Origin of the sequence: Serratia sp. PAMC26656 (genome assembly GCF_016469055.2) — a bacterium.
Lineage (GTDB): Bacteria > Pseudomonadota > Gammaproteobacteria > Enterobacterales > Enterobacteriaceae > Serratia > Serratia plymuthica.
Genome location: NZ_CP150486.1, coordinates 2959729 through 3189658 on the forward strand (window position 1 = coordinate 2959729; position 229930 = coordinate 3189658).

217 protein-coding genes, 2 tRNA genes, 4 pseudogenes and 1 other annotated feature are annotated in these 229930 nt (G+C 54.2%); of the genes and pseudogenes, 93 read left to right on the forward strand and 130 right to left on the reverse strand.

Annotated elements, in window-relative coordinates; translation table 11 throughout:
* The first annotated feature begins 47 nt into the window (after positions 1 to 47).
* Complete coding sequence (locus JEM67_RS14945) at positions 48 to 869, forward strand: trypsin-like serine peptidase (RefSeq protein WP_013813091.1); 822 nt, start codon at positions 48 to 50, stop codon at positions 867 to 869.
* Between the two features lie 35 nt (positions 870 to 904).
* Here the strand turns inward: JEM67_RS14945 and hrpA are convergent, their stop codons facing one another.
* A complete protein-coding gene (gene hrpA / locus JEM67_RS14950; protein WP_199635996.1) occupies positions 905 to 4792 on the reverse strand; it encodes an ATP-dependent RNA helicase HrpA in 3888 nt (1295 codons plus the stop codon).
* Positions 4793 to 5061: 269 nt separating this feature from the next.
* On the opposite strand from hrpA, the gene azoR reads away from it, so the two are divergent.
* Positions 5062 to 5667, forward strand: a complete 606-nt coding sequence (gene azoR / locus JEM67_RS14955; RefSeq protein WP_004945026.1) for an FMN-dependent NADH-azoreductase — start codon at positions 5062 to 5064, stop codon at positions 5665 to 5667.
* Between the two features lie 127 nt (positions 5668 to 5794).
* Here the strand turns inward: azoR and JEM67_RS14960 are convergent, their stop codons facing one another.
* Genes JEM67_RS14960 through JEM67_RS14970 form a run of 3 tightly spaced genes read right to left on the reverse strand, consistent with a single transcriptional unit; the run spans position 5795 to position 8934 of the window.
* Positions 5795 to 6118, reverse strand: coding sequence for a YdbL family protein (locus tag JEM67_RS14960; RefSeq protein WP_199635997.1), 324 nt, complete (start codon positions 6116 to 6118; stop codon positions 5795 to 5797).
* 9 nt (positions 6119 to 6127) lie between these two features.
* Entirely contained in the window at positions 6128 to 6325 is a 198-nt protein-coding gene (locus tag JEM67_RS14965; protein ID WP_004945033.1) for a YnbE family lipoprotein, read from the reverse strand.
* Entirely contained in the window at positions 6322 to 8934 is a 2613-nt protein-coding gene (locus tag JEM67_RS14970) for a YdbH family protein (protein ID WP_199635998.1), read from the reverse strand. Before JEM67_RS14970 ends, JEM67_RS14965 begins: the two co-directional genes overlap by 4 nt.
* A 474-nt stretch (positions 8935 to 9408) precedes the next feature.
* Between JEM67_RS14970 and JEM67_RS14975 the strand changes: the two genes are divergently transcribed.
* On the forward strand, positions 9409 to 10401 hold the full coding sequence (locus JEM67_RS14975) for a 2-hydroxyacid dehydrogenase (RefSeq protein WP_199635999.1): 993 nt from the start codon (positions 9409 to 9411) through the stop codon (positions 10399 to 10401).
* 20 nt (positions 10402 to 10421) lie between these two features.
* Entirely contained in the window at positions 10422 to 10850 is a 429-nt protein-coding gene (gene hslJ, locus JEM67_RS14980) for a heat shock protein HslJ (protein WP_199636000.1), read from the forward strand.
* Positions 10851 to 10896: 46 nt separating this feature from the next.
* Here hslJ and JEM67_RS14985 read toward each other — a convergent pair whose 3' ends face one another.
* Entirely contained in the window at positions 10897 to 11157 is a 261-nt protein-coding gene (locus JEM67_RS14985; protein ID WP_013813097.1) for a putative hemolysin, read from the reverse strand.
* A gap of 547 nt (positions 11158 to 11704) precedes the next feature.
* Complete coding sequence (locus JEM67_RS14990; RefSeq protein ID WP_004945049.1) at positions 11705 to 12037, reverse strand: SMR family transporter; 333 nt, start codon at positions 12035 to 12037, stop codon at positions 11705 to 11707.
* 249 nt (positions 12038 to 12286) lie between these two features.
* Between JEM67_RS14990 and nifJ the strand changes: the two genes are divergently transcribed.
* Positions 12287 to 15820, forward strand: a complete 3534-nt coding sequence (gene nifJ, locus JEM67_RS14995) for a pyruvate:ferredoxin (flavodoxin) oxidoreductase (RefSeq protein ID WP_199636001.1) — start codon at positions 12287 to 12289, stop codon at positions 15818 to 15820.
* A gap of 4 nt (positions 15821 to 15824) precedes the next feature.
* Here the strand turns inward: nifJ and JEM67_RS15000 are convergent, their stop codons facing one another.
* Positions 15825 to 17066 (reverse strand): alginate lyase family protein, encoded by a 1242-nt coding sequence (locus JEM67_RS15000; protein WP_199636002.1) that lies wholly within the window; start codon positions 17064 to 17066, stop codon positions 15825 to 15827.
* Between the two features lie 70 nt (positions 17067 to 17136).
* Positions 17137 to 17739 carry a helix-turn-helix domain-containing protein gene (locus JEM67_RS15005; protein WP_199636003.1) on the reverse strand — a complete coding sequence of 201 codons (603 nt, stop codon included), beginning with the start codon at positions 17737 to 17739 and terminating at the stop codon, positions 17137 to 17139.
* 43 nt (positions 17740 to 17782) lie between these two features.
* Between JEM67_RS15005 and JEM67_RS15010 the strand changes: the two genes are divergently transcribed.
* The 4 genes and pseudogenes from JEM67_RS15010 to JEM67_RS15025 all read left to right on the forward strand — a co-directional run bounded on the left by JEM67_RS15010 (position 17783) and on the right by JEM67_RS15025 (position 20276).
* A complete protein-coding gene (locus JEM67_RS15010; protein WP_199636004.1) occupies positions 17783 to 18496 on the forward strand; it encodes a B3/B4 domain-containing protein in 714 nt (237 codons plus the stop codon).
* 39 nt (positions 18497 to 18535) lie between these two features.
* Positions 18536 to 18779, forward strand: a pseudogene (locus tag JEM67_RS15015) (hypothetical protein); the annotation flags it as partial.
* A gap of 17 nt (positions 18780 to 18796) precedes the next feature.
* Positions 18797 to 19735 carry a tRNA 2-thiocytidine(32) synthetase TtcA gene (gene ttcA, locus JEM67_RS15020; RefSeq protein ID WP_013813102.1) on the forward strand — a complete coding sequence of 313 codons (939 nt, stop codon included), beginning with the start codon at positions 18797 to 18799 and terminating at the stop codon, positions 19733 to 19735.
* 142 nt (positions 19736 to 19877) lie between these two features.
* The gene (locus JEM67_RS15025; protein WP_199636005.1) at positions 19878 to 20276 is read left to right on the forward strand and encodes a VOC family protein; all 399 of its coding nucleotides are present in this window, start codon (positions 19878 to 19880) and stop codon (positions 20274 to 20276) included.
* Between the two features lie 219 nt (positions 20277 to 20495).
* On the opposite strand, the gene zntB is transcribed toward JEM67_RS15025, so the two are convergent.
* Positions 20496 to 21479: a zinc transporter ZntB gene (zntB, locus tag JEM67_RS15030; protein WP_004945070.1), complete on the reverse strand. Its 984-nt coding sequence runs from the start codon at positions 21477 to 21479 to the stop codon at positions 20496 to 20498.
* 145 nt (positions 21480 to 21624) lie between these two features.
* On the opposite strand from zntB, the gene JEM67_RS15035 reads away from it, so the two are divergent.
* Complete coding sequence (locus JEM67_RS15035; protein WP_199636006.1) at positions 21625 to 22686, forward strand: hypothetical protein; 1062 nt, start codon at positions 21625 to 21627, stop codon at positions 22684 to 22686.
* 80 nt (positions 22687 to 22766) lie between these two features.
* On the opposite strand, the gene JEM67_RS15040 is transcribed toward JEM67_RS15035, so the two are convergent.
* Together JEM67_RS15040 and JEM67_RS15045 are read right to left on the reverse strand one after the other, a co-directional pair.
* Entirely contained in the window at positions 22767 to 24401 is a 1635-nt protein-coding gene (locus tag JEM67_RS15040; RefSeq protein WP_199636007.1) for a peptide ABC transporter substrate-binding protein, read from the reverse strand.
* Between the two features lie 157 nt (positions 24402 to 24558).
* On the reverse strand, positions 24559 to 24909 hold the full coding sequence (locus tag JEM67_RS15045; protein ID WP_004945080.1) for a hypothetical protein: 351 nt from the start codon (positions 24907 to 24909) through the stop codon (positions 24559 to 24561).
* A 207-nt stretch (positions 24910 to 25116) separates the two neighbouring features.
* On the opposite strand from JEM67_RS15045, the gene mpaA reads away from it, so the two are divergent.
* Positions 25117 to 25824 carry a murein tripeptide amidase MpaA gene (mpaA, locus tag JEM67_RS15050; RefSeq protein ID WP_013813106.1) on the forward strand — a complete coding sequence of 236 codons (708 nt, stop codon included), beginning with the start codon at positions 25117 to 25119 and terminating at the stop codon, positions 25822 to 25824.
* Here the strand turns inward: mpaA and ycjG are convergent.
* Complete coding sequence (gene ycjG / locus JEM67_RS15055) at positions 25821 to 26801, reverse strand: L-Ala-D/L-Glu epimerase (RefSeq protein ID WP_199636008.1); 981 nt, start codon at positions 26799 to 26801, stop codon at positions 25821 to 25823. The two genes, mpaA and ycjG, sit on opposite strands and share 4 nt — an antisense overlap.
* 223 nt (positions 26802 to 27024) lie before the next feature.
* On the opposite strand from ycjG, the gene tpx reads away from it, so the two are divergent.
* Positions 27025 to 27528, forward strand: coding sequence for a thiol peroxidase (gene tpx, locus JEM67_RS15060; RefSeq protein ID WP_199636009.1), 504 nt, complete (start codon positions 27025 to 27027; stop codon positions 27526 to 27528).
* A gap of 62 nt (positions 27529 to 27590) precedes the next feature.
* On the opposite strand, the gene tyrR is transcribed toward tpx, so the two are convergent.
* The 7 genes from tyrR to pspA form a co-directional block, all read right to left on the reverse strand.
* A complete protein-coding gene (gene tyrR / locus JEM67_RS15065; RefSeq protein WP_004945094.1) occupies positions 27591 to 29162 on the reverse strand; it encodes a transcriptional regulator TyrR in 1572 nt (523 codons plus the stop codon).
* 329 nt (positions 29163 to 29491) lie between these two features.
* Complete coding sequence (locus JEM67_RS15070) at positions 29492 to 30553, reverse strand: YcjF family protein (protein ID WP_199636010.1); 1062 nt, start codon at positions 30551 to 30553, stop codon at positions 29492 to 29494.
* A complete protein-coding gene (locus tag JEM67_RS15075; protein WP_197930919.1) occupies positions 30550 to 31947 on the reverse strand; it encodes a YcjX family protein in 1398 nt (465 codons plus the stop codon). The genes JEM67_RS15070 and JEM67_RS15075 overlap by 4 nt, the downstream gene beginning before the upstream one ends.
* Positions 31928 to 32194, reverse strand: coding sequence for a phage shock protein PspD (gene pspD / locus JEM67_RS15080; RefSeq protein WP_006319543.1), 267 nt, complete (start codon positions 32192 to 32194; stop codon positions 31928 to 31930). Before pspD ends, JEM67_RS15075 begins: the two co-directional genes overlap by 20 nt.
* 95 nt (positions 32195 to 32289) lie before the next feature.
* A complete protein-coding gene (gene pspC, locus JEM67_RS15085) occupies positions 32290 to 32649 on the reverse strand; it encodes an envelope stress response membrane protein PspC (RefSeq protein ID WP_199636011.1) in 360 nt (119 codons plus the stop codon).
* A complete protein-coding gene (pspB, locus tag JEM67_RS15090) occupies positions 32649 to 32876 on the reverse strand; it encodes an envelope stress response membrane protein PspB (protein ID WP_006319541.1) in 228 nt (75 codons plus the stop codon). Before pspB ends, pspC begins: the two co-directional genes overlap by 1 nt.
* Positions 32877 to 32935: 59 nt before the next feature.
* Entirely contained in the window at positions 32936 to 33601 is a 666-nt protein-coding gene (pspA, locus tag JEM67_RS15095) for a phage shock protein PspA (protein ID WP_004945117.1), read from the reverse strand.
* Between the two features lie 184 nt (positions 33602 to 33785).
* Between pspA and pspF the strand changes: the two genes are divergently transcribed.
* Complete coding sequence (pspF, locus tag JEM67_RS15100; protein ID WP_199636012.1) at positions 33786 to 34793, forward strand: phage shock protein operon transcriptional activator; 1008 nt, start codon at positions 33786 to 33788, stop codon at positions 34791 to 34793.
* A gap of 192 nt (positions 34794 to 34985) precedes the next feature.
* Here pspF and zigA read toward each other — a convergent pair whose 3' ends face one another.
* The 3 genes from zigA to folE2 are packed head-to-tail and all read right to left on the reverse strand — an operon-like array spanning position 34986 to position 37665.
* A complete protein-coding gene (gene zigA / locus JEM67_RS15105; RefSeq protein ID WP_199636013.1) occupies positions 34986 to 36173 on the reverse strand; it encodes a zinc metallochaperone GTPase ZigA in 1188 nt (395 codons plus the stop codon).
* 12 nt (positions 36174 to 36185) lie between these two features.
* Complete coding sequence (locus JEM67_RS15110; RefSeq protein WP_199636014.1) at positions 36186 to 36746, reverse strand: carbonate dehydratase; 561 nt, start codon at positions 36744 to 36746, stop codon at positions 36186 to 36188.
* Positions 36736 to 37665, reverse strand: a complete 930-nt coding sequence (folE2, locus tag JEM67_RS15115; RefSeq protein ID WP_199636015.1) for a GTP cyclohydrolase FolE2 — start codon at positions 37663 to 37665, stop codon at positions 36736 to 36738. The genes JEM67_RS15110 and folE2 overlap by 11 nt, the downstream gene beginning before the upstream one ends.
* Positions 37666 to 37871: 206 nt before the next feature.
* On the opposite strand from folE2, the gene sapA reads away from it, so the two are divergent.
* The 6 genes from sapA to JEM67_RS15145 all read left to right on the forward strand — a co-directional run bounded on the left by sapA (position 37872) and on the right by JEM67_RS15145 (position 44933).
* On the forward strand, positions 37872 to 39524 hold the full coding sequence (gene sapA / locus JEM67_RS15120) for an ABC transporter substrate-binding protein SapA (RefSeq protein WP_013813116.1): 1653 nt from the start codon (positions 37872 to 37874) through the stop codon (positions 39522 to 39524).
* Positions 39521 to 40486: a putrescine export ABC transporter permease SapB gene (gene sapB / locus JEM67_RS15125; RefSeq protein WP_199636016.1), complete on the forward strand. Its 966-nt coding sequence runs from the start codon at positions 39521 to 39523 to the stop codon at positions 40484 to 40486. Before sapA ends, sapB begins: the two co-directional genes overlap by 4 nt.
* Positions 40473 to 41363: a putrescine export ABC transporter permease SapC gene (sapC, locus tag JEM67_RS15130; protein ID WP_006325668.1), complete on the forward strand. Its 891-nt coding sequence runs from the start codon at positions 40473 to 40475 to the stop codon at positions 41361 to 41363. The genes sapB and sapC overlap by 14 nt, the downstream gene beginning before the upstream one ends.
* Positions 41363 to 42355, forward strand: a complete 993-nt coding sequence (gene sapD, locus JEM67_RS15135) for a putrescine export ABC transporter ATP-binding protein SapD (protein WP_004945143.1) — start codon at positions 41363 to 41365, stop codon at positions 42353 to 42355. The genes sapC and sapD overlap by 1 nt, the downstream gene beginning before the upstream one ends.
* A 1-nt stretch (position 42356) precedes the next feature.
* On the forward strand, positions 42357 to 43169 hold the full coding sequence (sapF, locus tag JEM67_RS15140; protein WP_013813118.1) for a putrescine export ABC transporter ATP-binding protein SapF: 813 nt from the start codon (positions 42357 to 42359) through the stop codon (positions 43167 to 43169).
* 573 nt (positions 43170 to 43742) lie between these two features.
* Positions 43743 to 44933, forward strand: coding sequence for a CMD domain-containing protein (locus JEM67_RS15145; protein ID WP_199636017.1), 1191 nt, complete (start codon positions 43743 to 43745; stop codon positions 44931 to 44933).
* On the opposite strand, the gene JEM67_RS15150 is transcribed toward JEM67_RS15145, so the two are convergent.
* Positions 44934 to 45830 carry a LysR family transcriptional regulator gene (locus tag JEM67_RS15150; RefSeq protein WP_199636018.1) on the reverse strand — a complete coding sequence of 299 codons (897 nt, stop codon included), beginning with the start codon at positions 45828 to 45830 and terminating at the stop codon, positions 44934 to 44936.
* Between the two features lie 73 nt (positions 45831 to 45903).
* A complete protein-coding gene (dacD, locus tag JEM67_RS15155; protein WP_199636019.1) occupies positions 45904 to 47073 on the reverse strand; it encodes a serine-type D-Ala-D-Ala carboxypeptidase DacD in 1170 nt (389 codons plus the stop codon).
* 276 nt (positions 47074 to 47349) lie between these two features.
* Between dacD and JEM67_RS15160 the strand changes: the two genes are divergently transcribed.
* The 3 genes from JEM67_RS15160 (at position 47350) to JEM67_RS15170 (ending at position 54169) form a co-directional block, all read left to right on the forward strand.
* Positions 47350 to 49656: an FdhF/YdeP family oxidoreductase gene (locus JEM67_RS15160; protein WP_199636020.1), complete on the forward strand. Its 2307-nt coding sequence runs from the start codon at positions 47350 to 47352 to the stop codon at positions 49654 to 49656.
* 209 nt (positions 49657 to 49865) lie between these two features.
* Positions 49866 to 51800: an exoribonuclease II gene (locus JEM67_RS15165; protein WP_199636021.1), complete on the forward strand. Its 1935-nt coding sequence runs from the start codon at positions 49866 to 49868 to the stop codon at positions 51798 to 51800.
* A 308-nt stretch (positions 51801 to 52108) separates the two neighbouring features.
* Complete coding sequence (locus tag JEM67_RS15170; protein ID WP_199636022.1) at positions 52109 to 54169, forward strand: carbon starvation CstA family protein; 2061 nt, start codon at positions 52109 to 52111, stop codon at positions 54167 to 54169.
* On the opposite strand, the gene fsa is transcribed toward JEM67_RS15170, so the two are convergent.
* A complete protein-coding gene (gene fsa, locus JEM67_RS15175) occupies positions 54162 to 54827 on the reverse strand; it encodes a fructose-6-phosphate aldolase (protein WP_199636023.1) in 666 nt (221 codons plus the stop codon). The two genes, JEM67_RS15170 and fsa, sit on opposite strands and share 8 nt — an antisense overlap.
* A 344-nt stretch (positions 54828 to 55171) precedes the next feature.
* Here fsa and JEM67_RS15180 point away from each other — a divergent pair, with 344 nt between their 5' ends.
* Positions 55172 to 55918: a DNA-binding transcriptional regulator YciT gene (locus JEM67_RS15180; protein ID WP_199636024.1), complete on the forward strand. Its 747-nt coding sequence runs from the start codon at positions 55172 to 55174 to the stop codon at positions 55916 to 55918.
* A 41-nt stretch (positions 55919 to 55959) separates the two neighbouring features.
* On the opposite strand, the gene araD is transcribed toward JEM67_RS15180, so the two are convergent.
* On the reverse strand, positions 55960 to 56655 hold the full coding sequence (gene araD, locus JEM67_RS15185) for an L-ribulose-5-phosphate 4-epimerase (RefSeq protein WP_199636025.1): 696 nt from the start codon (positions 56653 to 56655) through the stop codon (positions 55960 to 55962).
* Positions 56656 to 57025: 370 nt separating this feature from the next.
* On the opposite strand from araD, the gene osmB reads away from it, so the two are divergent.
* A complete protein-coding gene (gene osmB, locus JEM67_RS15190; protein ID WP_004945176.1) occupies positions 57026 to 57244 on the forward strand; it encodes an osmotically-inducible lipoprotein OsmB in 219 nt (72 codons plus the stop codon).
* Positions 57245 to 57447: 203 nt separating this feature from the next.
* Here the strand turns inward: osmB and yciH are convergent, their stop codons facing one another.
* Together yciH and pyrF are read right to left on the reverse strand one after the other, a co-directional pair.
* Positions 57448 to 57774 (reverse strand): stress response translation initiation inhibitor YciH, encoded by a 327-nt coding sequence (yciH, locus tag JEM67_RS15195; RefSeq protein WP_004945179.1) that lies wholly within the window; start codon positions 57772 to 57774, stop codon positions 57448 to 57450.
* A 10-nt stretch (positions 57775 to 57784) separates the two neighbouring features.
* Positions 57785 to 58513 (reverse strand): orotidine-5'-phosphate decarboxylase, encoded by a 729-nt coding sequence (gene pyrF / locus JEM67_RS15200; RefSeq protein ID WP_172603358.1) that lies wholly within the window; start codon positions 58511 to 58513, stop codon positions 57785 to 57787.
* 328 nt (positions 58514 to 58841) lie between these two features.
* On the opposite strand from pyrF, the gene bhsA reads away from it, so the two are divergent.
* Together bhsA and JEM67_RS15210 are read left to right on the forward strand one after the other, a co-directional pair.
* Positions 58842 to 59102, forward strand: a complete 261-nt coding sequence (bhsA, locus tag JEM67_RS15205; RefSeq protein WP_199636026.1) for a multiple stress resistance protein BhsA — start codon at positions 58842 to 58844, stop codon at positions 59100 to 59102.
* A 167-nt stretch (positions 59103 to 59269) separates the two neighbouring features.
* Positions 59270 to 59566, forward strand: a complete 297-nt coding sequence (locus JEM67_RS15210) for an Arc family DNA-binding protein (RefSeq protein ID WP_013813130.1) — start codon at positions 59270 to 59272, stop codon at positions 59564 to 59566.
* Positions 59567 to 59608: 42 nt separating this feature from the next.
* Here the strand turns inward: JEM67_RS15210 and lapB are convergent, their stop codons facing one another.
* From lapB to pgpB, 3 genes are all read right to left on the reverse strand, one after another.
* Positions 59609 to 60778: a lipopolysaccharide assembly protein LapB gene (gene lapB / locus JEM67_RS15215; RefSeq protein WP_013813131.1), complete on the reverse strand. Its 1170-nt coding sequence runs from the start codon at positions 60776 to 60778 to the stop codon at positions 59609 to 59611.
* 6 nt (positions 60779 to 60784) lie between these two features.
* A complete protein-coding gene (locus JEM67_RS15220) occupies positions 60785 to 61099 on the reverse strand; it encodes a LapA family protein (RefSeq protein WP_199636027.1) in 315 nt (104 codons plus the stop codon).
* Positions 61100 to 61442: 343 nt separating this feature from the next.
* Entirely contained in the window at positions 61443 to 62213 is a 771-nt protein-coding gene (gene pgpB / locus JEM67_RS15225) for a phosphatidylglycerophosphatase B (RefSeq protein WP_199636028.1), read from the reverse strand.
* A gap of 278 nt (positions 62214 to 62491) precedes the next feature.
* Here pgpB and ribA point away from each other — a divergent pair, with 278 nt between their 5' ends.
* Positions 62492 to 63085: a GTP cyclohydrolase II gene (gene ribA, locus JEM67_RS15230; protein ID WP_006321116.1), complete on the forward strand. Its 594-nt coding sequence runs from the start codon at positions 62492 to 62494 to the stop codon at positions 63083 to 63085.
* A gap of 57 nt (positions 63086 to 63142) precedes the next feature.
* On the opposite strand, the gene acnA is transcribed toward ribA, so the two are convergent.
* Positions 63143 to 65815, reverse strand: a complete 2673-nt coding sequence (gene acnA / locus JEM67_RS15235) for an aconitate hydratase AcnA (RefSeq protein WP_199636029.1) — start codon at positions 65813 to 65815, stop codon at positions 63143 to 63145.
* Positions 65816 to 66057: 242 nt separating this feature from the next.
* Between acnA and JEM67_RS15240 the strand changes: the two genes are divergently transcribed.
* On the forward strand, positions 66058 to 67842 hold the full coding sequence (locus tag JEM67_RS15240) for a hypothetical protein (RefSeq protein ID WP_199636030.1): 1785 nt from the start codon (positions 66058 to 66060) through the stop codon (positions 67840 to 67842).
* A gap of 147 nt (positions 67843 to 67989) precedes the next feature.
* On the opposite strand, the gene cysB is transcribed toward JEM67_RS15240, so the two are convergent.
* Positions 67990 to 68964, reverse strand: a complete 975-nt coding sequence (cysB, locus tag JEM67_RS15245; RefSeq protein ID WP_004945202.1) for an HTH-type transcriptional regulator CysB — start codon at positions 68962 to 68964, stop codon at positions 67990 to 67992.
* Positions 68965 to 69320: 356 nt separating this feature from the next.
* The gene (gene topA, locus JEM67_RS15250; protein WP_199636031.1) at positions 69321 to 71918 is read right to left on the reverse strand and encodes a type I DNA topoisomerase; all 2598 of its coding nucleotides are present in this window, start codon (positions 71916 to 71918) and stop codon (positions 69321 to 69323) included.
* Positions 71919 to 72343: 425 nt separating this feature from the next.
* On the opposite strand from topA, the gene JEM67_RS15255 reads away from it, so the two are divergent.
* Positions 72344 to 72595, forward strand: a complete 252-nt coding sequence (locus JEM67_RS15255) for a YciN family protein (RefSeq protein ID WP_199636032.1) — start codon at positions 72344 to 72346, stop codon at positions 72593 to 72595.
* 47 nt (positions 72596 to 72642) lie between these two features.
* Here the strand turns inward: JEM67_RS15255 and sohB are convergent, their stop codons facing one another.
* Complete coding sequence (gene sohB, locus JEM67_RS15260) at positions 72643 to 73689, reverse strand: protease SohB (protein ID WP_199636033.1); 1047 nt, start codon at positions 73687 to 73689, stop codon at positions 72643 to 72645.
* 359 nt (positions 73690 to 74048) lie between these two features.
* Between sohB and JEM67_RS15265 the strand changes: the two genes are divergently transcribed.
* Entirely contained in the window at positions 74049 to 74810 is a 762-nt protein-coding gene (locus JEM67_RS15265) for a YciK family oxidoreductase (protein ID WP_013813138.1), read from the forward strand.
* 13 nt (positions 74811 to 74823) lie between these two features.
* Positions 74824 to 75414: a cob(I)yrinic acid a,c-diamide adenosyltransferase gene (gene cobO, locus JEM67_RS15270; RefSeq protein WP_199636034.1), complete on the forward strand. Its 591-nt coding sequence runs from the start codon at positions 74824 to 74826 to the stop codon at positions 75412 to 75414.
* A 44-nt stretch (positions 75415 to 75458) separates the two neighbouring features.
* On the opposite strand, the gene rluB is transcribed toward cobO, so the two are convergent.
* The 5 genes from rluB to rnm form a co-directional block, all read right to left on the reverse strand.
* Positions 75459 to 76355, reverse strand: a complete 897-nt coding sequence (gene rluB / locus JEM67_RS15275) for a 23S rRNA pseudouridine(2605) synthase RluB (RefSeq protein WP_199636035.1) — start codon at positions 76353 to 76355, stop codon at positions 75459 to 75461.
* Between the two features lie 208 nt (positions 76356 to 76563).
* On the reverse strand, positions 76564 to 77361 hold the full coding sequence (locus JEM67_RS15280) for an alpha/beta fold hydrolase (RefSeq protein ID WP_199636036.1): 798 nt from the start codon (positions 77359 to 77361) through the stop codon (positions 76564 to 76566).
* A 151-nt stretch (positions 77362 to 77512) separates the two neighbouring features.
* Positions 77513 to 77872 carry a Rap1a/Tai family immunity protein gene (locus JEM67_RS15285; RefSeq protein ID WP_004945227.1) on the reverse strand — a complete coding sequence of 120 codons (360 nt, stop codon included), beginning with the start codon at positions 77870 to 77872 and terminating at the stop codon, positions 77513 to 77515.
* Positions 77873 to 77986: 114 nt separating this feature from the next.
* Positions 77987 to 78607 carry an L-threonylcarbamoyladenylate synthase gene (locus JEM67_RS15290; RefSeq protein ID WP_013813142.1) on the reverse strand — a complete coding sequence of 207 codons (621 nt, stop codon included), beginning with the start codon at positions 78605 to 78607 and terminating at the stop codon, positions 77987 to 77989.
* 47 nt (positions 78608 to 78654) lie between these two features.
* Positions 78655 to 79542 carry an RNase RNM gene (gene rnm / locus JEM67_RS15295; RefSeq protein WP_013813143.1) on the reverse strand — a complete coding sequence of 296 codons (888 nt, stop codon included), beginning with the start codon at positions 79540 to 79542 and terminating at the stop codon, positions 78655 to 78657.
* Between the two features lie 242 nt (positions 79543 to 79784).
* Positions 79785 to 79888, forward strand: a sequence feature (Trp leader region).
* A 25-nt stretch (positions 79889 to 79913) separates the two neighbouring features.
* On the opposite strand from rnm, the gene JEM67_RS15300 reads away from it, so the two are divergent.
* The 6 genes and pseudogenes from JEM67_RS15300 to JEM67_RS15325 all read left to right on the forward strand — a co-directional run bounded on the left by JEM67_RS15300 (position 79914) and on the right by JEM67_RS15325 (position 87005).
* The gene (locus tag JEM67_RS15300; protein ID WP_013813144.1) at positions 79914 to 81476 is read left to right on the forward strand and encodes an anthranilate synthase component 1; all 1563 of its coding nucleotides are present in this window, start codon (positions 79914 to 79916) and stop codon (positions 81474 to 81476) included.
* Positions 81476 to 83070, forward strand: a pseudogene (gene trpD / locus JEM67_RS15305) (bifunctional anthranilate synthase glutamate amidotransferase component TrpG/anthranilate phosphoribosyltransferase TrpD). The gene JEM67_RS15300 and the pseudogene trpD overlap by 1 nt, the downstream one beginning before the upstream one ends.
* A 3-nt stretch (positions 83071 to 83073) precedes the next feature.
* On the forward strand, positions 83074 to 84435 hold the full coding sequence (trpCF, locus tag JEM67_RS15310; protein ID WP_199636102.1) for a bifunctional indole-3-glycerol-phosphate synthase TrpC/phosphoribosylanthranilate isomerase TrpF: 1362 nt from the start codon (positions 83074 to 83076) through the stop codon (positions 84433 to 84435).
* Between the two features lie 38 nt (positions 84436 to 84473).
* A complete protein-coding gene (gene trpB / locus JEM67_RS15315) occupies positions 84474 to 85664 on the forward strand; it encodes a tryptophan synthase subunit beta (protein ID WP_004945250.1) in 1191 nt (396 codons plus the stop codon).
* Entirely contained in the window at positions 85664 to 86470 is an 807-nt protein-coding gene (trpA, locus tag JEM67_RS15320) for a tryptophan synthase subunit alpha (protein WP_199636039.1), read from the forward strand. Before trpB ends, trpA begins: the two co-directional genes overlap by 1 nt.
* 220 nt (positions 86471 to 86690) lie before the next feature.
* Positions 86691 to 87005 carry a BON domain-containing protein gene (locus tag JEM67_RS15325; protein ID WP_013813148.1) on the forward strand — a complete coding sequence of 105 codons (315 nt, stop codon included), beginning with the start codon at positions 86691 to 86693 and terminating at the stop codon, positions 87003 to 87005.
* A 41-nt stretch (positions 87006 to 87046) separates the two neighbouring features.
* Here the strand turns inward: JEM67_RS15325 and ompW are convergent, their stop codons facing one another.
* Positions 87047 to 87691: an outer membrane protein OmpW gene (ompW, locus tag JEM67_RS15330; protein WP_199636040.1), complete on the reverse strand. Its 645-nt coding sequence runs from the start codon at positions 87689 to 87691 to the stop codon at positions 87047 to 87049.
* A 282-nt stretch (positions 87692 to 87973) separates the two neighbouring features.
* Here ompW and JEM67_RS15335 point away from each other — a divergent pair, with 282 nt between their 5' ends.
* Both JEM67_RS15335 and JEM67_RS15340 read left to right on the forward strand, forming a co-directional pair.
* Positions 87974 to 88414: a YkgJ family cysteine cluster protein gene (locus JEM67_RS15335; RefSeq protein WP_199636041.1), complete on the forward strand. Its 441-nt coding sequence runs from the start codon at positions 87974 to 87976 to the stop codon at positions 88412 to 88414.
* Between the two features lie 99 nt (positions 88415 to 88513).
* Entirely contained in the window at positions 88514 to 89266 is a 753-nt protein-coding gene (locus JEM67_RS15340) for a YciC family protein (protein WP_006321166.1), read from the forward strand.
* Between the two features lie 47 nt (positions 89267 to 89313).
* Here the strand turns inward: JEM67_RS15340 and JEM67_RS15345 are convergent, their stop codons facing one another.
* Entirely contained in the window at positions 89314 to 91017 is a 1704-nt protein-coding gene (locus JEM67_RS15345; RefSeq protein ID WP_013813151.1) for a SulP family inorganic anion transporter, read from the reverse strand.
* A 234-nt stretch (positions 91018 to 91251) separates the two neighbouring features.
* Between JEM67_RS15345 and JEM67_RS15350 the strand changes: the two genes are divergently transcribed.
* Entirely contained in the window at positions 91252 to 91791 is a 540-nt protein-coding gene (locus JEM67_RS15350) for a septation protein A (RefSeq protein ID WP_199636042.1), read from the forward strand.
* Positions 91792 to 91866: 75 nt separating this feature from the next.
* Positions 91867 to 92295, forward strand: a complete 429-nt coding sequence (gene yciA, locus JEM67_RS15355) for an acyl-CoA thioester hydrolase YciA (RefSeq protein ID WP_004945276.1) — start codon at positions 91867 to 91869, stop codon at positions 92293 to 92295.
* Between the two features lie 64 nt (positions 92296 to 92359).
* Here the strand turns inward: yciA and tonB are convergent, their stop codons facing one another.
* Both tonB and JEM67_RS15365 read right to left on the reverse strand, forming a co-directional pair.
* Positions 92360 to 93094: a TonB system transport protein TonB gene (gene tonB / locus JEM67_RS15360; protein WP_199636043.1), complete on the reverse strand. Its 735-nt coding sequence runs from the start codon at positions 93092 to 93094 to the stop codon at positions 92360 to 92362.
* Between the two features lie 236 nt (positions 93095 to 93330).
* Positions 93331 to 93984 (reverse strand): epoxyqueuosine reductase QueH, encoded by a 654-nt coding sequence (locus tag JEM67_RS15365; RefSeq protein WP_013813154.1) that lies wholly within the window; start codon positions 93982 to 93984, stop codon positions 93331 to 93333.
* Between the two features lie 181 nt (positions 93985 to 94165).
* Between JEM67_RS15365 and JEM67_RS15370 the strand changes: the two genes are divergently transcribed.
* The 3 genes from JEM67_RS15370 to JEM67_RS15380 all read left to right on the forward strand — a co-directional run bounded on the left by JEM67_RS15370 (position 94166) and on the right by JEM67_RS15380 (position 97097).
* The gene (locus JEM67_RS15370) at positions 94166 to 94462 is read left to right on the forward strand and encodes a YciI family protein (RefSeq protein WP_199636044.1); all 297 of its coding nucleotides are present in this window, start codon (positions 94166 to 94168) and stop codon (positions 94460 to 94462) included.
* 261 nt (positions 94463 to 94723) lie between these two features.
* Positions 94724 to 96616 (forward strand): hypothetical protein, encoded by a 1893-nt coding sequence (locus JEM67_RS15375; protein WP_233527674.1) that lies wholly within the window; start codon positions 94724 to 94726, stop codon positions 96614 to 96616.
* Between the two features lie 268 nt (positions 96617 to 96884).
* Positions 96885 to 97097, forward strand: a complete 213-nt coding sequence (locus tag JEM67_RS15380; RefSeq protein ID WP_013813199.1) for a KTSC domain-containing protein — start codon at positions 96885 to 96887, stop codon at positions 97095 to 97097.
* Between the two features lie 65 nt (positions 97098 to 97162).
* Here the strand turns inward: JEM67_RS15380 and JEM67_RS15385 are convergent, their stop codons facing one another.
* The gene (locus JEM67_RS15385) at positions 97163 to 97738 is read right to left on the reverse strand and encodes a TetR/AcrR family transcriptional regulator (protein WP_013813200.1); all 576 of its coding nucleotides are present in this window, start codon (positions 97736 to 97738) and stop codon (positions 97163 to 97165) included.
* A 124-nt stretch (positions 97739 to 97862) separates the two neighbouring features.
* On the opposite strand from JEM67_RS15385, the gene JEM67_RS15390 reads away from it, so the two are divergent.
* Positions 97863 to 99338, forward strand: a complete 1476-nt coding sequence (locus JEM67_RS15390; protein ID WP_199636045.1) for an MFS transporter — start codon at positions 97863 to 97865, stop codon at positions 99336 to 99338.
* A gap of 123 nt (positions 99339 to 99461) precedes the next feature.
* Here the strand turns inward: JEM67_RS15390 and JEM67_RS15395 are convergent, their stop codons facing one another.
* Positions 99462 to 99638 (reverse strand): YciY family protein, encoded by a 177-nt coding sequence (locus JEM67_RS15395; RefSeq protein ID WP_004945296.1) that lies wholly within the window; start codon positions 99636 to 99638, stop codon positions 99462 to 99464.
* Positions 99639 to 99876: 238 nt separating this feature from the next.
* Here JEM67_RS15395 and cls point away from each other — a divergent pair, with 238 nt between their 5' ends.
* Together cls and JEM67_RS15405 are read left to right on the forward strand one after the other, a co-directional pair.
* The gene (gene cls, locus JEM67_RS15400) at positions 99877 to 101337 is read left to right on the forward strand and encodes a cardiolipin synthase (protein ID WP_013813202.1); all 1461 of its coding nucleotides are present in this window, start codon (positions 99877 to 99879) and stop codon (positions 101335 to 101337) included.
* 56 nt (positions 101338 to 101393) lie between these two features.
* A complete protein-coding gene (locus JEM67_RS15405; protein ID WP_004945300.1) occupies positions 101394 to 101717 on the forward strand; it encodes an HI1450 family dsDNA-mimic protein in 324 nt (107 codons plus the stop codon).
* Positions 101718 to 101810: 93 nt separating this feature from the next.
* Here the strand turns inward: JEM67_RS15405 and oppF are convergent, their stop codons facing one another.
* The 7 genes from oppF to JEM67_RS15440 all read right to left on the reverse strand — a co-directional run bounded on the left by oppF (position 101811) and on the right by JEM67_RS15440 (position 110524).
* Positions 101811 to 102812, reverse strand: a complete 1002-nt coding sequence (gene oppF, locus JEM67_RS15410) for a murein tripeptide/oligopeptide ABC transporter ATP binding protein OppF (RefSeq protein ID WP_004945302.1) — start codon at positions 102810 to 102812, stop codon at positions 101811 to 101813.
* Positions 102809 to 103825 carry an ABC transporter ATP-binding protein gene (locus JEM67_RS15415; RefSeq protein WP_004945304.1) on the reverse strand — a complete coding sequence of 339 codons (1017 nt, stop codon included), beginning with the start codon at positions 103823 to 103825 and terminating at the stop codon, positions 102809 to 102811. The genes oppF and JEM67_RS15415 overlap by 4 nt, the downstream gene beginning before the upstream one ends.
* 11 nt (positions 103826 to 103836) lie before the next feature.
* Positions 103837 to 104745: an oligopeptide ABC transporter permease OppC gene (oppC, locus tag JEM67_RS15420; protein WP_006321181.1), complete on the reverse strand. Its 909-nt coding sequence runs from the start codon at positions 104743 to 104745 to the stop codon at positions 103837 to 103839.
* Between the two features lie 14 nt (positions 104746 to 104759).
* Positions 104760 to 105680 (reverse strand): oligopeptide ABC transporter permease OppB, encoded by a 921-nt coding sequence (oppB, locus tag JEM67_RS15425; RefSeq protein ID WP_004945308.1) that lies wholly within the window; start codon positions 105678 to 105680, stop codon positions 104760 to 104762.
* Positions 105681 to 105763: 83 nt separating this feature from the next.
* Positions 105764 to 107401, reverse strand: a complete 1638-nt coding sequence (gene oppA, locus JEM67_RS15430) for an oligopeptide ABC transporter substrate-binding protein OppA (RefSeq protein WP_199636046.1) — start codon at positions 107399 to 107401, stop codon at positions 105764 to 105766.
* A gap of 150 nt (positions 107402 to 107551) precedes the next feature.
* A complete protein-coding gene (locus tag JEM67_RS15435) occupies positions 107552 to 109189 on the reverse strand; it encodes an ABC transporter substrate-binding protein (RefSeq protein ID WP_199636047.1) in 1638 nt (545 codons plus the stop codon).
* Positions 109190 to 109879: 690 nt separating this feature from the next.
* Positions 109880 to 110524, reverse strand: coding sequence for a YchE family NAAT transporter (locus JEM67_RS15440; protein WP_004945318.1), 645 nt, complete (start codon positions 110522 to 110524; stop codon positions 109880 to 109882).
* 520 nt (positions 110525 to 111044) lie between these two features.
* Here JEM67_RS15440 and adhE point away from each other — a divergent pair.
* The gene (adhE, locus tag JEM67_RS15445; protein ID WP_199636048.1) at positions 111045 to 113717 is read left to right on the forward strand and encodes a bifunctional acetaldehyde-CoA/alcohol dehydrogenase; all 2673 of its coding nucleotides are present in this window, start codon (positions 111045 to 111047) and stop codon (positions 113715 to 113717) included.
* Positions 113718 to 113842: 125 nt separating this feature from the next.
* Here the strand turns inward: adhE and JEM67_RS15450 are convergent, their stop codons facing one another.
* Positions 113843 to 114427, reverse strand: a complete 585-nt coding sequence (locus tag JEM67_RS15450; protein WP_199636049.1) for a thymidine kinase — start codon at positions 114425 to 114427, stop codon at positions 113843 to 113845.
* 700 nt (positions 114428 to 115127) lie between these two features.
* On the opposite strand from JEM67_RS15450, the gene hns reads away from it, so the two are divergent.
* Positions 115128 to 115535 carry a histone-like nucleoid-structuring protein H-NS gene (hns, locus tag JEM67_RS15455; protein WP_004945327.1) on the forward strand — a complete coding sequence of 136 codons (408 nt, stop codon included), beginning with the start codon at positions 115128 to 115130 and terminating at the stop codon, positions 115533 to 115535.
* A gap of 209 nt (positions 115536 to 115744) precedes the next feature.
* Here hns and JEM67_RS15460 read toward each other — a convergent pair whose 3' ends face one another.
* The 5 genes from JEM67_RS15460 to rssA all read right to left on the reverse strand — a co-directional run bounded on the left by JEM67_RS15460 (position 115745) and on the right by rssA (position 121299).
* Positions 115745 to 116755 (reverse strand): NAD-dependent epimerase, encoded by a 1011-nt coding sequence (locus JEM67_RS15460; protein WP_199636050.1) that lies wholly within the window; start codon positions 116753 to 116755, stop codon positions 115745 to 115747.
* Positions 116756 to 116764: 9 nt separating this feature from the next.
* On the reverse strand, positions 116765 to 118108 hold the full coding sequence (locus JEM67_RS15465; RefSeq protein ID WP_199636051.1) for a UDP-glucose dehydrogenase family protein: 1344 nt from the start codon (positions 118106 to 118108) through the stop codon (positions 116765 to 116767).
* Between the two features lie 43 nt (positions 118109 to 118151).
* Positions 118152 to 119069 (reverse strand): UTP--glucose-1-phosphate uridylyltransferase GalU, encoded by a 918-nt coding sequence (gene galU, locus JEM67_RS15470; protein ID WP_004945340.1) that lies wholly within the window; start codon positions 119067 to 119069, stop codon positions 118152 to 118154.
* A gap of 208 nt (positions 119070 to 119277) precedes the next feature.
* Positions 119278 to 120291: a two-component system response regulator RssB gene (rssB, locus tag JEM67_RS15475; RefSeq protein ID WP_199636052.1), complete on the reverse strand. Its 1014-nt coding sequence runs from the start codon at positions 120289 to 120291 to the stop codon at positions 119278 to 119280.
* A gap of 105 nt (positions 120292 to 120396) precedes the next feature.
* Positions 120397 to 121299: a patatin-like phospholipase RssA gene (rssA, locus tag JEM67_RS15480; RefSeq protein ID WP_199636053.1), complete on the reverse strand. Its 903-nt coding sequence runs from the start codon at positions 121297 to 121299 to the stop codon at positions 120397 to 120399.
* A gap of 146 nt (positions 121300 to 121445) precedes the next feature.
* Here rssA and JEM67_RS15485 point away from each other — a divergent pair, with 146 nt between their 5' ends.
* The 7 genes from JEM67_RS15485 to JEM67_RS15515 all read left to right on the forward strand — a co-directional run bounded on the left by JEM67_RS15485 (position 121446) and on the right by JEM67_RS15515 (position 125537).
* Positions 121446 to 121910: a YchJ family protein gene (locus JEM67_RS15485; protein ID WP_199636054.1), complete on the forward strand. Its 465-nt coding sequence runs from the start codon at positions 121446 to 121448 to the stop codon at positions 121908 to 121910.
* A gap of 126 nt (positions 121911 to 122036) precedes the next feature.
* A complete protein-coding gene (gene purU, locus JEM67_RS15490; RefSeq protein WP_004945352.1) occupies positions 122037 to 122885 on the forward strand; it encodes a formyltetrahydrofolate deformylase in 849 nt (282 codons plus the stop codon).
* 279 nt (positions 122886 to 123164) lie between these two features.
* A tRNA-Tyr gene (locus tag JEM67_RS15495) sits at positions 123165 to 123249 on the forward strand.
* Positions 123250 to 123345: 96 nt separating this feature from the next.
* A tRNA-Tyr gene (locus tag JEM67_RS15500) sits at positions 123346 to 123430 on the forward strand.
* Positions 123431 to 123610: 180 nt separating this feature from the next.
* A complete protein-coding gene (locus JEM67_RS15505; RefSeq protein WP_013813216.1) occupies positions 123611 to 124183 on the forward strand; it encodes a TIGR00730 family Rossman fold protein in 573 nt (190 codons plus the stop codon).
* A 100-nt stretch (positions 124184 to 124283) separates the two neighbouring features.
* Entirely contained in the window at positions 124284 to 125090 is an 807-nt protein-coding gene (gene xthA / locus JEM67_RS15510) for an exodeoxyribonuclease III (protein ID WP_199636055.1), read from the forward strand.
* A gap of 45 nt (positions 125091 to 125135) precedes the next feature.
* Positions 125136 to 125537 carry a pyrimidine (deoxy)nucleoside triphosphate diphosphatase gene (locus JEM67_RS15515; RefSeq protein WP_199636056.1) on the forward strand — a complete coding sequence of 134 codons (402 nt, stop codon included), beginning with the start codon at positions 125136 to 125138 and terminating at the stop codon, positions 125535 to 125537.
* 17 nt (positions 125538 to 125554) lie between these two features.
* Here JEM67_RS15515 and JEM67_RS15520 read toward each other — a convergent pair whose 3' ends face one another.
* From JEM67_RS15520 to JEM67_RS15540, 5 genes are all read right to left on the reverse strand, one after another.
* Positions 125555 to 125848 carry a DUF1496 domain-containing protein gene (locus JEM67_RS15520; RefSeq protein WP_199636057.1) on the reverse strand — a complete coding sequence of 98 codons (294 nt, stop codon included), beginning with the start codon at positions 125846 to 125848 and terminating at the stop codon, positions 125555 to 125557.
* The gene (locus JEM67_RS15525; protein WP_013813220.1) at positions 125845 to 127770 is read right to left on the reverse strand and encodes a DNA topoisomerase III; all 1926 of its coding nucleotides are present in this window, start codon (positions 127768 to 127770) and stop codon (positions 125845 to 125847) included. Before JEM67_RS15525 ends, JEM67_RS15520 begins: the two co-directional genes overlap by 4 nt.
* Positions 127770 to 128879: a tRNA 2-selenouridine(34) synthase MnmH gene (gene mnmH / locus JEM67_RS15530; protein WP_199636104.1), complete on the reverse strand. Its 1110-nt coding sequence runs from the start codon at positions 128877 to 128879 to the stop codon at positions 127770 to 127772. Before mnmH ends, JEM67_RS15525 begins: the two co-directional genes overlap by 1 nt.
* An 8-nt stretch (positions 128880 to 128887) precedes the next feature.
* Positions 128888 to 129931 (reverse strand): selenide, water dikinase SelD, encoded by a 1044-nt coding sequence (selD, locus tag JEM67_RS15535; RefSeq protein ID WP_199636058.1) that lies wholly within the window; start codon positions 129929 to 129931, stop codon positions 128888 to 128890.
* Positions 129932 to 130085: 154 nt separating this feature from the next.
* Complete coding sequence (locus JEM67_RS15540; RefSeq protein WP_013813223.1) at positions 130086 to 130637, reverse strand: NAD(P)H nitroreductase; 552 nt, start codon at positions 130635 to 130637, stop codon at positions 130086 to 130088.
* A 160-nt stretch (positions 130638 to 130797) separates the two neighbouring features.
* On the opposite strand from JEM67_RS15540, the gene sppA reads away from it, so the two are divergent.
* The 4 genes from sppA (at position 130798) to JEM67_RS15560 (ending at position 135933) form a co-directional block, all read left to right on the forward strand.
* A complete protein-coding gene (gene sppA / locus JEM67_RS15545; protein WP_199636059.1) occupies positions 130798 to 132654 on the forward strand; it encodes a signal peptide peptidase SppA in 1857 nt (618 codons plus the stop codon).
* 94 nt (positions 132655 to 132748) lie between these two features.
* Positions 132749 to 133765 (forward strand): asparaginase, encoded by a 1017-nt coding sequence (ansA, locus tag JEM67_RS15550; RefSeq protein WP_013813225.1) that lies wholly within the window; start codon positions 132749 to 132751, stop codon positions 133763 to 133765.
* Between the two features lie 24 nt (positions 133766 to 133789).
* Complete coding sequence (pncA, locus tag JEM67_RS15555) at positions 133790 to 134422, forward strand: bifunctional nicotinamidase/pyrazinamidase (protein WP_199636060.1); 633 nt, start codon at positions 133790 to 133792, stop codon at positions 134420 to 134422.
* 230 nt (positions 134423 to 134652) lie between these two features.
* Complete coding sequence (locus tag JEM67_RS15560) at positions 134653 to 135933, forward strand: glycoside hydrolase family 18 protein (protein WP_199636061.1); 1281 nt, start codon at positions 134653 to 134655, stop codon at positions 135931 to 135933.
* A gap of 37 nt (positions 135934 to 135970) precedes the next feature.
* On the opposite strand, the gene JEM67_RS15565 is transcribed toward JEM67_RS15560, so the two are convergent.
* Together JEM67_RS15565 and msrB are read right to left on the reverse strand one after the other, a co-directional pair.
* Positions 135971 to 136243: a YeaC family protein gene (locus JEM67_RS15565; RefSeq protein WP_004945385.1), complete on the reverse strand. Its 273-nt coding sequence runs from the start codon at positions 136241 to 136243 to the stop codon at positions 135971 to 135973.
* A gap of 63 nt (positions 136244 to 136306) precedes the next feature.
* Positions 136307 to 136720, reverse strand: a complete 414-nt coding sequence (gene msrB / locus JEM67_RS15570) for a peptide-methionine (R)-S-oxide reductase MsrB (protein WP_199636062.1) — start codon at positions 136718 to 136720, stop codon at positions 136307 to 136309.
* A 348-nt stretch (positions 136721 to 137068) separates the two neighbouring features.
* On the opposite strand from msrB, the gene gapA reads away from it, so the two are divergent.
* Positions 137069 to 138064: a glyceraldehyde-3-phosphate dehydrogenase gene (gene gapA / locus JEM67_RS15575; protein ID WP_013813230.1), complete on the forward strand. Its 996-nt coding sequence runs from the start codon at positions 137069 to 137071 to the stop codon at positions 138062 to 138064.
* Between the two features lie 79 nt (positions 138065 to 138143).
* Positions 138144 to 139019 carry a D-hexose-6-phosphate mutarotase gene (locus tag JEM67_RS15580; protein WP_199636063.1) on the forward strand — a complete coding sequence of 292 codons (876 nt, stop codon included), beginning with the start codon at positions 138144 to 138146 and terminating at the stop codon, positions 139017 to 139019.
* Positions 139020 to 139206: 187 nt separating this feature from the next.
* Here the strand turns inward: JEM67_RS15580 and JEM67_RS15585 are convergent, their stop codons facing one another.
* Positions 139207 to 139971, reverse strand: a complete 765-nt coding sequence (locus JEM67_RS15585) for a MipA/OmpV family protein (protein ID WP_013813232.1) — start codon at positions 139969 to 139971, stop codon at positions 139207 to 139209.
* Positions 139972 to 140399: 428 nt separating this feature from the next.
* On the opposite strand from JEM67_RS15585, the gene yeaG reads away from it, so the two are divergent.
* Both yeaG and JEM67_RS15595 read left to right on the forward strand, forming a co-directional pair.
* Positions 140400 to 142334 (forward strand): protein kinase YeaG, encoded by a 1935-nt coding sequence (yeaG, locus tag JEM67_RS15590; protein ID WP_199636064.1) that lies wholly within the window; start codon positions 140400 to 140402, stop codon positions 142332 to 142334.
* Between the two features lie 64 nt (positions 142335 to 142398).
* Positions 142399 to 143670: a YeaH/YhbH family protein gene (locus tag JEM67_RS15595; protein WP_199636065.1), complete on the forward strand. Its 1272-nt coding sequence runs from the start codon at positions 142399 to 142401 to the stop codon at positions 143668 to 143670.
* Between the two features lie 28 nt (positions 143671 to 143698).
* Here JEM67_RS15595 and JEM67_RS15600 read toward each other — a convergent pair whose 3' ends face one another.
* Positions 143699 to 144130, reverse strand: coding sequence for a GNAT family N-acetyltransferase (locus JEM67_RS15600; protein ID WP_199636105.1), 432 nt, complete (start codon positions 144128 to 144130; stop codon positions 143699 to 143701).
* A gap of 612 nt (positions 144131 to 144742) precedes the next feature.
* Here JEM67_RS15600 and JEM67_RS15605 point away from each other — a divergent pair.
* Positions 144743 to 145315: a type 1 glutamine amidotransferase family protein gene (locus JEM67_RS15605; protein WP_199636066.1), complete on the forward strand. Its 573-nt coding sequence runs from the start codon at positions 144743 to 144745 to the stop codon at positions 145313 to 145315.
* 48 nt (positions 145316 to 145363) lie between these two features.
* Here the strand turns inward: JEM67_RS15605 and JEM67_RS15610 are convergent.
* Positions 145364 to 145582 (reverse strand): annotated as a pseudogene (locus JEM67_RS15610) (alpha/beta hydrolase); the annotation flags it as partial.
* A gap of 571 nt (positions 145583 to 146153) precedes the next feature.
* A complete protein-coding gene (locus JEM67_RS15615) occupies positions 146154 to 146312 on the reverse strand; it encodes a YqaE/Pmp3 family membrane protein (protein ID WP_199636067.1) in 159 nt (52 codons plus the stop codon).
* Positions 146313 to 146667: 355 nt separating this feature from the next.
* Here JEM67_RS15615 and JEM67_RS15620 point away from each other — a divergent pair, with 355 nt between their 5' ends.
* On the forward strand, positions 146668 to 146844 hold the full coding sequence (locus JEM67_RS15620) for a GhoT/OrtT family toxin (protein WP_004945419.1): 177 nt from the start codon (positions 146668 to 146670) through the stop codon (positions 146842 to 146844).
* Positions 146845 to 146896: 52 nt separating this feature from the next.
* On the opposite strand, the gene JEM67_RS15625 is transcribed toward JEM67_RS15620, so the two are convergent.
* Complete coding sequence (locus tag JEM67_RS15625) at positions 146897 to 149014, reverse strand: TonB-dependent siderophore receptor (RefSeq protein ID WP_199636068.1); 2118 nt, start codon at positions 149012 to 149014, stop codon at positions 146897 to 146899.
* A 901-nt stretch (positions 149015 to 149915) separates the two neighbouring features.
* Between JEM67_RS15625 and JEM67_RS15630 the strand changes: the two genes are divergently transcribed.
* Positions 149916 to 150398 carry a hypothetical protein gene (locus tag JEM67_RS15630; RefSeq protein ID WP_199636069.1) on the forward strand — a complete coding sequence of 161 codons (483 nt, stop codon included), beginning with the start codon at positions 149916 to 149918 and terminating at the stop codon, positions 150396 to 150398.
* Positions 150399 to 150408: 10 nt separating this feature from the next.
* Here JEM67_RS15630 and JEM67_RS15635 read toward each other — a convergent pair whose 3' ends face one another.
* Positions 150409 to 150564, reverse strand: a complete 156-nt coding sequence (locus tag JEM67_RS15635) for a hypothetical protein (RefSeq protein WP_013813239.1) — start codon at positions 150562 to 150564, stop codon at positions 150409 to 150411.
* Positions 150565 to 150716: 152 nt separating this feature from the next.
* Between JEM67_RS15635 and JEM67_RS15640 the strand changes: the two genes are divergently transcribed.
* The 6 genes and pseudogenes from JEM67_RS15640 (at position 150717) to JEM67_RS15665 (ending at position 157495) form a co-directional block, all read left to right on the forward strand.
* Positions 150717 to 151526, forward strand: coding sequence for an ABC transporter ATP-binding protein (locus tag JEM67_RS15640; protein WP_199636070.1), 810 nt, complete (start codon positions 150717 to 150719; stop codon positions 151524 to 151526).
* Positions 151527 to 151529: 3 nt separating this feature from the next.
* Positions 151530 to 152312 carry an ABC transporter ATP-binding protein gene (locus tag JEM67_RS15645; RefSeq protein ID WP_199636071.1) on the forward strand — a complete coding sequence of 261 codons (783 nt, stop codon included), beginning with the start codon at positions 151530 to 151532 and terminating at the stop codon, positions 152310 to 152312.
* 24 nt (positions 152313 to 152336) lie between these two features.
* Positions 152337 to 153843: pseudogene (locus JEM67_RS15650) on the forward strand (ABC transporter substrate-binding protein).
* Positions 153844 to 153866: 23 nt separating this feature from the next.
* Positions 153867 to 155570 (forward strand): ABC transporter permease subunit, encoded by a 1704-nt coding sequence (locus JEM67_RS15655; protein ID WP_199636072.1) that lies wholly within the window; start codon positions 153867 to 153869, stop codon positions 155568 to 155570.
* Positions 155571 to 155633: 63 nt separating this feature from the next.
* Positions 155634 to 156194, forward strand: coding sequence for a 3'-5' exonuclease (locus JEM67_RS15660; RefSeq protein ID WP_199636073.1), 561 nt, complete (start codon positions 155634 to 155636; stop codon positions 156192 to 156194).
* A 107-nt stretch (positions 156195 to 156301) separates the two neighbouring features.
* Entirely contained in the window at positions 156302 to 157495 is a 1194-nt protein-coding gene (locus JEM67_RS15665) for a multidrug effflux MFS transporter (RefSeq protein ID WP_199636074.1), read from the forward strand.
* A 3-nt stretch (positions 157496 to 157498) separates the two neighbouring features.
* On the opposite strand, the gene dadX is transcribed toward JEM67_RS15665, so the two are convergent.
* Together dadX and JEM67_RS15675 are read right to left on the reverse strand one after the other, a co-directional pair.
* On the reverse strand, positions 157499 to 158572 hold the full coding sequence (dadX, locus tag JEM67_RS15670; protein ID WP_199636075.1) for a catabolic alanine racemase DadX: 1074 nt from the start codon (positions 158570 to 158572) through the stop codon (positions 157499 to 157501).
* Positions 158573 to 158644: 72 nt separating this feature from the next.
* Positions 158645 to 159949: a D-amino acid dehydrogenase gene (locus JEM67_RS15675; protein ID WP_199636076.1), complete on the reverse strand. Its 1305-nt coding sequence runs from the start codon at positions 159947 to 159949 to the stop codon at positions 158645 to 158647.
* A 537-nt stretch (positions 159950 to 160486) separates the two neighbouring features.
* Between JEM67_RS15675 and JEM67_RS15680 the strand changes: the two genes are divergently transcribed.
* On the forward strand, positions 160487 to 162022 hold the full coding sequence (locus JEM67_RS15680; RefSeq protein ID WP_199636077.1) for a SpoVR family protein: 1536 nt from the start codon (positions 160487 to 160489) through the stop codon (positions 162020 to 162022).
* Between the two features lie 88 nt (positions 162023 to 162110).
* On the opposite strand, the gene fadR is transcribed toward JEM67_RS15680, so the two are convergent.
* On the reverse strand, positions 162111 to 162830 hold the full coding sequence (gene fadR, locus JEM67_RS15685; RefSeq protein ID WP_013813306.1) for a fatty acid metabolism transcriptional regulator FadR: 720 nt from the start codon (positions 162828 to 162830) through the stop codon (positions 162111 to 162113).
* 243 nt (positions 162831 to 163073) lie between these two features.
* On the opposite strand from fadR, the gene nhaB reads away from it, so the two are divergent.
* Both nhaB and dsbB read left to right on the forward strand, forming a co-directional pair.
* Positions 163074 to 164645, forward strand: coding sequence for a sodium/proton antiporter NhaB (nhaB, locus tag JEM67_RS15690; RefSeq protein ID WP_199636078.1), 1572 nt, complete (start codon positions 163074 to 163076; stop codon positions 164643 to 164645).
* 124 nt (positions 164646 to 164769) lie between these two features.
* Positions 164770 to 165300 carry a disulfide bond formation protein DsbB gene (gene dsbB / locus JEM67_RS15695; RefSeq protein ID WP_004945454.1) on the forward strand — a complete coding sequence of 177 codons (531 nt, stop codon included), beginning with the start codon at positions 164770 to 164772 and terminating at the stop codon, positions 165298 to 165300.
* Between the two features lie 512 nt (positions 165301 to 165812).
* On the opposite strand, the gene JEM67_RS15700 is transcribed toward dsbB, so the two are convergent.
* The gene (locus JEM67_RS15700; protein WP_006325851.1) at positions 165813 to 166259 is read right to left on the reverse strand and encodes a YcgN family cysteine cluster protein; all 447 of its coding nucleotides are present in this window, start codon (positions 166257 to 166259) and stop codon (positions 165813 to 165815) included.
* A 406-nt stretch (positions 166260 to 166665) separates the two neighbouring features.
* On the opposite strand from JEM67_RS15700, the gene JEM67_RS15705 reads away from it, so the two are divergent.
* On the forward strand, positions 166666 to 166914 hold the full coding sequence (locus tag JEM67_RS15705) for a CsbD family protein (protein WP_004945460.1): 249 nt from the start codon (positions 166666 to 166668) through the stop codon (positions 166912 to 166914).
* Between the two features lie 73 nt (positions 166915 to 166987).
* Here the strand turns inward: JEM67_RS15705 and JEM67_RS15710 are convergent, their stop codons facing one another.
* From JEM67_RS15710 to JEM67_RS15720, 3 genes are all read right to left on the reverse strand, one after another.
* On the reverse strand, positions 166988 to 167644 hold the full coding sequence (locus JEM67_RS15710) for a fumarylacetoacetate hydrolase family protein (RefSeq protein ID WP_004945462.1): 657 nt from the start codon (positions 167642 to 167644) through the stop codon (positions 166988 to 166990).
* Between the two features lie 82 nt (positions 167645 to 167726).
* Entirely contained in the window at positions 167727 to 168800 is a 1074-nt protein-coding gene (locus JEM67_RS15715) for a lytic murein transglycosylase (protein ID WP_199636106.1), read from the reverse strand.
* 62 nt (positions 168801 to 168862) lie between these two features.
* Positions 168863 to 169135 (reverse strand): YcgL domain-containing protein, encoded by a 273-nt coding sequence (locus tag JEM67_RS15720; protein WP_013813309.1) that lies wholly within the window; start codon positions 169133 to 169135, stop codon positions 168863 to 168865.
* A gap of 136 nt (positions 169136 to 169271) precedes the next feature.
* On the opposite strand from JEM67_RS15720, the gene minC reads away from it, so the two are divergent.
* Genes minC through minE form a run of 3 tightly spaced genes read left to right on the forward strand, consistent with a single transcriptional unit; the run spans position 169272 to position 171084 of the window.
* Positions 169272 to 169973, forward strand: coding sequence for a septum site-determining protein MinC (gene minC, locus JEM67_RS15725; protein WP_013813310.1), 702 nt, complete (start codon positions 169272 to 169274; stop codon positions 169971 to 169973).
* 25 nt (positions 169974 to 169998) lie between these two features.
* The gene (minD, locus tag JEM67_RS15730; RefSeq protein ID WP_013813311.1) at positions 169999 to 170811 is read left to right on the forward strand and encodes a septum site-determining protein MinD; all 813 of its coding nucleotides are present in this window, start codon (positions 169999 to 170001) and stop codon (positions 170809 to 170811) included.
* 3 nt (positions 170812 to 170814) lie between these two features.
* Complete coding sequence (gene minE, locus JEM67_RS15735) at positions 170815 to 171084, forward strand: cell division topological specificity factor MinE (protein WP_004945472.1); 270 nt, start codon at positions 170815 to 170817, stop codon at positions 171082 to 171084.
* A 238-nt stretch (positions 171085 to 171322) separates the two neighbouring features.
* Here the strand turns inward: minE and rnd are convergent, their stop codons facing one another.
* From rnd to JEM67_RS15760, 5 genes are all read right to left on the reverse strand, one after another.
* A complete protein-coding gene (gene rnd / locus JEM67_RS15740; protein WP_199636079.1) occupies positions 171323 to 172444 on the reverse strand; it encodes a ribonuclease D in 1122 nt (373 codons plus the stop codon).
* Between the two features lie 89 nt (positions 172445 to 172533).
* On the reverse strand, positions 172534 to 174222 hold the full coding sequence (fadD, locus tag JEM67_RS15745; RefSeq protein WP_041416163.1) for a long-chain-fatty-acid--CoA ligase FadD: 1689 nt from the start codon (positions 174220 to 174222) through the stop codon (positions 172534 to 172536).
* A 208-nt stretch (positions 174223 to 174430) separates the two neighbouring features.
* Positions 174431 to 175021, reverse strand: a complete 591-nt coding sequence (locus JEM67_RS15750; protein WP_013813314.1) for a Slp family lipoprotein — start codon at positions 175019 to 175021, stop codon at positions 174431 to 174433.
* Positions 175022 to 175122: 101 nt separating this feature from the next.
* Entirely contained in the window at positions 175123 to 175824 is a 702-nt protein-coding gene (tsaB, locus tag JEM67_RS15755; protein WP_199636080.1) for a tRNA (adenosine(37)-N6)-threonylcarbamoyltransferase complex dimerization subunit type 1 TsaB, read from the reverse strand.
* A 65-nt stretch (positions 175825 to 175889) separates the two neighbouring features.
* Positions 175890 to 177794, reverse strand: a complete 1905-nt coding sequence (locus JEM67_RS15760; protein ID WP_004945486.1) for an ATP-dependent DNA helicase — start codon at positions 177792 to 177794, stop codon at positions 175890 to 175892.
* Between the two features lie 181 nt (positions 177795 to 177975).
* Here JEM67_RS15760 and JEM67_RS15765 point away from each other — a divergent pair, with 181 nt between their 5' ends.
* Positions 177976 to 178320 carry a RidA family protein gene (locus JEM67_RS15765; RefSeq protein ID WP_013813317.1) on the forward strand — a complete coding sequence of 115 codons (345 nt, stop codon included), beginning with the start codon at positions 177976 to 177978 and terminating at the stop codon, positions 178318 to 178320.
* Between the two features lie 58 nt (positions 178321 to 178378).
* On the opposite strand, the gene mdtI is transcribed toward JEM67_RS15765, so the two are convergent.
* The 4 genes from mdtI to zwf all read right to left on the reverse strand — a co-directional run bounded on the left by mdtI (position 178379) and on the right by zwf (position 181887).
* The gene (gene mdtI / locus JEM67_RS15770; protein ID WP_013813318.1) at positions 178379 to 178708 is read right to left on the reverse strand and encodes a multidrug/spermidine efflux SMR transporter subunit MdtI; all 330 of its coding nucleotides are present in this window, start codon (positions 178706 to 178708) and stop codon (positions 178379 to 178381) included.
* Complete coding sequence (mdtJ, locus tag JEM67_RS15775) at positions 178695 to 179063, reverse strand: multidrug/spermidine efflux SMR transporter subunit MdtJ (protein WP_199636081.1); 369 nt, start codon at positions 179061 to 179063, stop codon at positions 178695 to 178697. Before mdtJ ends, mdtI begins: the two co-directional genes overlap by 14 nt.
* Before the next feature lie 551 nt (positions 179064 to 179614).
* The gene (locus JEM67_RS15780; protein WP_199636082.1) at positions 179615 to 180256 is read right to left on the reverse strand and encodes a bifunctional 4-hydroxy-2-oxoglutarate aldolase/2-dehydro-3-deoxy-phosphogluconate aldolase; all 642 of its coding nucleotides are present in this window, start codon (positions 180254 to 180256) and stop codon (positions 179615 to 179617) included.
* Between the two features lie 155 nt (positions 180257 to 180411).
* The gene (gene zwf, locus JEM67_RS15785; RefSeq protein ID WP_199636083.1) at positions 180412 to 181887 is read right to left on the reverse strand and encodes a glucose-6-phosphate dehydrogenase; all 1476 of its coding nucleotides are present in this window, start codon (positions 181885 to 181887) and stop codon (positions 180412 to 180414) included.
* 395 nt (positions 181888 to 182282) lie between these two features.
* Here zwf and JEM67_RS15790 point away from each other — a divergent pair, with 395 nt between their 5' ends.
* From JEM67_RS15790 to JEM67_RS15800, 3 genes are all read left to right on the forward strand, one after another.
* Positions 182283 to 183155: a MurR/RpiR family transcriptional regulator gene (locus tag JEM67_RS15790; protein WP_006325867.1), complete on the forward strand. Its 873-nt coding sequence runs from the start codon at positions 182283 to 182285 to the stop codon at positions 183153 to 183155.
* Positions 183156 to 183336: 181 nt separating this feature from the next.
* Positions 183337 to 184779 (forward strand): pyruvate kinase, encoded by a 1443-nt coding sequence (gene pyk, locus JEM67_RS15795; protein ID WP_013813322.1) that lies wholly within the window; start codon positions 183337 to 183339, stop codon positions 184777 to 184779.
* A gap of 107 nt (positions 184780 to 184886) precedes the next feature.
* Complete coding sequence (locus tag JEM67_RS15800) at positions 184887 to 185771, forward strand: leucine-rich repeat domain-containing protein (RefSeq protein WP_199636084.1); 885 nt, start codon at positions 184887 to 184889, stop codon at positions 185769 to 185771.
* 68 nt (positions 185772 to 185839) lie between these two features.
* Here JEM67_RS15800 and lpxM read toward each other — a convergent pair whose 3' ends face one another.
* The 3 genes from lpxM to znuA all read right to left on the reverse strand — a co-directional run bounded on the left by lpxM (position 185840) and on the right by znuA (position 189255).
* Positions 185840 to 186808 (reverse strand): lauroyl-Kdo(2)-lipid IV(A) myristoyltransferase, encoded by a 969-nt coding sequence (gene lpxM, locus JEM67_RS15805; protein ID WP_199636085.1) that lies wholly within the window; start codon positions 186806 to 186808, stop codon positions 185840 to 185842.
* Between the two features lie 149 nt (positions 186809 to 186957).
* Complete coding sequence (gene mepM, locus JEM67_RS15810; protein WP_013813325.1) at positions 186958 to 188280, reverse strand: murein DD-endopeptidase MepM; 1323 nt, start codon at positions 188278 to 188280, stop codon at positions 186958 to 186960.
* Between the two features lie 21 nt (positions 188281 to 188301).
* A complete protein-coding gene (gene znuA / locus JEM67_RS15815) occupies positions 188302 to 189255 on the reverse strand; it encodes a zinc ABC transporter substrate-binding protein ZnuA (RefSeq protein ID WP_199636086.1) in 954 nt (317 codons plus the stop codon).
* A gap of 78 nt (positions 189256 to 189333) precedes the next feature.
* Between znuA and znuC the strand changes: the two genes are divergently transcribed.
* Together znuC and znuB are read left to right on the forward strand one after the other, a co-directional pair.
* On the forward strand, positions 189334 to 190092 hold the full coding sequence (gene znuC / locus JEM67_RS15820; protein ID WP_013813327.1) for a zinc ABC transporter ATP-binding protein ZnuC: 759 nt from the start codon (positions 189334 to 189336) through the stop codon (positions 190090 to 190092).
* Positions 190089 to 190874, forward strand: coding sequence for a zinc ABC transporter permease subunit ZnuB (gene znuB, locus JEM67_RS15825; RefSeq protein WP_199636087.1), 786 nt, complete (start codon positions 190089 to 190091; stop codon positions 190872 to 190874). Before znuC ends, znuB begins: the two co-directional genes overlap by 4 nt.
* A gap of 54 nt (positions 190875 to 190928) precedes the next feature.
* Here znuB and ruvB read toward each other — a convergent pair whose 3' ends face one another.
* From ruvB to JEM67_RS15860, 7 genes are all read right to left on the reverse strand, one after another.
* Complete coding sequence (gene ruvB / locus JEM67_RS15830) at positions 190929 to 191933, reverse strand: Holliday junction branch migration DNA helicase RuvB (RefSeq protein WP_013813329.1); 1005 nt, start codon at positions 191931 to 191933, stop codon at positions 190929 to 190931.
* Between the two features lie 19 nt (positions 191934 to 191952).
* A complete protein-coding gene (gene ruvA / locus JEM67_RS15835) occupies positions 191953 to 192567 on the reverse strand; it encodes a Holliday junction branch migration protein RuvA (RefSeq protein WP_013813330.1) in 615 nt (204 codons plus the stop codon).
* A 112-nt stretch (positions 192568 to 192679) separates the two neighbouring features.
* Entirely contained in the window at positions 192680 to 193201 is a 522-nt protein-coding gene (gene ruvC / locus JEM67_RS15840; RefSeq protein WP_004945529.1) for a crossover junction endodeoxyribonuclease RuvC, read from the reverse strand.
* Positions 193202 to 193277: 76 nt separating this feature from the next.
* Positions 193278 to 194021 carry a YebC/PmpR family DNA-binding transcriptional regulator gene (locus JEM67_RS15845; protein ID WP_012145503.1) on the reverse strand — a complete coding sequence of 248 codons (744 nt, stop codon included), beginning with the start codon at positions 194019 to 194021 and terminating at the stop codon, positions 193278 to 193280.
* 19 nt (positions 194022 to 194040) lie between these two features.
* Positions 194041 to 194487, reverse strand: coding sequence for a dihydroneopterin triphosphate diphosphatase (nudB, locus tag JEM67_RS15850; protein WP_006325886.1), 447 nt, complete (start codon positions 194485 to 194487; stop codon positions 194041 to 194043).
* Positions 194487 to 196271: an aspartate--tRNA ligase gene (gene aspS / locus JEM67_RS15855; protein WP_199636088.1), complete on the reverse strand. Its 1785-nt coding sequence runs from the start codon at positions 196269 to 196271 to the stop codon at positions 194487 to 194489. Before aspS ends, nudB begins: the two co-directional genes overlap by 1 nt.
* A 73-nt stretch (positions 196272 to 196344) precedes the next feature.
* Positions 196345 to 196575 carry an FmdB family zinc ribbon protein gene (locus JEM67_RS15860; RefSeq protein WP_004945545.1) on the reverse strand — a complete coding sequence of 77 codons (231 nt, stop codon included), beginning with the start codon at positions 196573 to 196575 and terminating at the stop codon, positions 196345 to 196347.
* 203 nt (positions 196576 to 196778) lie between these two features.
* Here JEM67_RS15860 and JEM67_RS15865 point away from each other — a divergent pair, with 203 nt between their 5' ends.
* From JEM67_RS15865 to cmoB, 5 genes are all read left to right on the forward strand, one after another.
* Positions 196779 to 197357: a hydrolase gene (locus JEM67_RS15865; RefSeq protein WP_199636089.1), complete on the forward strand. Its 579-nt coding sequence runs from the start codon at positions 196779 to 196781 to the stop codon at positions 197355 to 197357.
* 47 nt (positions 197358 to 197404) lie between these two features.
* A complete protein-coding gene (locus JEM67_RS15870) occupies positions 197405 to 198220 on the forward strand; it encodes a DUF72 domain-containing protein (protein ID WP_199636107.1) in 816 nt (271 codons plus the stop codon).
* A gap of 102 nt (positions 198221 to 198322) precedes the next feature.
* Positions 198323 to 198718, forward strand: coding sequence for an MAPEG family protein (locus JEM67_RS15875; RefSeq protein ID WP_004945554.1), 396 nt, complete (start codon positions 198323 to 198325; stop codon positions 198716 to 198718).
* A 103-nt stretch (positions 198719 to 198821) separates the two neighbouring features.
* A complete protein-coding gene (gene cmoA, locus JEM67_RS15880) occupies positions 198822 to 199565 on the forward strand; it encodes a carboxy-S-adenosyl-L-methionine synthase CmoA (RefSeq protein WP_004945557.1) in 744 nt (247 codons plus the stop codon).
* Positions 199562 to 200533 carry a tRNA 5-methoxyuridine(34)/uridine 5-oxyacetic acid(34) synthase CmoB gene (cmoB, locus tag JEM67_RS15885; protein WP_199636090.1) on the forward strand — a complete coding sequence of 324 codons (972 nt, stop codon included), beginning with the start codon at positions 199562 to 199564 and terminating at the stop codon, positions 200531 to 200533. The genes cmoA and cmoB overlap by 4 nt, the downstream gene beginning before the upstream one ends.
* 111 nt (positions 200534 to 200644) lie before the next feature.
* Here the strand turns inward: cmoB and JEM67_RS15890 are convergent, their stop codons facing one another.
* On the reverse strand, positions 200645 to 200926 hold the full coding sequence (locus JEM67_RS15890; RefSeq protein WP_199636091.1) for a pyocin knob domain-containing protein: 282 nt from the start codon (positions 200924 to 200926) through the stop codon (positions 200645 to 200647).
* 10 nt (positions 200927 to 200936) lie between these two features.
* Positions 200937 to 202895 carry a phage tailspike protein gene (locus JEM67_RS15895; protein WP_199636092.1) on the reverse strand — a complete coding sequence of 653 codons (1959 nt, stop codon included), beginning with the start codon at positions 202893 to 202895 and terminating at the stop codon, positions 200937 to 200939.
* 459 nt (positions 202896 to 203354) lie between these two features.
* Here JEM67_RS15895 and JEM67_RS15900 point away from each other — a divergent pair, with 459 nt between their 5' ends.
* Positions 203355 to 204443 (forward strand): tyrosine-type recombinase/integrase, encoded by a 1089-nt coding sequence (locus tag JEM67_RS15900; protein WP_199636093.1) that lies wholly within the window; start codon positions 203355 to 203357, stop codon positions 204441 to 204443.
* A gap of 54 nt (positions 204444 to 204497) precedes the next feature.
* Here JEM67_RS15900 and JEM67_RS15905 read toward each other — a convergent pair whose 3' ends face one another.
* The 28 genes from JEM67_RS15905 to JEM67_RS16040 form a co-directional block, all read right to left on the reverse strand.
* The gene (locus tag JEM67_RS15905; RefSeq protein ID WP_199636094.1) at positions 204498 to 204890 is read right to left on the reverse strand and encodes a S24 family peptidase; all 393 of its coding nucleotides are present in this window, start codon (positions 204888 to 204890) and stop codon (positions 204498 to 204500) included.
* Between the two features lie 144 nt (positions 204891 to 205034).
* Positions 205035 to 205838, reverse strand: a complete 804-nt coding sequence (locus tag JEM67_RS15910; RefSeq protein WP_421412537.1) for a hypothetical protein — start codon at positions 205836 to 205838, stop codon at positions 205035 to 205037.
* A gap of 11 nt (positions 205839 to 205849) precedes the next feature.
* Positions 205850 to 207928, reverse strand: a complete 2079-nt coding sequence (locus tag JEM67_RS15915; RefSeq protein WP_199639626.1) for a hypothetical protein — start codon at positions 207926 to 207928, stop codon at positions 205850 to 205852.
* A 74-nt stretch (positions 207929 to 208002) separates the two neighbouring features.
* A complete protein-coding gene (locus JEM67_RS15920; protein ID WP_199639624.1) occupies positions 208003 to 208182 on the reverse strand; it encodes a hypothetical protein in 180 nt (59 codons plus the stop codon).
* Entirely contained in the window at positions 208182 to 209039 is an 858-nt protein-coding gene (locus JEM67_RS15925) for a glycine-rich domain-containing protein (RefSeq protein WP_199639622.1), read from the reverse strand. The genes JEM67_RS15920 and JEM67_RS15925 overlap by 1 nt, the downstream gene beginning before the upstream one ends.
* A 44-nt stretch (positions 209040 to 209083) precedes the next feature.
* Entirely contained in the window at positions 209084 to 209758 is a 675-nt protein-coding gene (locus JEM67_RS15930) for a YmfQ family protein (protein WP_199639620.1), read from the reverse strand.
* A complete protein-coding gene (locus JEM67_RS15935) occupies positions 209755 to 210903 on the reverse strand; it encodes a baseplate J/gp47 family protein (protein ID WP_199639618.1) in 1149 nt (382 codons plus the stop codon). Before JEM67_RS15935 ends, JEM67_RS15930 begins: the two co-directional genes overlap by 4 nt.
* Positions 210904 to 210906: 3 nt before the next feature.
* The gene (locus tag JEM67_RS15940) at positions 210907 to 211344 is read right to left on the reverse strand and encodes a phage GP46 family protein (RefSeq protein WP_199639616.1); all 438 of its coding nucleotides are present in this window, start codon (positions 211342 to 211344) and stop codon (positions 210907 to 210909) included.
* Positions 211341 to 211931, reverse strand: coding sequence for a phage baseplate assembly protein domain-containing protein (locus tag JEM67_RS15945; RefSeq protein ID WP_199639614.1), 591 nt, complete (start codon positions 211929 to 211931; stop codon positions 211341 to 211343). Before JEM67_RS15945 ends, JEM67_RS15940 begins: the two co-directional genes overlap by 4 nt.
* Complete coding sequence (locus tag JEM67_RS15950) at positions 211928 to 213001, reverse strand: phage baseplate assembly protein (RefSeq protein WP_199639612.1); 1074 nt, start codon at positions 212999 to 213001, stop codon at positions 211928 to 211930. Before JEM67_RS15950 ends, JEM67_RS15945 begins: the two co-directional genes overlap by 4 nt.
* Positions 212998 to 214401, reverse strand: a complete 1404-nt coding sequence (locus JEM67_RS15955; RefSeq protein WP_199639609.1) for a DNA circularization protein — start codon at positions 214399 to 214401, stop codon at positions 212998 to 213000. Before JEM67_RS15955 ends, JEM67_RS15950 begins: the two co-directional genes overlap by 4 nt.
* A 169-nt stretch (positions 214402 to 214570) precedes the next feature.
* Positions 214571 to 214966: a hypothetical protein gene (locus JEM67_RS15960; protein ID WP_199639607.1), complete on the reverse strand. Its 396-nt coding sequence runs from the start codon at positions 214964 to 214966 to the stop codon at positions 214571 to 214573.
* 55 nt (positions 214967 to 215021) lie between these two features.
* Positions 215022 to 216842 carry a lytic transglycosylase domain-containing protein gene (locus JEM67_RS15965; protein ID WP_199639605.1) on the reverse strand — a complete coding sequence of 607 codons (1821 nt, stop codon included), beginning with the start codon at positions 216840 to 216842 and terminating at the stop codon, positions 215022 to 215024.
* 124 nt (positions 216843 to 216966) lie between these two features.
* The gene (locus JEM67_RS15970) at positions 216967 to 217257 is read right to left on the reverse strand and encodes a phage tail assembly protein (protein ID WP_199639603.1); all 291 of its coding nucleotides are present in this window, start codon (positions 217255 to 217257) and stop codon (positions 216967 to 216969) included.
* 1 nt (position 217258) lies between these two features.
* Positions 217259 to 217627, reverse strand: coding sequence for a phage tail tube protein (locus tag JEM67_RS15975; protein WP_199639601.1), 369 nt, complete (start codon positions 217625 to 217627; stop codon positions 217259 to 217261).
* Positions 217628 to 217636: 9 nt separating this feature from the next.
* The gene (locus JEM67_RS15980) at positions 217637 to 219142 is read right to left on the reverse strand and encodes a phage tail sheath subtilisin-like domain-containing protein (protein WP_199639599.1); all 1506 of its coding nucleotides are present in this window, start codon (positions 219140 to 219142) and stop codon (positions 217637 to 217639) included.
* Positions 219139 to 219333: a DUF2635 domain-containing protein gene (locus JEM67_RS15985; protein WP_199639597.1), complete on the reverse strand. Its 195-nt coding sequence runs from the start codon at positions 219331 to 219333 to the stop codon at positions 219139 to 219141. Before JEM67_RS15985 ends, JEM67_RS15980 begins: the two co-directional genes overlap by 4 nt.
* Positions 219334 to 219337: 4 nt before the next feature.
* Entirely contained in the window at positions 219338 to 219880 is a 543-nt protein-coding gene (locus JEM67_RS15990; RefSeq protein ID WP_199639595.1) for an ATP-binding protein, read from the reverse strand.
* On the reverse strand, positions 219877 to 220221 hold the full coding sequence (locus JEM67_RS15995) for a head-tail joining protein (protein ID WP_199639593.1): 345 nt from the start codon (positions 220219 to 220221) through the stop codon (positions 219877 to 219879). The genes JEM67_RS15990 and JEM67_RS15995 overlap by 4 nt, the downstream gene beginning before the upstream one ends.
* Positions 220222 to 220223: 2 nt before the next feature.
* Positions 220224 to 220526, reverse strand: coding sequence for a hypothetical protein (locus JEM67_RS16000; RefSeq protein WP_199639591.1), 303 nt, complete (start codon positions 220524 to 220526; stop codon positions 220224 to 220226).
* A 2-nt stretch (positions 220527 to 220528) separates the two neighbouring features.
* A complete protein-coding gene (locus JEM67_RS16005; protein WP_199639589.1) occupies positions 220529 to 221578 on the reverse strand; it encodes a major capsid protein in 1050 nt (349 codons plus the stop codon).
* 108 nt (positions 221579 to 221686) lie between these two features.
* Positions 221687 to 222100 (reverse strand): head decoration protein, encoded by a 414-nt coding sequence (locus JEM67_RS16010; protein ID WP_233527896.1) that lies wholly within the window; start codon positions 222098 to 222100, stop codon positions 221687 to 221689.
* Positions 222100 to 222735: a DNA primase gene (locus JEM67_RS16015; RefSeq protein WP_199639587.1), complete on the reverse strand. Its 636-nt coding sequence runs from the start codon at positions 222733 to 222735 to the stop codon at positions 222100 to 222102. The genes JEM67_RS16010 and JEM67_RS16015 overlap by 1 nt, the downstream gene beginning before the upstream one ends.
* Positions 222736 to 222737: 2 nt before the next feature.
* Positions 222738 to 223589, reverse strand: a complete 852-nt coding sequence (locus JEM67_RS16020; protein WP_129939241.1) for a S49 family peptidase — start codon at positions 223587 to 223589, stop codon at positions 222738 to 222740.
* Positions 223586 to 225223: a phage portal protein gene (locus JEM67_RS16025; protein WP_199639585.1), complete on the reverse strand. Its 1638-nt coding sequence runs from the start codon at positions 225221 to 225223 to the stop codon at positions 223586 to 223588. The genes JEM67_RS16020 and JEM67_RS16025 overlap by 4 nt, the downstream gene beginning before the upstream one ends.
* On the reverse strand, positions 225223 to 225486 hold the full coding sequence (gene gpW / locus JEM67_RS16030) for a gpW family head-tail joining protein (protein ID WP_199639583.1): 264 nt from the start codon (positions 225484 to 225486) through the stop codon (positions 225223 to 225225). The genes JEM67_RS16025 and gpW overlap by 1 nt, the downstream gene beginning before the upstream one ends.
* 8 nt (positions 225487 to 225494) lie before the next feature.
* Positions 225495 to 227600: a phage terminase large subunit family protein gene (locus JEM67_RS16035; RefSeq protein WP_199639581.1), complete on the reverse strand. Its 2106-nt coding sequence runs from the start codon at positions 227598 to 227600 to the stop codon at positions 225495 to 225497.
* Positions 227542 to 228111 carry a hypothetical protein gene (locus JEM67_RS16040; protein ID WP_199639579.1) on the reverse strand — a complete coding sequence of 190 codons (570 nt, stop codon included), beginning with the start codon at positions 228109 to 228111 and terminating at the stop codon, positions 227542 to 227544. The genes JEM67_RS16035 and JEM67_RS16040 overlap by 59 nt, the downstream gene beginning before the upstream one ends.
* A 324-nt stretch (positions 228112 to 228435) precedes the next feature.
* On the opposite strand from JEM67_RS16040, the gene JEM67_RS16045 reads away from it, so the two are divergent.
* Positions 228436 to 228570 (forward strand): hypothetical protein, encoded by a 135-nt coding sequence (locus JEM67_RS16045; protein ID WP_255520030.1) that lies wholly within the window; start codon positions 228436 to 228438, stop codon positions 228568 to 228570.
* A 13-nt stretch (positions 228571 to 228583) separates the two neighbouring features.
* Here JEM67_RS16045 and JEM67_RS16050 read toward each other — a convergent pair whose 3' ends face one another.
* Both JEM67_RS16050 and JEM67_RS16055 read right to left on the reverse strand, forming a co-directional pair.
* A complete protein-coding gene (locus JEM67_RS16050; protein ID WP_199639577.1) occupies positions 228584 to 229228 on the reverse strand; it encodes a hypothetical protein in 645 nt (214 codons plus the stop codon).
* A gap of 49 nt (positions 229229 to 229277) precedes the next feature.
* Complete coding sequence (locus JEM67_RS16055; protein WP_199639702.1) at positions 229278 to 229532, reverse strand: DNA polymerase III subunit theta; 255 nt, start codon at positions 229530 to 229532, stop codon at positions 229278 to 229280.
* Between the last annotated feature and the right edge of the window lie 398 nt (positions 229533 to 229930).

Genomic DNA, 229930 nt, shown 5'->3' on the forward strand with positions numbered 1-229930 from the left:
CATTCCGTGTGTTTATGGATGATTCGTATTTGCCAGGCAAGAGATCTATGCGCATAACCGTTTTGCTGTTGCTGTGCTCATTCCCGCTCGCTTTCTCCCTCTCAGCCCGGGCCGACAGCCCATCCGACGCGTCGACGGCTGAGCAAACCCGCTTATTTTTTGGTAAGGATGACCGGATAAAAGTCACAGAAACCGAGGGGTGGCCCTGGCAGGCAATTGGCCAGGTGGAAACCGCCAGCGGCAACTTGTGCACCGCCACACTGATTTCCCCCCATCTGGCGCTTACCGCCGGCCATTGCGTACTGGCGCCGCCAGGCCAATTGGATAAGGCCATCGCCCTGCGCTTTGTTGCCGGCAATAAGAGCTGGAAATACCAGACCGACAATATCGAAACGCTGGTCGACCGCAAGTTAGGGAAAAAACTCAAGCCTGATGGCGAGGGGTGGATTGTGCCGCCGGCTGCCGCAGCCTATGACTTTGCGCTGATCCGCCTGAAGGATAAAAAACCGCTGCCGATTAAACCTCTGCCTCTGTGGCAAGGCGACAGCAAAGCGTTAACTCTGGCGATGAAACAGTCCAAACGGCTGATTACCCAAGCGGGTTACCCGGGAGATCATCTGGACGATCTCTACAGCCACCAGAACTGTAAAGTGACGGGTTGGGCGCAACAGGGGGTACTGTCGCACCAGTGCGATACCCTGCCTGGCGACAGCGGTTCGCCCCTGCTGCTGAAAACCAACGACGGTTGGTCGTTGATCGCCATTCAAAGCTCCGCGCCGGCAGCCAAAGACCGTTACCGCGCCGATAACCGCGCGTTGGCAGTGACCGGCATACGCGATGCGCTGGACGCACTGGCTGCGGGAAAATAACAACGGGGGTTCAGCATGCTGAACCCCTCGCTTAGTCAGGCCGAAAGCTGCTCGATAGTCTGCAAGATACGTTTGTCCGAAATCGGATAAGGCGTGCCGAGCTGCTGGGCGAACAGGCTGACGCGCAGCTCTTCGATCATCCAGCGCACTTCTTTCACCTCGTCATCCTGCCGACGTTTCGGCGGCAGCTTGTTCAGCCACTGCTGCCACGCCTGCTGCACCTGATCCACCCGCAGCATCTGCGCGCGATCGCGGTGCGGATCAATCGCCAGCTTCTCCAGCCGGCGTTCAATCGCCTGCAAATAACGCAGCGTATCCGGCAGGCGCTTCCAGCCGTTGTTGGTGACGAACCCGCGATAAATCAGGCCACCAAGCTGGGTTTTGATATCCGACAGCGCCAGCGCCAACGACATGTCCACCCGGCCCTTCAGCCGCTTGTTGATGTTGAATACCGTGGTCAGGATCTGCTCGACCTGCCTGGCCACCCCCACCACCGTTTCATTCAACTCGCCGCGCACCAACTCCTGCAGACGCGCGAAGTTCTCTTCCTGCCATACCGGCCCGCCATGTTCGGCAATCAGCTTGTCGATACCGCACGAGATACAATCGTCGATCAGATCCAACACCTTGCCATAAGGGTTAAAATACAGCCCCAGCTTGGCTTTGTTGGGCAGCTTTTCATGTAGATACTTGATTGGCGATGGGATATTCAGCAACAGCAGGCGCCGCGTACCCTGCCACATCGCCTGTTGCTGCTCTTGCTCGCTGTCGAACAGGCGGATCGCCACGCTGTCTTTTTCATCCACCAGCGCCGGGTAGGCTTTCATCGAGTAGCCGCCGCGTTTCTGCTCATAAAACTCGGGCAGTTTGCCGAAGCTCCAGATATGCAAATTGCTTTGTTCCAGCCCATCATCCGCCACCGCCGACAGCGTCTCCTGCACTTTGTCCTTCAATTGCAGTTTCAGCGCCGTCAGATCTTTGCCTTCGAGCAAGGTTTTGTGATTTTCACCCACCACCCGGAACGTCATTTTAAGATGATCGGGTACCTGATCCCAGTGCCAGTCGTCTCGTGACACCGTCACGCCAGTCATACGCCGCAATTCACGCTCCAGCGCATCCAGCAGCGGCAGCTCCAGCGCGGTCACCCGCCCGAGGAAAGCCTCGGCGTAGTTCGGCGCCGGCACAAAGTTACGGCGAACCGGTTTCGGTAGCGACTTGATCAGCGCAATCACCAACTCACGGCGAATCCCCGGGATCTGCCATTCAAAGCCCTGATCTTCAATCTGGTTGAGAATAGGCAGAGGAATGTGAACCGTGACGCCATCGGCATCGGTGCCAGGTTCAAACTGGTAAGTCAGGCGCAGCTTGAGATTGCCCTGGTGCCAGGCATTCGGGTAGTCCAGCGCGCTGACCTTGTTGGCGCCGTCCTTGATCAGCATCTCTTTTTCAAAACTGAGCAAATCCGGCTTTTGTTTACCGGCGGTTTTCCACCAGTTGTCAAAATGACGCCCGGACACCACATCGCTCGGAATGCGCTGGTCGTAGAAACTGAACAAAGTCTCGTCATCCACCAGAATGTCACGGCGGCGCGATTTATGTTCCAGCTCTTCCACCTCGGCGCGCAGCTTCAGGTTGGCGCTGAAGAAGACATGTCGCGTCTGCCAGTCGCCTTCCACCAACGCATGGCGGATAAACAGCTCACGGCACAGTAAGGGATCAATAGTGCTGTAATTGACGGGTCGCGCGGCGACAATCGGCAGCCCAAACAGCGTCACTTTTTCGCTGGCCATCACCGCGCCCTGGGATTTCGACCAGTGCGGTTCGCTGTAGCTGTGCTTCACCAGGTGCTGGGCCAGCGGTTCAATCCACTCAGGCTCGATACGCGCAGCGATGCGGCCCCACAGGCGGCTGGTTTCCACCAGTTCGGCCACCATCGTCCACTTCGGCGGCTTCTTGAACAAACCTGAGCCGGGGAAGATCGAGAACCGGGCATTGCGGGCACCGGTGAACTCTTGCTTGTCGGCATCCTTCTGGCCAATGTGCGACAACAACCCGGTGAGCAATGCGGTATGCACGCTGCGGTAATCGGAAGGCTCGCTGTTAACCGGCAGCCCCAGCTCTTTCACCACCTGGCGCAGCTGGGTGTAGATGTCCTGCCATTCGCGCACCCGCAGGTAGTTAAGGAAATCATTGCGGCACAGCCGACGGAACTGGCCGGAGGAGTGCTCTTTTTGCTGCTCTTTCAGGTAGTCCCACAGGTTAACGTAGGCCAGGAAGTCCGAGTCTTTGTCAGCGAAGCGGCGGTGTTTCTCGTCAGACGCCTGCTGCTTGTCCATCGGCCGCTCTCGCGGATCCTGGATCGACAACGCGGCAGTGATGATCATCACCTCACGCACGCTGCCGCTTTTTTGCGCTTCCAGCACCATGCGCGCCAGGCGCGGGTCGATAGGCAACTGCGCCAGTTGGCGGCCCTGCGGGGTGAGCTGATAATGGCCGTTTTCAGCCGTTTTAATCGCTCCCAACTCCTCCAAAAGACGCACACCGTCCAGAATATTGCGTTTGTCCGGCGCTTCGACAAACGGGAATGCGGCGATATCCCCCAGCCCGAGCGACGTCATCTGCAAGATAACCGACGCCAGGTTGGTGCGCAGGATCTCCGGATCGGTAAACTCTGGTCGTGACAAGAAATCCTGTTCTGAGTACAGGCGAATACAGATGCCATCTGACACGCGGCCACAGCGGCCCTTACGCTGGTTGGCGGAAGCCTGCGACACCGGCTCGATCGGCAGGCGCTGGACCTTGGTACGGAAACTGTAGCGGCTGATGCGTGCGGTGCCCGGATCGATGACATACTTGATGCCCGGCACCGTCAGCGAGGTTTCCGCCACGTTGGTCGCCAGTACAATGCGGCGGCCATGATGCGACTGGAACACCCGGTTTTGTTCGCTGTTCGATAGCCGCGCATACAGCGGCAATACTTCGGTATGCGGTAAACTAAGACGGTTCAACGCATCGGCGGTATCGCGAATTTCACGCTCGCCGCTCATAAAGATCAGGATATCCCCGGGCCCTTCGCGGCCAAGTTCATCCACCGCGTCGAAAATCGCCTGCAGTTGATCGCGATCGGTATCGTCGGCGTCATCCACCACCGGGCGATAACGCACCTCGACCGGATAAGTGCGGCCGGAAACTTCGATAATCGGCGCGTGATTGAAATGGCGCGAAAACCGCTGTGGATCGATGGTTGCCGAGGTAATGATGACTTTCAGATCCGGGCGTTTCGGCAGCAGTTCACGCAGATAACCGAGGATAAAGTCGATGTTCAGGCTGCGTTCGTGCGCTTCATCGATAATCAGGGTGTCGTACTGCATCAGCAGCCGGTCCTGCTGGATTTCCGCCAGCAGAATACCGTCGGTCATCAGCTTGACCAGCGTATTTTCACCGACCTGATCGTTAAAGCGCACCTTATAACCGACGCTGCCGCCGAGCGGCGTTTCCAGCTCATCGGCAATGCGGTTTGCTACAGTACGCGCAGCCAGGCGCCGTGGCTGGGTATGGCCGATCAGCCCCTTCACCCCACGCCCCAACTCCAGGCAGATCTTCGGCAACTGGGTGGTTTTCCCCGAACCGGTTTCCCCGGCGACTATCACCACCTGATGGTCACGGATCGCGTTCAGGATATCCTGCTTTTTCTGACTGACCGGCAGGTTTTCCGGATAGGTGATTTTCGGGCAAGAGACGGCGCGCGCCTGCACTTTCTGCAACGCCGCCGTAATGTCACTTTCTATTTCAGCGACGGCCGCCTGCTGAGCATCGGGATTTTTGATTTTTCGTGCGCCCTGCAGCCGACGTTGCAGGCGTTGTTGATCACGGAGCATCAGTTCGCCCAGTTGGGCAGAGGATGCCGCGAGCGGAGATTTCACGTTCGGTATTCCTTGTCTCATCGCTGCCGCATCAAGGTTTAGCAACGGTTTAATAATGTATAAGCACGTTTTCAGCTTTAGCCGCTCAGAATATCACAAGCCGCTTTTTCCCCATAATCCATCTGCTTAAGCGGCATTGGGTCATTCAATAAAATCGAACAAAGATCTCGAAATATTGCGCTATCACTGTTGGAAGAATGTGAATAGAGTGTACTGCATGCAAGGGACGCGTTGTCCTGATGTCACTGTCATAACGTAAGGAATTACCGATGAGCAAAGTATTGGTTCTCAAATCAAGCATCCTGGCGGGTTATTCTCAGTCTAACCAACTGGCCGATTTCTTCGTGGAACAGTGGGCCAACACCCACGGCAACGACACCATTACCGTCCGCGATCTGGCCGCACAGCCAATCCCGGTGCTCGACGGTGAACTTGTTGGCGCACTGCGTCCTTCCGATACGCCACTGACCCCACGTCAGCAAGAGGCGCTGGCGCTGTCTGACGAACTGATTGCCGAGCTGCAAGCCAATGACACCATCGTTATGGCGGCGCCAATGTATAACTTCAACATCCCGACCCAGTTGAAAAACTATTTCGACCTGATTGCCCGTGCCGGCGTGACCTTCCGCTACACCGAAAATGGCCCGGAAGGTCTGGTGAAGGGCAAACGCGCCATCATCCTTACCAGCCGCGGCGGTATTCATAAAGGCACGCCAACCGATCTGGTTGAACCTTACCTGCGTCTGTTCCTGGGCTTCATCGGCATCACCGACGTTGAGTTCGTCTTCGCCGAAGGCATCGCCTATGGCCCGGACGTTGCAACCAAAGCACAGGCCGATGCCAAAGCCGTGCTGGCGCAAGTTGTCGCCGCCTGATGCTTCTCGCAGGGGCAATGTGCCCCTGCCGAATCCTACCGATCTGCGTTAATACCTGTCAGACCTGCACTACCCTCATAAAAATTCCAGATTTGTATTACTGCTGCGCGCCAAACGGCGCGCTTTTTTATTTCTTCAACCACTGACCGTTAATGCCACGCACGTACTCTCCCGCGGGGGCACGCGTCACCAGCTTCTGCCCGGCCATGCGCGCCACTTCATCGATGGCAATATGGTTGCCGTCCGCCACTTCCTGATATTTTTCGGTACGCCCGGCGTTAATACTTTTCACCAGCACCAGGGTTTCGGCGTCCTGCTTGACCGGGGCAATATAGCCGCTGAGCGTCTCGCCCACCCGGCCCTGCTGTTTGGCTTCATCAAGCGTCAGCGCCATCGCCATACTGCTGAATAACCAAGCGACACCCACCAAGCCTAAATAACGTTTTTTCATTTTTGGCTCCTAGAACAGGCCGCTTTGGGTTTTCAGCAGATTATCGACGTCCTTATCCACCTTGATGTGTATTTCATGTTCGATCTTCACGTTCATATTGATGGTAATCGGGTCTTTGGGCGTCGCGACCTCAATACGCGGCACGCAGCCGCTCAGCAAAGAAGTGCCCAGAACGGCGACCAGCAAGGGCCCGCTGATGATTTTCATGGTTGTTCCCCAGATTTTGAGAGGGCCTGCTCAAGCCACTCCTGTAAATTGTCGCCAAAGCGCAGACTGCGCCATAGCTGAAACACGTTTTCCTGATGGGTATAGTTCAGGATAATCTCACGTTTGGCACTTTTTTGCGGGTTAACCCCGTCAATGTGCGCTTTTAGCGTCAGTTCGCCCAGATTGTCGAGATCGACACTGGCCCGCGAACGGTTGATCTCCATGTAGCGCAGCCAGTCTATCGCCGCGCCGGTCGCCAGATTATTGCTGCCGATAGCATCAGCCATGTCTTTGTCCAACCGCAGTGTCAGCATGCCGGCATTGGCGATCCACCCATTGCGCACCAGCCATTTGGGGTGATTGAGGTACAGAGGCAGCTCACCGTCGACCTTGCCGGACATGGCAAACTGTTTTGGCTTCAAGGCGGTAAACAGCGCGCTGAGATCCACTTTATCCAGTTTCAGCACCGCAGCATCATGTTGCGGCATACGCAACGCCGACAGGCTGATATGCCCGTTCAGCACATCCAGGCCGACATTGCTTAACGTTAACGGCGCCGGCTCGTTGTAGGGATAAAAACCCTGAAGATCGGCCGTGATATTCTGCATTTCGAACAGGTTGCTGAATGACTTGATGCGTAGCGTCACCGGCCGTTTGGCGCCCAATTGCCACAAATGATTTTTCAATCGGTAGGACATAACAAAATCCAGACCGCTCATCTCACCGTCTTTCAGCCACATGCCGCCATTGTTCACGACCCAGTGGCCACCGGCTTCAAATCCCTGTACGCGGGCGGCGGAAAAGGCCGACTGAGCATAAAACTCGCCGTCGCGCAGTTTGATATTGAGATCCGGCGAGATCAACGGCTGGAATACTTTCAGCGATTGTTTCGGCCACCAGCCTTCGCCGCGCAGCCGCTCGCCGTCCCAACGGCCATGCAAGGCGATGGGCCCAATCTGTTCCGCCTGCAATTTTCCCTGCCACTGGAAGCTGTCCGGCGTCGTACCTTTAAGCTGCAACGCCAGCACCGGTGCGGGTAAGTGACCCCCGTCCGTGAAATTGACCTTGCCGGCAACCAGTTGTATATCGGCATTGAACGCCGGGTTCTGCTCGCCACGCTGCCAGCGCAGTGGCTGCCCCAGGCTGAGACGCGGCGCATCCACCGTCACCAGGCCATACTTCAGCTTGTCAAAGCCTGTGGAAAGACGGTCGAGAACAATCGTCGTGTCCTGCCAACTGCCGCTGCCGGCAACGTCCCAGGCCGCCAGCAACGGCGGTAACTGTCCCTTCCCCCAATAGCGCCATTGCCAGTTGCCGTGGTCCGGCCAAAATTCCTGCGCTTTACCGTCCAGATGCAGTTTAAAGCGGCCCCAGTAGCTGTCGCTGGCGCTGATGATGGCTTGCAGGCGGCCGGTAATGCCGCCGGCGGTAACCTTGACGCCGGCCAGCGGCAGGCGAGCCTCTTCCAGCTTCATTTCCGACGTGGCGTTGCCCCATAAACGCAGCAACGATCCGGGCTGCAAGACCAGCGTCGGATTAAGGATAGTGCCACTGAGAATGCCGGGAATAGAGGCGGTCATGGAAAAATCGGCCAGATTAGCCTGGCCGGTCAGTTGGAAGCGCAGATCGCTGTCGATCAATCCGACCTTGCCCGGCCCCAGCGTCAACACCGCATTGCCTTTACCATTGTGGCCGGCGGTAATCACATTCAAACGAGCGCTGATTTGGGTTTCATCAAGCCCCTTGCTCCAGTCGTGCAGCGCCACGTTCAGCCCGCCGTTAAGCGGCTGCTGGCTATAGGGCCAACGCCACTCGCCTTGATTGATGCTGACCTGCTGCGGGGTGATTTCCCAGGGTAACGTCACCAGCGGCTTATCGTCGCCCTTTTCCGTCAGCGTCAACACGCCTTGCTGCTGCTGCCAGCGCATATCGAGCAGCAACGGTTTCTCGAGATAACCGGTTTGCATCTCGCCCTGCAACGCGCCCTGTGCAGGCAGGCTGTCCAAATCCAGCGGAATGGCAATCTTGCCGGTCAAATGCAGGGGTTTCGGGCTGTTGGGCGGGGTAAGCGTCATGCTGTTCAGCGTCAGTTGCTGATGTGTATCCAGCACGGCTTCGACGCTGAGGTTTTTCCCCTGATAGCGCAGGCGCTGGCCGCCAGCAGAAGCTTGTAATTGCAGCTTTCCGGCGTAGTGTTGCCACGGGATTACCGTGAAATCATTGATGGTGACATCCAGCAAAGGCAGCTGTTTTTGCAACTTATCAAGTGCCAGAGGAGCGCTGTTGGCGTCACCGGAGGGTAATTTTGATAAACAGGCGCTATCAATGCTGAGTTTGTCGCCGATCAGTTGCCAGCGCCCCTGCCGATAAGTCAACCGGGTCGGCCCGACGGCGGCCAGCAAACAATCCTGCGCGGTAAACCGGGCGCCATCCAGTTGCAAGGCACCCTGCTGCCACCGCGGTTTACCCTGCAAAACCAACTGACTGCCCTGCGGCAGCCAATGAGCAAGCACGCGCGGCAGCCAGCGCGGCAGGGTTTGCCACAGCGCCAGCAGCAGGATCACAATACCTGTCACAATCCCTATGAATACTTTCAATCGCTTAGTCATTAAATGATTGCTTCATTCCTGAGTTAGGCATTATCCCCCCAAATCGAACGCCATTTAAGGGTAAGTCTATGCCTGAATTGGCAATAATGATGGCACGAATTTAACATAGGGTGAAGTCGATAGCACCGGTAACACCTGCTCAGGCGGTTTTCCAGTCATCGATGCTACCCTTGTAGACTTTAGTTACATATTCATCATGTGAATAAGATGTGTTTCAGATTTTTGTTATTGTAGTTACGGTTGTTCATTAATAGTCTTGCAAGCATTCTAACAAAAGTCAGCCGCGAGCTTACTGTACTAGAGAAGCCATTCCCCACCCCCCGTGGGGATTTTTTTTCCTCCCCCCACGTCCTTCCGCTACTCTTAATTCTGCCCTCAACAAAGCGTTTTACCCATACCGAAGATAAGCTAACCAATTGTAGAATTTACTAAAATCTGTTAAATTCGTCACAAAATCACGCGGGAGAAACCACGATGAAATTGGCGATATACAGCACCAAACAGTATGACCGTAAATATCTCGAACTGGTGAATCAACAGTTTGGCTATGAACTGGAGTTCTTCGACTTCCTGCTCAGCAAGAAAACAGCCAAAACTGCCGCCGGTTGCAAAGCGGTGTGCATTTTCGTCAATGACGACGGTAGCCGTGAAGTGCTTGAAGAACTGGCGGCACTGGGGGTTGAAATCCTGGCCCTGCGCTGCGCCGGTTTCAACAATGTGGACCTGGACGCCGCCAAAGAATTAGGCATCAAAGTGGTCCGCGTACCGGCTTATTCTCCGGAGGCGGTGGCAGAGCACGCCGTAGGGATGATGATGTGTCTTAACCGCCGCATCCACCGCGCCTACCAACGTACCCGCGACGCCAACTTCTCGCTCGAGGGGCTGATCGGCTTCAATATGCATAATCGTACCGCTGGGGTGATCGGCACCGGTAAAATTGGCGTGGCAGCCATGCGTATCCTGAAAGGGTTCGGCATGAAACTCTTGGCTTACGATCCCTATCCAAGCGAGCAAGCGCTGGAGTTGGGCGCAGAATATGTCGATCTGAAAACGCTGTACGCGCAATCAGACGTGATCACCCTGCACTGCCCGCTGACGCCGGAAAACCATCACCTGCTGAATACCGACGCTTTTGCGATGATGAAGAACGGTGTCATGATCATCAACACCAGCCGTGGCGGCCTGATTGACTCCTCAGCGGCAATTGACGCGCTGAAGCAACAGAAAATCGGCGCGCTGGGGATGGACGTATATGAAAATGAACGCGACTTGTTCTTCGAAGACAAATCCAATGACGTGATTCAGGATGACGTATTCCGTCGCCTGTCAGCCTGCCACAATGTGTTGTTCACCGGTCACCAGGCTTTCCTGACTGAAGAGGCGCTGACCAGCATCTCGGAAACCACGCTGAAAAACGTCAATCAGTTGGATCGCGGTGAAAATTGCCCGAATCAGCTTAACGCCTGATTTTTGAGTGAGGGAAACGCATGAAAAAGTGCCTGCCGATGGCGTTAGCAGCGCTGTTATTAACGGGGTGTGGAATGAGCCAGAGCGGTAAAGCGATCACGGAAGACGACCTGTTACATCACAATTTCGTGCTGCAAAGCGTGGACGGCGTTGCGGTGAAGCCGCAGCCCGGTAATGCCCCAAGCATTGAGTTCGGTGAAAAAATGCATGTTTCCGGCGCGATGTGTAACCGCTTCTTCGGCAGCGGTCAGTTGCAAAACGGCGTGCTGACGGTGAAAAACCTGGCCTCAACGCGGATGCTGTGCACCGATGCGCAACGCAATCAGTGGGATCAGACCCTCAGCGCAGTGCTGGAAAAAGGGGCAAAAATCAGCCTCAACGCTCAGCAGTTAACGCTGAGCGGCGGCGACCATGTCCTGGTATATACCCTGCGAGACTGGGTGCAGTGATCCCTGTTCACCAGGCTGTGTGATCGGCCTGGTGTTCTTTCTTATCTTAACCGGCGGTCGAGCAAGCTCCTTTACCCAGGGCCCATTCCTCACACTGCTTACCGTTCGGCATCTGACACATTCTTACCGCCTCACCGTTTAAATTATGAGCCACGGTAGTGACGCCGCCAACGTTGGCGCAGTTGGCGCTGGTCTGTAACGTATTGATTCTTGCGCTGTTGCCCTGTTGAACTGGTTCTTCACTCTTGCTGCTACATGCGGCCAAAAGCAGTACGGCGCCGGCAAGCAGCCACGTTGATTTTTGCATTATTTCACTCCTGAACCCGGAACTGCGCTGTGTAAAATCGCCATTGCTGATAACCCGCGTCACTTTAAATGCGGACACGTTCAGTTATCTTTGATGCAAACCTGTTTAATCTAGCCTGATAAATTAATTATGGAAATATATTCCTGCAATTATTTGGCGTTTATTTGAACAAAATCGCCATTATTATCGTTACGGGATTTCTTTCTCTCAGATGCCATCCCGGCACCTAAGGTCGGTGACGTACTGCGGGTTTGCAGGCAAAGGCGTCGCCATGGCGAGGGGGCAGCGACAACCCAAGTTTGAAAACTTGCTGGCGAGCGAGGCGGAGGCTCTTGGGTTGCTGCGCATGTTTAGCTACCGGAGCGGGAGATATTGCGGGCCACCCTGTTGCAGGTTAATACATCCGCGACATTCAGGCTGTCGCCTTGTTGGCCTTAATTTTAAATTGGCTGGGCACAACAACTCTTTATTTCCCGTTATTTACTCCTGGATGATTCAGCCAGCGTCACTGAATGCCACGCTGGCTATTTTCACATTAAAATAACAATCAATGCGCCGCCGTTTTCGACAGTAAATTAATCACCAGTACGCCGGCAATAATTAACACCATGCCGATCACCGCAGGCAGATCCAGCTTTTGCTGATAGACAAATACGGCCGCTATCGACACCAGAACAATGCCCATGCCCGACCAGATAGCATAGACTATCCCCAGCGGCATGGTTTTTACCACCATTGACAGCCCCCAGAACGCCACGGCGTAGCCCACGACAACCACCAGCGATGGCCACAGTCGGGTAAAGCCTTCAGAGGCTTTCAACATGGTGGTGGCGATCACTTCCGCAACAATCGCCATGGTCAAATAGATAAATCCGCTCATCGTTTTTTCTTCTGTAAGTGAACACGTTCACCAGTATGGCGCGTCGCGAATAAATTGTCGTTAAACCACCCGGCTAATTCTCCGTTTGAAAACAATTTTTACCGAAAATATTACCTCGAGCGCGCGCCCTGTTGATTTTTCACCCGCCACACAAACGCGATAAAGGGCCAATATATCCCTCTGCTAGACTTTGCTAATTACTGCGAGAGGCAACTTTTGCAGCTTTTTGAGCAATGAAAGGTAAAGTCGATGATTACTACAGATGGTAATAATGCAGTCGCTTCCGTCGCCTATCGCACCAGCGAAGTGATCGCCATCTACCCGATCACCCCCAGTTCAACCATGGCGGAACAGGCGGCTGCCTGGTCCAGCGACGGCCGGCCAAACATCTGGGGAGACGTGCCGTGCGTGATGGAAATGCAGTCCGAAGGCGGAGCCATCGCCACCGTGCACGGTGCGCTGCAAACCGGCGCTCTGTCGACCTCATTCACCTCATCGCAGGGCCTGCTGCTGATGATCCCTACGCTGTATAAACTGGCCGGTGAACTGACGCCGTTTGTGCTGCACGTCGCCGCGCGTACCGTGGCGACCCATGCGCTGTCGATCTTCGGCGACCATTCCGACGTAATGGCCATACGCCAGACCGGCTGCGCCATGCTGTGCGCCAGTAGCGTCCAGGAAGCGCAAGACTTTGCGTTGATTTCCCAAACGGCATCCCTCAACAGCCGCCTGCCGTTTATTCATTTTTTCGATGGTTTTCGCACCTCGCACGAAATCAACAAAATCGTGCCGTTGAGCGACGAGACCCTGCGTCAGATGCTGCCGCAGGAGGCGATTGACGCCCACCGCAGCCGCGCTTTGTCACCGGACCACCCGGTGGTGCGCGGTACTTCCGCTAACCCGGATACCTATTTCCAGTCGCGTGAAGCCACCAATCCCTGGTACGACAGCGCCTGCCAACATGTGATTGATGCGATGGATAAATTCGCGCAAGTCACCGGGCGGGCATATCAACCCTTTGAATATTACGGCCACCCGCAGGCCGAACGCGTAGTGATCCTGATGGGTTCCGCTATCGGCACCTGCGAAGAAGTGATTGACGCCCTGTTAACGCGCGGTGAAAAGGTCGGTGTGCTAAAAGTACGGCTGTTCAGGCCCTTCTCCGCTCGGCACCTGCTCAGCGTGCTGCCGGAAAGTGCCCGAAAAATCGCCGTACTGGACCGCACCAAAGAGCCGGGTGCGCTGGCGGAACCGCTGTATCTGGATGTGATGACCGCACTGGCCGAGGCCTTCAGCCGTGGCGAACGCGCGGACATGCCGATGGTGATCGGTGGCCGTTACGGTTTGTCCTCGAAGGAGTTCGGGCCGGACTGTGCGTTGGCGGTATTCAACGAACTGCAACTTGCCAGGCCACGCCCGCGCTTTACCGTCGGCATTTTCGACGATGTGACCGGCCTTTCCCTGCCGCTCAGCGAAGAAACCCTGCCACCGCGCGCTTCGCTGGAGGCGTTGTTCTACGGTCTGGGCAGCGACGGCTCCGTATCCGCCACCAAGAACAACATCAAAATCATCGGCAACAGCACGCCGATGTACGCGCAAGGCTATTTTGTCTACGACTCGAAGAAGGCCGGCGGCCTGACGGTTTCTCACCTGCGCGTCAGCGAACAGCCCATCAATGCGGCCTATCTGGTCAGCCGCGCCGACTTCGTCGGTTGCCATCAACTGCAGTTTATCGATACCTACCAGATGGCGGAACGGCTGAAACCCGGCGGCATCTTCTTGCTCAATACGCCGTACCGGGCCAATGAGGCGTGGTCACGGCTGCCGCAGGAGGTTCAGGCGGTGCTGCAACAGCGCCAGGCGCGTTTCTATATTATCAACGCGGCAAAACTGGCGCGCGAGTGCCAGCTCGGAGCGCGCATCAATACCGTTATGCAGATGGCGTTTTTCCAACTGACGCAAATTCTGCCGGGCGACGTGGCGCTACAGCAACTGCGGGATGCTATCGCCCGCAGCTACAGCAACAAAGGCCAGGAGATCGTCGAACGCAACTGGCAGGCGCTGGATGCCACGCTTGATGCGCTGATTGAGATCCCGCTGCAACCGATCGACGGCAGCAGCCCGCTGCGCCCGCCGATAGTCTCGGATGCCGCCCCCGATTTTGTCAAAACCGTTACCGCCGCGATGCTGGCCGGGCTGGGCGATGCGCTGCCGGTCTCGGCCTTCCCGCCGGACGGCACCTGGCCGGTTGGCACCACCCAATGGGAAAAACGCAATATCGCCGAGACGATCCCGCTCTGGCAGCCGGATCTCTGCACCCAGTGCAACCACTGCGTTGCCGCTTGCCCGCACTCGGCCATCCGCGCCAAAGTGGTGCAACCGCAGGCAATGGAGCACGCCCCCACCACCTTGCAGTCGCTGGATGTCAAAGCGCGTGATATGCGCGGTCAGAAGTATGTGCTGCAAGTCGCGCCGGAAGATTGTACCGGCTGTAACCTGTGCGTAGAGGTATGCCCGGCGAAAGACCGCCAGAACCCGGACATCAAGGCGATCAACATGGCTTCGCGCCTCGATAATCTTGAGGTGGAAAAACGGCATTACGATTTCTTCCTGCAGTTGCCGGAGATTGACCCAGCGCAGATTGAGCGCATCGACATCCGCACTTCGCAGTTGATCTCGCCGCTGTTCGAATACTCCGGCGCCTGTTCCGGCTGTGGCGAAACACCGTACATCAAGCTGCTGACCCAGCTCTATGGCGACCGGTTGCTGATTGCCAACGCCACCGGCTGTTCATCCATTTACGGCGGCAATCTGCCGACCACGCCTTACACCACCAACGCCGAAGGCCGCGGCCCGGCATGGGCCAACTCGCTGTTCGAAGATAACGCCGAATTTGGTCTGGGCTTCAGGTTGACGGTCGATCAGCACCGTAGCCGCGTGCTGCGGTTGCTGAATACGCTGGCGCCGCAACTGCCTGATCCGTTGGTCAACGCGTTGCAGATGAACGATATCGCGCCGGAACCGCGCCGCCAACAGATCGCTGAATTACGCGGCTTGCTGACGCAAATCGAAGGTAACGACGCCCGCCAGTTGGCGACCGACGCCGATTATCTGGTGGATAAATCCATCTGGCTGATTGGCGGCGACGGCTGGGCCTACGATATCGGTTTTGGCGGATTGGACCACGTCCTTAGCCTGACCGAGAACGTCAACGTGCTGGTGCTGGATACCCAGTGTTACTCCAACACCGGCGGCCAACAGTCGAAAGCCACGCCGCTCGGGGCGGTCACCAAGTTCGGTGAGCACGGCAAGCGCAAGGCACGCAAGGATCTGGGCGTCAGCATGATGATGTATGGCCACGTGTATGTGGCGCAGATCTCCCTGGGCGCGCAACTCAACCAGACGGTGAAGGCCATTCAGGAAGCGGAGGCCTATCCGGGCCCGTCACTGATTATCGCCTACAGCCCCTGCGAGGAGCACGGTTACGATCTGGCGCTTAGCCACGATCAGATGAAACAGTTGACCGCCACCGGTTTCTGGCCGTTGTACCGTTTCGATCCGCGCCGCGCCGACCAAGGCAAACCCGCGCTGGCGCTGGACTCTCGACCGCCAAACAGCGAGCTGACCGAAACCCTGCTGAAAGAACAGCGCTTCCGCCGCCTGAACTCGCAGCAGCCTGAGGTCGCCAGCGCGTTGTACCAGGCCGCCGAGAAAGAGCTGAAAGAGAAGTACGACTTCCTCAGTATGTTGGCCGGCAAGACGGAACAATCGTCCGCCGAGTAATCCTTCAGGGCGCGACCGGTTCGCGCCCTGCTTCCAACCAGCTTTGCCGCTGCGCTTCTTTTACCGCACCGCGCACATAGTTTTCTTTTCCCTGCCCTTGCGCAACGTCGAACTGCGCCTTCTCAATCACTGGCTGGTAACGATCTGTTTTCATTAGGCTATCTGCCTGAATCAACAGCGGCACGATGCGCACCCCAACCCGATCAAGGCTTGGATAGGGCCATTTCCGCCCTGCATCAACGTAAGGTGCCATAAAGTCCAACGCCGCCAACAACGAACTGCCCTGGGCCGTGCGGTAATGCCACAAGTCAATGTCCTGCCGCTGCGCCACCCCGGCCATCAGCACCAACGCCTGCAAATTGAAATAGCTGTAATGGAACGAACGGGTGCGCAACAATTCTTGCGGCTGCGAGCCGTTAACGGCAAGTTGTAAATCAAGCTTATGCTGCGTCAGCGTCGCCATCTCCCGCACCACTTCATCACGCCCGAGCCAGGCGGCAATACCCGCCACCTGAACGGCGTACCAACTGCCGTGGTTATTCTTCGCGGCGGCTTCCTGCTTGCCGGCGGGGCTGTGCAACAGCCAATCGAGGTAGCTGCTAAACCATTGCCGCGTCCGGCTTTCATCGGCCACCGTCCAGCCTGGCGTCTGGCGCAACAGCAGCAGGCTGTCGACAATGCGGGTGGCGAAATAACGCCCGTCCAGAATGCCGTTACCACGGCCGCTGTCTCGCCCTGGAATACCCTGTGCGTAGTTGAGGTTCGGGTTCATCCGCGTTTGCGGGTTGATAAACCAGGCGCGGATCAACGCGATCGCCCTGTCGCTATAGCGTTGTTGCCCGGAGAAATAGCCCGCCAACGTCAGAATCTGTACCCGCTGAGTGAACTCCGCCAGCCGCACGCCATCACTCTGCTCGTTTTTACTGGCCGGATTCACAAGCCCATCTCGGCGCACCCAGGGCAACCCGTTCGCTTTGCCGGCATCCGGCCACCAGTAGGCACCGAGACTCAGGTAATCGTGCTTGTCGCCGCTGGCTGGGAGCAGGCCTTTCTCGGTCACGCTGAGCAAGGGTTTGTGCATCGCGCTGTCGGCGTCCTGCAGCAGCCGCTTATAGTTAGCGTCACCGCTGAGATGGGCTTTTACCTGCGACAGCGAAGGTTGCTGCAAGAAAATGCAGCACTCTGCGGCGTGGGCCGCAAACGACGTAAAACAAAGCAATAACCCGGCCTGCAAGAATTTACGCATAATCCTCCCTGCCATATGACCTCTTATACAGACTCGCCCTTGGGATAACTCCCGGCAAACCTACTTTATGTCAGGAGTGAAGTTCGGCCACGGTCATGGTGAAGACCAATTTCCCCTCACCCCGATTTGAATAATGATGCGGTACATCGGTGCTGGCGACGGCAGAGGAGCCCTCAGGAATAATCATCTCGGTACTCCCCACCTTCAGGTTGAGAACGCCCTGCTCAACATGCAGCAGCTCGAAAGTGCCTTGAGGATGGCCCGCAGAGGCAAACAGCTCATCAGGAAACATCTCCCAGCGCCACAGCTCAATCATATTCGGCCCACGCGTCCCCGCCAGCAAACAGGCTGTTCCGCCCGAGTCACCCGTCCATAATGTAGGTATATCTTTTTTATCGATAAGGTAGGCGGAGGGCGCATCGGTGACATTAACGACATCGGCGACAGACAGGCCCAGCGCCGCCGCTATTTTGCACAATATGGCAATGCTCGGATTCGCTGCACCCTTCTCGATTTCTACCAGCATCCCTTTGCTGACGCCAGCCCTGCGTGATAGCTCATCAAGCGTCAATTTCTTGTTTTTGCGGTGCTGTTTGATGGTGCTTGAAACCGCTTCATTGACAGTTTGAATGTCTGCCCCGTGCTCGGTCGATATATTGACTTTATTGGTCATTAGTCATTACCATGAAATAAATTAGTCATTATAGGATTATCAGATGTTTTCAGTTCTTCCGTCAATCGATCCCAAGGTTTCCTCCGTGGCGCCCGGTTTCAGAGCCTTAAGCATTGCGGTTGAAGCCGCGCCTATTACCAACCCGAAGATTGCCGACCAGGCTTTGGAACAGGCTTGTCATTCTCTTTCTGCGGGTGACGCGCCCTGGGCTGAGGCTCATCTTGCCGCCTGGGGAGAGGTATTTACCCGATTCGGCGCCAAACCCAAACGCACCCCTTGTTCAGCGGAAGCTTTGCGCAAACGGGTTCTGCGAGACGGCTCGCTACCCAGTATCGACCCCGTAGTTGATCTTTATAATGCCATCAGCATTCGCTATGCCATTCCCGTTGGCGGGGAAAATATTGAAGCCTATGTCGGGCAACCCAGGTTGGTGGTTGCCGATGGAAGCGAACTGTTTGATACGATAAAAGACGGTGAAATGGCGCATGAATCGCCGGAACAAGGTGAAGTCGTCTGGCGCGACGATCTGGGGGTAACTTGCCGTCGCTGGAACTGGCGCCAGGGGGTAAGAACCCGGTTGAGCGCAGATGCCGGCAAGATGTGGTTTATTCTGGAAAGCCTGCCGGCCATGCCGTTACAGGCGTTGTATGATGCCGGCGAGGAACTGATCAAGGGACTGCATCAGATGATGCCGGGCGTAAAAACCGAGCAGACACTGATTGGTTTCGATCTGGTTGAAGAGCATCAAACAAAGTAAAAAAGACGGCTTTCGCTCCTCATTGTGCCATGTCTGGGCTCATGCATAAAACGCGCTGGTATTCGGCGGCGTAATCCGTACCATACGCGACATACTTTTGCCTGCTGGTTGTTGTCAGCAGGCGCGAACCCATTTTTATCGCAAACCAGATGGGGCATGATATGCGCACAGGGTCTTCAAGGCCTCGGGGGCAAACAGGGAAGAAATGAATAATGACCCAAACCGCCTGTTAAATGCTAAACTCGCGGTCTACATGTCATGCCCCCATAGTGCCCCCAATTGAAAACGAGCACGATTTAAATGTCAGAAAAACAAACCGTTAGTCAAAAAGAGCAGTACAACCTCAACAAATTGCAAAAGCGCCTGCGTCGCAACGTGGGCCAGGCGATCGCCGATTTCAACATGATTGAAGAAGGCGACCGCATCATGGTCTGCCTGTCCGGTGGCAAAGACAGCTACACCATGCTGGAAATCCTGCGTAACCTGCAGCAAAGCGCGCCGGTGAACTTCTCGCTGGTGGCGGTCAACCTCGACCAGAAACAGCCGGGCTTCCCCGAGCATATCCTGCCGGCTTATCTGGAAGGTCTGGGGGTGGAATACAAGATTGTCGAAGAAAACACCTACAGCATCGTCAAGGACAAGATCCCTGAAGGCAAAACTACCTGCTCACTGTGTTCACGCCTGCGCCGCGGTATTCTTTACCGGACCGCCACCGAACTGGGCGCGACCAAGATTGCCCTTGGCCACCACCGTGACGACATTCTGCAAACGCTGTTCCTCAATATGTTCTACGGCGGCAAACTGAAAGGTATGCCACCCAAACTGATGAGCGACGATGGCAAGCATGTGGTGATCCGCCCACTGGCCTATTGCCGCGAAAAGGATATCGAGCGTTTCTCGGTGGCCAAAGAATTCCCCATTATTCCGTGTAACCTGTGCGGTTCACAGCCCAACCTGCAGCGTCAGGTGATTGGCGACATGCTGCGCGACTGGGATAAACGCTATCCGGGCCGTCTGGAAACCATGTTCAGCGCAATGCAAAACGTGGTGCCTTCACACCTGAGCGATTACAATCTGTTTGATTTCAAAGAAATTCACCACGGCAGCGAAGTGGTAGACGGTGGCGATCTGGCCTTTGATCGCGAAGATATTCCGATGCAACCGGTCGGTTGGCAGCCGGAGGATGCAGATGAAACTGCTCCGCCACTGGAGCGTTTAAACGTTCTCGAAATCAAGTAAACCTTGGCGCTGCCCGTTATCTGCGGGCGGCGTTTTTTCCTCCCGACAGTTTTAGATCCTGCTCACAATTTCAGCATAATTTATCGGACAGCACCACCTTTCCTCTATACTGTGTATTCATACAGTCATAAGGAGATTGCCGATGAACATTACCCCCTGCTTATCCCATGTTTCCCTGGGTACCAATCATTTCGATGCCGCCGCCGAGTTTTACGATAGTACGCTCTCCGCATTGGGCTGTCGGCGAGTGCTGGAGCACCCTGGCGCTATTGGCTATGGCCGTGATTACCCGGAGTTCTGGTTGCAGGTACCGATCGATAACCAACCCGCATCTGCCGGTAACGGCGTGCACGTAGGTTTTTTCGCCACCAGCAAACAGCAGGTCGATGAGTTTTACCGACTGGCGCTGCAGGCCGGCGCGAAAGATGAAGGAGCACCAGGATCACGACCACACTATGGCGAAGCGTATTACGGGTGCTTTGTTCGCGATCTGGACGGGCATAAAATCGAGGCCAGTTTCTGGGACGAAAGCACAGCCTGAAGGCGGTAAACTGCAGACAAAAAAATGCCGGTGGTTAGACCGGCATCGTATGAATCAATGTGCTATGCAGTAATTCTAAATAATAAGAAAGTAAGACAATTATGGAGCGCAACGCCCATCGCTTGACGTTGCATTCACCTGCGAGAGAGATCATGCCCCATTTCCGCCCGGCAAAAGTTGATATCGCTCAATGTTAACCGGGTTTTCGCGCTTTTTTGGCTACAGCCAGCGGCTGCGTTTCAACCACCAGGCCACGCCGAGCACCAACCCCGTCAGCATCAAGCAAAACGTGGCAAAACCAAAGGGATTGCCACCGCCGGGAATGCCGCCCAGGTTAACGCCGAATAATCCGGTCAAAAACGTGGTGGGCAAAAATACCATTGCCAGTAGCGACATGGTGTAAGTTCGGCGGTTCATGGCATCGGCCATCACGGTGGTAATTTCATCGGAAAGGATCGCGGTACGCGCAATGCTGCCATCCAGATCGTCCAGACCGCGCCCCAGCCGGTCGGCAACATCTTGCATACGGCGTCGATCGTCATCGTTCATCCAAGGCAACCGCTCGCTCGCCAGCCGGGAAAATACGTCGCGCTGCGGCGCCATGTAACGGCGCAACACAATCAGTTGTTTGCGGATCAGCGCCAACTGCCCACGTTCCGGGATTTGCTGCTCCAAAAGCGCATCTTCCAGATCGATGATCTTATCGTGCAGATCCTCGATAAAATCGCTGGTGTGATCGTTCAGCGCATCGGAAACCTCCACCAGCCAGTTGCCGCTGTTGGTCGGCCCGGCGCCGCTTTGCAGATCGTTCACCACCTGATCGATGGAGTACACCTTACGGTGCCGGGTGGAAACGATCAGTTTATCGGTCAAGTAAACGCGGATGGTCACCAACTGATCCGGACGTGAGTTGGCGTTGAAATTAATGCTGCGTAACGTGATCATGGTGCCATCCCCCAGGCGGCTGACCCGAGGGCGTGAGCTTTCCCCTGATAACGCTTCTCTTACCGCATCCGGCAACAGCGGCGTAGTGTTCAGCCATTCAGCGCTGGCCGGATGCGCATAATCCAGATGCAGCCAGCAAGGCTCATCGCAGGTGATTTTATCATCGTAGTCAATCGATGTTACGCCACCTTTGCCGTCTAACTGGTAGGCATACACCGCATCAGGAACCTGTAACTCGCGCCCCTCAATGACATCCATTCCTTATCCCCTTCGCTTTTCAGTTACACCAGAGTCTAGCGTTAATGTTTTGCGACTCAAAGATAAAGCCGCTTGATGCTTACCCCTGACTCGCACCTTATGCGCTAACATGGGTGAATAACGACCAACGCTCAGCCAGGCCCCCATGAAATACACATCGACGTTACTGTTGGCTTCTATTTTGACGCTTGCTCCTGCGCCATTCTATCCGCTGTTTGCCGCAGAAGATTCGCTCGAGAGTATCGCTGATGCCTATCAGCTCAAGCTCGGCGACTCGGCGGGTAATTTGCCTTACTACGTCGCAAAAACCCACGGGCGAACACCGCATTCCGCGTTAATCGTGCTTCACGGTCACCCGAGAGACGCCGGGAAAACGCTGGCTGCGGCCCTGAAGGCGGCGCAACTGGCAGGTAAAATCGACGATACTTTATTGGTTGCGCCGCTCTATCCGGTTCCCACCGCGCAGGCCAGGCGCTGCCATTCGCCCGGCGTTCCTGCGGCGCAGCCGGGTGATGCCTTGTGGAGTTGCAGCTCCTGGATCGAGGGTGGGTTGGATTTACAGTCAACAGTGAGCTCGTTTGCCGCGCTTGACCAATTGATCGCCGAACTGAAAATCAAATGGCCGCAGTTACGGTGGGTCACTGTCGCTGGGTTTTCCGCCGGCGCGCAGTTCGTGCAGCACTACGTCGGGTTTGCGGAGGTACCCACCGGCGTGAGCGTGCGTTATGTCATTTCCGACCCCGGCAGTTGGCTTTACTTTGATCGCCTCCGGCCACAGCCGGTTGTCGACTGGCGCAGTTGCAGTCAGGAAAAAGGCTGCGATTTTACCTGGACAGAAGTTAACACCGACTCGTGCCTGAACCTAAACCACTGGAAATACGGTCTGGAAAATATCCCCGCTTTTCATGACCAAACCCGCGAGACGGTAAGCCGGCGCTATGCCGCAGCGGACATCACTTATATTGAGGGCGAAAAAGATACCGGCAACGCGCCAGGCGCCTTCTACAAAATACTCGACAAATCCTGCGCCGCGCAGGCTCAGGGCCTCTACCGTCTGCAACGCGGCATCGCCTACGCGGCTTACGATCGGCGTTTTATCGCCCCTGGCGCCAAACGTCAGTTGCTGATCGTCCCCGGCTGCGCGCACAACGTGTCTTGCGTATTTCCTTCAGCCATTGTGCGTAGGGCGTTGTTTGAGGCGCCATAACCGCTATGATTCTGCCACAAAAATAAAACCCCGCCATTTAGCGGGGTCTGATAAAAATGCGTAGCAAATAACGCGGCAGATCAATGCTGCAAAATATACATTGTCTGGCTGTAGGCCACGTCCTCCGGGTTGGTGATCGGGTACCCTTTGACCCAAGGCTTGATCAGGCGACCGTTGGTGTACTGGTAAATTGGCGCGATCGGCGCCTGTTCCGCAATGATCTGTTCCGCTTTATTGTAATCCGCCGTCAGGGCCTTTGCGTTGGTTTCCCGGCTAGCCTGCGCCAGCAGATTGTCATACTTGGCGCTCTTGAACTTGGCGATGTTGCCGCTGTGGGAAGAACTCAGCAGCGACAGGAAGGTCGATGCCTCGTTGTAATCGCCCACCCAGGAAGCACGCACGACGTCGAAGTTACCGGTGTTGCGGCTGTCGATATAGGTTTTCCATTCCTGGTTTTGCAACTTGACGTCAATCCCGAGCGTTTTCTTCCACATCGACGCCACGGCAATCGCGATTTTCTGATGGCTTTCCGAAGTGTTGTACAGCAGCGTCAGCTTCAGTGGATTATTTGGGCCGTAGCCGGCGGCCTGCATCAACGCCTTGGCCTGCGCATTCAGTTCCGCCTGCGATTGCTGCTGCATCAGGCTCACTTCCGGTTTGAACCCGGCGGTGACGTCCGGCGTGAAGTGATAAGCCGGCTTCTCACCGGTGCCCAGCACTTTTTCGGCGATAATTTTACGGTCGATTGCATAAGACAGCGCTTTACGCACTCGCACATCATTGGTCGGCGCACGTTGGGTATTGAAAGCGTAATAATAGGTGCCGAGCTGATCCGGGGTATAAACCTGATCCGGGATATCTTTCAGCAACTTCTGGTACATATTTTTCGGGAAGGATTCAGTGATATCTATATCGCCGGCCAGATAACGTTTGGTGGCATTGGACTCCTGGTTGATCGGCACAAAGGTCACTTTGGTCAGCACGGTATGCGCATGATCCCAATAGTGTTCATTTGGCGTCAGCACCAGTTTCTCATTGACCACCCGCTCCTGCAGTTTAAACGCACCGTTCCCCACCAGGTTACCGACTTTGGTCCAGTCATTGCCGAACTTCTCCACCACCGACCGGTTCACCGGGAACAGGCTAAAGTTGGCGGTCAGGCTGACAAAGTACGGTACCGGTTTATTCAACTGCACTTTAAAGGTGTAGTCATCCAACGCCGTTACGCCCAGCTTATCGGCAGGCAGCTTACCGGTGATGATCTCGTCGGCGTTCTGAATTCCGGCCAGTTGGGCGAACCAGGCAAAGGGGGACAGGTTCTTCGGCTCAACCAGGCGTTGCCAGCTATAAACGAAATCCTTCGCCGTTACAGGGTCACCATTTGACCAGCGCGCATCTTTGCGCAGCGTGAAGATATAGGTTTGATTATCAGTCGTCTGCCAACGGGTGGCGACGCCGGGGATCACCTTGCCGTTGGCATCCTGATTCACCAGCCCTTCGAACAGGTCACGTGCCAGTTGCGCCTCCGGCAAGCCCACGGCCTTGATCGGATCCAGTGAGGCCGGCTCATCTTTAATATGGCGAACAATTTCCTGCTTTTCCGCCAGAGTGGTGCCTGGGGGAACCTGCGCCGCCATCGCGCTGCTCAATCCTGCGCCGATAGCCACTGCACACAACGCCAAACGAAAACCTTGCTGAATTTTTCTTCTCGTCATTCTGATTCATCCCCGTTAACCATCTGAATTTTTTATCATATAGCACAAGATCCGTCTCACCTATAGCCCTGGGCGGACAAGATGCAAAAACTGAGGGCCAGACAATAAAAAATGCCCTGCGACAACGTCGACACGGGCATTTTTGTTTCAGGGAGAGTTAGTCGTAAAGGTGAATGCTGTTGATGCGGTAACTGAACTCTTCACCTTCTTCCTCGTCGAAAATGGTGAAGAAGCTTTGTTCGGCGAGCGGTTTAGAATATATATCGGTCTTCTGCATCTGGCGCGACTCGGCATCGTCATAACCATAGTCGAGATAGAAGGTGTTTTTCTGGTAGTCAACGTGCAGAGTAAAGGGATAATTGGACTCATCGCCACGCCCGTCATCATTCTTCACCACGCCGAACCATTCCCCCTGACGGATCTGGTTTTCCTCATCCACGCCGCACAGCAGCGTGATGGTATCCTTTTCATTTTCGCTATAGCTGGCAACTATTCTGGCTACTGGCATGTTAAATCCCCTGCTTGGTTATTGGGTTAGCTTTGCCGATAGTATAACAACAGCGAAATGACCGGCGCGGTTTTATTGTTGCCTGTGCCAATGCACAGCTCACATATCAGGCAAAGGTGAAACAATTGCTCTGGGAAAGATAAGCCAAAGCGTAATACACTGAATAAAATGATAATGACTCTCGACATTTAACCCAGGGACAACACCATGATCCAGCATCGACCGCGCAGTGAACGTGGCCAATTGGCCGTTGCAGGAGAGAATTACGGCAGTTCGCTGTTAGGAGCGCCGCTGCTCTATTTCCCCGCGGCCATCAGCGGGCCGGAAACCGGGCTGATCATCGCCGGTACCCACGGTGACGAGGGGGCCGCTATCGTCACCCTTTCTTGTGCGCTACGCAGCATTGCGCCAAACCGGCTGCGCCATCACGTGATACTGGCGGTCAATCCCGACGGGTGCCAACTGGGGTTACGCGCCAATGCCAACGGCGTTGATCTGAACCGTAATTTCCCCGCCGCCAACTGGCGCTCCGGCGATACGGTTTATCGTTGGAACAGTGCAGCGGAGGCACGGGATGTGAAGCTGTCAACCGGCGGCCGCCCCGGTTCAGAACCGGAAACCCAGGCGCTGTGCCACCTGATTCACCGGTTGAAACCGCACTGGGTGGTGTCGTTTCATGAACCCCTGGCCTGCATTGAAGATCCCGCCAGTTCCCAACTCGGTGTCTGGCTTTCACATAAGTTTGCTTTGCCGCTGGTCACCAGCGTGGGCTACGAGACGCCGGGTTCGTTCGGCAGTTGGTGCGCCGATTTGTCGTTGCCCTGCATTACCGCCGAATTCCCGCCGATCTCCGCCGATGCCGCCAGCGAGAGCTATCTTGATGCAATGGTAGAGCTGTTGACCTACCAGGATTAATTCTGCCTTGGGGCGAGATTGATCGCCCCATAGTCAAAATCCAGCCCCGCGTCGACGTCCTTCGCCAGCCAGGTCGGGCCATCCAGATCCACAAAGCGCGCCCCTGGGGCCAGTGGTAACGCCGCGTTGATCGCCCGTGAAGTACACAACATGCAGCCGAGCATAATGGCGAACCCCTGCTCCCGCGCCTGCTTAGCCAAAACCAGCGCCTCCGTCAGGCCGCCTGTTTTATCCAACTTGATATTGACCATCTGATAGCGGCCGATAAGCGCCGGCAAATCGCGGCTGGTGTGGCAACTCTCATCGGCACAAATCGGCAACGGGTGGATAAAGTTCTCCAGCGCGCCGTCATCGGCTGCCGGCAGCGGCTGCTCCAACATGGCCACCCCCAGATCCGCCAACAGTTGGCAACGCGCAGCCAGGCCTTCCGCCTGCCAGGACTCGTTGGCATCGACGATCAGCGTCGCATCCGGCACCGCTGCGCGGATGGCCACCAGCCGTTCGCTGATCAGGTGATTATCCAGCTTGATTTTCAACAGCCGTGCCCCCTGCTGGTCGAGTTCGCGCGCGGCGAACGCCATTGCCTCCGGCGAGCCGATGCTGACGGTTTGCGCCATCAGGATGCGGTCCGGCTCCGTGACACCGCTGCGCTGCCAGCGGCTCTGGCCGCTGAGGCGGCACTCCAGATCCCATAGCGCCGAATCCACCGCATTACGCGCCGCGCCTGCAGGCATCAACTGCTGCAACTGCTCACGCGTCACTCCCCGTTCGATAGCCGGCGCTACCTCCGCCAATTGCGCCAGCACCGAGGCTTCGCTTTCGTCATAGCGCGGATACGGCGTGCATTCGCCGATGCCGCGCACACCCTGCAGTTCAATCTCGACCACCACCACTTTCGCTTCGGTGCGGCTGCCGCGGGCAATGACAAAGGCGGTATGCAATGGCCAGGCTTCTGGGTAAAAACGCATGCTTCTCATAACGGCTCCTGAGCGAAAATAGCGTATAAAAACGGGCTGACGGGCGGATGTTTTTTGGACACAACCTAATATATACAACTATTTAGCAAACTTTATATATCCAACCCACAATTGTTGACTTAAACTGACGCCAGGGCGTGAACCTAATGGTAAACCCAGCCATTGCGGCTATTTTATTAGGTTCATCCCCTTTGTATAAACACCTGTAAAAGGAACCAAGCCAATGACTCAGACAGTACATTTCCAAGGCAACCCGGTCAGCGTTGCAGGCCATCTGCCACAGTCAGGCGAACAAGCCAAAGCGTTCTCGTTGGTTGCCAAAGACCTGTCAGACGTAGCGCTAATCAGCTTCGCGGGTAAACGCAAAGTCCTGAACATTTTCCCAAGTATTGATACCGGCGTTTGCGCTGCCTCGGTACGTAAATTCAACCAACTGGCCAGCGGTCTGGATAATACCGTGGTGCTGTGCATCTCCTCCGATCTGCCGTTCGCCCAGTCACGCTTCTGCGGCGCGGAAGGCCTGAGCAACGTAGTGACGCTGTCCACCCTGCGTGGCGCAGAATTCAAACAGGCTTACGGCGTCGAAATCGCTGAAGGCCCGTTGGCGGGTCTGACTGCGCGTGCAGTCGTGGTGCTGGATGGCCAGGACAATGTGCTGTACAGCGAGCTGGTGAATGAGATCACCAACGAGCCGGATTACGATGCTGCGCTGGCTGCACTGAAGTGATGTAATCGGGGCCGGCTTTCGCGGGCTCTGATAAACGAAACGGGCGCCGCGGCGCCCGTTTTTTATTCTTCGCTTTCCCCCGCCGCCTTGCGGCTGCTGAGGCCATACTCGCGCAGCTTGTTGGCAATCGCGGTATGCGAAACCCCCAGGCGTTTCGCCAGTTTTCGCGTGCTCGGGTAAGTGCGGTATAACCGCGTCAGCACCGAACGCTCGAAGCGTTTGCTGATATCGTCCAGCGAGCCGTCCAGCACTTCGTCACCCAGCGACATCTCGACCTCAAATTCCGGCAGTACGATATCCTGCGGGCGCAGCTCAAAGCCTTCCGTTTGCGTCAGCGCGCGGTAGATGGCATTTTTCAGCTGTCGCACATTGCCCGGCCAGCCGTACTTGCTGAGGAAACTCCCCAGATCGTTCGCCAACTTCGGCCGCGCCACACCCTGTTCGTCGGCAAAGCGCGCCACAAACAGCTCGGTCAACGGCATGATGTCCTGCGGACGTTCGCGCAGCGGCGGAATAGTAATGGTCAGCACGTTAAGCCGATAATAGAGATCCTCGCGGAATTCACCGCGTTGCACCAGCTCCGTCAAGTTTTTCTGGGTGGCGCAGATGACCCGCACATCCACGTGTACTTCGTGTTCTTCCCCTACGCGGCGGAAAGTGCCGTCGTTAATGAAACGCAGCAGTTTGGTTTGCATGCGCGGCGACATTTCCCCAATCTCATCCAGCAGTACCGAGCCGCCGTGCGCCTGTTCGAAGAAGCCTTTCTTGCCTTCCAGCGCATTGGGGTAAGCGCCAGGCGCATGGCCGAACAGCTCACTTTCCACCACGTCATCCGGCAGTGCGGCGCAATTCAGCGCCAGGAACGGCTGTTTGCCACGCGGGCTGCGCAGGTGGCAGGCGCGAGCCAGAATGTCTTTGCCGGTACCGGTGTCGCCGACCAGCAGCAACGGCGCATCCAGCATCGCCAGTTTACGTGCCTGCTCCAGCACCTGGCGCATTTTCGGGCTGACGGCCACGATATGATCGAATTCGGTATCGTCGTTCACCGACAGGTTCTGTAGCTGGCGCCCCATGCGTGCAGTCGACTTGAGCATGACCACCGCGCCAACGGTGGCGTTCTGCTGGTTTTCGTCTTCCAGGTAGATAGGCGTGATATCCATCAGGAAATCCTGGCTGCGGATCACGACCCGTTCTGAGTGCGGTGCCGTTTGTTCGCTCTCCAGCCAGCGGCTGAAGTTATAGCCACCAATCAGAGCCGTAGCCGTTTGATTGCGGATTTTATCTTCGCTGAAGCTGAACAACACCTGTGCCGCCGGGTTGGCCAACTCGACCTTGCCCCGCATATCAATCGAAAATACCGGCTCCGGCATCGACTCCAGCAGCGCCCGCAACGCACGGTGTTCGCGCTCGGACGGCATGAAGTTAACGGTGCGCACGTCAGTCACGCCGGCAATGCGGCGGATCTCCGCCATCAGCGCGCGGAAGGTGTCAAAATCCAGCTGGGAAAAATTGAGGTAAATGCGGCCGATGGGATCGATTTCGATACCCCGTAAATCGATGCTGCGCGATACCAAAAGATCGAGTAATTCTCGAGTCAGACCGAGCCGGTCTTCGCAAAATACTTCCAAACGCATCAGTATTGGCCTTATCTCTGCAGGTGCGGGGATGACTGTCGATGATGATACTCTCTCACCCCGGGCGGTAGAAGCAATCTGTCAGCAAAAGTTGACAGAACTCTGATTTATCGCCGTTGTTGATGATTTTAAACGCAAGTAAATAACACCATCGGCGTCATTTTAGTTCATTTGCAGAGAGTTATCATAACCGGCAATAATTTTTTAGATAAATATAATGTGATTACAGGGTGATCGTCTTTCGTCAACCAGGGGTTACGTATTGAGCTGTGCGGTGGCTATTGATGCAGAAACAAACAACTGCGCCCAGGGCGGGCGCAGTTGGTGAGTTACTTGGCTTTATTGTCGTTTTTTTTCATGGCGTCTTTCAGTTGACCGACCAACTGGCTGCGGAAATCTCCGAGCTTGGGCTTCTCACCTTCCAGCCACGGAAGCGGGCGGCACAGCTCCATCGCCTTGATGCCCAGCCTGGCGGTCAGCAAACCGGCGCCAATGCCTTGGGCTGCGCGGGCGGACAGCCGTGCAGCCAGATCCTGTGACATCCAATCCATTCCCACTTCACGTACCAGTTCGGACACACCGGCAAAGGCGATATTCAGCAGCACCAGGCGGAACAGCCGCAGACGGCTGAAATAGCCCAACTCGATGCCGTACAACGCCGCAATGCGGTTGATCAGCCGAATGTTACGCCAGGCGATAAACGCCATATCCACCAGCGCCAGCGGGCTGACGGCGATCATTAATGTGGATTCGGCCGCCGAACGGCTGATTTCACGACGGGCCTGATTATCCAGGACGGGCTGTACCAGCTTGGCGTAGAGCGCCACCACTTCACGGTCATTTTGAGTTTCATGCAGCGAAGCCTGCCAGCGCTGTAACGCCGGGTGCCCCTGATCGAGGCCGGCCTGTCGTGCCAGCTTCTCGCAGAATTCACGCCCCTTGCCCAACCCGTGGCTGTGCAACAGTTCCCGCGCGACGTCGCGCTCTTGCGCACGCTGGCGCAGACGATACAACCGGCGCCATTCGGTCACGACCGACCCCACCCCGGCAAACACGATCAAGCCGCCTGCCACGCCGCCGCCCATGGCAATCCAATCCTGCTGCACCCAGGCGGTATGCACCCACTGCACGCCCTGCGCCACCACGCTGACGCCGAACAACGCCAACCCGGCAGTAACCATTTTGCGCCACAGGCTGCGTTTGGGTTTCAAGGCGGCATTGATAATGCCTTCGGCGCGCCCTTCTTCCTCTTCTTGTTCCAATTCTGGTGCTGCCGGGAAAAAACGCTCCGCCTGCTGTTCATCAAAGGCGACGTTGGCGCGCAATATCGGCTCCTGCGGCGGCTGCAACGGCTCTTCAAAATCGATACGCGGCTTTATCGGTTCGCTCATCGCAATTTATCTCCCAGTAAAAACTCCATCACCGCATCCAGGCGGATATGCGGCAACGGGCTGTCCACGCTCATGGCCCGAGGCCGAAACTCATCAAAGTGAAAACCCTGGTTTTGCCAGAAAGCCGGCCCAGGCAAACGCGCCGGCACTTCGCCGGGGAACACCGTCAACGGTGCGCCATCGGCGAGGCGGTTGCCCTTCAAGGCCGGGATCCGCTGTCCCTGGTGGTCGACGATGCCGCTTTCGGTCGCCTGTACGGAAGCCAACCCCACACAGTCCATGCTGATGCCCTCAAACGCCGCGTTCTGCCACGCTTCCTGCACCAACTGCTGCAACAACGACACCAGATTGGCGTGCTGGTCGGCGGTAATGTGATCCGCCTTGGTGGCGGCAAACATCAGCTTGTCGATGGTCGGCGAGAACAAGCGACGGAACAGCGTGCGCTTGCCGTAGTGGAAACTTTGCATCAATTGGGTCAGCGCCAGGCGCATATCGTTGAACGCCTGTGGACCGCTGTTGAGCGGTTGCAGACAGTCAACCAGCACAATCTGCCGATCGAAACGGACGAAATGTTCTTTATAGAAGTTTTTGACGATGGATTGGCAGTAGTAATTGAAACGCGCTCGCAGCATGCCGATGTTGGTGTGCTTGTCAGCCTGCGCCAGCTTCGATTCGCCGAGGCTGTCGACATTGGGCCACGGGAAGAACTGCAGCGCCGGCGCGCCAGCCAGATCCCCCGGCAGCACGAAGCGGCCCGGCTGGATAAAGTGCAAGCCTTCGCTTTTGCAACGCAACAGATAGTCGGTGTAGGCCTGAGCAATGGCCGCCAACTTGTTCTCGTCAGCCGGCGCGAGCGGATCGCAACCTTTGCACAGTTCTAGCCAGGGTTTGGCCCACTCGGCGCGATCGCCCTGCAACAGACCGGCCATCTGGCGCGACCAGGCCAGATAGTCCTGTTCCAGCATGGGCAAGTCCAGCAACCATTCACCGGGATAATCGACGATTTCCAGATACAGCGTCGAGGTATCTTTAAAATGCCGCAGCAACGAGTCGTTGGAACGGTAGCGCAGCGCCAGGCGAATTTCGCTGACGCCACGCGTCGGGGTCGGCCAACTTGGCGGGGTGCCATAAAGCTGCGCCAACCCTTCATCATAGGTAAAACGTTGAATGCCAAGATCGCGCTGCGGAATGCGTTTCACGCCCAGAAGTCGCTCTTCGCGTACTGGCGAAAACAACGGCATGCGCGCACCGCTGTGAACATGCAGCAACTGATTGACGAAGGCGGTGATAAAGGCGGTTTTGCCGCTGCGGCTAAGACCGGTCACCGCCAGACGCAAATGGCGATCCATCCCGCGGTTGACCAGCGAGGTTAACTCATTTTGCAGTCGTTTCATTGTTCTCCTTGGCGTAACGCCCAAATACCTTGTTCAGGCCTTTGCGGAACAGGGGTTCCAGCACCAGCGCCAGCACAAAGCGAATCGGTTTGCGGCCAACGGTCCGCAACAACCAGCCGGCCGCGCCGGCAGGGCCGTAATTCAGTAACGCTATGATGATCACTTTAGACAATGTCTTCAACACTGTACCTGCTCCTTGTTTAATTCCTGCGGATTTAACGGCCTTTGCGGCATAGGTTTTATTCATTATCAATGCCCTCCGGCACGGTTTGCATGAAAAGGATGATGGCAGGTGAAATGCCTGACCTGCGCCACGCACAGGTCATTGCACGCAAGGCGGGGTTATAACTTGCGGAAACGGCTTTGCACGCCGAAAGTGTCCGACGTGACATAACGCTCAACCTGGCGCAGTTGCTGCTCGCCACTGCCCAGTTCGTACTCCAGTTGATCGAGCAACTGGCGCGGCGTCTTGTGGTTCTCGCCTTCGAAACGGCTGGCCGGCGCTTCATCCAGCACGAAAACCAGCGCGAAATAGGCCACCAGCGTGAAGAAAAACAGGCCGAAAATCATCGACAGCACCACTATTACGCGGATCAGGCGCACCGGCACATCGAAATAATGGGCCAGCCCGGCGCAGACGCCCTTCACCATGCCTTCCTCAGGTACGCGATAAAGCTTTTTACTGCCCAGAGTATTGCTCATCAAGACTGTCTCCAGTTTGGGTGTTCTGCATCGAGGATTTCTTCCAGCGCCTGAATGCGTTCACGCATGCGCTTGGCATCGTCGGCCAACTGTGCCAGACGCTGCATTTCCTGATGGCTCAGTTGAATGCCGTTTTGTTGCCGATTGCTGTAATGCAGCCAAAGCCAAATCGGTGCGACAAACAACACAAAGATTGTCAACGGAATGGCAAGTAGTAGAGCACTCATTTCTTTTCCTTCTTATTGCGTCTTTAATAGGCGGCCACATCGCCGTGGCCGCTGTCGCCTTACTCAGTGCGGTTCATTTTGGCCTTCAGCGCCGCCAGTTGTTCGCTGATGGCATCGTCGGCTTTCAGTTCGGCAAATTCCTGGTCCAGAGACTTCTTTTTACCGATGATGACGCTTTCCGCTTCGGCTTCCATATGATCGATACGGCGCTCGAACTGTTCGAAACGCGCCATCGCCTCATCCAGTTTGCCGCTGTCGAGCTGGCGGCGCACGTCACGGGAAGAGGATGCTGCCTGATGGCGCAGCGTTAGCGCCTGCTGGCGCGCACGGGTTTCGGTCAGCTTGTTTTCCAGCTCGCCGATTTCACTTTTCATCCGGGCCAATGTCTCTTCCACGGTAGACACTTCGTGGGTCAGCGTAGAGATCAGGTCAGCCACCTTCTGTTTTTCGATCAGCGCCGCACGGGCAAGGTCTTCTTTATCTTTGCGCAGCGCAAGCTCTGCCTTGTCCTGCCAATCGTTGAGCTGATTCTCACCCTGCTCAATGCGGCGCAGCAGTTGCTTTTTCTCCGCCAGCGCACGCGCCGAGGTGGAACGAACTTCAACCAGTGTGTCTTCCATCTCCTGGATCATCAGGCGCACCAGTTTTTGCGGATCTTCCGCCTTATCCAGCAACGTATTGATGTTGGCGTTCACGATGTCGGCAAAACGAGAAAAAATACCCATAATTCACTTCCTCTTGGTTCTGATGGCGTCTGAAGCGCCGCGTTAAATAATACAGCTTGCCCAAAGACTTAATCAAAACTCGTGCCAACTTTTACTCCTTTGAATAATAACGATTATTTATTTTTGACTCTCCGCCAGCATGCTGTAGAGTGATTATTTTCACCAAACATTGGCGAATTTCATCATGAGCGAACAGTTAGAAAACCTGTTGGGCGAAGCTAACGCCTTTGTCGAAGTATTGGAGCAAGTCTCGCAACTGGCAAAATTGAACAAGCCGGTGCTGGTGATCGGTGAACGCGGCACCGGTAAAGAGCTTATCGCCCACCGTCTGCACTACCTCTCCAACCGATGGCAAGGGCCGTTTATCTCGCTTAACTGCGCGGCTTTGAATGAAAACTTACTGGATTCCGAGCTGTTCGGCCATGAAGCGGGTGCTTTTACCGGTGCGCAGAAACGCCATCTGGGTCGCTTTGAGCGCGCCGACGGTGGCACGCTGTTTCTCGACGAACTGGCCACCGCCCCCATGCTAGTGCAGGAAAAACTGCTGCGGGTGATTGAATACGGCCACCTGGAGCGCGTAGGCGGCAGCCAACCGCTGCAAGTTGATGTGCGGTTGGTGTGTGCCACCAACGATGACTTGCCTGCGCTGGCGGCAGCGGGGAAATTCCGCGCCGACCTGTTGGACCGGCTGGCGTTCGACGTCGTTCAACTGCCGCCGCTGCGCCAGCGGCAGCAAGACATCATGTTGCTTGCAGAACACTTTGCAATTCAGATGTGCCGCGAGCTGTCGCTGCAGTTGTTCCCCGGCTTTACCGAACGCGCCAGGGATACGCTGATCGCCTATAGCTGGCCGGGCAACGTGCGGGAATTGAAAAACGTGGTGGAACGTTCCGTATACCGGCACGGCACCAGCGCCAACGCGCTCGATGAGATCGTTATCAATCCCTTTGCCCAACGGGAATCCCCCCTCCCGCTGCCGGAGCGCGAAACGCGCAATGACCGACCGACGCTACCGCTGGATTTAAAAACCTGGCAGTTGGAACAGGAAAAGTCGTTGATCGAAGCGGCGCTGCAACAAGGGAAATTTAACCAACGCAGGGCTGCGGGCCTGCTGGGGCTGACCTATCATCAGTTGCGGGGGATGCTGAAAAAACATGCACTCCTGCAAAATGGGGATGCGGAAGAAGATTAATGGGCAAAAAAAAGCCAGCACCCAAGCTGGCTTAAAAAACACTGGAAGCAATGTGAGCAATGTCGTGCCTTTCACGGCAAAACCACTAAAAGTGGCCTTCCGTGAACCGCCAAAAGATGATAATGGTTATCAGTATCATCTGAAAAGTACTTTGTTGAGAATTTCTCTCATTACCACGCGGATATTGTGCACTTACCATTCAGGGAAGGGATCGGCCATATCCAGCCAATAGTCCACCCCCGCCGCCATTTGGTCATCGCTCAACAGGCAGGCATCCAGCAAACCGGTGATTTCCGCCTGTCGCAAATTCTGGCCGATAAACACCAGCTCCTGACGCATATCGCCAAACGGCTCCACCCATTTCGCCTGGATCTGCGCCCGGGTTTCTTCATCTTGTGGCCAGTTCTCCTGCGCCAGCGCGCGCCAGAAGGTGCCCGCCAGCCCATAATGAGCGATGCCACCGGCCTGACTCCACTGCCCCGCTTGTCTCGGGCGCGTAGCCAGCCAGAAGAACCCCTTTGAACGCAACAGCTTGCAGCCCCCCCAGTCGCCGTTGATCATCCGATAAAACTTATCCGGCGCAAACGGCCGCCGCGCCTGATAGACAAAGCTGCTGATGCCATAGTTTTCCGTCTCCGGAACATGTTCACCCCGCAACTCCTTCAACCAGCCCGGTGCCTGTTGGGCCTTTTCGAAGCTGAAACTGCCGGTGTTCAATACCGCCTCCAGCGGTAATTTACCGAGGGAGATGGGGACAATATTGGCATCCGGGTTAAGGCTGGCGAGCAGCGCCATGATTTCCCCCTGCTGTTCTGACGTCAGCAAGTCGGTTTTACTCACCAGCATCACATCGCAAAATTCGATTTGCTCGATAAGCAGGTCCGCCACGCTGCGCAGATCGTCCTCGCCCAGGCTTTGCCCGGCCTCCTGCAAGGTCTGAGCCTGCTGGTATTGCTGCATAAAATTCACGCCATCCACCACCGTGACCAGCGTGTCCAACCGGGCGAACTGCGACAGGCTTTCACCCTGTTCGTCCTCAAAGGTGAACGTTTCCGCCACCGGCAGCGGCTCTGAGATCCCACTGGATTCAATCAGCAGATAATCGAAGCGACCGGCCTGCGCCAGTTCACGTACCGAAATCAACAGATCTTCACGCAGCGTGCAGCAGATGCAGCCGTTGCTCATTTCCACCAGTTTTTCCTGCCGGCGATCGAGCTGGACCTGGTTTTCGATCATCGCGGCATCAATGTTCACTTCGCTCATGTCGTTGACAATAACCGCCACGCGCATGCCCTGGCGGTTATTCAGAATATGGTTCAGCACCGTGGTTTTACCGGCGCCGAGAAAACCGGAAAGTACGGTAACGGGTAACGGATTCATCAGGTTCCTCACTTAAAACTCATTGCGTAATGCCTGGTAGCCGCGAACCAGTTCAACGTTAGTAGCGGCCACCTCTTCAGAAAATTGCAGTGCGCGACGATCAACCTGACGATACGACGACAGATCGCTGTCGACGCCGACGCGTTCGGTCGATGGGATATACAAGTTCTCCGGCAGCGTGACGCCATCCACCACCGCGTTGTACCGCACCACGCAGCCGGAACGGATATGGCAGTTGAACAGCACGCTGTTGAAACCGATAAACACCCGATCCTCGATGCGGCACGGGCCGTGAACAATCGCACGATGAGCGATAGAGCTGTAACTGCCGATGGTGACTGCCGCGCCGCTTTTCGAGTGGATCACCACCCCGTCTTGAATATTCGAGTGAGAACCGATAACGATCGGTTCCATGTCGCCGACCGCATTCAGTTCATCGGCGCGGATCACCGCGTAGGGGCCGACGTAGACAAAATCTTCGATAACCACTCGGCCACAGATAATGGCGGTAGGATCGATATAGGCCTTTGGCGATACCTGCGGCAGGTGACCACTGGGGTTTTTACGCAGCATCGCTTTCCTCCCGCCAGCTCAGTTCGGCCACTGCATTGTGGGCATGCAGGCTTTCCTGATGCTCCACCCGCAGCGAGAATCCCCGCAGGCCGCATTGACTACGTAGCATCCGGTACAGACGACGCGCGGCGTCTTCGCAAAACATCAGGTTCTGACCGTTAGCCAGGGCAAATGCCTGTTCGTCCCGGCGCTTTACCAACGTTTGCGACGGCGTGCCCAGCGCATGCTCAATGCGATCGATTAAACTGATCACCGGTAACGCCGATTCACTGCCGCTGAGCGTCAGCGTTACCCAGGCCCAACTCCGCTGGCTGTGTGGGGTCGCGGGCATTCCCTGCTCACCCAGCCAATCGATCACCAGCTGCCGATCGACCCTGTCCGACTCCTGTTCAAAATCAAACTGAAACTGCTGTTGCGCCAGTTGACGGCTGAGCGCCGCCGAGCTGGGACAGGTGGAGGAATAGGGCACGCCGACAGTCAACGACAGCGTCAGAGTCTGGGTCAACGTGGCATCAATGCACAGCGGATAGGCTTTCCAGCCGCGGTGCGGCGAGAGTAGCGCCGGACGTGACACCAGCAACTCGCCGCGGATGCTCAGGTTGGCATGGTCGCTGTGTTCAGGCTGCGAAGCCAAAAAGGCATCCAGCGTTCGCCCGATGCGCTGCGGCGTCAGTTCGCCCTGCGCCAATTCATCCAGCGCAAGATACAGCCGCGACATGTGTATTCCGCGCACGCCCTGCCGACCGGCACGCAGATTGATTCCGGCATTAACCTTCGCCATCAGCGGTTTTCCCGCAAGCTCCAGCGGCAGCGCTATCTCTTGCATCCCGACCCAATCGAGCCCGACTTCACTCATCTCACCCCGCCAGGCCTGGGCATCCGGCAACGGCTGGCTGGGTGGAAGTGCAATCTTGTTCATACGTCCCCTTGTGGTTATTGATATCGTGCCTGAGGACGGTAACATTAATTTGTTATGTTATAACATATCATTTTGAAGATTTTTTGCCTGTGGCGGCAAACTGTTCAATCAAGTCGCAGAAAACTCTGCCATTTTGCTCAATGGATTGGGCAGTTCGCCAGAGTGCGATACACTAACGCTATTGCTTATTAACCCATGAAGCCTCTATGCGTGGTTTACCCCTTTGGATACTGTCATTGAGCTGCCTGGCGAGTTCCGCCCTGGCCTCAACACCGCCCGCGCCCACCGCGGCGCCGCCGTTGCCGGATATCCGCCAAAGCGGCTTTGTCTATTGCGTCAGCGGCATACTGAACACCTTTAATCCGCAGATGGCCAGCAGCGGGCTGACGGTCGATACCCTGGCCGCACAGCTGTACGATCGCCTGCTGGATGTCGACCCTTATACCTACCGGCTGATCCCCGAACTGGCGCAAAGTTGGGAAGTGCTGGATAACGGCGCAACCTACCGCTTCAACTTGCGCAAGGACGTGCCGTTCCAGACCACCGCCTGGTTTACGCCGACCCGCAAATTGAACGCCGATGACGTGGTGTTCAGCTTTGAGCGCATGTTTAACCAAAAGCATCCGTATCATGACGTCAACGGCGGCGAGTATCCGTACTTCGACAGTCTGCAGTTTGGCGACTCTGTGCAAAGCGTGAAGAAGATCGACGATTACACCGTCGAGATCCGCCTGCAGGCGCCGGACGCCTCGTTTTTATGGCATATCGCGACCCATTACGCCCCGGTGATGTCGGCAGAATATGCGCAAGGCCTGACGCGTGAAGGCCATCAGGAAATGATCGATCGCGAGCCGGTCGGCACCGGGCCCTTCCTGTTAAATGAATATCGTTCGGGACAATATATCCGTCTGGCGCGCAATGACGTTTACTGGAAAGGCCAACCGCGTATGCCACAGGTGGTGATCGATCTGGGGGCCGGCGGCACCGGCCGGCTGTCGAAGTTGTTGACCGGCGAGTGCGACGTGCTCGCCTACCCCGCCGCCAGCCAGCTCTCGATTCTGCGCGACGATCCACGCCTGCGCCTCACGCTGCGGCCGGGCATGAACATCGCCTATCTGGCTTTCAATACCCGCAAACCGCCACTGAACAATTTAAAAGTGCGTCAGGCCATTTCGCTGGCAATCAACAATCAGCGCCTGATGCAGTCGATTTACTACGGCACGGCGGAGACCGCCGCCTCCATTCTGCCGCGCGCATCGTGGGCCTATGACAATGAAGCGCACGTTACCGAATTTGATCCCGCCAAATCGCGCGAAATGCTCAAGCAAGCGGGTATTGAATCGTTGAATCTGAAGCTGTGGGTACCAACCGCCTCGCAATCTTATAACCCCAGCCCGCTGAAGACCGCCGAACTGATCCAGGCCGATTTGGGCCAGGTTGGCATTAACGTCACTATCGTGCCGGTCGAAGGCCGCTTCCAGGAAGCGCGACTGATGGAGATGAACCACGATCTGACGCTCACCGGCTGGGCCACCGACAGTAACGACCCGGACAGTTTCTTCCGGCCGCTATTGAGTTGCGCGGCAATCCGCTCACAAACCAACTATGCTCACTGGTGTGACCCGGGGTTTGACGAGGTGCTGCAAAATGCCCTGCTGTCACAGCAGTTGGCGCAGCGCATCGAAAACTACCAGAAGGCGCAAAAAATTCTTGAGCAGCAACTGCCGGTGTTGCCGCTGGCGTCCTCATTGCGCCTGCAGGCTTACCGCTACGACATCAAAGGACTGGTATTGAGCCCATTCGGCAACGCGTCATTTGCCGGGGTGTACCGTGAATCCGCGGAGGGGCCGAAAAAGTGATTATCTTTACCTTGCGCCGCATCTTATTGCTGCTGATCACGCTGTTCCTCCTGACTCTGGTCAGCTTTAGCCTGAGCTATTTCACGCCGCGCGCGCCGCTGAACGGTGCCGCCCTGCTGGATGCCTACCACTTTTACTTTGTCAGCCTGCTGCACTGGGACTTTGGCGTTTCCAGCATTAACGGCCAGGCGATCAGCGAGCAACTGCGCGAAGTGTTCCCCGCCACCATGGAACTGTGCATCCTTGCTTTCACTCTGGCGCTGTTTATCGGCATTCCGCTGGGGATTATCGCCGGCGTGATGCGCGGAAAATGGCAGGACACCGCCATCAGCACCTTTGCCCTGATCGGGTTCTCGATGCCGGTTTTCTGGTTGGCGTTGCTGTTAATGCTGTTTTTCTCGCTGCACCTTGGCTGGCTGCCGGTTTCCGGCCGTTTCGATCTGCTGTATCAGGTCAGGCCCGTCACCGGTTTTGCGCTGATTGATGCTTGGCTGTCGGATTCGCCGTACCGTTCCGAGATGATCGGCAGCGCGTTGCGCCATATGATATTGCCGATTACCGCGCTGGCGGTGGCTCCCACCACCGAAGTAGTGCGCCTGATGCGTATCAGCACCGACGACGTGCTCAACCAAAACTACATCAAAGCCGCCGCTACTCGGGGTTTGTCTCGCTTTACCATTATCCGTCGTCATGTGCTGCATAACGCGCTGCCGCCTATCGTTCCCAAGCTGGGGTTGCAGTTCTCCACCATGCTGACGCTGGCGATGATCACCGAAGTGGTCTTCAATTGGCCGGGCCTCGGTCGCTGGATGATTAACGCCATCCGCCAGCAGGATTATGCGGCGATCTCCGCCGGCGTGATGGTGGTCGGCACCTTGGTGATCGCCATTAACGTCCTGGCAGATATTTTGGGCGCAGCAACCAACCCACTGAAACATAAGGAATGGTATGCCCTTAGATAACGTATACCGCGAAAAGAAAATGCCCAGCCCGCTGCTTTACACCTGGCGGATTTTTTACGGCGATGCCCTGGCGATGATCGGCTTCTACGGCGTGATCGCGCTGCTGTTGCTGTGCGTATTCGGCAGCCTGCTGGCACCTTATGCGCTCGATCAACAGTTCCTGGGTTATCAGTTGCTGCCGCCCTCCTGGTCGCGTTACGGCAACGTCTCCTTCTTTCTCGGCACTGACGATCTCGGCCGCGATATCCTGAGCCGTCTGTTGACCGGTACCGCCGCCACTTATGGTTCAGCGTTGTTGGTTACCGTTGCCGCCGCCTTTTTCGGGGTGATCCTCGGCGTGTTTGCCGGTGTTACCCACGGCCTGCGTTCAGCGGTATTGAACCATATTCTCGACACCCTGCTCTCCATTCCCTCGCTGCTGCTGGCGATTGTGGTGGTGGCGTTCCTTGGACCGAAGCTCGAGCACGCGATGCTGGCGGTCTGGCTGGCGTTGTTGCCGCGCATGGTACGCACCATTTACAGCGCAGTGCACGATGAGCTGGAAAAAGAGTATGTGGTGGCGGTGCGCCTCGACGGTGCCTCGACGCCGCAAATCCTGTGGTATGCCGTGATGCCGAACATTGCGGCGGTGCTGGTGACCGAATTTACCCGTGCGCTGTCGATGGCGATCCTGGACATCGCCGCACTCGGTTTCCTCGACCTCGGCGCACAATTACCTTCGCCGGAATGGGGCGCCATGCTCGGCGATTCGCTGGAGCTGGTGTACGTCGCGCCCTGGACGGTAATGCTGCCCGGTGCGGCAATCCTGATCAGCGTGTTGTTGGTTAACCTGTTGGGCGATGGCATGCGCCGCGCAATCAACGCAGGAGTGGAATAATGCCGTTACTTGATATCCGCAACCTGACGATTGAATTTATGACCGCCGACGGGCCGGTCAAGGCGGTCGATCGCGTCAGCATGACGCTGACCGAAGGTGAAGTACGGGGTCTGGTGGGTGAATCCGGCTCAGGCAAAAGCCTGATCGCCAAAGCGATTTGCGGCGTAACCAAAGACAACTGGCGCGTCACCGCCGACCGTTTCCGCTTTGATGATATCGATCTGCTGCAATTGACGCCGCGCGAGCGACGCAAGCTGGTCGGACATAACGTCTCGATGATTTTCCAGGAACCGCAGTCGTGTCTGGATCCCTCGGAGAGCATCGGCCGCCAACTGGCGCAGGCGATCCCCGGCTGGACCTATAAAGGCCGCTGGTGGCAGCGTTTCAACTGGCGCAAACGTCGCGCCATTGAGCTGCTGCACCGCGTTGGCATCAAAGACCATGTCGACATCATGGGCAGCTTCCCCTACGAACTGACCGAAGGCGAATGCCAGAAAGTGATGATCGCCATCGCCCTGGCCAACCAGCCGCGTCTGCTGATTGCCGATGAACCGACCAACGCCATGGAGCCCACCACCCAGGCGCAAATTTTCCGCCTGTTGGCCCGGCTTAATCAAAACAACAACACCACCATTTTGTTGATCAGCCATGATTTGCAGATGATGAGCAAATGGGCCGATCGAGTGAACGTGCTGTACTGTGGCCAAACGGTGGAAAGCGCGCAGTGTGAAGATCTGCTGGCTGCCCCTCACCATCCGTACACGCAGGCGCTGATCCGCTCAATGCCGGATTTTGGCCGCTCATTGCCGCATAAAAGCCGACTCAATACGCTGCCGGGCGCCATTCCATCGCTGGAACATCTGCCGATCGGTTGCCGGCTGGGGCCTCGCTGCCCTTATGCGCAGAAAAAGTGCATCGAGACGCCGCGCCTGCGCCCGGTGAAGAACCACTTATTCGCCTGCCACTTCCCGTTGAACATGGAGGAGCAATAACATGGAAACGCTGTTGGAAGTGCGCAACCTGACCAAAACTTACCGTTACCGCACCGGGCTGTTCCGTCGCCAGCACGTTGAGGCGGTGAAATCGGTCAGCTTTACCCTGCGTGAACGGCAGACGCTGGCGATCATCGGTGAAAACGGCTCCGGTAAATCGACGCTGGCCAAAATGCTGTCCGGCATGATTGAGCCATCATCCGGTGAACTGCTGATCGACGATCACCGGCTCGGCTACGGCGATTATCGCTATCGCAGCCAGCGTATCCGCATGATATTTCAAGATCCGAGTACGTCGCTTAACCCGCGCCAGCGCATCGGCCAACTGCTTGACGCCCCGCTGCGGTTGAATACCGATCTGGAAGGCCCAGAACGTGAACAGCGCATCTATCAGACGCTGCGCCAGGTGGGGATGCTGCCGGACCACGCCTATTACTATCCGCATATGCTGGCCTCCGGCCAGAAACAACGTGTGGCGCTGGCCCGTGCACTGATCCTGCAGCCCAAGGTCATCGTCGCCGATGAGGCGTTGGCTTCGCTGGATATGTCGATGCGTTCGCAGATCATCAACCTGATGCTGGAACTGCAGGAGAAACACGGCATCTCGTACATCTATGTGACTCAGCATCTGGGCATGATGAAGCACATCAGCGATCAGGTTATGGTGATGCACGAAGGGGAAATCGTTGAGCGTGGCAGTACCGCCGAAGTACTGGCCGCGCCATTGCACGATCTGACCAAGCGCCTGATCGCCAGCCATTTCGGTGAAGCACTCACCGCAGACGCGTGGCGGCGCGACGGCGGCCGATTCTGACGCTTGCAGAAAACCCGCTTTCGAGCGGGTTTGAGTTTGATGACAAAGTTGTCTTTAAACCCGAGATACCCGGGCCTAGCGCACCGAGGGGCACTCCGGCGGGCAAGCCGCTACGACCCCTTCGGCACGCTCTCCCTAATAACAGGCTTTGTCAGCAGTCTGAAACCCGCTTTCGAGCGGGTTTTTTATTGACGAACAGCCCGCCGCGCTTATCCAATAACCTCAAATACAAATTACAATTTTGTTATATATCATTATATTTTATTCCATTCAGTTATTGATTAGCACTTAACATTATTTTATCTCGCCTATCGAATCGGTGAGGATATCCCCTACGTTGAGCTTATTAAACGACAGGATATCGCACTGATGAACAGCCCCCGCAATCGCCGACTCGCGCAGTTTCTGCTCGCTTTAGCCGCAGGTTTCTCTGTTTATGGTCACGCATTGTGTTGCGATGACCGCCGCTGATCCTGCCATTTCATGCCCGACCCAGGGTATGCACCTCTTTTGTCTTGCCGCCGCTGCCTGTCGCACCGGTGGCCGTTGCTCATGATTAAGGATTACCGCCCTATGGAACTACTACGTCGACAACATAATGCCCAGTGGTATCACGAAACTCAAAGCAGCGTTCGCGGAGACCAACCGCTTGAGCCGCAGGCGGCCACTGTCCGCGACAGATTCTTGCTGGGGCTGGGCGCATTTGCCGACGAAGCGTTGAACACCGCACTGACCGCGCGCGCCGGGGTGTTTAATGCCTCGCACGCCAGCTATCACGTGCTGTTCCCGGATCATGTGGCACTGACAAGAATGGTGACATTGTCACCTTACGATCGCCTTAGTACCGCGCTGACCGTAGCTCAGGTGACTGGCGTTCAATCCCTTTGTAGCCATTACGCTGCTCGCCTCGCCCCGCTGCACAGCCCTGACGCCTCACGTGAAAGCAACATCCGCCTCGCCCAAATCACGCAATACGCCCGGCAGCTCGCCAGCCAACCGACCTTGATTTGCAGCAAAGCGCTGCAACAGCTCAGCGATGTCGGATTAAGCCCGGCGGATATCGTGACCTTCTCGCAGATTATCGGTTTTGTCAGTTACCAGGCGCGCGTCGTCGCCGGCGTGGCTGCGCTGGCCGGGCGGCCAACGGGCGTGGTGCCCGGTTTCCCGAACATAGAGGATGCCGAAGGGGTGGAATTCACCGAAGAGGAACTGGCGTGGCAATCGCGATTACCACCGATAACCCTGGGAGACGCTCGCGCTGAACAGCTCGACGTGCTCGACCAAAGCCACCCGGACGCTCGCAGCGAACCTTATTATCTGCTGCTGGCCCACGATGCCCCCGCGCTGCGCGAACGCAACGGCGTCTTTAACAGCATCAACGCGGACGGTTACGGGTTGTCGGCGCGGTTGAAAGCGCTGGCGACGCTGGCCGTTTCGCGCATTAACGGCAGCCGCTACTGCGCATCGACCGTAGCCCAGGATATTCAGGACACCGCATTGGCCGGCGCCATCTTCACCGACATCAACCACGGGCTGGAAAGCAGCGATAACCCCGTGGCCCAGGCGGTGATCCGCGTTGCCGCAGATCTGACCCGCACGCCGGAAAAGTTCACCCCGCGCAGCGTACAGCCGCTGTTTAACAGCGGGCTGAATCAGGCTCAGGCCCTGGACGTAATCCTCACCGGTGCCCTTTACGCCTGGGAGAACCGTTTACGTCAGACCCTCGGCGACACGCAGACGATCGGCGAGAACCAACCGGCATAATTACTGCAGCAGCCACTGGCTTGCGGCGTCAAAAAAATGCTGGGCCAACGGTGACGCCCGTCCCGGCTCAGCAATCACCACTGCCGCATGCCGCGACATGGCGGGAATGGCGACTGGCCGCCGCTGCAGGTCCGGCGTCATGGCTGGCAGCAAGTTACCTTGCGGAAACAGGCCGCAGCCCAGGCCAACAAAAATGCCTTCCAGCAATTGAAAAATAGACGTGGTTTCCATGCGCGCATGCAGCGTCAACCCGGCTTCACGAAAGTTTTGATCGAGGTAACGACGGAAGTAACGTGTGGGTTCAGCCAGGCACAGCGGCAGCGCGGTGACCTCCGCCAAGGTCAAAGGTTTATCCCCCACCACATGCGGGAAATGCTGCGGATGGAAAACCAATTCGACGCCGGCGTCAGCCAAAGGCTGCGACTGAAAATGCAGCTCTTTCAGCGTCGCCAACTCAAAGAAGCCGATGCCGATATCCACGGTATGCGCCGTCAAGGCCTCCAGCAACTGATCGGCGCTCAACACCGCGACCCGATAGTCCAACTGCGGGAAACGCTCGCTGACCGCTTTCAGCATTTGCGCCAGTGAAATGCTGCACTGCGGCACAGCACCGATACGCAGGGTGCCGTTAAAGCCGTGCTTGAGCGATTCCACCTCCAGTTTCAACCCCTGATAAACCGATACAATCTCGCGCGCCCACGCCAACACACGCTCGCCTTCAGCAGTAAAACCTCCAAAGTTATTACCGCGGTTGATCAACGAAACGCCCAATTCTTTTTCCAGGTTTTTCAACCGCATGGATAACGTAGGCTGGCTAACGAAACTGGCTTCCGCCGCCCGGCCAAAGTGGCGCTCTCGTTCCAGATTACACAGGTAGATCAGTTGTTTAATATCCATAAGGCGGCTCGGGAAATAATGACTGCCCTTAGTATATCACTGCGGGGACTTTTTGGGCGCTGTGCCCGATGGATCAGAGTTTCAGCTTCGCATAGTCCATCAGGCGCGAGAACATACCGCCGTTGTTTACCGGCTGCAGCACCACCAGCGGCAGGGTTTTCAACAGCTTGCCGTTATCGCTGATGCGGATCTCCCCAATCGGCTGCCCCTGTGTCAACGGGGCGTCAAGACGCGACGGGGTTATCACATACTGAGCTTTCAACTTGTCCGCCTCGCGCTTTGGCAGGCTAATGTATTGATCCTGCTCACTGCCCACCGGCACAAGGTGGCGATCACCATACCACACTTTTTCCTGCCCCAGCGTTTGCCCGGCACTAAACAGATGCACGGTGGCAAAATCTCGCAGACCCCAGGTCAGCAGTTTACGGGCCTGATCTTCTCGCCCTTTTGCGCTTTTACCGCCCATCACGACAGCTATCAAACGTCGGTCGCCTTCGGTTGCGGAGGCAATAATGTTAAAACCGGCCGATTCGGTATGGCCCGTTTTCAGGCCATCCACCCGCAGGTTTTTATCCCACAACAGCCCATTGCGGTTCTGTTGGGTAATCCCGTTCCAGGACAGCGATTTCTCGCTGTACATATGATATTCCGCCGGTTCACTCATGATGATGGCGCGCGAAATCACCGCCAGATCGCCGGCCGTAGTGAACTGGCCTGGCGCGTCCAGCCCGTGGACGGTTTCAAAATGGGTATTTTGCAGGCCAAGCTGAGTACTTTTTTCATTCATCAGTTTGACGAACGCGGCCTGGTTACCCGCCACGTAGTCCGCCATCGCCACGCAGGCATCGTTGCCGGAATCAATAATAATGCCGCGACTGAGATCGCGCACCGTGACCCTGTCACCAGGTTTCAGGAACATCAGCGAGGACCCCTTGAACACCGGATTGCCCTGCGCCCAGGCGTCTTTGCCCACGGTCACCACGTCGTCCAGGCCAATTTTGTGCTGATCGAGCGCATGATCAATCACCAATCCGGTCATCAGTTTGGTCAGGCTGGCCGGATTGCGCCGTTCGTCCGCATTGCTCTCCGCCAATACCTGGCCGGTGGTGTAATCCATCAATACGTAAGAGGCCGCGTCTATCGCCGGCGGTGTATTGAGAGGGAAACTGAGTGGCGCATCCGCCGCCTGTACTGCCAACGGCAGCAGAACTCCGGTTATCACAGACAATACTGAACGCTTCACTCACCCATCCTTAAATAAAATTCTAATATAATCCGCGAGATAGACTGCACTAAAGGAATGCTCAGCGGAATCATTAGTCTTTTTCAGGGGATAACATAGTGAAACTATTTGTATGTCCAGCCGAGGAGCAAGACAACGCGCGATAAATCCGCTCTATGCCGCGATTACCTAATTCTATTAGACGCTCATGCCCTACCCACCTAAACTTGCGACATAAATACCTATAACGATTAAAGAATCGTTTACTTTTTAGCTACAACACATGCGAAGACAATCATGAAATTCAAACCGTCAATAAAGCCGTATACCGGCGCGGCAGGCGGCTGGGGTTCACTCGAAGCCACCACGCGCTACGTGCTCGACAGCAAACAGACGCTGAAAAATCTGCGCAATCTGATGCGCGTGAATAAGGTACGCGGCTTCGACTGTCCGGGCTGCGCTTGGGGCGACGACAATCACAGCACATTCAGCTTTTGCGAAAACGGCGCCAAGGCGGTCAGTTGGGAAGCCACGCGCAGTGCGGTTGAACCGGCGTTTTTCGCCACCCACAGCGTCAGTACCCTGCAACAGCAAAGCGACTATTTCCTCGAGTATCAGGGGCGCATTACCCATCCGATGCGCTATAACGCCGAAACTGACCATTACCAGCCGATCGGTTGGCCGGACGCGTTAGCGCTGATCGCCCGGCACATCCAACAGATGGATAATCCAAACCAGATCGAACTTTATACCTCCGGCCGCGCCAGCAACGAAGCCTCTTATCTGTATCAGCTGTTCGGCCGCATGCTCGGCACCAGCAATTTCCCCGACTGCTCGAACATGTGTCATGAGGCCAGCGGCGTCGGGTTGAAACAAAGTATCGGCGTAGGCAAAGGCACCATTCGCATGGATGATTTTGAAAAAGCCGACGCCATCTTTGTGTTCGGCCAAAATCCCGGCACCAACCATCCACGCATGCTGCACAGCCTGAAAAACGCTGCCGCTCGTGGGGCGCGCATCGTCAGTTTTAATACCCTGCGCGAACGCGGTCTGGAGCGCTTCGCCGATCCGCAAAACCCTATTCAGATGTTGACGCCGGCATCTTCGCCGATAAGTTCTGCTTATTTTCAGCCCAACCTCGGCGGGGATATGGCGGCAGTACGCGGCATGGTGAAAGCTCTGCTGGAAAACCATCGCCAGCGTTTGGCTGCCGGTGAATCAGGCCTGTTCGATTTGGCGTTCATTGAACAGCACAGCGTCGGCGTGGAAAGCTACCTGGCGCAGGTGGATGCCACCTCCTGGACCCACATCATTCAACAGTCTGGCCTCAGCGAAGCGCAGTTGCGGCAGGCGGCGGCAATTTATCAGGGCGCCGAACGGGTGATTTGCACTTGGGCGATGGGCATCACACAGCATAAGCATTCGGTGCCGACGGTGCGCGAGATAACCAACCTGCAACTGCTGTTCGGTCAGTTGGGTAAACCGGGCGCCGGTCTGTGCCCGGTTCGCGGCCACAGCAACGTACAGGGCAACCGCACCATGGGCATTGACGAGAAATCACCCAAGGCGCTGCTCGACAGCCTGGAAAAACATTTCGACTTCTCCCCACGACGCGAGCCGGGCCATAACACGGTAGAGGCTATCGAAGCGATGCTGCGCGGTGAAGTGAAGGTGCTGCTGGCGCTGGGCGGTAACCTGGCGGCGGCCGCACCGGATACCGAACGCACCGCCCGTGCCCTGCGCTGCTGCGATCTGACGGTGCATATCAGCACCAAGCTCAACCGCAGTCATCTGGTCACAGGTAAAGACGCGCTGATTCTGCCAACGCTGGGGCGTACCGAGCAGGATCTGCAGGCCAGTGGCCCGCAGTACATCACGGTAGAAGATTCATTCAGCATGGTTCACGCCTCCGAAGGCGTCGGTAAACCGCTGGCGGATACCCAACGGTCGGAAACCGCCATTGTCTGTGGCATCGCCAATGCGGTGCTGGGCAACAAGCCGTTGGACTGGCTGGCGCTGGCGGATGACTATTCGCTGATCCGCGACCATATCGCCGCCACCGTTCCCGGTTTCGAGGATTTCAACCGTCGCTGCGATCAACCCGGCGGTTTCTATTTGGGTAATGCCGCCGCCGAATTGCGTTTCGCCACGCCTAGCGGTAAAGCGGAATTCAGCGCAGCCCCGCTGCCAAAGAGTGTGCTCCCGGATTTCGACGGCAAAAAAGCGCCCTTTACGCTGCAAACCCTGCGTTCCCACGATCAGTACAACACCACCATCTATGGGTTGGACGACCGCTATCGCGGCGTGTATGGCCAGCGTGAAGTGCTGTTCATCCACCCGGAAGATCTGGCGGCGTTGGAGATGCAGGACGGTGAGTTGGTGGAGATCGAAACCCTGTGGAATGACGGCGTCATTCGCAAGGTGAGCGGTTTCAAACTGGTGAGCTACGATATTCCGCGCGGCAACCTGGCGGCCTACTATCCGGAAACCAACCCGCTGGTGCCACTGGCCAGCTTTGGCGACGGTACCGGCACACCGACTTCCAAATCCATTCCGGTGACGATCCGCCGCTGCGCGGCGCAACCGACACGGCGTATCGCCTGACCTGATGCGCCCGGTTTACGCCGGGCGCATGACGCTCTGCGGCCACCTTGCGCGCGGCGGTTTTCTTTCCCGCCTTTTGATCGTCGGATATTCAGTAAAATCGCGTGCTAACGCAGGAAAACCGTGACGTTAGGCTTGCCCGCAGCGGGTGATTCGCGTAAAACTGTCTGCCGCAAATCTTGCCACTCACAACCCATTCACTGGACGATATGTTTCAAGATAACCCGCTGCTGGCGCAGCTTAAACAGCAACTTCACTCTCAGACCCCGCGCGTTGAAGGCGTAGTAAAAGGAACTGAGAAAGGCTTTGGCTTTCTTGAGGTCGACGGTCAAAAGAGCTATTTCATCCCACCGCCGTACATGAAGAAAGTCATGCATGGGGATCGCGTGATCGCCACCCTGCACACCGAGAAAGAACGCGAAATCGCCGAGCCGGAAACCCTGGTCGAGCCATTCCTGTCGCGCTTTGTCGGCCGCGTGCAGAAGCGTGATGACCGCCTGTCCATCGTGCCCGACCATCCGTTGCTGAAAGACGCGATTCAGTGCCGCCCGGTGCGTGAACTGACCCACAACTTCCAGGCCGGTGACTGGGCGGTAGCGGAAATGCGCCGCCACCCGTTGAAAGGCGATCGCGGCTTCAACGCCGATCTGACCCACTTCATCACCGACGGCGAAGATCATCTGGCTCCTTGGTGGGTCACGCTGGCCCGCCATAATCTGGAAAAAGAAGCACCGGAGATGGTGGCCATCAGCGAACCGGACGCCGCGCTGCCGCGTGAAGATCTGACCGCGCTGAATTTTGTCACCATTGACAGCGCCAGCACCGAGGATATGGACGATGCGTTGTTCGTTCAGGACAACGGCGACGGCTCACTGCAACTGACTATCGCCATTGCCGATCCTACCGCTTACGTAGAACAAGGCAGCCCGTTGGATGATATCGCCCGCAAGCGCGCCTTCACTAACTACCTGCCGGGCTTCAACATTCCGATGTTGCCGCGCGATCTGTCTGATAACCTGTGCTCGCTGCGCCCGAACGAACGCCGTCCGGTACTGGCTTGCCGCGTCACCATCGGTACCGATGGCGCATTGGCTGACGACATTTGTTTCTTCGCCGCCGAGATCGAGTCAAAAGCCAAACTGGTTTATGACGAAGTGTCCGACTGGCTGGAAGGCATTGCCGGCTGGCAGCCGCCAAGCGACGAGATTGCACAGCAAATCACCCTGTTGAAACGCGTCTGCGATGCTCGTAACGCCTGGCGCCACCAGCATGCTCTGGTGTTCAAGGACCGCCCTGATTACCGCTTTGTTCTGGGCGAAAAAGGTGAAGTGCTGGACATCATCACCGAACAACGCCGCACTGCCAACCGTATCGTTGAAGAGTGCATGATTGCCTCCAACGTGTGCGCCGCCATCGTACTGCGCGATCGCCTGGGCTTCGGGATTTACAACGTGCATACCGGTTTCGATCCGGCGCTGGTTGAACAGGCGGTTACCGTGCTGCAAGCCAACGGTGTGGAAGCCGATGCCGAGAAACTGCTGACGCTGGACGGGTTCTGCGAACTGCGCCGTCATCTGGACTCGCAACCTACCCAGTTCCTCGACAGCCGTATCCGCCGTTCCCAGACCTATGCCGAGATCAGTACCACGCCAGGCCCGCATTTCGGCCTGGGGCTGGAAGCCTACGCCACCTGGACCTCACCGATCCGTAAATACGGCGATATGGTCAACCACCGTCTGCTGAAAGCCATCATCGCCGAACAGCCTGCCGAAAAACCGCAGGACGACGTGACGGTCCAATTGGCGGAACGCCGTCGTCTTAACCGCATGGCGGAGCGTGACGTCGGTGACTGGCTGTATGCACGCTACCTGAAAGACAAAGCCGGCACCGATGAGCGCTTCAATGCGGAAATCATCGACGTGACCCGCGGCGGCCTGCGCGTACGCCTGCTGGACAATGGTGCTGTCGCCTTTATCCCCGCGCCGTTTATTCACTCGGTGCGTGATGAAATGGTCTGCAGCCAGGATACTGGCACGGTGCAAGTGAAAGGCGAAGTCGTCTATCGCCAGAGCGATACTCTGCAGGTCAATATCGCCGAAGTGCGTATGGAAACCCGCAGCGTGATCGCCCGACCGACGGCATAATCTTGCGAGAGTAGCCCAACGTCATGTAAACACCGGCAGGGAAACCTCCGGTGTTTTTTTTCGTCGGTTGACAAGGCTACATCGGTGAAAGGACCCGAATGATGTGAGGCGTCGGTATCGCCGGTTTACGTCCCTTACAGGTCCCCGCAACAGCGACATCACATTGTTTTTACGCTATTACTCAACCAGCATCACATTTCTCATCCGACCTGCTACTTTTCGCGCACAAAACTCCTATTTTTAATCTGTATTCATTCTCTATAAGAACACCTCTTTCTTTATCTCTGTACACCAAGGAGTTGTTGATCATGAAAAACGTCAAGTCCGGGATCATCTGGCTGGTGGTGGCGTTAGTCGGTGCATTTGCCTTCGCCATGCTGGCGCTCAGCCGCGGAGAGCATGTTAACGCGGTCTGGCTGGTGGTGGCTGCCGTCGCCTGTTACAGCATCGCTTACCGTTTCTATAGCCTGTTCATCGCCAAGAAAGTGTTTGAGCTTGACGACCGCCGTATGACGCCGGCGGAACGTCGTAACGATGGCCTGGACTATGTCCCGACCAACAAGTGGGTGCTGTTTGGTCACCACTTTGCCGCCATCGCTGGCGCCGGGCCACTGGTGGGGCCGATTCTGGCCGCGCAGATGGGCTTTTTACCGGGCACCATCTGGATCCTTGTCGGCGTAATGCTGGCCGGTGCGGTGCAGGACTTCCTGATCCTGTTCATCTCTACCCGCCGCGACGGCCGATCGCTGGGTGAAATGGCCAAACAGGAACTCGGCGCCTTCGCTGGGGTGATCACCATGCTTGGTGCTCTGGGCGTGATGATCATCATTCTGTCTGCGCTGGCTCTGGTGGTGGTAAAAGCGCTGGCCGACAGCCCCTGGGGGCTGTTCACCATCGCCGCTACCATTCCTATCGCGCTGTTTATGGGCGTGTACATGCGTTTTATCCGGCCGGGAAAAATCGCCGAAATCTCGGTGGTCGGCTTCGTGCTGATGCTGCTGGCGATCATTTACGGTGGCAATGTGGCGCAACACCCTTACTGGGGCCCCTTCTTTACGCTGCATGGCACCACGCTGACCTGGGTGCTGGTGATTTACGGTTTCGTCGCTTCGGTGCTGCCGGTATGGTTGTTGTTGGCGCCCCGTGACTATCTTTCCACTTTTATGAAGATTGGCGTCATTATCGGGCTGGCGATAGGCATCGTCTTTGCCATGCCGGAAATGAAAATGCCTGCGGTATCACGGTTTATCGACGGCAGCGGCCCGGTATTCGCCGGTTCACTGTTCCCGTTCCTGTTTATCACCATCGCCTGCGGCTCGATTTCCGGCTTCCATGCGTTGGTATCCAGCGGCACTACGCCGAAACTGGTGGAACGTGAAAGCCACATCCGTTTTATCGGTTATGGTGCCATGCTGATGGAGTCCTTCGTGGCCATCATGGCGCTGATTTGCGCCTCGGTGATCGACCCCGGCGTTTACTTCGCCATGAACTCTCCGGCGGCGCTGATTGGCACCACGGTGGAAAATGCCTCGCTGGTCATCAACAGCTGGGGCTTTATCATCACGCCGGAAACCCTGACGATGATCGCCAAAGACGTGGGTGAACATTCGATCCTGTCGCGCGCTGGCGGCGCACCGACCTTTGCTGTGGGGATGGCGCACATCATCACCGAAGTGTTTAACAGCCGCGCGATGATGGCGTTCTGGTATCACTTCGCCATTCTGTTTGAGGCGTTGTTCATTCTGACCGCCGTCGATGCCGGCACCCGCGCCTGCCGCTTTATGGTGCAGGATCTGGTTGGCGTGGCGATCCCTCGGCTGGCCAACACCCGCTCATGGTTCGGTAATCTGGCAGGGACGACGGTGGCCGTCGCCGGTTGGGGGTTCTTTGTTTATCAAGGTGTGGTCGATCCGCTCGGCGGCATCAACACCCTGTGGCCGCTGTTCGGCATCGGCAACCAGATGCTGGCCTCAATGGCGTTGATCCTCGGTACCGTGGTGCTGTTTAAAATGAAAAAACAGCGCTACGCCTGGGTGACCATTCTGCCAACCGTCTGGTTGTTCATTACCTCGATGACCGCCGGCTGGCAAAAAATCTTCCACGAGAAACCCAGCATCGGCTTCCTGGCGCAGGCGAAGAAATTCTCCACCGGCATTGAACAAGGCACACTGATTGCCCCGGCCAAATCGCTGAAAGATATGGAAACCATTGTCTTCAGCAACCAGATTAACGCGGCTTTGTGTGCGTTCTTTATGCTGGTGGCGGTAACCATGCTGGTTTCTGCGTTCTTTGTGATCCGCCGGGCGCTGAACGCCAGCCAACCTACGGCAAATGAGTCGCCAGTCGTCTTGCGAGAAGAAACTAGTTAAGCAGGTTGGTACCGAATGCCCCCTGCCAATCCTGCTCGAACTTTTCGACCGCCGCCTGTACCGCCGGAGCGGCAAGGAACTGTTCGGCTACATCGACAGGCAAGGTAATGGCCTGGCAACCCGCCAGCAGGCACGCCAGTGCCTGCCGCGGGGTCTTGAAACTGGCGGCCAGCATCCGGGTGCCCGGTGCATGCAACGTCAGCAATTGCTGCAGTTCATGCACCATTTCGATGCCGTCACTGCCCTGCGCGTCCAGCCGGTTAACGTAGGGGGCTACGTATTCCGCGCCGGCCAGCGCCGCCAACAACCCCTGGCCGGCACCGTAGACTGCAGTGCCCAGCGTTGGAATAGACATCGATTTCAGTTTTTTAATCGCCGCCAACCCTTCTGCGGTCGCTGGGATCTTGACCACCAATCCAGGCACTCGCTGATGAAGCAGCGCCGCCTCCGCCACCATGCGCTCGGCATCGTTGGCCATCACTTGGGCAAACAGCTTGCCGGTCCCGCCCAGTGCATCACGCAGCGCCGGCAGCACCTCCCAAATGGGTTTCCCCTCTTTGGCGACAAGGCTCGGATTGGTAGTGACGCCGTGCAGCGGCAGAATGCGTGCCAGACGTTTTACAGCATTCACATCAGCGGTATCGAGATAAAGCTCCATGACGAACTCCTGCATCTTCTGTGGACGAACTCAAACTCTCATCATAGTAGGACAAAAGAACTTATGATTTTTGATCACAATCAAATCAATTTTCATTCAAAACCCCTTTAATATGAAAACCCAGTAATTGAATGGCTGATGACTTGCGCTCTTCACTCTGCAGCGCTATTCAATCCCTGCCGATCCGAGCACTTGCAGCGTAGTCTGCTCACATCGCTGGATATTCCGCTTTCTTTACCGCATCATCTTCTGACGCGTAGGGTGGTATTATTGCGCGAACAGAACATACTATTTAAACAATAAATATTAGCGGCCACACATTGGTAGCCGCACATCAGGTCGATATGAATTCAAGACAACAAACAATTCTGCAGTTGGTGAACGAGCGCCAAAAGATCAGCGTCAGCGATCTGTCGCGCACCACCGGTGTTTCAGAGGTCACTATCCGGCAGGATTTGAACCTGCTGGAGAAGCGCAGCTATCTGAAACGGGTGCACGGTTCTGCGCTGGCGCTGGAAAGCGACGACGTCGATGCCCGCATGATGTCCAATTTTTCTCTCAAGCAGAAGCTGGCGCGATTTGCCGCTGCGCAGGTTAACGACGGCGAAACCATCTTTATAGAAAGTGGCAGCACCAATGCCCTGTTGGCACGCTATATTGCCGAGCGCAAAACCATCACGCTGATCACTGTCAGCCACTATATCGCCAACCTGCTGAAAGAGAGCGATTGCGAGGTGATAGTGCTGGGTGGCATGTATCAGAAAAAGAGTGAGACCGTGGTAGGGCCATTGACGCGCATGTGCATTCAGCAAGTGCATTTCAGCAAGGCGTTCATCGGCATTGACGGCTACCATGCGGAAACCGGCTTTACCGGCCGCGATATGATGCGCGCCGACGTGGTCAACGCCGTGCTGGCGAAGGGCGTGGAAAATATCGTGCTGACAGACTCGTCTAAATTTGGTCAGATCCAACCCAATCCTTTGGCACTGCATGGAAAGGTTGATCGGGTGATCACCGATTCGCGCCTGGAATTGGAGTATCAACATCAGTTGAAACGCCAGGGAGTTCGGTTGGACAGGGTCAGCGATTAAACGCCCCATGGAACGGCGGGCATGGATTGCCCGCCTGATGATCACTGCCCGTAATAGGCGTTTTTGCCGTGCTTGCGCAAGTAGTGTTTATCCAACAGCGTTTGCTGCATGTTCGCCAGCCCAGGCGTCAACTGGCGTGAAAAAATCCCCATATAGGCAATCTCCTCCAGCACGACGGCATTGTGCACCGCGTTCTCCGCGTCTTTCCCCCAGGTAAATGGACCGTGCGAATGTACCAGTACCGCCGGCATGCTGGCCGGATCCAATCGCCTTTCGCGGAAGGTTTCGACAATCACCCTGCCGGTCTCCCATTCATAACGCCCGGCGATTTCCTCATCCCGCATTGTTCGCGTACAAGGAATGTCACCGTAGAAGTAATCGGCATGAGTCGTGCCCCAGGCGGGAATATCCTGGCCGGCCTGCGCCCAGATGGTGGCATGTCGCGAATGGGTGTGCACGATGCCGCCGACCGCGTCGAACTCGAGATACAATGCCCGGTGGGTATCACTGTCTGAAGAGGGTTTTTTATTGCCTTCCACCACTTTGCCGCTTTCGAGTTCCACCACAACCATGTCGTCACGGGTCATCACCGCATACTCCACCCCCGAAGGTTTGATCACCATCAGCCCTGCCTGGCGATCGACGGCACTGACGTTGCCCCAGGTGAAGGTCACCAGATGATGGTGTGGCAATGCCAGATTAGCGTCCAATACCTGCTGTTTGAGATCGTTGAGCATTTGTCTTTCCCGGTTAAGCCTGTCTGCGAATATTGTCGGTAGGCCGGCGACGGGGCGGTATGGCATAAATCGCTAAAGACCGCGTAGGCTTCTGCTGGATGCGGAGTTCTGTGGGGTTAGCGGCGAATTGCTCATATCAACGAAGGAGAGGCATCTGGAATTTCGGACTATTTACCTGTTTATTGGCCAACAGAAGCTTATAGTGAATTTGGGCAGAGAGACCGCTTTCAACTTTTTATTGTTCTGCCTTTAACAAATAATGCCATTTTTTATATCGATACTGTATGGGAGCCGATAGCAGGCCGAATTTATGGTTCACGCCTATACTTAAAGGGCACTTCCATATAGCCAATGCTAAGGAGAAGTCATTATGATGATTATCAATAAACGTTTCGCCACCGCCGCTCTGGCACTGACTCTGGCGTTTTCACTCAGCGCGTGTTCCAACATGTCCAAACGCGACCGTAACACCGCAATTGGTGCCGGCGCAGGGGCCGTAGGCGGTGCAGTGCTGACCGATGGCAGCGCATTGGGTACGCTTGGTGGGGCCGCCGTTGGGGGTATCATTGGTCATCAGGTAGGCAAATAACCTGCCCGGCCACTTCATCTACCTCTGCCGACAGGCTGGCAAAAGCGTTTTCGCTTTGACGCATTAAGCATAATAAAGATTATTTCAGGTCTGTTTTACCTTCAATCCATGGCGTTTTCGCCATCGACGGGCTCCGGCCCGACAGCACGACCTAAGCCATGCCGCAGCTATTACACCGCGGCATGGCACTCCGCCTGCAGCCGTTAACCGCCCGCCAGCTTGACCTTCATTCCTTTGGCTTCCAGCAACTGCTTAAGCAGATCGCGCTTATCGCCCTGGATCTCGATCACCGCGTCTTTGACCGATCCGCCGCAGCCACATTTCTTCTTCAGCTCTGCCGCCAGCTTTTCCAGCGCCGCATCGTCCAAGTCAATTCCGGTGATCAGGCAAACGCCTTTCCCCTTGCGTCCGCTGGTCTGGCGCTGAATGCGCACGATGCCATCACCCTTGGTTCGCTGCGGTTTGGCCTCTTCTTGCTTGATACGTCCGCTGTCGGTGGAATAAACCAGCCGGCTATTGTCGTCATTCATCTCGAGCCCCTCAGGCCAGGGAAGCGCGAATAGCGCTCAGCGTAGCGGCAGGATCGGCGGATTGGGTGATCGGACGCCCAATCACCATATAATCTACCCCGGCGGCCTGTGCCTGCACCGGCGTCATAATGCGGCGCTGATCGCCAGCTGCACTGCCTTCTGGACGAATGCCTGGCGTGACCAGTTGGAACTGACGCCCGCAGGCCGCTTTCAGCCGTTCAGCTTCATGCGCCGAACAGACAACGCCGTCCAGCCCGCAATCACGGGTCAAACGCGCCAGCCGCTCAGCCTGCTCAGCCGGGGAAATATTGATACCGATAGCCTGCAGATCCTCCGCCTCCATACTGGTAAGAACGGTAACGGCGATCAACAACGGCGCCTCTGCGCCATAAGGCAGCAACGCCTCTTTAGCAGCGGTCATCATGCGTGCACCGCCGCTGGCGTGGACGTTAACCATCCATACGCCCAGTTCGGCCGCGGCCGCTACCGCATGGGCCGTGGTATTGGGGATATCGTGGAATTTTAAATCCAGGAATACGTCGAAGCCACGATCGTGCAAATCACGCACCAGCTGCGGCCCAAACAGGGTGAACATTTCTTTGCCCACTTTTAACCGGCAGTCCTGTGGATTAATGCGATCGACAAACGCCAATGCGGCGCCAATATCTGCGTAATCCAACGCAACGATGATTGGAGATGATTTTAAGTCATTGTTATTGATGTTATTTTCAGACTTCATTTCTTCTACCTTCTTTAAAATGGACATAACCAGGTAACAACCCACCAAACTGACCGCCGCATTCTACATGCCGGCCAGCAGAAATCCCAGCCGCAGCGCACCCTGCCGTTAAGTAATGTTAATCCATCGTTCGTCATCAAGCGTCAATAAAGCTTCAAAACCAATAGCGCAGACAGCGTAAAGCGCCGTAAAGATGCGTAAATTATCAATCAGATATTTTGAATAAGATACTCAGCATTATCAGATTTTAAATCCGCAGGGATGCTTTATTATTCAACTCATCGGAAGCGAGCTGCTTCCAACCTAAAAAAACTGACTGGAGTCACCCATGAAAACCATCAAATATTTTGCAACTGCTTCCGCCATCGCCCTGACCTCTTTCGCGACCTTCGCCGCTGAGCCGGTTAATTTGCAGCAGGCTAACGACCTGGCCCCTGCCGGTGTAGTCTCCGCAGGCCACGCGACGACCCTGAGCGGTCTGGAAGCCAAACTGGCGGCGAAAGCAGAAGCCCAGGGCGCCAGCAGCTACCGCATTATTTCCGCCGGCGGTAACAACCTGCTGAGCGGTACTGCCGTCATCTACAAGTAAGTTTCTTCGCTATAGGGCCCGGTACGCCGGGCTCTGCCTATTTCCCCGCCATTACGTTCATTATTCCCGCGCTCAATGTTACATAAATATTAAATTTTTATTACACCCTAGACTCTTGCTCATTACTGGCTTAGCTTGAAGGTATCTTCCCGCAGAAAGGCTTCAAAATGAGCGAGATATCTACACTAACCATCAAAATCCCTCTGGAACTCAAAGAGAAAATTCGTGCTATTGCCGCTGATAACCAACTCTCTCTGAGTGCTGAGGTGTGTCAACGCCTTGAAAGCAGCTTCGAAGCGCCGGTTAAAGCGGAAAAAACCGCTAAAAAATCGGATGAGTTGCACCACGGCGAAATCGATAATCAGGGGATTGAAGAAGAAATCGAACAGCCTCTGAACCAAAAAGAATTGAAAAAGCTGCGTCAGTTGCTGAAAGGCGGCGTGAAAGCAAGCAAGAAAAAGTAATTCCCTATACTACGAAAAACGGGGCGATTATCGCCCCGTTTTTTATTGCCCATCCAGCCCTCGAATCGGCTTAACCGATGCCCAGGCCCGACATGACGGGCAATGCCAATAAAGTGAATGCGCGGTAAAACCGCATTTATGACAGCGATAGCGCGGTTTGGTGCGGATTTGCTCACCCACCATGTCCCGCAGCAGCAGCAGACTCTCTTTTGCACGCCCATCTTCGGCGTCCGCCAGGTGGTAATCCATCAGACGGTAAAACACGCGCATGGTCGGATGACGCTGTAACTGGCGGTTGATATACACCTGAACTACGTCGCGCCCTTCATGCTGTTCGACGATCTCCGCCAGCATCAGTTCGGCGGTAGCGCCCGTATTTTCCTCAACGCAACGTTTGAGGAACTCCGCCCAATCCTGCTGGTTTTCCAAATGCTGATAACATTCATGCAGCATAGGCAGCGTTTCGCTTACCAGCTCTTTATCCTGATTCAGCACCCGCTGCAGAGACTCGACCGCTTTGGCGTATTCAGCCTGCGCCATGTAGATGCGGCCGACCATAATCGACACACGGGCGCACTGTTTATCCGCCGAGGCCGCACGTTTCAGCAGGCTCATCGCCTTATCGAGATCGTCACTGCCCATTGCCTGGAGCGCCAGCTCACAGTAGAAATGCGCGATCTCGATACGTTGTTTGTCTTTACCCAGCTTGACCAGTTTTTCCGCCACGTCGATCGCTTTCAGCCAGTCGCTGGTTGCCTGGTGGATCACCAGTAATTGCTGCAGCGCCGAGATACGGAAATCCTCTTCGCCGACCAACTGGCCGAACATGTCTTCCGCGCGATCGTACATGCCGGCGGCCATATAGTCGCGGCCCAGCTGTTGCACCGCCAGCAGACGTTGTTCGAAAGTGAGGGAAGCGCTTTCCATCAGCGCCTGATGGATGCGTATTGCGCGGTCGACCTCGCCGCGCGAACGGAACAGGTTACCCAGCGTAAGGTGGGCCTCAACGGTGGTACTGTCCTCTTTCAACATATCGAGGAACAGATCGACCGCTTTATCCTGCTGATTGGAAAGCAGGAAGTTAACCCCAGCCACGTACTCACGCGACAGACGGTTGGCTTCCTGTTGTTTATCCTGTTGAGCACTTCTGCGCCCCATGTACCAACCGTACGCGGCAGCCACGGGCAGCAACAGAAACAACAGCTCTAACATAGAAGATTATTCCTTGCTGACAACGGACTGAGCTGCCGGCTCAGCAGGTTGTTCAAGCTGCAGCTGCAGCTGCAGCTCCAGCCTCTTGACTTTGCGTTCGGCTCGCCCCAGCGCAATGCGGGTACGCAGATAAAACAGGCCGCAAATGACCCAGCCGAGAACAAAACCGGCGCCAAACAACGCAGCCAACAGGGTCGATATACGATAATCGCCCTGAGCAACCAGGTAATTAAAACTCACAACCTGATCGTTATGCGCGCCCAACGTGACAGAAATCACGAAAACCACCAGAACCAACAAAAAAATCAGCAAATATTTCACATTCTTTCCCGCGATGCCGAGTTAATCGGATGAATTATACCCGATGTATTTCAAGTTGCCGCCTGGCGGCGACTCGAAAGACGAAAGGTATATGCCAATACGTGGCGTCCCTCCCATTAAGTTAGCATTTCCCATCGTGCCAGGGAAACCCTGCGGCACGATAAAACCAGATATCTGCTGGCATATTCGACAGTAAATGGCGCTCCCAGGGAAATTAATGAGAAAGCTTCTCAAAATAATGAATTTATAAAGATATGGGGGCAATCATCGCAATTGCAATGATTGGCGAATGTAAGCGATTAATACGGCGCCTGCCCGGCGCCGTGATAAGTGACCATGTCACCTAAAGTTTTCTTCCGGAGGTTCTTTCCACCACTTCCTGTTGCTCCTGAGGAGGCAGCGTCAGCGGGCCAAACCAGCGCTGCGCCAGCCAGCAGGCAATCGTCACCAGCAACCAACCGATCAATGTCGCCATAGCCAGGTCGCGCGGCCAGTGCATGCCCAGCAGCAAACGGCTGCCCATCACGCCGGTCGCCCACAGCATCAGCAATGCGACGGTTTTGTAATGACGACGCGGCCACAACAGCCCCACTCCCAGCAATGCCCAAGTGGCGGCGAACAGAGTATGCCCAGAAGGAAAGGCGAAGCCGGTTTCAAACTGCCAGTGCTTACGCAGCCAGACGGGTACCAGCGGCTGATCCTGCAACTGTTCCGCCACCAGCGCGCTGCGTTCTTTGCGATGCAATGAGTAAAAGTATTTTCCGTCCACGCCGTGATTTTGCTCCAACCAGACGACAAAGGGCCGCGGCTCCTGTACCCGATCCTTGATCAGCGATTTAACGCCCTGGCCGATCAATACCGCGGCAGAGAGCAAAATGACCAGACCAATGGCAGCCTTGAGGCGAAAGCGCAAACACCAAAGGAACCAGGCGGAGAGAATGATGCTAGTGATGATTCCCCACGGCGAGGTCACGGTTTCGGTCACCCAATAAAGGCCTTTCAGCAAGGGGGCGTTGCCGCCCGGCTGCCATTGCCAGCCGGATAACCACACGGCCAGCGGCATCAGCAACAGCACTATGGCCCCCGCTGCCGTGCGTTTTGCTATCTCAAACATTCCACGTATCCTTTGTTTAAGCCAAGGGTCAGTGTAACAATCTTGCAATATCGATAACACTCGAAAAATTAAACAGATAACAAACCTGTCGCAATAATAATGGGCTGAAAACGCCGGATGCTGGTTTGCTGAGCACCTCAGGGCAAGAAGTTATGGCAAAATAACCGATAATTAACGAAATAGAGATCGTCGTTGCACGTTTTAATACTGGTCAGGTCACTGCGTCGGACGTAGGATGCGCAACAATGATTGAATCGGATGTGTTTGTGGAGAGCAACATGCAGCTTAAACGGGTGGCAGAGGCAAAACTGCCAACACCTTGGGGCGATTTCCTGATGGTAGGATTCGAAGAATTGGCTACCGGGCACGATCATCTGGCTCTGGTCTTCGGTGATATTGCCGGTGCGACGCCGGTACTCTCACGCGTACATTCTGAATGTCTGACCGGCGATGCGTTATTCAGCCTGCGCTGCGACTGCGGTTTCCAGTTGGAAGCGGCGCTGGAGCATATCGCAGAAGAAGGCCGTGGCATTCTGCTCTATCACCGTCAGGAAGGTCGCAATATCGGTTTGCTGAACAAAATCCGCGCTTATGCCCTGCAGGATAAAGGCGCCGATACCGTAGAGGCCAACCATCAACTCGGCTTTGCCGCTGATGAACGTGATTTCACCCTGTGTGCAGACATGTTCAAATTGCTGGGCGTGGACGCGGTGCGTTTGTTGACCAACAACCCGAAAAAGGTTGAGATCCTGACAGAGGCGGGGATCAATATCACCGAGCGCGTGCCGTTGATCGTCGGCCGCAATCCAAAAAATGAACGCTACCTGGCGACCAAAGCCGCCAAAATGGGCCATTTGCTGGACCAGAAGTAATTTCCCTGCAAAAAATCAGGGCGCCATCAAAGGCGCCCTTTCTTACTTACCCTACTCTTACAGCATTTTCCTGATCACATAGTGCAGAATGCCGTCGTTCTCGTAGTAGGTCAGCTCATTGCCGGTATCGATACGGCACCGGGTATTGACCACGTCCTGACGACCGTCCGCGTAAGTGATATGCACCGGCACCGTCTGCCCCGGCTTCAGCGTTTGCAAGCCGCTCACGCTGATCTGCTCATCCCCGCTCAGTCCCAGCGTTTGACGGTTGACGCCTGCCGAGAACTCCAGCGGCAGAATGCCCATACCGATCAGGTTCGAACGATGGATACGCTCGAAGGACTCGGCAATCACCACCCTCACGCCCAGTAGACGCGGCCCCTTCGCCGCCCAGTCACGGCTGGAGCCAGAGCCATACTCTTTCCCGGCAATGACCGCCAGTGGCACCTGCTCCTGCTGATACTGCATAGCGGCATCGTAGATCGACAGCTGATTTTGCGAAGGAATATGGCGGGTGAATCCCCCTTCAACCCCCGGCACCATTTCGTTGCGGATGCGGATATTGGCAAAGGTGCCGCGCATCATCACTTCGTGGTTGCCGCGGCGCGAACCGTATGAGTTGAAATCCTGGGCAGCGACGCCGCGATCGCTCAGGTAGCGCCCAGCGGGGCTGTCACGCTTGATATTCCCCGCAGGGGAGATGTGGTCGGTGGTCACAGAATCCGCCAAAATGGCAAGAATGCGCGCATTCTTGATATCCTGCACCGGATCCGGTTTCACCTGCATGGTGCTGAAGAACGGCGGGTGGCGAATATAGGTGGAATCCGCCTGCCATTGATAGGTGGCCGATCCGGTTACCTGAATCGCCTGCCAATTGGCGTCACCGTCAAACACCGCGCCATATTCCTTGTGGAACATTTCGGTACGAACCTGCTCCACCGCCAGAGCAATGTCCTGGCTACTCGGCCAGATATCCTTCAGATAAACCGGCTTGCCGTCACGCCCGTCACCTAATGGCTCTTGGGTCAGATCAATCTTCATGCTGCCCGCCAGCGCATAGGCCACCACCAGCGGCGGCGAGGCCAGCCAGTTGGTTTTCACCAGCGGGTGGATGCGCCCTTCAAAGTTGCGGTTACCCGACAGCACTGCCCCCACGGTAAGATCGCCCTCTTTGATCGCCTGCTCGATGGGCTCAGGCAATGGCCCTGAGTTGCCGATACAGGTGGTACACCCATAGCCCACAAGATTAAAACCCAGCTCTTCAAGGAATGGCGTTAGTTTGGCGCTGTCGAAATAGTCGGTGACGACCTTGGAGCCTGGCGCCAGAGAAGTCTTCACCCAAGGCTTGGTCCGCAGCCCTTTGTTCACCGCATTCTTCGCCAACAGACCGGCGGCCATCATCACGCTGGGGTTGGAAGTGTTGGTACATGAGGTGATCGCCGCGATCACGACCGCACCATTGTGCAGTTCGTGCTCTCGGCCACTGAGGGTAAAGGATTTGAATCCCGACTTGCTCTTCTGGCTGCCGATGTCCAACTCGGTTGCGGCATTAAACGCCCTAGGCACATCCGGCAGAGCCACCCGATCCTGCGGGCGTTTCGGCCCGGCGAGGCTGGCCACCACCGTCGACATATCCAACGCCAAGGTGCTGGTAAATACCGGTTCGTCGCCCGGATGGCGCCACATGCCCTGCGCTTTGGCGTAGGCTTCCACCAGCGCAATTTGTTCATCGCTACGGCCGCTCAGTTTCATGTAGCCAAGTGTGACGTCATCCACCGGGAAGAAACCGCAGGTGGCGCCAAACTCCGGCGACATATTGGCGATGGTCGCCCGATCGGCCAACGGCAAGCTGGCCAGCCCATCACCGTAGAATTCAACGAATTTGCCGACTACACCGTGCTTGCGCAGCATTTGGGTCACCGTCAACACCAGGTCAGTGGCGGTGATGCCTTCGCTGAGTTTGCCCGTCAACTTGAAACCCACCACGTCTGGGATCAGCATGGAGACAGGCTGGCCGAGCATCGCCGCTTCGGCTTCGATACCGCCAACGCCCCAACCGAGAATACCCAGACCGTTAATCATGGTGGTGTGAGAGTCGGTGCCGACCAGGGTGTCCGGATAGGCAACGTGCCTGCCGCTTTCGTCAGTGTGCCACACCGTTTGGCCGAGATATTCCAGGTTAACCTGGTGACAAATGCCGGTGCCTGGCGGCACCACGCGGAAGCGGTTGAAAGCTTTCTGCCCCCAACGCAGGAAAGTGTAGCGCTCGTGATTGCGCTCCATTTCGATACGCACGTTTTCTTCAAACGCATCGTCGTCACCGAACTCATCCACGGTGACCGAGTGGTCAATCACCAGATCAACCGGCGACAGCGGGTTAACCTGGTCGACATTCCCCCCCAACCGCTGCACCGCTTCGCGCATGGCGGCCAGATCCACCACCGCAGGTACACCGGTAAAGTCCTGCATCAATACACGCGCCGGGCGGTAGGCAATTTCGCGATCGGCATGGCCGGTTTGCAACCAATCGACGATGGCTTTCAGATCATCAACCTGCACGGTGTCGCCATCCACATGACGCAGCAGGTTTTCCAACAGCACTTTCATTGATTTTGGCAGCCGGTCGATATCACCCAACTGCTTCGCCGCCAGCGGCAGACTGTAATAGTAATACTCGCTGTTCAACGCAACCAGCTTATCCAGACTCGTTTCTCTAAGATCGGACGACATAGCTCCTCCATTTCTTATTATGACTAAAACAGGGTAATCACTGAGGTCTTGTTTAAAGATACCACATAGAGAAATTAACGTTTTGATAACAACACGTTTTGATCAGAACGATAGGCAGAAGTAATCAAGTGAGCGAAGTGACGTTGGCTCAATAAGTTAATCGCCAATGTTTATTGAACCCTGACAGAGCCCGAACAAAGTGCCTCTCCTTTCCCTCGACGCTAATCTTCCCAGACAAAGTCATGCAGCAGGTGCAGCTATCAGGACGCCCTACCTTGCATATCAATTTTTCATTATCCAGGAAGAAAAATATGGCCGAGACTAAAATCAATACCCTTGCGAATGTGGCTGCATTAAGGGCTACCGAACCAGAGTCAGAGGGTCAGGTGATTCTGTTACGCGGCACTGCCGATCGCGTGCTTTTCTATGTTTATAAAGTGGGCGACAACACGCCTGATGATGGCACATTGACGGTAGTCACTCAGGCAGGCAAACACTGGCGTCTGGTTAGAGACGGTAATACGCTCGAGCTTACCTGGTTTAAGACCGCCAATAACAACTGGGACCAAGCAATGGAGACATTGCTCAATCATGCCTCGACGATCAATGGGAATGCAGCCAAAATTGTGTTTCCGCGTGGAACGGTGAATTTTAAAAAACCTATAGTGCTGGATTACAGCAAAGATTGGTTTTTGGAAGGGCAAGGCGGCCACGGCGCTTCAGGTACCGTGCTCGACTTTAATATTCCGCGCAGCGCAGGCTACAGCGACTACGGTGCGATCCATTGCTGGGGCGAACCTTTTGGATTCCAGCAACTCACTCTACGTAACCTGATGGTGCAAGGGATTGGCACCAGCATCGTTGATCCCACCCAGGACGAAAAAGGCCGGGCATACTGCCATGGCGTTTATTGCCGCACCACTGCCACCATGTGGGAGGATGTCGCTATACAAAACTTCCGCGGTTCAGCGTTGTACCTCGACAATGCTTTCGATAACAATTTCAACCGGGTTTCCGTTTTTGCCTCTGGCCGTATGAAGGACGGTTACAGCTACACCAACCTTGAAGATGTCGCCAACCCAAATGCTACAGCTTACCCACCGCTGTTAATCATGAGCACCCGCCCTGGCGATCAAAGCAATTTTAACCGCTTTTTTGACGGTTCTATCGAGCTGAACAACGTTACGCCGTTTGTTGAGGTCCGTGGCGGCATTCAAATGCACTTTACGCGAATGCACGCTGAACGCCCTGGTGGTGGTGACGCTGAAGGCCATTGGCCATTAGGAACCTTCATCAAAGTGGGGGGTGAGATTTGGCTAACCGAATGCGGCATTAGCAATTTCACGCGCGCCGTTTCGTACGGCCCATACGCTCAAATGGTGATCAACGGTTGCAATCGTCTTTCAGGGGATATTTACCCTTACGATACGACAACGATTGGCAACGGCCGTATCAAACTCGATAACACCCTCTGCAGCGGTTTGCATATATCCGGCAATATTCAGGGCGATTACCAGATCAGCAACAGCGTGCTGAATTACCTGAGGACAGTTGTGATGTCGGGTTCAACTCTGGTTACCAACTGCAGGATCAACGGCGATGTAACGGTCGCAGCAGCAGCAGGCGCTCCGCTCGGTTCCGCCGGTGGGCTCAAGATTAGCAATAGTCAGATTACCGGTAGCCTTATCGCGGGCACGACGGCACAGCGAGTTAGCGTTGCCGGCTGCCATATTTTCGGCGATCTGACGTTGCCGGGCGCCAATTGTAGCGCAGTACATAACGTGGTGATCGGGAAAGAATCCATTGCAGCTACGGGAAATAACATCAGCATCGGCAAAACCTCTCCGGCCATTATTTATGTTGATAACAGCTACACCGAGATCAGCGGCACCATTCAAAAAGGAGCACTAATTCTGAAGCGTGAGGCGTTGGCAAACCAGTCACCAGGCTGGGTGTGTACATTCAGCGGCACTCAAGGTTCTGGACTGAAAGTTGCGCCATTAGCCACTCTGGGGGCAGAGGTTTGACATTTCACCAGCCTTGTTGTTCACGGGATTGTCAGTATGACTGGAGCCTGTTTGACCACCAACTGACTGATTGCTGATACGCAGTAAAAAAGCAAAACGGGAGGGTTTCCCCTCCCGTTTCTCTAAGTGAAAGCGGGTATACGGCACTTACTTAATCGGCAGCTTGATGTCCTTGAACATGGCTTCGATCTCTTCGTTGGATCGCAGTGCTACCGCGTTGTCGACCACGTCGCGTGTCAGGTGCGGTGCAAAGCGCTGGATAAAATCGTACATGTAGCTGCGCAGGAAGGTGCTGCGACGGAAGCCGATTTTGGTGGTGCTGTAGGTGAAGATATCACGCGCATCCACAGTCACCAGATCCGGATCCTGCACCGGATCCACCGCCATGCTGGCAATAACCCCGACCCCTAATCCCAGGCGCACGTAGGTTTTGATCACATCGGCATCCGTTGCGGTAAATACGATGCGTGGCGTCAGGCCGGCACGGTTGAACGCCGTGTCCAACTCGGAGCGACCGGTAAAGCCGAAGGTATAGGTGACGATCGGGTACGCCGCCAATTCTTCAATGGTGATATGGCTTTTGCCGGCCAATGGGTGATCGGGCTTCACTACCACCGCGCGGTTCCAGTGGTAACAAGGCAGCATGATTAAGTCGTCGTAAAGATGCAGCGCTTCGGTGGCAATGGCAAAGTCTGCATTGCCTTTGGATACCGCTTCCGCAATTTGGGTCGGCGATCCCTGGTGCATGTGCAACGAAACGCGCGGATAACGCTCGATAAAACCTTTGATGACGTTAGGCAGCGCGTAACGCGCCTGGGTATGAGTAGTCGCGACGTACAGCGAACCTTTATCCGGATAGGTGTGCTCGCCGGCGACGGCTTTGATCGCATCCACTTTGGACAGAACTTCACGCGCGATGCGGATGATTTCCTGGCCTGCGGGGGTAACCTGGGTAAGGTGTTTTCCGCTGCGAGCGAAAATCTGGATACCCAACTCATCTTCCAGCATTCGCACTTGCTTGCTGATACCGGGTTGTGAAGTGTAAAGCCCTTCTGCCGTCGATGAGACATTCAGGTTGTGGTTAACCACTTCCACAATGTAACGAAGCTGCTGCAATTTCATATCTTATACCATCCTAGGTTAAACACTGCGGCTTACCCGCAGCCAGGTATATCGGTGTCGCCCCGGTATGCTGAAAAACTAACAAGCCTTAACACAGTGTCTCACCCGGATGCTGAAGAAAACGCCGTTATTAATAAGCTTTAATCATAAAAAAACTTTTTATATAACCACTATATCACGTAGCAGCTTCAAGTATAGATCCACGTCACACCATGATAACGATTATTTTGCATTGCTATCAACGCGAAACCCCGGACCAGTGCAGGAAAAACGGCAAAAAATAGATCCGCTACCATTCAGACAACAAAAAACCAGCCACAAGGGCTGGTTTTTATTATTGCATTCTGGCTGCAAATTTACTTTTTGCCTTCAACCCATTTGCCGTCGACGTAGAAAGCGGACCAACCTGTGGCCTTACCGTCTTTCTCTGAAGAGACATACTGCTGTTTGGTTTTACGGCTGAAGCGCACCATCGTTTTGTTGCCTTCGCCATCCGCTACTGGCGCATCCGCCAGGTAACGCAGTTTTTCCGGCAGACGATCCTTGAAACGGGCCAGTTCTTCTACCAGCGGCGCACGAGTTTCGCGCGATTTAGGGAAGGTGTTGGCCGCCAGGAACACGCCGGCAGCACCGTCGCGCAAAACAAAGTAAGCGTCTGACTTTTCGCACGGCAGTTCCGGTAATGGAACCGGATCTTCCTTCGGCGGCGCAACATCGCCGTTACGCAGGATTTTACGGGTGTTTTTGCACGTCTCGTTGGTGCAACCCATGTACTTACCGAAGCGCCCCATTTTCAGATGCATTTCGGAACCACATTTGTCGCACTCAACTACCGGGCCGTCATACCCTTTCAGACGGAATTCGCCCTCTTCGATTTCATAGCCGTCACACGCCGGGTTGTTACCGCAGACGTGCAGCTTGCGCTGGTTATCGATCAGGTAGCTGTCCATCGCCGTGCCGCATTTCTGGCAACGATGCCGAGCACGCAACGCGTTGGTTTCTGCATCGTCCCCTTCGAGGATGTTCAGCACTTCCGTTTCCGGCACCAGGTTAATGGTGGTTTTGCAGCGTTCCTTCGGCGGCAGCGCATAACCGGAACAACCGAGGAACACGCCGGTACTGGCTGTACGGATGCCCATTTTACGGCCACAGGTTGGGCAATCGATGCTGGTCATGACCATCTGATTCGGGCGCATACCGCCGTCTTCAGGATCTTTCTCCGCCGTTTCCAACTGTTCACTGAACTCGGCAAAAAACTCATCCAGCACCGCTTTCCACTCGGCGTGGTTATTGGCTACCTGGTCAAGGCCGTCTTCCATGCGCGCTGTAAAGTCATAGTTCATCAGCTCACGGAAGTTTTCTTCCAGACGATCAGTAACGATCTCACCCATTTTCTCGGCGTAGAAACGGCGGCTTTCGACCCGCACATAGCCACGGTCCTGAATGGTCGAAATGATCGACGCATAGGTCGATGGACGGCCAATACCGCGTTTTTCCAGCTCTTTCACCAACGAGGCTTCGCTGTAACGCGCAGGTGGCTTGGTGAAGTGTTGGCTCGGGATCAGCTTTTGCAGTTCCAGATCGCTGCCTACTTCAACATACGGCAAGGTGCGGTCTTCATCACCCTTGCGCAAGGCAGGCATCACTTTGGTCCAACCATCGAAACGCAGCGTACGGCCTTTGGCACGCAGCTGATAATCACCGGCCTTCACAGACAGCGTAGTGGAATCGTACTGCGCAGGCGTCATCTGACAGGCCACGAACTGGCGCCAGATCAGCTGATACAGCTTTTGCGCATCCGCTTCCATATCTTTCAACTGCTCGGCCAGCACGTTCACGTCCGACGGGCGGATAGCTTCGTGCGCTTCCTGCGAGTTTTCTTTGCTGCTGTACTGGTTTGGCGCTTTCGGCAGGTACTTGTCGCCGAAATTGTCGCCGATATAGCCACGCACCATGTTGAGCGCATCCTGGCTCAGGTTGGTGGAGTCAGTACGCATGTAGGTGATGTGACCGGCTTCATACAGCCGCTGAGCCATCATCATGGTTTTCTTCACGCCAAAACTCAGACGGGTGCTGGCCGCCTGTTGCAGCGTAGAGGTAATGAAAGGCGCGCCCGGCTTGCTGCTGGTAGGTTTGTCTTCGCGATCCAGCACCGTATAACGGGCTTTCTCCAGCAATTTGAGGGCGGCGTGGGTCTGCTCACGGTTAACCGGTTTGAACGGTTTGTCGTAGGCATGCGTCACTTCCATCTGCAGCGCGGTATCATTCTTCGCCAGCAGATCGGCGTGCAGCTCCCAGTACTCTTCCGGCACGAAGGCTTTGATGTCGCGTTCGCGCTCCACCACCAACCGTACCGCAACAGATTGCACGCGCCCAGCGGACAGGCCGCGGGCAATTTTTTTCCACAGCAGCGGCGACACCATGTAACCCACCACGCGGTCCATAAAGCGACGCGCCTGTTGTGCGTTAACACGATCGATATTCAACTCACCCGGCTGTTTAAAGGCCTGTTGGATCGCGTTCTTGGTGATTTCGTTGAACACCACGCGGCTAAAGCGTTTCTCGTCGCCGCCGATCACTTCCCGCAGGTGCCAGGCAATGGCTTCCCCTTCGCGGTCAAGGTCCGTTGCGAGATAAATGTGGTCGGCGTTTTCCGCTAACGATTTTAACTCTGCGACAACTTTTTCTTTACCTGGCAGAATTTCATAATCCGCTTTCCAGCCATGGTAAGGATCGACGCCCATTCGATTTACCAGCGCCGTTTTCTCATCTTTTTTAACTTTCTTCTTGGCTTTGTCTTCGGTTGAGTCAGCGCTCTTTTTGCTGGCTGAGCCACTGGTCGGCAAATCACGGATATGACCGACGCTGGACTTCACCACGTAGTCATTACCTAAGTATTTATTAATAGTTTTGGCTTTTGCCGGGGACTCAACTATTACGAGAGCTTTACCCATATTTACCTTTACCTAAATTTGTTTCTTCTAAAAAGAAGTCTTTTATCTCGCCGTGCCGCAGCGATTCATATCTCTTTTTTATATTGCGGCAGTCTGGCAAGAGATCAACATGTTTTTTTCTATTGGTTGCTTAACTGCTCAACCTGAACGCAAGTTGTTGATCCCGCCAGCTATTCACCCATGCCCCAGAAGTATGGCCGTGTGAGACTCATTCATGGCGTAAACAAAACCTTCCACCCGACGCCGCAAAATCCCACACTGTACCTGATAAAAAGCGTCACGCAACCTAATTAGCACGGAAACAGAAATTTCGCCAATCGACAGATACTGCTAGCCATCCAGACGGCAAATAAACCTTAGTCTGTTTGCGGATAAATGCGAACCGGCGTTAGAATACGCGCAGAATTTATGATTGGAGTGTAATAATGAGCACTAATACTACCCCCATTGGCCGTGAGGCCCTGTTGCAAGAAGCAAATAATATTATCCGACAACATGAAGATTATCTGCAGGGCATGGTGGCTAACGGCGTTGAACAAAAAGGCAGCGTTTTAGTTTTCCGTGGCGAATTCTTTTTGGATCAGGATGGATTACCTACGGTAAAAACCACTGCTGTATTTAATATGTTTAAACATTTGGCCCACGTGCTTTCCGAAAAATACCATTTGGCCGATTAAGAAAAAAACGGGGGTTTTTAGCCCCCCGTTACGTTTAATCAAAGCGCTTAAAGCAACGGTTTTTCACCGCGCTGCCACCAGCGCAGCAGCAAACGGTCGGCGCTTTCCGCCGCGCTGCCGGTAAAACGATCCATCAGACGTTTACGACGCGCATAGCGCACCCCGACCACTTCGTGATTTTCCATTTCGGCGATCAAAAGATCGTCACTGGTGCCAATCGCATCAATCAGCCCTTTATCTTTCGCCTGAGAGCCGAACCAGTGCTCGCCGGTCGCCACGCTGTCGATATCCAGCGAAGGCCGTTGCTGGTGTACAAATTCTTTGAACAGTTCATGGGTTTCATTCAGATCTTCGCGGAACTTCTCACGCCCCTGCTCGGTGTTTTCCCCAAACAGCGTCAGCGTCCGTTTGAACTGGCCAGCCGTATGCAATTCGACATCAATATCGTTCTTTTTCAGCAGGCGATGGAAGTTGGGAATTTGCGCCACGACGCCGATAGAGCCGATGATGGCGAAGGGTGCCGCGACGATGCGATCCGCCACGCAGGCCATCATGTAACCGCCGCTGGCCGCCACCTTGTCCACCGCTACCGTCAGACGGATGCCGCCGGTACGCAGACGCGCCAACTGTGACGACGCCAGGCCATAGCCATGCACTACCCCGCCCGGGCTTTCCAGCCGCAGCAGTACCTCGTCCTGTGGCGTTGCTACTGCCAACACCGCCGAGATTTCTTCGCGCAGCGAAGTCACTTCATGGGCATCCATGCTACCTTTGAAATCCAGGACATACAGGCAGGGTTTGGTTGCTTCAACGGCACCGGCTTTAGCACGTTGTTTCTTCAGTTTTTCGTCGGCTTTGGTCTGTTTTTTAAACTGTTTACTCCAGGCTTTTTGTTCCGCTTCACCCATACGCGCCAGACGCATGTCACGTTGCATCTCGCGATATTGCTCCCCGAGGTCAGTCAGTTGAAGCTCACCTTTCTGACGGGTCTTACGTTGCCCAATGCTGACCGCCAGCAACGCCAGCGCAGCGATGGCAATCACTACCGTCGCGACCTTGGCCAGAAACAGGCCGTAAATAGATATAAACTCCACAGATTCCGCCTTTATTTACAGGTTGTTAGTATGATCGCATTCATTCTAGCCAACCGACGCGGTGGCTGTCGCGGCTAAATAAAAATTCCATGTGATGCCTCTTTACTATGTGGGCGCATTTTGACTTAACCAAGCCGGTGCTGTTCCATTTTTGTTACAAAAGAATGCCGATTCTGCTGCCTAATCATTGAAAATACGATCCATTTGAGGCATATAACACGGATTATTCATCAACATGATGAGCCAAATTCGCTGCGGGGCCCTGCATGCGGTCGAGCCTTTGCTCCCGCCTGGGTCTCTTAATCCACACCCCTCCCCGATGCAAGCGGGAGACAGCCACCACGGCGCGAGGAATTATTGTGCATTACCAACCTAAACATGACCTGCTGGAACAAAGAATCATCCTGGTGACCGGCGCCGGTGACGGCATCGGACGCGAAGCTGCACTTACCTATGCCAAATTTGGCGCGCAACTGGTGCTGCTGGGGCGAACCGAAAGCAAGCTACGGGCGGTACAAACCGAGATCGCCCGGCTGGGCGGCGCACCAAGTTTCACCGTTACGCTGGATTTGCTGCACGCCACGCAGGAACAGTGCAAACAGGTTGCGGATGATCTGGCAACCCAGCTCCCACGCCTCGACGGCGTGCTGCACAATGCCGGGCTATTGGGGGATATCGCTCCGATGGCTGACTTGTCGATGGAGATGTGGCATGAAGTCATGCAGGTCAACGTCAATGCAACCTTTATGCTCACCCAGGCGCTGCTGCCACTGCTGCTGAAATCCAACTCGGGATCGCTGGTATTTACCAGTTCCAGCGTGGGTCGTACGGGCCGGGCCAACTGGGGCGCCTACGCGGTGTCCAAATTTGCCACGGAGGGTATGATGCAGGTGTTGGCCGAAGAATACAAAAGCCGCCATCTTCGGGTAAATTGTATCAATCCTGGCGGAACGCGCACTCAAATGCGCGCATCGGCCTTCCCGAACGAAGATAAAAACAAGCTGAAAACGCCGGCGGATATTATGCCGCTTTACCTCTATTTAATGGGCGATGACAGCCGCCGAAAAACCGGCATGAGCTTCGATGCTCAACCCAATCGTAAACCCGGCGCCGCTGAATAAAGGAGGCTTTATCATGGCCGAAGACCGCCATCAACAACGTCAGCAGCGCCTGAAAGAACAGGTCGACGCTCGTATCGCCGCCGCCCAGCAAGTCCGCGGTTTACTGCTGGTATTTACCGGTAACGGTAAAGGTAAAACTACCGCGGCTTTCGGCACAGTAACGCGCGCCGTCGGCCACGGTATGAAAGCCGCCGTTATTCAGTTCATCAAAGGCGAGTGGCCGAACGGGGAGAAAAACCTGCTACAGCAACACGGGGTAGAATTCCAGGTAATGGCAACCGGCTTCACCTGGGAAACCCAGAATAAAGCCGGCGATACCGCAGCCTGTCAGGCGGTATGGCAGCACGGTAAACGCATGCTCGCCGACAGCAGCCTGGATCTGGTGCTGTTGGATGAGCTGACCTATATGGTCAGTTACGGCTATCTTGAGCTCGATGAACTGCTGGAAGCGTTGCGACTGCGCCCTGCGCACCAGACGGTCATTATCACCGGACGTGGCTGCCATCGCGATCTGCTGGAACTGGCGGATACGGTGACGGAAATGCGACCGGTAAAACATGCGTTTGACGCAGGTATCATGGCCCAACAGGGAATTGACTGGTAACGAAAAGAAAACGCCGCAGCCCAGAGAGGGTTGCGGCGTAATGATTAGCTGCGCTTGCTCGGTTTGCCGGACTTGCTGCCTGGCGCACTGCGGCGGCCGCTGCCGGCCACCTGGGTGTGGCGTTTGACCGCACGACGGATCTGATTCGCTTTCACGCGACGACGCTCACGCTCCACCGGCATCTTGCTGACGGTTTCGGGCTTCAGCTCAACCAATTCGCGCAAGTAGTTAATCGCCGGCAGTTCCAGCTCGGTCCAACCGCCACGCGGCAGGCCTTTAGGCAGATCGATATCGCCGTAACGCACGCGGATCAGACGGCTGACCTGCACGCCAACTGCTTCCCAAAGACGACGCACCTCGCGGTTACGCCCTTCGGTCAGGGTCACGTTGTACCATTGGTTAATGCCTTCGCCACCCTGGAAAGTGATGGTGCGGAAGGCGGCTGGGCCATCTTCCAACTGAACGCCCTTGCTCAGTTGCTTCACTTTTTCATCGTCAATCTGGCCAAATACACGTACCGCGTATTCGCGCTCGACTTCACGGCTAGGGTGCATCAGGCGGTTTGCCAGCTCACCGTCGGTGGTGAACAGCAGCAAGCCTGAGGTATTGACGTCCAGACGCCCCACCGCTACCCAGCGAGAACCACGCAGCTTAGGGAGGCGATCGAACACCGTCGGACGGCCTTCAGGATCGCTACGGGTACAGAGTTCACCTTCCGGCTTGTAATAAGCCAGCACGCGGCAAACCGTTTCTTCGGATTCTTTAATTGAAAGCACATGACCATCCAGGCGAATTTTCATCGCCGCAGTCACTTCAACGCGGTCGCCCAGTTTGGCAATTTTACCGTCAACGCTGACGCGGCCAGCTTCAATTATGGTTTCGATTTCACGACGCGAGCCATGGCCGGCGCGCGCTAAAACTTTTTGTAACTTTTCGCTCATTGAGCAACCTCTAGTGTCGCCTTCACAGGCGTCGGGGGGATGACCACTGCGGCGACAGGCACCACAGCAGTAACAATACGTTTACTTGGATCGAACCGCGCATTATACAGGCTTTCTATAGTGTTGGAACCCACTTTATTACCAGACCAATTATCGAAATCTATTAACCGCGGGCTCAGGGTCGCATCAGGTTAAGCAAGGCAAAAGGTTAATCGCCAAGAAAGTTAACCACCGCCCGATACACTTCATCAGGCCGCTCAAGGATCCCCAGGTGCGTTCGGGCATGTTCCAGCCGCAAGACCGAGAAGAACGGATGGTCGGCAGTAAAAGCCTGCTGTTGCTTCAGGTAATTTTCATCGCGATCCAGCGAGTAAATATGCCGGCACGGAAGCGGCGAACCAAGTTCGCTTAACCGGTCAAGCGGCGATTGATATTGCCGATAAGCGTGTTCTATCGCCACACCGGCGGCCTGCCAGAGACGGAAGTCCTCACGGGCCATTTCAACGGTCAGATGATGCTTCACCGGCTGATGGCCAACCCCGCCTTGCCAGAAGGCAAACAGGGCATCGCGCGCCGCCAACCATTGCTCTGGCCGTTGCATTTGCTGCACCGACTGGAAAAATGCCGGCGTGGGTTGCGTCATGATCCAATCGAGAAATACCAGGCCTTTGATCTGCTGCGGCATGAGCTCTGCCAAGGCGACGGCAATCCAACTGGCGTGTGCCACCGAAAGCGTCACAAAGCTTTCCACCTGCAGAGCAGCCAGCAGATGAGGGATGTCCGCCAGCAAGTCTTCGGCGCCAAGCGAAAGCGCGTCATCACAGGAAGACAGGCCGTGCCCACGCCAGTCGAGGCTAATCACCCGGTATCGCTCATTCGCCAGCGCGCTGAAGGGTTCAAATACCGTTTTTGGCTCACACCAGCCGGGCAGCAAGACCAGCGTCAATGGGCCGGAACCGGAATCATGATAATCGAGGGAGTGGGTACCAAAGTGAAACGCTGTCATTTTACCTCCTGAAGCGTCATGTCCTCAAAGCGGTTAAGAGGGCTTGTGCACAGGAAGTAAACTGACAGCGTTTGGCGATTTAATCTATTGAAGAACGTGCTAAAAAACGGGGAGCGCACCAAATGAAAATATACGCACCAAACGAACAGATTTAGTGCCTTTCACAAGGATAAGCAGCGGTTAGCGCCAACATAATCACCGAAGGTGCAGAGTAATGCAGTTGTTCAGGATGTTCATTTAAATAATGCATTACCGCATCGGAAGCCATGCCTACGCTCATGCCGGCATCCGGGCAAATATTGCGGTTGCCCTGCATCGAATAGGTGTCAAAGACGCCGGCCACATAGCCCATGAACATTCCGCCATCGAGCGCTTCCGCAACGGTAGCGGCCCCATTTTTGTTTTTCACATAGCCGCCCGTTTCAGACAGCAAGGCGTTACCGGAATAAAAACCGGCATTGGCCACAGAGGAAAACAATAAGACCGCTAAAAGAGAACCCCGTTTAATCATCGCTATGCATCCTGCCTATTTTCAGTTTTTGATTGTGTAGAATAGCGGCTTTCACGATAAATAACGTCGTTTCAGCCACTTTTCAGAAAATGAGCAACCGCCGCAACGATAAAATCAACGGAAAGGCGTTATGTCGCCCGCACCTTCGCGCACCACTTCCGGCGCCGACTCAGTCAGATCAATCACCGTGGTCGGCTGCTGGCCCAGGAAACCGCCGTGGATCACCAGATCCACCTGCTTGCCCAGATGATCACTGATCTCTTCCGGATCGGACTCGGCGAAATCGTTGCCTGGTAACATCAGCGTGGTCGACATCATCGGCTCGTTCAGCACTTCCAACAGCGCCAATGCAATCGGATTCGAGGGTACACGCAGGCCGATGGTTTTGCGTTTGTCATTCATCAGGCGGCGTGGCACTTCTTTGGTCGCTTTCAGGATGAAGGTGTAGTTGCCCGGCGTGTTGTTTTTGATCAAACGGAATGCGGTATTGTCGACATAGGCGTAAGTCGAAAGCTCGGACAAATCGCGGCACATCAGCGTAAAGTTGTGGTTGCCGTCCAACTGGCGAATACGGCAAATACGTTCCATCGCCGATTTTTCTTCCAGCTTGCAGCCCAGCGCATAACCGGAATCTGTCGGGTAGACAATCACTCCGCCCTTGCGCAGCACGTCCACCGCCTGGTTGACCAAACGCGGTTGAGGATTATCTGGATGAATATAAAAAAGCTGACTCATGACTTGCTCCTAAAATGATGCACGCGGGCGCATCCGCCCCCGTTAAATCAATATACTGCTGCCTGCTGCGGTTGCGGCCAGTCGCGCCACACCGGCTCAACACCGCCGGGTAACCACAGTTTACGGCCCAGTTCGATCCACGCGCAGGGTTGATGAAAATCAGACCCCTGCGACGCCAGTAATTGATACTCTTGCGCATACTTCGCCAATAGCGAACGCTCATGCGGTGCTTGCTGGCACTGGGCCACTTCCATCGCATCGCCGCCGTGTTCGGCAAAATGCGCAAACAGCCGCTTCAGCCATTTGGCCGTCAGATCGTAACGGCCCGGATGTGCTATCACCGCCTGCCCGCCAGATTGATGAATCACATCAATGGCTTGTTCTATTGTACACCACTGTGGCGGAACGTAACCGGTTTTGCCCTTGGCCAGATATTTCTTGAACACCTGCGCCATGTTGTCGGCAATGCCTATCTGCACCAGATAGCGCGCAAAGTGCCCACGCGTCACCGCCCCGCCGTCCGCCAATTTTTGCGCGCCTTCGAAGGCGCCATCGATGCGTGCTTTTGCCAACCGTAAGCCAATCTCCTGCGCACGCAGGTTGCGACGTTCAGTCTGTTCGGCCAATAGCTGCACCATCGCCGGATGGGCGATATCAATCCCCAGGCCGACGATATGAATTTCGTGGTTTTCCCACAGCGTGGAGATTTCTACCCCGTTCACCAGCTGCAACGGCAGCGACAACTCGGCAATCGCGGCGGCGGCCGCGGCCAGTCCATCGGTGGTGTCGTGATCGGTGATCGCCAAAACGCCAACCCGCATTTCAACCGCCCGCTGCACCAGTTGCGCCGGTGTCAGATAGCCGTCAGAGGCGGTAGTATGGCTGTGGAGGTCGTATAGGGTAAACGCGGAAGGCTGGGGGTTGCTGTCTGTCAAAAGTAATATCCGGCAATGGCTTGGCTTTCTATCATACCCGCGATCGTCGGCCGGACGGAAATCTATTCTGGCCCGCTCACATTCGCCTTGATGAAAATAACTCACGTTTGCCGCTAAAACATTGTGTAAAAAGAGGGTTGACTTTATTCCTTCGAACCAGTTAACTAGTACACAAGTTCAGGGGCATCCCCTGGTTGGATGATAATCGAGAGAGCAAAGATATGAATAAGCAAACTTCTCTTCTTCGTTGGTGGCGTACTTCCCTTTCGCGGGCGGTGTAATCACGCATACCTGTCATCTGACACTGCAGATTCCCTAAGCCCGCTGGTAATGCGGGCTTTTTTATGGACAAAATCTAACTGGAACTCCCCATGATGAACATCAAACCACAACTCACACTGCTGAAGGCGGAAACCCACTACCGGGGCGATCCGACGACCATTTTCCACCAATTGTGCGGCGCACGCCCGGCCACCCTGCTGCTGGAGTCTGCCGAGATAAACAGCAAGCAAAACCTGCAGAGCCTGCTGGTGATCGACAGCGCCCTGCGCATCACCGCGCTGGGCCGCAGCGTCACGCTGCAAGCGCTGACCGCCAACGGTGCGGCGATGCTGCCGCTCCTCGATGAGGCGTTGCCGGCAGAAGTGCAGATTCAGGTACGCCCAAACGGCCGCGAACTGACCTTCCCGGTCATTGATGCAGTGCAGGATGAGGATGCGCGTCTGCGCTCACTGTCAGTGTTTGACGCTCTGCGTACTCTGCTGACACTGGTTGACGCCCCGGCTGACGAGCGTGAAGCGGTCATGCTCGGCGGCCTGTTTGCCTATGACCTGGTTGCCGGTTTCGAAGATCTGCCGGCGCTGCGCCAGGATCAACGTTGCCCGGACTTTTGCTTCTACCTGGCGGAAACCCTGCTGGTGCTGGACCATCAGCGCGGCGTGGCTCGCCTGCAGGCCAGCGTGTTTACCGCCGATGCGGCGGAAGAGCAGCGCCTGCAGCAGCGTCTTGAGCAGTTGCAAACCCAGTTGAAACAGACTCCGCACCCCATTCCGCATCAGAAGCTGGAAAACATGCAGTTAAGCTGCAACCAGACCGATGAGGAATACAGCGCCGTGGTCAGCGGACTGCAGCAGGCCATTCGCCAGGGCGAGATTTTCCAGGTAGTGCCATCACGCCGCTTCTCGCTGCCATGCCCAGCCCCGCTGGCGGCCTACCAAACATTGAAAGACAGTAACCCAAGCCCTTACATGTTCTTTATGCAGGACGACGAGTTCACTCTGTTCGGCGCCTCTCCGGAAAGCGCGTTGAAATACGACGCAAGCAACCGTCAGATCGAAATTTACCCGATTGCCGGTACCCGCCCACGTGGCCGCCGCGCTGATGGCTCGCTGGATCTGGATCTCGACAGCCGCATCGAATTGGAAATGCGCACCGATCACAAAGAACTGGCCGAGCATCTGATGCTGGTCGATCTGGCGCGTAACGATCTGGCGCGCATCTGCCAGGCCGGTAGCCGCTACGTGGCAGACCTGACCAAAGTGGACCGCTACTCTTTCGTGATGCACCTGGTTTCCCGGGTGATCGGCACCTTGCGCGCCGACCTTGACGTGCTGCACGCCTACCAGGCTTGTATGAACATGGGGACCCTGAGCGGTGCCCCCAAGGTCCGCGCCATGCAGTTGATCGCTGCCTCTGAAGGCTCCCGTCGCGGCAGCTACGGCGGTGCGGTGGGGTATTTCACCGCCACCGGCGATCTGGATACCTGTATTGTCATCCGCTCCGCGTATGTTGAAGACGGTATCGCCACCGTGCAAGCCGGCGCCGGCGTGGTGCTGGATTCTGTTCCTCAGGCGGAAGCCGATGAAACCCGTAATAAGGCACGTGCCGTGCTGCGTGCCATTGCCAGCGCGCACCAAGCCAAGGAGGTGTTCTGATGGCCGATATCTTACTGCTCGACAACGTTGATTCCTTTACCTATAACCTGGTCGATCAACTGCGTGCCAGCGGCCACCAGGTGGTGATTTACCGCAACCAGATTTCTACAGACGCGATTATCGAGCGCCTGCAACAGTTGGAGCAACCGGTGCTGATGTTGTCACCGGGCCCCGGTACGCCATCCGAAGCCGGCTGCATGCCAGAGCTGCTGCAACGCCTGCGCGGCCAGTTGCCGATTATCGGCATCTGCCTGGGGCACCAGGCGATTGTAGAGGCCTACGGTGGGCACGTTGGCCAGGCGGGCGAGATCCTGCACGGTAAAGCCTCGGCCATTAGCCACGATGGCGAAGGCATGTTTGCCGGTATGGTGAACCCGCTACCGGTAGCTCGCTACCATTCACTGGTCGGCAGCAATATCCCGGCCGAACTCACCGTTAACGCTCGTTTTGGCGACATGGTGATGGCAGTGCGTAATGACCGGCACCGCGTATGTGGTTTCCAATTCCATCCGGAATCGATCCTCACCACCCACGGCGCACGTTTGCTTGAGCAAACTCTGGCCTGGGCGCTGGCGAAATAATAAGGGAAACGACGATGCAACCTATTCTTGAAAAACTGTACCGCTCAGAATCAATGAGCCAAGAGGAAAGCCAGCAGTTGTTCAGCGCTATCGTGCGTGGTGAGCTGGAGCCCAGCCAACTGGCAGCGGCACTGATCAGCATGAAAATCCGCGGAGAACGCCCGGAAGAGATTGCCGGTGCCGCCAAGGCCCTGCTGGCCGACGCCCTGCCGTTCCCACGCCCTGACTATCCGTTTGCCGATATTGTCGGCACCGGCGGCGACGGCACCAACAGCATCAATATCTCGACCGCCAGCGCCTTTGTGGCGGCGGCATGCGGTGCCAAAGTGGCAAAACACGGTAACCGCAGCGTCTCCAGCCGTTCCGGCTCTTCGGATCTGTTGGCGGCATTCGGCATTCGCCTGGATCTGCCGGCGGAAGAGTCCCGCCAGGCGCTGGATGAACTGGGCGTGTGTTTCCTGTTTGCACCGCAATATCACACCGGTTTCCGCCATGCGATGCCGGTACGCCAACAGTTGAAAACCCGCACGGTATTTAACGTACTCGGCCCGTTGATCAACCCGGCACGTCCACCGCTGGCGCTGATCGGCGTTTACAGCCCGGAGCTGGTACTGCCGATAGCCCAAACCCTGCGTGTGCTGGGTTATCAGCGTGCAGCCGTGGTGCACGGCGGTGGCATGGACGAAGTGGCAATTCACAGCGCGACCCACGTGGCGGAGCTGAACAACGGTGAGATTGAAAGCTACCAATTAACGCCAGAGTCCTTTGGACTGCAACGCTACCCGCTGGAAGCCCTGCAGGGCGGATCGCCGGAAGAAAACCGTGACATTCTGGCACGGTTGTTACAAGGTAAAGGCGACCCGGCGCACGCCGCAGCGGTAGCGGCTAACGTGGCGCTGTTACTGAAGTTATTCGGGCATGAAGACCTGCGCCAAAACGCGCAGCAGGCACTGGACATGATTCACAGCGGGCAAGCTTACGAGCGCGTCACCGCACTGGCAGCAAGAGGATAAATGATGCAGGAAACCGTGCTCAACAAGATTGTTCGTGATAAAGCGCAATGGGTCGCAGCACGACAGCAACAACAACCACTGGCCAGCTTTTACAATGAAATCGTCCCAAGCGAACGTGGCTTTTATCATGCACTGCAAGGAGCCAGAACGGCATTTATTCTTGAATGCAAAAAAGCGTCCCCTTCCAAAGGGTTGATCCGTGAAAACTTTGATCCGGTCGAAATCGCTTCGGTCTACAAGGATTTCGCTTCGGCCATCTCGGTACTGACTGATGAGAAGTACTTCCAGGGCAGCTTCGATTTCCTGCCGCTGGTCAGCAAAACGGTGACACAGCCGGTACTGTGCAAAGATTTTATTATCGACCCGTACCAGATCTACCTGGCGCGGTTCTATCAGGCCGATGCCATCCTGCTGATGCTGTCGGTGCTGGACGACGATCAATATCGCCAGTTGGCAGCCGTGGCGCACAGCCTGAACATGGGCGTGCTGACCGAAGTGATCAGCGAAGAAGAGCTGCAGCGGGCAATCGCGCTCGAGGCACGCGTGGTCGGCATTAACAACCGTGACCTGCGCGACCTTAGCATTGATCTGGACCGTACCCGCCAACTTGCGCCACGCGTGCCACACGGGGTGACGGTGATCAGCGAATCCGGCATCAACAATTACGGCCAAATCCGCGAACTGAGCCACTTCGCCAACGGGTTCCTGATCGGCAGCGCACTGATGTCGGAAACTGACCTGCGCGCCGCCGTACGTCGGGTGACGCTGGGCGACAATAAAGTCTGCGGGCTGACCCGCCCACAAGATGCCGCTGCCGCCTATCAGGCCGGCGCGATCTACGGCGGGCTGATTTTTGTCGGGCGTTCACCGCGCTATGTCGACATCAACCGCGCCCGCGAAGTGATTGCCGGTGCGCCATTGGAATATGTCGGCGTGTTCTGCGATGCGCAGGTGGAAACCCTGGTGCAAACCGTTGAACGCCTCGGTCTGAAGGCGGTACAGCTACACGGCGCGGAAGATCAAGCCTATATCGACGCCCTGCGCGCCAAACTGCCTGCCTCCTGTCAGATCTGGAAAGCGCTGAGCGTGAAAGACAGCTTGCCGGCACGTGATCTGCAGCACGTTGACCGCTATCTGCTGGATAACGGCGCCGGCGGCACCGGCCAGCGTTTCGACTGGTCGGTATTGCACGGCCAAAACCTGGATAACGTGATGCTGGCGGGCGGTCTGAGCGCAGACAACTGCGTTGACGCAGCCAAACTCGGCTGTGCCGGGTTGGACTTTAACTCCGGCGTCGAGAGCCAGCCCGGAATTAAAGATCCTGCCCGCCTGGCAGCGGTATTTCAAACGCTGCGCGCCTACTGAATGCGAACACAATTTAACGGATAATAACGGGAACTATAATGACGCTGCTTAACCCCTACTTCGGCGAATTTGGTGGCCAATATGTGCCGCAGATTCTGATGCCAGCATTAAAACAACTGGAAGAGGCCTTCGTCAGCGCACAGCGCGACCCTGAATTCCAGGCTGAGTTTATCGATCTGCTGAAAAACTACGCGGGCCGCCCTACGGCGCTGACGCTGTGCAAAAACCTCACCGCCGGTACCAAAACCAAGCTGTACCTGAAGCGTGAAGATTTGCTGCACGGCGGCGCGCACAAAACCAACCAGGTGCTGGGGCAAGCGTTGCTGGCCAAGCGCATGGGCAAAACCGAAATCATCGCCGAAACCGGTGCCGGCCAGCATGGCGTGGCCTCTGCTCTGGCCTGTGCATTGCTCGGCCTGAAATGCCGCATCTATATGGGTGCCAAAGATATTGAACGCCAGTCGCCGAACGTGTTCCGCATGCGCCTGATGGGTGCAGAAGTGATCCCGGTGCACAGCGGTTCCTCCACGCTGAAAGATGCCTGCAACGAAGCGCTGCGCGACTGGTCCGGCAGCTATGAAACCGCTCACTATATGCTGGGTACCGCAGCCGGCCCGCACCCGTATCCGACCATCGTGCGTGAGTTCCAGCGCATGATCGGCGAAGAAACCAAGGCGCAGATGCTGGAGCGCGAAGGCCGCCTGCCGGACGCCGTTCTGGCGTGCGTCGGCGGTGGTTCTAACGCCATCGGCATGTTTGCCGACTTTATCGATGACGTCAGCGTTGGCCTGATCGGCGTGGAACCTGCCGGTCTCGGTATCGAAACCGGCCAACACGGTGCGCCGCTGAAGCACGGCCACGTCGGTATCTATTTCGGTATGAAAGCGCCGATGATGCAGACCTCCGAAGGCCAAATCGAAGAGTCCTATTCCATTTCCGCCGGGCTGGACTTCCCATCCGTCGGGCCGCAGCACGCCTATCTGAACAGCATTGGCCGTGCCGAATATGTATCGATTACCGACGACGAAGCGCTGGATGCCTTCAAGGCTTTGTCGCGCAGCGAAGGCATTATCCCGGCGCTGGAATCCTCCCATGCCCTGGCGCACGCGCTTAAAATGATCCGTGAAACGCCGCAGAAAGAACAGATCCTGGTGGTTAACCTGTCCGGCCGCGGCGACAAAGACATATTTACCGTTCACGACATACTGAAAGCTCGGGGAGAAATCTGATGGAACGTTATCAGCAACTGTTCAAACGCCTGGAAAGCAACAAGGAAGGCGCCTTCGTCCCGTTTGTCACTCTGGGCGATCCGAACCCGGCACTGTCGCTGCAAATTATCGATACTCTGGTTGAAGCCGGGGCAGATGCGCTGGAGCTGGGCATCCCATTCTCCGATCCGCTGGCCGACGGCCCGACTATCCAGAGCGCTGCGCTGCGTGCCTTCGCCTCCGGCGTGACGCCGACCCAGTGTTTTGAAATGCTGGCCGCCATTCGTCAGAAGCACCCGACCATTCCTATCGGCCTGCTGATGTACGCCAACCTGGTGTTTCATAAAGGTATCGATACGTTTTACCAGCGTTGCGCTGAAGTCGGCGTGGATTCGGTGTTGATTGCCGACGTGCCATTTGAAGAGTCTGCGCCCTTCCGTGCCGCCGCCACCCGCCACGGCGTTGCGCCTATTTTTATCTGTCCGCCAAATGCAGACGACGATTTGCTGCGTGAAATCTCTTCACACGGACGGGGTTATACTTACCTGCTGTCCCGCGCCGGCGTTACCGGCACCGAGAGCCGCGCCCAACTGCCACTGCATCATCTGGTGAACAAACTGCGCGAATACCATGCCGCGCCACCGCTGCAGGGGTTCGGCATCTCCGAACCTGCGCAGGTGCATGATGCGCTGCAGGCCGGTGCCGCCGGTGCGATCTCCGGTTCGGCGATCGTCAAAATTATCGAGCAAAATCAGGCGCAGCCGGCAGAAATGCTGACTCGGCTGGCGAACTTTGTCAGCGAAATGAAAGCCGCGACCCGCATCTGATCCTCCCTGCGGCGGGCGTGATCGATTGCGCCCGCCGATAACATCTTGTTTCCTCTCAGTGTTGTTCGATTTTTTTACATCTAAAATTTGAACAAACCCGCTTATTGACTCACACTTGAAGGTGCCCGTTGCAGATTTCTGTATTTTGCGGAAATACTGAGCGTTTTCAGGCAATAACCTGAATGTAGTTTCAACAATAACATTGCATGGAGAGTAATTTATGAAGCTATTTAAAACCCTTTCGGCCTTATGCATGGCAGCCGTTGTGGCATTCGCAGTAAGCGCCTGCGCGCCGACAGCGAAATCCGAGGGGACTGGCGGTTATATTGACGATACGGTAGTCACTACCAAGGTGAAGTCAGCGCTGCTGGCGGATAAAACCATCAAATCCAGAGAAATCAGCGTCGAAACCTTCAAAGGTCGCGTGCAACTGAGCGGCTTTGTCAGCTCAAGCGCCGACGCCAATCGAGCGGTGCAGGTAACGCGCGGCGTGGCGGGTGTGAAATCCGTTGAGAACGTCATGCAGCTCAAATAACGATCGCAGGGAGGCATTGCGCCTCCCTGTCTCGGTCATCCTCAGAAGCGATAACCTGCCCCGAACATAAACACCCAAGGATCCAACCGCGTATCAATGCTGTGATGATTGCCATTGGCATCGTCAAAGCGGGTTTTGGTCTCGATATTCATCCACCACACCGACATATTCAACATCCAGTGCTCATCCAGGTTGTAATCCAGCCCCGCCTGCGCAGCAACACCCCAGGAGTCTTTCAGACTCAGATTACTCAGCCCGGCCCCTTTGCCATTGTCATTGAACTTTTCATCGAAGAAAGTGGTGTAGTTCACGCCAAGCCCCAGATATGGGCGCAGTTTGTCTTGCTTGCCGCCAAAATAATATTGCGCCATCAGGCTCGGCGGCAGATCGCGCACCGTGGCGATATTGCCGTTCACTGCTGCGCCATTCAACGACACCTTATGGCGGAACGGCGTCGCTGCCAGCAGCTCTACGCCAATATTGTCCGTTACCATATAGCCGAAGGTCAGACCGAGCTGGGTGTTATTATCGGCATTGAAGGATCCCTGCCCCAGTACGTCGTCCGATCCCGCATTAGGCCGTACCGTTGCTGCACCCGCGCGGAAAAGAAAATCACCCGCCTGATGCGCGTTTGCCAACATAGGGGCCATCATAGCCGCCAATACCACCAGAGTTATCTTTTTCATTATCCATTCCATTTGTGTGGTTACTATTCGGAAGGGAATATACCTACTTACGGGTATTTATGATCCCATCGGGATCACATCTTATGTGTAAATTTTTTAATTCCTACTAAAAACAAGGTTACCTAAGGGACTAATAAATAGAGAATTGATCTGAATCAAATAATGCATTTTGTTGCAAAACATCTGCATCTTCAAACTTCAGTTGCTAAAAAAACAGCCACTGAGTAATTTCATTATCCGTGTTGGTTTTGGTGGGTGCCGTCAGGAGTCGGCGCGATCAAGATGAGCGAAATTCATAATCCCTGTGTCAGTTGCGGCGCATGCTGCGGCTATTTTCGAGTGTCGTTCTATTGGGCCGAAGCGGAAGATGGCGGCGGCGCGGTCCCTTTATCTCTTACCGAACCCTTAACCCCCTTCCTGCGCTGTATGCAGGGGACCAACAGCAAGTCCCCGCGCTGTACCGCCCTCGAGGGTGAAATCGGCAAGGCCGTGTCCTGCTCCATTTACCTCAATCGCCCCAGCCCTTGCCGCGAATTCGATCAGTCTGGAGAAAACGGCCTGCGCAACGAAGCCTGCGATCGCGCCCGTGAGCGTTATGGTCTGCCGCCGCTGCCGGTTCCCTTACGCTTGTCGTTGCCAATAACGGTGATTGCCGAAGAAATAAGCGCAGTGCAATTCGCGGGGTGCCACAGCGACGCGGAACAGGGTACAATCGCCCACTGATTTTGCTATATACCCTATGAATTTCAAGTTGCAGCCAACCATGCTGCAGCTTGAAAGGTGATGGATATATCTTTAGTTTCTCGATGCCAAGGAGTCTGCATGCCTATCACGGCCAACACGTTGTACCGTGACAGTTTTAACTTTTTCCGTAATCAACTGACCAGCATCCTGATGCTGGCGTTGTTGACCGCGTTCATTTCTGTGCTGCTCAATCAGGTTTTTAGCCCTGACGTCGAGCAGTTGAAGATCTTGTCCGCAACGGAAGGTGATTTTACGGCATCCGCCGGAATGGGGATCCAGGAAATCATTCAGCAAATGACGCCCGAGCAGCAGATGGTGTTATTGAAGGTATCGGCAGCCGCCACTTTCTCCGCTTTGGTGGGTAACGTGTTGCTGGTTGGCGGGATGCTGACGCTGATTCGCCTGGTTTCCCAAGGGCAACGCATCAGCGCGCTGCGCGCTATCGGCGCTTCTGCACCGGAGTTGCCGCGCCTGCTGCTGCTGCTGTTTATCTGCACCCTGCTGATTCAACTGGGCTTGACGCTGTTCGTCGTGCCAGGCGTGATCATGGCGATCGCTTTCTCGCTGGCGCCGGTGATCACCACCGCCGACAAAAAAGGCGTGTTCGCGTCGATCAAGTTGAGCTGCAAACTGGCCTTCGCCAATGCGCGCGTGATTGTGCCGGCCATGATGCTGTGGCTGGCCGCCAAACTGCTGGTGCTGTTTATGGTAAGTCACCTTTCGGTGTTGACCCCGAATGTCGCCAGCGTGGTGCTTACGGCGCTGAGCAACCTGGTTTCCGCCCTGTTGCTGATTTACCTGTTCCGTCTGTATATGCTGCTGCGCAGTTGATCTGCCTGCAGTAACTAAAAGAGCACGCCTCGGCGTGCTCTTTTTGCTTATGGAACCGCTGCCGTCTCAGCCTGTTCCTTGCTCTGAATCAGCTTCAACGCCAGATACAAATCCGGAACCAGAATCAATTCACGATCGCGTCCCAGCCGATTGATGCGGAACCAGCGCGTCAGCTCGGTTCGTCGCCCCGCCAATACCAGTTTTACGTTACGCTGTAACAAATCACGTTTCAGTTCGTCGATAGCCGCCAGCACGCTGATATCCGCGTGGGTAAAGCTGGCTACGGCATCCACCACCACCCAGCGCGGTTGAAACGGCGTGCTATCCACCAGATTCAGGATCCTGCGCTTGAAGTACGCCACGTTAAAATAGGTTAACGGTGAGTTGAAACGGTACATCATCACGCCGGGTACTGCCTTGACGCCGTTGTTGTTGCCCATCGAGTGGATCATGCCCTCGTCGTTCACACCCAGCAGTTGCTCCGTTGGGCGAAACACCGTGCGCAGAAACTGCATCAGCCCCAGTAAAACGGCCAGACCGATGCCGCTGATCACCCCCACCAGCAGCACGCACAGGAAAGTGAACATGGCCAACCTGAAGGCTTGCGCATTGCGGCGGCGCATAATCCAGATGCCCCGAAAGTCCAGCAACGACCAGGCGGCGTACATCAGCACTACGCCTAAGCCCGCCACCGGAATAAACTGCAGCGGTGCCATCAGGAACAACAGCACGAAGGCAATCACCACTGCTGCAATGATCGACACCAATTGACTCTTGCCGCCGTTGGCATCGTTAACCGCAGTACGGGAATCCGCCCCGCTGATGGCAAACCCCTGCGAAAGCGCCGAAACGATATTCACCAGCCCAAGCGCGCGGAACTCGGCGTCGGCATTCACCTCATAACCGTTCTTCGCCGCAAAACTGCGCGCAGTCAGCATCATGCTGACAAAACTCACTACCGCCAGGTTGAGCGCCGGAATGACCATGTCTCGCAGCAACCCTGGCTGGAAATCCGGCCACTGGACTATCGGCAGTACGTCGCTAAAACCGCCCACCGTCACTACGCCATGCTGCTGCAACCCGCCTATCCAGGTGACGAAAGCCGCCAATACGATGGCAAATAACGGTGCCGGCCAATTAGGGCGCCATTTTTTAAACCCCAGCAGCGTTACCAGCGTCAGCAGCGACACCGCCATGGTCAGCCAGTCGCTGTGCATCAGGTTGCCCGGCAGCGCGTAAATACGCTCAATCAACTGCGCAGGATGAACGCCAAAACCCAGGACCTTGCCGATCTGATCGACCATGATAGTGATCGCCACACCGTTCAGCAGCCCGCTGAGTATCGGCCGGGAGAGCAGATCCGCCAGTGCACCCAGTTTGAAACGGCTAGCCAACAGGCACCAGGCGCCCATCATTGCCGTCATCATAATGGTGAGTTGCCAGTGCCGCTCCATATTACCCGCCGCCAGCGGCGTCACTACTGCGGCTATCACTGCGCAGGTGGCTGCGTCCGGCCCGACAATAAGCTGGCGCGACGATCCGAAAAACGCGTAGGCGACCATCGGCAAAATACAGGAGTACAGCCCCACCACCGGGCTGACCCCGGCCAGTTCGGCGTAAGCGATCGCCACCGGCAATGCCACCGCAGCTACGGAGAGCCCGGCGCGTATATCCGGCTTAAGCCAACTGCGTTGATACCCTAATAAATGCGTCAAACCAGGCGTCAGCGCCTGGAGAGATTTCCACTGCATAAACTGTTTTCCGTTATAAATTATCCGACTATTATTACGCGTATCATGAGATGCCAGGGCCGCGCTGGCAATCGGTCCACCACGAAGTCGCGACCTCAATCGTAAGTTTATGCAAATTCCTGCTTTCATGGCAGAAATCCGGCTCTCAAACGCCGATAATCAGCGCTTCCCAGCGGTACACAGAGCCCGCCGAATCCGGTATAGTCGGGCGATGAACAGATGATGGATTGATTTATGAAGCAGTTTCTTGATTTCCTCCCGTTAATTGTCTTTTTTGCTTTTTACAAGCTCTACGATATCTACGTCGCCTCCGGCGCATTGATTGTCGCTACCGCCCTGGCACTGGTGTTCACCTGGATCAAATACCGCAAGGTCGAGAAGATGACGCTGATCACCTTCCTGATGGTGCTGGTGTTCGGCACCCTGACGCTGGTATTCCATAACGATTTGTTTATCAAATGGAAAGTGACGGTCATCTATACCCTGTTTGCGTTGGCGTTGCTGATCAGCCAACTGGTGCTCAAGAAGCCGCTGGTCCAGCGCATGCTGGGTAAAGAGCTGACGCTGCCGGACAAGGTGTGGAGCAACCTCAACCTGGCCTGGGCAGTTTTCTTCCTGCTCTGTGGCCTGGCGAATATCTACGTCGCCTTCTGGCTGCCGCAAAGCGTTTGGGTTAACTTTAAAGTGTTCGGCCTGACGGCGCTGACGCTGGTGTTTACCTTGCTCAGCGGTATTTATATTTATCGGCATATGCCGGAAGAACAGAAAAAATAGTTACAAAATTGTTAATGCCCGTAGCGCTTGCTGCGGGCAGTATAATGAAAACCCTTCTTTGATAAGCAGACGGCTATGACACAACAACGACCTTTACCCAGTGGCGAAATGGTGCTGCGTACTCTGGCAATGCCGGCAGATACCAATGCCAACGGTGATATTTTTGGCGGCTGGCTGATGTCGCAAATGGACATTGGCGGCGCCATTCAGGCGAAAGAAATTGCCGAAGGACGCGTAGTGACAGTACGTGTCGATGGTATGACCTTCCTGAAACCGGTCGCAGTGGGTGATGTGGTTTGCTGCTATGCGCAGTGTATCCGCACCGGCCGCAGTTCGATCACCATCAATATCGAAGTGTGGGTGAAGAAAGTGTCCTCCGCGCCTATCGGCCAGCGCTACCGTGCAACCGAGGCGGTATTTACTTATGTGGCGGTGGACGATGAGGGCAACTCACGCGCCCTGCCCGATGGCAAAATGAACTTCCGCGTCGGCTTTGAAGAATAGCTGACATGCAGGCAGCAAAAAGGGTCGCTTCGACGACCCTTTTCTATTGGCGCCAACGTCGATATCAGTCCATCTCCGTGGTGCCGTTAATTTTAAAGATAATATTCGTGGTGCGATCCTTCGCTTCCTTGGCTTCATAACGCCACTTGCGCATTGCCTGTTTCACTTCACGCTCGAACATATTGCGCGGTTCCGCAGACAGGATACGCACGTTTGTCACGCGACCGTCGCTGTCGATATCAAACTGCACCCGCACCTTGCCTTCGATCTGCAATGCCCTGGCGCGCGGTGGGTAGATCGGATCTGCACGGCTGATTGGCTTCGGCCCCACATCACGCGAATTGCCCTGAACCGGCGCTGAAGGTGCTTGCTTCACCGGCGCTTTGTCGACTGGCTTGGCCGGCTCGTTATTTTCAAACGGCGATGGCTCGCGCGGCTCGGTTTTCTGCGGTTCGCGTTTGACCGTTTTTTCGACCTTCGGCTTCGGTTTCGGCTTCGGTTTGGGTTTGACCGGCTCAGGCTTCAATATCGCCTTTGGCGGTGGCTCTGGCAGCGGTTCCGGTTCTGGTTCTGGTTCCAACTGCGGTTCTGGCTCAGCAGGCGCAGGAGGTGGCGGCTCGGCCATTGCGGCGGTATTGACCATCATGACGCTGATCGGCGCATCCTCTGGTTTCGGCAACTCCATGACTTCATTGACGGAAGCATAGAGCAGGCTCGCCACCAGGGCGCTATGTAAGCCAACGGACAGGACAATCGGCACTGATAAACGGCGATTAAGGAACATCTTTTTTAGCGGCATAATGATTCTGTTTCCTCTGGTTCGCCAAGTTTAAATGCAAATAGCAATCATATTCAATAACGAATGGAAAACTATCGCTTTAATCGTCATTATTCATCGCTAAAACCTGTAAACTCATGGGGATATTAACCTTTCATTTGCATTTCCACTAAGGATGTCACACGCTCTATTAACCTGATTTATCGCGACAAAAACAAAAAACCCGCCGTAGCGGGTTATTCTTCACCAATGCAGCGTTATTCTTCATCACCGTAATACAGCACACCCAATTTGATCAGTGGCCGTCCCTGCGCTTTGCGATGCAGGTTGGTATCACGCAGCGAATAGACACAGCCACAGTATTCCTGCTGGTAGAAACGTTCGCGCTTGCTGATTTCTATCATTCGCGATGCGCCACCTTTTTTGCGCCAGTTGTAATCCCAATACTGCAGATCAGGATATTTTTCTGCCGCGCGGACGCCGCAGTCGGTGATTTGCTGCATATTCTTCCAGCGGGAAATACCCAGCGAGCTGGAAATGGTATCGTAGCCGTGTTCATGTGCGTACAACGCGGTACGCTCGAAACGCATGTCGAAACACATGGTGCAACGGATCCCACGCTCTGGCTCGTTTTCCATGCCTTTGGCGCGGGCAAACCAGTTATCGGTATCGTAATCGGCGTCAATAATGGGTATCCCGTGTTGCTCGGCAAAGCGAATGTTCTCTTCCTTGCGCAGCAGATACTCTTTTTGCGGGTGAATATTCGGGTTATAGAAAAAGATGGCGTATTCAATACCGGAGGCCTGAATGGCTTCCATCACCTCACCGGAACAAGGCGCACAGCAGGAGTGCAGCAACAGCTTGCTTTTGCCCTCAGGCAAGTCGAGTTTATCCCTAACCAGTTCCGTCATTTCCTCACCTCTCACACAGGGGTTCAATTCATCGCGCGGCCGCACTATACGAATAAAAACTAGCTGCTTCAAGGCATAAGCGCCAGCCAGAGGTAAATTCCCCCTGCCAGGCATTCCCTTGGCGCGCCTTTTGCGCTACCTTGAATCACCCCTTCTATACTAATGATTTTAAAGGTGAAACATGCTTTATCTGATCTACGCGCAGGACGTCCCCAACTCATTGGAAAACCGTCTGTCAGTGCGACCGGCGCATCTGGCACGTCTGCAGGCGCTGCGGGATGAAGGCCGTCTGGTGATTGCCGGCCCAAACCCGGCTATCGACAGCAACGATCCGGGCAGTGCAGGCTTCAGCGGCTCTACGGTGATTGCGGAATTTGCCTCGCTGTCAGATGCCCAAGCCTGGGCTGAACAGGATCCCTACGTCGCCGCCGGCGTTTATGGTGACGTGACGGTAAAACCTTTTAAACAAGTATTTTAGTTTACTCACAACCTGCGGGGTTCTGCCTCTGCGGGTTGGTTATTACGAGCAGGTTTATCACGCTGGATTACAGATGTTGGCGGCTCATAACCTGACACATCCGTTGAAGATCAACGTAAAGTCCAAGGTTTCCGTTCCTCGTTTGGTCTTGGCCAGCACAACAGCCTTCTTCCCCTACGCTGTTGCGCATTCATCAACGTACTCATAGACTTCAATAACTGTATATAGATACAGTGCTTTTCTTTCTCTATGAGGATCTTAATGATGAACACCTGCCCTGATATCGCAACGTTGAGAAGTACTGTACCTACCCTTGCCGGTGAGCTGATCGCCGTAACCGCCTATGATGCCAACTGGAGCACCAGTAACCGTCAACCTACCGGCGGGGGCATTTTTGTCGCTAAAGCACAGTCAACGCCGGCGGACGATGGCGGCATGTTTATACGCCCTAATACGTCGTGGGTCTGGCTGCGCGTACTGGAGGTCGCCGGTACAGTGTCGCCTTATATGTACGGCGCTAAAGGCGATGGCATTGCTGACGATACCGATGCTATTCAACGTGCGCATGATTATGCCAGTTCGCTGGTCACCGCCAGCGGCGCGCGGGTCTTGAAAAACGGCAATCTGATTTTTGGCAATGGACGATTTAAATGTACGTCCCCCCTGACTTTTGACACTAAAACCGTCGATTATGATTTTTCTGGTGCACTGCTGGATTTCACAGCAATTGCACATGGCAGTGAAGACCTCCACAATACCGCCATCAAATGGCAAAATCGCGCCGGCTACGCTCAAGGCAATCTTAGCGCTAAAAATTTGCGTATGCTTGGCCCCGGTGCTGACTCTTTTGTCGATGGCATGACATTCTCCGAATCACTCTCGGACAGTTATCCGCGCAACGCGATTACGTTCACAGGCGGCGGTATTGAGAACTTCGCCTATGGTCTTACCGGTACAAAAAATTTCTATTTCCTGCGTATGTACGGTTTTACCTTCAATCATTGTGATATCTGTTATTACTTCCCAAACAACACCTCAGATTCTGGTGAAGAGATGAACTTCCACAGTTGCGTCTTTGGGCAAAGCAACTGCGGCGTTAACCTGCAGGGAGGCTACAGTTATTTCTTCAATTGCTCCTTCGACTATATCTACGGGAAAAACGGCCAGCAAACGTCGACGGACAGTCGGGGAAAATATATTCATATCGAAGGTGGCCAACACATTTTCCGCGACTGCCATCTTGAAGGCCTTGGCCCACAAAACTACATCGTCAACGTCCCGGATAACAAAAGCTGCAAGGTCAATTTTGTTGGCGGCCTGTTCACCTTCAAAGCCGGCGGGAGCCCGTCAACTTATCCGACGACTTGTAACCCCTTCTATTTTGGCAACCTGGCGCGGGTGGTGTTCGAAAAAGTCAATATCGGCCAGATGCAGCAAGGGGGGGACGCCAACGTCAGTGGTTGGATTGATGGCAGCGGCTCGGTGTCATTGCATGATACGCAACTGCCCATTGCCTGGCCCTATTTGCTGACGCAGGTTCGTACCGATGCCGCGGTGCAAGACAACTGGCTTGACGGTTCGACCTATACCAGTGGTACCGGGAATGACAAATGGACCGAAGAGGTTTGGGTGCTACCACCGGGCGGGATTAACAATGTACGCAAATCGCGTTATGGCTGGGGTACGATAAATAGCACCAACTTCAGCATGCTACGCCAAGCTGGATTCGTCTCTCTTGCCCGTAACGCAGCCGCAGGGGATGGCGTGTATCAGGCAGTGCTCGGTACCATTGCGTTGAAAGGTTATGGCAGTGTCATTCATCACCTCCGTGCCAATACTTTCGCGGGCGATGGGCAGAGTTGCCAGGTCAAAATCATTTGGGCAAAACTGAGCGAGTTTGGCGCACAGCAGGACGTCGAGCCCAAAATACTGATGCAACAGACCGGCCACTCATACACCTATAATTTCAGCGGCAGTGAATCTGAACTGAAAACCGTGGTTATTCCTGGGCAAATGCAAGGCTACGTGACCCAATCGCCGGCATTTGAGCGGGCTCCGGATTGGGCTACTCATGCTTTCCTGCTGGTGGATACTTCGCAAATGAAAAGCAACTTCGACTTGCGCATTACAGATGTTTATATGCGTCAGGTATAAAGAATTCGTATGCTGACAGCGGCCGCAGATTACTGCGGCTTTTTCATATTGAAGTCAAAAAAAGCCAGCACGGAGTGGCTGGCTAAAGGGTTCTTCGAGGGAATATCTTGTCAGATAACCCTACGCCTTCCTCTTTTGCCTCGCCAACTATCAGTGCGATAGCTTTCCTCTTAAAGCAAAGCGTCTGGCGGCGCATTCCTGCTTCTGGTATGGTTAACGGGCTACCTATAACCATATAAATAATAATGAATTAACAGGGGGAGTCTACTTGCAGCGACAACCGGTTTCATCTTCAAGAATTATATCAATAGGCTATGATGAAAATGCTCAGGTTCTGGAAATCCAGTTTCGTGATGCGGGGATTTATCAATATATCGGGGTTCCCAATCGAATCTACCAGGATTTTGTAGCGGTGGTTTCAAAAGGCCGATTTTATGACGGCGTCATAAAGGGCAAATATTTGTGCCGTAAAACGGGGTAACCGGCCAGGTTAACTATCAACCCGGCCTGCGCGCCGCGCCGAACGGTGTCGGAGTTAAGATTTTTTTACTTCGATGCCTGACCCGCTACAGCCGTTTGGCTCGGCGCCAGAACCAATGCCTGCATATCCGCAAACATAGCGTCCCACTCTTGCTGGCCAATATCCATCAGGCCAAAAAATCGCAGCATGAATGCCCCTTCAGTGGCCAGAAACACCAACCGTGCGCGCCTTCCCTCCTCAGTGGTCAAATCCAGACCGGCAATCCGGCTGCGGTACCATTCGCGCGTGCTATCCAGATGCTCCGGCGTTTGAATCAGCGTCGCCATCAACCCCGCAGCCTTGGCGCTGGACGCCTGATCGGAGCTTCTGGTCGCCTGCATATGCGCCCGCACGGCGGTGGTAGCCGAGGGGTTTTCCCCGGCAATCGCGTCGAACAGGGTGTCATACGCCTTGCCCCAGCGTTCAAACATTGCATCAATCAACGCATCTTTACTGCCGAAGCAGTATTGCACTCCGCCTTTGGAGATCCCCATCGCTTTTGCGACGGAATCAATGGTCAGTCCGGCGGCGCCCTGGTTGGCGACAATCTCTTCGGCCGCATCCAGAACCTTGTCACGATCGATGCTGCGTTGACGTCCCATTGATAAACCCCTCTTTTCAATACGTACGTATGGATATATATTATGACCAGTATACCACCAGTGGAGACTGGGGTTTACCTTCTGGTCGCGCATCCGCGCCGGCCGCATTTTTTGGAATAATATTATGTTCGTAAACAACCGCTGGTTGATCCTGGCCTTAATCTCCAGCGCACTATTTCTGATCGTTATCGACATGACGGTGTTATACACCGCCTTGCCACGGCTGACGCAGGCGCTGGATGCCAATGCGTCACAAAAATTATGGATCGTAAACGCTTACCCGTTGGTGGTTGCAGGTTTGCTGCCTGGCGCTGGCATGCTGAGCGACCGCGTCGGTCATAAACGCCTGTTTATGGCCGGATTGCCGGTTTTTGCCGCCGCCTCGCTTTGCGCCGCCTTTTCACCCTCCGCTGAGTGGTTGATCGCTGCGCGCGCATTCCTTGCCGTCGGTGCCGCAATGATGATGCCGGCAACCCTGTCCATCGTCCGTCATATCTTTACCGACGAGCGCGAGCGTGCGCTGGCTATTGGTATCTGGGCGGCGGTAGCCTCCAGTGCCGCCGCGCTGGGGCCCGTGGTCGGTGGGGTGTTGCTCGAATATTTCTGGTGGGGTTCGGTGTTTCTGATCAACGTGCCGGTGGTGATGTTGGTGCTGCCTCTGGCATGGCGACTGATACCGCACTGCGGCGGAGAGAATACGCGCCCTTACGACATCATCGGTTCGGTACAAATCATGATCGGCCTGGTGGGCAGCATCTATGCGCTGAAAGAATTGAGCAAAACGGCGCCTTCGTTTATTGCGTTAGCGATAGCCGCGGCGCTCGGCATTGTCTCTCTTGTCTTTTTTGTGCGCCGCCAAAGGCTGGCGCAATACCCGATGATCGACTTCACGCTGTTCCAAAACCGGCTGTTTGCCGGTGGCGTCGGCGTTGCCTTGCTCTCGATGATAGCGCTGATTGGCGTGGAACTGGTTCTGAGTCAACGCCTGCAGCTGGTTCTCGATCTGAGCCCATTGCAAGCCGCGCTCTTTATTCTGCCGATCCCGCTGGCCTCCGTGCTGGCCGGGCCGCTGACTGGCTTATTCCTGCCCCGCTACGGCGAACGTCGTATGATGTTCGGCAGTTTTATTCTGACCGGTCTCGGGATCGCCGGTCTCGCCCTGTGTTATCAAAGCAGCGTTTTATTGCAATTGGTCTGCCTGTGTCTCACGGGTTTTGGCGTCGGCGGTGCCATTACCGCCGCATCAACCGCTATCATGCTGAATGCGCCTGAAGAGAAATCCGGCATGGCGGCGTCGATTGAAGACGTTTCCTATGAGCTAGGCGGAGTTTTGGGTATCACCCTGCTCGGCGGGTTGATGACTGCCGTCTATAGTCACAGTTTGACGTTGCCGGGCAGTTTGCCGGTAAGCGACATCGCCTATGACAGCATTGATGAAGCTCTACGGCTGGCCGCCACTCTGGCCACCGATCAGGCCGAACAGCTAAAACGGTTGGCACGCATGGCTTTCGACCGGGCATTTATCGCGGTACTGATTGCTGCCGCGCTGTTAATGGTGCTGGGGGCAGGCATGGCGAAATGGACTTTAGGCAAGAAGTGATAAAGCCCTGAATCAGAGAGAGTTAATCGATGGGGACTACAAGGACGTACCCCATATTACCCCTCGGGCTTAAAGGCAACTTTTTCATCGAATTCACAGTCCCTTCCGGGACTGTTTTTCGTTTTACCACTCGTAGGCGACCACAAACAGCAATGCGCGCCGGTGCTGGTCATCCAGGCGACGTCGCACCCGGATAATGTGCCGGTTGCTGCATGACTGGCGCTCCAGCCAGCGATGCCTGCGGCGTTGACTCTGCCGCAGCATCCGCCAACGGCCCACCTCGTTTCTACTGCGTCTCATCGTTTCGTCACTCGTCCGTCAAATGCCAACGGCGGGCATTATAGCGCTTTCGCCGTGCGATCCAAGCCGTAGTTCGACCCACAACCACGTCGCCCGGATAAAAATGTTTTTTTCGTTTTCAGCAAGTGCCTTAAGACAATCATATTTATGCAACATAAGCGCCGAGAAAAGGTTCCCCCTTTACCATTCTGTGCGTACACTCATTGTTGGTGGTTTGCGAACAGGATTTTTCGCCTTTATGACAACATTTTATACCGTAATCAGTTGGCTCATGGTGTTCGGTTACTGGCTGCTTATCGCCGGGGTCACACTACGTATTTTGATGAAACGTCGCGCTGTACCTTCTGCCATGGCCTGGCTGTTGGTTATCTATATTCTGCCGTTATTCGGTATCGTGGCTTATTTATCTTTCGGCGAATTGCATTTAGGCAAACGTCGCGCCGAACGCGCCAAGGCGATGTGGCCTTCGACCGCCCGCTGGCTCAGCGAATTAAAAGAGAGCCAACGGATCTTCGCTACGGAATACAGCGAGGTTGCCAGGCCTCTGTTCCAGTTGTGCGATCGTCGCCAGGGTATTGATGGCGTTAAGGGCAATCAACTGCAATTGCTCACCACCACAGACTCGACGATGAAGGCCCTGATCCGCGATATCGAGCTGGCACGCCATAATATTGAGATGGTGTTCTATATCTGGCAACCCGGCGGGCTGGTGGATCAAGTCGCCGAATCGCTAATGGCTGCCGCGCGACGCGGCGTGCACTGCCGGGTGATGCTGGACTCTGCCGGCAGCCTGCAGTTTTTCCGCAGCCCTTATCCGGGCATGATGCGCAATGCCGGCATCGAGGTAGTAGAAGCGCTCAAGGTTAACCTGTTCCGCGTGTTCCTGCGTCGGATGGATTTACGCCAGCACCGCAAAGTCATCCTGATCGACAATTACATCGCCTATACCGGCAGTATGAATATGGTCGATCCGCGTTATTTCAAACAGGGCGCCGGCGTCGGCCAATGGATCGATCTGATGGCGCGTATGGAAGGCCCGGTCGCCAGCACCATGGGTATCGTTTATGCCTGTGACTGGGAGATTGAAACCGGCAAACGCATTCTGCCGCCGCCGCCCGATGTCAATATCATGCCGTTCGAACAGGAAAGCGGCCACACCATTCAGGTCATCGCCTCCGGCCCCGGCTTCCCGGACGAGATGATCCATCAGGCGTTGCTGACCGCCGTGTACTCTGCGCGTGAGCAATTGATCATGACAACGCCCTATTTCGTGCCGAGCGACGATCTGCTGCATGCCATTTGCACCGCCGCACTGCGTGGCGTTGAAGTCAGCATCATCGTGCCACGCGACAACGATTCAACGATGGTACGCTGGGCCAGCCGTTCCTTCTTTTCCGAATTACTCGAAGCCGGCGTGCACATCCATCAGTTTGAAGGCGGCCTGCTGCATACCAAGAGCGTACTGGTCGATGGTCAACTCAGCCTGGTAGGCACGGTGAATCTGGACATGCGCAGCCTGTGGTTGAACTTTGAAATCACCCTGGTCATCGACGATGACGGCTTCGGCAGCGATCTGGCCTGCGTGCAGGATGACTATATCGCCCGCTCGCAGTTGCTGAACGCCCAAGAGTGGCAGAAACGGCCGTTCTGGCACCGTATTGTCGAACGCCTGTTCTACTTTTTCAGCCCGCTGCTATAAAAGCCGCGTCGGGCATGGTTTAATAACGCCAAATCATTTTTGATCAGGATTTTTTTATGGATTTGAATAACCGCCTTACCGAAGACGAAACGCTGGAACAGGCTTATGACATCTTTCTGGAATTGGCCGGCGACAATCTGGATCCGGCGGATATCCTGCTGTTCAACCTGCAATTTGAGGAACGCGGCGGCGCCGAGCTGTATGATCCGGCGGAAGACTGGTCGGAACATGTGGATTTTGACCTGAACCCGGACTTTTTTGCCGAAGTGGTCATTGGCCTCGCGGACAGCGATGGCGAACCGATCAACGACGTGTTTGCCCGCGTATTGCTCTGCCGTGAGAAAGACCACAAGCTGTGCCACATTTTGTGGAAAGAATAAGCGCCCTGCTTGCATGAAAAAACCCGCCAACGTTGGCGGGTTTTTTGTTGGTGCCGCAGCGAACAACGCTGCGGCTTGAAGACGACGGGTTAATTATAAAGGATCGACTTTCAGGCACGACACCGCATGGCGGAAACTCCCCTCCAGCAGCGGTCGGGTCTTGGCGCATTCCGGCCCGGCAATCGGGCAGCGAGTGCGGAACACGCAGCCTGATGGTGGATTGATCGGCGAAGGCAATTCTCCTTCCAGCAGTTGGATCTGCTTTTCCCTCTCCTTGTCCGGATCCGGGATCGGCACCGCCGACATCAGCGCTTTGGTGTAAGGGTGTTGCGGGTTGTGGTACACCTCATCGTAGGTCCCCAGCTCCACCGCATGGCCCAGATACATCACCAGCACGCGGTCAGAGATGTGCTTGACGACCGCCAGGTCATGGGCGATGAAGATCAACGACAGCCCCATTTCACGTTGCAACTGCTGTAGCAGGTTGACCACCTGCGCCTGAATCGACACATCCAATGCGGAGACCGGCTCGTCACAGATCACCAACTTCGGTTCCAGGATCAGCGCACGCGCAATGCCGATACGCTGACACTGGCCGCCGGAGAACTCATGCGGATAGCGGTTGATCAGGTTTGGCAACAAGCCCACCTTCAGCATCATCGCTTTCACCTTGTCCTTCACTTCCTGACGCGGCATTTTCGGGTAATAGGTGCGCAACGGTTCGGCGATGATTTCGCCGATGGTCATGCGTGGGTTCAGCGAGGCCAGCGGATCCTGGAAGATCATCTGGATATCGCTGCGCGTTTTGCGCCAGTCGGTATCGCTCATGCCGAGCAGATCCTTGCCTAACCAGGCAACGCGCCCGCTGGTAGCTTTCACCAGGCCGATAATGGCGCGGGCGAAGGTCGATTTTCCGCAACCGGACTCGCCAACCACGCCCAGCGTTTCCCCTTCGAACAACCGCAGCGTCACGCCGTCGACCGCCTTCAGGGTTTTCGCCGGCTGCCAGAACCACTGTTTGTCATCATGAATGTCGAAGTGCACTTTCAAATCGGCCACTTCGAGCAGTACTTTCTTGTCGGTTACCGCTGTCATACCAACGCCTCCACCGGTTTAAAGCAGGCACGCAGGCGCCCTTCACCAAACTGCTCCAACGGCGGAGCGCTCGCGCATTGTTCCATCGCGAACTGACAACGCGGCTGGAACGGGCAGCCTTTCGGCAGGCGCAACAGGTTCGGCGGGTTGCCGGGAATGGTCATCAAGGCTTCACCTTCAGCGTCCAGACGCGGTACCGCATTCAGCAGACCTATGGAATATGGGTGGCTCGGGTGATAGAACACATCACGCGCGCTGCCATATTCCATCGTGCGCCCGGCGTACATTACCAGCACCTTATTACAGATACCGGCCACCACGCCCAAATCGTGGGTGATCATGATAATGGCCGTGTTGAACTCGCGTTTCAGTTCATTCAACAACGTCATAATCTGCGCCTGAACCGTCACATCCAGTGCGGTGGTCGGCTCATCGGCAATCAATAACTTGGGCCGACACAGCAACGCCATGGCGATCATCACGCGCTGGCGCATACCGCCGGAGAACTCATGCGGATACATGCGCATGCGCTTGCGCGCTTCCGGCATTTTTACCGCATCGAGCATACGCACCGACTCTTCGAAGGCTTCGCTTTTGCTCATTTTTTTATGCAGCATCAGCACTTCCATCAGCTGCTCGCCAACGCGCATATAAGGGTTAAGCGACGTCATCGGATCCTGGAAGATCATCGAAATCTCTTCCGCCCGCAGCTTGTTGAGCTGTTTTTCCGGCAGGTTGAGGATTTCGCGGCCGTTAAACTTGGCCGAACCGCCAATGCGGCCGTTGCTGGCCAGCAGCCCCATGAGCGCGAAAGCGGTCTGGGATTTGCCCGAACCGGACTCGCCGACGATGCCCAGCGTTTCACCGGCTCGCAGGTCGAAGTTCAGATCGTTCACTGCCGTCACGTCACCGTCCGGGGTGCCGAAGGTCACGCGCAGGTCTTTTACATCCAGCAACAGCGGCGATTTGGCGACGGCGCTGGTTTGCAACTGCGGGTTTTCAATGGTGCTCATGATGGCACTCCTTAACGATCTTTCGGGTCGAGGGCATCACGCAGACCGTCGCCGATAAAGTTGAAACAAAACAGAGTGACGACCAGGAAACCCGCCGGGAACAGCAGCAACCACGGTGAAACTTCCATCGAGTTGGCGCCATCGCTGAGCAATGCGCCCCAGCTGCTTAATGGCTCCTGCGTGCCCAGCCCCAGGAAGCTGAGAAAGGATTCGAACAGGATCATGCTCGGCACCAGCAATGAGGCGTACACCACCACCACACCAAGCACGTTAGGCACAATATGGCGCAGTACGATATTTCGGGTTGAAACCCCGCACACCAATGCCGCTTCGATAAATTCTTTACGTTTTAAGCTCAGGGTTTGCCCGCGCACAATACGTGCCATATCCAGCCACGACACCATGCCGATCGCCACAAAAATCAGCAGGATATTTTGACCGAAGAAGGTCACCAGCAGGATCACGAAGAACATGAATGGGAAGGAGTTGAGGATCTCCAGCAAGCGCATCATCACCGAGTCGGTCTTGCCGCCCAGGTAACCTGACATCGCGCCGTACAGGGTACCGACAATCACCGCCACCAGCGCCGCAGCCACGCCGACCATCAGCGAGATGCGCCCGCCAATCGCCACGCGCACCAGCAAATCGCGTCCGGAGGAGTCCGTGCCGAAGTAGTGCGCAGATTCAAGACTCGGCGCAGCCGACATCATCGCCCAGTCGGTATCGTCATAAGCGAACTGCGACAACCACGGCGCTACAATCACAAACAGGGTAATCAGCGCCAGCACAAACAGGCTGCTGACCGCCGCACGGTTATGCACAAAGCGGCGGCGAGCATCCTGCCACAGGCTGCGCCCTTCCACTTCCAGCTTTTCGCTGAAGTGTTCCAGAGCTTCGCTGTTCTTTTTCGTCAACATCATTTGCGTGCTCCAGCTTAATAACGAATTTTGGGATCGATAACGGCGTACAGCACGTCCACGATCGCGTTAAACAGAATAGTCAGGCCGCCCACCAGAATGGTCAGGCTCAATACCAAAGAATAGTCACGGTTCAGCGCACCGTTGACGAACAGCTGGCCGATACCCGGCAAACCATAAATGGTTTCAATCACCATCGAACCGGTGATGATGCCGACAAAGGCAGGCCCCATATAAGAAAGCACCGGCAATAACGCAGGTTTCAATGCATGACGCAAAATGATACGGCGCATTGGCAAGCCTTTGGCGCGGGCGGTGCGGATAAAGTTTGAGTGCAGCACTTCAATCATCGATCCGCGCGTGATACGGGCGATACTGGCAATATAGGCCAGCGACAACGCCACCATCGGCAAGATGATAAATTTCGGCGCCCCACCGTTCCACCCCCCGCCGGGCAGCCATTTCAGCGTAATGGCGAAAATCAATACCAGTAGCGGCGCCACCACGAAACTGGGGATAACCACCCCGGTCATGGCAAACCCCATTACCGTATAATCCCATTTGGTATTTTGATTCAATGCGGCAATGACACCGGCGCTAACCCCCAAAACCACCGCCAGCAAAAATGCGGCCAGGCCCAATTTGGCTGAAACCGGGAAAGAAGCGGCGACCAAATCGTTGACCGAATAATCCTTGTATTTGAATGACGGGCCAAAGTCGCCTTGCGCGAGCTGAGCCAGATAATGGCCGTACTGTTTCCAGATAGGATCATTCAAATGGTATTTGGCTTCGATATTGGCCATCACTTCCGGCGGCAATGCGCGCTCGCCGGTAAAAGGGCTGCCGGGGGCCAAACGCATCATGAAGAATGAAATGGTGATAAGGATAAATAGTGTCGGGATCGCTTCTAACAAGCGTCGAAATATAAATTTTAGCATTGCCCTAACCCTGTGCTGCAGCCTGATAACGGCTTATTATTCTCAACATGGGCCGGCGGTTCACACCGCCGGCGCTTACCGTATCAATGCTTGATGATGTACAGGTTTTTGTCGTACACGTTATCAAGCGGGTCTTGGCCGGTGTAACCGCCAACATAAGGTTTCACCAGACGGGCATTTACATAGTAATAAACCGGAACGATGGCGGAGTCTTTATCCAGCTGAACCTCGGCTTTCTGATACAGAGCGGCACGTTCTTCTTTGGTTTTCGCCGTCAGCACATTAGCCATCAGCTTATCGAACTCGGCGCTCTTGTAGTGCGGGGTGTTACTGCTGCTGTCAGACAGCATCATGTTCAGGAACGAACTAGGTTCGTTGTAGTCCGCGCACCAGCCGGCGCGAGCTACGTCATAGGTACCCTGATGACGAGTATCCAGGAAGGTTTTCCACTCCTGGTTCACCAGCTTCACATCCACACCCAGATTTTTCTTCCAGATGGAGGCGGCGGCAATCGCCAGCTTCTTGTGCAGATCCGAGGTGTTGTACAGCAGCGAGAAAGTCAGCGGTTTGCCTGGGCCATAACCCGCGTCTGCCAGCAGTTTCTTCGCCACTTCGTTGCGTTTTTCCTGCGTCCAACCGAACCATTCCGGCGGAGTCAACTTGGCGCCATCAGTATAAGGCGGAGTGAAGCTGTAGGCTGGCAGGTCGCCCTGGTTTTTCACTTTATTGGTAATGATGTCGCGGTCCAGGCCCAGTTTCAGCGCTTCACGCACGCGCTCATCGGTAAACGGCGCTTTCTGGTTGTTGATTTCGTAGTAATAGGTACACAGGTACGGATCAACATGAACTTCTTTCGGGATCTCTTTCTTCAGCTTCTGGAACAGCTCGATCGGCATGTTGTTGTAAGTCATGTCGATTTCGCCGGTACGGTAGCGGTTAACGTCGGTCACTTCCGACGCAATTGGCAGGAACGTGACTTTATTAATGATGGTTTTTGCGTTATCCCAATATTCCGGGTTACGTTCCAGTACGATGCGTTCGTTGACTACCCAGTCTTTCAGTTTATAAGCGCCGTTGCTGACGTAGTTGGCAGGCAGAGTCCACTTCTCGCCATACTTCTCTACGGCATCTTTAAACACCGGTTTCATCGCGTAGTGCGGAGTCATTTCAACCAGGTAAGGTACCGGCTCGGTCAGGGTAACCTGGAAGGTATGGTCGTCAATGGCTTTCACGCCCAAGGTTGATTTGTCTTTCTTGCCTGCGATGATGTCATCCACGTTTTCTACGTGGGCGTATTGCAGATAGCTTGCATAAGGGGATGCGGTTTTCGGATCCACCACACGTTGCCAGCTATACACGAAATCTTGCGCCGTTACCGGTTTGCCGTTCGACCATTTCGCGTCTTTACGCAGGTGGAAGGTCCAGACTTTAAAATCTTTGTTATCCCAGCTTTCCGCCACACCCGGCACAATGGACCCATCCAGGTTGTTGTTGGCTAAACCTTCCATCAGATCGCGCGTTACGTTATTTTCCGGCACGCCTTCGATTTTATGCGGATCCAGCGACTGTACTTCCGAACCGTTGTTTTTAACGATCTCTTGTTTCTCTGCCAGTTGCACACCCGCGGGCACGACGGCAGCAATTGCGCTGCCGGTTGCTGTGATGCCCAGCGCGGCAATAATGCCGGCGGCAAGGAGGGTTTTCTTCGTGATGTTGGTCATTGATATACTCCAGTTTTTTATTATCACAGACTCATCGTGGAGCCTGCGTTGCCCGTGAGCGGACCTTGTTATACCGACTGCCAATGAACGAATGCGGCAGGCGGCCTTCCCTGTATTACTCCTCGTTGTTGGCGTGGCGTAATACCCCTTTTACTGCTTGATAATGTACAGATTTTTCACATCGGTATAATCCAGCGGATCTTTACCGGTAAAGCCCCCCACCGACGGCCGGATCAGGCGCGCACTGACGCGGTAATACACCGGAACCAACGCAGAATCTTTATCCAACTGCGCTTCCGCCTGTTGGTAAATAGCGGCACGCGCAGCCTCGTCCGGTGCCTTCAGCGTACTGGCCATCAGGGCGTCGAATGCCGGGCTCTTGTAAAAGATAGTGTTCATGCTGCTATTGGAAACCACCAGATTCAGGAAGGCGCTTGGCTCGTTATAATCACCGCACCAGGTCGCACGCGCCACGTCATAATCCCCTTGATGACGGCTTTCCAACGAGGTTTTCCACTCTTGATTGCGCAATGTGACATCCGCCCCGAGATTTTTCTTCCACATCGAAGCAGCAGCGATCGCCTGCTGTTTGTTTTGATCCGAGGTATTGTACAACAGCGTGAACTTCAAGGGATTTGCCGCAGTGAAACCGGCTTGCGCCAACAGTTTCTTCGCTTCGGCATTACGCTGCTCCTGGCTCCAGCTCGCCCATTTCGGCGTGGTGAACCTGGCGCCATCGGTAAAGGTTGGGGTGAAGTTGTACGCCGGGATCTGGCCCTGGCCCATGATTTTGTTGGCGATGATGTCGCGATCGAGCGTTAGCTTCACCGCAGTGCGCACCCGTGCATCGGTAAAAGGTGCGCGCTGATTATTGATCTCGTAATAGAACGTGCACAGGAACGGGTTAACGTGCAGTTGCTCCGGGATTTCTTTTTTCATCTTCACGAACAGGTTCGGCGGGATAGCATTGTTGGTGATATCAATCTCACCGCTGCGGAAGCGGTTGACGTCGCTGACCTCTGAAGCGATCGGCAAGAACGTCGCCTGGTCGATGACCGTTTTTTTGTTGTTCCAGTAGCTTGGGCTGCGCTCAAGCACAATGCGCTCATTCACCACCCACTCTTTCAGGCGGTAAGCGCCGTTGCCGACATAGTTGGCGGGCAATGTCCATTTGTCGCCAAACTTTTCAACCACCGCCTGTTTTACCGGTTTCAGCGAGGTGTGGCTCAACATGCTGACAAAGTACGGCACCGGTTCACTCAGTTGAACCTGCAGCGTCTTGTCATCGATGGCCTTAACGCCCAGGGTTTGCGGGCTTTTCTTGCCGGTCAGGATATCGTCGACGTTTTCAATTTTGGCGTATTGCAAATAGCTGGCGTAAGGGGAAGCGATTTTGGGATCGGCCAGACGCTGCCAACTGTAGACAAAGTCCTGTGCGGTAACCGGGGAACCGTCGCTCCACACCGCATCCGGGCGCAGGTGGAAAGTCCAGGTTTTAAAATCCTGGTTTTCCCAGGTTGCCGCGGCGGCCGGCACCACATGCCCATTGGCGTCGGTGCTGACCAATCCTTCCAGCAGGTTAAGAATGATATTGCTTTCAGGTGTTCCTTCGACCTTGTGCGGATCCAATGAAGCGACTTCGCTGCCGTTGTTGATCACAATGCTTTGCTGTTGGGCCAATTGCACCCCGGCCGGAACATCGGCCGCCTGTACAGAATAAACGGCGCTGATACTCAGCATGCCGGCAATGAACATGGTCAACGGCGCGCGCTTCATTGTTTGCTGCATAGTCGAGGCTCCTTTTCACCGACAAGCATTGCTTATCGATATTTGTGAAGTATTTATAAGAATTCTAAATAACGGATACCAGCAAAAATCGTTCCCACTTTGACGACGCTCTGCAATTATTTAAGCGAATAAAGTTGCTCGGAAATTAGCAGAAGCCAAATTCCATAGCCAATAATTTTTACAAAAATGTTAAGCAATTCTCTTTTATTGCCCAGTGCGCGATTTGCCCCACCGCTAACCCGACAACCCACCACCTCGCTAACACAATGATTTTATTTAATAAAATTCACAAAATCATTGCGCAAGTTATGCGCTACAGGTCAGAGCTTACCGCAAAGAAACATTCAGTTAACAAAGAGTCCATTCAAAGAACAAACGCCTGCTTATACGCGGTTAATCACTAATAACACCTGGATGAAAGCGAGACAAGCCCTACAGAATGATGTGACTAAATTAACAGCAGATTTGACATTAGGCAGGCTATAACGGGCAGAAAAGAGGCAAGATAAGGGTTAAAAATAACGATTAGAGCTTTTATTGAGCAGCAAAGTGAGATTTATGCCACATGGTGGTGCAAGTGAAGAAAATTTATTCACATTACGCACTATATTAATGCGAGCCAATAATTAATTTTAATTTTTAAAATTAATTTGAGTCGCGAATTATCCTATTCGCGACTCACTGACCTGATTACAACAGCCCCGGGAATATGGCTTTAATACCGGTAACAATAAACTCGATACCCAATGCCATCAGCAACAACCCCATGATTCGGGTAATAACGTTGATACCGGTTTGCCCCAATAAACGCACCAGCAAAGGAGCGGCACGGAACAGCAGCCAACAGCAGAAGGCAAACAACGCAATCGCCAGGCTAAAACCCAGCAGGTTTTGCCAATTGTGATAACGGGAACTCCAGACAATAGTGGAACTGATAGCGCCCGGCCCCGCCATCAGGGGCAATGCCAGTGGCACCACGCCGATACTTTCGCGGATCGCGCTCTCTGATTTTTCCTGTTTGTTCTGTTTGTCTTCACCCAACTTGCCGCTGATCATCGACATGGCGATGCTCACCACCAGGATGCCGCCGGCAATGCGGAACGAATCAATGGAAATGCCAAACATGCGCAAAATCCCTTCCCCCAGAAACAACGAGGTCCACAGGATAATGGCGACCGACAGGTTGGCGGTCATGTTCGTTTTATTGCGCCCGGCCGCGGCCTGGTAGCTGGTCATGCTGATAAACACCGGCAGAATGCCCACCGGGTTCACCAACGCAAACAAGCCGACAAAAAATTTAATGTAGCCGGAAAAATCCAACAGAGATTGGCCCACAAATGACTCCGCTTAAATAGCTTTGAAAAGTGATACTGCCTACGCGCGCTAATGTAATTGAATTGCCACGGGTAATCCATTGGCCGAATGCAGCATTTTTATCCTTTAAGAACAAATAACCTGAAACAATTCGCTATTGTTAAGCAAATGTACGGTTTATGATTTTTTATGTTTAAAAAAAACGTCTACCACACAGTTATCAAGAACAATTCTCAACAACTTGAGCTGAATGGTGTCAGCCTGCACTTTTCATGATTTAAATCACAAAATCGCTAATCAAGAGTAGTTAAGCTCTTAGTCGTAGTCAGGGAGTAGAACAGATTAAGGAAAAAGAGGTATCTCTGTTCAACCCGCCGCTTCTCCCCAGAAGCCGTGGGAAAGCTCTTTAAGCAAATCAGCAGCATGCGTTGTACAGTATGGAAAGCCCTTGTTTTTAAGCAGCATTTTCCGCTTAGGTGTCTATACTAGTTGCTCGCACGGCTTATTTACTGAAAGAGTTTAACATTATCAGGAGAGCATTATGGCTGTAACGAATGTCGCTGAACTGAACGAGCTAGTCGCACGTGTCAAAAAAGCCCAGCGCGAATATGCCAACTTCACTCAAGAGCAAGTTGATAAAATCTTCCGCGCTGCTGCCCTCGCCGCTGCCGATGCCCGTATTCCCTTGGCCAAAATGGCCGTTGAAGAATCCGGTATGGGTATCGTTGAAGATAAAGTGATCAAAAACCACTTCGCTTCAGAGTATATCTACAACGCGTATAAAGATGAAAAAACCTGCGGTATCCTGTCTGAAGACGATACCTTTGGTACGATCACCATCGCCGAGCCTATTGGCTTGATTTGCGGTATCGTACCGACCACCAACCCAACCTCTACGGCTATTTTTAAAGCGCTGATCAGCCTGAAAACCCGTAACGGCATTATCTTCTCACCACATCCGCGTGCGAAAAATGCCACCAACAAAGCGGCGGATATCGTGTTGCAGGCGGCAATCGCTGCCGGGGCACCAAAAGACATCGTCGGCTGGATTGACCAGCCTACCGTTGAGCTGTCCAACCAGTTAATGCACCACCCGGACATCAACCTGATCCTCGCTACCGGCGGTCCAGGTATGGTGAAAGCCGCCTACAGCTCCGGCAAGCCTGCAATCGGTGTTGGCGCCGGTAACACCCCAGTGGTGGTTGACGAGACAGCGGACATCAAACGCGTTGTGGCCTCTATTTTGATGTCTAAAACCTTCGACAGCGGTGTGATTTGCGCCTCCGAGCAGTCTGTCATCGTCGTTGACTCCATCTATGATGCAGTTCGTGAGCGTTTCTCTTCCCACGGCGGCTACCTGCTGCAGGGCAAAGAGCTGAAAGCGGTCCAGGACATCATTCTGAAAAACGGCGGCCTGAATGCGGCCATCGTCGGCCAATCTGCGCCTAAAATCGCTGAAATGGCCGGCATCAAAGTGCCTTCCAGCACCAAGGTGCTGATCGGTGAAGTGAAATTGGTTGATGAATCCGAACCTTTCGCTCACGAAAAGCTGTCTCCGACGCTGGCAATGTATCGCGCCAAAGATTTTGAAGACGCCGTCAGCAAAGCTGAAAAACTGGTCGCCATGGGCGGCATCGGCCATACGTCCTGCCTGTACACCGACCAGGATAACCAGCCGGAACGCGTTGCCTTCTTCGGCGACAAGATGAAAACCGCACGTATCCTGATCAACACCCCGGCGTCTCAGGGTGGTATCGGTGACCTGTACAACTTTAAACTCGCTCCGTCACTGACGCTGGGCTGCGGTTCCTGGGGTGGTAACTCCATCTCTGAAAACGTCGGTCCAAAACACTTGATCAACAAGAAAACTGTAGCGAAGCGAGCAGAAAACATGTTGTGGCATAAACTTCCGAAATCAATCTACTTCCGCCGTGGCTCATTGCCTATCGCGCTGGAAGAAGTAGCGACCGACGGGGCAAAACGCGCCTTCATTGTGACCGACCGCTACCTGTTCAACAACGGCTATGCAGACCAGATCACCACGGTTCTGAAATCGCACGGCATTGAAACAGAAGTGTTCTTCGAAGTAGAAGCTGACCCAACGCTGTCCATCGTGCGTAAAGGCGCCGAGCAGATGAACTCCTTCAAACCAGACGTGATCATCGCGCTGGGCGGCGGTTCACCGATGGATGCTGCGAAGATCATGTGGGTGTTGTACGAACATCCGGAAACCCATTTCGAAGACCTGGCGCTGCGCTTTATGGATATCCGTAAACGTATCTACAAGTTCCCGAAAATGGGCGTCAAAGCAAAAATGATCGCCGTCACCACCACCTCAGGTACCGGTTCTGAAGTCACGCCGTTTGCGGTAGTGACCGACGATGCGACCGGCCAGAAATACCCGCTGGCTGACTACGCATTGACGCCGGATATGGCGATCGTTGACGCCAATCTGGTGATGAACATGCCAAAATCACTCTGTGCCTTCGGCGGCCTGGATGCGGTTACCCACGCGCTGGAAGCTTATGTTTCGGTACTGGCGAACGAATACTCTGACGGCCAGGCGCTGCAAGCGCTGAAATTGCTGAAAGAGTATCTGCCCGCCAGCTACAAGGAAGGCGCCAAGAACCCGGTGGCCCGTGAGCGCGTGCACAACGCCGCGACCATTGCCGGTATCGCGTTTGCCAACGCCTTCCTGGGGGTTTGCCACTCCATGGCCCACAAACTGGGCTCTGAGTTCCATATCCCGCACGGCCTGGCCAACGCCATGTTGATCTCCAACGTCATTCGCTATAACGCGAACGACAATCCGACCAAGCAGACGGCCTTCAGCCAGTACGACCGCCCACAGGCACGTCGTCGCTACGCTGAGATCGCCGACCACCTCGGTCTGAGCGCACCGGGCGACCGTACCGCGCAAAAAATCGAGAAACTGCTGGTGTGGCTGGATGAGATCAAAACCGAGCTGGGCATCCCTGCTTCCATCCGTGAAGCCGGTGTGCAGGAAGCCGACTTCCTGGCGAAGGTCGACAAACTGTCTGAAGATGCTTTTGACGACCAGTGTACCGGCGCCAACCCGCGTTATCCGCTGATTGCCGAACTGAAGCAAATCATGCTGGATACCTTCTACGGACGTAAGTTCAGCGAAGCGGATGATGAAGAAGTTTTGGCTGCACCGATTGCGGCCAAAGCGGAAAAAAAGTCCAAAAAATAACGGTTCATTGAGCCGACAAAAAAACCGCCGAAAGGCGGTTTTTTTATGCTGCGGAATAATTCACTCGGCCTCACGGCACAGTAGCGCTAAAACGCCCCACAATACGCGTTACGCCGCCCAGAGACTCACTCCAGTGCGTGTATGGCTTCCTTGTAATGTTTGCGGCAAACAGACACATAGCTCTCGTTGCCGCCTATCACGACCTGTTCACCTGCATGCATTGCCTGGCCGCTTTCATCCAACCTCAGCACCATATTCGCCTTGCGGCCGCAGTGGCAGATGGTTTTCAACTCCACCAGTTTATCCGCCCAAGCCAGCAAATATTGGCTGCCGATAAACAGCTCACCCAGAAAGTCGGTACGCAACCCATAGCACAATACCGGAATATCCAGTTGGTCGACTACGTCGCACAATTGCTCAACCTGTGTTTTCGTCAAAAATTGGCTTTCATCCAATAACACGCAGTGTACCGGCTGCTGCTGATGTTCCTGAGCAATCATGGCGTAGAGCATGGAGTCATTATTATAGAGCTGCGCCTGGGACGACAAGCCGATGCGCGAACTCACCTTCCCTACGCCAAAACGATGATCGATTTCGGCAGTAAACACCAACGTGCGCATACCACGTTCTTGATAATTATATGAAGATTGTAACAGTGCGGTGGATTTTCCTGCATTCATAGCAGAATAATAAAAATAAAGTTGAGCCATGGGCCGGCAACTCCAATGGTATAAGAAATATTCAGACGTTGATTCAAGCGCTAAGTGTACCATAACCCGCCGGCCTGCCCATGCTCTGGGTTCTCAATATCCTGGCAAAGGTAATAGCAGGCTTTCAAATGAAACATTTCGTTCTGCTCCTGCCCCTCTTTTACATCTATTTACAGGATAATCTTTGCCTGCCATCACTATTAATTACTGCTAATGATTTGCCCTCAGCATTAATGGTTAAGCTAGTGGAGAGACGCCGTTGCACGACCGCCACCCGGTGACAGACTCAAATCTATTAGCCCCTAAGGAGAGTGCCGAGAAATTTAATGACATAAAACAGACAAAGGCACAGTTCTTGACGTTATCTTTACCCGCATACCCCCATTGTTTACAATGTCTGCATACTAAAACGAGTGATTAAGCCCACAGAATTCGTCGTAATATCGATATAAAACACAATTATAACTTAGCCATAAATGCCTTACAGCCCCATCAAACATAGTGTGGCTGTTGAAAATTTGACTTAAAAATGGAGGTTGTAATACTTAACATCCCTACCTATATTAGCCGAACGGATCTGATTAACCGTTTTTTTAAAGATAAATTTGAGTACTCCTTTCAATTTGGCTATTGCAGAAAAGAAAAGAGCACTCTATTATTATCCAGACGCCCCCCACCAATATAATTTGAGACTAGGATAATGAGCGAAGCATTAAAGATTTTGAACAACATCCGTACTCTACGCGCACAGGCAAGAGAATGCAGCCTGGAAACGCTGGAAGAGATGCTTGAAAAACTGGAAGTTGTTGTGAACGAACGTCGCGAAGAAGACAGCCAGGCTCAAGCAGAAGTGGAAGAACGCACCCGTAAACTGCAGCAATATCGTGAAATGTTGATTGCTGACGGTATTGACCCAAATGAACTGCTGCAAACTATGGCTGCAACTAAAGCCGCTGGTAAAGCTAAACGTCCAGTACGTCCAGCTAAATATCAATATAAAGACGAAAACGGCGAACTGAAAACCTGGACCGGCCAGGGCCGTACCCCGGCAGTGATTAAGAAAGCTATCGAAGAGCAAGGTAAATCTCTGGACGATTTCCTGCTGTAATAGCATTTCGCTGCATGTTAAAAAGGCTCCCTTTGGGAGCCTTTTTGTTATGCGTATTTTCTGCGTTCTGGGCCCACAGCTTAGCCTGGACGCAAATATCCACCTACGCCAAGCGCCCCCATTCTTCTTATCGCCAGAGCTATCCCTGGCGTTTTTCAAGACATAAAAAAGGGGCCGCAGCCCCTTTATAACATTGTTCAGTTGTTCAATTACTGAACTTTATAAAATGATTTATACCACTCGACAAAGCGTTTCACGCCTTCTTCAACACCGGTTTCCGGTTTGAAGCCGATAACGCGATAAAGCTCGGCGGTATCCGCGCTGGTATCTAAAACGTCGCCAGGTTGCATCGGCAGCATATTCTTGCGCGCCTCAATCCCTAGCGCCTGCTCCAGTGCGCGAATATATTCCATCAACTTCACCGGGCTACTGTTGCCGATATTATAGACACGGTAAGGCGCAGAACTGGTTGCAGGTGAACCCTGCTCGACCGTCCATGACGCATCAGCCTGAGGAATAACCGCCTGTAACCGCACAATAGCCTCAGCGATATCGTCAATGTAAGTAAAGTCACGGTGCATCTCACCGTGGTTATATACGTCGATGCTTTCGCCTGCCAATATGGCTTTGGTAAATTTAAACAACGCCATATCCGGGCGGCCCCACGGGCCATATACGGTAAAGAACCGCAGACCAGTGGTCGGAATACCATATAAGTGGGAATAGCTGTGCGACATCAGCTCATTGGCTTTTTTGGTTGCCGCATACAATGACACCGGATGATCAACAGAGTCTTCCGTCGCAAAGGGCAGTTTACGGTTCAGACCGTATACCGAACTGGAGGAGGCATATAACAGATGCTCAACTTTATTGTGGCGACACCCTTCCAGCACGTTTAAATGCCCAATGAGATTGGCATCCGCATAGGCCAGAGGATTTTCCAACGAATAACGTACGCCCGCCTGCGCACCCAGATGAATCACCCGTTGAAACTTTTGCTCTGCAAACAGCCCCGCCATACCCTCGCGATCGGCCAGATCCAGCTTAATAAACTGAAATTCAGATTTATCCGAAAGCAACTCAAGGCGTGCCATTTTCAGGGTCACATCGTAATAATCATTCAGGTTGTCGATACCGACAACCTGATGCCCGGCAGCCAACAGACGCTCAGCAACGTGATAACCAATAAATCCTGCAGCGCCTGTAACCAGGAATTTCATGCTCACCCCTTAGATAACCGGCTGAATGGACGCGCCACGGCCGATTGCATAATACGTGAAACCGCGGCTTTCCAGACGTTCTGGATCAAACAGGTTGCGGCCATCAAAAATGACAGGCTGTTTAAGAGCACCTTTAACTACATCGAAATCTGGCGCACGGAAATTCTGCCATTCGGTACAGATAACCAGTGCGTCAGCCCCCTGCAGCGCTGCTTCTTTGGTGCCCACCAACTTCAGATCGTCACGCTGACCATAGATACGCTGTACTTCGTTCATGGCTTCTGGATCGAAGGCCTGAACGATAGCACCCGCTTCCCACAGTTGCTCCATCAGCACACGGCTGGAGGCCTCGCGCATGTCGTCGGTATTGGGTTTGAATGCCAGCCCCCACAACGCGAAGGTTTTACCTTTCAGATCTTCACCGAAGTGGTGTTTGATAAATTTAGTCAGCTTATATTTTTGCTGATAGTTAACCTGCTCTACCGCCTGCAACAGCTTGGGTTGGTAACCAATATGCTCCGCAGTGCGGATCAGCGCTTGAACGTCTTTCGGGAAGCATGAGCCGCCGTAGCCGCAGCCCGGATAGATGAAGTGGTAACCGATACGCGAGTCAGAACCGATCCCCTGACGCACTTTCTCAATATCCGCACCCAGCATTTCGGCCAGATTGGACATTTCGTTCATAAAGCTGATCTTGGTCGCCAGCATACAGTTGGCGGCATATTTGGTCAGCTCGGCGCTGCGGATATCCATCATGATCATGCGATCGTGATTGCGGTTGAACGGCTCGTAAAGCTCACGGATAGGTTCGATAACCTCTTTGTTATCGGTACCGATAACAATACGCTCCGGACGCATGCAGTCCGCTACCGCCGCGCCTTCTTTCAGGAACTCCGGATTGGAAACCACGTCGAAAGGCACTGTACTGCCGCGTTTTTTCAGAGTTTCTTCCATCACCTGGCGTACTTTATCCGCAGTACCTACCGGCACTGTGGATTTGTCGATCACCACCTTGCGATCGGTCATATGTTCCGCGATAGTGCGTGCTACGGCAGTCACGTATTTCAGATCGGCAGAGCCGTCTTCATCCGGTGGCGTCCCCACGGCGATGAACTGAATGGTACCGTGTGCAACACCGGCTTTAGCGTCGGTGGTGAAGTGCAGACGACCCGCTTCATAGTTCTGTTGCACCAGCGGCGTCAGACCGGGTTCAAAAATGGGGATATTCCCGTTCTTCAGGTTTTCGACTTTACGCTCGTCTACATCAATACACATAACGTCATGGCCGACTTCAGCCAATACCGCAGCCTGTACCAGGCCAACATAGCCAATACCAAAAACTGTTACTTTCATGGGAAAATCCTAGTTTTTCAAATTAAGACGAAAGATAAATAAATTATTTCTTATCAGCGGCCAACAGTTGTTGCAACCACTGAGAAAATTCTTTGCCAAGACTGGCATGGCGCAGGCCATACTCGACGAAAGCCTGCATGTAACCCAGCTTGTTGCCGCAGTCATGGCTCACCCCTTTGAGGTGATAGGCTTCAACGGTTTCCTGCTGCATCAGCATTTCAATACTGTCGGTAAGTTGGATCTCACCGCCGGCGCCTGGAGGCGTTTTCGCCAGCAGCGGCCAGATATCGGCAGAAAGCACATAACGGCCAACAATAGCCAGGTTTGACGGCGCTTCGTCCGGCGAAGGTTTTTCGACCACACTGACCATCGGAGCGCTTTCACCCGCCTGCAGTTCATAACCTTTGCAATCAGCCACGCCATAATTGCCGACATCTTTCTGCGGCACAGGTTCGACCATAATCTGGCTGATGCCGGTTTGTTCGAACCGCTGCAGCATTTCGTGCAAATTGTCTTTTTTCAGATCGGCGCTGTACTCATCGAGGATCACGTCCGGCAAAATTACGGCAACCGGCTCATCGCCCACCAATGGATAGGCGCACATAATGGCATGCCCAAGGCCTTTCGCCACCCCTTGACGCACTTGCATCACGGTGACGCCTTTCGGGCAAATAGACTGAACTTCATCCAGTAATTGGCGCTTAACGCGTTTTTCCAGCATCGCTTCCAGCTCAAAACTGGTATCGAAATGGTTTTCAATCGAATTCTTGGAGGAATGGGTGACCAGCACAATCTCGTTAATCCCTGCCGCAATGCATTCATTGACCACGTACTGGATCAATGGCTTGTCAACCAGCGGCAACATTTCTTTTGGGATGGCTTTTGTCGCCGGCAACATTCGTGTTCCCAAGCCTGCAACCGGGATCACTGCCTTTCTGATTTTACGATTTACAGCAGGCATTATTTCCTCTCTCTAATAGAATTGGCGCTCATTTTGTGAGCTTCATCTGCCATACAAAAAACCTTCGGAGTATACCAGTTTATGACTGTCTGGCATTAGTCTGAGCACAAATAGAAAAAATTTAGGACAATTACCTAAACAGATTTTCTGAGATAAAAATAAGTATGTTGAATATCTTAATTTCAAATAATATTTTTACAACTGCTTGCTATTCGGCGCTAAGCATCAGTCGCAGCCTGCCCCCAGCCCCCCAAACCTGACACTGCCAGGCGGAACAGTGCTGGCTGATTTGGTTCATGTAAGTTGCGCCCAGCATACCCAGAGGCACACCGTTGCTCAGTTGGATTTGATTGTCACCGGTATTCACATTGGCATGCAGGCCCGCAGAAACCAGAATCAGGTTTTTATATTCGGCGTGATAATAACCAACTAACAGCGGGAATTGGCCTTCCAGCTTACCTTGGCGCAATAATTGATTAACTTGCTTTAACAGTGTCGTCATTTGCGGCAACCGATGACGCTGATTAACTAAATGATCCTGCAATAATCCGTTAAATAAAGCACGCAGCAACAGCGCTGCCAATACGCCATTATCACCGGCGCGGGTAACATCCAGGCAATAGAAAGCCAGATCCTTATCCGACAGTGCGGCTATATCTAGCACCAACCCCGGATTCTCACTGGTGGTTAATTGCCGGTAATTAATCCGACAATGGGCTATGGTCTGTTGCACCGGCGGCTGAAGCTGTTTGAGCAATTTTACCGCTTCAGAAGGATTTTTACTCAGCGCATTCCAATCCTTGAACAGCTCAGCTTCTTCCAGGGCCGGGGAGGTAAACATATTGGGATACAAACACCCCAATACCGCTTCACGCAGTCGGTTGAGATCGGCCACCGGTTTCAGCAAGACATCCTGCACGCCCAAACGCAGCACCTTGGCGATATCCGCCATTTTATCCGTGGCCGAAATCACCAGTACCGGGATTTGCAGGCCTTGCAGCCGCAGATGTTCGACAAACTCGATCCCGCCCATTTCCGGCATGGCGAGATCGCACAAGATTAAATCGGGATGGACATCGTCTACGGCACTCAGTGCCTGCAAACCATTGGTCGCCTCACTGGTCTCCGCTCCCAGCGATTTCAAATAGCCAACAAGCACGGAACGAAACACCAGTTCGTCCTCAACGATCAAAATCCGCTTGTTAGTGAGTGGTAATGCCATCAGCCGAGCCTCTTCCCTTTTCATAGTGTAATAGTGGCTCAAAAAGGGTATTTACGCTTGCCGGAAAATGTCCCAACCGCACGTTGCCCCCCCTGAAACCGGCAGCTATTTATTTTTTATCAACGGCAACAGCATATCGAGCTGTTTTTGCACCGCCAGCTCGCCGGCTTCAATCGCCTCATTGGCGCGGTGAAAGTCCAGCGTTGAAATTTGCGGGCAGTAGGGTTGAATCAGCACATCAGGCGGATCGCCGGCCATGCGGTTGCGTTTCAAGCGATTCTCCAACACCTGTATCGACGTCCCCATGATTTCCATCGCCGTTGGCGTGAAGTTAGGCTTTCTCAACGTCATCTTGCTAATTCGTTCGCGCAAGCGCCCCCGCCAGTTGCGGGCAGGGAGATCGTTCGGCTCTTCCGCATCATTGCGGACCGAGAACAAATCCTGATGCATCAGATGCGCATCATGTTGCAGGTCAACGGCGATGACGATATCGGCGCCCATCGCGCGGGTTAATGAGATAGGAACCGGGTTAACCACCGCGCCATCTACCAGCCAATAACCGTCGAACCACACCGGCGCCAACAAACCGGGCATGCTGCATGAAGCTCGTACCGCCTGATGAATATCCCCTTTCGTCAACCACAACTCCCGCCCGGTACTCAGATTAGTCGCCACGGCACCGAATTTCAGAGAACACTCGGCAATATCATCGATCTTCAACAACTGCCCCACCGCATTGAACACCCGCTCGCCCCGCAACAGACCGCCCCGCTGCCAGGACAAATCCATCAGCCGAATCACATCCCAATAGCTGAACGAACGCACCCACGTCTCCATGGCCGGCAGACGATGGCTGGCAAATGCGGCACCCACCAGCGCACCAACCGAGCAACCGGCTACTATATCGACCTCAACGCCCAACTTCTTTAGCGCGTTGATGACACCAATATGCGCCCAGCCTTTGGCCGCCCCCGCCCCCAATGCCAGTCCCACTTTAATCTGTCGCATAACGCCTGCCCTTTACCCGGTGAATTGTATCAAACCTGCTGTCAGCGTAGATTGTCACGACCGAATAATGTTAGGTAACATATGCGCTAAATTCATTTCATCATCATTGGCCGTTCTTTTTCGTGCCGGCCATTTTAGGAGTTACCTTGCCTGAATTATGCCCCTGTGGCGGCGGTCTGGAGTATAGCGCATGCTGCGAACCCTACATTAACGGGGTCAGATTCGCACCCACTCCAGGCACGTTAATGCGCTCGCGCTTTACCGCCTACGTGAAACACAATGTTGATTATCTGATCGCCACCTGGCATCCCGATTGCCATGCCGATGAATGGCGCAAGTCCATCGTCGACAGCTTCAAAAGCACCGAGTGGCTTGGTCTGACGGTGGTAGAAGAAAAAGAAGGTCATGATACCGGCGAAGGTTTTGTCGAATTCGTTGCGCGCTTCGTTGACGCCGGCAGCGACGAACACAAGGCGATGCATGAGCGTTCGCGCTTCCTTCAGCTTGACCAACGCTGGTACTATATTGACGGAACCAAACCCCAGCCTGGCAGAAACGCAATTTGCCCCTGTGGTTCAGGTAAAAAATATAAAAAATGCTGCGGGCGTTAGCCGGCTGTCATTGTGTCCCATAGCGTTCATGCCGCAGCCGACCAGGCTGCCGCTTGAAGATGAAGACTATAAAAACTCTCGCCTGCACAGACAGGACGTTCAGTATCAGACAGGATCCTCATTCCCATGCCACACCAAAATGTACAAAGAAAAGTTTTGCGCACCATTTGTCCGGATGCCAAAGGCCTGATCGCCAAGATCACCAACATTTGCTACAAACATGAACTCAACATTGTTCAAAACAATGAGTTTGTTGATCACCGCACCGGGCGTTTCTTTATGCGTACCGAGCTGGAAGGTATCTTCAACGACACCACGCTGCTGGCAGATCTCGACAGCGCGCTGCCGACAGGCTCTGTTCGCGAGCTGCACAACTCCGGCCGTCGCCGCATTGTGGTACTGGTGACCAAAGAAGCGCATTGTCTGGGCGACTTGCTGATGAAAAGCGCCTACGGCGGTCTGGATGTAGAGATCGCCGCGGTTATCGGCAACCACGATACGCTGCAAACGCTGGTCGAACGCTTCGATATTCCGTTCCATCTGGTCAGCCATGAAGGGTTGACGCGCGACCAGCACGATCAAAAAATGGTGGCTCAGATCGATCAATATCAGCCGGATTACGTGGTACTGGCCAAATATATGCGCGTACTGACCCCGGCATTTGTTCAGCACTACCCGAACCAGGTGATCAATATCCACCATTCGTTCCTGCCGGCCTTTATTGGCGCGCGGCCTTACCATCAGGCTTACGAACGCGGGGTAAAAATCATCGGCGCTACCGCACACTACGTTAACGATAATCTGGACGAAGGCCCAATCATCATGCAGGAGGTGATTCATGTTGATCACACCTATTCTGCTGAAGATATGATGCGTGCCGGGCGTGACGTAGAGAAAAACGCGCTCAGCCGCGCGCTGTATCATGTGTTGGCGCAGCGGGTATTTGTTTACGGTAACCGCACGGTTATTCTGTAACGGCTCAATATATCCGATAAATTTCAAGTTGCCGCCAGGTGCCAACTCGCTCACCCCAGAGGGGCGAATATTTCCCCCTGGGGTGAGCAAGCTCCGCCAAAAACGCGACTGCTTGAAAGGTTAGGGGTATAAAACGGGACCTTTCGTTCAGGAATGCACCGTCACGGGCAAAAAATCGGCAAACGATTCATTTTCTGCATTTCAATACTTTACACACGCGCTTCATTTGATATGATGCGCCCCGCTTACCGAGACAGACGTTTCGCAAGCTAGGCCAGTGGTGGGGTTCCCGAGCGGCCAAAGGGAGCAGACTGTAAATCTGCCGTCACAGACTTCGAAGGTTCGAATCCTTCCCCCACCACCATCTTCTCTCTGCAAAGAGTGAAGTTGCAGTAAAGAAACCGGCCAGGTTTCTTCCGGGCAAAACCGGAACGACAATTTGTAAATCCATGAATATCATGGTGGGGTTCCCGAGCGGCCAAAGGGAGCAGACTGTAAATCTGCCGTCACAGACTTCGAAGGTTCGAATCCTTCCCCCACCACCATCCTTGTAAACATCCCCCTTAATGTAAATCAAACTCAGCCGTAGCCTGTCATATCACTAATCAAAATAGTTGCACGTCACATTTATCAGTTACCTTAACCATTCACCTCACGCTCAGCTTGAACTCCAGTCAACAATTCGCTATACCACTGACTTCTTTAATGCAGTAAGGAAAAAGTGCATGCGTAACAATATCTGCGTTTTTTGTGGTGCCAGCGAAGGCGCTAACCCTGCTTATGCCGATAATGCCCGGCAATTGGGCCGGACGCTTGCCACCCAGGGCAGACGCCTGATCTATGGTGGCGGTAAAAAAGGGTTAATGGGCATTGTGGCGGACGCAGTGCTTGAGGCCGGTGGTGAAGCCGTGGGCATCATTCCTGAACGGCTGGTAGCAGCAGAAACCGCACATCGTGGCCTGACCGAATTGGAAGTCGTGCCTGACATGCACACCCGCAAAGCGCGGATGGCGGCACTGGCGGACGGTTTTATCGCCCTGCCTGGCGGTATCGGTACTTTGGAAGAGCTGTTCGAGATCTGGACTTGGGGCCAGATCGGTTATCACAGTAAGCCGGTTGGCCTGCTGGATGTGAACGGGTTCTATCGTCCGTTAAACAATTTCCTGCAGCATGTAGCCGATCAGGGTTTTATGCGCCATGACTACCTCGGCACTCTGCACCTCAGCGAATCACCGCATACCCTGCTGCAACAATTCGACGATTACCAACCGAAGAATTACGATCGCTGGGCAAAATAATCCCACTCCGCTGGCGGCAAGTGCCGCCGGCCTGCGTTACATTTCCGGCCAAACTCTGCTACTATCTCAACACATTTTTCTCGCGAAAACGGCACCGCTCATGAAGTTTGTCTCTTTCAATATCAATGGACTGCGCGCGCGTCCGCATCAACTGTCCGCAATTATCGAACAGCACCAACCCGACGTGATTGGCCTGCAGGAAACCAAAGTTCACGATGACATGTTCCCACTGGAAGAAGTCAACCAGCATGGTTATCACGTGTTCTATCACGGCCAAAAAGGCCACTACGGCGTCGCATTGCTGACTAAAGATAAGCCGATTGCCGTACGCCGCGGATTCCCTACCGACGATGGCGACGCACAGCGCCGCATCATCATGGCCGATCTGGCCACACCTCAAGGCACATTGACCGTAATTAATGGCTATTTCCCGCAGGGAGAAAGCCGTGACCATCCGACCAAGTTCCCGGCCAAATCACGCTTCTATCAGGATCTGCAGAACTACCTGGAGCAGCAACTGTCCGTGGAATCGCCGGTGCTGGTGATGGGCGACGTAAATATCAGCCCAAGTGATTACGATATCGGGATCGGTGAAGAAAGCCGTAAACGCTGGTTGCGCACCGGCAAGTGTTCCTTCTTGCCGGAAGAGCGTGAATGGATGGACCGCTTGCTGAGCTGGGGCCTGGTAGATACCTACCGCCATGCCAACCCCGAGCGCAACGATGAATTCTCGTGGTTTGACTACCGCTCACGAGGGTTCGATGAAAACCGGGGTCTGCGTATCGATCTGCTGCTGGCCAGCACGTCGCTGGCGGCGCGTTGCACCGCAACCGGCATCGATTACCAGATCCGCGGGATGGAAAAACCGTCGGATCACGCCCCGGTCTGGGCAGAATTCTCGCTGTAATTCCTCCAACCCCGGCAATTGCCGGGGTTTCACTCTGTGGTACGCATGAAAATTATCGACGTCGTCGCCGCCATCATTGAAAAGAATGGCAAAATTTTACTGGCTCAACGCGATGCAAACAGCGATCAGGCCGGATTGTGGGAGTTTCCCGGCGGTAAGGTCGAGGAAGGCGAAAGCCAGCCGCAGGCGCTGGCACGTGAACTGGATGAAGAGTTGGGGATTATGGCGAGCGTAGGGAATTACGTCGCCAGCAACCAGTGGCAACACAACGAACGCATTATCCGGCTGCATGCCTGGCGTATTGAAGCATTCAGCGGCGAATTACAGAATCGCTGCCATTCCGATTTTGTCTGGCTAGAACCGGATCGGGCGTTCGACTATGCCCTGGCCCCGGCGGATGTGCCGCTGTTAGCGGCCTATATGGCTTCTTTGCCGCCCACGAGCTAAACGGTAACGTTACCTTGTCACTTTTTCAAGCGGATCCAGACCAACGGATTAGTGCCAACCACGTTGGGATCACGAGTACATTGCAGCACTTCCCCTTCGACCTTGAGCACTGCCCCTTCAGAATAGTGTTGATCCTGATAAATGCAGCACCGGCTGCAAGGCTGTGCTGCCGGCTGGGCGGCGGCGTCTTTCGCCGTGCCCCAGATTTCCGGCGCCACCGGCAACACCACATCCACATCACCACGATTGGCCGCCGCCGCAGTGGAAAACAACAGCCCACCTGCGGCCAGCATCAGTAACCCATGATTCACTCGCTTTTCTCCCGCGCCTTGCCGGCGCTTTTCTTGCGTTTTTTTGCCCCGGCGGAAGGCGACGGCGGCAACCCGCGAAACGCCATACTCGCCCGGCTTTGCTTGGCCTGATAAATCAGCTCCTGCAAAGTGCCTACCAAGGGTTGCATAAAGTCCTGATAGCGGCAGGATTTTTCACTGATTTGCGTCAGTGTAGCCTCCCAGTTGGCCGTCATATCAGGGCGAGCGGCAATATCCGGCAGCGAATGGATCAACGCCCGGCCGGTTTCGCTGGAATGAATATAGCGTCCTTTCTTGTACAAAAACGCCCGCTTGAACAGCAACTCAATGATGCCCGCACGCGTCGCCTCGGTACCTAAACCATCGGTCGCTCGCAGGATTTTCTTTAGCGCTTTATCTTGTACGAAACGCGCTATGCCGGTCATAGCAGAAAGCAGACTGGCATCGGTGAAAGGCCGCGGAGGCTGAGTCTGGCGTTCCACCACCTCACCACGTTCGCACAATAGCTCATCATCTTTCGCCACCACCGGCAGCGGAGAACCTTCATTTTCTTCATCGCGCTCTTTGCTGCCCAGCAGCGTCCGCCAGCCCGCTTCGGCCAGGAAACGCGCTTTGGCAACGAATTTTCCCCCGGCAATATCCAGTTCAATCACGCATTTGCGGAACATGGCATCCGGGCAAAACTGCATCAGGTACTGGCGCGCCACCAACCCGTAGACGTTCAGCTCGTCCTGGCTGAGGCTCACTTTGCTGGCGCGGGCAGTGGGAATAATGGCATGGTGGGCATCAACTTTTTTATCGTCCCAACAACGGTTGCGACGATCGCTGTCGATCACCGGCTGCGGGTAAAGATCCGGCTGATGTGCGCTGATCGCGTTAAGCACCGCGTGACGCCCGGCGAAATGTTCTTCCGGCAGGTAGCGGCAGTCGGAACGCGGATAGGTGATCAATTTATGCGTTTCATACAACCGCTGGCAGATATCCAGCACCTGCTGCGCACTCAGGTTGAAACGTTTGGAAGCCTCAATTTGCAGCGTCGAGAGCGAAAACGGCAGCGGCGCGGTATCTGATTCCCGTTTATCATTATAAGACGTGACCAGCGCCGGCTGGCCCTCGATGCGTTTAAGCACGTGCTCCGCCAGCGGCCGGTGCAGCAAACGCCCTTCTTCATCCTGATAAGGTTCACAAGAGTCACTCGGCTGCCAAAGCGCGACAAAGCGCTCTTCCTTTGGCGTCACGATGTGCGCTTTAACTTCAAAGAAGTCTTTTGGCACAAAGTTTTCAATTTCTTCATCACGCCGCACGACTAACCCCAACACCGGCGTTTGCACCCGCCCAACGGACAACACGCCGTCGTAGCCGGCATTTCGCCCTAAAATGGTATAGGCGCGGGTCATGTTGATGCCATACAGCCAGTCAGCGCGGGAACGCGCCAGCGCAGAGACGCACAGCGGGATAAAGTCGCGGTTGTCACGCAGCCGATCGATAGCGCGCTCCACCGCCTGCGGGTTGAGATCGTTAATCAAGCAACGGCGTACGCTGTGACGTTTTTCCGGTGTCAGCGCCAGATAGTCCAGCACTTCGTCCACAAGCAATTGTCCTTCGCGATCCGGGTCACCCGCATGCACTACCTCGTCAGCGTCATGTAATAGCTTTTTAATCGCATTAAGCTGTTTACTGACCGAGGGACGCGGCTGCAGTTGCCACTTTTCGGGGATAATGGGCAGATCCGCCAGCGACCAGCGCGCATAGCGGCTATCGTAGGCATCCGGCTGCGCCTGCTCTAGTAAATGGCCCACACACCAGGTGACCACATCATTGTTGCCACAGGCAATAAACCCGTCACCGCGGCGATGCGGTTTGGGAAGAACGTCGGCAATGGCGCGCGCCAAACTCGGTTTCTCGGCAATAAACAGTCGCATTATTCACCGTTATTCTGGCTGTACGTCATCAGGAATTCTCTTACTTCAGCATAATTCCCGCGGAAGACAATCCGCCGGGATTTCTTTTCCAATTGATAGTGATACATCGGATCATAGTAGTACTGCAACAACGGCACCAGCCACTCCTGATGCGCGTCACTATTACCGCTGACATGCTGGAATTGTAACGCCCATTCCAGCCGCTGCGTCAGCAGTTGGAATCGTTCCATTCCCAGGCGACGACGAATGGCGAACAGGCCGTGATGCAGATACTCAGCGTATTTCTGCCAGCCCAGCTCCGCGCCGTAGGTCTGTTCAAACCCCATGCGCATGCGAACGATATATTCATCCTGCAACCTCGCCAGACGCACCTCAAAGGGAGCGTCAATAACGGCCACCGACGCTTGCTGCATGCGGTTGAAGATCGGTAGCGGCAGATTATTGCTGCCGATAATGCGCCCTTCATCCTCCAGTATCCAACGGCGGCAGCCACCATGCTGTTTTTTCAGCAATAACACAGCCAGACGATTCTCAAAATCAATCTGTGAGCTCTGCGCCACCAGCGTTCGGCCAAAAGATGAACCGCGGTGGCGCGCTGCGCCTTCCAGATCGATGCCCTCTGCCAACTCATTGACCAACAGTGTTTTACCGCTGCCGGTGTTGCCGCCGACCAGCACCATGGGCAATTTGGCGCTCTGTTCCAGCGTGCCGAGCAGGAAATGACGCAGCGCCTTGTAGCCGCCGCTGATACGCGGGTACACCACCCCAGCCTCACGCAGCCACTGCTGTACCAGTTGTGAACGCAACCCACCACGGAAACAATAGATATACCCTTCCGGCCATTGGGCACACTGTGCCAGCCAGGCCGCCGTGCGCTGCTCACGCAACCTGCCGTTTACCAAACTGTGGCCCAGCGCTAACGCCGCATGCTGCCCCTGCTGTTTGTAGCAGGTGCCCACCGCCTGCCGCTCGCTGTCATTCATTAGCGGCAGATTCAGCGCATTGGCGAAGGCGCCCTGTTGGAACTCAACCGGTGCTCGCACATCAATCAGCGGAATATCCTGCAAAAAAATACGACGATAGTCGTGGGTGTCGGCCAGTGGCGGCATAGGTGACACTACGCAACCTCAATCAGTGGCTTGCCAGACGTTGCAGTATGCAGTTCACCGATGGCGGTGAGCTGAATACCGTGGCGTTCGGCAATCGCCAGCACCTGTTGTTCTGCTTCAGGAAGCACCGCCAGCAGCAGGCCACCGGAAGTTTGCGGATCGCACAATAATTGGCGCTGCAGATCGGTCATGTCACCAATCAGGTGGCCGTAGCTGTCAAAGTTACGCCCAGTGCCGCCCGGCACACAGCCTTCGGCAATGTAGCGTTCGACATCCGGCAGTTTCGGCACCTGATCAAACCATAACGTCGCCTGCAAACCTGAACCCTGACAAACTTCGCTCAGGTGGCCCAGCAACCCGAAACCGGTGACGTCGGTCATCGCCGTCACGCCGGCGACCTCGGCAAAATCCGCCCCCGGTTTGTTCAGTTGACACATCACCTCCGTCGCCAAGCCTGCATGTTCAGGGCGCAGTTTGCTTTTCTTCTCGGCGGTGGTCAGCACGCCAATACCCAGCGGCTTGGTAAGGAATAATTGGGTGCCGGCTTGCGCAGCGCTATTTTTCTTTACCCGGTCGGTATTGACTATGCCGGTTACCGCCAGGCCAAAAATGGGTTCGGGGGCATCAATCGAGTGACCACCAGCCAGTGCAATACCCGCCTGCTGGCAGGCGTAGCGTCCGCCGTCAATGACCTGCTGCGCCACTTCCGGCGGCAGTGTGGCGATCGGCCAGCCGAGAATGGCTATCGCCATGATCGGTTTGCCGCCCATGGCATAGACGTCGCTGATGGCGTTGGTGGCGGCGATACGGCCAAAATCGAACGGGTTGTCGACGATCGGCATAAAGAAGTCAGTGGTACTAATGATGCCAACGCCGTTGCCGATGTCATACACCGCTGCATCGTCACGGGTCTCATTGCCAACCAGCAAGCGCGGATCGACAAACTTTTCCCGCTCGCTGTGCAGAATGGTTTCGAGAACTTTCGGTGAGATTTTGCAGCCGCAGCCGGCACCATGGCTGTACTGGGTCAAACGGATCGCTGGCGATGTCATATACCACTCCCTTCGGTTAACGGCATTCAAGATATCATAGGGTAGCGCTTGCCGACGGGATTGATAAGAGCGGGCTGCCGATAACCGTACAGCCTGCTCAGAAACAACGCAGAATTGCGGGATTCGGCGCATTTTCGCGCAACCCCGCAGGGGATCAGAAGTAACTGACGAACGGTGTGCTGTCGGGGGCGACAACGTTAGTAGCGGCTTTCAACTGTGGCGTGCCCAGATAGAGGAAACCGACGATTTCGTCTTGCTCACGGCAACCAAAGGCTTCGCGCACCAGCGGGTGTTCGGTCCAGGCACCCGTGCGCCAGATCCCGTTGAAGCCCTGCGCCAGAGCGGCCATCTGCATCGCCTGTACCGCACAACCGGCAGAAACCACCTGCTCCCAACGTGGCACCTTGGTGTCTTCGTTGCAATGCGCCACCACCGTGATGATAAGCGGGGCGCGGAACGGCGCCTTTGTGGCCTTTTCTACCGCAGCGTCGTCCAGTTGGTCCTGTTTCGCAGCAGTTTGTAACAATTGGCTGAAACGCTCCAGACCCTGATTCTCGATCATCACAAAGCGCCACGGCTGCAGCGCACCGTGATCGGGCGCACGAAGGCCCGCATTGATGATATTCTGGCGAATATCCCCCGTTGGCGCTGGGGCCGCGAGGCGTGATGCAGAACGGCGATTCAGTAAAAGATCCAGTGCATCCATCGTAAACTCCCAATAACAATTTTCATTACGATCACGTTAACATAGCTCAACGGTGAGTTACAGCCTCGGCAATAGCCCCCGTGACTCACGATTTAAAGCTGACTTTTCTTCGGCCGCTCATTAGGATAGCGGGACATTCTCGACTCTTGTTGGAGAGCACATGCGCACATTGTGGCAAATCATTGCCGGTGTTTTCAGGTGGACATGGCGTCTGCTGAACTTTATCAGGGAACTGATCCTTAATCTGTTCTTGGTGTTGCTGATCCTGGTTGGGGTCGGTATTTATCTTTCATTCCAGAGCTCCACTACCCCTGCCGTCCCGACGAGCGGTGCGCTGCTGGTTGATTTGAGCGGCGTGGTCGTTGACCAACCGTCAATGAACAACAAAGTACGCCAGTGGGGCCGCGAACTGTTAGGCGCTTCCAGTAACCGTTTGCAGGAAAACTCGCTGTTCGACGTGGTCGACAGCATCCGCAAGGCCAAAGACGATAAAAACATTACCGGCATGGTATTGCAGTTGAATGACTTTGCCGGCGCCGATCAGCCTTCGCTGCAGTACATCGGTAAAGCACTGCGCGAATTCCGCGATAGCGGTAAACCGATCTTCGCCATCGGCGACAGCTATAACCAGACGCAATATTATCTGGCCAGCTACGCCAACAAGGTTTACCTGTCGCCGCAGGGCGCGGTCGATCTGCACGGTTTTGCCACCAACAACCTTTACTACAAATCGCTGTTGGAAAAACTCAAGGTCACTACCAATATCTTCCGCGTCGGCACCTACAAGTCAGCCGTGGAGCCCCTGATCCGCGACGATATGTCACCGGCGGCGCGCGAAGCCGACAGCCGTTGGATCGGCGGGCTGTGGCAAAACTATCTGGATACCGTGGCGGCCAACCGTCAGATCACTCCGCAGCAGCTGTTCCCGGGCGCGGCAGGTGTACTGACCGGCTTGCAGGCGGCCGGAGGGGATACTGCCAAATTTGCGCTGGACAGCAAATTGGTGGATGAACTGGCGTCACGCACTGTCATCGAGAATCAACTGATCAAAACCTTCGGTTGGGATAAACAGGCGAATGATTTCAACGCCACCAGCATCTACGATTATCAGCCAAAACCAACGCCGGATCAGGGCGGCAAAATCGCCGTGGTGTTTGCTAATGGCGCAATCATGGATGGCCCGCAAACGCCGGGCGCCGTTGGGGGTGATACTACCGCTGCGGAGCTGCGCCAGGCTCGTCTTGACCCGGCAATCAAAGCGGTGGTGTTCCGCGTGAACAGCCCAGGGGGCAGCGTCAGCGCCTCCGAAGTGATCCGTTCTGAACTGGCTGCAGTGCGTGCCGCAGGCAAACCTGTGGTGGTGTCGATGGGTGGCATGGCGGCCTCTGGCGGCTATTGGGTCTCTACGCCCGCGGACTACATCATCGCCAGCCCGAGCACCCTTACCGGTTCTATCGGCATCTTCGGGGTAATCAATACCTACGAGCAAACGCTGGACAGCATCGGCGTGCATACCGACGGTGTCGCAACTTCGCCGCTGGCGGATCTCGCCGTGACCAAGGCGCTGCCGCCGGAGTTCTCGCAAATGATGCAGTTGAATATCGAGAACGGGTATAAGAACTTTATCGATCTGGTTGCCAAATCGCGCAAAATGACGCCGCAACAGGTCGATCAGATAGCTCAAGGCCACGTGTGGCTTGGCAGTGACGCCAAAGCCAATGGCCTGGTCGATCAGTTGGGCGATTTCGACGATGCGGTGAAGAAAGCCGCCGAGTTGGCGAAGCTGAAACAGTGGCAGCTTAACTGGTTTGTCGATACCCCAAGTCTGACCGACATGGTGCTCAGCCAGTTTGGCGTGTCTATTCACGCCATGTTGCCGGCGGCCATTCAGTCGATGCTGCCTGCTCCACTGGCATCCGTCGCCATGGCGGTGAAAGAACAACCTGGATTGTTCAATAATCTGAACGATCCGCAAAACCGCTATGCCATCTGTTTGACCTGCGGAGAAGTCCGCTAACAAAATAATCCTGAGCCCGGCACACGCCGGGCTTTTTTTCTGCCGTTATCCCCCTATAATTCAGCCCATCTTATTTTCTGTTAAAACAATTACTATGCAAAAAAAATCCATTTACGTCGCCTACACCGGCGGGACCATCGGCATGCAACGCTCTGAACAGGGCTACATTCCGGTTTCCGGCCACCTGCAACGCCAACTGGCGCTGATGCCCGAGTTTCACCGGCCGGAAATGCCGGACTTCACCATTCATGAATACGCACCGCTGATCGACTCTTCAGACATGACGCCGGAAGATTGGCAGCACATCGCCGACGACATCAAACGGAATTACGATAGCTATGACGGCTTCGTCATTCTGCACGGCACCGACACCATGGCCTTCACCGCTTCAGCGTTGTCGTTCATGCTGGAAAATCTGGACAAACCGGTGATCGTGACCGGCTCGCAAATCCCGCTGGCAGAACTGCGCTCAGATGGCCAAACCAACCTGCTGAACTCGCTCTATCTGGCCGCCAATCATCCGGTAAATGAAGTCAGCCTGTTCTTCAACAACAAACTGTTTCGCGGTAATCGCACCACCAAAGCGCATGCAGACGGTTTCGACGCCTTTGCTTCACCCAATCTGCCGCCGCTGCTGGAAGCCGGGATTCACATCCGCCGCCAGAACGGCATCGACAGCCCGGTTTGCAACGGCGAACTGCAGGTTCACAACATCACGCCGCAACCTATCGGCGTGGTAACGATTTATCCGGGGATTTCCGGCGCTGTGGTGCGCAACTTCCTTCTGCAACCGGTGAAAGCACTGATTCTGCGTTCTTATGGCGTGGGCAATGCGCCGCAAAAAGCGGAGCTTGTCGATGAATTACGCGATGCGTCCGAACGCGGTATCGTGGTGGTGAACCTGACCCAATGCATCTCAGGCCGGGTGAACATGGAAGGTTATGCTACCGGTAATGCCTTGGCCCATGCAGGGGTCATCAGCGGCTTTGACATGACCGTCGAAGCGGCGTTGACTAAACTGCATTATTTGCTGAGCCAACCGCTGACGCCGGAACAAATCCGCAGTCAGATGCAGCAAAATCTGCGCGGCGAGCTGAGCATTACGGGCTAACCCTGCCCAGATTACGGAGCCGAGATGAAAACAGCCCTGTTGTTAATCGACTTGCAAAATGATTTTTGCCCCGGTGGCGCGTTGGCGGTGACGGAAGGCGATGCCACCGTTATCGCCGCCAATCAGGCGATTGCCGCCTGCGTGGCGCGCGGTGAACCGGTGGTCGCTTGCCAGGACTGGCACCCCGCCAATCACCGCAGCTTTGCGGTGAATTCAGGGACTGAGGTCAACACGCAAGGTGAGCTGGAAGGATTGCCGCAGGTGTGGTGGCCGGTGCACTGCGTGCAGGAAAGCCCAGGGGCGCAATTGCATCCGCAGTTGCACCGACAGGCCATTGCCGAGGTATTCCGTAAAGGCCAAAACCCGGATATCGACAGCTACAGCGCCTTTTTTGACAACGGCCACCGAGCGCAAACCGCGCTGGACAGTTGGCTGAGGGCGCAGGGCATCACTCATCTGGCTATCATGGGGTTGGCGACCGATTACTGCGTGAAGTTCAGCGTTCTGGATGCACTGGAGCTGGGATATGTGACCTCAGTGATTACCGACGGCTGCCGCGGCGTCGATTTACAGCCAGGTGACAGCCCAAAAGCGTTCCAGGCAATGGAATTGGCCGGAGCACAACTCGTTACCCTGTCACAATTCATCGCACATTGATTCCATTGGGCGCCCACGCGCCCGCTTCCTCTCCCCGCGCAAATCTCGACATCGCTCACATTCCAACCATTCTCCCGTGATTACATCTTGTTCCCAGACGTCGCTTTTGCTGTTATGGCCGCTGATGCCTTCGCATCAATCGGTTATACGCATCCGGGGCCCTTTTGAGCCCGGCTTTATGTTGCCGCCTCAGGCGGTTTCGGTCGGCCTTGCCGACCAAAGGAGATAACATGGCATTACCCCGTAAACTGCTGCCTTTGCTGGTAGCGGTGCAGTTAGGCATGGCCGGAGCCGGCATGGCTCACGCGGCGTCTTACCTGTCCGTCGGTTATTTTAACGGCGGCGGCGACGTCACTGCCGGCCCCGGTGGCGATATCAACAAACTGGACGTTACCCAAATCACCCACCTCAACTACTCTTTCGGCCTGATTTACAACAACGAGAAAGAGGAAAACAATCCGGCGCTGAAAGACCCGGCACGTCTGCATCAAATCTATTTATCGCCGAAGGTTGAGGCCGATCTGAAACTGTTGCCAGTATTGCGTAAGCAAAACCCAGAGCTGAAGGTGCTGCTTTCCGTTGGCGGTTGGGGAGCACGCGGTTTTTCCGGCGCCGCCGCCACACCGGAAAGCCGGGCGATCTTTATCCGTTCGGTACAACAGGTGATTAAACAATTTCACCTCGACGGCATCGATCTCGACTGGGAATATCCGGTCAACGGCGCCTGGGGCCTGGTCGAAAGCCAACCGTCGGACCGCGCCAACTTCACCCTGCTGCTGGGGGAACTGCATAAAGCACTGGATCAAGGCAAATTGCTGACCATCGCCGTCGGCGCCAACGCAAAAAGTCCGCAGGAATGGGTAGACGTGAAAGCCATTGCGCCCTATCTCGATTACATCAACCTGATGACCTACGACATGGCGTATGGCACCCAGTATTTCAATTCCAACCTGTATGATTCTAAACAGTGGCCAACCGTCGCCGCCGCCGATCGTTACAGCGCCAATTTCGTGGTGGATAACTACCTGGCAGCCGGTCTGAAACCCGCACAGTTGAATCTGGGCATCGGCTTTTATGGCCGGGTACCTAAACGGGCTACGGAACCAGGTATCGATTGGGATAAACCGGATGCGGCTAAAAATCCGGTTACCCAACCCTATTTCACCGCACGTGAAACCGCCGTATTCAAATCGCTGGGGCTGGATCTGACCAAAGACAGTTATTTCAAGTACAACGATATCGTCAGCAAACTGCTGAACGACCCGCAACGGCGCTTCAGCGCCCATTGGGATAGCGACGCCAAGGTCCCCTACCTGACCCTGCAATCCGCCGAGGGCAAACCGTTGTTTGCTATTTCGTATGAGAACCCGCGTTCGGTCGCGATCAAGGCTGACTACATTAAAAGCAAGAGGCTGGGCGGCGCCATGTTCTGGGAGTATGGCGCAGACGACAACAACCGACTGGCACACCAGTTGGCGGAATCATTGGGGATAAACGGCGGGAAACGCTAAACCACAGGGCGATGCTTCCATCGCCCTGCTGTCAGATTTATTGCGGCTTCAACTTAACCAGCGGTTCGGCAACGAACTGCTGTTTCAGTTCCTGCTTGCTCTTCATCACTATCTGACCGTCGGTGCCAATAGTCATATGCTGCGGATCGGCATTGTTCAACGATTGCCACAACATCACCGCCTGCAGACTGTTTTCTTTCTGTTCCGGCGTCAGCGCAACGCCGTCTGGCCATTTACCCAGTTCTACCGCCTGCACCAGGCGCTGATAGATTTCCGGGGTCATTGCGGCAATCAGGTCTTTCACGTCCATCAGAGCATTTCCTCACTCGTGGAAGAATAATTAGCTGAATCGATTTTTCTGGCTGAATAATCCTCAGCCGGCGGTTTTTTCGCCGTTCTCACCGTCGGTAAAACTCAGCGAAGCCGAGTTAACGCAGAAGCGTTCACCGGTAGGCTGCGGGCCGTCGGGAAATACGTGCCCCAAATGAGCGTCACAGTGGCCGCAGCGAATCTCGATCCGATGCATATTGTGCGAATTATCATCAATATAACGAATCGCATCGTCGGATACCGGCTCATAGAAGCTTGGCCAGCCACAGCCGGAGTCATACTTGCTGTCGGAATAGAACAGCGGATGGTTGCAACACAGGCAATGGTATACACCCTCGCGCTTATTGTGCAGCAATTTACCGGAGTACGGCGCTTCAGTGCCCCGTTCCTGGGTCACATAACGTTGGATTTCATTCAGTTCCGTGGCCGGATGGTCAGGGGTTGTGTCTTTAGCCATTTGCGTGATTCTCTGAATGTGGATAATGTCAACGAAAACAATGAGTAATAATAACAAAAAATTAACAACATTGCAGTGCTTTTTGGCCTAAACTGTAGCGCATAAAGGTCACGCCGCGACATTATGTGATGCCGATCACATATATTAAGCAGGGTGACTTTATACTTGGCGGTTTGACCCCATATAACGGATGAGGCCGAACGCAAACGGAATGTGCAATAAGCATGCAGATCAAGCCCCGAGATTTGATTTGCAGCAAGAATTGACACGATTCCGCTTGACGCTTGGTAAGGTTTTTGTAATTTTACAACCAACCTTTTATTCACTAACAAATAGCTGGTGGAATATATGACTATCAAAGTAGGTATCAACGGTTTTGGCCGTATCGGTCGCATTGTTTTCCGTGCTGCTCAAGAACGTTCTGACATCGAGATCGTTGCAATCAACGACCTGTTGGACGCAGAGTACATGGCTTACATGCTGAAATATGACTCTACTCACGGCCGTTTCAACGGCACGGTAGAAGTCAAAGACGGCCATCTGGTTGTTAACGGCAAAACCATCCGTGTTACCGCAGAGAAAGACCCGGCTAACCTGAAGTGGAACGAAGTGGGTGTTGACGTTGTTGCAGAAGCGACCGGTATCTTCCTGACCGACGAAACTGCACGTAAACACATCACTGCAGGCGCTAAGAAAGTTGTTCTGACCGGCCCTTCAAAAGATGCGACCCCAATGTTCGTACGTGGCGCAAACTTTGAAAAATATGCTGGTCAGGATATCGTTTCCAACGCATCTTGCACCACCAACTGCCTGGCTCCGCTGGCTAAAGTTATCAACGACAACTTCGGCATCGTCGAAGGTCTGATGACTACCGTTCACGCGACTACCGCTACTCAAAAAACCGTTGATGGCCCGTCTCATAAAGACTGGCGCGGCGGCCGCGGCGCATCCCAGAACATCATCCCTTCTTCTACCGGCGCAGCTAAAGCAGTTGGCATCGTTCTGCCAGAACTGAAAGGCAAACTGACCGGTATGGCGTTCCGCGTTCCAACTCCAAACGTGTCTGTAGTTGACCTGACCGTTCGTCTGGAAAAAGCAGCGACCTACGAAGAAATCAAGAAAGTCATCAAAGCAGCTTCTGAAGGCTCTATGAAAGGCGTTCTGGGCTATGTTGAAGACGAAGTGGTTTCCACTGACTTCAACGGCGAAATCCTGACTTCCGTGTTTGATGCCAAAGCGGGTATCGCACTGAACGACAACTTTGTGAAACTGGTTTCCTGGTACGACAACGAAACTGGCTACTCCCACAAGGTTCTGGATCTGATCGCTCACATCTCCAAATAATGGAATGATGGAAAGCTGATAATGAGGGCGACATTTTTGTCGCCCTTTTTTGTTTCTGCGGCGAACCAAAGGCAACCTAATGAACGAAAAAATTTTCACCCTGCCCGTTACCGAACAAATTTCACCTTACATCAGTCAACGTCAGCTCGAAGAACTGCCGGTCGTGGTCGTTTCCCACCCGAAAGTTCGCGCCGCCGTTGCGCTGCAAGGCGCACACCTCTTAGCTTGGCAACCTGCCGGTGATAAGCCGGTTATCTGGCTGAGCAACAACACCCCCTTTAAAAAAGGCAGCGCCATTCGCGGCGGCGTGCCTATTTGCTGGCCCTGGTTTGGCCCGGTAGCGCAGCCTTCGCACGGTTTCGCCCGCAATCAGCCCTGGAGCCTGACCGCGCACGATGAAGACGACAACGGTGTCATTCTGACCTTTACCCTGAAAGACAATGAGCAGACTCGCAAGCTGTGGCCGCATGCCTTTACGCTGATTGCCCGTTTCAAGTTGGGTGAAGAATGCGAGATTGAGCTGGAGTCACACGGCGACTATCAGGCTACCGCAGCGCTGCATACTTATTTCCAGATTGGTGATATTGAACAAGTAAAAGTGGCGGGCCTCGGCGAACCTTATATCGACAAAGTGGCCGGTGGAGCAGAAGCTCGCCAGACCGGGGACCTGGCATTTGTTGGTCAAACCGATCGGGTTTATACACAACCGGACGCTTTCAGCCTGATCAAAGATCCTTCGCTGCAACGCACCATTGAGGTTCATCACCATCATATGAGCGATGTGATTGCCTGGAACCCGGGCGTGGAGCTGTCCTGCAGCATGGCAGACATGGCGAATGACGGTTATAAAACCATGGTTTGCGTGGAAACCGGCCGTGTCAGTAAACCGCTGGTGGCCGCAGGCGAACAACCAGCCCGGCTGGCGGTAACCTTCCGCAGCCGTAAAAAGGCTTGACGCTTATAGGGCGGCGAGTCTGTCGCCCTTTTTAATCCCCCCTTTACTGCTCCTCGAACGACATATCGCACGATACCCGCGTTATGCACGCACTAAACATACACTGCGCACGCACCATAGATGTGCAAAAGGAGCGCAAGCGCCCCTTTATGATGCAGTCATCGCACAATATTTGTGCAATTTTCTTTTAGAAGCTGTAGCTCACACCCGCCATCAGCAATCCGGTGTAAGATTTATCCACCATTGGGCTGTCTTTTACTTCATTAGACAGTTGGATGTAACGCCCGGTGAAGAAAGCATCCCACTCCTTGTTGATCTGATAATTGGCGCTCAGTTCAACGTAAGGTGCCCAGCTGTCGCCCGGTTTGTAGCTGTCCAGACCACTGCGGCGAGATTCGTTATCGCTGACACCGTAGTAGTATTTGTTCTGGTTTTTGCTGTTCCACATCACGCCCACACCAGGAATCAGGGTCAAGGCGTCTAAATCGAATTTGTAGAGATAAGCGACATCCGCTTCCAGACCGTTGCTGTTGTCCAGAGTATCACCGGTAAAGGTGGAGCGGATCGAGCCCCAATCGGCATTATGGGTATAAGCCAGGCCAGCCATCAGCGTGCCGCGTCGTTTATCCAGACGCTTCATGCGGTCGTCATCGCTGTCGCCGGGACGAAAACCAAACGGCGAGTAATAACCCATTACGCTCAGTTGGTTTTCCTGATCTTTCCACAGGTAATAACCGGCTGTCAGCGTACGGAAGTAGAAGTCATCGCCTTCATAGTTAATAACAGGCATCGGATAGACGCGAGTCTTATAACCACGGTACGCGTCAGGGCTAACCAGCGCTGCAGCACCGAGTGACCAGGTTCCTGCCTGAGCACTTTGCGCAAAAACCATTGCGGAAGCGACAATTGCTAACGTTTTGAGTTGAAAATTTTTCACTGGTTCTTTTTCCATAAATAACAGAGTTAATTGCCGACTTAGTTTATGTGAAAATGCCGTTACGCGCCTAATCTTTACAATAGAAAACAACCAAGATCGAATAAGTTAGATCAGAAATATGAATTAATCATGGCGGAACAATGACGTTTTTTGCCGCAAGCCGCGCCAGACAAGGCGTTTGCTCATCCCTGTCACAACTGAGTCATTGATATGACTTAAAAAAAGCTTTTTATGGCGCAGGAAATTTTCCGGTATGCCAACTAAGCTTAATCAGAAGGCGAATTTATCCTGGGCCCAGTGGCAATACAACGCAACTCGCGATAATAAGCGTATCAAGTTGGCATACGGGTTGCTGTACTCAGGTAATAACTTCTTCTTTCGGGAGCCAAAAGACTATCACCAGCTCCCTTTAACCTGTGCTAATAACGAAAAGGACGGGCATCATGAACATATTTGACCACTATCGCCAGCGCTATGAAGCTGCCAAGGACGAAGAGTTCACACTGCAGGAATTTCTTACCATTTGCCGGCAAGATCGCAGTGCGTATGCCAATGCGGCCGAACGTCTGCTAATGGCTATCGGTGAACCTATTATGGTCGACACCGCACTTGAGTCACGCATGTCACGCCTGTTCTCCAACCGCGTGATCGCACGCTATCCGGCCTTCGAAGAGTTCTACGGTATGGAAGAAGCTATCGAACAAATAGTTTCTTACCTGAAACACGCCGCGCAGGGGCTCGAAGAGAAGAAACAAATTCTTTACCTGTTGGGCCCGGTGGGCGGCGGGAAATCATCACTGGCAGAACGCCTGAAAGCGCTGATGCAACGCGTGCCAATTTACACTCTGAGCGCCAACGGTGAACGCAGCCCGGTCAACGACCATCCGCTGTGCCTGTTTAACCCGCAGGAAGATGCCAATATTCTCGAAAAAGAATACAACATCCCGAACCGCTACCTCGGCACTATCATGTCGCCGTGGGCCGCAAAACGCCTGCATGAATTTGGTGGCGACATCACCAAATTCAAAGTAGTGAAAGTGCGCCCTTCCATTCTGGAACAGATAGCCATCGCCAAAACGGAACCGGGTGATGAGAATAACCAGGACATCTCTGCGTTGGTCGGTAAAGTGGACATCCGTAAACTGGAGAATCACGCCCAGAACGATCCGGATGCCTACGGCTATTCCGGCGCCCTGTGCCGCGCCAACCAAGGGATTATGGAGTTCGTAGAGATGTTCAAAGCGCCGATCAAGGTGCTGCATCCTCTCCTTACGGCTACCCAGGAAGGTAACTATAACGGTACCGAAGGTATCTCTGCCCTGCCGTTCAGCGGAATTATTCTGGCTCACTCCAACGAATCCGAGTGGGTGACTTTCCGCAACAACAAAAACAACGAGGCCTTCCTCGACCGCGTTTATATCGTCAAGGTGCCATACTGCCTGCGGGTGTCGGAAGAGATGAAAATCTACGACAAACTTCTGGATCACAGCGAACTGACCCATGCGCCTTGCGCCCCTGGTACGCTGGAGACGCTGGCACGCTTTACCGTGCTCTCTCGCCTGAAAGAGCCGGAAAACTCGAGCATTTACTCGAAGATGCGCGTCTATGACGGTGAAAGCCTGAAGGACACCGATCCAAAAGCCAAGTCGTACCAGGAATACCGCGACTACGCCGGGGTCGATGAGGGCATGAATGGCCTGTCCACCCGTTTCGCGTTCAAAATCCTGTCGCGGGTATTCAACTTCGATCACGCCGAGGTAGCCGCTAACCCGGTGCACCTGTTCTATGTACTGGAACAGCAGATCGAGCGTGAACAGTTCCCGCAGGATCAGTCAGAAAAATATCTGGAACACCTGAAAGGCTATCTGATCCCGAAATACGCCGAATTTATCGGTAAAGAGATCCAGACCGCCTATCTGGAATCCTATTCGGAATACGGTCAAAACATTTTTGACCGCTACGTGACCTATGCAGACTTCTGGATCCAGGATCAAGAGTACCGTGATCCGGATACCGGCCAGCTGTTCGATCGCGAATCCCTGAACGCTGAACTGGAGAAAATCGAAAAACCGGCCGGCATCAGCAATCCGAAAGATTTCCGCAACGAAATAGTCAACTTCGTGCTGCGTGCCCGTGCTAATCATAGTGGCCGTAACCCTAACTGGACCAGCTATGAGAAGCTGCGTACCGTGATCGAGAAGAAAATGTTCTCGAACACCGAAGAGTTGCTGCCGGTGATTTCGTTTAACGCTAAAACCTCAACGGATGAGCAGAAGAAACATGACGACTTCGTCGACCGCATGATGGAAAAAGGCTACACCCGCAAACAAGTTCGCCTGCTGTGTGAATGGTATCTGCGGGTCAGAAAGTCTTCATAACGGCTAATGAGAATTAGCGTCATGGAGATGGCGTAGAAAGTTGGCAACGTCGTTTGGGGGAAGTATGGCGTATTTTATTGACCGACGGCTTAACGGCAAAAACAAGAGCATGGTGAACCGCCAGCGCTTCTTGCGCCGCTACAAGTCGCAAATCAAACAGTCGATTGCCGAAGCCATCAACAAGCGTTCGGTCACCGACGTGGACAGCGGGGAGTCGGTTTCAATCCCCAATGGCGATATCAACGAGCCTATGTTTCATCAAGGCCGCGGTGGCACTCGCCACCGCGTTCATCCAGGTAACGACCATTTTGTGCAGAATGACCGTGTCGAGCGCCCTCAGGGCGGCGGCAGTGGCGGTGGCGGCGGTCAGGGGAACGCCAGCCAGGATGGCGAAGGCGAGGATGAATTCGTCTTTCAGATATCCAAAGACGAATACCTTGATCTGCTGTTTGAGGATTTGGCGCTGCCGAACCTGAAAAAAAATCAGTATAAGCAGCTTACCGAGTACAAAACTCATCGGGCCGGTTACACCGCCAACGGCGTGCCGGCCAATATCAGCGTGGTGCGTTCGCTGCAAAACTCACTGGCGCGACGTACCGCCATGACCGCCGGAAAGCGGCGTGCCTTGCATGAGCTGGAAGACGAGCTCACCCAGTTGGAAAACACCGAGCCGGTACAATTGCTGGAAGAGGAGCGGCTGCGTAAGGAAATTGCCGAACTGCGCAAAAAAATCGAAAGCGTGCCCTTTATCGATACTTTTGATTTACGTTACAAGAACTATGAACGTCGTCCTGAACCTTCCAGCCAGGCGGTGATGTTCTGCCTGATGGACGTTTCCGGCTCGATGGATCAGGCAACCAAGGACATGGCCAAACGTTTCTATATCCTGCTCTATCTGTTCCTGAGCAGAACCTATAAAAACGTCGACGTGGTGTATATCCGCCACCACACCCAGGCGAAGGAAGTGGATGAGCAGGAGTTCTTCTACTCGCAGGAAACCGGCGGTACTATCGTTTCCAGCGCGCTAAAACTGATGAATGATGTGGTTGAAGAGCGTTACGACCCGGCTCAATGGAACATTTATGCCGCACAAGCCTCGGATGGCGATAACTGGGCCGATGATTCACCGCTGTGCCACGAACTGTTGGCGAAAAAACTGCTGCCGATGGTGCGCTATTACAGCTACATTGAAATCACCCGTCGCGCTCACCAAACGCTGTGGCGTGAATATGAAGACCTGCAGGCCAAATTCGATAACTTTGCCATGCAGCATATCCGTGAGCCGGACGATATTTATCCGGTATTCCGCGAGCTTTTCCATAAGCAAACGGCATAATATTTATTAAAACAGCCAGCTAATCTTGTTAGCTGGCTGTTCCTTTTACAGGAAAAAAGAACACCCTCTCAGGATCGTTTTCATCCAGGTTTTCAATACAACCGCTCTCGGTAAAGCCGGCTTCCAGTAACAGCGTCTTCATGGGTAAGTTCGAACCGTTAGTTGAGGTAAAAAGCTTGGGGCGCTCACAAAGCGATTTTAATTGTTCGAGTAACTTCCGCCCCACGCCTCTGCGCCGGAACCGCTCATCGACCATAAGAATGTCGATAAACCCATAACCGTAAAAGTGATAGTGCAGCACACCATAAGCCACTATTTCACCAGCAAGCTCTGCAACATGGCAGACACCGGCCTCGCACCACTCACGGATCTCGGTGTGGCGGTGCAGATCATGCGATGCGAGGGTATCAAAACCGATCAACACATTAATATCCTGCATTGTTGCAAGGCGAAAAATCATTTTTCCAATCCTCTTCTTTCTTTCCATTAACGCAGTCACCGCTGAGGTAATTCCTAATTACGTTATCTTTACGCGTTGTTCATTGCTTAGATTGGGAATATTCTTATTTAATGGGTTGCCAAATTGCAATCTCAGGTGAGTGCTATGGAACTACTTCCAATCGCAGTCATCGTCGTTTTGATGGCAGTTGTCGTATTTTCCTTTGTCCTCTATTGGCGGCAAAGAAGAACAAGTACTTTCAACACCAAGCGGAAACGACGTTAGGACGACTATCCACAAGGAAGTGGTCTCACAGTAACGCTTACAAGCTGTCCCACCACCGCGTAACCCCCCTCTTTGAGGATATTCTGATACATACAGCGCCTTGAACCTTTCACTTGTCCATAAAGTTTCCGTGGGTTACTGTCACCTTCTGAAGGCTCACATCACCTCATAACCAGAATAAAATCCAATAGCTAGCTATCATCCCTTAATCCCGCCGTCGTGCGGGATCTTTTTAACGCCAGGAAAAATCACCCCTGCCAGAAATTGACAGTAGAGCCCATTAAGCTTGGGATCCTGCGGCAAACAATTCCGCGGGCCATTTTCAGCATCATAGGGAAATACACGCCAATGACACGTGCCATAACTCTTCTTACCGATAATTTTTCCGATTGGGAAACCGCTCTGATCAACTCCACATGTCGAGGCTATTACGGTTTCGATACCCGTTTTGCTTCGCCCAAAGCCACCCCCATCGTTTCCTCTGGGGGGATGCTCATTACCCCACAGTTATCAATTGAAGCCATCAACCTCGACGAGGTAGACCTGTTGATCGTCTGCGGCGGCACGGCATGGCAAAGTGGACAGGCGCCAGACATCACAGCGTTGGTCGCCGAGGCTCACCGAAAAAGCATCGTCGTCGCCGGCATTTGCGATGGGACTCGCGTATTGGCACAGTCTGGCGTGCTCGATAATCTTCGCCATACTTCCAATTCAGCGGAAAATCTGTCGCAACTGAACTATGCGGGAGCCGCGTACTATCAGGATGTGCCTTATGCCGTTGCCGATCAACGCGTCGTCACCGCGCCCGGCACCGCCCCTGTCAGCTTTATGGCCGCGATCCTTGGAGTCTTTGGTTTCAACGACGAGAATCTTAAAGCCTATTTGGCGATGCACGCGGCCGAACACAGCAGGCCGGTTTAACCGGCCTGCTGCAAAAAACCGCTGTTGCGAGGCCTTGGCAAGGATATTTCATAAGGTGCCCGCCGCCTCATCAATCAAAGCGACCACTTCTTGTGGGTGCGAGGCAAGCGACGCATGGCTGGCATTCAACGTAATCACTTTTTTAGCGTTCAGCCGGGCCGACATGCGCTGCTGATTCTCAGGCGAAATCATCCGGTCATCGCTGGAAATTTGGTACCAGGAAGGTTTGTGCTTCCACGCAGGCTCATTGATAACGTTACCTACAGTAATCCATGTACCAGGACTACTGTAGGTTTTGTACTCATGCCTGATTCCTTTTTCAAGAAGGCGGCGTTACGCCAACTCCCCTGTGCAAGCTCAAACGCCGTTTAGACCTATGATATATAGTTCACCACAGCAGATTCCGAATAGTTAACGCGGCTGGCCCCCTCAGCCTGACGTTCCATTCGTCCCGAGCCATCTCCCAGATTTCTGATGGCATGCCCACGCAGACACTTCCCATAACCAAGTCTAAACGCAGTTGCAAATCAGCATAAAAACCACTTTAAAACTAGGATTTTTACCCATTAAGATATAAAATCCCATGAAAAAACAATAGCAAGAAAAATCATATAATATCTAAAGGGAATTTTCACGTGAAGGAAATGATCTCCATCCTTTTCATCGTAAGTCTGTTGGCGATGCTTTTTTCATGGTTGTTTGTCTACGGCCTCAACATTTATTAGACGGCTGAGCGACGTAAAAAACCCCGGCATGCGAACGCATACCAGGGTTGAGAGTCTCGGACTACATGAACATGTCCCCCAGTGCAAAACGGCTGGGCCAGATGATGGCACCACTACTCTTTAGTCTGGATCCATAAGGCATGAATCAAACCAGGGAAATAGCCCAACACAGTCAGGATAATGTTGAGGATAAAAGCCCCGCCGATACCTTTATCAAGCAACACACCCAGCGGCGGTAGAATAATGGTAAATACGATTCTCCAAAAGCTCATACTCTCTCCTCATTTTCTCCAAGGTCTACCAACATATTATATCTGCTAAACACTTTCAAATATCCGATTAATTGGGTAACCGCGAGCGGTGGGGAATTATGTTCTTCCGCTTCACCAATACGGCCGCCGAACAATTTCCTCTACCAAAGATTCCTGAGTATCCCTTGTGGGTAAACCTATGTCCTGATATCTCCCCTTATCGCCAACAGGAGCCGCTCCATGCGCAGCAAAACCTCATAACAACATTAATAATGTGGTTATGAATAATAAACTAAATAAACAACTAATAAGCATTGATTATGTGGAATTAAGCCCCTAAAATTCGCGGCTTAAAAATACAACTGGGATAGGTTTCATGTCACCGCTGTGGGTTGCAACGCAATATTTCTATTTAATAGGCCTTTTAGTTTCTATGGTTTTTACCTATTTAGTCAGCCGGGATACCATCAAAATTCGTTTTATCAGCGCGTTGACGATTGGTTTGACCTGGCCGCTAAGCCTACCGGTGGTGTTGCTTTTCTCCCTGTTCTAGCGATGTAAGACCACCCCGTCGGCAAAGCGACGGGGCGATACTGCCCCTTTCCTCAGAAATCGTACCCCAGGGTAGCCACCACAGAACGTTCCGCCCCCCAATAGCAATAACCGGTGCCATAACAGGCCGCGACGTATTTCCTGTCGGTCAGATTATTGACGTTCAACTGAACGTAGGCGCCTTTCATTGATGGGTTCACGCTGCCCAGATTCATCCTCACCGAAGCATCCACCAGCGTCACCGAAGGAATGCGCAGCGTATTTTCATTGTCTGCCCACTGCTTGCCGATATAACGCACCCCAGCGCCAAGATCCACGCCGAATCCGGCCGCGTATTTGCCCCATAGAGAAGACATTTGGTCGGGGGCCAGATACGGTGTATTGCCGTTGTTGCCATCGATCGCGTCTTTAAACTTCACTTTGTTGTAGCTGTAGCCGGCAATCAGATCGAAACGTTCGGTGATCTTGCTGCGCGCTTCCAGTTCAATCCCCTGCGAATGCACTTTGCCGGCCGGCAGATAATAACTTTGCTGTACCACCCGGTTGGCGACGTCTTTTTGCGTCAAATCGTACAATGCCACGCTGTAAATCGATGAACTGCCTGGCGGCTGATATTTCAACCCCACCTCATACTGCTCACTGGTGCTCGGTTTCAGCATGTGTCCGTTTTGATCGGGCAGCGCCTCAGGCGTTACCGCCGTACTGTAGCTGGCGTAAGGTGAAAGACCGTTATCAAAGTGATACAACAGGGAAGCACGGCCGCTGAAGTTATCATCGCTGCGCGCATCGCTGGTGCCGGTGTTGAGCGTCGTATTTTTAGACTCGATGCGATCGAAGCGGCCGGACAGGTTCAGATACCAGTTCTGTAAGCTGATTTCATCCTGTAGATAAACGCCGCTCTGCTCGTAGTGGCGCCTGGAGTCGGTATGCGTCAGGCCGGTTAACGCCGCCCCGCCGGACACACCGGTATAAGGATTCAGTTGCGATGCCGCGGCAGACTCTTCCCACAAATTATTGCGAAAGCGTTGGTAATCCAGCCCCAGCATGACCTTATGATCCAGCGCCCCGGTGGTAAAATCGGCTTCCAGTTGGTTATCGACGGCAAAGGCGTCCAGCGACGTGGCAGAACCGCTATAATAACGGTTCAGCAGACGGTGAGCGTCATTCCAGCCAATCTGATACACCTGTTGCAACTCAACATTGGAATGGGTGTAACTGGCATTCTGACGGAAAGACCAGACGTCGTTAAAACTGTGGGAGAAAGCATAGCTGTAGATCTGCTCCCAGCGCTTGAACACATTCCGGCTGCTCTCACCGTCAAAGAATCCGCGCCCCAGTTTATCGCCCGAACTGGAATAGAGGCTGCCATCGGCCGGCACGGCGCTGTGGTAGCCGCCGGAAGGATCCTTCTGCAGGTAGGCTTTGAGCAACAGCGAGGTATTTTCATCCGGCTGCCACAGCAATGAGGGGGCGACGGCATAGCGCTCTTCACGCTGATGGTCGTACATGGTTTCGCTGCTGCGCGTCATGCCGGTCAGCCTGTAAGCCCACTGTTCAGACAGTGGCCCGGTCACATCGAAGGCGCCGCCCTGAGTACTATTGTTGCCAGCCATCAGGTTAACGTGCCCTTCCGTGGCGAACTGAGGCCGCTTGGACGTCAGCGCGACCAATCCACCCGGAATGCTTTGCCCGTACATCACCGAAGACGGGCCTTTGATGACGTCGACACGTTCCAGGAACCAGGGGTCAACCTGCAAGGCGTTATAGGTACCACCGTCACTCAACAGACGCAGGCCATCGAGGAAAGTGTTATTGACGTCACCGCCATGAAAGCCGCGTAATGCAATGGTGTCATAGCGAGTGGCCCCACCGGAAAAATTGGTGAAGACGCCCGGAGCATATTTCAGCGTATCGTTAACCGTCTGGGCATTCTGGTCGGTCATCTGCTGCCGAGTCACTACCGAGATCGACTGGGCCGTCAGGACTAACGGTCTGTCGGTTTTCGTCGCGCCCTGGCTGGTCGTAGCCTGATAGCCCTGCGTCGCCGCCTCCGCCGTATCGGCAGATTTGGCAGTGACAACCAAAGTATCCTCAGCTAACGATGTTAGCGGCAGGAACATGGCTAGCGCGCAGAACATACGCGATCGTTTGACCGGAAAATGCATCGACATCTCTGTAACCCCTGGTAAATACCCAAAATCACGCCGAATAAGCTTCTCTGTCAGCAGCGCTGGCTGACAACGTCCGCAGCGGATCTATCGGCGCACTGAATGCAGCAAAAGATAATATTAATGATAATTATTATCTTTATCGACAAAAAATTTCAAGCATGATGTCGCTTTCTATGAGCCGGGAAAGTGTTTCATCGTCGCTGAAAAGCCAAGGGTGTGACCTGAGTTAGCAATCTGAAATAAAAGAAGTAAAAAAATGCCAGCGCAAGGCTGGCAAAAAATATTGGAAGCAATGTGAGCAATGTCGTGCCGGCTTGGGTGGCACATAAGGAGACAATCCTTCTACCCCTTACCGACCATTAAATGATAACGAATATCATTATCCATTGTAAAGTGCTTTTTATCTACCCCTTTTTGTCAGCGCACAACGGTGGGGCATCAATGCTTTGTTCTGTCAAGCCAACGATATAAACCCAATATCGCAAAAAAAGTGGCCGCTACCAGGGCATTGATTGAAAACCATACTACTAATATGGGCACAACGGTTTGATAGAGCGGAATACCCCTGGCAGCAGAGAAGGGATTAAGATGCCAGGACCTGATAAGAAAGAAGGGATTCAAATTAAACCATTGGCAGAACAAGGCGATGAGCGTCGGTGGCAGGAAAAAATAAAGTCCCAACGTGGCAACCAGTAAACATACTGTCGAACGACTGTTTTTATAGTTCTTCATCTCACTATCTGCCATTACTCTTTCGCTGAAAACGCCCTGGCCGTTATTGTTTGAACAGACCCGGCAAGGGCCAGTTAGTTCCCATTTTGGGGTAAAATAAAGCCCGTTTGGCGTTTAATTTTCATTTAGCTATTCGGTGTTATAACGCTATTCAGCTCAGGAGGCCCCAATGATACCGGACTATTGCCCTATCTCGCCAAACACCCAAAAACTCAAAATCATCTATGGTTGGTATATATATGCCGTCTATACGCTGTTGATCTTTAATATCTACCTGGCAGTGTATAACGTCTGCGTCAGGCATCCTATTGAATCGCCAATGATCTCATGGTTTCACAGCCTGTTCATCGCTTTTATGCTCTACCAATTGCTGAAAAAACGAACGCGTTTTGCCTGGCTGATGCTGGCCTATTTTATTCTGATGCGGCTGTATTACGCTAACGTGTTGCATATCGAATTTAATTCCTGGAGCCGCGGGTTGGTTTTCGTGATTCTGACGGTCTTGCTCACCGGCACGGTTGCACTGGGGCAACTCGCGACACCGCAGTTGCGTCAGGATTGGCTGGCGCGTTTGGGCTGGCGGCAATGGGCTACGTTAGCCGGCTTGTCCGGGGTACTGACGCCGATGATCACTACCGATTATCTGGGTTGACGGCTGTCGTTTATTTTGGGATATGCGGCTCGGAGATATCAACCATACGGCACAGCTTGGTGTAGTTACTGGATTGCTCGCACAACTTATCGGTGACGTAAACACCAAGATAACCCAGCACCAGCACATAGCCGGCCATGCACAGAATAAAAATAAACGTTCTCACCGATAGAACCAACCTGACAACAATACCTTGAGCATCATACCTTGATTTTCCTGCTTTAGACTATTTCAAAGTATTTCAGAAATCTGCTGGTCATTTCTCGCCAACGAATGTTATGTTATTACATATCATAATCGCCTCGTACAGACACGCTAATGGAAAACCAAAACCCGCCGTTACTCACTGTAGAACAATTGACGCTGTCGATTAACGGGGAAGTCAAAATCAGCGATCTGAACTTCACCCTACATGCCGGCGAGCGGCTGTGCCTGCTTGGCGCATCCGGCTCAGGCAAGTCACTTACCGCCGCCGCCATTTTGGGCACGCTGCCGAACGGCGCCGAACTCAGCGGATCGATACGGCTACTGGGGCAAGAAATCAACGGCCAACGTTTGCAACAGCGCAAGTCCCTCTCGCTGGCGGCCATTTTTCAAGATCCTTTTACCAGCCTCAACCCCCTGACCACCGTGGGTAAGCAACTGATCATGGCTCTGCGTGGCCGGAGCGGCATGAGCAAAGAACACGCTCAACGCTGCGCTACAGAACTCTTGACTGCGCTGGGCCTGCCGCCGGAGATCATCATGATGCGCTACCCCGGGCAATTGTCCGGCGGCCAATGCCAACGAGTCTGCGCGGCGCTGGCGCTGAGCGGCGAGAAAAGCCTGCTGATAGCGGATGAACCCACCACCGCGCTGGACATGGTCAGCCAGCATCAGTTAATCGATATCCTGAAGCGCTACACCGAGCGTCCCGCAGCGCCGGCGTTGCTGTTTATCACCCACGACCTTGCCGTCGCCGCCAGCCTGTGCCAACGGGCCATCGTGCTGGCGAACGGCACGATAGCCGAACACGGGTCTGTCGCGCAGCTGTTGCGCCAACCTGTGCATCCTTACACTCAGCGACTGGTTACCACGGCACTGCGCCCGACATTCGGTCATGCCCCCTCTATGAGTATGGCGGGATAACCCTTGAGTCACCTACCGGTCAGCACCACACTGCCTTTTATCAGCCTGCAGAATGTCTGTCGGCAATATACGTCGGCATCTGGTGGCCTTGGCCCTACCGATCTGAATTTGCATGCCGAAGAACGCATCGGGCTGGTTGGCTGTTCCGGCGCAGGCAAATCCACCTTGCTTAAACTGTTGTTAGCGCTAGAGGCGCCGGATTTCGGCCATATCTTCTGCCAGGGTACCGCGATTCGCCCAGCGCCCGTTCGTCGGCTGCGTTGGTACCGACGTTTGGTGCAGTATGTCCCGCAAGACGCCCACGCCTCGCTCAATCCACGTCATACGGTCGCCGAACTGATTATCGCCCCGCTGCGCCAACTCGGTCTGCCGCAGGATCTGGGTATCACTGCAGAGCGTGCTCTGCGTCAGGTCAAACTGGATGAACACCTGCTGTACGTCAGGCCGGGCCAGCTTTCCGGCGGGCAGGCACAGAGGGTGGCGCTGGCACGCGCCATCGCGCTGCAACCCCGTTTTTTACTGGCCGATGAACCGGTCAGCGGTCTGGACCTGCCCTTGCGCGGGCAGATCATCAACCTGCTCGATCGTATTGCCCGTCAGCAACGGATGGGAATGTTGCTGGTCTCCCATGATATTTCGTTGGTGGCCGCCTTGTGCCACCGCACGCTGGTGATGGACCGCGGTGCCATCGTGGAAGATCGCCCAACTCACGATCTGCTGCAATCGCCCCGGCATGTCGCTACCCGTGCGTTGATCGCCGCAATCCCATCATTGCCCCCCTTTTAGCCCTGAGATCCTGAGGAATTTTGCATGTTGAATCCGCGTTTTATTGGCCCGACCGGTTGCCTGCTAGCCGGCAGCTTGCTGCTTGCTGGCTGCTTTGAACCTGCAAAACCAAAAGAAAGTGCCACCGAAGAAAAACGTATCCGGCTGGCCATGTTACAGCCGCCACGCTCCGGGTTAACGCCGTTGAGCGACGATGCGTTTAAACTCTCGCGCTGGAGCAATGCCGAAACCCTGGTGGTGTTGAACGCCAATGGCGATGCCGAGCCGGCACTGGCGACTGAATGGCAGCAAATAGATGAACGCCGCTGGCGCTTTGTGCTGCGTCAGGGGGTCAGTTTCCACGACGGCAGCCTAATGACGGCGCAAAGCGTAGTGCGCTCACTTTCAGCAGCGATAAATGCCGCGCCAAAACCACGCATTCTGGACGGTGTTGAGCTGTCGGTCACCGCCGAAGGCGATAATGCCGTGCTGATCGCTACAGCCCGTCCCGATCCTTTAATTCCGCAACGGCTGTCCAGCCCGCAACTGGCGATCCTCGCTGAACGGGCCTACACCGCCAACGGCGTGGTCAATCCGCTGCAGGCCGGAACCGGCGCTTTTGTATTAACAGAAATCAACGGCACCAGCAGCGCACGGCTAAATCGCTTTGACGGTTACTGGGGCGAGAAAGCCGCCGCACCGGGGATCGACGTCAGTTTTGTGCCGGACAGCAATGCGCGTGCCGCCGCCCTGCGTACCGGCAGCGCCGATCTGGTTGAAGCTTTGCCGGTATCGCAGTTGCCGCTTATTGAAGCGGAGCTGATCCACGAAGTCCCGATGCCACGCACCAATACGCTGTATCTGAATACTCGCCTCGGCGCTTTCCGCGATCCGACGGTGCGCGCAGCGGCGGCGGCGGCGGTTCAACGCCAACAGTTAGTGGACAACGTCTACGAAGGTCGTGCCGATCTTGCCACCGGGTTGCTTGGCCCTGCATTGCCCTGGGCCGCCTCATTACGGCAACCGCAACCGGCTATCCCGCCAGCGGCGGTAAAAGGCCAAACCATTACCCTGGCGACCTTCAGCGATCGGGCAGAGCTGCCCGAAGTCGCGGTTTATCTGGCGCAACAGCTCAGCGCAGCCGGTTTTACAGTGAAGCAGGAGGTTCGGGAATACGCCCATATTGAAGCCGATGCGTTGGCGGGCAAATTCGATGCGTTCATTTTGTCGCGCGCCACCGTGTTGGATTCCGGCGATCCGGTGGCCTACATGTACAGCGATTTTGCCTGCCGGGGATCGTTCAATATTGCTCAACTCTGTGACCCCAAAGTGGACGAAGCATTAACCCAGGCCGCTGCCATACCGGCCGGCGCAGCGACGTCAGGCGATTATCGAGGCGGAGAGCCGCATCCTCGCCACGCATGCGGCCATCCCCTTGTTGCATGAAAGGGTTATCCAGGGTGAAACCGTCGCCATGCAGCACGCAGAACGCGACCCGCGTGAACGCCGACTGGTGACACCGCGCAGCATTATTTCCGCCGGGCAGCCCTGATCGTGATAAAGCGCTCGATAAAAATGTTATTGCCACTCGCCTCACGCCTGTTTGCTCTGTTGGCAATGATTTTGCTCATTGGTCTGATGCCCTGGATTTCCGGCCGTGACCCCGCGCTCAGCCTGCTGCGGGCTCGCTCAAGCGAGCAAGAGGCGACGCCGGAAGCCCTGAACGCCATTCGACAACGATTCGGTCTGGATGACGGGCCGCTGGTGCTGCTTGGCCGATGGTTTTCCGGGTTGCTGCGGGGGGATGCCGGTCACTCCTGGATCTCGGGTCAGCCCGTGCTGGAAGGCATGCTGCAAGCCGCCGGAGTGTCGTTGATCCTGATGGCCTGCGCGCTCACGGTAGCGCTGTCGGTAGCACTGTTGTTGGCATTGCCAACCCTGTGGCGTGGCATGCGCGGCGATGGTCAGCGCCCTGCCGGCGTACTGGCCGTGGCACTGACCTCCCTGCCGGAATTTTTGCTGGCGGCGCTGTTGCTGATTGTCGGCGCCGTCTGGTTGCGCTGGTTCCCGCCCTACGGCTGGAAAAGCCTCCAACACGTTGTTCTGCCTGCGCTGGCGCTGGGCCTGCCCGCGGGAGGATTGCTGGGACTGTTGTTCAGCGACGGGCTGGCCGCAACCTTCTCTGAACGCTGGTTGATCACCTGGAGCCTTGCCGGTATCTCCCGGAGGCAACGTCTCTTGGCGGTATTGCGCCGCACATTGCCCGCCCTGCTGCCTCAGATCGGTCTGGTGCTGGTGGGGCTTACCGGCGGTGCCATTGCCGTCGAGAAGGTGTTTGCCATTCCCGGTCTTGGTCGGGCGACCTTAGGTGCCGCCATCGCACAGGATCTGCCTGCGCTGCAGTGCGGTATCCTGATTCTGCTGATGATCGCCTTCAGCGCCGGTTTCCTGGCGCAGGGAGCGCATTATCTTCTGCTGGGCCGCATCGCCGCGTCCCTGCCTAATGCGCCACAACCCCAGCATAGCGCCAAAGGCAGTTATCTTGTCGCCGCAATCGCCGCGCTGTTGCTGTGTCTGCTGGTACTGAGCGGGGTCATCCGCGATCCGTTCTCGTCCCTGCATATGCGCCTGCAACCACCCGGCCTGGCGTTACCCTTTGGCGCCGACGCCACCGGCAGGGACATTCTGGCTCGGGTCGCCCACGGCGCGGTGAACACCAGCCTGCTGGCGCTGGCCGTCAGCTTCGCTTCACTGATCCTCGGAATGCTATTTGGGTTGATGCCGCGCCTGATGTGCGGGGTGATTGAACTGGCCAATGCCACGCCGCCCATCATGGCGGGCCTGTTGGTCATCGCCATTACCGGTCCTTCAGCCTACGGCGCAGCATGCGCAGTGATGTTGGTCAGTTGGGCGCCGTTGGCGGCACACTGCGCCTCGTTATTGACGGAGACGCGTATGCAGCCCTATATCCGCATGCTCCCCGTATTGGGTATAGGCCGCCTGCGTACGCTGACGCATTACCTGCTGCCGGCGTTAGTTGTGCCGTTGCTTCGTCACGCCATGCTTCGCCTGCCGGGTATTGCGCTGGCGCTGGCCGCGCTGGGTTTCCTCGGTCTGGGGCCTCCGCCGCCGGGCGCAGAATGGGGGCTGGTACTGGCCGAAGCTATGCCTTATATCGAACGAGCACCCTGGGGCGTTGTGACCCCGGTGGCCGCCCTGGTGTTGCTGGCAGTGTTGGCGTTAACACTGGCGAATGCCGCAGGCCAGCGCCGTGGCTGACTGCGCATCCTCGCCCGGTTTGTAGTAACATATTACGATGACTCAGCCAGCGGAGAGCCGCCAATGCACCATCTGATGCTAGACATTGAAACTCTGGACATAAAACCCAGCGCAGTGATCCTGGTGGTTGCCGCCGTATTTTTTGATCCCAAGACCGGCCAGCTAGGCGCGGAATTTGAAAACGCCGTCAGCAGCCAAAAAGATCAGCCTGGCAGAACCATCAGCCTGGATACCGTGGCCTGGTGGGCAAAGCAGTCTGACGAAGCGCGCAAACTGGCCTTTGGCGGAACCGAAAGCCTGAAGCGCGTACTGACCAGCCTGAGCCGTTTTATTCATATGAACAGCACAGACAGGGTGAAGGTCTGGGGGAATGGCAAAGAGTTTGATTGCGCAATCCTCGAACATGCTTTCCAGCAGTTGGAAATGCCCTGCCCATGGAAGTTTTGGGACACGCAGGATGTACGAACGGTGATCACCCTGGCTGAACTGCACGGCTTCAACCCGAAGAAAGAACGGCCCTTCGAAGGCACACCGCATCGGGCGCTGGACGACGCCAAACACCAGGCGCGTTACGTGGCGGATACGGTTTCTGCACTTTATTATCGCCAAGCCTCCGCCGTGTAATTGGGCCGGCAAATTCACCTGTCGAACGCTTGTGCTTTACCTCTTTCCATTTGGCGCCAGAATCTCTACTCTACCTCTCTTTGTCACTAGGACGTGCTGTTTTTGTTATGCAAAAATTTCTGTTTCTGCTTCTTAGCCTGGTGCTGCTCGGCCCGCTGGGCATCGATCTCTATCTGCCGACCATTCCCGCTATCGCACTTGGCCTTAATAGCAGCGAAGCGCTGATTCAGTCCACCATTTCACTGTTCATTCTGGTGTTGGGTCTTGGGCAGGTTATCGCCGGCCCGCTGGTGGATAACTATGGCCGCAAGCCGGTAGCGCTGGCCGGTATCGTTATCTACATGATCGGCGCGGCAATGGCGGCGCTGGCGACCACGCCAGCGGTGTTTGTTGCCTCACGCCTGCTGCAGGGCGTAGCGGTGTGCTGTACGGCGGTAGTGGCGTTCAGCGGCGTACGTGACCGCCTGAACGGCGACGACGCTGCACGTGCCTACGGTTTTCTCAACGGCACGCTGAATATTATTCCTGCGCTGGCGCCGCTGCTCGGCGGGTTGCTGGCGGAAGCTTTCGGCTGGCGCGCCCCATTCTGGTTCCTGGTTTGCTATGCCCTCGCGGTGCTGGTGCTGATCGCCTTGCGGCTACCGGAAACCCGGCCGGCGGATACCGTTAGAGTCAAAGGATTGCCGGTGCGGCAATATGCGCGCATCCTCAGCGATCGCAGCTTCCTGTCCTTCGCCGTGGTGAACGCCGGGGCAATGGGGATGGCGTTAACCTATGTTTCGCTGGCGCCGAACGTACTGATGGGTACCGCCGGGCTGACGCCTCTGCAGTTCTCGCTGGTATTTGGTGCCAACGGCTTTTGGATCATGCTGGTGAGCTTTTTCGCCAACCGCATTATTCACAAAGTCGGCCGGCCGATTTGCCTGGCGACCGGTGGGGTATTGATGGGAATCGGCTGTATTGGGCTGTTACTGGGCGTTAGCCTGCTTTCCGGCGCGGCGCAAACCCACTGGCTGGCGTATATGCTGCCGGTCGCCAGCGCCTGTGCAGGTCTGGCGTTTGTGATGGGTCCGGCAACCAGCTATGCGCTGGAGCCGTACTCCAATGAAGCCGGCGTCGCTTCGGCGTTGGTGGGCTTCGTGCAGATGGCCGGCGGCGCAGCGCTGGGCCTGTTGGCAATGGCAATGCCGTTGCCACCGAAGCTGTCACTGGCGTTGGTCATGCTGGCGGGCTGCCTGCTGGCACTGCACGCACGGCAGCGCAGCAAGCAAATTAAAAGTCAGTTGAAGAAAATTGCCTGAGGCTTACGCCTCGACGGTGACTGGCACTCTCGCGGCCAGCGCCGTCAGCAACTCATAACCCAGCGTGCCTGCCGCAGCGGCGACATCGTCAACCGGCAGGCGCCGCCCCCACAGTTCCACTTCCGAACCAATGTCAGCGCGTGGACAAGGCGTCAGATCAACCGCCAGCATATCCATGGAGACCGTACCCACCGTACGCGTCAACACGCCATCTACCCAGACCGGCGTGCCGGTCTGCGCATGGCGAGGATAGCCGTCCGCATAACCGCAGGCTACCACGCCGATACGCTGCGCAGTCTTGGCGCTATAGCGCCAGCCGTAACCCACGCTATCGCCGCTTTTCAACGACTGAATACCAATGATTTCGCTGCTCAGCGTCATGGTTGGCCGCAGACCGGTGTCGGCAATATCGTGCCACTGGCCGCTTGGCGATGCGCCATACAATACGATACCTGGCCGCACCCAGTTGCCGTGGGTTTGCGGATGCCACAACGTGGCGGCGGAGTTCGCCAGGCAGCGCGGCAGTGGTATGCCCGCCGCCGCGCCCTCAATGGTCGTCATTTGCTCTGACACGCCCTGCGGGCCGTCGGCGGTAGCAAAGTGGCTCATCAACGTCAGGCTGGCGATATTGCCCATCTCTCTCGCTTGCAACCAAACGCTGTGCAAACGATCCGGGGCAAAGCCCAGGCGATTCATCCCGCTGTTCACTTTCAAATAAACATCCAGCGGCGCGGACAGTTTGGCCGCCGCTATCGCTGCCAGTTGCCAATCGCTGTGTACCGAGGTGGTTAAACGATAGCGGTCGAGCAGGACCAAATCTTGCGGCTCGAAAAAACCTTCCAGCAGCAGAATCGGCCCTTGCCAGCCGGACTCACGCAGTAAAATGGCCTCGGTGAGATCCAGCAAGGCGAAACCGTCGGTTTGCTCCAGGCTACGCCAGACATGTTTGATTCCGTGGCCATAAGCATTGGCTTTTACTACCGACCAAATTTTGGCGCTGGGTGCAAAACGGCGAACCACCTGCAGGTTATTTTCAAAAGCGGAAAGATGCAGCGTGGCGGTAATCGGGCGAGGCATGGATTCTCCTGCGGACTGGCGGCTGAAGTCACGGGCCAGCGCCCGTGACTTCAGCATTATAAATTAAGAGGATCAACGCGCTGGATGCACATCGTTCAAGGGTGTGAGGTGCTCGTTGCGAAAGTCGGCGCTGTATCTTGCCACCGCCAGATCGTCTGAAGGGATAGCAGGCGTGGTGCCGGAAATCAGATCGGAAAGCAATTGCCCGGAGCCGCACGCCATGGTCCAGCCCAAAGTACCGTGCCCGGTATTGAGGAACAGGTTTTTCAGCGAGGTCTTGCCGACAATCGGCGTGCCGTCCGGCGTCATCGGACGCAGACCGGTCCAGAAAGTCGCCTCTTCAATCCGCCCGCCGTTAGGGTAGAGATCGCGTACCACCATTTCCAGCGTTTCTCGGCGTTTCTGCTCCAACTGGGTATTAAAACCGACAATTTCCGCCATACCACCGACGCGAATGCGTTTGTCGAAACGGGTAATGGCGATTTTGTAGGTTTCATCCAAAACGGTCGAGAACGGCGCCGCAGCTTCATCCGTAATAGGAATGGTCAGTGAATAGCCTTTCAACGGATAAACCGGGATCGAAACCAGATCGCGCAACAGCGCGGTGGAGTAAGAGCCGAAAGCCACGACGTAGCTGTCGGCCTTGAACACTTCTACGCCGCACTGCACGCCGCTGATCTGATCGCCCTCGACCAGCAGACGATCAACACTGCGGTTATACAAGAAGGTGACACCCGCCTGCTGCGCCAGCTTGGCCAGTTGCTGAGTAAACAGCTGGCAGTCACCGGTTTCATCATTGGGCAATTGCAGACCGCCGGTCAGCTTGTGCGCGACCTGCGCCAGCGCAGGTTCAACCGTTGCCAGTTGGTGGGCTTCCAGCAGTTTATAGGGCACGCCCGCATCCTCCAGCACAGCAATGTCTTTCGCCGCACTTTCGAACTGCTGCGGGGTGCGAAACAGCTGCAGCGTGCCGCCCTGACGCCCTTCATACTGGATGCCGGTTTCCTGACGCAGCGCCTTGATACAGTCACGGCTGTATTCCGCCAGCCGCACCATGCGCCCTTTATTGGTCATGTAGTGTGAGGTATCGCAGTTTTTCAGCATTTGCCACATCCAGCTCAACTGGAAACGGCTGCCATCCAGGCGTACCGCCAACGGCGCATGGCGTTGGAACATCCATTTGATGGCTTTCAACGGCACACCCGGCGCAGCCCACGGAGCTGCATAGCCCGGTGAGATTTGGCCGGCATTCGCCGCGCTGGTTTCCATTGCCGGGCCAGGTTGGCGATCGATTACCGTCACCTCGTGACCGGCCTTCGCCAAATACCAGGCACTGGCAACGCCCACCACCCCACTACCTAAAATTACCACTCGCATCGCTGACTCCAGCTCAAGGCTCAAAAAAGCATAATCTTCTGCTCACAGGAAATTAACTCAGTGGAAAAATCCGCCCAACATCTTCGTCATCAAACGTGACAACATTCACAATTAATTTATCGTTCATGGCCGCGCCTTTTGCAATACCTACCTATAAATAGCGATAAGATGTCGTCCAAGGCCAGTTTTAGAGGGCAACAGCCGCCGATATGCTATCAATGCTAGCGTTGATAGCATCAAAAAAAACCAGGATGCGCAACAAGCCTTTAACAGAATATAAAAATGAAACCCACACCTTTAAACAGAATAAAAAACCAATAAAGCAGCCTTTTATCACCATAACCTTTTACCGATTGTCGAGTCTGCCATAGCAGAAAAAACTCAGGGCAAAATCTCCCCGGCTCACCGTTGTGGAGGCGTTGCGGGCAGATCGTTGAATTTTTACGCTTTATATCATTATTCCCTATGCGCAGTTTGAGCTACGATTGATACAGGGTCTGCCGTTCGAGCAAGGTCCGTAATAACGAGGGTGCGCTGATGACTACTTCAACACATGATAAGGTCAAGGAAGATAAGCGTCTAAGCGATGGACCGGACTGGACGTTCGAGCTGCTGCAGGTGTATCTGGAGCACATCGATCGCGTAGCCAAACATTACAAGCTCGACACCTACCCGCATCAGATCGAGGTTATCACCTCAGAGCAGATGATGGACGCCTATTCGAGCGTGGGCATGCCGATTAACTATACCCATTGGTCATTCGGTAAAAAATTCATTGAAACCGAGCAGCGCTATAAGCATGGGCAACAGGGCCTGGCTTATGAAATCGTTATCAACTCCAATCCCTGCATCGCCTATCTGATGGAAGAAAATACCATCACCATGCAGGCCCTGGTGATGGCGCATGCCTGCTATGGGCACAACTCCTTCTTCAAAAATAATTACCTGTTCCGCAGTTGGACCGACGCCAGCTCGATCGTCGACTACCTGCTGTTCGCCCGCCATTACATCAGCCAGTGCGAAGAGCGTTACGGCGTTGAGGAAGTAGAAAAACTGCTCGACTCCTGCCATGCGCTGATGAACTACGGTGTGGACCGTTACAAACGACCGCAGAAAATTTCACTGATAGAAGAAAAAGCGCGACAGAAAAGCCGTGAGGAGTACCTGCAAAGCCAGGTAAATACGCTGTGGAAAACCCTGCCACGGGTCGAACGCGAAGAGGCGCCTGAACAGGCCCGCCGCTATCCGAGCGAACCTCAGGAAAACATTCTCTACTTTATGGAAAAAAATGCGCCACTGCTTGAGCCTTGGCAGCGTGAGGTTCTGCGCATCGTGCGCAAAGTGAGCCAGTATTTTTATCCGCAGAAACAGACCCAGGTGATGAACGAAGGCTGGGCGACATTCTGGCACTATACCATTCTCAATCACCTGTACGACGAAGGCCGGGTCACCGAGCGTTTCATGCTGGAATTCCTGCACAGCCACACTAACGTGGTGTACCAGCCGCCTTACAACAGCCCGTACTACAACGGCATCAACCCTTATGCGCTGGGCTTTGCCATGTTCCAGGACATCAAGCGCATTTGCCAATCGCCGACGGAAGAAGATCGTTACTGGTTCCCAGATATCGCCGGTAAAGACTGGCTGGAGACTTTGCATTTCGCCATGCGCGACTTCAAGGATGAGAGCTTTATCAGCCAGTTTCTGTCACCCAAGATCATGCGTGATTTTCGGCTGTTCACCGTGTTGGATGACGATCGCAATAACTACCTGGAAATTGCGGCTATTCATGATGAAGCCGGTTACCGGGCGATTCGCCAAGAGCTGTCTGCGCAATATAACCTGAGCAACCATGAACCTAACATTCAGATTTGGAATGTGGATTTACGCGGTGATCGTTCGTTGACGCTGCGCTACATCCCGCAAGATCGCGCGCCGCTGGACAAGAGCCGTCGCGAGGTGATGAAACATCTGCATCGCCTGTGGGGCTTCGACATTATTCTCGAACAACAGAACGAAGACGGCAGCCTCGAGTTGTTGGATCGTTGCCCACCACGTCCGACGCCACTGTAAGTTTGCTTAATGACTCAGTTTCCGTAATAACAAAGGGGCGCCACTCGAAAGTGGCGCCCCTTTTGCTTCATGCAGAAAACGTGAAGAATTAACGACGGGCGTCGGTCAGATCGCTTGGCATGGTGCCTTGCATGCTCTGCCAAATTGCACCGCTGTCTTTACCGTAGTTCCGCACGCAATCCATGACCTGATCGTAGGATTTATCATGGCACAGAGTCGACAGCTTGCTGTAGAAGGCCAGTGCCAGCTTGCGTGATTCCGGGTTGGAGAAATAGTAACGGCCAACGCGGGTATACAAGCCTTTCAGGCCGTTGAAGATCAAGCCGTAAATCGGGTTGCCGGAAGCAAACGCCAGGCCGCGGAAAATTTCGTAATCCAGCAGGTTGAAGGCATCCGCCTGATCTTCCACTTGGGACGCTTTCGCCAGCACTTCCTGAGCCTGCTCCGGATGATTACGCACTGCGGCGCGAATAAAGATCGAGGCGATATTTGTGCGCACAGACAACAAATTGTCGATCAATTGCGGGACGCTTTTATGATCGAGACGCGCCAGGGTCTCAAGAATATTGAGGCCGGATGTTTCCCAGAAATTGTTTACTTTGGTCGGTTTGCCATGCTGAATGGTCAGCCAGCCATCACGGGCCAGGCGTTGTAAAACTTCACGTAACGTGGTGCGAGTGACGCCAATCAGTTCCGAAAGCTCACGCTCCGCGGGCAAAATAGAGCCAGGGGGGAAGCGATTATTCCAGATACTCTCGATAATGTATTCTTCCGCGAAACCGGCAGGACTCTGCGCCTTTATGACCATGTTTTTGACGTTCCGTTGCGACGATAATCAGTAATAGTAATCGGCTGATCATACCAGATCGCGCCAGCATGACATAGCGTGAGCGAAAAACATTAAACGAAAGTGTGCATAAAGTGGCAAAAATTGTGCAAAAACACCGCTTCGGAGAAATTTCTCTTCGTAAAGCAAGGCCCTATTGTCTCCGCCCCTGCGACATTGTTAGGGTAATATGCAACACCTTATTTTCAGGACATGTCACGCAAAATGGAAACAAGCTTACGCAGTGCTCTGGTGAAGAACTTTCTCGGGCAATCACCTGGCTGGTATAAATTGACCCTCATCGTTTTCTTATTGGTCAACCCACTGGTTTTCTTCCTCGTCGATCCCTTTATCGCCGGTTGGCTGTTGGTGATAGAGTTTATCTTCACCCTGGCGATGGCGCTGAAGTGTTATCCACTGTTGCCAGGCGGCCTGCTGGCGATTGAAGCGGTACTGATTGGCATGACCAGCCCCACTCGCGTGGGCGAAGAAATTGCCCATAATCTGGACGTGCTGCTGCTGTTAATCTTTATGGTAGCCGGCATCTACTTTATGAAGCAGTTACTGCTGTTCGTGTTTACCAAGTTGCTGCTCAATATTAACTCTAAGATACTGCTTTCGCTGGCGTTCTGCCTAGCCGCGGCGCTGCTGTCCGCCTTCCTGGATGCGTTGACGGTAGTCGCTGTGGTGATCAGCGTGGCCACCGGTTTTTACTCGATCTACCACAATGTGGCGTCTAACCGGTCAGATGGCCATACCGACGTCGGTGACGACAGTGAACTGGCGTGCGACGATCACAAGCAAACGCTGGAGCAGTTCCGCGCCTTCTTGCGCAGCTTGCTGATGCACGCCGGCGTCGGCACCGCGCTGGGCGGCGTAATGACCATGGTGGGTGAGCCGCAGAACCTGATTATCGCTAAAAACGCCGGCTGGGGGTTTGCCGAGTTCTTCCTGCGAATGGCTCCGGTTACCTTGCCGGTGATGGTCTGCGGCCTGCTGCTCTGCATGCTGCTCGAGCGCTTTGGCGTTTTCGGTTACGGTGCCAAACTGCCGGAACGGGTGCGCGAGGTGCTGAAAGAGTTTGACCGTCAGGCCACCGCAGGACGCAGCAAGCAGGAACAGGCCAAGCTGGTGGTCCAGGCGCTGATCGGCATTTGGCTGGTCATCGCCTTGGCCTTTCACCTGGCGGAAGTTGGCCTGATCGGTTTGTCGGTGATTATTCTCGCTACCTCCCTGTGCGGCGTAACCGACGAGCACGCTATCGGCAAGGCTTTTCAGGAAGCGCTGCCCTTTACCGCCCTGTTGACGGTATTTTTCACCGTAGTCGCGGTGATCATCGAGCAACATCTGTTCAGCCCGATCATCCAGTTTGTCCTGCAAGCGGAACCCTCTTCGCAGTTGGCGCTGTTTTATCTGTTTAACGGCCTGCTGTCGTCAGTCTCCGACAACGTCTTCGTCGGCACGGTTTACATCAATGAGGCGCGCGCCGCATTCAACAGCGGAGCAATGTCCCTGAAGCAATTCGAAATGTTGGCGGTCGCCATTAATACAGGAACCAACCTGCCCTCGGTCGCCACGCCGAATGGTCAGGCGGCATTCTTGTTCCTGCTGACGTCTGCACTGGCGCCGCTGGTGCGTTTGTCCTATGGACGAATGGTGTGGATGGCTTTACCCTATACTGTGGTATTAACCTTGGTTGGGTTGCTATGCGTACAGTTTACTCTGGCGCCGATGACCGACTTGCTAACCCAGTGGCACTGGCTGACGTTGCCTTCACTCGAAACCGCTGCACATTAACGGTGCTAACCCACTCTGCTGTCGGCGACTATTTTTGTGCTGAATACGGCCCAGGTGGCTGGCAGCGGGGTTGAATTGGTTTACACTGCCGGTTCAATTGCTTACTGCATGGAAGAATAAATATATGTTGCAATTCTTTAACCGTTGCTCGCAGGGGCGCGGTGCTTGGCTGCTAATGGCCCTGACTGCGCTGGCGCTGGAATTAGTCGCGCTCTACTTTCAGCACGTAATGCTGCTGCAACCCTGTGTGATGTGCATCTATGAACGCTGCGCGCTGTTTGGCATTCTGGGCGCTTCGCTGGTCGGTGCCATCGCGCCGAAAACGCCGCTGCGCTATGTCGCTATCCTGCTGTGGATTTACAGCGCCTGGGAAGGTTTACAGCTGGCATGGAAGCACACCATGATCCAACTGCACCCTTCGCCGTTCAATACCTGTGATTTCTTCGTCAGCTTCCCGTCCTGGCTGCCGCTGGATAAATGGCTGCCGGCGGTGTTTCACGCTTCCGGCGACTGTTCAGTGCGCCAATGGCAGTTCCTGTCGCTGGAAATGCCTCAGTGGCTGGTAGGTATCTTTGCGGCCTATCTGCTGATCGCCATCGTCGTGTTGATCGCACAATTTGTCCGCCCGCGTCGCCGTGACCTGTTCGGTCGCTAAATGCGGCATTGCGGCATAATGAAAACGGCGCCTCAGGGCGCCGTTTTGCATGGGATTGCTTGTGATTTTCAGAGGTAATCCGACGTCAAGTATGCGTAAGGTAATAAACGAGCACTATCAATGCCCCAGCTACGGCAAACAGTCGTATCATTTTCATTATTGTACTCTCGGAACTTGGCGGGAGAGCGGTCAAACTACCTAATATCACAACGATAAAGAAGCACTCAGACAGGATTTGGCGGGTAATTTACATAACATTAAGTTTGAACGGCATGACACGTTAATCGCAGGGGTAATGTATTACCCGATCGTCCCTAAGATCGAGGAACAAGAGCGGTGATTTTTTACACTCATTAAGTTCATACAAAAAAACTCATCATGGTGATGCATTATTGCATCAATATTTTGATGAACTTCTGTCAAAAAATCCTTATAGTAACCGCAAGTTGTATCCCGATTTCCCTGGTGTTGTTGTGTGTCTTGCCCCTCTCTCTTTGCAGGGGCTTTTTTCCTTATCTTGCCCAGCTCGGCTTGTTCAAAATATGGTCCTGCCAGTCCACCACTTCACTCTCACGCACCGCAATGTGTCGTACCGTGATACGCTCACCGTGCATCGCCGCCTTGGAGCCGCTTACCAGCGGGTGCCATGAAAACAGTGGTTTACCCTCGCCAATCAGGCGATACGCACAGGTCGGCGGCAGCCAATCAAACGTGGTGAGATTGTCGCGCGTCAGCTTGATGCAGTCTTCTTCCAACTCGAAGCGGCGTTCATAGTTGCGACACTGACACGATTTAATATTCAACTGGTTGCAGGCTACGTTGGTGAAATAAATCTCGTCGGTATCTTCGTCGATCAGCTTATTCAGACAGCACTGCCCACAACCGTCGCACAGCGATTCCCACTCTTGTTCTGACATTTCCGCCAGCGTTTTTTGTTGCCAAAAAGGGATTTGTGACATGTTCGCGTCCGGTATAGGTAAATGAATAGATAACCTGCGTACAGGTTTTGAGGGTGCACTATATAGATATCAGAGCCAATTGGAAAGGCCAAAAATACAATATAATCATAATGATAACCACAATGCCGCTTAAAAAAAACGCTATTTAAAACAATAACGTCCGCCATTGAGCAACAAGAATATCATGGTGTTACCGGTTTTATCCGGCGAATAAAATCACACCCACTGTCCTCAATTATACGTACAAATTACAGGTCCAACACCTTTTGGTGCATCCCGTCTGACGCCATCGGCCTTCCCTGCGACAATGTTCGGATTCATCTCATTAAGCACGTTATGCCGCCTGGAACGGAATAATGCTGCTATGTTTAATGTTCGCCTTTAGAACAGAGATAAGGAGCTAAACATGTTTGGAAAAGCAGAAGACAAGGTCAATGAAGCTGCTGGCGCTGTTCAGGAAGCCTTCGGTGAGGCAACAGATTCGCCGGAGCATCAGGTTAAAGGTGCGGCCCGCAAGTATGCCTCTCAAGCCAGCTATGCGGCTCGCGACGCGGCTGACACGGTGCGGACCCAGGTTGAGTCCAACCCGCTTGCCGGCGTAGCTATCGCCGCAGCCGTAGGTATCGTTTTCGGTTTCTTGTTGGGCCGTAAATAATCCGGTGCCAGAGCGGAAACAGGCAGACAAAAGGCCCTTTCGGGCCTTTTTTAATGTTGTGTCGCCGGCGGTTTTAAATCACGCGGGTGCTCAGTGATTTACCGTTAAGGGTAATCTTCAACATATCGCCAGAGCTCATCGGACCTACACCCTGCGGCGTGCCGGTAAGAATGATGTCGCCCGCGCGCAGCGTGAAGAAACGGCTCATATAGCTGATCAGCGGCAAAATCGGCGTAATCATATCGCGAGTGTTACCCTGCTGACGCAGTTGGTCATTCACCGTCAGCGACAGCTCGGCATTTTGCGGATCGCCAAACTCCGCCACCGGAATAAAACCGGAGATCGGGCATGAACCGTCAAAACCCTTGGCTTTCTCCCAGGGCTGCCCGGCCTTCTTGAAACCCGCCTGCAATTCGCGCAGCGTCAGATCGAGCGCCACACCATAACCGGCGATAGCACGCGCTACGCGATCTTCATTCGCTTGCTTTAACGGCGTACCGATAAGCACGGCCAGCTCCACCTCATGGTGTACCGACCCGAACTCTTTGGGGATCGCCACCGGCTGGCGAATGTCGCACAGCGCTGTTTCAGGCTTGATAAACACTACCGGCTCTGCCGAGGCCGCACTGCCCATTTCCTTAATATGATCGGCGTAGTTACTGCCGACGCAGACCACCTTATTAACCGGGAAATCAAGTAGTGAACCCTGCCAGTCTCTATGTTGATACATACCGCCTCTCCCTACAATCATGTAGGGGCTTAGCATCCTAAGCCCGTTATTCCACGCTCTGGTGGGGTACCGTAGCGCTAATTTATTGCCCGATACCGTCAGCCATCATACCCACAGCTATCGCAAAATAGTAAGAGCGATTCCAATGCATGATGGTCCGAAAATTATCATAAACCAGAAACGCGCGGCCCTGCATGTCATCTGGTGTGATAACCCAACTGCGCAGGGTTGAGTGCGGAAGCGCTGAACCGTCAGGCCGCCGCACACCGCGTTTTTGCCATTCGTTTACGCTGCGAGCCTGACGATCTTTCAACCCCAGGCTATCGGCGCCGAAACCGGCCGGCAGCGTCACTTCCCTGCCCCAACCAATGCCGCGCTGCCAACCCTCACTCGCCAAATAGTTGGCGGTAGAAGCAAACACGTCGTCAGGGTTGTTCCAGATATCGATGCGGCCATCACCGTCGCCGTCCGCCGCATAGCTCAGGAACGAGGTCGGCATGAACTGGCATTGGCCCATCGCGCCAGCCCAGGAACCTTTTAGCTGGGCACTGCTGACATGGCTCTGCTCCACGATCCGCAGCGCCGCCATCAACTGTTGTGTGAAGAAGGCTTCGCGCCGGCCTTCAAACGCCAGCGTGGCAAGCGCCGAAATAACATCTTCACGCCCCTGAATCTTGCCAAAGGCGCTTTCCATTCCCCACAACGCCACGATATAACGCCCAGGAACGCCATAACGAGCGGTGACGCGGGTCAGTTGCGGCCAATATTGCCGGGACAAAGTTCGGCCCTGCTCGATTTTGGCGGGTGGCAGTACGCGTTTAAGGTAATCATCCAGCGTGATTTTCTTTTCCGGCTGATTACGATCGGCCTTGATTACACGGTCAACAAAATGCGCGTTGACGAAGGCATTATCGATGGTTGCCTGACTAATCCCTTGCGCCAACGCCTGGCGCTTCAGTTGCTCTACATAAGCCGGGAATTGCGCCGGATCGCGACCAGTTTCAGCCAGTGTGCCCGCAGTAGCGGTCGTTGTCGGCGCAGGCGCACCCGACGAAGCGGCCTCTTCCAGAGCAGCGGCCTGCGCCGTTGTCTGCTGACAGACACCACATCCCAGCATCAACAGAGTTAACGCCACCGTTATCGCCGACAATTTCATCACACTGTTCCTTAGTCGTTTTCGGGTACTGATTCAGCCAGGCCCCTGCGCGCCGGCAGTGATTATTTTTTGTCCTCTGACAAATGCTGGTTTAATAAATTTTCCACTGGCGGCGGGAATTGCAGATAAAACCCTTCCTCTTTCAAGGCTTCCTTCACTTTCTCAATATCCGCCGAGGCTAACTTTTCCCGTCCTTCGAGGGAAATCACCATCGCCAATTGCGGCGTGCCGAAACTTTTCATCAGATCTTCCGGCACTCGGGAGAAATCGTCTTTTTTTTCGACATAAAGATAAGTTTGATCCCGTTTTGGGCTTCTATAGATCACACAAAGCATTTTTTTAACTCTATTTAATTGGGGCAGCGTCTTGCCTGGATATAACTCTGACTATAACATGCTTATAGTACTTCGGAATATCGCACCCCGATTGGTATTCCGGGGATTTAAAGTTGCTGAGACTGAGTCAGGATAGATGTCACAATCGCCAATTGAGCTAAAAGGCAGCAGTTTTACCCTATCGGTTGTTCATTTGCATAATTCGGAACCCGAGGTAATTCGTCAGGCGTTACTGGAAAAAGTGGAGCAAGCGCCCGCTTTTTTGAAAAACGCCCCTGTTGTTATCAACGTTGCAACGCTGAACGGCGATGCAAACTGGAAAGAACTTCAACAGGCTGTCACGGCTGCGGGTCTGCGTGTTGTTGGCATCAGCGGTTGCAGAGATGAGCGTCAGAAACGTGCTATAACCCGTGCCGGGCTGCCGTTACTGAACGAAGGCAAAGGCCAGAAGATGGCCGCCCCGGAACCGGCCCCTGCGCCTGCCCCGGTGGTGGATCTCAACGCCCCTGCCAAAACGCGCATCATCAGTGCCCCGGTCCGTTCCGGCCAACAAATTTATGCCCGCAACTGCGATCTGATCGTGACCAGCAGCGTCAGTGCCGGGGCCGAATTAATTGCCGATGGCAATATTCACATTTACGGCATGATGCGCGGTCGTGCGCTGGCCGGTGCCTCAGGAGATACGCAGTGCCAGATTTTTTGCACGCACCTGGGTGCTGAGCTAGTCTCTATCGCAGGGCAGTACTGGTTGAGCGACCAAATCCCGTCCGATTTTCTCGGGCAGGCAGCACGACTCAGCCTGTTGGATAACGCTTTAACCATACAACCTTTAAATTAAGCCCTTTTGACAAGGAATCCATTTCATGGCACGCATTATTGTTGTTACATCGGGTAAAGGGGGCGTTGGCAAGACCACTTCAAGCGCGGCCATCGCTACCGGCTTAGCCCAAAAAGGTAAGAAAACCGTCGTGATCGATTTCGATATCGGTCTACGGAACCTTGACCTGATCATGGGCTGCGAACGCCGGGTGGTGTACGATTTCGTCAACGTGATTCAGGGTGACGCCACGCTGAATCAGGCGTTAATCAAAGACAAACGCACTGATAACCTTTATATCCTGCCGGCGTCGCAAACCCGCGACAAAGACGCACTGACCCGCGAAGGCGTCGAGAAAATCCTCAACGATCTGGGCGAGATGAATTTTGATTTCGTGGTCTGTGACTCACCTGCCGGCATCGAAACAGGTGCGTTGATGGCGTTGTACTTCGCCGATGAAGCCGTGATCACCACTAACCCGGAAGTCTCCTCGGTGCGTGACTCTGACCGTATTCTGGGCATCCTGTCTTCCAAATCCCGTCGCGCCGAGAAAGGCGAAGCACCTATTAAGGAACACCTGCTGCTCACCCGTTACAACCCGGGCCGCGTCAGCCGTGGCGATATGTTGAGCATGGAAGACGTGCTAGAAATTCTGCGCATTCCATTGGTCGGCGTTATCCCTGAAGACCAGTCCGTGCTGCGCGCGTCTAACCAGGGCGAGCCTGTTATTCTTGATATCGAGTCTGATGCCGGTAAGGCCTATGACGATACCGTTAGCCGCTTGTTAGGAGAAGAACGCCCCTTCCGCTTCATTGAAGAAGAGAAGAAGGGCTTCCTGAAACGCCTTTTTGGGGGATAAACCATGGCATTACTAGACTTCTTTCTGTCCCGCAAAAAACCGACAGCCAATATAGCCAAGGAACGGCTGCAAATTATCGTCGCAGAGCGTCGTCGTGGGGACAGCGAGCCCCACTATCTGCCTGATTTAAAACGCGATATTCTGGCGGTAATTTGCAAATACATTCAAATCGACCCTGAAATGCTGCACGTGCAGTTTGAGCAGAAAGGGGATGATATTTCGGTACTTGAACTCAACGTGACATTACCGGAATCGGAAGAAGCAGCTAAATGATTGCGACGCATTAATTACCCCCTGTATATTTTTTACAGGGGGTAACTGTATGCACATCCAGTTATTGGGATAAAAACCATCCATTAACCGTTATCTCCCTTTGAGATTAATCTCAATTAATCTTGCGCCGCAGTTGTTTAAAGTAAATGATAGCGATAAAAGTATTTTCTTCGACTATTCCTAATAAATAATCAGAGCAGTGTTTCCTTACCCTGCCCTCGACTTTTCTACCCATCGATTAATAATTTTTCAGAATGTCCTGAAGTGGCGTCGCTAATAAGTCACCGCGCCAACCGCTGACTAATTCCGGCAGGCTGTCACCGCTTTTCAATTTCCAATGCCAATTCAGCAGTTGGTTAATCTGCCGACGCGATGCCAGCAATTCACTGCTTAACCCGCTTTGTTCACTGACAATAACGATCGCCGCTTTGATATCCTTGAACACTTTCTTATAACCCGGCTGGTCGATCAGGTTGGACAACGGCTCGGGCAGTGCAGCTTCATCCAGCTCGCTGGCCTCGGCCACCAACGCCAGCAACGTCTTACCGTGATAACGAATTTCCGGGCCGCTCAGGCCGAGCGAATCCAATTCTCCCAGCGAAGTTGGCATATAGCGCGCTACCTGGCACAGGTTTTCCTCGCGTACCACAAAGTTCACCGCCAAATCACGCTCACGCGCCTGACGCAGTCGCCATTCCGCCAGTTTCTGCAAACAACCCAGTTGGCGCGGGCGCAGCTGCCAGGCGTTGGTGATTTCACGGTAGGCCAATTCCGGCGCCAGCGACTCGCTGCGGCGCTGACAGAGCAGCAGGCACTCATTGGCGGCGGCGGCAGTCCAACCGGCGTCTTCGGTTTCCTGCACTAGCTGTTTGGCCATCGGCAGCAGGTAGAACACGTCGGCTGCGGCGTATACGCACTGTTTTTCCGTCAGCGGACGCGCCAGCCAATCTGTGCGGGATTCACTTTTATCCAGATCTACCTGCATATACTCCTTCACCAAGGTCGCAAAACCACAAGACAGCGGTCGCCCAGTAAAGGCTGCCAGTATCTGGGTGTCGACCATCGGGGTCGGCAGCGTTTTGAACGCATTCAGGAACACCTCAAGGTCTTCACTGCCGGCGTGCAGGAATTTCACAATCTGGGTATCGCTCAGCAGATCGATAAACGGCTGCCATTGCTTGATCGGCAAGGGATCGATCAGGGAGAGTTGTTCACCGTCGTATAACTGAATCAGGCCTAACTGCGGATAGTAGGTGCGCGTTCTGACAAATTCGGTGTCCAACGCAATCTGGGCATGGTTTCTTGCCTGCTCGCAGACCTGCTGCAATCCGGCATCGGTAGTGATCAACTGATAGTTCAAAACGTCATTCTCTTGGTCGCTTTCATGATTCAAACACAACAACGCCGGCATTCACCGGCGTCGTTGATCTGTAAGGCGTGGATGATAACCTAGGCGGCATCGGCCGCCCGCGTTTTTTTCTGTTCATCACGCAGTTCTCGCCGCAAAATTTTACCGACGTTAGATTTCGGCAACTCGTCGCGGAACTCAACAATTTTAGGCACTTTATACCCGGTCAGGTACCGACGGCAATGGGTCAACAGCTCTTCTTTGGTCAGAGAGGCGTCTTTCTTTACCACGCAAATCTTGACCGTTTCACCGGACACGTCATTCGGCACACCAATCGCAGCAGACTCCAGCACCTTCGGATGCTGGCTGACCACGTCTTCGATCTCATTCGGGTAAACGTTAAAACCGGAAACCAGAATCATGTCTTTCTTGCGATCGACCACGCGTACAAAGCCCGACTCGTCAACTGTAACGATATCGCCGGTTGCGAGCCAGCCCTCTTTTAACACTTCATCAGTGGCGTCCGGCCGCTGCCAGTAGCCTAACATAACTTGCGGCCCTTTGACCCACAGTTCGCCCGGCTCACCCACCGGCACATCATGGCCATCATCGTCCACCAACCGAATATCGGTGGACGAAACGGGCAGACCGATGCTGCCGCTGTAGTGCGTCAGATCGTGCGGGTTACAGGTAACCAGCGGCGCACATTCTGTCAGGCCATAACCCTCAAGCAAATGCCTGCCTGTGACCTTCTCCCACTTGTCCGCCACCGCCTTCTGCACCGACATCCCGCCCCCGACCGAGAAACGCAAAGTCGAAAAATCCAGCTTGTGGAAATCTTCATTATTGAGCAGTGCATTAAACAGCGTATTGACGCCGCTGATGGCAGTGAAGGGGTATTTGGCCAACTCTTTCACCATCCCCGGAATATCGCGCGGGTTGGTGATCAGTAAATTGCGGCCACCCAACTCGAGAAACAGCAGGCAATTCACCGTCAGCGCAAATATATGGTAGAGCGGCAATGCAGTGACTATCAATTCCTGGCCATCGCGGAACAGCGGCCCGTAGGCGGCATTGCACTGCGCCAAATTGGCCTGCATGTTGCGGTGCGTCAGCATTGCGCCTTTCGCCACACCGGTGGTACCGCCGGTATATTGCAGGAAAGCCAGATCGGAATTGATGATATCGGGTTTGACGTACTGCAGGCGGCGCCCGCGTTGCAAAGCGCTACGGAAAGAAATCGCGGCCGGCAGGTGGTATTTCGGCACCAGTCGCTTAATGTACTTCACTACAAAGTTGACCAACGTGCCTTTGGCGGTGGAGAGCTGGTCGCCCATGCGCGTCAGAATCACATGTTTTACCTGGGTATTGAATACCACTTTTTCCAGCGTATGGGCAAAGTTGGAGACGATCACGATAGCGCTGGCGCCGCTGTCATTCAGTTGGTGTTCCAGCTCGCGCGGCGTATACAGGGGGTTAACGTTTACCACCACCATGCCGGCGCGCAAAATGCCGAACAGCGCGATCGGATACTGCAACAGATTTGGCATCATCAGGGCAACGCGATCCCCCTTCTGCAAGCCCAACTCATTTTGCAGGTAAGCGGCGAAGGCCCGGCTGCGTTCCTCCAGTTTACGGAAGGTCATCACCTCGCCCATATTGATGAAAGCGGGTTGATCGGCATAGCGCTGAACCGCATTTTCAAACATTTCGACCAAAGATGAATAACGATCGGCGTCGATCTCTGCCGGAACATCTGCCGGGTAACGTTTTAACCAGACCTTATCCAAGGTATTACTCCTGAAATCATTGCTCATTATCATCGCAGCCCCTAACACGCAGCCAAACCATAACAATATTTTAACTCAGCAGACCAGTTTGGGTTTTAAACATTATTCAGGTTGCGATGTACATCACTAATTGGCGGTATTTCCCTGTGCCAAAAGGAAAAGGCGGCCGGAGCCGCCCTATTAAAATGTGTTAACTGCAAGCAAAAACCTATTCGGTAACGATGGTTTGTATCTGCGTAGGTCCAGGATTGTACCAGCCGTATCCTACGCCCCAACCCGGGCCCCAGGTGCCGCTGCGCCAGCCCCATGGCCCCATCGGCGCCGGTGGCATCATCACCTGCTGGGTCAGGCGCCAGCGCTTGTAACCGGTGGCGTTCATCGTTACAAACTTGTACGGCGTCATGCCGATTTTGCCTTCTTTCACGCCGGTGATTGGCCCGACAACGGTAACCAACTGACCTTTAAAATCGACCGGTTCGAGGAAACCGTTGACCGTGGCCAGCAAGCGGCCCCGTGATGGCTCGCCCAGAATCGGCCGGGCGCCAGAATCGAGCGGTACCGCCGCGATCTCGAGCACCGTGCGTCCCTGCTCGTTAGCGACGTTCACTACGGTACCGCCAAAGCGGGCTTCAGCTCCGGCAAACAGGTTCGGCGCATTTTGCACCGAAGACAACTGCTGCACCGGCGTCGCCGTACTGCCTTTGATCGCATCCGGCACGGTTACGCAGCCTGACAACGCCAGCGCGCCGCCGGCCATGGCCAGCAGCGACATTTTTTTACTTACAGTGCGGGTTAACATCGTCGCAATCTCCTGAAATGGCTGTAACTTTGACATCAAATCGCTGAGCAAGTTGCAGTTCATTCATAGCCCGGATTCAACCGCTGCACAATAGGTTGTCGTTATTCGCGCCCAGGCAGTTTTTTCCAGGTGACTTCGTTGCGCAGGTAAGTCGGTTCGGCATTTTCTACCGCCACCGCCAGCCCTTGCTGCCAGGCATGCAACGCAAGCGGCAACATGTCTTCCGCTTGCGGCAGCAGCATTTGCCCGTCGCGCAGGCCCAGAGAAGAGCCGGCAATCAGGTCCGGGTACGTTTGCCAGCCGGTGCCCACATGCGCCCAGTTGCCTTGCAGGCCTTGCGCGCGTTCCAGCGCTTGCTGTGGCGAAAGCACCGCTTCACCTTCGCTTTCCAGCCAAATGCCATCTTGCCCGCGCTCAAACTGACCCCAGTAGACCTCACCCATTCGCGCATCAATCGCCGCCAACACTCGATCGGCGCCGCTAACGCGCCAGGCACCTTGAGCCATGGTTTGCAACGTTGAAATGCCCAGCATTGGCAACTCGGCTCCCAGCGCAAGCCCTTGCGCGATGCCGATACCGATACGTACGCCGGTAAAGCTGCCGGGCCCGCGGCCAAAAGCCAGCGCGTCGAGTTGATTAAGGGTTAAACCGGATTCCGCCAGCACTTGCTGCACCATCGGTAAAATGCGTTGCGTATGCTCACGTGGGCACAGCTCAAACAGGGCGTGGGTTTCGCCTTGATTCCAGATGGCAACGGAACAGGCTTCCGTCGCCGTATCGATCGCTAAAATTCGCGTGGACATACCAACCTCTGGCGGGAAAAAACAGGGCGCGCATTGTAGCACAGCCCCGTGTCCGCGCCTATCCGCTAACGTTCAGCTTGCAGGAAGGCAATCGCCTGCGCGATATCCCGGGTGCGCGGTGTCGGCGGCAGGCTATTGAGGAACACCTCGCCATAAGGCCGCATCACCAGACGGTTATCGCAGATCACCAGCACACCGCGATCGTCAGTATCGCGGATCAGGCGTCCGACGCCCTGCTTCAGGGTAATGACCGCATCCGGCAATTGCACGTCGTTGAACGGATCGCCGCCACGCAGCCGGCAATCTTCAATTCGCGCCTTCAACAGCGGATCGTCGGGCGAGGTAAACGGCAGCTTGTCGATGATCACGCACGACAAAGCGTCACCGCGCACGTCAACCCCTTCCCAGAAACTGCTGGTCGCCACCAACAACGCGTTGCCGGCCTCGACAAACTGCGCCAACAGTTGGCCTTTACTGGTTTCCCCTTGCAACAGTACCGGCAGCGTCATGGTGGCACGGAACTCCTCCGCCAGTTCGCGCATCATCTGGTGCGAAGTGCAAAGGAAGAAACAGCGGCCGTTATTGGCTTCAATCAGCGGCCGCAGCATGCGCGCCAACTGGCGGGCGCCGCCGGGCTGATTCGGCGAAGGCAGAAAACGCGGCACGCACAGCAACGCCTGGTTGGCGTAGTCGAACGGGCTGGCCAACAACAAGGTTTTGGCTTTGGTCAGGCCCAACCGCTCGGTAAAATGCCCCATCTGTTCGTTGACCGACAGCGTTGCCGAGGTAAAAATCCAACTGCCCGGTTTCTCATCCAACAGCTCACGAAAACGATCCGCCACCGTCAGCGGCGTCAATGCCAGCACGAAATGGCGTGAATTGCATTCATACCAGTAGCTGAAGCCCGGCTCGTTGACCTCTTTCAATCGTTTGAGGCGTGCGCGATACAGCGTGGCGCGCTCGAAGGCGGCGTCCAGCAAGGCCGAGCGGCCAAGGGACAGTTTAACCACGTCGTAGCACAGCTCCAACGCGTCATCGAGCAGCAGCAGGGCGCGCTGCACGTTCGGTTGACCAAGCACGTCGCGCAGGTTGCCGCGAAAACCCGGCTCCCCCAACATCAAACGGAAATCCTGGGTACTCTGGCTGAGGCGATCGGCGCTTTTTTGCAACTGTGCAGCGTCACGCACTTCGGTACGGTAGGCAATGGTAATATCTTTAGCCAGATCCAACAGTTGGCGGCTGGTCAGCTGCTTGCCGAAATACTGACTAGCGATGTCGGGGATCTGATGGGCTTCGTCGAAAATCATCACGTCAGCCTCGGGGATTAACTCGGCAAATCCGCCCTCTTTCACCACCATATCCGCCAGAAACAGATGATGGTTCACCACGATAACGTCAGCATCCATGGCACGACGGCGAGCCTTGACCACAAAGCAATCTTTATACAGCGGGCAGTCGCTGCCCAGGCAGTTGTCGTTGGTGCTGGTCACCAGCGGCCAGATAAAACTGTCTTCCGCCACGTCGCTGCAACTGCTGATGTCGCCCTCTTTGGTCAATGATGACCATTTGCGCAAATGGACCAGATCGATAAGCGTCTGTCCGGCCAGCTCACCGCCGGCCATCGATTGTTGCTCCAGACGCTCCAGACACAGGTAGTTGGAACGCCCTTTCAACAGCGCCATCTTGCCTTTGTACTTGAGCGCTTTGGCGACGGTAGGCAGATCGCGCGCATAAAGCTGGTCCTGCAAGGCTTTTGAACCGGTGGAAATAATCACTTTGCGATCGGCACGCAGCGCCGGCACCAAATAGGCGAAGGTTTTACCGGTACCGGTGCCCGCTTCAACCACCAGTTCCTGTTTGAAATTAATGGCCTCGGTGACCGCTTCCGCCATCTGCCGCTGAGCTTCGCGCGGTTTGAAACCCTTGATTGCCTGCGCCAGTGCGCCGTCTGTTGCGAAATCGTCCGTCACGCTATCTCTCTGCCAGTGTAATTCAGCGGTGATTATGCCAATCCTGCCGCACGGCTACCACAGACTTTTACCCTATGGCTTCCAAGCCGCACTGCAGCTTGAAAGACGACGGATTTATCGTCACGTATTTCTGCCGACGGCTGTGTTACCCTTAAGGTGATGATGATATGGAGATAACTGAATGAACATCGAACGCATTGATCCCGACCAACGCTGGTCCGAAGCCGTGGTTCACAACGACACCGTCTATTACACCAGCGTGCCGGAAAACCTGGATGACGACGCCACCGCACAGACGGCAAACACCCTGGCGGCCATTGACGTGCTGCTGGCCCGCGTTGGCTCGGACAAGAGCCGGGTATTGGACGCCACTATTTTCCTGGCAGACGCCGCGGACTTCGCCGCGATGAACACCGCCTGGGATGCTTGGGTGGTTGCAGGCAGTGCACCGGTACGCTGCACCGTGCAGGCCAAATTGATGAACCCGAAGTACAAGGTTGAAATCAAGATTATCGCCGCGCTGTAAACAAAAAACCGCAGGGAGTTACCCCCTGCGGTTTTTATGTTGTCATTCTGCGCGCTGATTAAGCCAGTTTGATAATCACCATTCCCACCAACAACAGCGCCAGGCCAATCCAGCCCTTGGCATTGAGCCGTTGGCCGAACAGGATCCAACCGGCGGCGATGGTCGCGGCAATACCGAAACCGCCCCAGAGCGCATAGGCCACCGACAGATCAATCCCCTTCACCGCCTGCGCCAGCGCACTGAACGCGCCCAGCACCGACAGCAGAGACAGCAGACCCATCCACACTTTACGGAAGCCGTCCGACATTTTCAGAAAGATGTTGGCGACAATTTCCAGGACGATCGCCAGCGCCAGAAACCCGATGTGGTACAACTCAAGCTGTTGCATGGTTGTCACCTCGCGGGCTGACCTGTTTTCGACCCTTGCGGGTACCGGATTTCACCAGAAGGATGCCGGCAATCAGCGTCACCAGACCCAACACTTTCAACGCAGAGATCGGCTCATCAAACCACAACACGCTGAACAGCGTAATAAACAGGATACCGATACCTTCCCACAGCGCATAAGCCACGCCAAGGGCGACGCGTTTTATCGCCAGCGACAACATTACGTAAGAAGCAGTGATCATCACGTACATCACAATATGCCCGGTCATGCCGCCGCTGATGCTGGCGTATTTCATTGACAGGGTACCGATAATTTCGGCCACGATAGCCAAGCCTAAAAAGATCCAATAAATCATAATTTTTCTCCCAAACGGCGAATAACGCACGCTAAGGCGTATTTATCCCGATTTATCTCGTCGGACAGGCGCAGTAAGACGCGGACGACACAGAGATCCCTGGGGATAAACTGACCCAAACGTAATAAAAATGTTTGCCCGGCTACGCGGAATGACGAAGGACTGAGCCTGTCACCAGCACCGGTTAAGGGAGAAAGACGCTATAGCTCACTGCACCAGTGATGCTCACTGGCAAGGATGGCAGACAGGAAAAGCTGGCAAGTAGAGGTTCTGAGGGTAATTCCATTAAGTTTCATCATAATTATTCTCTATTCTCAGCCGCACACCGTGCGATTTGCCCAATATCCTCTTAAAAGTAAAATTTTCAACTGAGATATTTGTACCATAGCCAAAATAAGAAAGCAAATTGCCGTTTTCACAAAAATCATAAAAAAACGGGTTAAAAATAAGAAAGTTAAGCATTTTAAAAATAAAAAAAGGTTCAACGAGCCGTTGAACCTTGATGACGTCACGAGTGGGCAAACAATCGCCAAACCCAGGCTCGGAGCGAGTTACAAAGCCGCACCCTTGACGGCGCTGCGCGCCAATTCGCTAATGCGTTCGTAGTCGCCGCTCTCCAAAGCGTCGGCTGGCACCAACCAGGATCCACCGATGCACAGCACGCTTTTCAACGCCAGATAATCGCGGTAGTTATTCGGCGTGATACCGCCGGTCGGACAGAAACGCACCTGCGGGAACGGGCCGCCGATCGCCTGCAACGCCTTCACGCCGCCGTTGGCTTCTGCCGGGAAGAACTTGAACTCGCCCAGGCCGTAATCCATGCCCAGCATCAGTTCTGAAACGGTGCTGATGCCCGGAATTAACGGAATCGTCCCTGCGGTAGCGGCTTTCAGCAACGCCTCGGTAAGGCCTGGGCTGATAGCGAATTGCGCACCGGCCTCGGTCACTTCTTGCAACTGCTGGGGGTTAATTACCGTACCTGCGCCGATAATCGCCTCCGGCACTTCTTTGGCAATGGCGCGGATCGCCTCCATGGCGCAGGCGGTGCGTAATGTCACCTCCAGCACGCGAACGCCACCGGCGACCAGCGCCCTGGCCAGCGGCACCGCATGTTCCAGTTTATTGATCACAATGACCGGAACCACCGGGCCTGCAGTCAGGATCTGTTCTGCGCTGGTTTTCCAGTTTTTCATTATTACTTCTCCACTACTTACGGTTTATAAATGGCACGCCCCTGCCACAGGGCTCCGCAAGTGTATGCGGGCGTCCGGCCGTACCCTAAGTGAGGTTGCTATCCCGCTTATCTGCGGGCAAAAAAATGCCGGCAGATAAGCTGCCGGCGGCGTCGTTACTCGAACTCGTTCCAGGAACGGCCATCGCGGGTGATCATCGCGACCGAAGCTACCGGGCCCCAGGTACCAGACTGGTAAGGCTTCGGCGCTTCGTTGTCCGCTTTCCAGGCGTCCATGATGGAGTCTACCCATTTCCAGGCTTCTTCCACCTCGTCACGGCGCACGAACAGCGCCTGAATACCGCGCATGGTCTCCAGCAACAAACGCTCGTAGGCGTCTGCCACGTGCTCCTGGTTAAAGGTTTCCGAGAAGCTCAGATCCAGCTTGGTGGTTTGCAGACGGTGCTTGTGATCCAACCCCGGCACCTTGTTCAGCACCTGGATCTCGATACCTTCATCCGGTTGCAGACGAATGGTCAACTTGTTCTGCGGCAGTTGCTGGTAAGAGTCGCTGAACAGGTTCAACGGCGGGTTCTTGAAGTAAACCACCACTTCAGAACATTTGGTCGGCAGGCGTTTACCGGTACGCAGGTAGAACGGCACGCCGGCCCACTGCCAGTTGTCGATATCCACGCGGATTGAGACGAAGGTTTCGGTGTTGCTGCTTTTGTTCGCCCCTTCCTCTTCCAGATAGCCCGGCACTTTTTTACCCTGCACAAAACCGGCGGTGTATTGGCCGCGCACCGTGGTTTCACGCACATTGGTCTGATTAATACGGCGCAGCGAGCGCAGCACCTTCACTTTCTCGTCACGAATGCGATCGGTGGTCAGATCCGCCGGCGGCGACATGGCAATCATGGTCAGAATTTGCAGCAGGTGGTTCTGGATCATGTCGCGCATCTGGCCGGCCTGGTCAAAGTAGCCCCAGCGCCCTTCGATGCCCACCTCTTCCGCCACGGTGATCTGTACGGAATCGATAGTGCGGTTGTCCCAATTGGAGGCAAACAGCGAGTTGGCAAAACGCAGCGCCAGCAGGTTCAGTACCGTCTCTTTACCGAGGTAGTGGTCAATACGGTAAACCTGGGACTCGTTGAAGAATTCCGCCACTTGATCGTTGATCACGCGGGAAGACGCCAGATCGGTGCCCAACGGTTTCTCCATCACAACGCGCGCCGGGTCGTGATTCAGTTTTGCCTCGCCCAACCCTTTGCAGATCGCGCCAAAGGTGCTTGGCGGCATGGCGAAGTAGTTGATGGTAGTGCGATGCTTCTGGTCCAGCATTTTACCCAGTTTGGTAAAGTTTTTGCTGTCGTTCACATCCAGGTTGCAGAAATCCAGGCGCGCGCTCAGCGTGGCCCAGAGTTCGTCATCCAGCGTTTCTTTCATAAAGGTGCCAAGCGCTTCCTTGACTACCTTGATATAGGCTTCTTTATCCCACTCCGCACGGCCAACGCCGATAATCCGGGTTTCCGGGTGGATATGGCCGGCTTTTTCTAACTGGTACAGGGAAGGCAGCAGCTTACGACGCGCCAAATCGCCTTTCGCGCCGAAAATAACCAGGTCACACGCCTGGGCTGTAGAGGTTACCGCCATGTTCATCTCCTCGTTGCAGGATATTTGTAATTTTCTTACATTACTAATGTACTCTCTTTGACTACGGCCAGTAAACCCAGATCAAAAGCAGAAAAAAAGCCCCAGAAACTCCAGTGTTAAGCGTGATCGGGCGTAAACGCCGTTGACGAAACTAAAAACTGTAATTTTCTGTCTTTTTTGACGCTCTTTTACCATTATGAAAGTTAGACACAGGTCATGTTCTGATGAAAAAAGTCTGCATACCCTCTGTCGAGACTGCCAACGGTTACCGGCACGTAGTATATTTTCATTAAACCGGCATTGATTTCTCCTTTGATTGAAATCGACATATCCGATGGATTCCAAGTGGCAGCTTGAAAGACTGCGGGTATAAAACCATGAGTGACTCTCGTTATATGAATACGCTGGAAAAAATCCAGAGCCATCTGGAGCTCCTGAGCAAATCTGAAAGGAAAGTCGCCGAGGTGATCCTTGCCTCCCCACAAACCGCCATTCACTCCAGTATCGCCACGCTGGCCAAAATGGCGGACGTCAGCGAACCCACCGTCAACCGTTTTTGTCGCCGTCTCGATACCAAGGGCTTCCCCGATTTTAAGCTGCATCTGGCGCAAAGCCTGGCCAACGGCACCCCTTACGTAAATCGTAACGTGGAGGAAGATGACAGTGTGGATTCCTACACCGGTAAAATATTCGAATCGGTGATGGCCTGCCTGGATACAGTAAAGGCAAATTTGGATATTGCCGCAATCAATCGTGCGGTTGACCTGCTCACGCAGGCAAAAAAGATCTCTTTCTTTGGTTTGGGCGCGTCGGCGGCAGTCGCCCACGACGCGATGAACAAATTTTTCCGTTTTAATATCCCGGTGGTCTACTTCGATGACATCGTCATGCAACGCATGGGATGCATGAACTCCAGCGAAGGCGACGTCGTGGTATTAATTTCCCACACCGGCCGCACCAAAAACCTGGTTGAAATGGCGCAACTGGCGCGCGAAAACGACGCCACGGTGATCGCCATCACCTCACGCGATACCCCCCTCGCCCATGCGGCGACGCTGTCTCTGCTGCTCGATGTGCCGGAAGACACTGACGTTTATATGCCGATGGTGTCCCGAATTGCGCAATTAACGCTCATCGACGTTCTGGCTACCGGATTTACCTTGCGCAGAGGGGCTAAATTCAGAGATAACTTGAAGCGGGTCAAGGAAGCGTTAAAAGAATCGCGCTTTGATAAGGGTGCGGTTATCCCGAATAATTTCGACTCGTAACCGATGTAAAAAAACCTGCCGAAAAGTTTGAACGGCAGTCTTAGAGGCAGTACCTGTAAAACGCTCATGCGGGTAACCCGGGTGAAACATCAGTGTAGTAAAATTACATTTCACTCTTGGTTTCGTTATCCGACGTTATCGCAACACCAATACTTTGCTTCACCAGTCAACGGAGTAATACATGTCCAGACGGCTCAGAAGAACCAAAATTGTTACCACACTAGGCCCGGCTACTGACCGCGACAATAATCTTGAAAAGATCATTGCTGCCGGCGCTAACGTGGTTCGGCTCAACTTTTCTCATGGCAGCGCGGAAGATCACCAGGCTCGCGCAGATAAAGTGCGCGAAATCGCTGCCAAACTGGGGCGTCACGTCGCGATTCTGGGCGACCTGCAAGGGCCAAAAATCCGTGTTTCCACCTTTAAGGAAGGCAAAATCTTCCTCAATATAGGTGACAAATTTCTGCTCGATGCCAACATGTCAAAAGGCGAAGGCGATAAAGAAAAAGTCGGTATCGACTATAAAGGCCTGCCTGCCGACGTGGTGCCGGGCGACGTACTGCTGCTGGACGATGGCCGCGTACAGTTGAAAGTGCTCGAAGTTCAGGGCATGAAAGTGTTTACCGAAGTGACCGTTGGCGGCCCGCTGTCCAACAACAAAGGCATCAACAAACTGGGCGGCGGCCTGTCCGCAGAAGCCCTGACCGAGAAAGATAAAGCCGATATCATTACCGCGGCAAAAATCGGCGTCGACTATCTGGCGGTCTCCTTCCCACGTACCGGCGAAGATTTGAACTACGCACGCCGTCTGGCGCGCGATGCAGGCTGCAACGCCAAGATCGTGTCTAAAGTTGAACGCGCTGAAGCGGTATGCAGCGATGAAGCAATGGATGACATCATCCTGGCTTCCGACGTGGTGATGGTCGCCCGTGGTGACCTGGGCGTTGAAATCGGCGATCCGGAACTGGTCGGCATTCAGAAAAAACTGATCCGTCGTGCCCGCACGCTGAACCGCGCCGTCATTACCGCGACCCAGATGATGGAATCGATGATCACCAACCCGATGCCAACCCGCGCCGAAGTCATGGACGTGGCGAACGCCGTGCTGGATGGCACCGATGCCGTAATGCTGTCTGCCGAAACCGCTGCGGGCCAGTACCCGGCGGAGACCGTGGCGGCGATGGCGCGTGTTTGTCTGGGCGCTGAAAAAATTCCAAGCATCAACGTCTCCAAACACCGTTTGGACGTACAGTTCGACAACATCGAAGAAGCCATCGCCATGTCTTCAATGTACGCTGCCAACCACCTGAAAGGCGTGACCGCACTGATCGCCATGACAGAATCGGGCCGCACTGCGCTGATGATGTCACGTATCAGCTCCGGACTGCCGATCTTCGCCATGTCACGTCATGAGCACACGCTGAACCTGACGGCGCTGTATCGCGGCGTTACGCCGGTTTACTTCGACAGTCATAACGACGGCGTCATCGCGGCCAATGACGCAGTGAATCGCCTGCGCGACAAAGGTTTCCTGGTTTCCGGCGATCTGGTGATCGTGACGCAGGGCGACGTGATGGAAACCGTTGGCACCACCAACACCAGCCGTATCCTGCGCGTAGAATAACCCCCGCTTGCCGCCGGCCGTTAACGCGGCCGGCATTTTTTCCCGCACCGCCCTTTCCGCCTGATAAACTCGTCTCCAGTCGCCGCTAAGGCAAACGGAGAGCCAAGATGCTTCATCAACACCCACAGCAAAACTGCAGCTCGCTTGCATTGGATCTCGACGGCCAAGGGCTGGAAAGCCTGGATGATGACCGCCTGCAGGGCAACGCATTGCTGAAAATCAGCCTATACGACAATCGCCTCCGCCAGTTCCCGGCGCAAATCTTTCAGCATCGTGCGCTGCAGGTACTGAATATCTCCTGTAACCAACTCAATGAACTGCCGGAAGATCTCGGCCAATGGCAAAAACTGGCGATGCTGGATTGCGGTCACAACAAAGCCGAGCGCGTGCCTGCCAGCATCGGCCAACTCAGTGAACTGACCTATCTTTATCTGAGCGACAACGCTTTCAGCACGCTCCCCATAGAGCTGGGTCGTTTGCATAAATTGCGCTATCTAAACGTGACCGATAACCTACTGAGCGAACTGCCGGCTGCTATTGTTCAATTGAGCGGCCTGCAGGAACTGAGACTGTATAACAATCAGATTACCGCGTTGCCGACCGCCATCGGTCAGTTGAGCGCGCTGCGGGAACTGCACCTGATGAATAATCGCCTGGAAACGCTTCCGGAAGAGATCTCGCAATTGTCTGAACTGGCGGTGCTGGACGTGGAGAATAACGCCATCAGCAGGCTGCCTGCGGCATTCTGTCACTTAGCCAGCCTGACCGACCTCAATCTGCGCGCTAATCAGCTACGGCAGCTGCCAGGCTGTTTTGGTCAACTAACGGCGCTCACCACGCTTGACCTGCGCGCTAACCGGTTGAGTGAGCTGCCGGACAGCATGGCGGCATTGACTCGCCTGCGACGATTAGATTTGCGCTGGAACAACTTCGCTCAGATGCCGGCGGTACTGGAGCCATTGATGGCGCAGGGTTGTATGGTGCATATATAAGGCATTAAAAACAAAGGGCCAGCCCCCTTTCGATGGCTGGCCCTTACGACCGGAAGCGACTGTGCCGCTTAGCGATACAAATCGTCGCGTGAATAGGGTTCAATCTCCCCCTCTTTACGCGTTTTCAGCAGTTTGAGGATCCAGGTGTATTGCTCTGGGTTCGGCCCCACCAAATTCTCCACTTCTTCATTCATGCGACGCGCAATATAGGGGTCATCGGCCGTGGCCAAATCATCCATCGGCGGGCGAATATAGATATCCAGCATGCTGGTTTTGCCGTCATACACCGGGAACAAAGGCACAATTGCCGCACGGCACACCTTCATCAGGCGCCCCACCGCGGGCAGCGTCGCTTTGTAGGTAGCAAAAAAGTCGACGAACTCGCTATGTTCGGCGCCGTGATCCTGATCGGGCAGATAATAGCCCCAATAACCCTGACGCACCGAGCTGATAAACGGCTTGATGCCGTCGTTGCGCGCATGCATTCGGCCGCCAAACTTACGGCGCACCGCATTCCACAGATAATCCACCAAAGGGTTACTTTGGTTGTGAAACATCGCCGCCATCGGCTGACCACGTGCCGCCATCAGCATGGCGGGTACATCCACCGCCCATCCGTGTGGCACCAGGAAAATCACGTTGCGGCCTTCTTCGCGGATCTTATCCAGCACCTCTTCGCCGTGCCAACGCACACGCTTCAGCACTTTTTCCGGTTTGGTGCAGGCCAGTTCCGCCATCAGAATCATTGATTGCGGCGCGGTGGCAAACATCTCGTCAATAATGTGCTCGCGTTCGTTTTCCGGCACTTCCGGCAGGCAATACAACAGGTTGATACGCGCACGGCGGCGGGCGCTTTTTGCCACCTTGCCGACCAGTTTGCCAACCGCACCGAGCACCGGATCGCGCAAGCGCGCAGGGATCAGTGAGATGCCTGCCATCAACCCGGTTCCCAGCCAAACGCCCCAGTAGCGTGGATGGTAAAAAGCTTTTTGAAATTGCGGGATGAACTCTACGTTCGATTTTTTCTCGTTTTGCATGCACAAGCTCTTAACTTAGCGGTTCGGCTAATCATAATTGCAAAGACTGATTTTGCAATTAACAACGACGAAGCGCCAATATAAAACAGCATCGGCCCGCAATCAGGCCGATGGAATCACTGGCGCGGCAGTGCGCCCGAATAAAAGGATTAGTCCAACTGCAGTTGAGGAACCACTTCCTTCACCTGCGCCAGATAATCGCTGCGGTCTTTACCGCTCAACCCTTCGGAACGCGGCAGTTTCGCCGTCAACGGGTTGACCGCCTGTTGGTTGGTCCACATTTCGAAATGCAGGTGCGGCCCGGTAGAACGGCCGGTGTTACCCGATAACGCGATGCGGTCGCCACGTTTGACCTTCTGTCCCGGCTTAACCAACAGTTTTTTCAGGTGCATATAACGTGTGGTGTACTGACGGCCATGACGGATCGCCACATAGTTGCCTGCGGCACCGCTGCGTTTGGCTATCAATACTTCACCGTCACCCACCGCCAGTACCGGAGTACCAACCGGCATCGCAAAGTCGACGCCTTTGTGCGGCGCAATGCGCCCGGTCACCGGATTCACCCGGCGCGGATTGAAGTTTGAAGAGATGCGGAACTGTTTCATGGTTGGGAAACGCATAAAGCCGCGCGCCAGGCCGGAGCCCTGACGATCGTAGAACTTGCCGTCTTCAGCACGGATGGCGTAGTAATCTTTGCCACCGGAACGCATGCGTACGCCCAGCAACTGGCTTTGCGAGCTCTTGCCGTCAAAGTGTTCGCGGGACATCAATACCGAGAATTGGTCGCCCTTGCGCAGTTTGCGGAAATCCAACTGCCATTGCAGCGCTTTGATTACCGCGTTGATTTCAGCGCGGCTTAAGCCGGCAGCACTGGCGCTGCTGACGAAGCTCCCGTTGAGGCGGCCGCTGATCACGTTATTACGCCATTCACCCTGCTGGGCTTCCTGAGTTTCTTTGAAACTATTGCCTACGCGATCGTAGGTACGGGTTTCACGCCGGGAAACCTCCCAGGTCAAACGTTGCAGATCGCCAGCATCATTTACCGTCCACGACAGTTGCTGACCAATCTTCAGATTACGCAGGTCGCGATTTTGCGATGCGAGCAGAGAGACGTCTGACATATCTATGCCGTACTGGGTCAGAATGCTGCCCAGCGTATCGCCGGTAGAAACTACATATTCATGCACGCCATCTTCGCCAGCGACCTTCTGGTCCAGCTCATCCTGTGGGATGTCATCATCGGGAGTGGCTTGGTCAAGGTCGATCGGCTCACTGGCTTCTGGCAGTAAGGACCGTAACTGGCTGGATTCTAACTCGATGTTCTTAACGATGGGGTTATGTTCTGGGTGATAAACAAAAGGCCGCCAAACGGCAACGGCCAGTGTAACCACTGTCAGCGACCCCAGCATGACGCGATGGGGCCGTGGCAGATTGTTATACGCCAGAGCGATAGTTCGGACTATCTGCTGCACTCGATATTTTCCTCATAATCTTTACTTCAGGCAGCTCACGTACTGGTTAGACAGCTGAGTCAGGAAGTTCCCGTAGCTGTCTTTCCCCAGTGCGATGCCGGTGCCCAGCGGGTCCAGCGTTCCAGAACGCACTTTGGTACCCTTGGCAACGGCATTGATTACGGCCGGCCTGAATTGTGGCTCAGCAAAAACGCAGACTGCTTTCTGCTCAACCAACTGTGTTCGAATTTGGTGTAGGCGCTGTGCTCCAGGCTGTATTTCGGGATTAACGGTAAAATGGCCCAGTGGGCTCAAGCCGAAGTGTTTTTCAAAGTAGCCGTAAGCATCATGAAAAACAAAATATCCCTTGCCTTGCACAGGCCTAAGCATGTTACCAACATTTTTGTCAGTTTGCGTCAGCAGATTCTCGAACTGGCGCAGGTTTGCGTCTAATTTGTCCTTATTTTGCGGCATAAGTTCCAATAACCTGTCGTGAATCGCGATCGCGGTCACTTTTGCCACTTCCGGGGATAACCAGACGTGCATATTATATTCGCCGTGATGATGTCCATCATCTTCGTCATGATCTGCATGGCTATGCGCATCCCCAGCATGTTCATGCTCATGATCGTCATCATCGCCCTTCATCAACAGGGGTTTTACCCCGCTCAATTCACTGATGGCCAACTGACGATTGGCCGATACCGGGGTGAGCGATTTGGTCAGAAAGGCTTCCATGTCCGGCCCTACCCACACCACCAAATCGGCGGCGCGCAGGCGCTGGATATCGGAAGGCCGCAGAGCGAAATCATGCGGCGAAGCCCCATCCGGCAGCAATACCTCGGTGGGCGTCACACCGTCGGCTATCGCAGAGGCGATAAACCCCAGCGGACGAATGGAAGTCACCACCGTGGCATAAGCGCTGTTCAGCGGCCCGGCCATCATCAATGCGCTGGCCAGCAGCGTGCGTTGCAACCATTTATTTTTCTGTGCCATTCTCAGTAATCCCGTCGTTTTCATCAGCGAGGCGTGATATTATAACATTCGGTTAGTTCTGCAAAATGTAATCACGAGATGTCTACACTGACAACGCTAAAAAATATCACCGTCTCCTTTGGTAGCCGCAAGGTCCTGTCGAATATTTCGCTCAGCCTCCAGCCGGGCCGTATTCTGACGCTGCTCGGCCCAAACGGCGCGGGCAAATCTACGCTGGTGCGGGTGGTGCTGGGGCTCGTTGCGCCAACCCAAGGCACGCTTGAACGCGAGCCGGGCCTGCGCATCGGCTATGTGCCGCAAAAACTGCACCTTGATGCCACCCTGCCGCTTACCGTCAGCCGTTTTATGCGCTTGAAACCCGGCGTCAAAAAGGCCGATATCCTGCCTGCGCTGAAACGCGTGCAGGCGGCCCATCTACTCGATCAACCGATGCAAAAGCTTTCCGGCGGCGAAAACCAACGGGTGCTGCTGGCACGTGCGCTGTTGAATAAGCCCCAGTTGCTGGTGCTGGATGAACCGACGCAGGGGGTCGACGTCAATGGCCAACTGGCGCTGTACGATCTGATCGATCAGTTGCGTAAAGAGCTGGGCTGCGCGGTATTGATGGTTTCCCATGACCTGCATCTGGTAATGGCGAAAACCGATGAGGTACTGTGCCTCAACCAACATATCTGCTGTTCCGGCGCACCGGAAGTGGTGTCGATGCACCCTGAATTTATCGCCATGTTTGGTAACCGGGGAGCGGAACAGCTGGCGGTTTATCGCCACCACCATAACCACCGTCACGACCTGCAAGGCCGAATTGTGTTGAAGAAAACCGGGGGCCGTGAGGCATGATCGAACTGTTATTACCCGGCTGGCTGGCCGGGGTGTTGTTGGCGGGGGCCGCAGGTCCGCTAGGCTCATTTGTTGTCTGGCGCCGGATGTCCTACTTTGGCGATACCTTGGCGCACGCCTCACTGCTGGGTGTGGCCTTCGGCCTGCTGTTGGATGTGAACCCTTTCTATGCGGTGATTGCCGTAACGCTGGTGCTGGCTCTGGTGCTGGTGTGGCTGGAGCGTCGGCCGCAGCTTTCCGTTGATACCCTGCTCGGTATTATGGCGCACAGCGCGCTGTCGCTGGGCCTGGTGGTAGTGGCGTTAATGTCCAACGTGCGGGTCGATCTGATGGCCTATCTGTTTGGCGATCTGTTGTCTGTCACCTTTACCGATATCTGGATGATTGGCATCGGCGTCAGCATCGTGCTGCTGATCCTGTGGTGGCAGTGGCGCAACCTGCTGTCGATGACCGTCAGTCCTGAGCTGGCGCACGTAGACGGCGTTAATCTGGTGCGGGCGCGCACCGTGCTGATGCTGGTCACCGCTCTGACCATTGGTCTGGCGATGAAGTTCGTCGGCGCGCTGATCATCACTTCACTGCTGATTATACCGGCGGCCACGGCACGCCGATTCGCCCGCACACCTGAGCAAATGGCCGGTTATGCGGTGCTGGTAGGTATTCTGGCCGTCACTGGCGGGCTGGCCTTCTCGGCCTTTTACGATACCCCGGCCGGCCCCTCGGTGGTGCTGAGCGCTGCGGTGCTGTTTGTGCTGAGTTTATTCAGGAAGCAGCAGGCCTGATTCCAGGCTGCCGACAGACGTGACAAGGGCCGCATCAGCGGCCCTTTTTAATGCTTACTCTTCGCGCGCAATACCAAAGTGTTTATAGGCATGATTGGTCGCCATTCGTCCACGCGGGGTTCGCTGGATAAAGCCCTGTTGGATCAGGAAGGGTTCAATAACGTCTTCGATGGTTTCCCGCTCCTCGCCAATCGCCGCAGCCAGGTTATCCAGGCCCACCGGCCCGCCCATGAACTTGTCGATTATCGCCAGCAACAGCTTGCGGTCCATGTAGTCGAAACCTTCGGCATCAACGTTCAGCATGTCCAGCGCCTGCATCGCAACTTCGCCATTGATCACGCCGTTGGCACGGACTTCGGCAAAATCGCGCACCCTGCGCAGCAAGCGGTTGGCGATACGCGGCGTTCCGCGTGCCCGACGAGCCACCTGGTGAGCGCCCTCTTCCGAGAGATCCAGCCCCAGGCAGTTGGCACTGCGTGAAACGATATGCTGCAAATCGGCGACCTGATAGAACTCCAGGCGCTGCACAATGCCGAAGCGATCGCGCAGCGGCGAGGTCAGAGAACCGGCACGGGTGGTAGCTCCCACCAGAGTAAAGGGCGGCAGATCGAGTTTGATCGAACGCGCAGCCGGGCCTTCGCCGATCATGATATCCAGTTGGTAATCTTCCATTGCCGGATACAGCACTTCTTCGACCACCGGCGACAACCGATGGATTTCATCGATAAACAAGACGTCGTGCGGCTCGAGGTTGGTCAGCATCGCCGCCAGATCGCCCGCCTTCTCCAACACCGGGCCGGAGGTAGTGCGCAGGTTAACGCCCATTTCATTGGCGACGATGTTCGCCAGCGTGGTTTTACCCAGCCCTGGCGGGCCGAAGATCAGCAAATGGTCCAGCGCGTCGCCACGCTGCTTGGCCGCCTGAATAAAGATTTCCATCTGCTCACGCACGTGCGGCTGGCCGACATATTCCGTCAGCAGCTTTGGTCGAATGGCGCGATCAAGAATTTCTTCTTCGTTGATCGGCTCAGCAGAAATCAGGCGATCGGCTTCAATCATTCTCTATCCCTTATCAACCTTACAGGGCGGCGCGCAGCGCGTCGCGGATCAGGGTTTCGCAATCGGCGCCCGGTTTGGCGATTTTGCTGACCATGCGGCTGGCTTCCTGCGGTTTATAGCCCAATGCCACCAGCGCAGAAGCGGCTTCTGCTTCAGCATCCAGCTCGGCCGCCTGCGTTGCCGTAGCGGGCAGCGTGATTTCGCTGCTGTTATTGAACAGATCGCCATTAAGCCCTTTAAAGCGGTCTTTCATTTCGACCACCAGGCGCTCAGCGGTTTTCTTGCCCACGCCCGGCAATTTCACCAATGTGGTGATCTCTTCACGCTCTACCGCGCTGACAAACTGCTGTGCGGACATCCCGGACAGGATAGCCAGCGCCAGTTTCGGTCCCACGCCGTTCACTTTAACCAACTCACGGAACAGTGCGCGCTCTTGTTTATCGTTGAAGCCGTACAGCAGCTGCGCGTCTTCGCGCACCACAAATTGGGTAAACACGATGGCTTCTTGCCCCAGATCCGGCAGCTCATAAAAGCAGGTCATGGGCATATGCACTTCATAACCCACGCCGTTTGCCTCCAGTAACACCAGCGGCGGCTGCTTTTCCAGAATATATCCTCTGAGACGACCTATCATTTACCCTCCTGCAGAATTCTTGAGCATGACCGACTGTCATGCCGTGCTGGTAAAGCTTATAACATAAAAAAGGCTGGATGAATATCCAGCCTGAGTTGTCACTGACCAAGCACTACTTTAAACGACCACGAGCCAGGTTTAACCGCCCTTCGCTCATTCGCAGCACGTTTTGGCTGAGATGGCAGTGGGTGATGGCGATGGCCAGCGCATCCGCGGCGTCCGCCTGGGGATTGGCCGACAGTTTAAGCAGCGAGCGAACCATGTGCTGCACCTGCGCCTTCTCTGCCGCGCCGGTGCCGACCACCGTTTGCTTCACCTGACGCGCCGCATATTCGAACACTTCCAGGTCCTGGTTCACGGCAGCAACAATCGCCACGCCGCGCGCCTGCCCGAGTTTGAGCGCCGAATCCGGGTTCTTCGCCATAAACACCTGTTCGATAGCGAAAAAATCCGGTTTAAACTGGGTGATGATTTCGCTGACGCCTGCGTAGATCAACTTCAGCCGCGTCGGCATGTCATCCACCACGGTACGAATGCAGCCACTGGCGATATAGCTCAGCTGGCGACCCTGCTGGCGAATGAGGCCATAACCGGTGACGCGCGATCCGGGATCGATACCCAGTATGATCGTCATCCCTACACCCACCTTGCGTTAAGCATTAACATCGCCAGGCGCTGCCACAGAGCAGCGCCGTACTTCAACTTCATTATTACAGCGTCGCTGCAACCTCGTCGGAGATTTCGCCGTTGTGGTAAACCTCCTGCACGTCGTCACAGTCTTCCAGCATGTCGATCAGACGCAACAGTTTCGGCGCGGTTTCTTCATCCATATCGGCCTTGGTCGATGGGATCATGGAAACTTCCGCCGAGTCGGCGGTGAAACCGGCCGCAGTCAGCGCATCTTTCACCTCGCCCAGATTTTCCCAGGCGGTGAACACGTCGATAACACCGTCGTCGTAGCTGACGATATCTTCAGCACCGGCTTCCAGCGCCGCTTCCATCACCACGTCTTCATCCAGGCCCGGTGCGTAAGTGATCACGCCCTTCTTGGTGAACAGATAAGCCACGGAACCGTCGGTGCCGAGGTTGCCGCCGCATTTGGTGAAGGCATGACGCACTTCGGCCACGGTACGGTTGCGGTTGTCGCTCAGGCATTCGATCATGACGGCAGTGCCGCCCGGACCGTAACCTTCATAAATGATGGTTTCCATGTTGGAATCATCATCGCCGCCTACGCCACGCGCGATGGCGCGGTTCAGGGTGTCGCGCGTCATGTTGTTGGACAGCGCCTTGTCGATCGCCGCACGCAGACGTGGGTTAGCCCCTGGATCGCCACCGCCCAGTTTCGCGGCGGTCACCAGCTCGCGAATAATTTTGGTGAAAATTTTACCGCGCTTGGAATCCTGCGCAGCTTTACGGTGCTTTGTGTTGGCCCACTTACTATGACCTGCCATAAAAAATCTCCGAAAAAAATTACTGGACTGAATTAATCACAAACTCTTCAATCGCCTGCTGATTGCTCCAGGACTTGGTCAACTTCACGGCTTGCGCCGCCTCAAGCCAGCGGTAGGCGTGATGCTCGGTAATCACCGGATCGCGCTCTTCAGGCAACGCCAGACAGAACCAGTGCTCTTTATTGCGCGTGGTTCCCGGGGCATAGCGATGTCGCAAATGGACAAAGAGTTCAAACTCCACACAGCGCTGGCAATCGAACAACGGCAGATTCTCTGCTTCGATATCGATGCCGACTTCTTCCATGACCTCACGCCGTGCGGCATGCGGCGGCGACTCATTTTCCTCCAGGCTACCGGTAACCGACTGCCAGAATTCGGTATCGTCGCGCCGCTGTAACATCAGCACCCGTCCACTGGATTTGGCGTAAATCACTACCAAAATGGACTCGGGCCGCTTGTAGCTCATCACTCGTTCTCTTCCGGTAACGCGGCTTTCTTGACCACGCAAATCCCCAACTCCTGCAACGACGCCGGGTTGGCGAAGCTTGGTGCTTCGGTCATCAGACAGGCAGCAGCGGTGGTTTTCGGGAAGGCAATCACGTCACGAATGTTGTCGGTGCCGGTCAGCAGCATCACCAGTCGGTCCAGACCAAAGGCCAGGCCGGCGTGCGGTGGTGTGCCGTACTTCAATGCATCCAGCAGGAAGCCGAATTTCTCGCGCTGTTCGTGGTCGTTAATGCCCAGAATGCTGAAGACCGTCTGCTGCATTTCGCTGCGGTGAATACGCACGGAACCGCCGCCCACTTCGTAGCCGTTGATCACCATGTCATAGGCATTGGCAATGGCCGTGATTGGCGCCGACTTCAGCTCTTCCGGGCTCATGTCGCGCGGTGCGGTGAACGGATGGTGCATCGCCGCCAGGCCGCCTTCACCGTCTTCTTCGAACATTGGGAAGTCCACCACCCACAGTGGCGCCCAGCTGTCCAGTTTGGTCAGTTGCAGGTCACGGCCCAGTTTCAGACGCAGCGCGCCCATCGCATCGGTCACAATCTTGAAGCGGTCTGCGCCGAAGAACAGGATATCGCCGGTCTGCGCGTTGGTACGCGTCAGGATAGCCTCCAGCACTTCCGCGCTGAGGAATTTGGCGATCGGGCTTTGTACGCCTTCCATGCCGGCGGCACGGTCATTGACCTTCAGCCAGGCCAGGCCTTTGGCGCCATAGATGTTAACGAAGGTGCCGTACTCATCGATAAGCTTACGGGTCAGCTGCGCGCCGCCCGGAACGCAGATAGCGGCTACGCGGCCTTTGGCGTCGTTAGCCGGACCGGAGAACACCTTGAACTCAACGTCTTTCACCAGATCGGCAACGTCCACCAGCTCCAGCGGGTTACGCAGATCCGGTTTGTCGGAGCCATAGCGACGCATAGCTTCGGCGAAGGTCATGACCGGGAAATCGCCCAGATCCACGCCCTTCACATCCAGCCACAGGTCACGCGCCAATTTTTCCATCACTTCACGCACTTGATCGGCGGTCATGAAAGAGGTTTCAACGTCGATTTGGGTAAATTCAGGCTGACGGTCAGCACGCAGATCTTCATCGCGGAAGCATTTGACGATTTGGTAGTAACGATCAAAACCCGACATCATCAGCAGCTGTTTGAACAGCTGTGGCGACTGCGGCAACGCATAAAACTTACCTTTGTGCACACGGCTCGGTACCAGGTAGTCACGCGCACCTTCCGGCGTGGCTTTGGTCAACATCGGGGTTTCGATGTCGAGGAAGCCGTTGCTGTCCATAAAGCGACGCACGAAGCTGGTGATTTTGGCGCGGGTCTTCAGGCGATCGGCCATTTCCGGGCGACGCAGATCCAGGTAGCGGTATTTCAGGCGCGCTTCTTCAGTGTTGACCTGGTTGGAGTCCAACGGCAACGGCTCGGAGCGGTTGATGATCTCCAGAGCATGAGCGAACACTTCCACTTCCCCGGTGGACATATCTTTATTGATTTGGCTGTCCGGACGCGCACGCACGGTGCCGACAATCTGAATGCAGAACTCGTTGCGCAGGTCGTATGCCTTGTCAAACGCGGCTTTCTGGTCCGGGTCGAAGAACACCTGCACGATGCCTTCGCGGTCGCGCATATCAATAAAGATCAGGCCGCCCAGATCGCGACGACGGTTGACCCAACCACACAAAGTGACTTCCTGGCCCACGTGGGACAGATTCAACTGCCCGCAATATTCAGTACGCATACGCTATCCTTTTGGCTTAAGCCGATTCCGCGCGGGCTTTTGCGCTGGCCACGCGGCTGTTAACTGATGAACTCTATTTATTACCCGGTTTGAAGTCTGTTGCATACCAACCGGTGCCCTTTAACTGGAAACCCGTGGAAGAAATCAACTTGGTTAACGCGGGCTGCCCACACGCCGGACAGTCAGTCAGCGGCGCATCGGAAAATTTTTGCAATTTCTCTAACCGAAGGCTGCAAGCACCACATGCATATTCATAAATCGGCATAGTTCGTTGGAGTAAAGTGTGTTGAAAAAAGGCGATCATTATAAAGGAAATTCATGCTCCAGATAAGTGCGAACACAGCTTTGTTGCAGCACTAAATGGCGTGTTTTTGTCCGAAGTAACACATTGATTAACAAATTTCTCATTAACCGGTGACCCTTTTTTCACGTAGCCTGAATTCACCCTGGTTTTAGTGCGCCGTTCTGGCTGCGCATATTTTATTCACCCAGTAACGGGAGACCCCGATGTTGAAACTTGATGCTCAAACCACAGCGCTGGTGCTGATTGATTTGCAAAACGGCATCCTGCCCTACGCCGGTGGGCCGCACAGCGCCGAAAGCGTGGTAGCCCACGGCGCGCAACTTGCAGCGCGTTTTCGCTCGCTCGGCGCGCCGGTGATCCTGGTGCGCGTCGGCTGGTCCGACACATTTGCCGATGCGCTGAAACAGCCGGTGGACAGACCCGCGCCATCGCCGGCGGGTGGATTACCGGCGAACTGGTGGGAATTTCCGGAATCTCTGGCGGTCAGCGACAACGATATTCTGGTGACCAAACGTCAATGGGGCGCGTTTTACGGTACCGAACTTGATTTGCAATTGCGCCGCCGCGGCATTAAAACTCTGGTGCTAGGCGGGATCGCCACCAATATCGGCGTTGAATCCACCGCTCGCGCCGGCTGGGAGCACGGTTACGAGTTAGTGATAGCCGAAGACCTGTGCAGCGCGCAAAATACTGAGATGCACCGGTTTGCCTTCGACAATATCTTCCCACGCCTGGCTCGCGTGCGCAGCACCGGCGAAATCCTTGCCGCGCTCGACCAGTAACGTTAACGTGTAAGCTGATGAGATAAATTAAGGAAGATGGCGCGTTGATCTACATCGGACTACCGCAGTGGCAGCACACAGCCTGGAATCGTATCGGGCTGCGCGATCTGGCGGATTACAGCCGCTATTTTAATTGCGTGGAAGGCAACACGACTTTCTACGCGTTACCCAAGCCGGAGATCGTTCAGCGCTGGCGCGACATGACCACCGATGATTTTCGCTTTTGTTTCAAGTTCCCCTCAGAGATCAGCCATAAGGCAGCACTACGTAACTGCGATGCCGAGCTGCAGGCATTTTATCACTGCCTGAGCCCGATTCATCAGCGTATAGGGCAGCTTTGGTTGCAGTTACCCTCGGCATTTGGGCCGGATGAATTGCCGCGCATGTGGCAGTTCTTTGACGGGTTGCCGAAAGCGTTCACCTACGGCGTAGAAGTGCGTCATCCGGCTTTCTTCGCCAAGGGCGAGGAAGAGCGCCTGTTGAATCAGGGGCTGCATCAACGTGGTATCAACCGGGTGATCCTCGACAGTCGGCCGGTGCATCATGCCGCCCCTGACAGCGCCGCGGTGCGTGATGCCCAGCAAAAGAAACCCAAGCTGCCGGTGCATGCGCTGGTCACCGCCCACAACCCGCTGGTCCGTTTTATCGGCGGCAACGTGTTGCAAGATAATCTGCGTTGGTTTGACGCCTGGCAGCAAAAACTGCCCACCTGGCAACAGCAATCCACCCCCTTCCTGTTTATTCATACGCCGGATAATGGCGATTCACCGCAACAGGCGCAAAAAATCTGGCAGCAGCTTCATCAGGCTATTCCTAATTTGCCCCCGCCGCCGGACTGGCCGGAGCAGGATGCACTGTTTTGACCGATTAATCTGACCGATTACATCAGATTTTTCCTCGCGACAGTGATTGTAATGGCGGCTATGATGCTCGCTGCCAGTTTTGGTTAGGGAATGGAGTTAAAAATGGTAAGCGCGCTTTATGTCGTGCTCGGCGCATTGTTGTTGATCAAACTCTCTTATGACGTGGTTAAGTTAAGGATGCAATACCGTGTCGCCTACGGAGACGGCGGCTTTTATGAACTGCAGACCGCCATCCGCGTTCACGGCAATGCCGTAGAATATATTCCTATCGCCGCCGTGCTGCTGGTGATCATGGAAATGAACGGCGCAGGAATATGGATGATCCATATTTGTGGTCTGATGCTGATGACCGGACGTTTGGTACACTACTACGGTTTGCGTAACCGTGAAGTCCGCTGGCGCCGTTCAGGTATGGCGGCAACCTATATTTCGTTGGTCCTGATGGTGTTGGCCAACATTTTCTATCTGCCCTGGGATCTTATTTTCAGCCTGTATTGATCTTCTGTTCGTCATCAGGCGGCCCCGCCGCCTGCTTCCGCTCCGCTTTCTTGCCGTTATCTGTTAGAATACGCGCCTTCGAATTCTGAACTGACTTCCCGCTATGCCAAACCGCGATACTCTTTTTTCTGCCCCCATCGCCAAACTGGGCGATTGGACCTTCGACGAACGCGTCGCTGAAGTGTTCCCCGACATGATCCAGCGTTCCGTTCCCGGCTACTCCAACATCATTTCGATGATTGGCATGCTGGCCGAACGCTTTGTGCAGCCAGATAGCCAGGTGTATGACCTGGGATGTTCTCTGGGCGCGGCAACGCTGTCGATGCGTCGGAATATCAAGGTGGCGGGTTGCAACATCATCGCCGTCGATAACTCTCCGGCGATGGTCGAACGCTGCCGCCGCCATATTGACGCTTTCCGCGCCGATACGCCGGTAGAGGTTATCGAAGCCGATATCCTCGATATCAAGATCGAAAATGCTTCCATGGTGGTGCTGAACTTTACCCTGCAATTCCTCGAGCCGGCTGACCGTCTGCGGTTGCTGGAGCAGGTTTATCGCGGTTTGCGCCCAGGCGGTGCGCTGGTGCTGTCGGAGAAGTTCAGTTTTGAAGATGCTGACGTCGGCGAACTGCTGTTCAACATGCACCACGATTTCAAGCGTGCCAACGGCTACAGCGAGCTGGAGATCAGCCAAAAGCGCAGCATGCTGGAAAACGTCATGCTGACCGACTCGGTTGAAGCCCACAAGGCCCGCCTGAAACAGGCCGGTTTTAAACATGCCGAAGTGTGGTTTCAGTGCTTTAACTTCGGTTCACTGATCGCGTTGAAAGCGGGAGCTGAGCAATGATTGAGTTTGGCGATTTCTATCAGCGCATCGCTAAAGGCAACCTTAGCCACTGGCTGGATACCCTGCCCGCGCAGCTCAGCGCCTGGCAACGCGAGTCGCTGCACGGCAAGTTCAAACAGTGGTTTAACTCGGTTGAACACTTGCCGGAACTGACGCCAAGCCGTCTCAATTTGCTGCACGGCGTGCGCGCCGAGATGGAGATACCGCTGTCGCCGGGCCAGTTGGAAGGCATCGAAAAGATGCTGCGGACCCTGATGCCGTGGCGTAAAGGCCCGTTCTCGCTGTACGGCATCGACATTGATACCGAATGGCACTCCGACTGGAAATGGGATCGCGTTCTGCCGCACATTTCACCGCTGGCCGGCCGCACCATTCTGGACGTCGGTTGCGGTAGCGGTTATCACCTGTGGCGAATGGTGGGTGCCGGCGCACAGATGGCGGTGGGCATTGATCCGATGCAGCTGTTCTTGTGCCAGTTCGAAGCGGTTCGCAAACTGCTGGGTGGCGATCAACGCGCTCATCTGCTGCCGCTAGGTATTGAGCAATTGCCCGAGTTGGCCGCCTTTGATACGGTATTTTCCATGGGCGTGCTGTACCACCGCCGTTCGCCATTGGATCATCTGTATCAGTTGAAAAACCAGTTGGTCTCCGAAGGTGAGTTGGTATTGGAAACCCTGGTGGTGGAAGGCGATCGCAACCAGGTGTTGGTGCCGGGCGATCGTTATGCCCAGATGCGCAATGTCTACTTCATTCCTTCGGCCGAAGCGCTGAAGTCTTGGCTGGAGAAATGCGGTTTTGTCGACGTCAAGATTGCCGACACGTGCGTAACCAGCACCGAAGAGCAGCGCCGCACCGATTGGATGACCAGCGAATCACTGGCCGAATTCCTTGATCCCAAGGACAGCAGCAAGACAATTGAAGGTTACCCGGCCCCGTTGCGTGCGGTGCTGGTGGCCAAGAAGCCTTAAGGCCAAGTTTAACAGGGGCAGTGTAATACTGCCCCTTTACCCTGAAATTACAGTAATGTTGAATTTTCTTGGACACGACCCGTGACTCAATTGTCTTAATTTTATGCCGCACTAAATCGCTGCAGAAGTGATTTCATTGGTTGCAGACCAGCTAGAACCATTCCAGACACGATAATATATTTTAGGGTTATCTCTTCCGACAAACGTTTGTCGCATGCCATTACCTACCAACGCTGCCACAGAACATGATCCGGCTTTACCAGACAGCTTTTTCGGGAGTCCTGGGCTGTTAACATCTGTAAGTAAAGAACCAAATACGTAGTAGCCAGGTGTCATAAGATTATCGAAGCTGGTTGCTTTATTTAACGCAACAAAATCTCTCATTCTAGGCATGGTATCTCCCTTATTTATATTCGCCAGTAGAATTGGAATATGAGTTGAAATTCTCGCGAACAGTCCCGTTTGTTACGTTGTAATCAGATTCTGTCGTCGTAGAGGTAAGCCACACATCGCCGAAGGCAAAACTGAACACACCAGACATATAACCAGCAATAACCCCATTGAGTATCGAAGGCGTTGTCGCAGTTGCTGTATTATTTGAAACCGTCAAGCTGGAAATATTGCAAGACGTCAAACGTATTCCTTTAACATAGCTTACGGTAATATCATTTGCTGAACAATCCGTCATACTTAACGGGTAGTCTTTAGCATTGCCTCCATTTAGTTGCACATCACCAAGAGCAGAGTTAACTGCGGATAACTTACTTGGCGTATTTCCTGAAGATACGAGTATTTTGTTGATATTAGGAAACCTTATATTTTCTAAGGAGAGTTCTGAGTATCGGCCTACTCTAGCAGTATAAGAATATGCATTGGTATACATTGAACCACCATACCAATAAACATACGCTCCGAAATTTGCTGCATTTTCATTCCAACCTAAGGAAGGATCTCCCATAAACTGAGTAATACCAGCACTAAGGGCTATCGCCGTTTTTCTTGAACTCGCAGGGGCAACACCATCGGCTTCAAAATGGCAGTTTTCGATCCATATTGGTGATGCCTGGCCCCTTGCCATTATATCTGCAGTTCCGTAGTTATCCTCAATATGACAGTCATATACGCGGATAAAATTACTATTATCACTACTTTCACTAGGTAGCGTTCCGCTTCCCCTGGGAGACATCATAACTTGAATGGCAGAATGTAACTGTCTCTCTATAATATCTGTTTCAGCAGCAGAATAATCGGCACGCCCCATCATCCGTCCAGATCTCATAATCAAGCAATTGGTGATCTTACTATCCCAACACCAATCAAATAAAATCCCTCCTCCCCAAACGTTATAAACCTGGACATTTTCAATCAGATTCTGTGTTCCGTTAAATGAAACAATACCGTGACACCACCCAGAATATTGGCTTGGTGTCATTAAATATGAACCCAAGTTAACATTTCTTATGACACATGTTCCCGGCCAGGCTTTTTTCACCATGGCACTTTGATTAAATTGCTCTGCTTCTGTTGGACCAACATGAATTATCCCATAATTTTGGTAAGTTAGGTCCGCATCGTTATTTAAGTCTAAGTATATTTGAGTACCCGCATTGGGGTTAGTCCCAGCATTGTAATGTTTACGATATGTGCCCTCAATAATCGTTGGCCATGTAGATTTGTATCTGCCGGTGACAGAGTTGTAAAATTGCAAGTCAGGTCTGGCAGTATGGATAGCATCCCCCAACGCTTGAGCTCCTAGAATTGGTCTCTTTAAATGAATAATACCACTTGGAAGTACCAGTTTAGGTGAGTAACCTTTAAGATAAATATTCAGCTGCGCTTGAAAAATTGCATCATCCCAACTTCCAATTTCATCATAATAAAACTGTACATACTGACATGTTTTAAATAAATTATTGAAAGTATGCCCTATCGTTCCCTTAGGGTAATCATCTTCGATGTCGAAACCAATCTTTGAGGCCCCTTTGGGGCTTAGTAGCCCATCCATGATTTCACTTTTAAATTGATTTTCCCCGTAATTTAAAACATTAGAAAAATAAAACTGCCGAGTATTATTAGCATCTAAAATCGCCATACTATGTTCGCCGACAGTAATAAATTTGGCGACCTGTCCAGAATATACCGGATATCCACCAGCGTTGATGGCTATCGGTTGTGTTACTGGCACCCGGTTGCCATTAGCACTTTCCATATATACCTGAATTTGATTGCTTACAATGGTTGGATCAGTATCGATTCTTCCGATGTAAATATGGCCATTCGCAATAGCACCAAACGAGTTCGCCAATGTGAAAAGTTGTGATGGCATCGAAACAACAACATTTTGAGCAATTATATCCGTCATCTACATCTCCTTTATCATTGAGTACAAATTTATATTTAAGCATTGTCAAAATGTTAATCTCACAAGGGAAATTCACTTCCCCTTAAGAATTAATAATTTATTAATGCAGCCATTCAGCATGACTTGTAGCAAAGGTTACTGCGCCTGGTATAAAGCTGTCATACGAAGTTGTTTGTGTGGGTACTGACACTGTAACCCGCCTATCTGCCGGTCAATCAAACGAAACATAACGGTTTAAACCTGACATCAGACTGATTGACCGACATAAAAAAAGCCCCGACAAAACACCGGTTACATTCCTAATGGGGGTGAAATAAAATAATTTAAAATCAATACTTAACACCAACAACTGTTTTTATGAACAGTATTTTTATAGTGCATTTTTTACTTATTTGGGTTAAATTTTCCCACACAGTCCCCCACCCAGCACCCCAAGGGTGCCATGCAACAGGAATCGGTATGGCCTTTTATACGGTTGAGAAAAGGATGCGTTCAGATGGTGCACCTCGCTATAGATGCACTGTGGGCGTAAAACATGCGGGTAAATACGTCTATCGTGAAAACAAGACATTCGGCAAGCTATCACTGGCCAAGGCGTGGGGTATGGGTAGAGTTGCGCACATAGAAGCTAATGGCACTCCTAACGATGAACGATCAACACATATCACCCTCGCGCACCTGATCCAGAAATATACTAACCACCCCAACATAAAGTATGGACGATCTAAAGCTGATGTCCTCAAGTTGCTGGCCCGATCAGAAATTGCCACTCGACCAATCACCGCGCTATCATCGTCAGTATTGATCGAGCACTGTGAACAACGCAGGGGTAATGGCGCGGGGCCGGCAACGGTTGCGCAGGACTTGGCCTATATTGGATCTGTCCTGAAGGCGGCTAAACCAATATTTGATATCGACGTTGACTTGCAGGCATACGAGTTAGCTAGAATGAACCTTTCCCAGATGCGTGTGATAGGCCCATCACAAAAGAGAAGTCGCCGGCCCACTCGCACCGAAACTGAACTTATTCTATCCGGCCTTAAAGAGAAGGAATCTGGGTCCTACAATAAAATCCCTTTCTCAGAAATATATCTTTTTTCGATATTAACTTGTATGCGTATCGGTGAAGTTTGCAAGATCACATGGGGCGATGTTGACGAAAAGCAAAAATCTGTTTTGGTCAGGGATAGGAAAGATCCGCGCAAGAAAATAGGTAATCACATGTCCGTTCCGTTGCTTGGTGAGGCATGGGATATCCTTAATCGCCAGGCTAGAATCGATGAAAGGGTGTTCCCGTTCAATAGCCGAAGCATCACCCAAACTTATAGACAGGTCAGAGACATGTTAGGTATAGAAGATCTTCGATACCACGACCTACGCCGTGAGGGAGCTAGTCGCCTTTTTGAGGCAGGTTTCACGATTGAAGAGGTTGCCCAGGTCACTGGCCATCGATCGCTGAACATTCTGTGGCAGGTATACACCGAACTTTATCCAAAGTCGCTGCATGAAAAATTCGACCAACTGCAAAAATCCAAATTGAACGGATAATGACTGAGCAGCACAAAAAGCCGGGATCCTTCCCGGCCATCCCAGCCATCAATCCTAAATCACCGGCACATCATCAAACTCGCACGACCTCATATCGTTGGCAGCCCAGGTGACCACGCCAAACACCTGAATCCCCTCGCCGTCTTCTTCGTTACCCAGCATAGTCTCCATACCAGACCCATCCACGTACTCTAAAGCGCGGTACGGATATAGGCGAAGACGCCGCAATACATGCTCACCGCCGACGTCAACAATGATTATGCTGCCATGCACAGGCGTTACTGATGAGTCGATAACGAGCAAGGCGCTGTCATGGATACCCACAGCCAGCGCCTGGCCCGCTGCGCGCATGAAATACGTCGCGTGTGGCCTCATGATGCAGATCTCATCCAGACTCAAACGCTTCTCGACGTAGTCAGCCGCTGGGCTTGCGAATTTTGATGGCATAGTGTTTTACCTCACAACAAATACTGTTTATACATACAGTATATGCGTAAGAAAAAACCGATGTGAAGACCGATTGAGCCCAAAAATGATAGGGCTCTGATCGTTAACGGAAGATAGTTTTTGAGAGTGGACAGGGTCTATGGTTTACGCAGTCAAACTCGCTTTCCGTGCGTTGAACCACGAGTAAATAATGGTCTTCGTTACGCTATCGATGGTCGAAGGAATCACCAACAACTCCGCAAGGTCACCGATAAACCCATTGGAAATCGGGTTGCCTGCGCTCCCCACCACCAATCTGCGGCTATCAGTTGTCGCAAACGGTATCGCTCCAACAGATTTCTGCTGCAGTAAAGTGCCGTCATGCTCCCACCTGTGCATCCCGGCATTGATTTCAATCAGCGCGATATGCCAGGCGTTATCCCGGAATTCCAACGTTGTATTAATTGGATAGTTATCATCGCTAATTGGTGATGCCGTGCCGTGGTTTATCCACAACGCATTACCGTTATAAGAATCCGAACCAAACCGTACACGCAAGCGATTCGGGTCGGCGGCATTGTTACCAAAGAGGTTACCGCCCTTGAGTCCTGATGGAATACGATATAAAGCCGCTACGGTCATAACGCCGGATTCCGGTAATGCTTCATGTTCATTCTGAGAAATTACAGAACCATTGTTGGTTGGTCCGGGAGCTCCGAAGTTAAGAATTGGCTTCCCATTTGATAGGGCTTTACGTGGCATGTTTGAAAGCAATGGTTCCCAGTTCTCATTACCGCCGCGATCAAGAATAAGCTTAACGTTTGTTCCATCATCTGACAGCAGACCATTCGCAGAAGAGATCCACGCTGACGGCATTTTCCGTAAAATAAACTCTTCTTCAGGTGATAAGTTTAAAACGGGAAGGCTTGGGTTAACTATTTTTGTTCTTGCTTTAATTGATACGATCATTGGGTTACCCTTTAAAATGGAATTTCTTTGATAAATGCTGACATCCAGTTGTGGTTAGACACTGAGTCATATAGCGATATATGATTTGTGCTATCGCGAAGACAACCTCTCGCTCCGATTACTGGGCCATCCTGTGTCGTATTCCCATCGTTCCTTTTTATACCGTACCCAACGCGAACCGCTGCAGGATTAACTGGCGCAGCTGATAAAGTTATATCAACAACGGAGCCGCTGGCAGCAACAGCACTCACGATGACTATAGGGGTTGAACTTCTATCATCCAAAACAAAACCAAGCCCCGCTCCTAACCCTGATGTATTAATAACATCCCCTGAAGTATCAAGTACCAATGGAGGGGTTGGAACATCAAAAACAAGACTCAATAGAGTTGGCGTTCTCCATATATAATTTACAAACTTAATTGGTCGCCAACCTGTACCAAAGAAATCCCATACTGCTGCGCGGGATATCATTTGCCCACGGCGATTTTGACCAAGACTATTTATGTGAATTACATCAGCATAAGGGAATTGATAGACAGGGCCAGCCAAGCGAATGTTACCTACACCATCGAGATCATATTGAGCCTGACGCACTGGTTGATCCCACAGGCCGCGAGAGTTTGGTGTAAATGCGCTTTGGCAAACGATAATGCGGACGTTGACGCTCTGTTTTGTAATGCGTTTTACTTCTGAGTTAAAGTCAGCATCCAACTGCTGAAGCTGGCGCTTGTAGCGTTCAGTGGTCATTGCATTGATATTTTCTGAGTCTGTCTCACCGGCCATAACGTCCAGGCAGGCTACAACGGGTTTCCAGCCATTTTGGATACAAATATTTTTTGCATCCACGATACCCTGGATCATTGCTTGCCATGCTGGCGTCCCTTTCGTCAGATCTTGGAATGCTTTACCGCCCTCTGCCGCCACGAATGACAACGTTCTGATGGAATGCCCAGTGATTGTTTGGACCATCTGGAACGTGTGAGATGCCAGGCTGCTAGCCGCCGTTTCCTTCAACCCTCCCGCGCTGATAGCTTCTTTTAAGGGTGTAAGCGATGTGATCTCAGTAACGCCCCTGCTTGGTCTGGTTCCTGCAAACATCAAGCAGTTATCTGGATAAAGTGGTGTTACAGCCGTCAGGGTATCAGAAGCATCACCGTTATAGCCCTGGGCAAGGGATTGGCCCCACGTAACGAGGATATAGCAAACATTATCATCAATGTTTACTGATACCCGCGTGCCAACCCCACCGGCAATTGTAGCTATGGCTGACGCATAGACAATTGCTGCCTCTTTGTTTTCGGGGTCACCACCTGAAACCCTTTTCAATCCTGAGTCGGATGCTAAGTAATACCCTCCATCATATGTCCACGCCTCAATTACTCGCCGAGACTCATCCAATACAACTTCGCGACAAATAGAGCCATCCGATAAAACTAAATCCTGCGCTTTATAAGTAAATTTGTTTATCAGAGAATTATCGAATGCGGCATCTTGCCATTCTCCAAACTCGTCAACACTACCTACCCTTCCTTTTTTGTTCATAAAGGGCGCTACAACACCATTACCGCCTTCTACTACCGCGCTAATGTTTGGTGTTGATATTGCGCTATCAGGATAGTTTTGTATTTCTTTATACAATTCATCAGATATTTTATTTGTCGCATTTACACCCGGTAACTCTGAAATTAAAATAGCTACGCCATTATTGTTAATGTAGTATTTAAATCCTTCTCCGTCACCAAGTCCAACCCGAAAACTTTCCCCATTTTGCGTACCTGCAATGCCTGCGATCGTCCCGTCTGGGTCCGTTGGCGTGATGGAGTACGTATTGGCGTCAGCGATGTTCTGAGCGTTTTCAGCACTCAGTTTCGCCTCTTTTGCATAAGCCTCTGCATCTTCCTGCGCCCCAATAATTTCATTTATGCGTTCTTTAACCTGGTTTCTTACTGTAGGGAACGGTCTTTGAAATCGGTCAAATGCTTCTTCTTGCTCTCCATTTATAAAGTCATCATACGCAAGTACATTATCATTTAAATCTTTCATACTATTTGATGGGCGTGGGTTGCCCGTACTATATCTTTGCGACATAGCCACCTCATGGATAATGAATTGATATTAATCGAGACTTGGATTAAATAAATATTTTTTATTTTTGATGGCTTTTACGTTTCCTTATTAACAAAGACTTCCCTCTGCGTGTCATATATATCACCAATTTTTCCTTCTTTATCTTGCCCAATCGGTATTAATGAAACTTTGCTATCAACAGGAAAAGTGGAAACTCCATCCCATGAGATCACGTTTTTCACTACGTTATCTTCTACCCAGGCGAAACGGCTCATTAGCTGTACTCCCATATAATTGCCATCCCGTCAGCTCCTGTAGCGCCAGCCACCGCAGCCCCGCCACTTCCTCGCGATGTCCCACCCGCGCCACTACCCGGCGCTTGGCCGGCGGCAGCAGAGGTATTTATTGCAACGACCCAGCCTCCTCCACCAAAGAATGATGAAGCACCTGCAGATCCGATTGCATAGCTGTTGCTGACAGCCACGGCAGGGGATGCAGATGAGCCAGGGGCAGAAATGAGATTGCCGCCGGTTGGGTTGTCACTGGTTGTATTCGCCACAGGCTGGAACGGCGGTGATGCTGGGCCTGCAGGAAGCCCTGCTTTACCTCCTGGCGCAACAACCAAGGTGCCGAACGATGACGCCCCGCCATCACTTGCGTAGATATTTTCGGCAGTGCCGCCAGCACCACCTGCGCCGATCGTGACCGTTTTGTTTATGCCGTCGTTATTGAATTTACCTTTTGCATAAGCACCAGCTCCACCACCACATGAGATCGAAACCTCATTTGCTCCTGTTGCAGGTGCAGCTGCAGAACCGCCACCTGCGCCAATTATCGCTACAATATAGGATTCTGTACCCACAGTTGGTATGTATAGCCCTGAAGAATTGAATTTCTGAATATTTAATAGCCTACCCGTTCCAAATATCTTATTTAACGCCTTTAATACTTGGGAGTCATCATTTGGATCTAAATCGTAACCTGCAGAAACAACAATATTAACCAACTCTCGTTGGTATGTATTTAATATTTCCGCATTTAAAATAGTCGGTGGCTCGCCTTGTGCAACATTACCATTTGTCCATTCACCATTTATATCTGCAGTATCTGTGGTGCTGCCAACTTTTTGCATGATAGTCCCTCACTCACTGAGTGATATGTTTGAGATTAATTTATTTACAGGTAGCCAGATGTGGTATCAAACATTTCGGCAAATTCTGGAGTGACGTCATACACCCCTTCATCATTGAAACCGAAATTAATATATCCGAACTTAACGATTGTATGGGAGGGAGATAACGCGGTCATTCTGCACTCAAGCTGTCGATTCCCCCAGGAACGCAGTGGGTCGCCGCAATAACTCATCCCGGCACGGGCATAGGAAATGGTTGTTTCCTCTGCCTCCACCAGCCACACAAATGGCCAGTCGTCACCATTTAACCCATCACCACAGGCAGAAAGGCCGGCGCGCGCCTGGCGGTATTCCTTGATGGTAATGTTGTAACCGAGTGCTCTGGCTATACCGATAAAATAGGTCCGTGACTGGCCACCTGTACTGATAAATTTTGATACCACAGCCGCCTGGCGTTTCGCGATTGTGTCAACTTCACCGATCGAACAGTCATCCGGCAAGCCAAGCGTTTTTTCCCATTCAGTCAGCATGATGGTAGCGGTTTCGGGAAAAGCCCCGACAAGCAACGCTATCGCGTCATTATCACTACGCTGAAACCCTGCAGCCAGCGCGCGGATAACCGCAGCCTGAACACCTCCAGGGGCGCGCGACCACGCTAACCCGGTCGGGATTAATGCCTGCAGTGCGCGTTGATATTCCTCTGCGGTAAACTGGCTCATGTGTAAGTCACCTCGCCGCGTACCGGCAGTTCTCCCACGCCAAGTTCAATATTAGCCGCCGGCGATACCAGGATAAAACCAGCGGTACCGTCAATATCTCCGATCGCCCTGTTCAAGTCAGAAAGGAAAATCTTTCCGTTTCCGACCGGTGTGCCACCCTCGAAAAATACATTGTCGATAGCCGCCGCGATGGCCGCAGTAATGTCGCTGCCAACATGTGAAATACCGCTGATCTCAAAATCCACTGTCTTGGCTACTGGCGAACAAACGTAAACCAGTGCGGTCACCGGTGCCAGCGGGTAGATATAATCCGCCACGCGCCCCTGATCCCCGGTAGCCTTTTGCGCCCCCCAGCTGTCAAACTGGGATATGCCGTCAGTCCCAACAGGAAAGCCGTGGTTGGTTTCATCGTTGCCGTCGCACATGATGTATACCCCAACGGTGCCTGCCCCTATCAGCCTCCGCTTAGGCCAGCAACGGGTAACGCCAGGCACGGCCAGCGCCCATTGCTCATAGTCCGTATCACTGCCGCCCTGCGGCGGATTTTGGTACGCCAGCAGCATGCGAGCACGCAAACTATCCTGCGTTTCGATATCGGCTCCGCCGGTTGCTGGATCCAGCATCACGCCGCTGGCATCAATACCAGGCAGGGATATATCAAGCGTCAGAGTGGTTCCGGCATCGGCATTTCCGTTAATACCGCCACCTGTGGGGTCGTCGATGATGTCGGGAAGTACCGCCGTCAGTTTTCCCAACCCTTTTCCGTCTGCCCCGATGACTACGTCACTATCAACTCGGTAACGGTAGCCATCACCTCGGCGTAACACTGCACCGTTGTTTACCGGCGCACCTACGGTGCCACTGAACTGATACGAGGGGGTTGATGCCGGGTTGGCGGCATTCTGATAGACGCTTTTCAACCCGGCCCAACCCGACAACCATTCGTCTGTCGAGTTAAATGGGGTTGCCTGCTGCGCGATATAATCCAGATACCCGTAATGCAGATGCGCCAAGCCGGCATCGGCGTCGGCCAGCACCCGCATATTGGAATAACGTAAGAGCGCGCCGGTTTTTCTGAGTTCTGATTGAAGCTGTGTGCGGTTCTTCTCGCGTAGTTCGGTTAATGTAGGTCGCTTGAATGGCATGATTTATTGCTCCCAAACCCAAAAAAAACGCATATCCGTATCGTCAACATTCCCCGGCCCCTGGTAACGGATAACGATATTCAAACGGCGGGGATAAACGATCTGAGTGGCGACAGAGAACGACGACACTACGCCATCCGTCACCAGCCATTGCAGGGCCTCTCGGGAATACTCCTCTGCCTTTTGCGCGACCGACTGTGTAAGCTTCTGCCGTCTCAGCAACCACAGGCGGGAACCAATATCATTTTCCTCACCGGCATCCCCCCACCAGCCACGGCGATCATCACCGTCAACATCGTCATCATCACGAGCCACCCGATCGGTAAACAGGCTGATAATGATTGCCGTCTGCAGATCGTCGCCGCTGATTAAATCACCGCACCCCTCGCGCCAATCCGCCGCTAGGCGTTCGACGTCCCAGAAAGAACTGATATCACTCATTCAACGGGCTCCCCGGGTTTCTCGCTGATTTTCTCATCGCTGCCACCCTGGACGTTTTTCACGACGTGGTCGTGCTCATTGTGTCCATCACGCAGTTGTTTCAGCGTGGCGGTATTGCTTTCACAGTTATCGATAACATCGCCCGTCACTTTCAGGACTGGCGTATTCATCAGAACACCCTCTGCCGCATTGATCGTGACGGCGGTAGCATTGCTGACCGTCACCGGCTGACCATTTGCTTCGACTTCAATGCCGTTCTCGGTCAGCTTTATGAACATGCCCCACTGGTTATAAGTGACCGTTTCACCGGACTTTAAACCAGAATGCCGGTATTGTTGGTTGTTGCTGGCCACAATCACGGCGCTGGAACGATCCCCGCCCAAATAGGCGAGCACAACATCGGTACCCACCGGCAGGCCTGAAGAAAAACCAAACTCAGCCATTCGTGGCGTTCCGCCGCGCACTTCCAGAGGGGTCTGATATTGGAGCTCTTGAATGCCGCCAGCGTCGCTGTGAGCAGTGATGCGCCCGATACCAATCATCATGGCCACACGCCGGCCGAGTTGCCTTAAAATGCCGTCATTCATCGGTTAAGCTCCATCACCTGACTGTAAAATTGGTACGGTTGAACCGCAAAAGCCTCAGGCGGCATGAGCACCATCCGTGCCGTTGTCCCCTCCCAACCATTGCGACTGTAGGTCACTTCAGAGAGGAGCCACAGCTCATCAGGGAGTTCGAATGTGGGGATCTTGATGGGGATGAGGGTATTGGGTTCCCATAATTTTCCGTCCTTGTCGCGCCAGCTATCCACTGTCACCTGCAACTGCCGGGAACGGCCATATCGCCGGTTCATTTCCCAGTCAATGCAGTTCTGCGCCTGTCCATGGGAATTCATCGTGCTCTCAACAATGACAATCCGGTTGCGATACCGCATTTTTGCTGCTTCAGGATCTCGCACTTTGGCCAGTGTTACTGCTGAATATCCACTGTCAGGTGAAAGTTCCATCGCAGGGGTCATCGACATCGATACACCCACATAGTCGGAAAATCGCTCGTCCATTGAGTCCATCAGCGAGGCGTTTTCAATATTTTCACCCTCTGCCACCCCACTTGCCGCCTTGCGGGTACCAACCCGGGTTAACCGCAGATCACCATTAGGGGTGTCGTAATAGAGCAACGCCGCCCAACGGCTGATCCTGTCTATGATTTCTTGCGACGACTCCCCCCAGTTCAATGTGAATTGCGGTACTGTCACCAAATCAGTCACGTCAGAGCTGACCTTTATGCCGTAGGGCGCCGCCAGGCGCTGGGCGATTTGTAGTGCGTTGGCCTGGCTGATGACGTTATTGGGCCACTCTGCAGAGCAGTCCACCAGGTCCTGACATTTATTCCTGCCGGTAGCCCTCACCTCATGACGCGATTTTGATAAGGACGGGGACCAGCGGTCGATGTAACCCGTCATCGCTAAATCATTACCCAGCAATACCTGACACGCGTCCCCCTTTTTAACCAGCTGCTTCTCATTTGTGGCTGGGTAGTAATCCATCAGTGACAAATCAAAATCAGAGGGTAAACGTTCAATACCGCGCGTCACCCTAACCTCGTCCCAACCCTGAATAATTTTGTTGCCTACCTTCAATATCAGTTCATCTTTCATTTTCTCAGCGCCCTGAACTTCGTCGGCATAAAGGCTGGGTGGCGCGGCTGAACTGACTGCACCAACTCATCCCCGCGCGCGGCATCCTGGTAAAGGCGATTGGCAAGCGTTAATGCCGGCAATGACGCAGACATAACAACTTGTGTAAGCGAACTCAGCTCCGCGCCTTTCTGCCCGTACGCATTAACGAGTGCGTTTCGGGTTTCCAGCAAATTGAGATAGTTATCATCATCGCCAGCATCGGCCGCTATCAGTAAAACGTCATCCAGCGTGTCGCAGACGCGGTTTAACATCAAAATGGCATCGTCATAGCTTGAGGGCTCATAATCTGCCGCCACCACCGCCAGGGCGCCGGCGGATAAAACGCAAAGCAGGATCGTGGCACTTTGAGCAATAGCATTTTCTGCATCCGTCGCGTAAAACGTCGCATTTCGGTATGAGGCCAGGGTTTCCAGCATGCGGATCTTTTCCTCAACGCTGCCACTTACCGAAATCACCTCATCAATGATCGCCCTCGCATCGACAGGAAAGGCATCGGCTGCGGCCACACTCTCGAAGGTGGCCGTGAGGGCCAGCAACTTTGCACGGCCAATCACCGCCTCCGCCATTTTTTGATGAACCAGTCCGGCGTAATCCTCGGTGTCCTCTGCCCGGTTAATCGCACCGGTAGAACCGGACACCCCACCGCCCACACTCCCTTTGTTATACCTGCCATAGCGGGCGCTGCCGAAGGTGGACTTCAGGACGTTGCTGAGGTTCGTCACTTCGTTGGCCGTGCCTTTCACCATGTTTCCCCAAAACGCTGCCGTATTTCGTAGCGTTTTAATGGTTTGGGTGACACTCCGGATCTCGCCCTTCACCGTTGCGATAAATTTGGTGGCTGCCATGAAGCCGGTGCGTAGCCAATTGGTTTGAACCAGGGAAGCAGCCTGTGCGCTGCCGGTAATGGCAAAAACCTTCAGGCCGGACTCAATGACAGTGAGTGTGAATTCGAACGATCGCCCGTTATCTACACTTTCCAGGACCCTCAGGCCGCCATCAGGAACGCTGACCGTGAGTTCCCCCAGCGTCGGATGGATCAGCGTGCCGGCGCCTTCCATTTCACATGCGGCCACCAGCGAATTTCGCTGGGTGATAACATCAGGCGCGTCATACGCCAGGCTGTTATGCACAATGAAACCGCGAAGGGTCATTTTTCGGGTGCCGCGCCCCAGATCTTCTACCCAGGCTGTATTGCGGTAGGGATATTCATGCACCGCCTGCCGGCGGCCAAACACCCCCTCTGCGCTGGCAACAGCAAAAGGTACGCCACGAAAAGACGCAGGGTGGATATGCTCAAACCAGTTCCAGCTCTCGCCACTCCCCAGTAAGGCAGACAATGCGTCATTGATTAGAGCCATGGTTTCTCCAGAAACAAAAAACCCGCCGTTAAGCGGGTTGGGTATTACTATTATCAATGAACTTCCGTTGGTTAGATGCCGATCAATTAAAGCAACTTACCGAACTGCGATTTGTAAAAATGGTGGGCGCTTCATATTAGTTTCAGTAAATAATTTATTAACATCAATATCAATTCAGTAATCTTGTCTTCAACCCCACGCCATCAACATACTTTATTTCGTATTGCTCATTCAATGGCGTGTTAAAAATTGCCACTTTATCATTGATGATAATAAATTTATTAACTTCCAAATTGGCATTTTTATTTACTATTTCTTTTATATTCACAACGCTATAGCAGAGCTCTCTATTACTCTCGTAAAAAGATTCTGTTTTATCATTGCAGTTTCTTGATTGGTCTATCATTCCTTTAAGGATGTATCCATAATATGATGCAATCACTATTACTGATACTGCAACAAACCTCATGAGAGACCTGAAGGCTGACGACTCTTTCTTAAACGAATAAAAAACAGAAAATAGAAACAACACCGAACCTAACAAAATTGCATTCCACAAGCTCATCTCGCACCATCCATATAGCGTAATGAATCAGATCAGCGTTGATGCTAACACAATGCTATTGGAAGTTCATTGAGGTTGACACCCGAGCTCCATCGCTGCCAACTATGGTTCGGCGCTCGCCCGTCTTACTGTCAACCAGTGTGAGCTCAACCTGCATTTTACTATCCTGCATTGTCTGATTGAGCGATTTTATAGCTGATACCAGCTCCTGATCTCGCCCAGTAAAATCACCATGACTTATCGGCCCACTAAAGATCTGGGTAGGGTTCTCCGCTGATGAGTTAGGGCCAGCAGCGGCAAATGTCTCCCCTTGCGGGTGGAACATTGGAAGTCCAGGCATAATCCGCTGTAAATAGTTTCGGGTTTCGCTCGGCGCACCGGCCAACCCTATATCCTTGACCCGCTTAGGCCCCCAATTATAGGCTGCGACAGCCTTACTAACATCACCATCGAACTGTTTAAGCAAGTCTGATAGATATCGTGCTGCTGCATCACTAGATTTATTGAAGTCCAGGCGATCGGCGCGGTTGTTGAGTCCATAATCACGGCCGGTTGCTGGCATAAATTGAAATGGGCCTTCTGCACCAGCAGAAGAGAAAAGCTTCTTCCCCCGTGAAGACTCTGCATTCCACACCCTGTCCAACAAACCTTTAGGGAGATTATTTTGTATCTCTAGCTGCGATAAGTGCTGCTGCTCTGGAGTGTTACCTAAAGCCTGATCAGTAGGGTTAATCACATTTTTTGGAGGGGCAATCGCCGCTTTTTGCATGTCCTCTTTTAACCGTTCAGCACGCCAAACCGGTTTGTAATATCCGTTGAGCTTTTTGATCAGATCTTCTGAGGCATAGCTGAAATTTAAATCCAGCTTTTCTTTCCATGAGAGCGTGTCTTTAAATTTATCGTCGCGCTGTGCCTTGCGGATGATGTCTGCCTGTTTTCCTCCATGGTTGAGAGTTAATATTGAACCAACCGTCGCGCTGTCCAGGCCGTGCGACATAATCTGCGTAACCTGATCAACAGATGCCCTTAAGGTTTTCGACTGCCCCAACCATGCCTGCCCCTTCATCAGCATGCCATCATAGGCAGCACCGATCTGGTTCAGTTGCTGTTTAAACGCCAGCGCGTTCTGCAGGTCCTTATCGCTAAAGATAAGGCCATCCCGGCGCGCCTGGTCCTTCAGGCGCTGCACTTCACTGGTTGTGTTACGCAAATAACTTAGCAACTCAGGGGAGAGGTTTAACTTATTACCAAAAAGTGCTTGCATGCCTGGTGACAATTCCTGCATTTTTCGGTTAATGTCTTCGGTCAACTTTCCCACATCAGCCAGACCTTCCTTGGTTTTACTAATCCCAATTCCCTCTTGCTGCAGGAGCGCCAAAAAACCGTCATTTCGGCCATGCACCGCATCATTCGCTTTCTCGAACAAATCACCAACTGAACTCTCTGCCGCATCACGGGCACTGCCATTCTCAATCATGGCACCAGTCAGTTCCTGAAACGCATCGGCCGTCATACTGACGTTTTTCGCGATGGTATCGATGCGATAGCCAGCATTAGCGAACTCGGTCAGGTTGTTTTTAATAACATTTACCGCAGCACCCGCACCGCCCAGCCCCAGCGTTAATCCTCCTACCATTTTTAATGGGGGCACCAGATCACCGATGAACTGCACACCGCTGCGGGCATTCCGAGCAAGTACGTCAAACCGACTGCCCAGTTCATCCAGATTATCTCTCGAATCCTGCCCACCCAGCACCAACGCATCGCGCGTTTTATCCAGTAGCGGATTAAGGTTTTTTACCACCTCCTCAATGCGCAATATCGCGGCTGACGCCTCATCATTCGCCGTCAGCTCAAAATCGAATGAATTGGCCATTATTTTTTTCCCGCCTTCAGCTTTTCAATTCTACGAGCCTGATCGGCCCAGAAATTTAACCGGGTACGGCTCAGGGACCACGCATCACGTGGCCCCCAACCGTAATACTTCGTCACCTCAGCGGCTAACTGTTGCCATCCGTCGAGGGATCGTAGGTTAAAAAAGACATCAGAAAGCCCTCACATTTCCGGTAATCGGTAAATGCCATTGCACCCAACGCTTTTTCAGTCACGCCCGAATTCAGGGCGATCAGTAGCTTCATTGCGGCCATGCTGTTCTTGGCGCTCTGAATGTCATAAAACTGTTCCACCTCAGCCAGCGCTGGCTCTTTCAGATCCAGGTGCTCGTAGCGCGTATCAGCCACGGTCAGCGCATGACTGAGTACTATCGTTTTGGTTTTATCAAGAATAGCCATATCAATACTCCGTTACCGAGCCGCCTTCCCATTTACAATCAAATGTCGCCTCTTCGCTGTCCACATCTTGCGTGTCAACTGACCACATGTTTTCACCGATGATGGTTTTTCCGTTCGCCAGTTCCACCACAATGGTTACGTTGGTCGAGTCGTTGATTTTGGCAATCGACGTACCTCCGCTATCACGAGCCTGGTAGCTAATGAATGGAATGAGTGGCTTTTCTTTGTAGCCGTGAACGCCATCCATACCCACGAGCGTAGAGCGCTCCACCTTGCCCGCTCTGTACTTGAACTGACCGGCAACCATAACCGTTACGCCGTCAACAGTGGCGTAGGCAGTGCCGGCCAGGCGATTAGTTGTATCTCCCATAAATCCCCCTTAGGCTGCGGTCTGCGCGCGGCGCCATTGATTGAGTAGTGCGAAAATTTCCAGTTGGTCGATCAGTGTGCCGGTCCAGAGCACATCGATACGCTTTGTATTGCTGCTGTTTCGCTCCACCAGCAACGTCTGCGCGAATGCTGCGGAATCCTGCACATAGCCGTTGTATTCCAGCGTGCGATACTGAGCTATCAGTTCTGCGCGGATCACATTCGGCGTAACGATGGCCGAGCCTGGCGCAAACCGCGTACCGTCGTTAGCCAGCTTCATGCGGCTGAACTTGGAGGTGATCTGTGTGCGCAGGAAACGCGTCACGAACATCAGCAGGAACAACGTCTCGATATTCAAATAGCTGTCGTCCGCATCACCAAACTTGTTTTTCTGGTAGGTGGTGATCGTCTTTTCAACCTGCACAGAACCATCGTCAGCCACGGTGAAAGTCGAAATGCCGCTGTAGAGCAGATTGTTGCGTTCCGTGAGCGCGAAACGATCTTCCAGCGGCGGCGCCAGAACACCGCTGATGGTCAGCGTTTGTGTCGGGCGGCCCGGATCATTACGCAGGCTAGGCGCAATGGCACCGGTTAACGCGGGAGCCCACAGATAAGCAGGTGTCGGTGATCCTTTGATACCCAGCAAGGTTTCATGTTGGTTATTGCGGGCTTCGCCGGCAGCAGAAAGGGAACCGTAGGTACCCGCCAGAGCGCCGAAAGAATGCCCATAAAGCTGTTGAGCGTAGGACCAGCGGCCGGTTGCATCGGAAAGAAACTCTTTCACGGCATCCAGTGACGTCGTGTCCGTGTACGGATTGACGATAAAATCAAAGGCCCGATCCTGCAGGTTACCCAACGCATCCGTCAGTTCTGGTGCGCCAGCTCCCGCGGCCATTGGCGTAATTGTCAGCTCCATGCCCTGCGGGGTATCCTCACCGCCGGCCGCCCCCAGATAATTCAGACGAATATCGATGCTGTTACCGTGCGCACCTTTGTTCTTCGCCGTCAGCTTGACAGTGTCGGTAGCGGCGGAATCCACCTCGGCGATTACTGGCAATTTGCTTTGAGCGTTGATCACGGCAGCAATGGCGGCCGCCACAGCGACCTTGTCGTCGGTGCTGACTACTGTCAGTTGCACACGTACGCCGGCAATATAGAGCGACAGCACGCCGGTAGCGGCTGCAGCTGTCACAACCTGTAATTTGCCGGCTGCGGCAGTGGTACCCGTATCGCCATCAGGCAGAGGCAGGATCCATATTTCCGCTGAAGTGTCATTGGACAGATACGTAGTCATCATATTGTGCAGCATTGAGCCGCTGCCACAGATGCCGGCAACCACCGAATCAGAAGATACCTTTTGCGGGATACCAGGCGCGGCTATTGCCGTGGGTAACATTTGCCCGATCAGCAGCGTGCGCTGAATTGCCGTTGCCGTGTTGGCCATCGAGTTATCAAACTCGGCATAGAAAAATGGCGCACGCTGATTGGAAGGAAGGCGATTAAATGGAACGGTCATTGATCATTCTCCTGGCTTTTCTTCCCTGCCGCTGGTTTTACTGTCGCGTTCGGGTCGAATTTTTCAACATCGCCATCCTTCAGGCGGCGCCCCCAAAAAATATCATCGGGAACCTGTTCACCGGATTCCGGCAAAAAGGTGCCCTTGACCGGATCGCGCACGATGCGCCCCGGTGCGGGTTTCACAAACATAGGGTTACTCCAGATCGATTTTTACGAGTGGTTCAGGGGTGCCATCAGGCATTGCGATCGTGACGTCCATTCCCTCAAGCGGAGAAGCGTCAATTTCATAAAACTCTTCGGGGCCCTGGTAGTATTCGATATCCAGTTCCATTAGTAACTGGGCAGTATGCCCTTCGCCGCCGGCATCCACATCGATGGTCGAGCGTACCTGCAGAAACTGCTGAATTTTCCGCGTCAGCTCATAGCTATTGATCACCGCACGCTCTACCTGCTCGCGCAGCTGCTCCAGCGCCTCTTCGGCTTTCTCTGCCCCATTGTCTTCCTCTGCATCGTCCAGCTCCTGCAGGCGCCCCGTGAGGCGAACCGTGGTCACTGTGTTGAATTGGGGAACATTACGGCCCTGTGAATTCTTCACGTCGATCGGCGTCTGCACCAGAATAACCGGGTACATGTTCGCAGCTGTTGGCCAGTCCCGAGGTGAATAAACTCGATCGCCGGCATCGGTCTTATTCTTCAGCGCCTCAATGACCAGTAGCCTTATCCCTCTGGGGTTCATACTTTCACCTTATTGAGAATAAGCTTTGTCCCGCCATGGCTATCCGGTTGAACGTCTGACACGGTAAACAGCGTATTAACCGGTACCCCACCGACGATACCGACGAACACACGATCCCCCTGCTTTGGCCGAGCCCGGAACTGACTATCACGCACTCCCAACACCGGAGAAGTGGTGTTGATAGTGCTGCCACTGTCCAGCGGCTCGACCTCTTGCGTATAGGCCCGATCAAAAATGCCGCTGACGGTGCATGGCTCACCGCCGGCTGGACGGTAGTCAACCGGGTCACCAAAAACGCCGTGCAACGGTGCAAGCAAATGCCGATCCCAGTTGACCCCCATTATCAGGCTTCCCCGCTCTCGGTTTTAACGACAGAAGGCATGTCCGAGGTGATCGCGGACTGCCCGTCTTCTTTAGAGATGCTGACTTCCTGACCGGACTCCGCTTCCATTTCCTGTTTCACCGCGTCCAGCGTTTTCACAAAGCCGGAAGCGATAAGACGGCTGGCATCACTTTGAGAGAGGTTAACGCGGGTATTCTGTATGTAGCTATCCCCGTCATGACGAACGCTTTTTCCTTTGAGCACCACTACGGTGATCTGGTCAGCGGCCTTAGAGGCCGTATTGGTTTTTTTTTCATTTGCCATGATTAGACCACCTTCGCACAGAGGGCTGCGTTAACCCGGCTCGGGATAACAATCGGGGAAGATTGCATCAATAGGAAACGCTGCGCCGGGTCATGTTGCAGCCAGCTTTTTGGTGCATACGCCATCGGCCCGTAGTTGAAAGCGGGATCGATGATTGCGCCAAACGCACGGGTACCCATCAGATCCGGACCCGACATGACCACTGAACCGTCTGCGATCATCGGATTTTCAATACCAGTGTCCGGGTCAATGAACCAGTCGTTGTAAAGCCAGAGTGTGTACTGGCCCCAGTAACCTTTACACACCGCACCCTTCGCAATCTGCGCGCCTGGGTTAATGATGTTGCCGGATGGGTTCTGCGCCGGAAGGATAATGGCACCTTTCAGCGACGTATCCAGCTTGAACGCCCGCCATGAGGCGTTGGTGAAGATAATGTCCGTCGCCTGTGCGCCAGATTTTTGCAAGATCAACGCCTGCCATTCTTCGATGTCGTCCGTTGGCTGGGTGTTGGTAGCACCCACGGCAACGCTGGTAGGCCATTTGTCGGAACCGCTGAGCGCAATGGTCAAGGCCGGGTCGCGACCGAAATCGACGACGGTGGTTGGGAAACCGTCGCCTTTGATAGTGACGGTACCTGTGGCAATCGCGCTGCAGCCCATCCACTCGAGGCGACGATTCAAAATATCAATCTGGTCGCTCATCTCGAACTGGATGTTCAACATCTCACGTTCTGCGGCGGTGTATTCGCCACCAATGCGCTCACCAATCTGGCGACGGATAGGCTTACGCAGATCAGGTGCTCGTTTATCTTTGATGTAGGCGGGCTTGAACTTGTCGGTCTGGTAACGACGTCCTTCCACCAACTTACCTTCGACCAGCGGTGAGCAGAACGGTGCCATGCGGCGCAGACCGATATCTACGTCAATCGCCACATACTCATCGTCACTGGTCACGATGTTGGGGAAAAATCGATCGAGGATGAAGTTTTGCGAAGTCATCAGATTGGGGACCAACCCGACCAACGACACAGTATCGTAAATAGTTTGGGACATGGCTTATTCTCTCTGTGTCCCGACCTGTTGGCCGGGATAAATAAAAGACGCACAACGCCCTGCCCGGTAAGGGGCATGCGAAGAAAGCGATGAAATTAAAACGGGTGTTTAGCTGGCAGGTGCCTGAACGCTGTCGCGCAGGAAGATACCAAACGGACGGAGCGCAGGTTTGAGCGTAGCGAGCGTCCAGCTCGGATCGAAGGTAATGCGGTTCTTGTTAATTTCGGCCATCAGATATACGCCGGCTAACGTGTCCGCCACGGTGGCATTCACATCATCAGCCAAAATGGCTTGCGGAACCTGGCTGCCGTCGGTTGCTGTCGCCACGCTCAGGGTGTATTTCCCGGAAGCGGTGATCACGCCCAGTACAGTACCGCGTTTATAGGTTGCCGCAGAACCGGTCAGGATAGTCACCGTATCGGATACCACCTGCAGAGGACCGGACAACAACTGATCCGGGATGAAAGTGTCATGCTGTACGCCTGGCACCCAGGCATTTTGCCCCACTGAAGTCACAGTCATTATTTTTTACCCTTAACCTGGTTATAGAGAGCGGCCGCACGGGTGACCACTGTGTTTGCATTCCCTGATGGGCCCGCATCGTCATTGCCCAACTGATGGTTTTCCACTTTGGACATGCGCTCATCCAGAGATAGACGACGCGACTGCTGCGGTGCCTGCATCGGGCCGGAGCTTGCTAGCACGCGGATAGCGGCGGCCGAGCTCATGCCGGTAGTGATGGCCAGCGAAACGGCCAACGGGCCTTTGCCCGCGGCAAATTTGCTGCCAAGAATGCGGGAGATGCGGTCACGCTCGGCGCGGCGGCCTTGTTTGACGTCACGATCTTCTTCTTCATCATCGCCGTCATCATCGTCGCCTTCGTCAGCATCTGCGTCGTCGTCATCGTCTGACGCGCTACGGCCTTTGGCTTTTTTAGACTTTTCCTTGTCCTTATCATCTTCGTCGTCAGAGTCATCATCTTCTTCTGCACGCTTAGATTTTTTGGACTTATCCTTGTCTTTATCACCGTTATTTTCGTCCTCTTCCGCACGACGGCCTTCTGCCTTTTTGGACTTTCCTTTCTCATCTTCATCTTCTTCTGACGCGTTGGCGGAAAAACCAAACAGGTGTGCAAATCCTCGAATTTTCTTTGACATCGTTACTCTCCAACTAATTGTAATAAATCGCGGAATGCCGCATCAGGCGAGGCCACTTGATCAGCCAGCCCCAGTTGCACACCGTCAGCGCCAAGGAAGCAGGCGGCTTCGGTATCCCGGACAGTTTTCTCTGTGATCCCGCGATTGCGAGAGACGGTACTCACGAACAAACGCCCCATTTCATCAATATCTGACTGAATGGCTTTTCGCGCCGTTTCGCTTAAAGGTTCATACGGATTGGACTCTGCCTTGCGGTCGCCGTAGGTAATAATGGTGACCTGCAGGCCGTCATTTTTGATTTTCTGTGACCAGTCAACGTGCATCACAATGACACCGACAGAACCCACGCCCCCAGTACGCGGCACGATTATCTTGTCCGCCGCACTCGCCAGCGCGTAAGCTGCTGAATAAGCGCTTTCGGATAAAATGGCCCAGACCGGTTTGCTTCCGCGTGCGGAATAAATCTCGTCAACGAGGTCAAAACACCCCGCAACTTCACCTCCGGGCGAATCAATATCAAGACAGATGGCTTTCACTTCACCGTCATTCAGTGCCCGCAGGAAACAGGCGCGAATGCCGTCATATCCCGTCATCCCGCTGTAAGGCCGCAAGGTGCCGAGTTTCTGCACCAGCGTGCCCTGAATTGGGATAATGGCGATACCTTCCACCACGTCATATCCCGTATCACGGGCCGCTCGGGAGAAAGAATCATCATCGTCATCCCAGTCAGACATGGACTGAATACGCGTCAGTCCAAAACGGTCAGTCAGCGCGGCCATGACCACTTCGGCCTTTCGGGGGTGCAGCGCCAGTGGGGTGTTAAACAGACGCTGTGCTAAATGGGGTAAATTCACTGTGCCTCCGGATCTTTAATTGTTTGAGGTGCAAAGGTATCCGCCTGCGCCCATGTTGGAACCGGCAATCCGCGCTCCCGGAAGGCTTCGATTTCGCGGGCGCGCTGATCGAGAAGCTCTTCCCAGTCCTCGCCAACGTTCTCTGACACCTCCATTTCCAGTGTTGACATGCCGGAATCCATACCGAGAATTGCGCCTTTTTTCTCTGCCACCGGATCGACCCAGCCACGTCCCGGCCCCATCCACTGCGCACGGCAATACGCCGCCTTGGCCGCCAGAAACTCCGGCGAGCAGGCAGGAAGAGGCACTTCACCAATATCGTGAAGTTCTTCAATAAAGCTGCTGAAAATGGGTTGGGCAAAGCCGCTGGCAAAATCGTCGCGGCGACGCGTCAGGGTTTTCCAGGCCTCCAACATGGCTGAACGGGCTGAGCTGTAATTCACATCAGACCAGTCCTGTGTTAACTGCTGGGTTGAAATACCCAGGGCAGCTGCCACGTTGCGTAATGCTGCGCTTTCGAACGCCGCAAAGTTACTGGTTGGGCGCGCCGCGTTCACAGTGTCGATCTTTTCCCCAGGGGCAAGGATTGGCATCCGCGCGCCACTTTGCAAAGAGATGCGTTTATCATCGTGATACTCAGTGCGCATATCCTGATAAGCCAGCACGTCATCCGTCTGAAGTGAATCCGCGAATAAGCTCGGGTCATAGGGCGAGGTGATGTATGCACCAAATACGGCATTGAGGATCGAGGACTCCAACTCCACCTCATCGTATTTGATCAACATTTTCAGACGCTGAACGATGGGCGTAAAAATACTGCTGCCCCGATGTTGAGCAGCGCGATCGCCGTCAAAGTCATGCACGACAATCGGACGCCCCCAGTCTGTTTCACGCATGACGCGTTCCCACGTCATCGTTTTTTCAGCGCTCCACCAGTCGCCCATGTGGGCTTTACGGATGTGATACGCCACCGGCACGCCGTCGTCGTCAATTTCTACGCCACCGCGAATGTTCAGCATATCGAAAACCTGCTGCGGGTTGCTGAGCCGGTCCGGGTCAATAATTTGTATGGTCGTTGCATAGCGCGCGCGACCATGCCCGAGCCGATCGGTACGGTATTGCAGAACGGCCAGCGCATCGCCGTCCACCAGCTTATGGCGAAACGCCAGACGCAACATCTGGGAAACCGTTTTTTTCCGCTCAACGTCGCAGTATCTGCCAGGATCATTTGCCCAGTTACGCCACGCAGCCTCAACGGCCCGACCATACTCATCTGCCCATTTAGCATCAAAAGCTTTCAGCCCGGTTTGAAGTGCAAGGGCACGGTAATCCACTTTAGCGATCGGGCGAAAATTAGCCCCAACGGCATTATCCAAAATGCGGGTTACGCTGCCTGATGCCCAACCGTCATTACGTGCCATGTCGCGAACGCGGGAAACGATGCGGTCTCGGTAGATATTGACCTCATTATCCGGCGACCAAAGCGCTGGCTGCCAGTTCGCCATCGCGTCACTGAATGAATCTGCTGCGTCATAAGGCACGCGGCCGGAACCGTTCAACATGGAGACCTTTCGGCTCGATGGGGGTAATGGCCGGCCGTTTGGCCCGAGAATTCTAACCTCTCCGCTTTTCATCAATACCGAAACCTTAACGTCACGCGTGGACGTTTAACGATGCCTAACTGAGCCTGAAGAAGCTGGATCAGTGCGGTGAGCTGTCCAATATCTGTCTGTTGATAGGCAACAGAGCGCGTGCCATCGCCCTGCGTGTAAGAGAAAGACACCCCCTTCGCACCAGTCGAAAGCTCGATATAGGCCTGCTGTGCGCTTGTTAGCGCGGCCTGTAACTGGTCACGCGTCATCGCACCAGCCAATAGGCTGGAATTGGGATTAAACATAGAGGTCCTTAAGCGAGGCGCTTATGCAAAGGTTTACGTTGAGGCTTTTCAGGCTCACTGATGATGACGCCAGGAAGGCGCAAGTCTTGTTTTTCCTCCGGCACCGAAACAGGCGGTAATAGAGAGTCCGGGTTAGTTTCGACAGATAACGCACGAGCATTCAATTTAAGCCCTGAATGGAACAGACCGCACAACGCCGCGTACGCATATACCCGGCAATCCAATGCCTCATTGGCTTTACCGGCGGGTAGCTCCCAGACGCTGTAGCGCTGACCAGCCGCTTCTTTCATTACCAACCGCTCAGCTGTAAGCTGAGTGAAATACCCCATATCCCGATCTGTTGAGAAGTGCATATAACCAGGACCAGGCTGCTCAATGTGCAAACGTGAACGGATGGAGTCTTTTGCCGAGTTGACGCCGAGGATAATGGGTCTGAACTTTGCTCTGGTTTTCGACGTTGGTCGTTTATTCGGCCAAATTGGGGAACGCTTACCGCCTGTCGCTGATTCCCCTTTGATGGCCCAGATCCGCCGGCCCAATCGCTCCTGAGAGAACTCATACACTTTTTGGGTATGGTTACCGCCTGAGTCATGGCAGGCCGCCATAATGGTTAATCCTCTACCATCCTGACGACGCCACACCTGCTTAAGATAAGCATCCAGCCTTAACCACGGCTCGGCCGTCTCAAGATCCCCTTCAATAACATCGAAGGCAACCGACCAACTTTCTTCGTCCTTACCCCAGCCTACAACCTCAACTTCCAACCTGTCGTTTTGTGTATCAATGCCCGCAGTCAGAACAGCTACCCCATCAGGAACTTCTGCTCCAAAGACCTCACGTCGGGCAAGCAGAACATCAACCGGCAGACGTTTTCCATAGTTTGGGCGGTGTGGCAGGCCCATCTGCGTATTCCACCAAGCTAACTCTTTATCTGGATCACCTTTGGCACGTAGGTATTTCTCCGCAATGTCGGAAGGCTTATCTTTTTGCCAGGGGCTGAATAGCTTCGATGCCTGGTACCCAGCGTGAATGTTATCCACCCCCAAAGCACCACAAGTAGGACAAATTGCACGATGCACTGCGTGGCGCTCTGATTCTGACCATTGCCATACTTGCCCAACAGCAGTTTCATCATCGGCATGCCAGGCCTGCTCATAAATATTTAATGGGACATGACGCTGACCGCAACACTCAAATGGTTTGGTTTGATGCCACTGAATAGTTCTCAGTGCGCGTAGGCGATTCCCTTCAGACCAGCCAGCCCCGCAGCTTTCACAATGAATCATTGCCGCTTTCGTGTTGTGCTTATCACCTTCGGATGTCCAGTGCACATGCTTAAAGAAATCGGGAAACTGGCGATGACCGCAGTGAGGACAAGCTATCGAGGCCCGACGCTGATCAGAATCCGCATAGCTGGCCGCAATTCGGCTTTCATCCTCTACCGTCGGCGAACACGCCCGCACAGACAACCAGTTAAGGCCAAAGGTAGCGGTACGCTCCTCAGCCAGGGTAATTGGATCACCCTCACGGGTAATTGGGTACTTATCAACCTCATCGGCCAGCAGGACACGGATCGGGCGCCGTGCAAGGTTATCCGGGCTACCGGCACCGGCCAGAGCCAAAAAACCTCCCGTGAACGATTTATACAGCAACGTTTCTTTCGAATTCTTCTGCTTGTTGCCGCCCACCAGCCGTCTTAATGCCGGGGTAACTCTGACCAGCGGGGTAATGCGCTCTTTGGAAAACTGTTCAGCGGCATCCTCTTTTGGTTGAAGCAACAACATGGGGCACGGATCAAGATGTGCAAAATAACCGAATAGATTTTCCAGCAATGCCGTTTTCATCAACTGGGTACAGCACATCACCGTAATGATGTGAACCCCAGATTCTGTTGCTGCCAGCATTGGGCCGCGTGCAATTTCTACCGTAGCAGTCTCCCAGTCTCCCGATGTACTGCCTGCTTCTTTCGCCAACTTACGGTACCGGTCAGCCCAGTCAGGTACACTGATTCGTGGTGGTGGAGTCCAGGCTTTGCGAATGCTTTGGGTTAATCGGTCATGTTTCGTCTGCGTTAAACTCAGGTTCGCCGAGGCCGGAGATGTGTTTATGGACATGTTCTATTAACACCTCGGTCATTCTGTCGGCGGGAACATCCAGATCAGCCGCCATCAAAGGTGCCACCCTTGAAGGCCAGTTCATCCAGGCGTCGCGCTGTTCCCGGAAAGCGGCAAATAAGACCGCCTCGGCTACAGACAGCTCTACCAATTGCCCATCCTCTTTTTCGAACTCCAGCTTTGTTAACAAGGCCAGGTAATTCTCTTTTACCCTGCTGGCTTCTTCCCGCGACATTTCAGCACCGGTCTCCAGCATGATCTTTTTTACAGCATCTTCTGTGCTGTCATCGTCAGCGGTGTTAACCGCGACGTTAATGGTTTTTTTCTTAGCAGCATTTTTTGCCCTCGGATCTTTACTATCACGCAAGGTGGCTAAGGCTTTATCGCTTGCTTCTACGTTGATCAGTTCGCCAGCGAGAACGATATATTTGCCTGCTTTGATCCACCGGCCGACGGTCTTGCGATCGACACCGGCATGCTTGGCATAGTCAACTTGCGTCATCGTTGTCATGGGACATTCCGCATCAATGGGACATTGGGACATCGGTGTGGGACATTTTTTTGTGTCCCATGTAAATGTCCCACCAAGAAAATTAGGCAAACACAGCGCGGACGCGGGTTCACGAAAAATCCTCGCATGGGACATGGGACACAAAATGAAAAACATTTCGCTGGTGAAACCGCACGGCGCGCAATGCCCGTGCTTTACAAAAGTGCTGGGAAGGACCCATTTTTTTCTGGATGCCCCGGGGAGGGGCACTGGCTCAAATTTTTTTGAACCGCACCAGGTAGGTCACTTCATCACCCGGATGAATGAGGTCATGACAGTAGCAGTGTGCCGTGGTCTGGTCTGGGCTTGGTGTTGGGTTGCCTGTTGCGTACGGCTTCGGTGGTGGCGGTGGTGGTGCTGGACGCACGACTTTATCTCCACGCTTATATGGTGGTACCGTTGGCGCTTTCATTCCCATGATTGACTCCTACTATCACTTGGCTGTTCTCATAGCCTCGGCCATTGCCCGGCTTAGCTCTGTAGGCATCAGCGCACTGGCCATCGCCTGTGCCCGGTCGAAGTAACCCAACGTTGGCTTAACGGGCAACGCATCACCGAACTGGATCAGCAGCTTCGGCGCCGGCATTTTCATGCGAGGCTGCCGCGTGCCATTGGCTGAGCGCTTACGCCGCTTCTTGCCCTTCTTGCCTTTCTTGGCCTTACGTCGCTGCCATACACCATTCGTGCCGTCTACATCGCCAACGAACACATCCGACTTAGCTTTGAGCTGCGTCATCTTGTTGCGCGTCAGGTTGCCGTATTTATTCAGCTTTATGTTCTTTGGGTTAAGCAGCGCCTGGCTGTTCAGCTTATGCTGGCCACCGAATTCGAATGGCTCCAGATAGCTGGCGGCGGTGTCCATCACAAACACCTTGGCCTTTAGGTTGTTTTTCCGGGCGCCGAACGATTTGACGGAGTTGACAGTAAATGGTGTGGGGTTCTCCAGATGGCGTTTAAACGCGGTTTTCTCCGCCGTCTCTATCTGTCTGGCTACGCTGGTTAGCGCCTGAGCGGTAGCAAACGGGATTTGCTTGCGCACGCTCTGTAGTTGCGCCGACAGCTCTTTTAAACCTGCCATGCTACCCCCATAAAAAAACCCGCCGTAGCGGGTCGTTATCGAAGCTCTGTTACTTCTTGCCGTTGGCCTCAGCCATTTGCAGATAAACCGGTGCGGAGCCGGTAGGTAGCCTTTTGCTCACCTCACGGTAGTGCGCCACCCGCTCGCGAAAGTACTCACGCAGATGCTCAGGCTGCTCTCGCTCCACCTGGTCAGCTATCACTGGCTGGTTCATGCGCTCTTTGTACGCAACGCCTGATGCTGCAAGGTCTACGTTTACCTTGTCCATTTCTTCTTTTGGCAGATTGCCGAGATTGTATGACATGGGATCCTCCTATTGGGGAGGATTATACATCAGCATTATCGGTAGCACTCAGTGAATGCCACCTGTAATACCTCACTGCACCTTGGGTGGCGGCGGGGTCGGGGCTGGCTTGACATAGTGCTCCGGTGGTGGCGGATTTCTACCGCACTTCTGCATGCAACAAAAATTCTGCCGTGGCCTTGGAGGTGGCGGCGGAGGCGATGGCTTGATGTAATTGGCTGGCGGCGGAGGATTGCGCATGCAGCCCCCACTACGCTTGCCAATAAATATCACGCTCAATGCAAAACCGAGGCCGAGGTACATCAAGGCACTCTCAATTTCGCTCATAGTTCCGCCCTTTTGGGACTGTTTTTACCTTCATGCTGATGCACTTCATCATCAGCCAATCCCATTTTGTT

Bases quoted from the DNA above. Each gene is read 5' to 3' on its own strand.
- JEM67_RS15370 (WP_199636044.1), top strand. From the start codon at position 94,166: ATGCTTTATCTGATCTACGCGCAGGACGTCCCCAACTCATTGGAAAAC.
- topA (WP_199636031.1), bottom strand. From the start codon at position 71,918: ATGGGTAAAGCTCTCGTAATAGTTGAGTCCCCGGCAAAAGCCAAAACT.
- JEM67_RS16025 (WP_199639585.1), bottom strand. From the start codon at position 225,223: ATGAAAAGCGGAGAGGTTAGAATTCTCGGGCCAAACGGCCGGCCATTA.
- JEM67_RS15845 (WP_012145503.1), bottom strand. From the start codon at position 194,021: ATGGCAGGTCATAGTAAGTGGGCCAACACAAAGCACCGTAAAGCTGCG.
- mdtJ (WP_199636081.1), bottom strand. From the start codon at position 179,063: ATGATTTATTGGATCTTTTTAGGCTTGGCTATCGTGGCCGAAATTATC.
- znuC (WP_013813327.1), top strand. From the start codon at position 189,334: ATGTCTACACTGACAACGCTAAAAAATATCACCGTCTCCTTTGGTAGC.
- gapA (WP_013813230.1), top strand. From the start codon at position 137,069: ATGACTATCAAAGTAGGTATCAACGGTTTTGGCCGTATCGGTCGCATT.
- JEM67_RS15950 (WP_199639612.1), bottom strand. From the start codon at position 213,001: ATGAAAGATGAACTGATATTGAAGGTAGGCAACAAAATTATTCAGGGT.
- lapB (WP_013813131.1), bottom strand. From the start codon at position 60,778: ATGTTAGAGCTGTTGTTTCTGTTGCTGCCCGTGGCTGCCGCGTACGGT.
- oppB (WP_004945308.1), bottom strand. From the start codon at position 105,680: ATGCTAAAATTTATATTTCGACGCTTGTTAGAAGCGATCCCGACACTA.
- bhsA (WP_199636026.1), top strand. From the start codon at position 58,842: ATGAAAACCATCAAATATTTTGCAACTGCTTCCGCCATCGCCCTGACC.
- JEM67_RS15620 (WP_004945419.1), top strand. From the start codon at position 146,668: ATGTCACCGCTGTGGGTTGCAACGCAATATTTCTATTTAATAGGCCTT.
- JEM67_RS15070 (WP_199636010.1), bottom strand. From the start codon at position 30,553: ATGAGCGAACCGATAAAGCCGCGTATCGATTTTGAAGAGCCGTTGCAG.
- JEM67_RS15325 (WP_013813148.1), top strand. From the start codon at position 86,691: ATGAAGCTATTTAAAACCCTTTCGGCCTTATGCATGGCAGCCGTTGTG.
- JEM67_RS14965 (WP_004945033.1), bottom strand. From the start codon at position 6,325: ATGAAAATCATCAGCGGGCCCTTGCTGGTCGCCGTTCTGGGCACTTCT.
- JEM67_RS15720 (WP_013813309.1), bottom strand. From the start codon at position 169,135: ATGCTTTGTGTGATCTATAGAAGCCCAAAACGGGATCAAACTTATCTT.
- JEM67_RS16000 (WP_199639591.1), bottom strand. From the start codon at position 220,526: ATGGCAAATGAAAAAAAAACCAATACGGCCTCTAAGGCCGCTGACCAG.
- adhE (WP_199636048.1), top strand. From the start codon at position 111,045: ATGGCTGTAACGAATGTCGCTGAACTGAACGAGCTAGTCGCACGTGTC.
- cmoB (WP_199636090.1), top strand. From the start codon at position 199,562: ATGATTGAGTTTGGCGATTTCTATCAGCGCATCGCTAAAGGCAACCTT.
- JEM67_RS15075 (WP_197930919.1), bottom strand. From the start codon at position 31,947: ATGAAACGACTGCAAAATGAGTTAACCTCGCTGGTCAACCGCGGGATG.
- JEM67_RS15180 (WP_199636024.1), top strand. From the start codon at position 55,172: ATGAATTCAAGACAACAAACAATTCTGCAGTTGGTGAACGAGCGCCAA.
- JEM67_RS15665 (WP_199636074.1), top strand. From the start codon at position 156,302: ATGCAAAAATTTCTGTTTCTGCTTCTTAGCCTGGTGCTGCTCGGCCCG.
- tonB (WP_199636043.1), bottom strand. From the start codon at position 93,094: ATGCCGCTAAAAAAGATGTTCCTTAATCGCCGTTTATCAGTGCCGATT.
- araD (WP_199636025.1), bottom strand. From the start codon at position 56,655: ATGCTCAACGATCTCAAACAGCAGGTATTGGACGCTAATCTGGCATTG.
- msrB (WP_199636062.1), bottom strand. From the start codon at position 136,720: ATGGCTAAAGACACAACCCCTGACCATCCGGCCACGGAACTGAATGAA.
- acnA (WP_199636029.1), bottom strand. From the start codon at position 65,815: ATGTCGTCCGATCTTAGAGAAACGAGTCTGGATAAGCTGGTTGCGTTG.
- JEM67_RS15040 (WP_199636007.1), bottom strand. From the start codon at position 24,401: ATGACGAGAAGAAAAATTCAGCAAGGTTTTCGTTTGGCGTTGTGTGCA.
- ansA (WP_013813225.1), top strand. From the start codon at position 132,749: ATGCAAAAAAAATCCATTTACGTCGCCTACACCGGCGGGACCATCGGC.
- JEM67_RS15435 (WP_199636047.1), bottom strand. From the start codon at position 109,189: ATGCAGCAAACAATGAAGCGCGCGCCGTTGACCATGTTCATTGCCGGC.
- JEM67_RS15955 (WP_199639609.1), bottom strand. From the start codon at position 214,401: ATGGCTCTAATCAATGACGCATTGTCTGCCTTACTGGGGAGTGGCGAG.
- JEM67_RS15415 (WP_004945304.1), bottom strand. From the start codon at position 103,825: ATGAGCACCATTGAAAACCCGCAGTTGCAAACCAGCGCCGTCGCCAAA.
- JEM67_RS15580 (WP_199636063.1), top strand. From the start codon at position 138,144: ATGAACGAAAAAATTTTCACCCTGCCCGTTACCGAACAAATTTCACCT.
- JEM67_RS16050 (WP_199639577.1), bottom strand. From the start codon at position 229,228: ATGGCAGGTTTAAAAGAGCTGTCGGCGCAACTACAGAGCGTGCGCAAG.
- azoR (WP_004945026.1), top strand. From the start codon at position 5,062: ATGAGCAAAGTATTGGTTCTCAAATCAAGCATCCTGGCGGGTTATTCT.
- cysB (WP_004945202.1), bottom strand. From the start codon at position 68,964: ATGAAATTGCAGCAGCTTCGTTACATTGTGGAAGTGGTTAACCACAAC.
- hslJ (WP_199636000.1), top strand. From the start codon at position 10,422: ATGAAAAAGTGCCTGCCGATGGCGTTAGCAGCGCTGTTATTAACGGGG.
- JEM67_RS15875 (WP_004945554.1), top strand. From the start codon at position 198,323: ATGGTAAGCGCGCTTTATGTCGTGCTCGGCGCATTGTTGTTGATCAAA.
- mpaA (WP_013813106.1), top strand. From the start codon at position 25,117: ATGATCCAGCATCGACCGCGCAGTGAACGTGGCCAATTGGCCGTTGCA.
- JEM67_RS15920 (WP_199639624.1), bottom strand. From the start codon at position 208,182: ATGAGCCGTTTCGCCTGGGTAGAAGATAACGTAGTGAAAAACGTGATC.
- JEM67_RS15935 (WP_199639618.1), bottom strand. From the start codon at position 210,903: ATGCCATTCAAGCGACCTACATTAACCGAACTACGCGAGAAGAACCGC.
- lpxM (WP_199636085.1), bottom strand. From the start codon at position 186,808: ATGCAAAACGAGAAAAAATCGAACGTAGAGTTCATCCCGCAATTTCAA.
- JEM67_RS15005 (WP_199636003.1), bottom strand. From the start codon at position 17,739: ATGACCAATAAAGTCAATATATCGACCGAGCACGGGGCAGACATTCAA.
- ruvB (WP_013813329.1), bottom strand. From the start codon at position 191,933: ATGATTGAAGCCGATCGCCTGATTTCTGCTGAGCCGATCAACGAAGAA.
- JEM67_RS15980 (WP_199639599.1), bottom strand. From the start codon at position 219,142: ATGACCGTTCCATTTAATCGCCTTCCTTCCAATCAGCGTGCGCCATTT.
- JEM67_RS15505 (WP_013813216.1), top strand. From the start codon at position 123,611: ATGCGTAACAATATCTGCGTTTTTTGTGGTGCCAGCGAAGGCGCTAAC.
- JEM67_RS15035 (WP_199636006.1), top strand. From the start codon at position 21,625: ATGAAATACACATCGACGTTACTGTTGGCTTCTATTTTGACGCTTGCT.
- pyk (WP_013813322.1), top strand. From the start codon at position 183,337: ATGTCCAGACGGCTCAGAAGAACCAAAATTGTTACCACACTAGGCCCG.
- JEM67_RS15165 (WP_199636021.1), top strand. From the start codon at position 49,866: ATGTTTCAAGATAACCCGCTGCTGGCGCAGCTTAAACAGCAACTTCAC.
- JEM67_RS16010 (WP_233527896.1), bottom strand. From the start codon at position 222,100: ATGACTGTGACTTCAGTGGGGCAAAATGCCTGGGTGCCAGGCGTACAG.
- JEM67_RS14975 (WP_199635999.1), top strand. From the start codon at position 9,409: ATGAAATTGGCGATATACAGCACCAAACAGTATGACCGTAAATATCTC.
- JEM67_RS15565 (WP_004945385.1), bottom strand. From the start codon at position 136,243: ATGGACGTGAAAGACCTGATTGCCGCAATGACCCCGGAAATCTATCAG.
- JEM67_RS15515 (WP_199636056.1), top strand. From the start codon at position 125,136: ATGAAAATTATCGACGTCGTCGCCGCCATCATTGAAAAGAATGGCAAA.
- JEM67_RS15925 (WP_199639622.1), bottom strand. From the start codon at position 209,039: ATGCAAAAAGTTGGCAGCACCACAGATACTGCAGATATAAATGGTGAA.
- JEM67_RS15170 (WP_199636022.1), top strand. From the start codon at position 52,109: ATGAAAAACGTCAAGTCCGGGATCATCTGGCTGGTGGTGGCGTTAGTC.
- pspF (WP_199636012.1), top strand. From the start codon at position 33,786: ATGAGCGAACAGTTAGAAAACCTGTTGGGCGAAGCTAACGCCTTTGTC.
- JEM67_RS16005 (WP_199639589.1), bottom strand. From the start codon at position 221,578: ATGTCCCAAACTATTTACGATACTGTGTCGTTGGTCGGGTTGGTCCCC.
- JEM67_RS16040 (WP_199639579.1), bottom strand. From the start codon at position 228,111: ATGACAACGATGACGCAAGTTGACTATGCCAAGCATGCCGGTGTCGAT.
- JEM67_RS15780 (WP_199636082.1), bottom strand. From the start codon at position 180,256: ATGAAAAACTGGAAAACCAGCGCAGAACAGATCCTGACTGCAGGCCCG.
- JEM67_RS15680 (WP_199636077.1), top strand. From the start codon at position 160,487: ATGACTACTTCAACACATGATAAGGTCAAGGAAGATAAGCGTCTAAGC.
- JEM67_RS15615 (WP_199636067.1), bottom strand. From the start codon at position 146,312: ATGAGCTTTTGGAGAATCGTATTTACCATTATTCTACCGCCGCTGGGT.
- minE (WP_004945472.1), top strand. From the start codon at position 170,815: ATGGCATTACTAGACTTCTTTCTGTCCCGCAAAAAACCGACAGCCAAT.
- nifJ (WP_199636001.1), top strand. From the start codon at position 12,287: ATGATTACTACAGATGGTAATAATGCAGTCGCTTCCGTCGCCTATCGC.
- JEM67_RS15345 (WP_013813151.1), bottom strand. From the start codon at position 91,017: ATGCAGTGGAAATCTCTCCAGGCGCTGACGCCTGGTTTGACGCATTTA.
- JEM67_RS15750 (WP_013813314.1), bottom strand. From the start codon at position 175,021: ATGTTAACCCGCACTGTAAGTAAAAAAATGTCGCTGCTGGCCATGGCC.
- yeaG (WP_199636064.1), top strand. From the start codon at position 140,400: ATGAACATATTTGACCACTATCGCCAGCGCTATGAAGCTGCCAAGGAC.
- tpx (WP_199636009.1), top strand. From the start codon at position 27,025: ATGACTCAGACAGTACATTTCCAAGGCAACCCGGTCAGCGTTGCAGGC.
- trpA (WP_199636039.1), top strand. From the start codon at position 85,664: ATGGAACGTTATCAGCAACTGTTCAAACGCCTGGAAAGCAACAAGGAA.
- JEM67_RS15640 (WP_199636070.1), top strand. From the start codon at position 150,717: ATGGAAAACCAAAACCCGCCGTTACTCACTGTAGAACAATTGACGCTG.
- pspD (WP_006319543.1), bottom strand. From the start codon at position 32,194: ATGAATAAAACCTATGCCGCAAAGGCCGTTAAATCCGCAGGAATTAAA.
- JEM67_RS15395 (WP_004945296.1), bottom strand. From the start codon at position 99,638: ATGAGACGCAGTAGAAACGAGGTGGGCCGTTGGCGGATGCTGCGGCAG.
- ompW (WP_199636040.1), bottom strand. From the start codon at position 87,691: ATGAAAAAGATAACTCTGGTGGTATTGGCGGCTATGATGGCCCCTATG.
- JEM67_RS15385 (WP_013813200.1), bottom strand. From the start codon at position 97,738: ATGGGACGTCAACGCAGCATCGATCGTGACAAGGTTCTGGATGCGGCC.
- sapF (WP_013813118.1), top strand. From the start codon at position 42,357: ATGGAAACGCTGTTGGAAGTGCGCAACCTGACCAAAACTTACCGTTAC.
- JEM67_RS15365 (WP_013813154.1), bottom strand. From the start codon at position 93,984: ATGACGGAACTGGTTAGGGATAAACTCGACTTGCCTGAGGGCAAAAGC.
- minC (WP_013813310.1), top strand. From the start codon at position 169,272: ATGTCACAATCGCCAATTGAGCTAAAAGGCAGCAGTTTTACCCTATCG.
- mdtI (WP_013813318.1), bottom strand. From the start codon at position 178,708: ATGCAACAGCTTGAGTTGTACCACATCGGGTTTCTGGCGCTGGCGATC.
- JEM67_RS15045 (WP_004945080.1), bottom strand. From the start codon at position 24,909: ATGCCAGTAGCCAGAATAGTTGCCAGCTATAGCGAAAATGAAAAGGAT.
- rssB (WP_199636052.1), bottom strand. From the start codon at position 120,291: ATGGCATTACCACTCACTAACAAGCGGATTTTGATCGTTGAGGACGAA.
- JEM67_RS15995 (WP_199639593.1), bottom strand. From the start codon at position 220,221: ATGGGGGTCAACTGGGATCGGCATTTGCTTGCACCGTTGCACGGCGTT.
- JEM67_RS15525 (WP_013813220.1), bottom strand. From the start codon at position 127,770: ATGCGACTGTTTATTGCCGAGAAACCGAGTTTGGCGCGCGCCATTGCC.
- JEM67_RS15960 (WP_199639607.1), bottom strand. From the start codon at position 214,966: ATGAGCTTGTGGAATGCAATTTTGTTAGGTTCGGTGTTGTTTCTATTT.
- sapC (WP_006325668.1), top strand. From the start codon at position 40,473: ATGCCCTTAGATAACGTATACCGCGAAAAGAAAATGCCCAGCCCGCTG.
- JEM67_RS15605 (WP_199636066.1), top strand. From the start codon at position 144,743: ATGACACGTGCCATAACTCTTCTTACCGATAATTTTTCCGATTGGGAA.
- tyrR (WP_004945094.1), bottom strand. From the start codon at position 29,162: ATGCGTTTGGAAGTATTTTGCGAAGACCGGCTCGGTCTGACTCGAGAA.
- JEM67_RS15375 (WP_233527674.1), top strand. From the start codon at position 94,724: ATGATGAACACCTGCCCTGATATCGCAACGTTGAGAAGTACTGTACCT.
- JEM67_RS15280 (WP_199636036.1), bottom strand. From the start codon at position 77,361: ATGACAGCGTTTCACTTTGGTACCCACTCCCTCGATTATCATGATTCC.
- pspA (WP_004945117.1), bottom strand. From the start codon at position 33,601: ATGGGTATTTTTTCTCGTTTTGCCGACATCGTGAACGCCAACATCAAT.
- ribA (WP_006321116.1), top strand. From the start codon at position 62,492: ATGCAGCTTAAACGGGTGGCAGAGGCAAAACTGCCAACACCTTGGGGC.
- JEM67_RS15985 (WP_199639597.1), bottom strand. From the start codon at position 219,333: ATGTTTGTGAAACCCGCACCGGGGCGCATCGTGCGCGATCCGGTCAAG.
- sppA (WP_199636059.1), top strand. From the start codon at position 130,798: ATGCGCACATTGTGGCAAATCATTGCCGGTGTTTTCAGGTGGACATGG.
- JEM67_RS16055 (WP_199639702.1), bottom strand. From the start codon at position 229,532: ATGTCATACAATCTCGGCAATCTGCCAAAAGAAGAAATGGACAAGGTA.
- osmB (WP_004945176.1), top strand. From the start codon at position 57,026: ATGATGATTATCAATAAACGTTTCGCCACCGCCGCTCTGGCACTGACT.
- JEM67_RS15160 (WP_199636020.1), top strand. From the start codon at position 47,350: ATGAAATTCAAACCGTCAATAAAGCCGTATACCGGCGCGGCAGGCGGC.
- JEM67_RS15860 (WP_004945545.1), bottom strand. From the start codon at position 196,575: ATGATCGCCTTTTTTCAACACACTTTACTCCAACGAACTATGCCGATT.
- JEM67_RS15010 (WP_199636004.1), top strand. From the start codon at position 17,783: ATGTTTTCAGTTCTTCCGTCAATCGATCCCAAGGTTTCCTCCGTGGCG.
- ttcA (WP_013813102.1), top strand. From the start codon at position 18,797: ATGTCAGAAAAACAAACCGTTAGTCAAAAAGAGCAGTACAACCTCAAC.
- JEM67_RS14945 (WP_013813091.1), top strand. From the start codon at position 48: ATGCGCATAACCGTTTTGCTGTTGCTGTGCTCATTCCCGCTCGCTTTC.
- nudB (WP_006325886.1), bottom strand. From the start codon at position 194,487: ATGAGCTACAAGCGGCCCGAGTCCATTTTGGTAGTGATTTACGCCAAA.
- sapA (WP_013813116.1), top strand. From the start codon at position 37,872: ATGCGTGGTTTACCCCTTTGGATACTGTCATTGAGCTGCCTGGCGAGT.
- JEM67_RS15945 (WP_199639614.1), bottom strand. From the start codon at position 211,931: ATGAATGACGGCATTTTAAGGCAACTCGGCCGGCGTGTGGCCATGATG.
- pyrF (WP_172603358.1), bottom strand. From the start codon at position 58,513: ATGAAGTCTGAAAATAACATCAATAACAATGACTTAAAATCATCTCCA.
- JEM67_RS16015 (WP_199639587.1), bottom strand. From the start codon at position 222,735: ATGTCAAAGAAAATTCGAGGATTTGCACACCTGTTTGGTTTTTCCGCC.
- yciA (WP_004945276.1), top strand. From the start codon at position 91,867: ATGACACAACAACGACCTTTACCCAGTGGCGAAATGGTGCTGCGTACT.
- JEM67_RS15790 (WP_006325867.1), top strand. From the start codon at position 182,283: ATGAATACGCTGGAAAAAATCCAGAGCCATCTGGAGCTCCTGAGCAAA.
- tsaB (WP_199636080.1), bottom strand. From the start codon at position 175,824: ATGTCCACGCGAATTTTAGCGATCGATACGGCGACGGAAGCCTGTTCC.
- oppC (WP_006321181.1), bottom strand. From the start codon at position 104,745: ATGATGTTGACGAAAAAGAACAGCGAAGCTCTGGAACACTTCAGCGAA.
- JEM67_RS15340 (WP_006321166.1), top strand. From the start codon at position 88,514: ATGCCTATCACGGCCAACACGTTGTACCGTGACAGTTTTAACTTTTTC.
- JEM67_RS15110 (WP_199636014.1), bottom strand. From the start codon at position 36,746: ATGCTGCGTAAAAACCCCAGTGGTCACCTGCCGCAGGTATCGCCAAAG.
- ruvC (WP_004945529.1), bottom strand. From the start codon at position 193,201: ATGACGATCATACTGGGTATCGATCCCGGATCGCGCGTCACCGGTTAT.
- JEM67_RS15965 (WP_199639605.1), bottom strand. From the start codon at position 216,842: ATGGCCAATTCATTCGATTTTGAGCTGACGGCGAATGATGAGGCGTCA.
- yciH (WP_004945179.1), bottom strand. From the start codon at position 57,774: ATGAATGACGACAATAGCCGGCTGGTTTATTCCACCGACAGCGGACGT.
- JEM67_RS15765 (WP_013813317.1), top strand. From the start codon at position 177,976: ATGAACATCGAACGCATTGATCCCGACCAACGCTGGTCCGAAGCCGTG.
- JEM67_RS15865 (WP_199636089.1), top strand. From the start codon at position 196,779: ATGTTGAAACTTGATGCTCAAACCACAGCGCTGGTGCTGATTGATTTG.
- JEM67_RS15465 (WP_199636051.1), bottom strand. From the start codon at position 118,108: ATGAAAGTAACAGTTTTTGGTATTGGCTATGTTGGCCTGGTACAGGCT.
- mnmH (WP_199636104.1), bottom strand. From the start codon at position 128,879: ATGCCGCCACTGGCCGACACCCACGACTATCGTCGTATTTTTTTGCAG.
- gpW (WP_199639583.1), bottom strand. From the start codon at position 225,486: ATGTTTAATCCCAATTCCAGCCTATTGGCTGGTGCGATGACGCGTGAC.
- rluB (WP_199636035.1), bottom strand. From the start codon at position 76,355: ATGAGCGAAAAGTTACAAAAAGTTTTAGCGCGCGCCGGCCATGGCTCG.
- JEM67_RS15000 (WP_199636002.1), bottom strand. From the start codon at position 17,066: ATGCGTAAATTCTTGCAGGCCGGGTTATTGCTTTGTTTTACGTCGTTT.
- JEM67_RS14970 (WP_199635998.1), bottom strand. From the start codon at position 8,934: ATGACTAAGCGATTGAAAGTATTCATAGGGATTGTGACAGGTATTGTG.
- JEM67_RS15930 (WP_199639620.1), bottom strand. From the start codon at position 209,758: ATGAGCCAGTTTACCGCAGAGGAATATCAACGCGCACTGCAGGCATTA.
- JEM67_RS15285 (WP_004945227.1), bottom strand. From the start codon at position 77,872: ATGATTAAACGGGGTTCTCTTTTAGCGGTCTTATTGTTTTCCTCTGTG.
- JEM67_RS15675 (WP_199636076.1), bottom strand. From the start codon at position 159,949: ATGCGAGTGGTAATTTTAGGTAGTGGGGTGGTGGGCGTTGCCAGTGCC.
- cobO (WP_199636034.1), top strand. From the start codon at position 74,824: ATGGCCGAAGACCGCCATCAACAACGTCAGCAGCGCCTGAAAGAACAG.
- JEM67_RS15625 (WP_199636068.1), bottom strand. From the start codon at position 149,014: ATGTCGATGCATTTTCCGGTCAAACGATCGCGTATGTTCTGCGCGCTA.
- JEM67_RS15350 (WP_199636042.1), top strand. From the start codon at position 91,252: ATGAAGCAGTTTCTTGATTTCCTCCCGTTAATTGTCTTTTTTGCTTTT.
- JEM67_RS15390 (WP_199636045.1), top strand. From the start codon at position 97,863: ATGTTCGTAAACAACCGCTGGTTGATCCTGGCCTTAATCTCCAGCGCA.
- fadR (WP_013813306.1), bottom strand. From the start codon at position 162,830: ATGGTCATAAAGGCGCAGAGTCCTGCCGGTTTCGCGGAAGAATACATT.
- dsbB (WP_004945454.1), top strand. From the start codon at position 164,770: ATGTTGCAATTCTTTAACCGTTGCTCGCAGGGGCGCGGTGCTTGGCTG.
- JEM67_RS15290 (WP_013813142.1), bottom strand. From the start codon at position 78,607: ATGAGTCAGCTTTTTTATATTCATCCAGATAATCCTCAACCGCGTTTG.
- JEM67_RS15540 (WP_013813223.1), bottom strand. From the start codon at position 130,637: ATGGATGCACTGGATCTTTTACTGAATCGCCGTTCTGCATCACGCCTC.
- JEM67_RS15890 (WP_199636091.1), bottom strand. From the start codon at position 200,926: ATGCCTAGAATGAGAGATTTTGTTGCGTTAAATAAAGCAACCAGCTTC.
- pspC (WP_199636011.1), bottom strand. From the start codon at position 32,649: ATGAGCAATACTCTGGGCAGTAAAAAGCTTTATCGCGTACCTGAGGAA.
- JEM67_RS15915 (WP_199639626.1), bottom strand. From the start codon at position 207,928: ATGTCGCAAAGATATAGTACGGGCAACCCACGCCCATCAAATAGTATG.
- JEM67_RS15210 (WP_013813130.1), top strand. From the start codon at position 59,270: ATGAGCGAGATATCTACACTAACCATCAAAATCCCTCTGGAACTCAAA.
- JEM67_RS15660 (WP_199636073.1), top strand. From the start codon at position 155,634: ATGCACCATCTGATGCTAGACATTGAAACTCTGGACATAAAACCCAGC.
- JEM67_RS15255 (WP_199636032.1), top strand. From the start codon at position 72,344: ATGAGCACTAATACTACCCCCATTGGCCGTGAGGCCCTGTTGCAAGAA.
- oppA (WP_199636046.1), bottom strand. From the start codon at position 107,401: ATGACCAACATCACGAAGAAAACCCTCCTTGCCGCCGGCATTATTGCC.
- JEM67_RS14985 (WP_013813097.1), bottom strand. From the start codon at position 11,157: ATGCAAAAATCAACGTGGCTGCTTGCCGGCGCCGTACTGCTTTTGGCC.
- trpCF (WP_199636102.1), top strand. From the start codon at position 83,074: ATGCAGGAAACCGTGCTCAACAAGATTGTTCGTGATAAAGCGCAATGG.
- JEM67_RS15600 (WP_199636105.1), bottom strand. From the start codon at position 144,130: ATGATTTTTCGCCTTGCAACAATGCAGGATATTAATGTGTTGATCGGT.
- dadX (WP_199636075.1), bottom strand. From the start codon at position 158,572: ATGCCTCGCCCGATTACCGCCACGCTGCATCTTTCCGCTTTTGAAAAT.
- aspS (WP_199636088.1), bottom strand. From the start codon at position 196,271: ATGCGTACTGAATATTGCGGGCAGTTGAATCTGTCCCACGTGGGCCAG.
- zigA (WP_199636013.1), bottom strand. From the start codon at position 36,173: ATGAATCCGTTACCCGTTACCGTACTTTCCGGTTTTCTCGGCGCCGGT.
- pspB (WP_006319541.1), bottom strand. From the start codon at position 32,876: ATGAGTGCTCTACTACTTGCCATTCCGTTGACAATCTTTGTGTTGTTT.
- minD (WP_013813311.1), top strand. From the start codon at position 169,999: ATGGCACGCATTATTGTTGTTACATCGGGTAAAGGGGGCGTTGGCAAG.
- JEM67_RS15240 (WP_199636030.1), top strand. From the start codon at position 66,058: ATGCAGCAGGTGCAGCTATCAGGACGCCCTACCTTGCATATCAATTTT.
- zwf (WP_199636083.1), bottom strand. From the start codon at position 181,887: ATGGCGGTAACCTCTACAGCCCAGGCGTGTGACCTGGTTATTTTCGGC.
- JEM67_RS15895 (WP_199636092.1), bottom strand. From the start codon at position 202,895: ATGACGGATATAATTGCTCAAAATGTTGTTGTTTCGATGCCATCACAA.
- JEM67_RS14990 (WP_004945049.1), bottom strand. From the start codon at position 12,037: ATGAGCGGATTTATCTATTTGACCATGGCGATTGTTGCGGAAGTGATC.
- nhaB (WP_199636078.1), top strand. From the start codon at position 163,074: ATGGAAACAAGCTTACGCAGTGCTCTGGTGAAGAACTTTCTCGGGCAA.
- JEM67_RS14960 (WP_199635997.1), bottom strand. From the start codon at position 6,118: ATGAAAAAACGTTATTTAGGCTTGGTGGGTGTCGCTTGGTTATTCAGC.
- JEM67_RS15975 (WP_199639601.1), bottom strand. From the start codon at position 217,627: ATGGGAGATACAACTAATCGCCTGGCCGGCACTGCCTACGCCACTGTT.
- selD (WP_199636058.1), bottom strand. From the start codon at position 129,931: ATGACATCGCCAGCGATCCGTTTGACCCAGTACAGCCATGGTGCCGGC.
- JEM67_RS15700 (WP_006325851.1), bottom strand. From the start codon at position 166,259: ATGTCACAAATCCCTTTTTGGCAACAAAAAACGCTGGCGGAAATGTCA.
- purU (WP_004945352.1), top strand. From the start codon at position 122,037: ATGCCACACCAAAATGTACAAAGAAAAGTTTTGCGCACCATTTGTCCG.
- JEM67_RS15300 (WP_013813144.1), top strand. From the start codon at position 79,914: ATGATGAACATCAAACCACAACTCACACTGCTGAAGGCGGAAACCCAC.
- JEM67_RS15450 (WP_199636049.1), bottom strand. From the start codon at position 114,427: ATGGCTCAACTTTATTTTTATTATTCTGCTATGAATGCAGGAAAATCC.
- JEM67_RS15335 (WP_199636041.1), top strand. From the start codon at position 87,974: ATGAGCGAAATTCATAATCCCTGTGTCAGTTGCGGCGCATGCTGCGGC.
- zntB (WP_004945070.1), bottom strand. From the start codon at position 21,479: ATGGATGTCATTGAGGGGCGCGAGTTACAGGTTCCTGATGCGGTGTAT.
- pncA (WP_199636060.1), top strand. From the start codon at position 133,790: ATGAAAACAGCCCTGTTGTTAATCGACTTGCAAAATGATTTTTGCCCC.
- trpB (WP_004945250.1), top strand. From the start codon at position 84,474: ATGACGCTGCTTAACCCCTACTTCGGCGAATTTGGTGGCCAATATGTG.
- ruvA (WP_013813330.1), bottom strand. From the start codon at position 192,567: ATGATAGGTCGTCTCAGAGGATATATTCTGGAAAAGCAGCCGCCGCTG.
- znuB (WP_199636087.1), top strand. From the start codon at position 190,089: ATGATCGAACTGTTATTACCCGGCTGGCTGGCCGGGGTGTTGTTGGCG.
- JEM67_RS15145 (WP_199636017.1), top strand. From the start codon at position 43,743: ATGGAACTACTACGTCGACAACATAATGCCCAGTGGTATCACGAAACT.
- folE2 (WP_199636015.1), bottom strand. From the start codon at position 37,665: ATGAACAAGATTGCACTTCCACCCAGCCAGCCGTTGCCGGATGCCCAG.
- cls (WP_013813202.1), top strand. From the start codon at position 99,877: ATGACAACATTTTATACCGTAATCAGTTGGCTCATGGTGTTCGGTTAC.
- JEM67_RS16035 (WP_199639581.1), bottom strand. From the start codon at position 227,600: ATGTCCATAAACACATCTCCGGCCTCGGCGAACCTGAGTTTAACGCAG.
- galU (WP_004945340.1), bottom strand. From the start codon at position 119,069: ATGCCTGCTGTAAATCGTAAAATCAGAAAGGCAGTGATCCCGGTTGCA.
- JEM67_RS15800 (WP_199636084.1), top strand. From the start codon at position 184,887: ATGCTTCATCAACACCCACAGCAAAACTGCAGCTCGCTTGCATTGGAT.
- fsa (WP_199636023.1), bottom strand. From the start codon at position 54,827: ATGGAGCTTTATCTCGATACCGCTGATGTGAATGCTGTAAAACGTCTG.
- oppF (WP_004945302.1), bottom strand. From the start codon at position 102,812: ATGACAGCGGTAACCGACAAGAAAGTACTGCTCGAAGTGGCCGATTTG.
- JEM67_RS15900 (WP_199636093.1), top strand. From the start codon at position 203,355: ATGGCCTTTTATACGGTTGAGAAAAGGATGCGTTCAGATGGTGCACCT.
- JEM67_RS15990 (WP_199639595.1), bottom strand. From the start codon at position 219,880: ATGAACCCCAGAGGGATAAGGCTACTGGTCATTGAGGCGCTGAAGAAT.
- JEM67_RS15715 (WP_199636106.1), bottom strand. From the start codon at position 168,800: ATGAAATTGTCGGCGATAACGGTGGCGTTAACTCTGTTGATGCTGGGA.
- JEM67_RS15940 (WP_199639616.1), bottom strand. From the start codon at position 211,344: ATGAGTGATATCAGTTCTTTCTGGGACGTCGAACGCCTAGCGGCGGAT.
- JEM67_RS15910 (WP_421412537.1), bottom strand. From the start codon at position 205,838: ATGATCGTATCAATTAAAGCAAGAACAAAAATAGTTAACCCAAGCCTT.
- sapD (WP_004945143.1), top strand. From the start codon at position 41,363: ATGCCGTTACTTGATATCCGCAACCTGACGATTGAATTTATGACCGCC.
- JEM67_RS15460 (WP_199636050.1), bottom strand. From the start codon at position 116,755: ATGAAATTCCTGGTTACAGGCGCTGCAGGATTTATTGGTTATCACGTT.
- pgpB (WP_199636028.1), bottom strand. From the start codon at position 62,213: ATGTTTGAGATAGCAAAACGCACGGCAGCGGGGGCCATAGTGCTGTTG.
- JEM67_RS15970 (WP_199639603.1), bottom strand. From the start codon at position 217,257: ATGGCTATTCTTGATAAAACCAAAACGATAGTACTCAGTCATGCGCTG.
- xthA (WP_199636055.1), top strand. From the start codon at position 124,284: ATGAAGTTTGTCTCTTTCAATATCAATGGACTGCGCGCGCGTCCGCAT.
- JEM67_RS15710 (WP_004945462.1), bottom strand. From the start codon at position 167,644: ATGTATCAACATAGAGACTGGCAGGGTTCACTACTTGATTTCCCGGTT.
- JEM67_RS15630 (WP_199636069.1), top strand. From the start codon at position 149,916: ATGATACCGGACTATTGCCCTATCTCGCCAAACACCCAAAAACTCAAA.
- JEM67_RS15150 (WP_199636018.1), bottom strand. From the start codon at position 45,830: ATGGATATTAAACAACTGATCTACCTGTGTAATCTGGAACGAGAGCGC.
- cmoA (WP_004945557.1), top strand. From the start codon at position 198,822: ATGCCAAACCGCGATACTCTTTTTTCTGCCCCCATCGCCAAACTGGGC.
- JEM67_RS15705 (WP_004945460.1), top strand. From the start codon at position 166,666: ATGTTTGGAAAAGCAGAAGACAAGGTCAATGAAGCTGCTGGCGCTGTT.
- JEM67_RS15025 (WP_199636005.1), top strand. From the start codon at position 19,878: ATGAACATTACCCCCTGCTTATCCCATGTTTCCCTGGGTACCAATCAT.
- JEM67_RS15405 (WP_004945300.1), top strand. From the start codon at position 101,394: ATGGATTTGAATAACCGCCTTACCGAAGACGAAACGCTGGAACAGGCT.
- rssA (WP_199636053.1), bottom strand. From the start codon at position 121,299: ATGCGACAGATTAAAGTGGGACTGGCATTGGGGGCGGGGGCGGCCAAA.
- hns (WP_004945327.1), top strand. From the start codon at position 115,128: ATGAGCGAAGCATTAAAGATTTTGAACAACATCCGTACTCTACGCGCA.
- JEM67_RS15560 (WP_199636061.1), top strand. From the start codon at position 134,653: ATGGCATTACCCCGTAAACTGCTGCCTTTGCTGGTAGCGGTGCAGTTA.
- JEM67_RS15905 (WP_199636094.1), bottom strand. From the start codon at position 204,890: ATGCCATCAAAATTCGCAAGCCCAGCGGCTGACTACGTCGAGAAGCGT.
- JEM67_RS15655 (WP_199636072.1), top strand. From the start codon at position 153,867: ATGTTATTGCCACTCGCCTCACGCCTGTTTGCTCTGTTGGCAATGATT.
- znuA (WP_199636086.1), bottom strand. From the start codon at position 189,255: ATGGCACAGAAAAATAAATGGTTGCAACGCACGCTGCTGGCCAGCGCA.
- JEM67_RS15585 (WP_013813232.1), bottom strand. From the start codon at position 139,971: ATGGAAAAAGAACCAGTGAAAAATTTTCAACTCAAAACGTTAGCAATT.
- JEM67_RS15595 (WP_199636065.1), top strand. From the start codon at position 142,399: ATGGCGTATTTTATTGACCGACGGCTTAACGGCAAAAACAAGAGCATG.
- ycjG (WP_199636008.1), bottom strand. From the start codon at position 26,801: ATGAGAAGCATGCGTTTTTACCCAGAAGCCTGGCCATTGCATACCGCC.